The sequence below is a fragment of the Armatimonadota bacterium genome, assembly GCA_022563855.1.
Lineage (GTDB): Bacteria > Armatimonadota > Fimbriimonadia > Fimbriimonadales > Fimbriimonadaceae > JADFMN01.
Window position 1 is genome coordinate 115,343 of the sequence record JADFMN010000003.1, and the last position, 230,686, is coordinate 346,028.

Here is a 230,686-nt window from a genome sequence, read left to right on the forward strand (position 1 = left end):
CCGCACCTCACGGCGGCGATCCATGAGATTAAGGAGTTCGCCCTGGAGACGGTCCTGCTGGGGAGTTATCCGAGTAACGACCCGAACCTTGTATCGATCTGATTCTGTTCAGAGGTCGCTGGGACGGTTGTCCCGCCGATCGTTCTGTCCGCGTTGGAGCCGATATTGATTTCGGCTCTTGCTAGAGCGGTCTTTCCAGTCGTATACTGAGTTCTGAGGAAGGATCAAGAAATGAAACGCATTCAAACGAGCCTTGCAGTCATTGCCGCGCTCATCTGTTGCAGCTGCGCGAAGAAGATCACGATCGACGGCGAGTCTCAGGAATTCATGGGGTCGTGGATCGGATCGATCGAGCTTTCAAGCGCAGAAATTGCTGAAGCCAAGCGTACGATGAACGCAGAGAGTTTCAGTGCATTGCAGGGGGTGTTGACGATTGAATTTGAGCTGTTGGGCGACGGAACCTACCGTATGTCGATGTCGACGATGAAAGTGCCTTTTGAGGACACTTGGTATCTGTACGGCAATACTCTGACTTTGGCTTCATCAGGTGTGAGCGGGGAATCGAGCGACTCAGGAGACGAAAGCTCGAGCAATTTGAGGGAGGAAGACATGGTGCCGAACAAGGTTCCGATGTTCCTCGGTGTCGAAGCGGACGGTGAGGAGCTTGTCTGGAGAAACGGCGCCCAGAACACGGAATCGAGGTTTGTGTTCAAGAGGAAGTAGAATCCGGTTGCGCTGCGGACTGGCTGGAAGAGCCCGGCCATCCTAGTCAGGCTCGAAGGAGCGCTCCCCCGCCATTCGTGTCGTCGAATCCTAGAACGGCCCGAACGGGAAGTTCGAATTGGGAGGGAAGAACCCGAAGCTTCGGCACCGTTCTGGTTTCATCCACTCCGACTCGTCCCAGTCCTTGCCGTCCAGCTCCTTGATTTCTGCGCCGAGTTCGCGCGCGAGCAGCACTCCCGCCGCCGCGTCGTAAAGGCGAACGCCGTTCGTAATCACCGCCCTAAGCTCGCGATCGACGAACTGCGCGGCTTCCACGACAAACGATCCGATGTGCCGGACCTTTCCCGGCAGCTTGTGTCGAAACGGGAGGCTGCAGTCACCGTATCCGACCAGCTCGTGCCGCAAGATATCGCCCGGGGGGATCGGTTCCATCGGCGTGCCGTTGACGGTCGCTCCCTGTCCCGCAGCGCCAAGATAGCACTTGTCGAAATCCGGCAAATGGATGCACCCCAGGGAGAGCTTGTTGTCAACGATTAGCGCCAGCGACACACCCCAGAGCGGCTGCCCGAAAGTGAAATTGCTCGTGCCGTCAACCGGATCCAGCACCCACAGTCGCCCGTCTTTCGCGGGCTCGAACTCCGACTCTTCACCCCAGACCGCGTCGTTTGGGCAGAGTTTCGAAAGTTGCGAGCGGACGTAATCTTCGACCACGCGGTCCGCGTTGGTCACGATGCTGCCGTCCGGCTTGAGTTCGGTTCGGAGTTGTTCGCGCTCTGCGATAGCCAGATCGCCAGCCGCGCGGCAGATGCGTTCGATCTCCGGAAGGAGCGCGTCGGGTTCGCTCACACCTCGATTATGGCACTCCCGACAGGCCAAGCTGGACCGTCTGGCTGAGGTATTCTGTCGGTCTTCACGAGCGGGAATAGCTCAGTGGTAGAGCGTCTCGTTGCCAACGAGGATGTCGCGAGTTCGAATCTCGTTTCCCGCTCCAGCTTTGAACCTGCAACGCTTGATCCTCATCTGCGGCATATCCCGCGAGACCAAAATATGAACGAGACTCGGGAGAAGCGATGAAGACGATAGACAACATCATCGTATACGGCGATCCGATCGACGAGGGGGCGATGTCCCAGATCAGGACAACGCTGAAGACGGCTGCGCGAGCTTGCATGATGGCCGACCATCACAAGGGGTACGCAGTGCCGATCGGCGGCGTCGTGGCGTACAAGGGCGCAGCCTCTCCGTCGGGGGTTGGGTACGACATCGGGTGCGGCAACAAGGCCGTGAAGCTCAACGTAATCGCGGGCGACATCGATGTGCCAAAGATACTGGACGAAACGTGGGGCGTCTTGAGCTTTGGCATCGGGCTCCAGAACGCCGAGACTGTCGAACATGAACTGTATGAGGACCCACTTTGGCGCGAGTCGGAGTTCTTGAGGGCCAAAGGCGGGAAAATGCTTCAGCTCGCCAGGGGCCAACTGGGAACCATCGGGAGCGGAAACCACTACGTCGATATTTTCGAGGACGAAGACGGCTTCGTATGGGTCGGGGTCCACTTCGGATCGCGGGGGTTCGGTCACAAGACCGCCACCCACTTCCTGAAGCAAGCCGGGGCGAAAGACGGCATGGACGTAGAGCCCTGCGTTCTGCCTCTTGACTCAGACCTTGGCGAGCAGTACTGGAAACACATGGAGCTTGCGGGCCGATACGCCTACGCTGGACGCGACTGGGTGTGCGAAAGGGTGGCCAAGATCATCGGCGGGGACGTCGTCGATGAGGTTCACAACCACCACAACTTCGCTTGGAAGGAGCAGCACTTCGGAGAAGAGTACGTCGTGGTCAGAAAGGGCGCAACGCCTGCGTTTCCGGGACAGCGCGGGTTCGTCGGCGGGTCGATGGGCGACGACTCGGTGATCGTAGAGGGCGTCGAAAGCACCGAGTCGGAGGACATCATGTACTCGACGATCCACGGAGCTGGCCGGGTCATGTCACGAACGCGAGCGGCTGGCAAGATGGATTACAGAACACGCACTCGCAAAGGCGGTGAAGTTACAGAGGAGATGATGCGCGAGTGGATCGGTAAAAAGGGCGTTCACTTGCGGGGCGGCGGGTGCGACGAGTCACCGCACTGCTACAAAAGACTGGACGAGGTGTTGGAGCATCATAAGTCCACGATCCGCGTCACGCACAGGCTGAGGCCGCTGGGCGTAATGATGGCCGGGGGCAACGAGTTCGACCCTTACAGGGACTAGCAGTAGCTGCTGGTCAGCGTCAACGCCGAATTCTAATCTCGTTTACTTCTACTCTCAGTCGAAGTTCCAGCGCGTACGGTGAGAGCGGAATCGTCGCTCCATCAACACCGCGGCCTGCGCGACCAACTCCGGCCGAGATGCCGCCAGATCGTTCGACTCAGCCACGTCTTTGGCGAGATTGTAGATTTCAATCGGCTCAGGCTTGCCCTGCTTGTACAGTCGGATCGCCTTGTAGTCGCCGAACCGCACGGCCTGCGACTTGCGACCGTGAAACTCCCAGTACAGGAAGTCGTGCGACGCCTGCTCTCCGCCAGTCAGAGTCGGCAAGAAGCTGAGGCCGTCGACGTCGGCAGGTACGTCGGCTGACACGATCTCGGCCAGAGTCGGAAGCACGTCCCAGAACGCCGAGACGTGATCTGTCTCAGACCCGGGGGCGATCTTCCCAGGCCAGCGGGCGACCATCGGCACGCGAATCCCGCCCTCGTACAGCGACGTCTTCAGCCCGCGCAAACCAGCGGTGCTATTGAAGAACTCGCTGTCCGTTCCGCCGTTGAAAGTCGGGCCGTTGTCGCTCGTAAAAACCACCAGCGTGTTGTTGGCAAGCCCAAGCGAGTCGAGCAAGTCGAGCATCCGACCGATGTCGCGGTCCATGCGCGTGACCATCGCCGCGTACGCCGCCCTCGGCTCCATGTGCGGCAGATAACCACGATCTCCGACGTAAGGCTCGGTGTCGAACTGCCCGCTGTACTGCGCCAGCGAATCGTTGGGCACTTGCAGCGCAGCGTGTGGGACCGGAGTCGCAAAGTAAAGGAAGAACGGTCGGTCCTTGTTGTCCTGGATGAACTTCAGCGCACGGTCAGCCATCATGTCGGGCGCGTAGTCCTTGCCTTGAAACGGTGCGTAGCTCGCTGGGTCGGTCGGGTCGCCTGCCAGCTTCTGATGCGAGTCGAACCAGCCGTTGCCGGTGAACACCTCGGTGTCGTTCTCCCACAGCGACTTGGGGTAGTAGTTGTGCGCCCTGCGCTGGCACAGGTACCCGAAGAAGTAGTCGAACCCCTGGTTGTTCGGCGCGCCGCTCGTGCCAGGACCGCCGAGACCCCACTTGCCGATCGCTGCCGTCGCGTACCCTTTTTCTTGCAGCATTCGACCGATCGTGAACGTGTCGTCAGGCAGCGGCTCTTGGCCTTCGCCGTCGAACTCGCCCCAGCCGCCGATCTCCGAGTTGTCGCGAATGTAAGAGTGCCCCGTGTGCTTTCCAGTCAACAGAACGCAGCGCGACGGCGCGCACACCGTGCTGCCGGAGTAGTGCTGCGAAAACTTGATCCCCTCCGCCGCGATTCGGTCGATGTTCGGCGTCTTGATCTTCGTCTGTCCGTACGCCCCGACCTCGCCGTACCCGAGATCGTCCGCCATGATGTAGATGATGTTCGGCAGAGCCGCTGGATTTGAAACTGTAGCGGAGAGCGCGAAAGCGGCGAGCAGCATGGTGCGATCTTACCGCTTGCCGAGGATCGCATCAGCTGCGTAGACTTTGCGCTCGATTCCATCGACTGTGCAGATCAGCTCGCCCTGCTCGCCGATGCGCGTCGCGACGGCTTCTTCGCCACCGACAAGCTTGAAAACCTTGCCCGGCGTGTCGTCTCGTGGCGACCAGACGGGCGCAAGGGACGCCCAACTGTCTGGCTCGGGAAGGGAAGCGATGCAGTCTAAGATCGACTCGGCCACCGCTCGCGGGTCAGTCCGCACGCCCCGCTCGATCAACACGCTCGTCGCCTTTGCCGAAATCTCAGATGGCATGGAAACCTGGTTCAGGTTGATACCAACGCCGATCACGGGAACCCCGGAAACCAGCTCGGTCAGAATCCCGCCGATCTTCTTGCCGTTCAGGAGGAGGTCGTTCGGCCAGTGGAGCCTGCAGTCGAGCGCCTCGGCTGCCGCCGCCGCGACGGCCATCCCAACGAGCCACGGGGAGTGGTGACTGCGGTAACTTGGATAAAGCAGCGACATCGTGAGGGAGTCGTTTGCGGCGCTGAGCCACGCCCTGTCGAACCGTCCGCGACCATGAGTTTGGTGTGACGCAAAGATCACGCCGGGAAGTGCTTCGGCACCAAGCGCGATCAGGTCGGCGGCGACGTCCTGCGTTGATGACACGGAGTCCTGGAACATCCACGGACCGTCGTCGAGGGGCGATTTCACTGTAGCCGTCAATGATAGCCTATGCTGGCTCTATATCGAGATCGCAGCGCGCCGCAAGCTCGACGACCAAGGTGGAGTACGAGACGTCGAGCCCGTTTCTGATCCAGCCGATCGGCACTCTTACGCGTCCAGAGACCAGGTGCGCGACGGGCTTCACGGTCATCGATCCGCCCGCGTACTTCACCTCGTACCGGTCGTTTGTTTTCGCAATGATGCTGTCCACGTCCTCATAACGAATCCGCTTCGTACCGAGCGCGAGCTGCACTTCCAAGACATCGTCGTCGAATCGGTAGACGGTATCTTCGATCTGACGTTTGACGATATCGACGGCCGCCATGCGACCGATGTCGAGCGCGGCTCCGGCGACGTTGACGAGGCTCTTCTTGATATCAGATTTTGACGCACCCTCAGCTGCGGCTTTCGTTCGCCGCTTTGCACTTTCGACAGCCGCGTCCGAGCCCGCGCCGAACCAGTGCAGCAGGTCGGGGGAGCGGTAGGTGACGGAATCCATGCAGATACGCCTCTAGCGCTGTTCCAAGCGCTCACGGACGAATACGGCTCTATGGCGCGATGCGATGCGTTGGTCCTGGGTTCCTTGCACGTCGAGCGTGGAAATCCACCGATCGACCTCTCGGTGGGAGAACGCGAAATCCGGCAACCCAGCGCTGCTAGCCCAGCGCACCCAGGCAAAAACGCGCATCGCGTCGGCCAAGCTGATCTCCGTCGATCCGATGGCGTAATCCCGCGCTTGTTCAGCCTTATCCTGCAGCTCCGACCTGCGAACCTCCATTCTCGCCTTCTGCTCCTCTTCGATGAGGTACTCGCCCGCGCCGACGAACTCGGGCATCCTCTGCTCGGTCGTACTCACTTGAAAGAACGCGCCCACCGCGCGGCTGGACTCGCCGAACAGGCCGCGCGCGGTCAGTCCCCAAGCCGACAACGCTTTCAGCACGTTCATGAGCCGCTTTGTGTGGGCAAGCCCGATCAGGTGGAACAGGGCAGATCGCCGGCGAGCGTGGCCGAGGTTTGACGGGCTCGCGGTCAGGTAGCCGAGCTGGTCGCTGTGCATGAACTGTAGCCGGCTGGCCAGTTGTGAGAGCACGCGATCACCCGCAGCCTGCGCCGTCACGATCGACCAGCCGGGGGTGAGCGCCTGTAATCTCAGATGGTCCTCCTCGTTGACCATGATGCTGACCGTCTTGCCCCGGTCCAGCAGTAGCGCCCGGCCCGGGTCGTTGCATCGAAACTCCGGCGAGACCAGGCGGCTGCCGAGCATGAAATCGCGCTCGGCGTGCGTGAGGTTTTCGTAAGTTGCGAGATCCAGCTCCGCGTCCTCGACGGCGTCTTTTACGAGCTGTAGTATCGTCGTCAGCTCGTGTTCGCTCGCGTGGTGCGGAAACGGGAACTCGCGGAGGTTTCGCGCGTACCGCTGGCGCGAGCTGATCACGATCTCCGAGATAGGCGCGTCGCCTTCGAGCCACGCGGGCGTCGGCATGCCGCTCAGAACCATCTTCTTCCAAGTCTCAGAGTCCGGCGTAGTTTCTTGCATCTGCACGGCGATGTTATCCGAAAACTGCTGCAGAGGGTCGAGCGGCTCGCGTCTTGGTTTAACTGTAGAATCTCACGAGCTACGCACCAAACGTCCGGGCTCCGTCGTTCAGATTTAATCCGACAACTGCCCGATTACCCACCAAGAGAACCCAGCGGCACAAATGATTATTGAGCCAAAGAAGAACGTCCCTAAACTCTCGAAGGCGACAGCCGCCAAGATGAGAAACCCACCATACAGGGCGTTGACAATCATCAGAACTCGGGCCAGGTATTGCAACCACCAAATCTGAAACAGAAGTCCGAGGGCGACGATTATGTTTGCAACTCCGATAACAACAGCGAGTTGACCGGAGTCTGCAAACGAACCGGTGAGAACTAGCGCTATTCCTCCCAGCAGCCAAAGCACCGCGATGATGACGTACGTGAGTTCTATCCAAGATTTTGACGGGATGTCGTCACGATTAGCGAACTGGCTCGTCCGTTTGGTCGGGTCTCCAATTCGCTTGCTACAGGTTGGGCATATGATGGCCCACTTCATGACTTTCGCCGCTCCGCAGGGGCAAGTGATCTCGTCGGGGCTGCGTGTCGGGCGCGGTACTTGGTGTTTAGGCGCCGGCCGTGCCTGCAAGCCGTGTAGATGGCGGGCATGTTCGAGAGACGGCTCGTTTGCTATCTGCTGAGCGAGTGTTGCGACTCCGGGATTGCCGGGATTCGCTACCTTGGCGTCATCCAGGACTTGAAGCGCCTTCTTGTGTAGATTAGCGGCAAGTAGGTGCTGGATGAACGGGATTGCAGTCTCGGGCGCGTTGTGCGATAGCTTATTGGCACGTTCTAGGTCATGCTCGCCGTGTCTGTCGCCTGCCTCCAGTCTTTCCTTGCCATTCGCTAAGAGGAGCCGGATCAACTCACGTTTTGCCACTTCGTCATTTGGCTGCACTTTGAGCGCTTCATCGAACGCAGGAATGGCCGTTTCGATGTCTCCGCTTAGGCTGTGGGACATGGCAATTCCGAAATAAGCTTGGCCGTCATTCGGGTCTAGCCCGATTGCAGATCGAAAAACTCGGATTGACTCAGCGTACTTGCCTAATGCCTGAAGAGAAAATCCGAGCGAGCACCAAGTTTCCGCTGAACTTGGATTGACATCTGCAGCGCGCAAGAAGCAGTCGGCAGCCTCGACATACCTCCTGTTTTGGAAGTGATCGTGTCCCGCCTGGTTCAACTCTTGCCATGACAGTTCGGCCATCTTCTCGCGCCAACGTCCGTCTAATCTTGGTCGTCGCAACGGACGCAAGTCAAGGCTACGACACAAATGGGTGATCGCTGTGCTTGCGGTAGCCGACGAGCTTGATGCTGCCGTCGGATTCGCAGTGCAGCACCGAGTAAGCGTTGTTCTGATCGCCGCCGCCCTCGACCATAGCGGTGAGTGTTACGTAGTTCACGCCGTCGATCTCATTGAGTTCGTTCGTGTGCGAATGGCCTTGGAACACAGCCGCGACCTTGGCTGAATCGGAGAGAATGGAGCGGACTTCGCTCGCTGAGTGCACGGCGTAGTGGTTCGGCTTGTCGAGGTCCACGCGCTGGTGGACGAAGACGAGCGTCGGCAGATCGGTGGTATCTAAATCGCTCTTCAACCACTCGCGCTCCTCGGCGGGGATCTCCGTGTCCGTCCAATCGAAGTCGCCCCTGTAGTACGGCTCGCCGTCTTTGCGGAAGCAGGCGTCGAGCACGACGATGTGCCAGCCTTCTACGTCGCTAGAAAAGTACGACTCCTTCTGTCCGACCGTGCGAAGGAACTCGCTCTTGTTCAAGCTGTACACGCAGTGGTTTCCGAGCACGTACATCGTCGGTGCGTCCGCCTGCATGAACTGGTGGTTGATCTGCCGCAAGAACGCAAGCTCCGCTGCCCGAGACCGCGCGTCGGCAGCGTCGATCAGGTCGCCTGTTTCAATCGCGAAGGTAACTTCTTCTCGTCGGAAAATCTCGACCGCCTCCTGCATTTTGGTCAGGGATTCGCTGTAGTGCCGCGTGCCGCGGGTGTCGGCGTCGGCGTAGTGCGCGTCAGTCAGGATGCCGATCTTCAGCAGGCCAGGCCTTGAGACGCGCGCCAAAAGCGAAGGCGACAGAGCGAGCAGAGTCGTGCCCGCCAAGAACTCACGTCGCGATACGGACATGGCGCGCAGTATATCTTGCTGGAATTGGAAGGTGGCGTGTCATCTTGAGCGGATCGAGTTGGCAGGGAGCTAGCCCCAGACCCGTCATCCTGAGCGGATCGAAGGAGCAGGGAACTAGCCCCAGACCCGTCATCCTGAGCCGGCCGGCAGAGCATGGAGCCAGCCCCAGACCCGTCATCCTGAGTCGGCCGGGAGAGCATGGAGCCAGCCCCAGACCCGTCATCCTGAGCGGATCGAAGGAGCGCGGGTCTGGGGCGGTCGCTTCTGGGCGAGCCTGTCCTGAGCGGATCGAAGGAGCACGGGTCTGGGGCGGTCAGCTCGACTACGACTTTGTGGTGAGATCAGTAATCCTCCACCGCGCTCCTTTCCTTCGATCCACTCAGGACAGGCTCGCTCAGGATGACGGTGGGGGATTACTGAACTCCACTTCTCGACCCTCCGGACCGAAGACTCGGGACTTCCCAACGTCGCCGCGCTACTCGTTGACAGCGACCGGCTTGCGCTGAATCCGGGTCCCTCTCCCAGCCTGCAGGCTAACGACGATCGCTGCTGTTCGCGGCTGGGGGAGGTTAGGACGGGGCCCAGTCGCCAGCGGGCAAACTCTGCAAGAAGAGGAATCGCCCGCACGTGGACTGAGAGTCCACGTGCCTGGATGCGGACTAAGAGTCCGCGCTCCGAGGCGCTATTCGTTGACGGCGACTGGCTCAGACGGTTCAGTTTCTGCAGCGACTGGGCGGACCGGCTCGAGGAGCATCTCCTTTGTAAAAATGAACTCGTCGCGGTCGTAGTTCGCCAGTTCGAAGTCCTTTCTCAGTACGATAGCTCCGGTTGGGCAGGCGTCTTCGCAATAGCCGCAGAAGATACAGCGCAGCATGTTGATCTCGTACCGCACGGCGTACCGCTCTCCGGGCGAGACGCGGTTCTCATCGGTGTTCTCCTCGGCTTCGACGTAGATGCACCGAGCGGGGCAGGCGCCCGCACAGAGCGAACACCCGATACACTTCTCCAGCCCGTCGTCGTACCGCGTCAGAACGTGCCGCCAGCGAGTGCGATCGAACTGCTCGCGCCGCTCTTCCGGATACGAGATCGTCACCTTTTTCCGCCAGAGACGACGGTATGTCAAGGCAAACCCCTTCGCGATCGGCTTGATGACGTCGCGGAAGACTTCGAACCGCACGCTCAAGAGCTTCTGCCCTCCAGAACTTCGTCGTCGTGCAGGGTTCTTGCTTTCCCCTCCAAAACCTTCAGCTCTTTCCACGTCGTCTTGCCGCCAGCCTTGATCTTCTGCTGCAGCTTCATGATGCCGTAGATCAGCGCGTCCGGCGACGGCGGGCAGCCCGGCACGTAGACGTCGACCGGGATGATCTGATCGACGCCCTGCACGATCGCGTAGTTGTTGTAGACGCCGCCGCTGCTCGCGCACGCGCCCATGCTGATGACCCACTTGGGCTCCGGCATCTGGTCGTAGATCTGCCGCAGCACCGGGGCCATCTTCTTGCTGACGCGCCCGGCGATGATCATGAGGTCGGCCTGGCGCGGGGTAGCCCTGAAGGCCTCTGAGCCGAACCTAGCGAGATCAAACCGGCTGGCGACCGAAGACATCATCTCGATCGCGCAGCAGGCGAGGCCGAACGTCAGCGGCCACAAAGAGTGCGCGCGGGCCTGGCTGACGGCCCAATCGACGGTCGTCAAGATCACGTTGCCGCCCGTCTGCACATCCCCTATGACAGGGGTCGCGCTGTCGTGTGCTACTACCGTCTCGATGCGTTTCGGCATGGTTCGACTCTATTGTACTCCGGCGTCAAGATTGCCAGCGCCGATGGAGGGTCGTCTCTCTATGTGTCGCCTGCTTCGCGTCGCCTCGTGGTCGCCTAGTCGTCGCCGGATAGGGAGGGCGAGCGTCCCCGCGAGCCGAGGCAGGAATCAGAGCCCTAGGGATTCTTGATGAGCAAGCTATATACGCGGACAGGCTCATCGTCATCGAGCCGCGGCTTGCCAGCCCCAGGCATATAGGGGATTGGATCGCCCCGTTTGTACAAATTCGGAATGTAGGGAACCACTATCTCAACACCGTGCAAATCCAATCTCGCCATTCCGGTGCGTTTTTCATATTGCTCGATAAGCACCTGCAATTTCGCAGCTGGAAGCTTATCCACTAAATAACGCTCACTAAGCTCCGCTAGTGCTGGATGCACCGCCTGACTGCCGGTGATGGCGATGGCACAAATCACTGTCAGCATGCATTTATGATACGGCAGATTACTCTCGTTGGCAAGAAATATTGGCGGCGACGTGTCGGCGGTAGCTAAAGCGGCGATGAATCGCCGCACTCCAACACCGAACTAACCCGAACAAATCCGAACTCCTCCGGTACAATCTGCACCCGGGCATGCGCCTGTCAGATCTAGCGCGGCAGATCGCCGAGCATCCGCCGCTACATACCACCCTCGCCGACCGCGACCGGACCAGGACATGGGAGTCCATCTGTGTCGAGGCGCGCCCCCTATTGCTTGCCGCTTCTTGGCATCTCCATCCCCGAACCGTGCTCGTGGTGACGAACAACTACGATCGCGCGCTGCGCTGGCAGGCGAGGCTGGGGCTGGCGGGCGTACCAGAGGATCAGATCAGACTGCTCCCGAGCGGTCTCAGCGTCCTGTTCGAGGATGCCGCGCCGGAGACCGTCGCGCTCAGCGACCGCATCGGCGCGCTCAAGTTCTTGATCGGCGGGACGCCGGGGTTCGTCATCGCGACGCCGCAAGCCGCGCTCGAACGAACCCTGCCAAGAGACGTGCTCGCCGACGCGTTCATCGAGATCGATCAAGGCGACCAACTGTCGCAGGAGGAGTTGTTGGACCGGCTTGTTCGGCTCGGATACGAGCGGCAGGAGCCGGTTCGGCTTCCAGGCACGTTCTCCCAAAGAGGCGGCATCGTCGACCTCTTCCCGATGGGTTTCGAGCGGCCGATCAGACTGGAGTTCTGGGGAGACGAGGTCGAGAGCCTGCGCGAGTTCGACGCCAACTCGCAGCGCTCGATCCAGAAGATCGACTCGCTCTCGATCGCGCCGAGCCGCGAGACGATGCTTCCGACAGACGGCGGCGAATTCCGAGAGATGCTTGAGCGGTCGGTTCTTGTCGAGGGCTCGCGACTGTCCAAGGAGGCGAGCCAGCGGCTTGACGAGGAGATTGGAGCAGATGCAGACGCCTTGGAGCACCGGCAGTTCTTCGATCGACTCGACCTGTACCGCCCGCTCATCCACCCCGAATCGAGCTGCGCGATGGATCTGCTCGGTGAAGCCGGGGATCTGGTTCTGGATGAACCGCTCGAGCTGGAGGCGACCATCGCCAGGCAAGAGGAGGAGTTTGGTATGTCGCTAGCCGCGCGACACGAGCGCGGCGAGATTCTGAGCGCGACGGTCGGCGACTACATACTTCCGCCGGAGCACTTTGGCGGCGCTGAGCGGTGTCTCAAACTAACCTCGATGAACGCCCTGCCTGCGTGGCTGCCCGCAGGCTCGACTGCGGACCTGGGCTGCGAATCGCTTTCCTCGTATCACGGCCAGCCGCAAGCGATGACGGAAGCGCTGAAGGGGTGGTTGAAGTCCGGCGTTTTCGTCGGGATCGCGACCGATCAGCCGACGCGGGCCGCCGCCGTGCTGTCTCAGGTCGAGGTCTTCCCCGGCATTCATGAAGGGACGAAGCTTGAAGCAGGCGCCTACTTCGTAGAAGGCAATCCAGCAGGCGGATTCATCGCGCCGGGAGCGAAGATCGCGCTGCTGACCGACCACGAGCTGTTCGGGGTCGGACGGCTCAAGCTGCCGCAGCGGAAGTTCCGGGACGGGATTCCGATCGCGACGGTGCTCGACCTGACTCCGGGCGATTTCATCGTCCACATCAACTTTGGGATCGGCGTGTATCGCGGACTCATCAAGCGCGAGCAGAACGGCATCGAACGCGAGTACCTGTTCATCGAGTACCGCCAGCCGGACAAGCTGTACGTGCCTGCGGACCAACTGGATCGCGTCCAGAAGTACCTCGCCGCAGAGGACAAGCCGCCCAAGATCAATCGTCTGAGCGGCGCGGACTGGCACAAGACCGTCGCGCGAGCAAGGGAAGAGGCGAGGGATTTTGCGCGAGAGCTGATCGCTTTGTACGCAAAGCGCAAGGAGTCGAGGAGGCCTGCCTGCGGGCCCGACACACCGTGGCAGAGCGAGATGGAGGCGACGTTCCCCTGGTCGGAGACCGTTAGCCAGCACGAAGCGATCGTCGATACCAAGCGCGACCTGGAGGGCGAGTTCCCGATGGACCGCCTGGTGTGCGGAGACGTCGGATTCGGCAAGACCGAGGTCGCGATCAGGGCGGCGTTCAAAGTCGTGCAGGAGAATCGGCAAGTCGCGGTTCTCTGCCCGACGACGATCCTCAGCGAGCAGCATTTTCGGACGTTCAACGAGCGTCTGGCGGCGTTCCCGACGCGCATCGACCTGCTGAACCGCTTTCGATCTACGGCTGAAAGGCGAGAAACCCTGCGGGGGCTGGCCGACGGCTCCGTCGATATCGTGATCGGGACGCACGCGCTGCTGTCGAGCGACGTGAAGTTCAAGAAGCTCGGCATGGCGGTCATCGACGAGGAGCAGAAGTTCGGCGTGAAGCACAAGGAGTTGCTGATGCGAATGCGCGTCGACGTCGACGTGCTGAGCCTCTCCGCGACGCCGATCCCGCGAACGCTTAGCATGGCGCTGATGCACATTCGGCAGATGAGCGTCATCAACGATCCGCCGCCTGGGAGGCTGCCGATTAGAACGTTCGTCCGGCCTTTCGCAACCGAGGTCATAAGAGAAGCGATCTTGCGCGAACTGGCGAGGGGCGGACAGGTGTACTACGTCTACAACAGAGTGCAAGGGATACAGCACGTCGCCCAGAAGCTCCGCAAGCTCATCCCGACCGCCAAGATCGCGGTCGGCCACGGACAGATGAGGGAGGGCGAGATCGAGCCGGTCATGCTCGGGTTCCTGTCCGGCGAGGTCGATATCCTCGTCAGCACGTCGATCGTCGAGAACGGCCTGGACATCTCCAACGCGAACACCTTGATCGTTGAAAACGCCGACGTGTTCGGCCTCTCGCAGCTTTACCAACTTCGCGGGAGGGTCGGTCGAAGCGACCGGCAGGCCTACGCTTATATGCTGTACCAGGGCAACAAGACGATGTCCGAGAACGCCATGTCGAGGCTCCAGGCGCTGCAAGAGTTCAACCAGCTCGGCAGCGGATACTCGCTCGCGTTCCGGGATTTGCAAATCCGCGGTGCAGGCGAAATCCTTGGTGCCAAACAGAGCGGGCATATGTCGACCGTCGGCTTCGAACTGTACTCGCAACTGATCGACAGCGAGGTGAAGTATCTGACGGCGGTCGCCGACGGCGAGCCGCCGCACACCATCAGCGACCCGCTCGAAGGCCTCGAGCCGCTTCCCACCGTCGACCTGCCGGTGACCGCGCTCATCCCAAGCTCGTATATCGAGGATGAAGGGCAGCGCCTCTATTATTACAAGCAGATCATGAGCGCGCGGAGCGTTGATTCGCTAAGGGACGCCGGTCGTGAAATCGAGGATCGATACGGCCATGTTCCGAATCCGGTCAGCAACGCGCTCTCGATCACGCATCTGCGACTAGACTGCCGAAAGTTGAGGATCGATATGATCGCGGGAGATGACGAGAGGATCGTTGTGCACCTGGACTTGGAGGAGACCAGCGCGCCAAGGTTGATGTCGCTGATGCAAGATCGAAACTCGGCGGCGACACTCCACCTGGACCGCCTTGCCTGGCCGTACGAGGGCGACCCGCTCGACGCCTGCCGCAGCCTGCTGGATCACTTGGACAGGGCGAGCCGACAGATTGAGAGGGAGCGGCTGGCAGCGAGCGAAATTACGGGCTAGCTGCCCGGGCCGAGATCGATCTTTTCACCAGTAATTGTGCTTGGGTGCCCTGCTGAGGTTTTTTTGCTCTACAATAATGTATACCGATGCGAGAGTCGTATGCCAGGAAGGTGAGCGCTTTCACGATCATCGAGCTTTTGGTCGTGATGGCGATCATCGCGATCCTGTACACGATGCTGACTCCCGTCATCCGGGCGGTCAAGGCGTCAGCGCACCAATCGGTTGCGTCGAGGGGCATGGCACAGCTCCAGATGGCGACTACCCTCTATCTGATCGATCACGACGACCGGTACCCACAGGCGATGTATCTGACAAGGGAGGGTCGGCTGATGTCGTGGTTCGGCGAGTACACAGGCGACGGAAATTTCGATCTCGAAAGCGGCATCCTGTCCGCCTATCGCGGAGACACGATACTGACGGACAGCACACACACAGGACTTCCGTATCTCGGCGACATGTCCGGCTTCGGCTATAACTGGGGCTTCATCGGCAGCGACTTTCACATTACTCAGAACTACTCGCGGTGGCCGGTCTGCACCGGCATGGCGAGCAGCAGCCAACTGGAGAATCCGAGCGGCACGGTCATTTACGCCACCAGTTCGTTCTACTACGCTTCTTGGCTTCCCGAAGGGGACGACGTCACGTACGACTTCGGATTCGTCGATCCTCCCGACTTCTGGTATGGAAACCCGAACGTAGACTTTCGGCACGTTGGCCGCAGGAGGCCGGATCCCGAGAACGAAGTGGTGCCCTCCGACGGTAGGGCGATCTTCGTCTTCGCCGACGGCAGCGTGAAAACGATGACGGAAGAGATGGTGAAGCCAGAGCACTTTCGGCGCGGGACTTACACTCGCTAGAACCGAAAAAGCCGCACAGTTTTGCTGGCCTGCGTCGTCCGAAGGCGTGAGACCTTATGGCCGACGCGACCTCAGACCAACCACCTGCAGAGCCGGTGAACGTTTACGCGATCATCATGCTGTGGCTAGATCAGATGGCCGCCATCGCCTGGCAGAAGATGGGCTTGCAGCCGGATTTGGCGACTGGCCAGATCGCAAAGGACCTCAAGCAGGCCAAGACCGCCATCGACGTCGCAGCGGGGCTTGCTGCGTTCCTCGAGCCCGAGCTGGATCAGAGCGACAAGCGGCGGATCCACAACTTGGTCACCGACCTCAGAATGAATTACGTTCAGCAGAGCGATTCGGGCGGTGACGACGCATGAGTTCCGCCGTCGTGCAGCCCGAAAGCGCTGCGGTTTTCAACGAACTCCTCAGGCGGTTGCGCTCAGTGATCGGCGAGGCTGACCGGTACGGCGCGTCGCCGAGACTTGAAGCCGAGTTCTCGGCCTTGCGATCCGGCGTCTTGAGAGTTCATGCGCAGCTCAGGAAAGACGTGAGGACTGAATTTGGCGGCAGCGACCTGGAGAACGCGCTCGCTACACACAGCCTCGAAGCGTTGCTGACGCGAAACGTTCGCCAGGTCTTAGAGCGGCTAGCGGCAGAGCGGCTGGCCCCGGATCAGGCACAGGCGTTGGGCTCTCCGTAGGACGGGCGGTAAGATATCGCTCGCATGAAGCTGCACGAGTACCAGTCGAAGGATCTGATGGCGAGCTACGGCGTGCCCGTACCGAAGGGTGAGGCCACTAGCGACTGGCAAGACGTACAACGCATCGCGGACGATCTGGGTGGGAAGGTCGTCGTCAAGGCGCAGGTTCTCATGGGGGGCCGCGGGAAGGCCGGGGGCGTCAAGCTGTTCGACAACTCCGGCGCCGCCGCAGCATTCGCAAAGGAGCTGATCGGCAAGAGGCTCGTCAGCGTCCAGAATCCGACCGGTCTGGTGGTCGAGCAGGTCCTTGTCGTCGAGCAGGTGGACATCGCCGAGGAGTACTACCTGAGCGTCCTGCTGGATCGATCAGAGCAGAAGCTGGTCGTCATGGTCAGCAAAGAGGGCGGGATGGACATCGAGGAGATCGCGGCGACGAAACCCGAGACGATCGTCAAGGTGCTTGTCGATCCGGCCTGGGGCGTGTTCGATTTCGAACTTCGCGCGGCGGTCAAGGCGGCCAACATCCCATCGAAAGCACACCGGCAACTAGTGCCGATGATCAAGGCGCTGGTGCGGCTGTACCAAGAGACCGACGCTGACTTGGTTGAGATCAACCCCGTAGCGCTGACGACGGACGGAAAATTGTTGGCGGCTGACGCAAAGGTATCCATCGACGACAGCGCCCTATTTCGCCACGAGGGGTACAGCGAGCAGGCGGACGACGCTCTGGAAGACGAGCTAGAGGCCGAGGCGGCTCGCCGAGGCATCGCCTATGTGCGGCTCGGTGGGGACATCGGAGTCATCGGCAACGGCGCCGGGCTGGTGATGTGCTCGCTGGACGAAGTGACCGCGGCGGGCGGACGGCCCGCCAACTTCCTGGACGTCGGCGGTGGTGCGAAGGCAGAGCGCGTCAAGCAGTGCGTGGACCTCGTTCTAACCGACAAGAACGTGAAGGGGCTGTTGATCAACATCTTCGGCGGTATCACTCGGTGCGACGAAGTCGCGAAGGGGATCGTCTCAGCGTTCGACGGGCTGGACGTCACGATTCCCGTCGTCGCGCGGATCGAGGGGACCGCGGCGGAAGAGGGGCTGAAGATTCTTGAGGGCTCTCAGATCATTGCCGCGCAGACGATGCAGGAAGCTGCCGAGAAGGTCGTTGCGGCCTCGTATGCGTAGAAGTTGTGTTCAATGGCGGCTTGTGGCTGACGGTTGCCGGCAGTACGTCTGGCTACGGGGCTAGGTCCGCTGGAACCGCTGGATAGGTATCCTCCCTTCGGTTACCATGGCACACAACGTCATCATCATCGGGTCCGGCCCGGCTGGCTACACTGCGGCGCTCTACGCCTCACGGGCTGATCTCAAGCCTTTGCTCTTCACTGGAGAAGAGCCTGGCGGGCAACTCATGATCACGACAGATGTCGAAAACTACCCGGGGTTTCCAGATGGTCTCTTGGGCCCGGAGATGATGGAGCTGTTCAAGAAGCAGGCGGAGCGGTTCGGGACCGATGTTCGGAACCAGCATGTTACAAAAGTGGATTTGAGCGAGAGGCCGTTCAAAGTTTGGGTTGGTGACGAAGTACACGAAGCCAAGACGATCATCATTTCAACCGGTGCGAGCGCGAATTGGCTTGGGCTCGAGAGCGAGCAGGCGTTCGGTGGCTACGGAGTCAGCGCGTGCGCGACTTGCGACGGGTTCTTCTTTCGCGGCAAGGAAGTGATCGTGGTCGGCGGCGGCGATACCGCGATGGAAGAGGCCCACTATCTGACGAAGCACGCGAGCAAGGTCAGCGTCGTGCACCGGCGTGATCAGTTTCGTGCCAGCAAGATCATGCAGCAGCGCATATTCGACCATCCGCAGATCGACGTGCTCTGGAACACTGCTCTGGACGAGGTGCTTGGCGAGACAGAGCCGCACAAGAAGGTGACTGGGGTCAAGCTGCGCGATACGAAGAATGGAGGAGTCCGCGAAATGCCGATCGACGGCGTGTTCATCGCGATCGGGCACACTCCGAACAGCTCGCTATTCAAGGGTGTGCTCGACATGGACGCGCAGGGCTACCTCACCGTAGCGTCAGGATCGACGAAGACGAAGGTTGCAGGCGTGTTCGCTTCCGGCGACGTGACTGATCGAACGTACCGTCAGGCCGTAACGGCTGCCGGCACCGGCTGCATGGCCGCGATGGACGCAGAGCGGTTCCTTGAGTCTGCCGAATAAGGCCGAATTCGACTGTTAACGGTATTCAATCCGTCATATAATAGGTAGAGAAATGGTCGGGCAGCTCGTAATCGTAGCTTTCCTGGGTGCGTCGTCCCTGTCGCCGATGCAGACGTCGCGGCAGAAGTTGGAGGACTTTGGGCCGAAGTACTACCGTACCGACGACTTGTCGGGCGTAGGCGGCGGACCCGGAATTACAAGGATCAGGTCTCATCTTCACGAGGAGGAGCGTCCCAAGACGTCTCCCCTCCACGGATGGCAGTTCCCGTATCTTTCGGAGGGCTTTGCCAAGACCGCTCCGGGCGGCGAGTACGCGCTTCGATTTCGCGTCTTCAATCAGTTTAGGCCGACGGAAAACGACCCTACCGATAAGGTCTCGCGGATGCTGCTCCGGATGTGGGAGTTCGAGTACACGCGCCTGGAAATCGATCACGCGCTCCGATTTCGCGCAATCGATGTGTACCTCTGTGCAGGCGGCGAGGCAGGTGCAGAGCAACTGAAAATCGTCGACCAGCAGGAGCGAGACGGATTCGGCAATGCGTTGCGTCGCAGCAACATATACATTTATCAGCTCATGGATCCCCCAGGATCGTTTGAGTTCGCCAGGGAGCTCGCCCATGAATACGGCCACGCCACTCTGCCGACACCGGCCGGGTTCAAGGAGCCGGAGAGCTGGCCTGCCGGCGATCTCGGGGAACGTTTATTCCTGTCGTGGTTCCATCGTGCGATGCTCGATAACAAGCTCAAACCTAGCGACTGCATGGATACAGACACGTTTGACTTGGCAAAGTACTTGCGAGACGTTGCGCAACCGGATATCGAGCGCGTCGCTACGGAAGGGCCGGACCTGGAGTTGCTGGCTAAGAGGACGGAAGCGGCGTACAACGAGTACCTGGGTCTGGCTACGTACTGCGCTGAGATCATGCCGCCGAAAGTATTCGGTCGAACCTTGGCGCTCACGACGACCCAAGACGCCGAGGACTACGCGATCGTTGTGGTCGAAGTCGCCAGGGAGCCCAGGCGGTGGGACGTCACCATTCCGAACTACTTGAAGGGCAAGGCGATCTGGCTGCCATTGAAGGTCGGAAAGATTCACGGCGCGAAGGTGTTGAGGCGGAAGGGTGCCTGGGCGAAGGTGCAGCCCACGTCCGACAGCGTATACGTGACAAATCCACCGCTGGGCGACGGCAGCCAACCCTGAAGTGGTTTGTGAGCTTTTTCAAGTTCAGACCCTGAAGAAAATACCGGGATTTCCGATAACAAACTGACAGCCGCAAATAGGCCTGGCAAACGGTCGGGCAAGGGCTGGAGGTCGCGTATTGTCGGAAATCCTGTCGCAAGCAGAAATAGAAGCGTTGCTCACGTCGCTGAGCAGCGACGAGGATGCCGCTGAACCGGGTGCTGCCCCGGCGGATTCCGGGACGCCAGCAGGGTCTGGGAAGAGTACTCCGTCAGTCGTTCTCAGCCCCAGCATCGCATCGATGACCTACGAAGTCTACGACTTCCGTCGGCCGGACAAGTTCAGCAAGGAGCAGCTTCGCACATTGCAGATGCTGCATGAAACGTTCGGCAGGCTAGCAGGCAACGGGCTTTCGTCATACTTGCGCGATACCGTCTTTATCGACTTGATCTCGCTTGAACAGGTGCCGTACGAGGAGTACCTGCGCAGCATCAATCAATCGGTGTTCACGATCACGTCCCTACCCCCGCTGTCCGGTCAGGCAGTGCTTGAGCTTGAGTTTTCGCTCGTGTTCTCGATGATCGACAAGCTGCTTGGCGGGCCTGGCAAGACGATAGATCGAAGCATCTTGACTGACATTGAAATCCCGCTCGTGCGACAGATCATTGAGCGGCTGTACGGAGCGCTGAAGACTGCTTGGGAAGGGGTCGTCATCGTAAACCCAGGAATCGAGGGGATTGAGACGAGCGCACAGTTCGTTCAGATCGCGCCACCGACCGACATCGTGGTATCCATCCTCTTCGAAGTACGCATTGGCGACATCCGGGGGGCGATGAGTCTGTGCATCCCGTACATGGTGCTCAAGCCGATCACGACGAAGCTGAGCGCTCAAAAGTGGTTTGCCACAAGCCAGAAGCGATCTTCGAGCGGGCATAGGCGGCAGTTGCTTGGCCATGTCCGCCAGGCAACCGTGGAGTGCTCCATCGATTTGGGACATGCGGAACTGACGATCGCTGACCTCGTACGGCTGCGGCCTGGGGATGTCCTAAAGCTGAATCAAAAGAGTGAGCAGGACCTTAGTTTTCTAGTTAGCAACACGCCGAAGTTCGTCGGTAAACCGGCGCTCGAGGGCAAAAACGTTGTCTTCACGATCACGGGGGCACACGAGTAAGAGACAAGAATCATGTCAACTATTCCAAATGAAATTATCGAAAGGCTGAACGGATTCCAAAATCAGATTTGGCAGACCGTATCACTGACCGCGAGCGAGGCGGCGAATACTGGACTGAACTTCAGTTCGCCAGAGACGTCCTGCGTCGCGGTTTCGGAATTGTACGGTCAGATTTCGGAAGCAGCCCTGGTCATCCAGTTCTCGTTTGCGAATATGCCGGAGAATCCGCAGATCGTTCTGATCAACGAGGAGACGTTCTCGCAGTTGGCGGGTGAGATCAGGGGCTCCAAGGTCACAGAGATTGACGACGCCCTGATCGATGAAATCCGGCCCGTGCTCGAATCGCTCGTGCAGGGGATCTGCGTGGCAATCGGCAACCTGCGAAACGACGCTTACGTTGCGAGCGGAATGTCGATTCGCTTCCAAATGTTCAGCTTCCCTCCGAGCATGCAGGAAGCCGGAGAGCTCGTCCTCACCGACCTCACGCTTGCATCGGACAAGTTCTCAGGCAAGGCCAGGTGGCTGATCGACGGCACGACCGCCCATGCGATTCTCGGGATTGCCCTTGAGCCCGAAGGTGAGGATGAGGGCGACGTCGAATCGGCCGATGACGCGTCTGTTTCGGCCGTCGACGACTCCAGCCTGGACATTCTGATGGACATACCGCTGCAGGTCAGCGTCGAACTCGGGCGCGTCAAGATGATCGTGAAGGACGTGATCGAACTTGGAGCGGGATCGATCATTGAGATTGAAAAGTCCGCAGGCGAGGCAGTCGATGTGCTCGTCAACAATCGGCTCGTCGCAAGAGGCGAAGTCGTTGTGATCGAGGACAACTTTGGAGTCCGCATCACTGAAATCCTGTCCCCCCATGACCGATTGTCCGCGATCAACGAGGTAGCGTAATGAAAAAACTACTGACCGCTATAGGCGCCTTCGGCATCTCGATCCTGGCATTCGCTCAGGACGGTGCGTTGGAGACGACAAAGCCCGACATCCTGACAAAAGCGCAGCCATCGCCGACGCCAGTTTTCAACGGGTTGGAGATGGCACAGATGTTCCTAGCTCTTGGGATGGTCTTCTTCCTGCTGAAGTGGGCTCTGCCGAGGATCGCGGCGAAGATGAACAAGAGGCTGGTGGCGAAATCAGGCGCGAACATAAAGCTGGAAGAGGCCGCATCGTTTGGCGCCGGAAGCCTGCAGGTTGTCGAAGTTCGATCCAAGGTGCTGTTGCTGGGCGTGATGCCGACGGGTATCTCGTTCCTGGCGGAGCTGACTGACGAGGCCACTGAGGCAGACGAACAGGCCTTCTTCGAAATGGTCGACGAGGCGAACGAGCGACCGACGGACGACCTGCGCGCTGTCGTCGTCATGCCGAACGACCGTACCGCTGAGGATGCCAGCAAGGTCGAGATAGTCGCCACACCAGGCACAACGATCGGAGAGTCTGACTGCAGGGTTGACCCGTACGCAATTCGCTCGCGAAGACAGCAGAAGATCAGCGAGATATCCGAGCATCTGTCAGAGGACGAAGTGCACGGTGTTCTGGAACGACTTGCTCGCTTGACCGGCTGAGACAGATGAGCTGCGCCACTCCATCACAAAGCCGGGAATCCGAGCGGGCACAAACCTTAGAGCGATTTGTGAAGTTCGCTCGCGTCGGGCTTGTCGTCGCGCTTGCAGGACTGGCCGGATTAGCGCTCGGTCAGCAAGCCGGAGAGGCAATTCCTATTCCCAGCATCAATCTAGGAATAGATGGTGAGAGCAGCCAAGATCAGCTCAGCACTTCGCTGAAGATATTGGCCTTGATGACGGTGCTCAGCTTGGCGCCGGCGATTCTGATCCTGACTACGGCGTTCACAAGGATCGTCATCGTTCTCAGCTTCGTCCGCACGGCGCTCGGCACGCAGAGCATCCCTCCGAACCAAGTGATCGTCGGCCTCAGCCTGTTCTTGACGTTCTTCGTCATGGCGCCGACCTACGGCAGAATCCAGGAGGAGGCGATCCAGCCTTATCTGGCGGAGGAGAACCCGATTACGTTCGACGAGGCCGTGGATCGCGCCGAGGTGCCGCTCCGCGAGTTCATGTTGAAGAACACGTATGAAAAGGACTTGGTGATGTTCCTGGATCTCAGAGGCGAGGAGCCCGAGACACGTGAAGACCTCAGCATCATGACGCTGATTCCGGCCTTCATCATCAGCGAGCTGAAGACCGCGTTCGTCATCGGGTTCTACATCTTCGTTCCGTTTGTCGTGATCGATCTCATCGTCGCCAGCCTGCTCATGGGTATGGGCATGATGATGATGCCGCCGGTGATCGTCTCGCTGCCGGCGAAGCTGCTCGTCTTCGTGCTCGCCGACGGTTGGTCGGTGCTCATTAAGGCGATCATGGCGGGGTACACCTAGCATGGACGAAGGCGTCGTCATGGACCTCGCCCAACAGGGCGTCATGGTCGCGTTCATGGTGTCGATGCCGATACTGGCCGTCGCGCTCTTCTTCGGCCTTGCCGTCAGCGTCTTTCAAGCTGTGACCCAGGTGCAAGAGCTGACGCTGACGTTCGTTCCAAAGCTGATCGGCGCGGCTCTCGTTCTGCTGCTTCTCGGAGGCTGGATGTTGTCGACGCTCGTTGAGTTTGCTCACACTTGCTTCGATCTTGCTTCGAGGATCGGCGGATGACGCTGGACAGCGGTTTCCTCATCGCCTTCCTCAGCGCTTTCGTGCGCTGCTCTGCGATGCTGTTGTCTTCGCCGATCTTCGGAAAAACCGTGCCGGTCAAGGTGCGCATCCTCTTCAGCTTGATGGTCTCCATGGCGCTGGTGCCTGTGATCCGCCCATACGTCGGAGAAGTTCCGCAGGACATGGTATCGCTCACGCTGCTGGTTGGACGCGACGTCTTCGTCGGCATCTTGATCGGCGGCATGATCCAGCTGCTGCTGGCGGCGTTCCAAATCGCCGGTGGGTTTCTAGACATACAGATCGGCATCGGAGCGGCTCAGATCTTCAACCCGCAGATGGGTGCGATGAGTACGCCGATAAGCCAGTTCAAATTTATGCTTGGGCTTGTTCTGCTGCTCCTATTAGATGGGCACCACATGATGTTCCGGGCGTTTGTCGCGAGCTATGAATTGGTCGGGCCGACGGTTTCAAGGGTCGGAGAGATGCAAACGGCAATCATGGGCTTCATGGGGCATATCTCGCTGATGGCGGTGCAGATCGCTGCGCCTGTGGCGGCGGTCGCTGTGCTCATCGACGTAGTAGCAGGACTGATAAATAAGGGAGTTCCGCAAACGATGCCTTTCCTTCTTGCCATGCCTGCAAAGATGATCGCTGGCATGTTCGCTCTCGCAATTGGGCTTCCCGCCTTGGTCGTTGCCGCGAGGTCGGGGATCGACTTCACGTTCGACTACATGTCGCAAATGCTCGGAGGGTAGCGCATGGCGGAAAAGCCGAGCGGAGAGAAGACTGAAGACGCGACGCCGAGGCGTCGGCTTGAGGCTCGCAAGAAGGGGACCGTCGCGAAATCCACGGACTTGGCGGGCGCCATGACGCTGTTGGCGGCTACGCTCGTTCTTCCCTCAGCCATCGGCAAGCTCGGCAAAGTGCTTCTAGGAACCCTGAACCAGGTTCCGCTTACGATTTCGACCGATATCTCCTTCGGGCAGGTCGTTCAGTATCTCGCTGCCTTTGTCGTCCCATCGATCCTAGCTATCGCACCAGTGATCTTTGCAATCATGGCCGTGGGCGTTGCCACCAACTTCGCGCAGGTAGGTTTCGTCTTGAGTCTTGAAACGCTCAAGCCGACGTTTGAGAAGCTGAATCCGCTCAGCGGATTCAAACGGCTCTTCTCCGCTAGGACGCTCGTTGAAGGCTTGAAGGCCATCGCCAAACTCTTCCTTTTCGGCTACATCTCATACCGCACGATTGCCGGTGAATGGGACAGCGTCGTCATGCTGTCGAGCCTTCCGACCCACCAGGCGGCAACGATCATCGGCGGCTTGATGCACAAGATCCTTTTGCGAATCGCTCTCGTATGGCTCGCGATCGGGATCGTCGACTACATCTTCCAGCGCAAGCAAGTCGAAAAGCAATTGAAGATGACTAAGGACGAATTGAAGCGGGAGATGAAACAACAGGAAGGCTCGCCAGAGATCAAGGCTGCGCTGTTTCAGCAAAGACGGAAACTGCTCAAGGGCAGCCTGGCGAAACGAATCATGGAAGCCGACGTCGTCCTGACGAACCCGACTCACTTTGCTGTCGCGATCCAGTACAAGCGCAACGAGATGCACGCGCCAATGGTCATCGCCAAGGGCCAGGATTACCTGGCGCAGAAGATCAAAGAGATCGCGAGGACCGTTGAGATCCCGATCGTCGAAAACCCACCACTGACACGGGTCCTGTACAAGCACTGCGAGGTTGGAGACTTCGTGCCGCGTGAACAGTTCAAGGCTGTCGCAGAAGTCCTTGCGTACGTGCTCAAGAGCGTCAAGAAGGCGAAGAAGACTCGGGCCGCGTAGAATACGGCGCAAGGCGACGTCGTTTAGGCGTAAACTGATGCTGGCGGCTTTGGCGGCGCCGTACAAACGCAATACCTGATGAGCGACGTTCGACTATCTCGACGGATAACTTTCAGCAGCGGCCATCGCTACTGGATGGACGACCTGTCGGCAGACGAGAACCGCGAGCTGTTCGGCGCTTGGGCGTCGCGGTTCAACCACGGTCACAACTACGTCTTGGCGGTCACGGCGATAGGGCCGGTCGACGAAGAGACGGGCATGGTCGTGAACATCAAGCTGATCGACGCAGTTCTGCAAGAGCGGATCGTAGCAAAGTTCGACCAAAGGAGCATCAACGATGAAATCCCGGAGTTTGCGTCGCGATCCACCAGCCTTGAGAGCCTCATCCTGTATTTTCGCGACGTGCTGCGGGACCTGCCGGGCGGAGCAACGCTGGACGGGTTGCGGCTATGGGAGTCACCGACGCTTTATGCGAATTGGAACCAGGAGGACGACTTAGTGACAATTACAAGAGTTTATGAATTTGCAGCGGCGCACAGGCTTCACATCGACGGGATGTCCGACGACGAGAACGCCAGACTGTTTGGCAAGTGCAACAACCCTAGCGGACACGGACACAACTACGTACTTGAAGTGACCGTCGGTGGGCCGATGGATTCAGCGACGGGATTCGTGACCGATATCAGCAAGCTAGACGCGGTCGTTGCGGAGCGCGTCATCGATCGATACGATCACAAGCATCTGAACGACGACGTCGCTGAGCTGGCCGGGAAGAACCCGACCAGCGAAGTGGTCGCCATCGAGATCTTTCGCCAGCTGGAGGGCGCAGTTCCCGGAACGCTGGAATCGGTCCGGCTGAGAGAGACCGCCCGCAATATGTTCGAAGTTCGGCGTGGAGATGTTTAGGTCGGTCGTCACCGGGGCGAGCAGCGGCATCGGAAGAGCCACCGCGCTCTTGATGGCAGCCGCCGGTCACGAGTTGGTGCTGATCTCTCGGCGCGAATCGATTTTAGAGGAGATAGCGCAAAGGTGCGAATCTCTGGGCAGCCCGTCTGCGACGGTAGTGGCCGGCGACGTATCGGATCCGGAGACTGCAGAACGTGTCAAGCAGGCAGTCGGAAAATCAGATGACAGTGAAATCGTGCTGATCAACAACGCGGCGTCCGCCGCGTTCGGTCCGTTTCACGAGCTGCCTGTGGAGGGCGCGTGCGACATGATCGACGTCGGGATGAAGGGCGGTTTCTTGATGACCCACGCACTGCTTCCGGCGATGTTGGACCAGGGGCGCGGAACCGTCATCAACGTGTTGAGCATCGCAGCCACGCAACCGATTCCCGGCGCGGCCGCATACTGCGCGATGAAGGCCGGGATGCTGGCGTTTTCGCGCACGCTGGCGCTCGAGTACCGTCGAAAGGGCGTCCGCGTCGGTTCGATACTGCCGGGGTCGACCGATACTGCGATCTGGGACGGGATGTCAGACCATCCCCCGCGAGAGGACATGCTCCAGCCTGAAGCGGTTGCCGAGATGATTCTGCAGATGGTCAGCGCGCCGCGGGATCGCTCGTTGGACGAGGTCGTACTGACCCCGCCCAAGGGCTTCTTATAGGATTTAGTTCTTGACGTATTGACCTACGAAGTCGTCGAATCGTGGTAGGTAGAGCACCCAGTCGTCTCTCCGCATCGCTTGGATGTACTTTTGCAGGGAGAGGAAGGGGATGTACCTTGGTCGCAAAGGACGCCGGTTCAAATTCATGTTCGCTTGCTTGAGCGTTCGATGGGCTTTCTTCAGGTTGCATTTGCGACAGCAAGCAACCAGGTTGTCCCAGGTCGTCCCGCCGCCGGCCCACTTTGGCTGTACGTGATCGATGGTCAGATCGCGACTCGATCCGCAGTATTGGCACGTGTGGCAGTCTCGAGCGAACACCGAATGCCTGGATAGTCGCAGTTGTGGTAGGGGCCGCTTCACCTGATACATCATCCGCAGAACCGAAGGCGCGTTGGACGAATGCTCGCTGGTCCGCATGATCATTAGAGACTTTTCGATCACCTCGGCCTTGCCGACCATGATCAACGTGACGGCCCGACGCAGATTGCAGACGTTGAGAGGCTCGTAATTCGCGTTGAGCAACAGAACGTCGTAACTAGACATCACGGTCCTCCAGCGACGAAAATGGGTTCGAGCACAATAGTACGCGAACCCAAGATCCAACGGATTGGAACCTCGGTATCATGTCGTCCGCGGACAGTTCCGGACGGACTTCCTCCAACAGATGGTCGATCGTGACTTGCATCGTTTCTCGCTGACGACTGACCGCCACGGGCGCGTCGCAGACCCTATTGTAATGCGATTTGGGGCGATTTCGCAACGGAAAAGCGAGCTAGACGTGCATTTCGGTAGAATCTAAGCCGAAAATGAAGCGTCTGAGACTGCAGACAGTCCAGTCAATTCGGATGAATCTATGCAGATATTGAGGATTTCAGGCGGTCGCCAACTACGCGGAGAGGTCGATATCCCGGGCAGCAAGAACGCTGCCCTCGCGATCCTGTCGGCGGTTCCGCTAATCGACAAGCCGATCACGTTGCACGGCGTCCCTGACATCTCGGACGTCCGCATCAAAGTGGACCTTTTGCGGGACTTCGGGGTCAAGATCGAGTGGATTGACGGGGCGCTTCACATCGATCCCTCGACGATCCGGTATCACGAGCCGAGCGCCGAGAGCGTCCGAGCGATTCGCACGTCCTTTTGTCTGCTCGGTCCGTTGCTGGCCAGGTTGGGGCGTGCGTATTTGCCGGTTCCGGGCGGCTGCTTGATCGGCGTGCGGCCGGTTGACTTTCATTTGAAGGGGCTGGCGATGCTCGGTGCCGACGTGCGTCTGGACAATGGCGTATACGTCGCTTCCACCGACGGTTTGACGGGTGCCGAAATTTACTTGGATTTCCCAAGCGCCGGCGCGACGCATCACTTGATGACGGCTGCGACGCTGGCGACAGGCCAGACTGTCATCAGCAACGTCGCGGTTGAGCCCGAGGTGATTTCGCTTGCTCAGTTCCTCAACTCTTTGGGAGCGCGGATCGAGGGCGCAGGCACCAGCACGCTAACAATTCAAGGCGTAACCAGTCTTACTGGCGGCCAATTCAGGATTCCAGCCGACCGGCTCCAGGCGTCGACGTATCTGATGGCGGGGGCGATCACATGCGGAGACGTCACGGTGCGGGGCGTCCTGCCCGAACAACAAGTTGCTACGCTCAACAAGCTCCGGGAGGCCGGCGCGCAATCCGACGAAGGGCCGGACTGGGTGCGGGTTTGGGCAACCGACCGCCTACAGGGCATCAAGGTGAAAACGATGCCGTATCCAGGTTTTCCGACGGACATCCAGCAGCCGATGGCGGCTCTTCTGGCGACGGCCAGGCAGGGCTCCGTGGTCGAAGAGACGATTTATGAGAGCAGGATAGGCCATATTCCTGAGCTGAATCGGATGGGCGCGAAGATGACGATCGAGGGAAGGGCGACCCTGATCGAGGGCGTTGATCGCCTGAAAGGAACCGTGGTCCAGGCGTCGGATTTGAGGGCTGGCGCCGCAATCGTCCTGGCTGCGCTGGCCGCGAGCGGCGAGTCGATCATCAAGAACGTCCACTATATCGATCGCGGATATGACAAGTTTGAGAGCAGATTGCGGTCGCTCGGAGCAGATATAGAGCGCGTGGACCTGGTGGACTGGGAAAGAGATCGCTCCAGTCGAATACAATTAGCAGAGTGAGACTCGTCTCGGAACTGGCTATCGACCTCGGCACGGCCAACGTGGTCGTGTACCGTCGAGGCAAAGGCATCGTTCTGGAAGAGCCGACTGTCGTTGCCGTCAACACGGTCACCAACCGAATCCTCGCTTTTGGCAACGCAGCTCGCGAGATGCTAGGGCGGACCCCCAGCAATATCCAAGCCGTAAAACCGCTGAGGGACGGAGTGATCGCCGACTATACGACGACCCACATGATGCTGTCCGAGATTCGGCGTATGACGTTGAAGGGTCCTCAGATTCTGGCTCCGACGGTGCTCATTTGTGTGCCGAGCGGGGTGACGAACGTGGAGCGAAGAGCGGTGATCAAGGCCGCGCAGGCAGCCGGTTTCGGAAAGGCTATGACGATCGAAGAGCCGATGGCTGCGGCGATTGGCGCGGGCCTCCCGATCGACTCGCCGGGAGGAAACATGATTGTCGACATCGGTGGTGGGACCACCGATATCGCCGTCATCAGCCTGGGAGGCATCGTGATCTCGCAGAGCGTTCGCATCGCGGGCAACAAGCTGGACGAAGCCATCGTTCGCCACATCCGGAACGTTTACAGCCTGGCGATCGGAGAGCCTACATCAGAGCAGGTCAAGATCAGGATCGGCTCGGCGTTCCCTTTGGACCCAGAGCTCGCCATGCCGATTCGCGGGCGAGACATGATCGCCGGGCTGCCGAAAACGGTCGATGTCGGCAGCGAGGAGATTCGTCAGGCGCTCGCAGAGCCGGTTCGTATGATTGCGGAGAAGATCTGCGCAGTCCTCGAGAACACTCCGCCCGAGCTGTCGTCAGACATCATCGAGCGCGGAATCGTGCTCACAGGTGGGGGCGCCCTACTCCGCGGGCTGGACGAACTGTTATCGAAGGTAACGCAGATTCCGGTTCGTGTCGCCGACAACGCATTGCACTGTGTGGCCGTAGGAACTGGGAGAGCCCTCGAGCACATCGACGAGATCGAGCAGAGCGGCGCTGTGACCAGGATGTAGGCGCCGAGAGAGACTTATAGCATGAAACTTCGATTCATTTCCTTCCTCACCTTGTTCGCAATCTCCGCTGGCGCGTTCGGGCAAGAGCCGTCCCCGGTCACAATCAGAGAAGCCGACATAGTGTTCAACCGGATCGAGACGGCAATGCGGACTGTGCTGAAGCTGCCAAAGCTCAAAGCGGAGGTTCGCCAAGTTCAGCGCCCGATCACGAGGAACGAGGTCATCTTGCGGTTGGACAAGATGTTCGAAGCGATCAAATCAAAATTTCAATACACGCCGCGACCTTTCAAAACCAACGAAAAGGTCCTGAATCGGTACAACTCTGACCCCGAGATCCGCAAGAAGCTGCTCAGGCTCGTGAAGTACGGCTGTGTCGCGCCGGTCGGCCCCCTTGTCGTCGGCTCCTCCGACGCGGTGAGCATGAAGGATTTTGGCGACGCTCTGGGCTACTTCATGAGCCAGATGGCGTTCTTGACGTACTACGCGGACCCCAAGTGGACGCCGAACCTGCAAAACAGCGGCGACGGCGCTTAATCTGCCGACAATAAGAGTGGGATGAGTGCTGTCCCATCTTGGAACGATTCCAGCCTATGGAGCCTCTTTGGGCTCGAGTCGCTGGCTGAACACGGGCTCGACGCGTACTTGCAAGAGATTGCACAGCAGTGCGCGTTGATTTTTAGCGCCTCTGGCTCCAGCATTTTCTTGGAAGGCGACTTGCCGGGAAGGTTCGAGGTGCGGGGAAGATCTGGGCATCAAAGCACGGTGCCGGCTGGCGCGGCGATCACGCTGGGGGACGGGGTCGCCGGACAGGTTGCGGCGACCGGCTCGTCGAGGCTGCTGGGGTTGTTGCACGACGTGCCCGAACTCGCTGACTTGCAATCGCTGAGCGCAAACAAGATCAAGTCGTCGATGGTCGTTCCGATCACCGAACCTCAAGGCGACGTCATTGGCGTGCTCAATCTGTCTCGCGGGTTCTCCGAACCGGCCTTCCAGTTTGAGGAGTTGGAGCAGGCGACAGCCCTCGGTACGCACGTCGGGTTGGCGGTTGCGAATGCGCGCCTTGTGGAGAGCCTGAGGCAAAACGTCCATGAGGCACAAGTCGCCCGCGAAAAGCTAAAGGCGGTGCTAGACGCAGTCGGCAGCGCCGTGATCGTGTTCGATGAGAACCGGCAGACGATCGAAATGAACCCGGCTGCTGAAGAGTACGTCTCTGGGGAAGGCCGTTCGTGGGACGAGGCTTCGGGCGTGATGCCGGTTCTGTCCTGGGCCGTGGCTCAGGTAATCGAGGCGGAAGATCCTGGATCGGTGCGGGCGCACGACCAAGAATCCGACCGAAGCTGGGTCGTGCAAGTTGTTCCGGTCGGCTCCGGGGGTTGCGTCGTCACAGTGCTCGAAGTGACCGAGTTCGAGCGTGCGCAGAAGGAGGCGGATCGGCTGGCCCGACTCGCCGAGATCGGACAGATGAGCGCCACGATCGCGCACGAGGTGCGAAATCCGCTGACCGGAATTCGCTCGGCGGCTCAGATGATCAGGCAAGACCCGGAGATGGGCAAAGAGTTTCTAGGCATCATCGAGGAAGAAGCCGTCAGATTGGACAAGCTCTGCGAAGGCTTCTTGTCGCTGGCGCGGCCAGTCAACTTGCAGCGCTCAAACGGAAACCTGGGCGAGGCGGTCAGCCGATCCGTGACCCTGCTTCAATCCATGTACGATGAGAAGGGAGTGACGCTGACAGCCGAACTCGGATCGTGTCCGAACATGGACCTGGACTTCGACCGTGTCGGGCAAGTGGTCCACAACCTGCTGTTGAACGCCTTGCAAGCATGCGAGCAGGGCGGAACTGTCCGAGCATCCGTCGCTGGCGGCGCTCTAGTCGTCGAAGACGACGGAGCCGGCATGGACGGCGAGCTCGTCGCAAATATGTTTACGCCGTTCTTCACGACAAAGTCGCACGGTACCGGTCTGGGAATGTCGAACGTGCGGCGGATCGTCGAAGCGCACGGAGGCGATATCGACGTCAAATCTGAGCCGGAACGCGGAACAAGTATAAGGGTGATTTTCGATAGGAGCCAAGTTTGAGCGAAAAGAAACGAATTCTCATTGTTGACGACGAGCAGAACATACGTCGAATCCTGCAAGCTTCGCTCGACAAGGCTGGCTTCTTCGCACTTGTTGCGGAGAGCGGGGAGCAGGCGCTGCAGATGCTGCAGGCCGAATCGGTCGAGTGCGTGCTGACCGATGTGGCGATGCCAGGCATGGACGGCTACGAGCTGCAGGTGCGGATTAGCAAGCTGTGGCCAGATATCGCCGTCGTGATCATGACCGCCTACGGCACGATTCCGCAGGCGGTCCAAGCGATTCGCGACGGCGCGTTCGAGTACATCACCAAGCCGTTCGATCTTGACGTCGTGAAGAGAATCATCAAGGCGGCCGTCAAGTCGCAGCCAGCGTCGAGCGCCCGCCGGCCATCGGGATCGGCCGAAGTATCGGGGCGCTTCATCGCTGAATCAAAGGAGATGCTGGGCGTTCTTGAGCTTGTGAAGCAGGTTGCGGATTCACGGGCTACTGTGCTCATCACTGGCGAAAGCGGTACCGGAAAGGAAGTGGTAGCCAGGTTGATCCACGACCTGTCTCCTCGATTGACCGAGCCGTACGTCGCAGTGAGCTGCGCTGCGCTTCCCGAGTCGCTGCTTGAGAGCGAACTGTTCGGATACATGAAGGGTGCCTTTACCGGCGCAGATCATGACAAGCCGGGCCGGTTTGAGCTGGCGAACAAGGGCACGTTGTTCCTCGACGAGATCGGCGAGGTGCCCCTCCCCACACAGGTCAAGCTCTTGCGCGTCTTGCAGGAGCGCGTTCTGGAGAGGCTCGGATCCATAAGGCCGACTGAGATCGACGTCCGACTTGTATCAGCGTCCAACGTAGACTTGCGATCAGCAGTCGAAGAGGGCTTGTTCAGGCTGGACCTGCTGTACCGTCTGCAAGTCATCGAAGTGGAGCTGCCTCCCCTGCGAGATCGGCTTGACGATATCTATCCGCTTGCGATGCACTTCCTCGCCAAATACTCGGCCGAGAACGGCAGGGCGCTGGCCGATGTCTGCGATAAGGCGAGAAAGGCAATGCTAGAGCACGACTGGCCTGGCAACGTGCGCGAACTGGAGAACGTCATAGAGCGCGCGGTCGTACTTGCCAATCGCGAGGACACCGAGATGCTCGTCGAGCATTTGCCGAAGGCGCTGCAGTCCGCCGCCTGAGCCCTAGCCCGTCTAGCTTGGGGGAGATATCAGCCTGAAATCCAAAGAGCGTCGCTAGATTCGCACATACTTGAGCCCTAGAGTTGTAATCGTCATTTCTGGCACATTTGAACCTGGGCGCCGGCCACCGGCGGTCGAAACGTGCATACTTTCGTCAAGATATTGGCGAACCTCGCCTATCCTTGACACGTCTTATCAGTGAGGGAGGGAGAAGGATCGCGCACAGTGCGCGACCTAGGAACTCGGAACCCTTCCTGGTATCAAAGGGTTCTATTGGTACAGGGAGCCGACCGTAGCCCATTCATGGAGGTAATTGGAATGCAAGCCGTAACACTGACGCCCGACAATCAGAGGCGATTTAACTCGCAGATGAATCGGACGTACAAGAAGGTCTTCAATCTGGCCTACCGTCTTGCTGGCAACCGGTCTGACGCAGAGGACCTCACGCAAGAGGCGTACTACCGAGCATTCCGTGGATTCGATCTGTACGAAGGCGACAAGCCTTTCGAGAACTGGATTTTCAGGATCGTCACCCGTCTTTTCCTCGATCTCAACCGCGCCCGGAGGCGGCGCGTCAAGACCGTGAGCTACGACAACCCGCTTCGGCCGGACGGCGCAACAGACTTCGTACGGTTCGAGACAGCCGATGATTCTCCCAACCCGGAGCAGGTGTTCGTCAATCGCTTCGTATCCGAGGACTTGGAGCGCTCGCTGTCGCAGCTCTCCGACGACCAGCAGACGCTCGTTTTGTTGGCGGACGTCGATGGCGTCTCGTACAAGGACATCGCGGAAATGCTGAAGGCGCCTGTCGGGACGATTCGCTCTCGGTTGCACCGAGCACACAAGCAGCTCCGAGCGTATCTCGAAAAGCTGCATACCGAGCGAACCGACCTTTGCACCAGCGGCTAGCGCTCGTGCGCCGGCTTCTCAGCCTGCCCCGTTCGACTTGACTTTTCGGCGGCCTCGATTATGGCGATCGTCCTGCGGCTCTGCTCTGCAGTGACGTTGAGCGGCTCGTCGCCTCTCAGATAAGCGACTATGTTTTCGTAGTAGGCGGCCCAATCGTCTGCGGCACAGGGGATGTCAAAGCTGGCGATATGTCCCTCGTGATCAGCCTTGACGGTTATCGTCTTGCCCCAGTCTGCGGTGATGCCGCCCTTGGTGCCGAGAATGCGCCACTTTGGCTTTGGGACGCTGCTCAAAGAGCTCACCTGCAGGTCGGCGACGCACCCGTTCGCGAACCGCAGAATCGCCTGTGTATGGTCCTCGTTGGTCGCTTCCTTCCACACGTCCGACTTGAAGAAACCGGTCACCGAATCCACCGGGCCGGGCACGAAGTTCAGTATCCAATCTAAGAAGTGGGCGCCCCAGTCGAACAGGTTTCCCCCGCTGAGCGACTTGTCGCTGCGCCACCCATCGCCAGGGCGTTCGAAGTTACCGAAGCTGCACTCGATGTGGAACACGTCGCCGATGAGCCCGTCGTCGATCGCCTTCTTGATCGCCAGGTAGTCGCCGTCGTGCCGCCTGTTGTGAAAGACCGAGAGCATCTTGCCGGCGGTAGTGGCCGCACCGATCATCTCGTCGGCTTCGGCTACGCTGAGGCACATCGGCTTTTCGACGATGACGTTCTTGCCAGCTTGAAGCGACGCTACGGTCACCTCCGCGTGGAGATTGTGCGGCAGAACTACTACGATCAGATCGATGTCGCTGCGTGCAAGCAGATCGGAGTAATCGAGATAAGTATCGATGGTGGGGAAGTCCGTTTTGGCGGCAGTACAGCGGCCCTCGTCAACGTCGCACACCGCGACGAACTGGATTCCCGCGCCCTCCATCCACGTGGCGTGATGTTTGCCCATATCGAACGAGGGGCCGTACCCTATCACCGCTCCGCTGATCGTCTTGCTCATCGCACGCCAGGTTATCCTATGCGGCTTGTCGTCGCTCTGAGAGCCCGATCAAGAAACCGGCATTAGCGTCCGGGCCTACAGGTCAGACGGTTAACTCGGCAACTGCGTCATACTTACGCTCAACATGCTCTGGGATGAGTTCATCGAACAGATGCCGAAGGTTGAGCTCCACGTTCATCTGGAGGGTTCGATCCGCCCAGAAACGCTTCTCAAGCTGGCACGGCGAAACGGTATCGAGCTTCCCGCAGACGATCTCGACGGGTTGAAGAAGTGGTACGCGTTCCGCGATTTCCCGCATTTCGCTGAGATCTACTGGACTATCGGTCGATGCCTGAGAACAGCCGACGACATCGAACTCATCGCGCGGGAGTTCTTGGTCGGACAGAAGGCGCAGAACGTGTTGCACAGCGAGGTCACTTACACAGCGCTGACGCAGTTCAAGCAGTGCAACATCGCGTTTGACGATCAGCTGGCCGCTTTGAACCGTGCCCGCCGGTGGGGCGTGAGCGAGCTGGGGGCGTCGATGGCTGTCGTCATGGACATCCCGCGCGACAGGGCGACGGTAGAGGAGGGCGAGATGGTCGGCGCATGGGCCGCAGAGGGATTCGGGCAGGGGATCGACGCGATAGGGCTGGGTGGCTACGAAGTCGGGTATCCGCCCGAGATGTTCAAGTCCGGGTTTGATTTAGCGCGCAAAGCTGGTGTTCCAAGCGTTCCTCACGCTGGAGAGACCGAGGGGCCGTCGAGCATTTGGGGGGCGATCAACGAGTTGGGGGCGATTCGTCTGGGCCACGGCATCCGGTGTCTCGAAGACCGAGAATTGGTCGATACCCTGCGCGAAAAAGGGATCACGCTCGAGGTCTGCCCGTCGAGCAATGTCTGTCTGAACGTTGTTCCTTCCTGGGAGGAGCACCCCCTGCCGCAGCTATTGAGCGAGGGGCTGCGTGTGACGATCAACTCAGACGACCCGCCGATGTTCAGCACAACGCTGACGGATGAGTGGAAGCAAGCGCAAAAAACGTTCGACCTCGACCGTGCGACGGTGGAGACCCTCACGCTGAACGCCGTCGACGCTTGTTTCCTGCCGCCAGATAAGAAGGCGGCTCTGCGAGAGACCGTTGTAGCGCAGCTGAGCGTGCTAGCGATCGCTTGAGGTAGCGCTCACTCGCGCCACGCGAAGTCGCCGTTCGCCACGGACCAGTCCAGCCCGAAGAACCCGGCAAGCCGAACGCCTTTCGAGCCTTCGAGGTGAAGCGAGCTGTCGAACACCATCAGGTCCGGGTAATGAACCCCCGACACGAAGTACGGGATGAAGTTGACCGACCGCATGCCGACAATTCCCGTCCCGGCAACGACTCCGACGCTGGCGACATCGCTGTCAGGACGCGGTCGGACCATCATGATAGAAAGATCGTCGCCAGCCATCGCCCGTCCGCCGACCTGCACCAAGCCGCGCCCTACCTGTACGGGTGAATCGGCCAGCAATTGGTGCCAGGCGGAGTTGACGTCCGCGCTCCCGTAGATGATCACGCTTCGGTCTCGGTCGCCGCTCGCATCGAAGTCCCTGTCCGCGACGATCTCGGCACGACCGTTTCCGCGGTACCACCACGTGTCCGCGTCGTACCGGGCCTTGGCAAGCGACCAAGCGTTCTCTTCGGGCGTGCCCTGCGTGCCGTATACCAGAACGAAGCCGTGCCGAAACGCGTCCTTGAACGGGCCTGCGCGGGCCGGGTTCTTGTCACCGGCAGGCCACCCGGAAACCGCCGTCCACGATACGCCGTTGCGCTGGAGACGGAGCTTGTCATCGTCGGGCCACGAGAAGGACTGCTCTTCACCGTCCAAGTTGACCAGCACGTTATCGGCCGGAGCCATGTGCGCCAAATCGAGCTCCAGCCGCTCGACGTTGATCGTGCTGCCGACGAATCGTCGCCTGCCCATGTCGTTTCGCATGTTGACCGAACTCGGCTCGTACGGCACTTGCTGTGCGACGATGGTCGCCCACCGGCTGGTCGCGTTCAGTCCTGGGTGAGTCGTGAAGAACTCCAGCCCCCTGTGATCTGCGGCTGCAGGGATTCTGCGTCTGGCGAAGAAGTCGAACATCGGGCCGTAGTCGACGCAGTCCGTGCCGGGCTCATCGCTTGAGTCGTACCAGTGACCGCCGCCTGGATGTTCGTAGAAGTCGACGTCTCGATGAAACTCAGCAAGGTATTCGCGCATCTTGCGAGGCTGTTCGATCGGAACCGTCCTGTCTTCAGCGCCGTGAAGGACGAACACGCCCATGTGCTTGTAGTTGCGGATGATCTTCGTTAAGTCGCTAGGGTTCGAAACCCTGACCAGAATTTCCTCGATCGGATCTGGATCCGGGTATGTAACCGCACCCCCGTATGTCCAGAAGCTGATCCAGCCTGCGGCGGGGCCGATCGCGGCCCACTTGTCGGGATCGGTCGCCCCGAGGTACCACGCTCCGTGTCCGCCCATCGAGTGGCCGGTCAAGTACACCTCGCTAGGGTCGGTGCCGAAAACGCGCATTGCTTCCTCACGGACCTCTAGCGCGTCAAGGCGTCCCCAGTCCTCCCAGTCGAACCCGAACGGGCGCCGGTTGGTCGCAGCTACGATGTTCGCCCAAGATTTGGACGAGTAGGCGGCGGCTTGGCCAGTCGCCTCGACGCCCGCGCCGTGCGCCGTCAACACGAGCGCGGACGCCGTATCGCTGGTTGCTGGCCGGACCGCGTAATACTGCACGCTGCCGTCGATTGCGCTGACGAACGTTCTTTTGTGCAAGTCTGACCGGCGCTTGACCGCGAGGTTGAACTCTATCGAGCTATCGACTTTTTCCCGGGCGTGCCGCTGAATCAAGTTTAGTCGGAGAATATATTGGTCAGGCTCTGCGATGTTGATCGCTGGGATCATGAATCGCACCTTCCTTGAGGTCAAGGGCGGCAAATCCTCAATGTCGGAGATTAGCGGCGCAGCATAGCCCCACTGCACAGAGACAGACAGGTTCGTCTGCGTTTCTTCCGTGGCGTTCGTCACGATGACTCCACCAAGAAGCTCGACCGGTTCGCCGATGATCACGTCGGGAAGCGTCGCGTCGCGAGTCGTCAAGAATACCGGTCCGTCTGGCTTTTCAATTGAGACTCGCAGTCGTCCGCGCCCGACGCGGAACAGCAGATGGTTCGTGCCACGGTTCGCCTTGAACGGTATGCGCACGATTCCAAGCCCGTACGGGTCTCCGCCGCGCGGCTGGCCGTTGATCAAAACCCAAGAGTGTCCTGCGACGTTGAGCATGACGACTTCGTCATTTGCAGACCGATAGAAAACGTAGGCGAATCCACCGCGTAGCGCACCGTCGGAAAACCAGCCGTCTTCGGCGGCCTGGATCGCTTTCCACTCTCGTGTACCGGCGGGCCGTGAACTGCCTCTCCACGCAGGGACTTCGACCTTGTCGCCTGCGTTTGGCGGGGTCCAGGTTCCTCGCACTATTTCCGATACGATGACGTTCGTGCTGATCGGCACTCGACCACCGGTGCCCACCGAGCCGATAACCAGGGCCTCAGTTATTGCGCCGCTGGATTGGGCCGGAGAAAGCACGACTCCTGCGAAAATTGCCAAAGTTATCAACATTCACGAATCCTTACGCTGACAGAACCGCTCGTCTAGGTAGAAACAGCGGGTTTCTGGTAACGATGTTAACGATACCGGAGTTGAAATTATTAGGGTCTTTAGACCTATCAGTTGAAGTAAAATGCGGGTCCTTGAGATGAAGAAAGATTCCAGGCTTTTGGACGCGGTGCACTTGGCAACGCGGAAGCTAGCGACGTTGGAGGACACCGAAATCGTCCTCCGCGATGTCTTGGAAATTTGCATCTCGGCCGTTGGAGCCGAGGGCGGGACGATCTACCTGCACGACCCGGCAACCCAGACCTTGACTTTCAGGCACGTGCTGCCGCAGGAAGTCGCCGATAAGCTGGAGCGAATGGACATTCCTGACGATTACGGCGTCGCGGGCAGGGTGTTTCGCACGGGCCTAGCTCGGCGCAGCGTATTCCAAGACGGCCCAGACGAGGCGCAACAGGAAATTCAGGACAGAAGCGGGGTTGTCGTCCGGACTATGATCACGGTTCCGCTTCAGATAGCCGGTATGCCGCCGATCGGCGTCGTGCAGCTCGTCAACAAACTGGACGGCGAGTTCAACGCCTCTGACGAGATGGTTCTGGACACCGTCTCCGACGTTTCAACGCTTGCGGTGATGCACAGCCGCCTTCTTGAGCATGGCGCGCAGATCGCGTCGCTTCAGGGGATGGGGCGCGCCGCGCACGATCTCGCTAACAAGGCAGGCGTCGTCATGACGTACCTTCCAGACTTCGAGCGAAATCTGGCCGGGCTGAGAGTTCAGCTTGGCGACTCGGCAGACGACGGAGCGGTCGGCATGTATCTGGAGGCGCTGGAAGACAACTTCAAAGACGTCTTGGTTCCGTACTCAGAGCGCGTTTACAGGTATGCAAAGCTCATCAGCGATTTGGCATCCGGGAAGGCTCTAGCGCCGATCAAGAAGGATCAGTCGTTCGCAAAGGCGGTCCGGGTCGCTGTGGAGTACCTTGAATCGCAGGCGAGGAGGAACCACGTGGCGCTCGAGTTCGATCTGCAGGAGGGCGCACCGACTTTCGAGTTCGACGACATGTTTGTGATGCGAATAGCGGAGAACTTGGTCGGCAACGCGGTGAAAGCGGTCGTCGAGACGATTCCAGACGATTGGCTGGCACAGAACGGCGGCGACATCGACGCGACGTTTGGGGCCGTCGTCATCCGGTATCGATACCTGGAAGATCACCACATTCTCGAGGTCGAGGATGAAGGGCCCGGAATGTCGACCGCGACGATTCGCCAGATTCTCACTGGCAAGGCTCGGTCTGCTTGGATTCGAAACACAGGATCCGGCCTCGGCACGAAGGCGGTGCTGGAGTTGGCCGCGACTCACGATGCCAGGGTCTCGATCGACAGCAAGCTCGGCGAGGGCACGACATTCCGAGTCGATTTCCCTCAGGCGATGTCTGAGACCGGGGCTGCCTAGTTCGCCTCTTCCAACGCGTCGACTCGGACGACGACGGCGGTCGTGTTGTCGCTGCCTCCGTCCGCCAGTGCTAGATCGACCAAGTCCCACACCGCTTCCGACGGCCCCTTGAGCAACTGTTCGGCGATGGTCTCGTTGCAGACGTGGTTCGTCAGGCCGTCTGAACAGAGCAGGTAGACGTCCCCTGGTTCGACGATCTCATCGAACACATCGGCTTTTACGTCTTGCTCAGTGCCTATGGCTCGTGTGAGCACGTGTCGGTAAGGGCTCTTTTCCGCTTCCTCACGGCTCATCATCTCGCTGGCCACCGTCTCTTCCACCCACGTGTGATCGGTCGTAATTTGAGATAGTTCGCCATCGCGCAAGCGATAAACGCGAGAGTCGCCGACCTGCGCGATGATCGCGCGATCTTGCACGATCATCAGAGCGCTGAGCGTGCAGCCCATGCCCTTCCGGCTGGGCACGGCGCGCGCCACGTCCAGCACGTAGCGGTTCGCGGCGTGTACGGCGGAGAGCGCCGCCTCGCTCGGGTCTTCGCTCGGGTGGTTGCGATAGACTTCGATGAACGTCTTGCACGCCATCTCGCTGGCTATCTGCCCGGCTTCGTGGCCGCCCATTCCGTCGCAGACGATAAAGATCATGCCCCGCGCCGCAATTTCGTCGTCGGTCGACGGAATGAAGAAGTCGTGCTTGTCCTCGTTGTTCTCGCGCACTCGGCCAAGGTCGGTCCTGGCGGCCACGGTCAAGCAGGGCTTCACGCGCAGATCTACCCGGGGTACCAAGTCTTCTGTCGCAAATTCGGCAGTGATCTCTTCCACGCGCTAATCCCTAAACTTTATCGTCAACGTCTTGTCGCCGAGCTTCACGACGTCGTCGGCCTGCAGTTGCGTCTTCTGGTTTTCGACGAGCTTGGCGTCGTTGACGATGGTGCCGTTGGAGCTGCCGGTGTCGGTCAGGTAGACGCCCGTTTCATCGACCGTTATCGTGCCGTGGCGCCCGCTGACGTACGGGTCGCTGATGACGATGTCGTTGTCCGTGCGCCGCCCGAAGGTGTGCACCCCCGCCTCCAGCGGGATCTCCTCCGAGTCGTCGATGACCAGCCAAGCCAGCGCCGTTTGCACTGTCGGTGCAGATTGTAAGGAAGTCGTCTTTCCGCTCATCGCCATCTGCGTCTTGGAGGCTTCACCGGGCAGGCGGAAGGTCATCTCATATCCGCCCAGCGAGACGACGTCTCCGCTTGTGATCTTGACCTTTTCTCCCTTTGCGAGCGGCTCGCCGCCGACCTTTGTGCCGTTCGTACTCCCAGAATCCTCAACCCAAGCTTCGTCGCCGTCCATCGTCAAGACAGCGTGCATGCGGGATACGCGCGTGTCCTCGATCAGGATATCGCCCTGTCGGCCGATGCTGTTCGCGCCCGGTCGGAGCTGATGCTCGCGACCGCTCTCGTCGACCAACACTGGCAACTGCACTGCTGGCGCTCCGAAGGCGTCACCGTCGAGAGCCATCTCGAAGATCAGCCCGCAAGCGTTGCAGTACATGACGCCCGGCGGATTGGACTCCTTGCACACCGGGCATTGGACCGGTTTGATCGTGATCGTAGCGTTGATGCTGGGCGTTGTGCCCATGACCGTCTTGTTGGGATCGACAGAGGGGGCCGCCCCCATCGCTCGCGTTCGGTTGTCGTCGGCCATTAACCTTCATTGTGGCTCAAGTTCAAGGATCGTGCATGGCGTTAGCGGCGGTATCTTTATGAGTATGGCGACGTCGATTGTGCTTGAGGTGCTGGGAGATACTCGTTTTGCGGACGTCGTGGCCTCAATGAGAATCATGCAGATTCTTGAGGCGACTGCCCGAGATATCGACCCGCCGGGCAAGGACGCCAGCACGGGCGCGGGGCTGGTTCAAGCCTATGCGGGCGTATAGGAATTAGGATGAAGAACCTTCCAAACGTACGCCTGTTCCTGCGGTTGATGGTCGATCCGGGTTGGGCTCCAGCAGGGGTGGCGGCGGCGTTCCTCGTGCTTGTTGCGACTGGGCTTGGGGGCCGATACGACTATGTGTTTCATGCTGCGGGCGGTGCGGCAGTCGCCTACTTCTTCTGGCGATGTGCGGCTCTTGTGCCAGCGCTCTCGCAGCGGGTACAGGGCGGGACGCGGCCTGTTTTCGCGCTTGCGGGGTCATGCGTTGTGGCGGTCCTTTGGGAGTTTGCAGAGTTCGGCGCCGATCGCTGGTTGGGATTCACGCTCCAGGGCGGGATCTTGGAGACTCTCCGTGACCTGGCTTTCGGAGCTCTCGGCGCGGCGGTGGTCTGTGTGCTTGTCGGCTTGATCGGTCGGCGCAAGCAGAGTCAAGCCGCTGACGCGGCCCCAGATGATTAGGGGCGGCCGACGAGAACTGGCCGTGATCGACCCGCCAGGCAAGGACAGTAGGACCGGTTCGGGTCTGGTTCAAGCCTATGCTGCGGTCAAGGCCGCCCTCGCGGTTCGTTCCTAGGCCCGTATGGAACAGAAAGGACGTATCTCGGTTCTAACCCTGTACACGGGCTGTTCACTCGCTTGACCATAGATCGACCGGAACGGCCCTGGGAATCAACAATGCTGACAACAACTATCGCTGTAGCCGCAATGGCATTATCAGCGAACGCTTACGACTCCACGCCTCCTCCCCGACCAGCCGGATCAATCCCTGCTGGCCACGGCATGAGCTTGCTGGACACGACGTTCAACCAGTCGCCCGAGCCGGTCCCCGATGACAGTCTCCCTGGCGGACGGCGCGCGACTCTTCGTTACGTGTGGTGGTCTGTATATGTTAAGGCTACCGGCAACGTGGAGATGCGCACCTCGCTCACTTGCACGCACCTCTGTGAGAACCCAGGCAATCACAAGCACGGGCCGCCGTGCAAGATCGGCGGTTGTGCTGCGGAGTGTCCGTACAACGACCATCAGACGACCCTTGAGGCGACGTCTTCTTCGAGAAGTTCCAGCACGATCAGTCAAGCTCTCACTCGAGCCCGCGAATCTGTCAGGTCGGTTACGGCGAGTGTCGGCGCCTCGGCATTCGGTGTGACGGCTGGTCTTTCTGGCACAGCATCCGAAAGCAGTTCGTCGAGCGTTACGCTCGGTTCGAGCATAAGTTCGGCCGTTGGCAGATCCGTCAGCGGCTCTGTTTCGATCAGTCTTGGGCACTTCAACAAGAAGCCTTGCACAAGCGAAACCTGGTACTTCGGAACGAAGGAGTACGAAGTCAGGATGATCCTGCAAGTCTTCGAGCAGGACTACTACGCGGAGAGCTGGGTGTTTGGCGGAACGCACGGCGTTCTTCCCGGTTCAGGCCTGAAACTCGCTGGCGAAGCACGCTTCGTCGGCACTCCGCAAGACGTGCAACTTGGAACCTATCAGGTGCCGAGCAACGAGCCGATCGACAAGAAGTCTGACCTCGACTGCGGGTGCAAGCCGAAGCCAGTCATCACTCCGTCGCCTGGCGATCGCGAGCACAGCTCGCTGCCGAGCGGCACAAGCAAGTTCTACGTAACCCCGGAAGAGGACGAGAAGATCTTCTTCACCAATCCGTTGGATGAAACGGTTCTCGTAACTTACGCGGGCATCGTCGTAGAGATTGAGCCCGGTGACGAGAAGGAGATAGATCGTGGCGACCTCATTGGCGCGATTCCGATAGACGTTACAACGGTGGAAGGCGAGCGCGTGATGCGAGTCGTCTACGGGGCCGGACTGGATGACGGCAAGAGCCAAGCAGAAACCTGGGAAGAGTCGTTTGCGACTTATGAAGCCGACATCGCCAGCAAGTCGAAGAGCAAAGGCAAAGTCGAAACGACTTGGAAAGTGGGAAAGGGCGAAAAGAGCCTTCCTTTGCCGGAAGTGGCAGACGAAATCGTTGCGCCACAGGATCCGCCGCTAATAACTCTCATCGAGATGCTCATCGCCGCGGGACCGGCCACGACCGCTCTTCCAGTCATGAATGGCAAGACGCCGGTCATCGAAATCCGAGGCGACATCCCCGACGGCGCGACCTTCCATATTGAGTCCGGCGATTCCCAGACCGCAGGCGACGTGTTCCTGAAGATCAAGGGCATCGACGGTGAGACAAGAGCCGTGTTCGTGAAGTTCGATGGCGTGAGATTCGAGAAGTCCAGCGCCCGACTAGTCATGCGTAACTGTGACGGCGTACCGGTTAGCGATCAGGACATTTCGCTGCAGCAAGCGGCCATTCACACTTCGATGACACCGACCAGCGGCCCGGCCGGTTCGTCAGCGACGCTCATCATCGACACGAGAGAGGTGATGGCCTTCATGGCGCAGAACAGCGGCGCGCACACGAACCAGTTCGACATCCTGCTCGACTTTTCGAGCGGTGGCGGTGCGACCGGTCCGGAGCGAATCGCGATGGATCCGAGCGGCATCACCCGAGTCCCCGTTCGCCGCGGATCGGTACCGGGTGGCTTCCAAGTTGCGATCCGCCTCGCCTACCGCCAGAACGGTGGCCACGAGCTGGGCCACATTCTCGGCGACGCGGGCGGCCTTCAAGCCCGCGACCAGGTGAAGAGCGACCCCGGAAAAGGGATCTTGAAAGGCGGATAGAACCGCCAGGCCCTCACCCGCAAACCCCTCTCCCTTAGCACACGGGAGAGGGGTTTTTGTCGGAGTGCGCGAACGTGTTCGCGCTTTCCCGAGCACCCAAGAGAGACTTCCGCACCCTTGACGAAGCCCTGCAAAAGCGACCAAGCTATTACCATGCGCACATGGCCGCACGCACCTTCGAAGTGCGTCACGTCGCCAGGGACGTATATCGTCACCGCTGGCACCTACCATAAGGAGCCGCTGTTCAAGGATCCGGAGAAACTCGAGATCCTCTACAACCTGCTGTTAGAAACTGCAGACGAACAGGGGTGGGACTTGTTGGCGTGGGCCGTCTTCGCCAACCACTATCACATAATCGGAAACAGCCCGCAGATCACAAATCCAGTTGGCAAACTGTGTGGCAAGGTCCACATGAAAACAGCGAAGGCGATCAATTTGCTCGACGAAGCGCCCGGGCGAATGGTCTGGTACCGATCCTGGGATCGGCTGATCACTTACGAGAAGTCGGTGATGGCGCGCATCGCATACGTTCATCACAACCCGGTCAAACACGGGCTCGTCGCTCGGGCCGAGGATTATCCTTGGTGTTCTGCGGCGTGGTTCCTGCGGGAGGGCGACCGGCCGTTCGTAGAGAGCGTGCTGTCGTTCAAGACCGATCGGGTTAGCGTCGACGATGACTTTTAGTCGATGCGATATCCACTGGCGCGTTGCTGGGCAAAGCGCGAACGCGTTCGCGCACTCCGAAAAGGGGCGCCCTCCCTAGATAGTCACGCTTGTGCGGACGACGCCTGCGCGTTCGTGTCGTGCGACGAGGTCGTAGGTGCCGGAGCCGCGCACTACCCACTCGAACACCGCTTGGTCGTCGGTAGCGTCCGTGTGCCAGCCGAACCCTGCTACCGGAACGTGGCACCAGCCGACGAGCTGCCCGGCGTCCTCGCGGAGCTTGCCGCTGACGAGCCAGTCGGGGGTAGACGACCCCGCGCTACCGGCCTCCGATCCTTGTCTAGAAATCTCGCCGACAACGCCGCGCACCATCTTCTTCTCCTCGGCCATCTTGCTGACGTTGGTCGAGAGCCAGCCCGTGTTCTGCACGATGAACCGTATCCGATGAGTATCGCCGTCACTGTCGATCTCGACATCTTTCAGCTCTAAACATGGCGTTACTCCTGCGAGCCAGATCGACCACTCCGCGAGCGGGGTGACCTCCGCCTCAAGGAACTGAGGCGGTGGATTGCGGAACGCGTGGTGCGCGTCCCAGCCGCCGAGCTCGACCTTGCCGAGCTGGGGATGGTCGAAGTCGTACCATTCGACGTGCCCTTTTCCGTCGAGCTTTTCGTCGCTCCACTTGAGCAGCATTAGGTCATCTGAGTGCGGGTGGTCGCGGAACCAATCGATGTACTTGTAGTCGGTGATCCCGGCCTGTCTCTGCGGCGACCAGATTTCGACGGTCCACGCGTGGACGCCCCGGTGCTCGTACATCCAGTCGTCGAACACGCCAGAGATGCTTTCCTTCGGGTGGTATTTGAAATCGTGGAAGACAGAGATGCACGGGTAGCCGGTCATTTCGGTGCCGTACTTGCCCATCTCTTTGAGGAGCCACACGTCCTCGGGCGGCAGGTCCTCTTCCTTCATGCGTCCGGGCGGCCGCAGGATAACGCCGCTGAACGTGTGATACGTCACGGCGCCGCAGATGTTCGGTCGCATTGAAATCGCATCGACCGCCGCGCGGATCTCTGGCTCGCTCGTCGGATACGGCCCGGAGCCTTTCTGGTCGGGTTCGATCCGCCACGCGCTGGGGAAGTTGCGGTTGAAGTCGAGCCCCTCTTTGATGTTTCGCGCGCGCATGGTGACGCCGTCGAAGTTGTGGAACAGCCCCTCGGGCAGGACGCGATAATAAGTGCCACCGGTTTCGCCGGGCGAGCGCTTCCTCATTAGACGCGGCTCCTCTTCACTGATCTTCCACGGTCCGTTCGGGTCTTCGACGCGCATGTTGAGGATGCGTCCGTCGCCGTCCAGGTCTTGCCGCTCCAGGCCGTAGTAGTCCTCTTCGTCGAAGGGGTACGGACGCGTCGAGGAGCGGATGATGCGCGGCACGTCTTCGAGCGCCCACTCCGCGCCGTCTGGATTCAGACGAGGCACCAAGTAGAACGCGCGCGTCTTCAGCACGTCCGGCTTCTCGGTGCAGAGGATGTTCAGCAGTTTGAGCATCGCCGTCGAGGCGCTGACCTCGCTCGCGTGGATGTTGCCGTCGGCCCAGAAGGCGGGCTTCTCAGAGGCGGGGCCGGTCGAGGCATCGGTGACCGTCATCATCCAGATGTCGCGGCTTTCGTGCGACTTGCCGATCGACTCCATCTGGACCAGCCCGGGGTTCTCAGACTCGAACTCCCGAAGCAGGGAAGTCAGCTCTTCGTACCGGTAGTAACGGTCAAATTCGACGCTGGGCATAGGGCAACGAGGATACCTCTGGGAACTGAAGTCGCTTCGAGTGACATAATCTCATTCAGGATGATGATCAGGAAACTCTGTTCTGCGGGCGTGATCGCCCTGCTCGCGCTCGCGTCGTTTGGTTGTGCCCCGGAAGAGGAGGAGGTCGCGAAAGACGACAAGACGGACGAAAGTACCGAGGTGGCTCCGACCGGGCCGATCTTGCTCGATGACTTTCAGCCGTCGGGCCTACCGATCAAGTTGGCTCCGGATGACGGCGACGAAGTCGCGATCATGACGACCGACAGGGGCGTCATCGTGCTGATGTTCCACCCTGAGGTCGCGCCGGACCACGTCGCCAACTTTAAGAACCTCTCGCGGATAGGCTTCTATGACGGCGTCAGGTTCCACCGCGTAATACCCGGGTTTATGATCCAGGGCGGAGACCCTAACAGCAAAGACCTAAATCTCGCAGCGACGTGGGGCATGGGCGACCATGTGAACGAGGACGGTCGGCGAGTTATGGTCGCAGGGGAGTTCAGCGCTGTGAAGCACGAGCGCGGCATCCTGAGCATGGCGCGCGGTGACCTCCCCAACTCGGCGAGTTGCCAATTCTTTATCATGCACGGGGATGCGCCCTTTCTTGACGACCCGAATGGTCACTACTCAGTATTTGGGAGGGTCGTCACAGGAATGGACGTTGTCGATGAGATCGTGATGATTCCAACTTATGATCCGAGGGCTGAGTCTGCGTACCCAGACCAGGCGGCTGTGATCGAGTCGATCGAGATCGTGGTCTGGCCGATAGAAGACTCCGACTAATGACGATTGCACCGAGACACGGCGGTGCCATAATTCGGGGCAATGAATATCGCACCACTGGTCGCGGGCTCGATCGTCACTCTGATCGGCTCTCTGGTTTTCGCTTCGATGAGCGGCGAGTCCGGCGACGCTGAAGAGCAGCAGGCGATGCCGAGCGAGGGCGACGAAGTCGCCGTCATGGAGACGAGCCAAGGACGGATCGTCCTGATGTTCTTCCGCGAGACGGCGCCGAGGCACGTCGACAACTTCAAGATTCTGGCCAAGCAGGGGTTCTACGACGGCACGCGGTTCCACCGCACGATCAAGGGCTTCATGATCCAGGCTGGCGATCCGAACTCCAAGGACCTCGGCAAGTCGGCGACTTGGGGCACAGGCGGTAACGCAGACGAGGAGGGGAGGGAGATCAACATTCCGGCTGAGTTCAGCGACATCAAGCACGTCCGCGGAGTGCTGAGCATGGCCCGATCTTCGAATCCGGACTCGGCCAGCAGCCAGTTCTTCATCATGCATGCCGACTACCCGTCTTTGGACGGCCAGTACAGCGCTTTCGGTCGAGTCATCACAGGCATGGCGGTCGTCGATAAGATCGCCGAGATGCCGACTGGCCCGAACGGTTCTGTTGGACCAGAGAAGGCCGTCGTGATCACGTCCGTGAAGATCGAGGCCTGGCCGCTAGCGGACGACTAGGACTTTTTCGCGGAGTTGAACGAATCGGGGGTTCGCCGACACTGAGCTGGCGAGGTGTTTACAATGAAGCTATATCTGACAGCTCTGATTCTCGGTACCTGCCTGGTCCTCGCCGGTTGTCCGGCGAAGGAGACCGTGGAAACGACTGAAACGACGGAAAATTCGGTCTCATCGACCGGCCCTGACAAGACAGATCCTGGTGCGTCGACAGACGTCAAAGAGGCTGACGAAGACAAATAGGAAACGAACGTGACCAAGGATGATGCCGATACGGTCGCCTGCTGAGAGGCGGACCTTGAATCGCCAGCGTGGCGCGATCGGTTTTGACTGAACATGGACGAGAACGAAACGGCCTGGGCAAGACCGCCCGGGCCAGATTACTTTTGAGGAAAGATTACTGCTAGCGGGCGACTGGGGGCCTTATGCTGGATTGAACGAATTGGGGGATCGCCGACACTGATGTAGCGAGGTGTTTACAATGAAGCTATATCTGACAGCTCTGATTCTCGGTACCTGCCTAGTCCTCGCCGGTTGTCCGGCGAAGGAGCCCGTGCTAACGACTGATGAGACGAAACAACCGCTCTCCGGTGGTATCAACAAGACTGGCTCTGAAGCGAAGACGGAGATTGCCGAGGCTCCCGAAGACTGATCTCAACACGACCTGAATCAATGCTGACGACGTAGTGATCGGCACTTGAGAGGCGGCCACCGTGCCGTGACGGTCGCACTTTTGGCCAGTGCCGAACCTGGTCAGCGACGAGCATGCCTGGGCGTGACAGCCCGGGCCGGACTATTTTTGGGGAGAAATCGCCGCTGGCTTATGGAACTTTAGGAATCCGCTGTGCCGTCCGACTGGTTAGGGGCAGGGATTTGATCTTTCCTGCCCGGGATTGAACGGCTTGACGTCTGCCGGACACACAAGGTTGGCAGTTCGTTGCCAGGAGTGTGAAATGAAAAGAGTATTTTTGACCCTCTCCGCACTAGCGGTCCTCCTGACCGGGTGCGGGAACGAGCAGATTTCAGAAGGGACGGTCGCATTGGAGTTGACGGGAGAGGTCATCGATATTGGCGAGACGTCCTACTTCCTCGGTGAGACGATCAGTTACGAAAACGTCACGGTTGTGCCACTGATCTCCCAGGACTACGATCCAGAGCAGGACGCCGACTACATTACGCTAGCCGAGGCGACGAAGAACGACTGGATCGAGATCATCGAGAAGCCGGGGGAAGAAGTTTACACGGAGCTGACCGTGCGGTATAGCGGGCCGAAGCCGCTCTTGTTGCTGGCTGGCGAGCTGCTGCTCGGCGGAAAGCAGGACAGGATCGTTGCGAAGGACACGGTTATCAAGCCAATGTCGACCGTGGTCGTCTCAGTCTTCTGCGTAGAGCCCGGCCGGTGGAGCGGGACTTCACTGAGCTTCAATTACCCGGGCGTCCAAGTGCCGATGAGCGTGAAGGAGCAGGCGATGTTGGGCAGTCAGGACGGGGTATGGGCTGAGACGAAGGCATACAACGACAGGGCAGGATCAGCCGATCGGGGCCGCTCTACAGTCGATATGGGGATGAAGAGCGACGAAGTTGTCAAGTTCACGAAGGAAGGCAAAGCCCAACTGCTGGCCTTGCGAGACACCGACCGTCCTGTCGTCGGAGTCGTCTTCATCATCAACGGCAAGATCAGGTCGATGGAGATATTCGGCGCACCGAGGCTGTTCTCGTCGGCTTACGAGTCGATTCTTGGAGGGGTTCTAGCCGAAGCGGCCATCGACCGATCGGACGACTTTGATTTGCCTTCGGCCGAGACGTTACAGGCGTTCCTGGCAAAGGTGTCGAGCGCGCAGTCCTCGGCCTTTATGGCGGGCGTGCCTGCTTCTGGTGATCCGTACCTGATGGGTGCGGCGGCGGGCGTATCAGGAGCGATTCTGTTTGCAGAAGAAGAGGATGCTGCAGAGATAACTCACGGTACCTTCTACAACAAGGAGGATTGAGGCGCGAGTCCCCGGTCAGCGGTCGGCCATAATTGACTGATGGCCGACCGCCCGAGCTGGGACACCTACTTTATTCAGATCGCCCACCTTGTCGCGACGCGCGCGACCTGCCCCCGGCGCTCCGTCGGGGCCGTCATCGTGCGCGACAAGCGAATCTTGGCGACCGGATACAACGGTGCGCCCGCTGGGCTGCCGCACTGCCCGCCGGAGGGCGACGAGCACGACTGGCCGAGGGGGTGCATGATGGCTGGCCACTGTGTGCGCAGCCTGCACGCCGAGCAGAACTGCCTGCTGCAGGCTGCGAAGATCGGCGTCGCAAGCGACGGTGCGACGATGTACGTGACCTGCCAACCGTGCAACACTTGCGCGAAGATGATCATCAATGCGGGCGTGGCTCGCGTTATCTACGAAGGCGATTACCCAGACGACTTCTCGCTAGAGCTGTTCAGAAACTCTCAGATGGACGTGTTTCGGTACATTGACGGCGCTCTTGAAACGGTGGAGTTCGACGCTTGACCCTCTCCGACTTGAAATCGATCTTTGGCGAGGGCAGCGTTCTCGATGGATTTGGCTTTCCGCTGCTCGTTGCCGGGATTGCTGCGGTCGTGACGTGGGGGATCACGCCGCTCGTGCGTCGGTTTGCGATCTCCAAAAACGCCGTCGACGACCCGACGGTGGATGATCGGCGCGTTCACACGGAGCCAACGCCGCGATGGGGAGGGATTGCGATTTTCTCAGGGCTTCTGGTGTCGCTGCTGCTCGTGCTGCCGTTCGCCTATCCACAGTCCAATCCGTTCCCTGTCTACGTCATCGCGCTGTTCGTCATTGGCCTTGCGCTGGTCGTGATAGGGGCGCTCGACGACATACATCAATACAGAGCGCGAGTTCAGTTCGCCTATCTGTTGATCATCGGTTTCGGGATTCAGTTCCTGTTCGATAACGTCGGCAGAGTTCAGATTAGCGGTATGGAGCTTCCGCCGTTCTCGCCGGACAAGGCGTGGGTGGGCTTTGGTTGGCTGGCGCTCCCGATCACGGCGATCTACATCTTCGTAGTCACCAAGACCATGGACACGATCGACGGCGTCGACGGTCTTGCCGCAGGCGTCGCAGGGATCGCAGGCGTCACTTTGGCGGTCATCGCTGTGATGACAGGGCAGCCGCGCGTAGCGTTGATCGCCGCCGCGATCGCTGGCGCCTCGCTGGGGTTCCTGCCGCACAACTACAACCCTGCGAAGATCTTCATGGGAACCGGCGGAGCCCAGATGCTCGGCTTCATGCTTGCAGTGCTCAGCATCGTCGGAGCGTTCAAGACTGCTGCGGCGTTCGTGCTGTTCTTACCGCTCCTCATATTCGGCGTCCCGATTTTCGACGCGGTGTTCGTCATCATCAAGCGAATTGTGAGCCGTCAGCCGATCACCAAGGCGGATAAGCGCCATGTGCACCACACGCTTTTGAGCAAGGGCTTTTCACAGCGCCAGACCGTCTGGATACTGTATACGATCGCAGCGGCGCTTTCGCTTGTGCTGCTGATCCTCGTGAAGTCTTATGGGTAAGCCGCTGCTGCTGTTCGTGGTCGGAACGCGGCCCGATGCGATCAAGACCGCACCCGTCGTGCTCGAGTTCTCGCGTTTTCCCAAACTCGTTGACACGCTCCTCGTGTCGACCGGGCAGCACAGAGAGATGCTCCAGCAGGCGCTCGATGCGTTCGGGCTGAAGCCCGACGAGGACTTGGCGGTGATGAAGCACGGGCAGACGCTCGCTGAAGTAACGTCCAGGGCGCTGGAGCGATTGGACGCAGTGATCGAGGAACGCAGTCCGAGTTTGGTTTTCGGTCAAGGAGACACGACGTCCACGTTCGTCTCCGGCCTCGCCGCTTTCTACCGGCAAGTTCCGTTCGCGCACATCGAAGCCGGTTTGCGAACAGAAACGGTGTGGAATCCGTTTCCTGAGGAGTTCAACCGTCGGGCGGTTTCGCTGTTTGCAAAGCTGCACTTTGCGCCGACTGACTGGGCTGCGCAAAACCTGTTGAAGGAAGGTGTGGAGCGTGACGCCGTATTCGTGACCGGCAACACCGGCATCGACGCGGTGATGTCGGTCGCGGAGTCGCACGCGCGCGAGTGGTATGCGGAGCACTCAGGGCGCGTCGTGCTGCTCACGACGCACAGAAGGGAGAACTGGGGCGAGCCTCAAGCGGCCATCGCCCGCGCCGCGCTTCGAATCGTGGAGGAGTTCGACGACGTGCTCTTGGTCGTGCCGATGCACCGCAATCCGGCTGTCCGCGAGACGCTGCAGGCCGTGCTGGGAGACACGAGCCGCGTTGACATGATCGAGCCGCCCGACTACGCGGACTTCGTCAAGCTCATGCGGAGGAGCGATCTGATCCTGACGGATTCCGGCGGCGTGCAGGAGGAGGCGCCGTCGTTCGGAGTTCCGGTGCTCGTCCTGCGCGAAACCACAGAGCGTCCTGAGGGGATCGAGGCAGGCACAGCGAAACTAGTCGGTACCGATGAGTCTAAGATTTACGAGAAAAGTTATACGTTGCTTTCGTCAGAAAGTGCGTATAGCGAGATGGCGAAGGCGACGAGCCCTTACGGCGACGGTAGGGCGTCGGCGAGAATCCGGTACGCCGTCCTGCGCAGCCTTGGTCTGGATTCGCCGGAGGAACCGATGTGGATCTGATTCAGGCGATCGTTCTCGGCATCGTTCAAGGCGTAACCGAGTTCCTACCGATCAGCAGCACCGGACACGTGCTTCTCGTACCCGTCTTATTCGGATGGGACGACCCCGGATCGGGGTTCTCCGCGGTCATCCAACTGGGGACGATGGGCGCGGTCCTCGCATACTTCAGATCCGATCTGGCAAGGATCGCCAAGGCTTGGCTACGCGGCTTTCGCCAAAGACCTCACGACAGGGCGAAGGAGTGGACTCTCGGGTGGGCGATCATCGTCGGCACTTTGCCGGTCGTTGTCGCGGGACTGTTGTTGGAGGATTGGATCGACAACGAATCTCGCTCTGTGGCGCTGGTGGGGGCTATGCTGATCGGCGTCGGTCTGTTGATGGGGCTGGCAGAGCGGTGGGGAAGGGGCGCGCGGAGGATCGAGGATTCGACCGTGCAAGACGGGCTGGTCATCGGCTTCTGGCAATGTCTCGCGCTGGTGCCGGGAGCAAGCCGCAGCGGCAGCACCATTGCCGGAGGAATGTTGGCAGGTTTGGACCGAGCGTCGGCGGCCCGTTTTTCCTTTCTGTTGTCGGTGCCGGCGGTGCTTGGATCGGGGGTCTACAAGATGGTGACCGAGGGCGAGTCGTTGGTATCCGAAGGGATCGGCCTGACAATCGTGGCGATCCTCGTCTCATTCGTAACAGGGTATTCGGCGGTCGCTTTCTTGATGTCGTATCTGCAACGCCGGTCTCTCGCTGTCTTCGTATGGTATAGGCTCGTGCTGGGCGGTACGATGCTCGGACTGCTGGCCGGTGGCGTCATCGCGCAGCCGTAGAAAAGATAGATGTTCAGGCTTTTCCGCAAGAAAGATAAGTCGCGCCAGCCGCAGAAGATGATCGTCGGCTTAGGCAACCCTGGGAGCGAGTACTCGGGGACGCGCCACAACATCGGGTTCGTCGCTGTCGACAGCCTCGCAAAGGCCGCTGGAATCGGCCTGAAGACCTTCAAGCACAATGCTCGGTTCGGCCAAGGTGCGCTCGCTGGCGTAGACGTGTTGCTCGTGAAGCCGATGAACTTCATGAACAGGAGCGGGCTGCCGGTCAGAGATCTGGCCCACAAGTACGAGATCGCGCCAGAGGACATCCTTGTGGTCGCCGACGACCTCGACATTCCGGTCGGGGCCATCAAGATGAAGCCCGGAGGCGGAGCGGGCGGGCACAACGGGCACTTGTCGCTGATCGAATGCCTCGGGACCAGCGACTACCCCCGGTTGAAAATTGGGATCGGGCGACCGGAAGATGAGACCGTTGAGCACGTTCTCAGCCGGTTTGCCCAGGATGAGGAACCTCTGATCGACAGTGCCGTGGAAAAGTCGTGGAAAACTTGTGAAATATGGGTAGCTCAGGGGTTGGACGCTGCCTTGAAATTCGCCAATACCGACTAGACCAGCGCTACCGCCTTCGCTCGCTCGATATAGGTGTGCTGCGGGGAGAGCAGCTGTATCGGGCCTGGAATCCGCGCCCAGACCCCGGACGCGCGGTGCATGTATGAGTAGTAAGTGTTGTACCGGTCGTGCGTGCAGTTCCAGTGACCGACGCCTGAACACGTTCGCAGCAGCACGTACATGCTTGGCTGCACATCGACTTCGTCGCTGAACACGTGCAGCAACTGGGCCAGTTCACCGCTGTCGGTAGCGTGTTGGGCCAGTAGTGCGTGGCCCTTCAATTCCACTCGCAGTGCGCCCTGGTTTTGGAGCAGTACGAACTCCTTGCAGGTTTCAATGTGCCGCTGGATGCCGACTATCCGAATCATGGACAAGCGTTAGGACGCCGAATGAACGTTCAAAGAAGCGCGATATGTGGATAACTTGGGGATAACCTTGTACATTAGCGCACTGAAGACTCAAAGTTTTCCGCAGCCTGATCTAGCAAGTGGGCTAGGTCGCGGCATGCTCTCTCAGATAGGCCACGGGTCATCACCGCGTCGGCCTCGGCTACCAACCTGCGAATGTCCACCATCAGCTGTTGCGATTTGGGGGTCAGCGTGAGAATCTTGATACGTCTATCTTTCTTGCTCTGAACTTGTCTTAACAAGCCCTTGGCAACGTGCGTTTGCACGGATTCGCTCAAAGTTGGAGCTGTCACCCCAAGTCGCCTTGCGACCTCGGTCTGTGATGCGTTTTCGCCTGCGGCGGAGACGGTGAGCAAGAGCTGGAACGCCGTCCAACTGACACCGATCGCTTCTAGCCGCGGCTCGAGCCAGGCAGATTGAAGTTCATACAGGCTTGCGAGCCTGGCACCCACAGACGTCTTTCCCACTCGATAAGGTTACCAAATGATTCCGCGGCTTTACGCGAAAATGTCGAGCAGGCTACGATCCATCTCTTGAAGCAGTTGAAAGACCTTGACGCTGACGCCGTACTGAGTCTTTGCCAGGCTCATCTCCATCATGCCTTCGGCTATGTGGCCCTCATTCAGTATTAGAGCCGCGCCTCGCATCATGCCCTCCTCAGCACGCCGCATCCCCGCTAGCGCGATCTGGTACGCGTCCCCTGATCCGACGTTGTTGATGTGCATTGTTTCGCGTATGGAGGTTGAAATGGGAGCAGCCGCAGCTATCGCGGCTTGCGCTCTAGGTTGGTTGTTCCACAGTGGCGACCGGACACACTACAACAATTGCCAGAACCGCATGAGGTGTGCCGCTGGGGGAAAAAAGACCCCGGCACAACACCGGGGCCATACGTTTGAGTTTTATTGAGTGGTAATAGAAACTGCCTAGCCAAAGCGGTTCGACCACTACTCCGAACCGGCGAGCATCGTACATTGCTTGACCGGGAGAAGAAGGAGTACAGCGCCGGATCGCCATCAGTTCGCAGTCGCTACCCAACCCCGCGGCACACGACGCATTGCGTCGCAACCAAGAGGTTCGAGGAGGATTGCCTGCGCGAACGGTCCCTGTTAAAGAACCTATGTTCGCAGAACAGCGGCGTTGCGACTAGATGGCAAACAGGTCAGACCTGCACTGAAGCGACGGTCAAACGTTCCGCCGCATTCCTCTCCAAACAATCAAAGCGGTTCAAGACCCAACCAGGTGAGACGCCTAAGAACCAACTTGCTATATGATAGCAGAGAGCAGAGAGGATCGGGGGTGACTGACGGAGAATTCAGCAATTCCCGGTATTAATTCTGAAGAGCGGTAGGCGCGGCGACTCAGTTCTGTGCCGCGAGCGCGAGGTGCATGATCCGTTCCGTGTACTCGCCGCTTGTTCCTGACGGCGGGAGGTTTGCTTGCACCAACTTGATCCGTCGCCGAATCGTCTTGCGCAGATCCTTGACGGCATTGACCTCGGGTTCTGTCGGTCGCAGGACCGGCTTGCCGCGCACTAGCGGTCCCATGAGGTCGCCGATCCGAGCCACGTCGGCCAGACCCAGGAGGTGGCCGAGCTCGTGCATGACGACGTCGAGCGTCTCGGCTGGCGACAGGCGACCGCCTGGGGCAGCGCGGACGACCTGAATTGAGCCGGAGTACTTCACCTCGTGCTTCTGCGAGGACCATCGATAGTTCTTGGTGACCTTGATGAGCCCGAGGCCGTGCGCGCCAGCGTCGGGAATCGAATCGACGAACCGGATGACCACATCGTAGTTCTCGCTGTCGCCGACGAGTTGTATCGGAAAATCTCCATCAAGCGATTCTGACCACGTCGAGAACGCCTGCCTGACGGCCTCTTCCTGATCGGTTCCGCGTGGGTCTAGCGAGTGGGCGTCGATGGCAACGCGGACGCCTGTCGTGTAGAGCGCCCCTTCGAGCAGCGCCATGGCCAAGTGGTGATCGCCGTCGGCGAGCGCGCGGTCGGCTTTTGCGAGGGTCTGCCTAAATTGGTCGGCGACGCGATCGGAGAGGTCGTCAGACGGCAGCGCAGGAGTGGCGAGCAGAAACAGGGCTATCGCGAGCCAGACTCTCTGCGGCATTCTCATGGATACAGACCTCTTATTGGCGTATTCCGGAGTAAGCCACGTCGTATTTCCGTATCTTTGGCAGGTTATTGGGAACCTAGCGAACCTACAGGTCGCCTCGATCTTGAGCATCCTGAACAGCTCGTTGCAGCGACTCTACGGGCAAGTCCCAGTCTCGGAAGCCAGTTCTGATGATCTCGACGTACCCCTCGCGGGCACGTTTGTACCTGCGCGCGACCAGCTCGTAGAACGTGACCTCTTCATCTGCTTCGGCGATTCGCGCCGTGAATGAGCCCTTGGTGTAGCGCGTAGGGAAGCCTTCATATTCGTCGAGCGAGCGCTCGTCAGAATCGGTGATCGCGTAGATCGCACCTTGCACTTCCGCGCCTGCCTGCGGCTCGATGTTCGCGACCCCACGCAGCACGAGCCGGTATCCGAACAGGCAGTGCGAGCGCACAGGCTTGGATCCCGGGCACCTGTCCTGCATCTGATCGAGGCAAAGGTTTGAGCCGTACGCAAAGTAGAATCGCGGCACGAGAGCATTATGCTCTTGCTCGGCTCCGACGAATCGACTTCGCCCGTTATTCGTCCTTTGGTTGGTTATGCGACGAAGCCGTGAGGTGTCATTGTGGAGACAGTAACACTCTACATGCCGTGGGCGGCGCTTCTTGCGTCTGCGCTGCTCCTTGTCTGGCGAGGCAAGGCAGACGAGGAAGCGAAGGACGCCGGTGTTGCCCTTCCCGTCGTCATCACTCTGTTTGTTCTGGCTGCGGCGCTTGGAGTTGTCAGCCGATACACGACAGTCGATTGGAGGCCGGTCGCCCAGTGGGCAGCCGTAGGACTGGCGCTGGGCGGTCTCTGCGCTCTGTTGAGCAGTTGGTTTCGCGCTGATCGTTCTGGCCGCTCGGCGATCGTTGCGGTATTGGCGTTGCTGGTCATCAGTTTCGATGCAGGCGGCTTCGCACTCAGTACCGCTCGCGAGCTGGCGAGTCTGATTCTGGGGCTTGGCGTCAGCGCATATTGGCTGGCGTTCGTTGACCGAGGAGGGTTGGCGCAGCAACTCACGATTTACCTGGCGGTCGCCGGATCCAGCTTGCAGCTAGCGCGATTGGGGCATACAGAAGCCGAATCGTACGCGGTTCTGTTGGCTCTCAGCTCCATCGCGGCTGTGATCGTGATCCGATGGGTTCTCGATACCGTCATCACCACGGAAAACCGATCGCTGGTTCCGGTTTTGTCCACGGTCGTTCTTGCCGGAGCGCTCTGGCTAATCGCCGACCGGATCGTCGCGAATTCCGATCTCGGCGTAGTTCTGGCTGTCGCAGTCGGCGCGGCGCTCGTGTGTGCGTGGACCGTACGGCAAGAGCCCGACTCGGATCAAGTGCCTTCGGCATCGCTGGGTATCGCGATGCTGATTTGGATCGGAGTCGCGACTTTTGCGTTCAGCATGTCGGTCGGATACGGTTTGGCGCTCGCCGGGCTCGCTGGGTTTGCAGGCATGGTCGTACTGGGGCGGAAAGACCTCTTCCCGACGCTCGCTCCGATCGCGCTGCTCGCTCTTTACCGCGTCTTCAGAGAGGTCGTCCCGAGCCTCGGTCGGGCTTTCGACATCGGGCAGCACTATTCGCTCGTGGGGCTGGTGATCGGGGTTGCGATCGTTGCGAGTCTGGGCCAGCACTGGCTTAGAAAGCGGGATTCCGCATCAACACTTCAGAGCTTCCAGCCGCTTTGCATCGTGCTAGTAGCGTCGGTAGTGGTCGCGCTGTGCGTCATGTTGTTCGGCCCCAAGGGCGCCATCGGCCTGATGGTCGGTCTCGGAATCGCCCCAGCCCTGACAGCGCTCGGCCAAATCCGCGCCGCGAACGTGATGGCGATTGCGCTCGGGTTGAGCGGCCTCGTTTTGGCCGGGTACGACCCGCTCGCTCTACAGCGGGAGTTAGAGCGATCAGAAAAGATCACGGTGCTATGGCAGGGCGGAGCGGTGATCGCGGTGTTGGTCGCTCTCGCTTTCTGGCTCGGGACACTCCGAAAGAAGGAGAAGGCGAATGAAAGTCAATAGAATTCTTAGTTCCGGCAGCGCGCTCAGCGTGGCTGTTGCTTGCGGCGCGCTTTGGGCGCTGACGGCTTTTGGCGTTACAGAGGAGGTACCTGTCGGGTCGGTCACAGGGATCGCAGTTGAAGAGGGAACCGATAACCCGATCGCCGGCGCAGAGGTCTGGCTTTCGCCTGCCTATTTCGAACTGGGTGCCGACCTTATCTCGCCAATTACGTTTCACACCAATGCTGACGGCAGCTTCCGATTTGCGAACGTTCCTGTCGGCGCGTATTCGCTGACTGTGATGTCGCCGGGCTATTTCAAGTCTGAGTGGGTTCTGGTCGAAGAGGATCGCGATGAGATCCTCACGGTCCGCGCCCGCTGGACCGGCGATCAACTGTACGTTTCGGCCGGTCAGAGCGTCTACACGCCCGATGAATCTCCAGAGTTCATCATGAACGGCTTGACGCGCCAGAACGACGTTTCCGTCACAGTTTCACGGTTGCCAAAGGACGAGATCGAAAAGAACGCCGACATCTACAGGCTGATTCGGCAGATCATTTATCAAAGATTCGATGAAGATGTCGCGGAGTCAGTGCCCGAGCTTGAGGAAGTCCAGAAACGGACATTCCACTTGACAACGAAGGATTTGCAGGGACGGTTTGCAGAAGTTCTCATGCTGGACGGGCTTCCGGAAGGGACGTACGTCGTCGCCATTTCCACGGACGATGCGATCGACTACACGTGGTTGACCGTTTCGACGATCGGGCTGATCACGAAGTCTTCGCCGGGTCGCGTCCTTGCGTTCGCCGTCGACATTGAGAGTGGAGAGCCGCTCGAGGGCGTAGAGATATCGCTCGTCTATCAGGGAAAGCGAACCAAACTCGGCAGAACGGACGAGTTCGGCGTTGTCGAGTCGGACTTGCCGAAGTCGTCAGGCGAGTACTTCGCTGTGATAGCCGAGCGCGGCGAATCGAGCGCGTTCGCGTGGTTCTACGATTACGGCGACTCCGGAACGGCCTTGGCGGCGTACATCCAGACGGACAGGCCGGTCTACCGCCCCGGCGATAAAGTTCAGTACAAGGCAACGCTGCGAGAGCCGACCCAGAACGGTTACCGAGTGCCGTCTGGCCGCCAGGTCGAGGTCACGATTTACGATCCTGACGGTTCGGAGTTGGAGAAGCGAACTGCATCGCTGACGGCTTTCGGCGCAGTGGACGGCAGCTTCGACATACCTGAAGAAGGCTTGACCGGCAGCTACCGCATCGCCGTCGATCTTGGAAGTCGAGTTGAGAGCAAGTACGTTCCGGTCGCGTCGTACAGGAAGTCCGAGTTCCTGCTATCGGTGCAGCCCGGGAAGCCTTACTACCTCGTTGGCGAGACGGTCGTATTCGTAGCGAAGGCCGAGTACTACACGGGAGAGCCGGTGGTCGGAGCAAAAGTGAACGCATCGATCTTCGATTCTGAGTTGTGGGATCGCTCTCCGTTTGAGGACGACTCATTCTACGACTGGGATCAGGAAGAGTGGTTCGGCGGTGCGTACCTTGGAGAGTTCAAAGCTGTGACGGATTCGAAGGGCGAGGCTAGGATTTCGTTCAAGCCTTCGAAAGATAGCAAGCACACGCCAGGCTCGACTTATCGACTCTCGGCTTCAGTCTCGGTGAGCGATCCCTCTGGCCGGTACTTCTCTGCCAACGGCTCAGTGGTCGTCGCCCCCAGCGCGGTCAGTGTGAGAGCAGGCTTTGAACAGTACGTCGTGCAGCTGGGCGAGTCAGCCGTCTTGCGCGTGCAGGCCATAGATCGTGCAACGGGCAAGCCCAAGACCGGAAGCGAGGTCTTCGTGGAGTACGGCTACCGCCAGTGGCGCGGATCGAAGTACGAGCTTGTCGACACGCAGAAATTGAGCGCCAAAACCGATGCAGACGGTTCCGCGACGTTCGAGATCGATTTCGATCGTGGCGGCAGCGTCGAGGCGACGGTTTCAGTCGCGGACAGCAAAGGGCGAAAGACGGAAACAAGAGCGTATCTGTGGGTTTGGGAAAATGGAGCTAAGTTGTCTGGAAGCGTGCCGAGCCTGCAGATCGTTCTGGATCGAAAGGAGTATGAAACGGGTGACACGGCGAAGGCGATCATCCGCACTTCGCGCCCAGGCGGCAGTGCGCTCGTGACCATTGAAGCTGACGGAATCCTTTTCTCGCGAGTCGTGCCTCTTGACAGCGAATCTGTGGAGGTCGAGTGGGAGTTGGACGAGAAGTACCGACCGAACGTTGAAGTTAACGTCGCCTATATTCGCGACAAATCGTTTTCACAAGCAAGCCGAAATATGCGAGTGGCCCACCCGGATGACGAGCTGCGAGTTACCGTCACTGCGGACAAGGAGGTTGCTCGGCCGGGCGAGGTCGTTCGGTACACGGTCGAGACGCGCGACGTGGCGGGCCGGCCTGTCAGCTCCGACGTGTCGCTGACGGTCGTTGACGAGGCGATCTACGCCATTCGCGAAGACCGCGACGACCCGCTCCGTGCGTTCTATCCAAGCCGCTGGTCGAACGTTCGGACCAGCTATTCGTTCCCGGACGTCTACCTGGACGGCGACGACAAGGCGCCGGTCGACATGGAGGTTCGCCGCAACTTCAAGGACACCGCGTTCTGGCTCCCATCGGTTATCACCGGCTCTGATGGCCGGGCGACGGTCGCGGTGAAGCTGCCGGACAACGTCACGAAATGGAGGGCGACGGCTACCGCCATCTCAGCCGATACGAGAGTCGGGAAGTCTCGAGAAACGATCGTTGCGAAGCTGCCGCTGATGGTGCGCTTGAGCCCGCCAGCGTTCTTCGTGCAGGACGACGTGCAGACGGTCGGCTCTGTGATTACGAACGGCACTTCCCGAGCGTTCGATGTTTCTGTGCGCCTAGAGGTGGAGAACCTTGAGCTGCTGGACGAAGCCTCGCAGCGGATCAGGCTGAAGCCGGACGAGAGCAAGACCGTCTCTTGGCGGGTGAAGGCGGGCGATCCCGGCAGCGCGAAGTTTACGGTCCTTGCCTGGAACGACGAACTTCATCACCGCGACGGCCTTGAGCGGCAGGTCACCGTCGCGGCGAACGGCCCGACTTTGCGGACTTACCGCTCTGGCAGCACGACTTCTTCGGCGTCAGCCTCGTTTGAGATCGAACAAGACGTCGTCGCAGGGAGCGTCAGTTTGACGATCGCTCCGTCGATTCTGAGTTCGCTCTTGAGTTCTATCGACGACTTGGTGAAGTATCCGTACGGGTGCGTCGAGCAGACGATGAACCGGTTCATGCCGGCGGTCGTCACGCTCAGCCTCTTGCGCGACACCGGGCAGAGCCGACCCGAACTGGAGGACCGAATTGCCGATGTCTCCAAGAAGAGCCTGGTGCGCCTGCGCAAGATGCAGCATTACGACGGCGGATGGGGCTGGTGGGAGACAGACTCCAGCGATGCGGGGATGACGGCTCTCGTTCTCGACGGTCTCTATCGCGCGCGAGAGGCTGGATTGCCGATCGATCCGAACATGATGTCGTCTGGTATGAGTTGGGCGCAGGATTACTTTGATCAGGCTCGTTCACTGGCTTTCTTCGACGATGCCCTGCACCTCGCGCTGGTGCTGGCGCGCGAGAACGTTCTTCCGGGCATCGCGCTTGATCGTCTGCGCACCGAGCCGCTAAATGACAGGACATCGACGATCGCCTTGGCGAGAATCGCTCGCATCTATTGGCACCTGCGCGAGCAGCTCAGCGATGTCGATGCTGAGCGGATGTTGAGCGCGTACGACCTGCTGATTGATCGGGCGACTGAGACTGCGTCTGCAATGTCGTGGTCGGACGTCTGGTGGTACTCGCCGACAGGAGAGGCGCTGCTCGCCGTGCAGGCTTTGGAGCCATCTTCGGATCGTCCGCTGAAGATTCTGAAATACCTGATGCAGTCGCGGAGGGGCGGGTCCTGGACGAGCACGCGCGACACGGCGGTCATCGTCATCGGCGCAAGTCAGTACGTTAGAGATCACGAGGAATTGCGTACTTCGTTCTCCGTCGACTTGCGGATGGACGGTGCAAACGTGCGGACGATCGCCTTTACGGCTGGCTCGATTCAGCCTGTCGAGCTTGAGCTGCCGATCAGCGGTTTGAATCCTGGCGAGCACCACGTGACGATCGTCGTGCGGGGCGAGGGGCAGGCGTACTACACGCTCGATGCCTCGCGCACTATTTACCAGCCAAAAACGACATCTCGACCTGGACCCACCCTACGCATCATCCGCGAGTACTTCGGCATGAAGGCGACGCGCCTTGAGGACGGCAGCACTCGGTTGCTGCGTTCAAAGCAGGCGCAGACGACGTTCAAGAGCGGCGAGGTGTTGCGATGCCGGCTGACCATCATCTCCGAGCAAGCGTACGAGTACGTCATGATCCGCGACCCGTCGCTGAGCAACTGCCGGATCGTCGAAGCAGACTCGGTCAATGTGTACTCGTGGCGCTCTTGGTACAGCAATCAGGACTTCTACGACGACCACGCCGCGTTCTTCATGCGTCGTTTGCCGAAAGGGAAGAGCGTCATCGAGTACGCCGTACGGGCCGAGGCGATCGGCACGGCGTCTGCACTGCCGGCGGAGGTGTCGCTGATGTATATGCCAGAGATTCGAGCAAGCAGCGCAACCTCCACGATCGAGGTGCGGAAGTGAGGCGACTGTGGGCAATCGTAGCGCTAGTCGCTGCGTGTTTTCTGATCGCGCTGCCGCTGTCGAACAAGCGTCAGGTCGACCGGCCGATCGCGAGCTACAGCACGCCGCTGGACGGCAGGATCGACAATCAGAGGCACAACGCGGTGCTCTGCATGCAGGAGATCGACGGCGTTGTGATCGAGCCCGGTGAGACGTTCTCCTTCAACGAGACGATCGGTGGTTGGACGCGGGACAAGGGGTACCGGCGGGCGCCGGTCAGCTTTGGCGGAATCTTGATCGACTCTTGGGGCGGCGGCGTCTGCCAGACGAGCACGACGCTCTACAACGCGGCGCTGCTCGCAGGGTTGGAAATAGTCGAGAGACACCGACACCACTACGCGCCGACGTACGTCCAGCCGGGCCGGGACGCGGCGGTCGCGTATCCGAACATCGACCTGAAATTCCGCAATCCGTACGATTTCAAGATCACGATAGCGAGCCGCTTGACGTCCGCTGGAGTCGTGATCGAGATCCTCGCGCCGCAAGACCTTGAGCAAAGAGCGCAGATAGAGCAGCGAGTTTTGCGAGTGGTCCAGCCGCAAGAGTTCGTGCTTGGATCTGGTCGATTCGGGAGAGTACGAAACCCAGGCCACGCCGGGTACGAGGTCGAAACCTACCGGGTGATCGATGGGGTCAGGGAGCTCATATCGGTGGACAGCTATCCGGTGATGAACAAGGTGATCGAGTATTCGTCCCCCGCGCGCGGTTCGTAATCGTGGTATCACGTGGTAATCGTGTCTGACCGTGACGTCTCAAAAGAGCTGGCCGATCTGTTGATCGTCGGCGTTGAGGGAGGGGTGTTTCCTGGCGCGGGGTGCGCGGTCGGCACGGCGAAGGAGACTTTCTTCGCACACGCCGGTCGTCATATGTACTCCGAGGAGAGCGTTGCGATCGATGATCAAACGGTTTGGGATCTTGCAAGCCTGACGAAGATTGCAGCAACGACGAGCGTCGCGATGTTGCTGTATCAGGACGGCGTGTTAGATCTCGACTCGCACGTGCAAAGCGTGTTGCCGGGCTTCGTCGGCGACGGCAAGGACGAGGTCACCGTGCGCAATCTGCTGTTGCACGATTCGGGGCTGCCGCCGTACCGCCGGTTTGGTGACTTGACCGATCCGGACGACGTGCTGCAAGAGCTGCTGAAGACACCGCTCGACGCCGCGCCGGGTGAGAAAACGGCGTACAGCGATCTAGGTGCGGTTACGCTGATGGAGGTGATGCAGCGCCTGACCGGGCACACTCTGGACAAGCTGTTCCAAGACTTGGTCGCCGATCCGCTCGGGATGGAGAGTGCCGTTTACAACCCGATCCTTGAAGTGCGGTCTCTTTGTGCGCCGACCGAGAAGCTGGAGGAGTGGCGGCTGCTCATCGAGGATGAGCGCGAGTTTGTCCGTGTGCAGGATGACTACATCCAAGGCGGCGTTCATGATCCGACCGCGTTTTTGCTTGGTGGGGTCAGCGGGAACGCGGGGCTCTTCAGCCGAACGGCGGATCTTGTACTTCTCGCTCGTGCATGGCTCGTCGGATCTGATCCGTTTTCACGCGAGGTCGCTGAGCTTTTTAGCAAGAAGCAAAGCGAGGAGTCTACACGGGCGTTGGGCTTCGATACGAGGGTCGAAGAGGGCTCATCCGCAGGCGAAAAGTTCTCTTCGTCTTCGTTCGGCCACACGGGTTATACGGGAACGACGATCTGGATCGACCCGGAGCAAGAACTGTTCGCGATCCTGCTGACGAACCGCGTTCATCCGACGAGCGAGAACATCAAGATTAGAAAGTACCGACCGACGTTTCACGACCGAGTCGTCGAGCTGTTGGCGTCGAAGTAGGGGCGATCCTGGTTTCGGAGTGCGCGGACGCGTCCGCGCTTTTGACAGTGTTGGAAACCGGATTCCGTTCCAGCGGAACTGCTCTGCTAGCGCTATGGAAAGCTCCGACTCGTCGGAGCACTCCGAAAACTCTTTCGCGTCACCAGAATCTTCATCCCTCTCCCTTGCCCTCCCCCAAGGGGGCAATAATATACTTAGCACACGAAATCCTGGGTGTGGGGTAATGAGGGCGTCCGGCCAGACCGAGGCTAACTCGTGAGCGAACATCGCGTGATTCCCCTGAAGGTCAACGCCTGGATAGATGAGGGTGTGGCACCGCTGGTCGAAGCCCTCAACGAGATACCCGACATAGAAACCCTGGATAGCTGCGAAGACGACAGCGGGGCCGCTCGCGTCTACTTTCGCTTCCGGGGGCCAGACACGGCAGAGGTTACGATAGCGCGGACGAGCGAGTTGGCCCGGATGTTGAACGGGGCATTGGTCAGATACGAAGTCGATATTGAGTTCAGGGGCGACTACGATCCGATTGCTCGAATAGCAACCGCCCCGGACTCGGTTCAGGATTTAGCCGCGGCCATACGAGCGCGTGTTGTGGTGACACGTAGCGCATAGGTGTTCGCAATTGCTTGCCGTACCTGGGCCGCCTTGGACTATGTGATGGAACTGGGAGGCTGCGTGTGTGCACCTCCCTGTATGGTGAGAGCAACTCGTGCGGGTGCACTCACATCGTCCGCCCGAACGTTTTCGGACGGCCCTCTTTACGTCATCAGGAAACTCGTTCCTTTCTGGCATATAATTATCCTCCCGATCTCCCATCGGAGCCGCTAAGGTGCGGTTTGCCCCATGGGTGCTAAGCCATGGCGAGCGTAAATTCACGAGGCGTTTCGGGCTGTGCGTCCGTCCTTTTGATCGGTTGCGCATCGCAAAACAAACTCGTCGGCGGATCGGCTGTTAGCAGCAGTCGGTTCGTCGCATCGTATAGGACGGAGAATAGGGTGAGAATGCGTCTCAAATTGGCACTCTCGGGCCAGTATTGCTAAACAGATTCACCCTGAGGACGGCCTAAGGTGGCACCGCAAGGCCATTCCGGGGCGTCTGTACGGTAGAATGTGGAAAACTATGGGTATTAGTGCTCGAAAATACGGGTATTTTTAGCCACCTGCCGATAATTGAGTCTTAATGGTAGACACCAGTCTACTAGCGGGGGTAGTAGTTATGGCGAAGATTGAATACAAGAAACCGAAGTTCAAGGAGCTGCTGGTGTACGTCTGTGAAAAGATGTACGACAGGCCGACATTCGGCGATGTCGTGCTGAACAAGGTTCTGGCAGAGATCGAATGGCGGGCCTATGAAACCTTGCAGTCGCCCGTGTCCGGACAGACGTTCAAGCGCAATGAGCACGGGCCGACATCCTATATGCTGTTGCCCGTTCGAAAAGAAATGGAGGGAACCGACCTGAGGACTGGCCCGAGGGACTTTCACGAGTATTCCCAAAGGGCGACAAAGGCCCTTCGGCCTGCTGACACAGCGTTGTTCTCAGAGGAGGAAATGGCCGTAATCGACTCTGTGATCGACGAGTATTCCAACCTCAACGGCCTGGAGGCCGAAACAAAGATCAAGGCAGAGCGCAAGGGGTTCTTTTTGTGGGAGATCGGGGATGAAATCCCATACGCCGCCGTGTTCTTGGCGGGCCGCGAACCGACCCAGGCGGAAAAGGACTTCGCCCTAACACTGTAGGCCCGGTACAATCGTCCGCGTGCGTCAAAATGCACATCGTCAATTAGCACATGAAGACAGCTTCAATGACGACTTAGCCAGAATAGCTGGCGGCACCCGGTCTGCGGACTTTGCGTTCAGGGAGATCATGCTGATGCTGGCGTTCCAGCCCGAGGTCGGCACACAGTCCTCTAAGGACGGCATTCTCTTGATAGTTGTCAAGCCCAAGGGCCTGCCTGAGTGCGTGCTCTTCTACAGGTACGACAAGTTCGTGGTCACGGCTATCAGGATGGTTGAGGCGGTGGAGATAGACGTTCAATCCCAGTCTGCCGCAGGGTTGAACTAGGATCGTTCCGCCCGTGGGTTGGCGTCGTCGCCATTCTGTCCCCTCCGGCTTTTGGCGATCTTCCTGTCCAGTTCCTCCTTAGGAACCTTTAGGAGCTTTTTTGTCAGGTCTGACAGCGCGTCCATGCTTGGCGCGTCTTTTCGGGCCGCGTCGCGGCTTGAGGATTTGTCTGACATATCTGTTCTTACGCTTGCCGACTCACGCCTGCGCCACTGGGTTCGTCAGGTGCTTGCCCGTAAGATCATTGTACGTCAATCGCTTGCCGATTACGCCTGAAACTGTCTTATCGAACCGCTCAAAGTTCGTCCTTTCTCTGGCGTTGAAGCGGAACGCCTGTTCATCGAGGTAGCGATGTAGGTGGAACGGCTCGACCGAGACGTATGTGCCGTTGATCGTCCGCTTTAGAAGCGACCAGTAATTTTCCAGACCGTTGGTGTGTACGTTGCCCTCGACGTATGAAACCGCGTGGTCGATGACCATGCGCTGATAGAAGAACTCAAGGCCGTCGTATCCTTTGTGTGCGTCTGTGAACAGTGTCGAGTGGCCGTGGACGCGCCTCGTGATCTCTCGGTTCATGGTACGCCGGTCGTTCCGCATGATGATCGTCGTGGCGACCTTGCCGCCGCGCTCCAGCATTCCGAGAACGATTGTCTTGCCCACGCCGCCGCCCTTTGAGTGGAGCCGTTGCCGCTCGCTCCGGTGCATATTGCGAGCCTTGCCGCCGATGTAAGTTTCGTCGGCCTCGACGTGGCCTTTCAGGAGAAAGGAGCCGGACTGCATCGACAGGCGGATTCGATGGAGCATGAACCAGGCCGTCTTTTGAGTAACGCCCAAATCTCCTGCGAGTTCGTAGGAACTGATGCCGTTCTTGCAGTTGGCAATCAGCCACATGGCAGGGAGCCACTTGCCCAGCTTGATCGGAGAATCCTCAAAGATCGTACCGACCTTGACCGAGAACTGGCGGCGACAACCGTTGCACCGCCACACGGATCGAGTCTCGATCAGCTTGACCTTTTCAGAGCCACAGCGAGGGCATGAAACACCGTCGGGCCAACGCCTGTCACGGATGTACTCAAACGCCCTGCGCTCGTCCGCAAAGTACGAAACGACTTCTAGGAGCGTCTCGGGTTGCTTCGTCTTTGCCATGACCCCAGTATAGCACAATATCGTGAGTCAAGTATATTATTGCCCCCAAGGGGGAGGGGATTGGGGGTCAGACCTTCTCGGTCAGCTCTGGTACGGCGTCGAAGAGGTCGGCTACGAGGCCGAAGTCGGCGGATTCGAAGATCGGGGCGTCGGGGTCGGTGTTGATCGCAACGATGACTTTCGAGTCTTTGATGCCCGCCATGTGCTGGGTCGAGCCGCTGATTCCCGCTGCGATGTAGAGGTCGGGCGCGACGATCTTTCCGGTCTGGCCGACCTGCAGTTCGTTGGCAGCGATGCCGCTATCGACAGCAGCCCGCGTCGCGCCAACGGCGCCGCCGAGTTTATCGGCGAGCCCACCGATGATTCGCTCGAAAGTCTCGGCGTCCTTCAGCGGGCGTCCTCCGGAGACGACGACTTTCGCCTGTGTGAGATCGGGCCGCGATCCTCCGCCGCTCGATTCGCTGACTTTCACAGTCGCTCCGGGAGCGATGGACACGGTCTTCATCGAGGGGACATCGGCGGTAGGAAAGCCTGCGGGGCGGAACGTGATGACAACGGGTTCAGCAAGCACTTCGACCTTCGCAAGCACCGCGCCAGCGACCATCGGTCGCACAAAAACGGTCGGCGTTTCGACGGCGACGGCGTCGGTGATCATCGCGGCGTCGAGCAGGCCTGCGAGCCGCGCGAGCACGTCTTTCGAACGCATCGAGGAGACGGCGGCGATGTGCGTATACCCTTCGCATTGCTGCGTTAATCCGTCTGCAAAGGCGTCGGCAGGCGGCATTTCGCCTTCGAAACCCAGGACGTCGAACTCCATTCCCAGCGCGGAGGCGAAACCTGCGCACGCGCCCGCTTCAGAGGCGTCGAAAACGATCAGAAGAGCCTTGGCCATCAGAGTGCGCCTCTCTCCCTCAGCGCGGCCACGAGTTCATCGACAGAGCCGACGATTCGGCCTGGGGGCCGTGGCGCCGGTGACGACATGCCTAGCACTCTGGTCTTCGGCTGAGCGTCGGTCGCGCGGGGTCTCTTGTCGAGCGGTTTTGTTCGCGCTTTGATGATGCCGGGAAGCGGGATGTAGCGCGGCTCGTTCAATCTTAGATCAGTCGTGATGACGCAGGGCAGAGGCAGCGAGAGGGTCTCCTCGCCCGCGTCGGTCTCGCGGGTGACGGTCGCCTTGCCGTCGGCGATATCGATCTTTGCGGCAAACGTCGCCTGCGGCCAGCCGAGCCGCGCGGCGAGCATCTGCCCGGCTTGGCCGCGATCTGTGTCGGTCGACTGTTTGCCCATCAGCACCATGTCGGGAGACATCTCCATCGCCAGCGTCTCCAGCTCCTTCGCCACGACGGTTGAGTCCATAGCGTCATCTGTCTCAATGAGAATCGCTTGGTCGGCACCCATCGCGAGCGCTTTGCGGAGCTGCTCTTCGCATTCGACCGAACCGATCGACACGACAACGATCTCGACCGAGGGGTCCGCTTGCTTCATGCGCACGGCCTCTTCGATCGCGATCTCGTCGAACGGGTTGATGTCGAACTTGACCCCTGCGGTATCGAGGCCCGAGCCGTCGGCCAAGGGGCCGACTTTGGCGAACGGATCTACGACACGTTTGACCGGACAGAGGATTCTCACGCGATGCTGTCCATTCGATTAATTGCGGAGCGGCTTTCCTGTTTCAATCATGTGTCGAATCCGCGTCTGGGACAGGCCTTCGGCGAGGAGCGAAATGAACCCAGTCCGTTCCTTTTCGAGTGCATCGTCAAACGACGTGGACTTTGCGAGCACGGCCTTGATCTTGTCGCTGATGAGCCGGTCGTGTGCGCTCAATTCTCCGGACTTCAAGAGCTGCGCCTGAGCGCTCTCGATCATTCCGCTCAGCGGCCCGAGTACTGCGCTCCACTCCTGCTCTTTGCGCGGTTCCGCCTCAAGCGCCGCGATCTTGGCCTCGTGCAGCAGCCGATCGTCCAGGTAAACCGTTACGTCGTCCTCTCGCATAAACCCGAGCTTGCGTGCGTTGTCAGCTGAAGTCGAGAGCGTTCCGAGCGCGAGCAGCTTGGCGATCTCCGCCAACCGTTTCGCCGACGATTGATGCCTGAGGCGGAGCAGCGCCAACCCCCCGCCGGAAGGAAGCAGACCCACTCTCGACTCCGGAAATCCGAGTTTTGATTCTGCAGTCGCTACGACGCGAGAGCAGCTGATGGCCATTTCACAACCGCCGCCGAGGCAAAACCCGAACACCGCCGCAGCAGACGGAATTTGTCCCAGCAATCTGCCGAGCTGCTGCAGCGCCTGCAGCCCGGCTTCGACAGCGTCAAGTTTGTCTTCTTCGATGCACTGCAAGAGGAAACCCAGGTCGAAGCCGGCAGAGAATATGCGCTCGTGGCTTGCCAAGACGACTCTTTGGGCGTCGCCGCTCTCAAGATATGCGATCATGTCGCCTATCGTGCTCGGCGAGAGAACGCCCATCTTGGCGGTCAGGCCCATGGCGTGCACTCCGTCTCCGAGATCGCGGACGTCGAAACCGTCGAACCGCTTGACGACCGGGAAATCCGTCAGCACCGCGTGCTCCGGCCTCTTAGGGATGTTCTCGTAGGCGCCGTTGAAAGCGAGCGCCGTGCCATCGACGTAGTACCGCTTTTTCTGTTGCCCTAGTTTCTCAGGGCCGATCATGTCGATCATTTCGAACGGCCCTGCCTCCCAACCAAAGCCGAACTTCATGACTTGATCGAAATCGACGACGGTGTGGCAGACCTCTTCCTTCAGATAATCGGCGTACTTCAGAGTCGGAACGAGGTACTCGCGCAAGAACTCGCCCACTGGGTCCCGCAGCTCCAGCGCCTGTAGCAGCCTTTCCGCCAGCGGCAGCCGCCCAAGCTTCTTCAACGAGGGGAAGTCGACGTCAAGGCTCATGCGGTATGCGGTCGTCTGAAAGTCCAGCGCAAGGAACTCGCGCCCCTCGCGCCGGTAGTACCCCTGTCCGGCCTTCCCGCCGATCCAGCCCTTAGACAGAAGGTGCTCGAGCGACGATGGGTTGTTCAGCCACTTGGTGTACGGATCGTCTGGACATCTCGCTTGAAGGTTGTCCGCGATGTCGCGCATGATGTCGAGCCCGACCATGTCGTTCAGCCGGAAGCTGCCGCTCTTCGGCCTGCCGATGAACCGTCCGGTGATCGCATCCGTCTCCTCGATCGTCAGCCCCAGCTTTTCGGCGACGTGGATAGCGAAGAACATCGACCACATCCCAAATCTGTTCGCGATGAATCCGGGCGTGTCCTTGGCGACCACGACTCGGCGGGCGATCCGATCTTCCAAGAACCGGCTCATGGCTTCGACCGCTTCCGGGTCGGTCTCTGGCGTTGGGATCAGCTCGACCAGCTTCAGGTACCGCGGTGGATTGAAGAAGTGCGTGCCCATGAACTTGCTGCGGAAGGCGGCGCTCCGACCCGCGGAGAGCAGCTCGATCTGTAGGCCGCTGGTGTTGGTCGTCAGCATGGTCTCCGGCGGAAGAATGTCGTCAAGCTGTTCGAACAGCGATCTCTTGGCGTCCATCTTCTCGATGATCGCCTCGCAGACCCAATCGGCCTCTTTCGCCCATTCTAGGTTGTCTCTTACGCTGCCCAGCCTGATCGAATCAGCCGTGGTCGCCAGGTAAAAGTGCGGGGGACGCGCCTGCTTGGCCTGGTCGAACGACTGCCGGGCGGAGTCCGCCGTGAGGTCTAGCAGCGTGACCTCAAGTCCGAGATTCGCCAAATGGGCAGCGATTCCGCTGCCCATTGTGCCAGCACCGATCACACATACTTTGTCGCACTTCTCCAGCATTATTCAGGTTCACCTCGCCGCTTAAAGCGGCGAATCAAGGGCATGATGCAGGATACCCACAGGCGGAGCGCTGGGCTGAGCTTGGCAGAGCCATTCGTCCGGCGGATATACTATGGGATTGCGATGACTAGAATGAACGTGTCAGGAGTACCAGTATAAGGCGCTTTAGGCGACCACCTCGCCGTGAGCCGCCACCGATGATCAATCGGCGGCTGTTGAGATTCAGCGAGGTCAGGCTTCTGGGGTCCGAAGGCGAGCAGCTGGGCGTCCTAGAGACGAAGAAAGCCCTCAGCCTGGCGATTGACGCGGACTTGGACTTAGTCTTGGTTGCGCCGCATGCGAAACCGCCCGTTTGCAAAATCGTCGACTACGGCAAGTACAAGTACGAACAATCGAAGGCGAAAAAGGACCAAAAGAAGAAGCACCTCGAGGTCAAGGGAGTAAAATTCCGACCTGGCACCCAGGAGCACGACCTACAGGTGTTGGTGCGTAGCGCGACAAGGTTCCTCGGCGACGGACACAAGGTTCGGATGATCTGCGTTTTCCGGCCCAGGGAGTTGGCCCACCCGGAGATCGGTGAGCGCAAGCTTCTCAAGATGGCCGAGGATCTTGCCGAGGTCGGGAAGATCGAGCGGCCTCCAAGCCGGAACGGGCGCGAGATGACGGTGATTCTGTCGCCGATCACGGGAAAGAAGAAAGATGGCGAAGCTAAAGAAACGGACGCTACCAAAGCTGAAGACAAGCAAAACGGCGCTGAAGAGGTTTAAGATCACCGGCACCGGAAAGCTGTTGCGCCGAAAGGCGTACAACAGCCATATGTTCGCGCACAAGAGCGCCAGTCAGAAGCGTCGGCTCGACATGGACACGGAAGTGGGGAAGGCCGATCGGAAGCGAATGAGAAGGCTGCTGGGCATATAGATCTGCGAGCAGCACATCGGTCGGGAATCTACCGCCACCGCCTGCAAGGCTGGAAAGCGGTCCGACGAGAGAACCGTAAACGAGGAAAACAATGGCAAGAGTAAAACGTGGCCTGATGCGCCACAAGCGACATAAGAAGGTCATCGGTCGAGCAAAGGGGTATTTCGGCCGCAAGAAAAACGTCTACAAGAACGCCAACGAACAGGTGATGAAGAGTGGGATGTACGCCTACCGGGATCGCCGCGTGCGCAAGCGCATGTTCCGACGGCTGTGGGTGACGCGGATCGGCGCCGCATGCCGCCTGTGCGATGTGAAATACAGCGAATTGATCCACGCAATGCGAGAGAAGGGCGTGCTGGTCAACCGGAAGTCGCTCAGCGAGCTCGCGGTGGCAGACATGGACGCGTTCAAGAGCTTCGTCAAGCAGGTGATGGCTTGACAGGATGAGGTCACAGCTCTTGACACCCTCGCTGTCAGTCTTTCGTGCCGCCGATCCCGTGCATGGGCGTTCGGCGCAAAGTAGAATGTAGGGCGTATGAACTCGGCAATGGTTGACCAAGGCGCAGGCATATCGGTCGTTCCACCTCTCAATGAGAAAGAGTCTGCGTTCTTGGACTCCGTTCGAAGCTTTGTCGCTACCGAGCTTCTGCCTAACACGCGAGAATGGGAGCGGAACACCGCGTTCCCGGACGACATTTGGACCAAGCTGGGTGACTGCGGACTGCTTTCGATGGTCGTCCCGCCAGAAATGGGAGGTCCAGGCCTGTCGTGCATGGCGTTTGTGGAAGCGTGCCGCGAGATAGCAAAGGGCGATCCAGCGCTCTGCATGAACGTCTCGGCGATCAACGCGCTGTGCCTTGGGCACTTTGTGCACTTTTGCGACGACGAGCAGCGGGAGCGGTATCTCGCCGACGCCATGAGCGGCAAGCTGAAACTGGCGTGGGGCTTGACAGAGCCGGATGCAGGGTCAGATGCCCGGAGGGTGAAGTCCTTCGCCGAGCCGATCCCGAATCGACCAGGCTACTTCCACATCAACGGCGAAAAGATGTTCGTCACGAACGGTGGGAAAGCGAACCTTATCATCCTCATTGCCAAGACGTCCGAGACGGAACTTTCAGCGTTTCTCATGGAGACGGACCAACCGGGGTTTGAATTGACCGAGCGTATCCATACCGTAGGCGTGAGGGCTTCGAACACCGTTCGCTTCACGATGACGAACGCCGTGGGCTGGCACACGCCGTGTACATTCAAGGAGGCGATTTCGCTGCTGTACCGCGGTCGGCTGGCGATCGCCGGCATGGCGATAGGGATTTCTGAGAAGGCGCAAGAGCTGACCGTTGAGTACGCAAAACAGCGAGAGCAGTTCAACCGTCGGCTGGCGGATATGCAATCGGTCCAGAACATGATCGCCGACAGCGCGATGGAGATCGAGGCGGCTCGCGGTCTTCTCCACAAGGGGGCGGCGATGTTCGATCGTGGGGAGGATATAGTCAAGATCAGCTCGATGGCAAAGCTGTTTGCGAGTGAAACGGCCAACAGAACCACGAACCGCGCGATCCAGATTCACGGTGGACGAGGCATGACGTTCGACTACCTGGTAGAGAAGCTGTGGCGGGACGCAAAACTGACAGAGATTGGGGAAGGGTGCAGCGAAATCCAGCGACTTGTCATTTCTAAGCAAGTTCTGCGATAAAATACAGTTACCCTTGGGGGGAACAGGCAAATGGTGTTAGCAGCAGTTGCATTCGCGTTGACGGCTTCCAGCGAGCCGGTTGATCTTTATCGCCAGTTCAAAGCAGGCGAAGAGCTTGAATACGAAGTGAAGTCGAATTTGATGGTGGAGCGCCGCCACTATTTGACGTCCACGTATATTCCCGACGAGATCGACCAGAACTACAAGTTCACGATGAAAGTGGTCGAAATTCTGGCGGATGGATTCGCCAAAATCGACTACAGGCGACCGGAGATGACGATCATTCTCGGCGAAACCGCGTTTGAGCCGCCTGTCAAGGAGATCGAAGAACTCAACTGGCGGTTCACGATGACCTTGTCACCGGTCAACGCGCTGACGGACGTAATCGATCTGACGCCCAAGAAAGACGACGACGATGGCGACGGCGGAATGCTGCGGGCTCTGTCGCATCGCGCCAAAGGCCAAGCTCAGGATTCGGTGATGAACTTCATGGTAGAGCTGTACCGGCTCGCGCTGTTCGTCGGCAGCCTGGACACGGCCATCGATCTCGCACCACGACTGCCGCTCTTCGAGGTCGAACCAGGGGAGACGTGGGAGGAGACGGTTGCGTACCAGCCGCAGAAGCTCAAGGGATCAGGCAAGGTTCGACCGCAACGCTTGGACTACACGTACACCTTCATCGGCCTGATCGAAAAACCTGATGGCACAAAGGTGTACAGGGTGACCGCAGACCTGGAGCTTGACACCGATGCAGCGCCGTTCGTGAACGACATGTTGGGAATGAAGCCGTCCGAGAGCGGTCTGTCGAAGATTATTCTCAAGATCAAGTCGCACATCGACTTCGACCTCGATCCCGAGACGAAACGCACGCTCAGTGCGCGCGCGCGGTCAGACGGCGAGGCTGCCATCTGGCTCACCCAGCTACCTACCGTTGCGTACATCGAAGAGAAGATTCGCGGCAGAACCACGATGAAGCTGCTCCGTAGCCAGTAACGGAAGATGCAGCTAGATTCCAAACGCACGACGCTGCTCATCGGGCTTGGGGTTTTCGCCGTTGCGCTAGCCTTGCGGCTCGTCGGCATCGGCTGGGGTGCGCCGAACGACATCCGAAACCACAGCCTGCACCCGGACGAGCAGGTCATCACGCTCTACTCTCAGCAGATCGATCCGACCAGGCTGGACTTTACGCCGGGGTTTTATAACTACGGAACGCTGTATTTGACGTCCGTGCGGATCGCGGGCGACCTCGCTCTGACCTACGGTGGCGAGATCGCAGGCGAAGGGCCTGCAGCCGTGAACGCAGCGTTTGCACGGATTCAAATGGCGGGTCGTGTCATATCGGCGATCGCGGGCGCTGCCACAGCCTGGTTCGTGTTCTTGATCCTAGCCGGGAGGGTGAATCTGCTGGGAGCGATCCTGGGGTCGTTGGCGATGGCGTTCGCCCCGGGCCACGTCATGCACTCGAGGTTCCAGACGCCCGACGTGTTCGCGACGTTCCTGCTGGTCGTCAGCCTGTACTTTGCGCTGAGACTGCTTCCGGTCCAAGAAGAAGAGAGCATCCAGTCCCGACTGTTCGTTCGATACGGAGTTCTCGCTGGCGTGTTCGCGGGGCTCAGCGCGGGGGCGAAGTACACGGGGATTCTCGCGCTCATCGCGCTCGCTGTCGCGTGCGCGCTGTCGACGGACAAAGTGCGTTGGAAGACCCTTGCGCTTGGGGCTGGAGCGGCTTTGGTCACGTTCGTCGTCACGACGCCGGGGGTACTGCTCGAAAGCCAACGGTTCTTCGCAGACTTTCGGTACGAGATGCTTCACACGTCGACTGGGCACGGCCTTGTGTTCGCGGGGACGCCCAGCGGGTTCATCTTTCACTTGCAGAACCTCTCCGTCGCGTTCGGATTCGTTCTGCTGCTAGTGGGTGCGTTCGGTCTCGGTCGAGCCGTATTCAGGAGGCACGCGTGGGCGATTGCGCTAGTGGCGTTCGCGCTTGCTTATTACATCCTGATCGGCAGGGCAGAGGTCAAGTTCGTTCGCTATGTGTTCCCGTTGATTCCGGTTCTGTGCATCGGCGTTGGGTGGCTGGCGGGAAGGGCGCACATTAGTCCGAGCCAGCCAATCAAGCACGGGGTCGTTTTCCTTGCGATTCTAGGCGTTGGCGGAGTTGGAGGAGGCGGCCTAACGCTGGCCGTGAATACTACGATCTTGATGACGCAGGAGGACGTGCGGGATGCCTTCGCACGCGAGATCATGGAACTGCTGGAAGACGGTGAGTCGGTTGGATTCGTCTCCGATCCATGGTTCTATTCGATTCCGCTATTTCCGGATTCGGCGGCCATGCGACCGTTCGACCCGCGCGAGTCTTCGATGTTCTCCGACTCCAAGAATCCGCTGTTGCTGTACGTGCCAGACAATCCCGATGAAAGGTTCTCGTGGGACGTGAGGCTTCTGACCGAGCTTGAACCGACCTACGTCGTATACAGCAGCTTTGAGTTCGCTGATCTTGCGAGGTTGATGAAGGAGCCTAGCCCGCCGACCGAATACAAGATTCAGATCGAGCGGGCCAAGGAGTTCATGGACATACTATCGACGCACTACGAGCCCCTAGAAGTTCGAGGCGACGACGCAGTTAGTTCATTTACGTTCCCGGATGGAACGACGCTCCATGACCTCATGTACGTTCGTCCAACCTTATGGCTGTGGAAAAGAAAGACCGACTTGCCGAGCGAATCGAGTGGTTCCTCGACCACCTCGGAGCCGAGCGAGGAGCCAGCGAGCACACCGTAGCGGCCTATGCGAACGACCTCGCTAAGGCGACGGCGTTCTTCGCTGCCCTCGGTCGCAGAGATTGGCGGGAGCTGACCGCCGAAGACGTGGTGCGGTATCAGGCCACGCTGGGGCCGCCGTTGAAGCCGTCAACGACGCTGCGACGGACTAGTAGCCTGCGGTCGCTGCTGAAGTTCCTAAAACGGAACGGAGTCGGCCCGGAGATGGAGCTGCCCAGCCTGAGCACGGTGAGAAAGCCGAAGCGGTTGCCAAAATCTCTTCCGGTCGACGAACTGGCCAGGTTGCTGAACGCGCCCGACGTGCAAAGCCCAAGGGGACTGCGAGACCGGGCGCTGATGGAGCTTGTGTACGGCGCTGGCCTGCGGATCAGCGAGGCCGTCGGGCTGCGCCTCGAAGAGCTTGATCTGGATTCGGCGGCGTTCCGGGTTACCGGCAAGCGCGGAAAGACCCGCTGGCTGCCTCTGCCGCGCTTCACGGTGCCATGGATCGAGCGGTACCTCGCCGAAGGAAGAGAGAAGCTGCTCAAGCGGCCGATTGCCGAAGTGTTCGTCAACAGCCACGGCAATCGGATGTCGCGCCAGTCCGCGTACGCGCTGCTACAGAAGTACGCTCGCCAGGCGGGCATCGAGCGAGCTGTGAGCCCGCACACGCTGCGCCACACGTACGCGGTTCATCTGCTGCAAGGCGGAGCGGACCTGCGAACGGTGCAGGAGCTCCTCGGCCACGCGTCGATCAGCACAACGCAGGTCTATACGGAACTGGACGTCGGCGAAGTCAAAAGGAAGTATCGCGAAGCGCACCCGCGTCGATAGGGTCAGCGAACCGCTCGTTTGCGCTCACTTCCAGTTCAAAGCCGTCCCGCTCGCCCTGAGCCAGTCTGACAGAGCCCGCCAGCGCGATCATGGCGGCGTTGTCGGTGCAGAACTGTAGCGGCGGAGCGAAGAACCCGACGCCGATCCTCTCGGCTGCTGCCTTCATCTGCTTTCTCAACCGCTCGTTCGCCGCGACCCCTCCAACCAGCGCAATCGCCTTCGCCGACGTGTCCTCCGCTGCCCTTGTGGACTTCTCGACCAACACGTCGACGATAGCCTCCTGCAGGCTTGCGGCGAGGTCTGATACGTTGATCGCCTTGCCTTCGCGCTCGACGAGCCTGAGCACAGCGGTCTTGAGGCCGCTGAAGGAAAAGTCGTACGGCTTGGACTTGAGGGCTCGCGGCAGATCGTACCGATTTGGATCGCCCGAGCGCGCCATCTCTTGGACCGCCTGTCCGCCTGGGTACCCGAGGCCGAGCAGGCGCGCGCCTTTGTCGAACGCCTCGCCGGCAGCGTCGTCGATCGTCCCACCGATCTGCTTGTATTCACAAGACTTGCTCACGAGAATCAGCTCCGTGTGCCCTCCAGAGACGATTACACAAAGGTGGGGATAGGGCGGGGAGTGCCCTGCGAGCGACGTGCTCATGACGTGCCCCTCCAGGTGGTGCACGCCGATCAGTGGGATCTGCCAAGCCATTGAAAGAGCTTTTGCGGCAGTAACTCCGACGCTCAAAGCGCCTACTAGCCCCGGGCGGTTTGTCACGGCGATCGCGCCGGGTGTGCCGACGTTGGCGATCTTGATGGCTTCGTCAACGACCGGAAGAATCGACTCGACGTGGGCTCGGGCTGCCGCTTCGGGCACGACGCCGCCCCACTTTTCGTGCAGCGCGGCTTGCGACGAAACTACGTTCGAGAGCACGGTCGTTCCGTTCAGAACGGCGCAGCTTGTTTCGTCACAGCTCGTCTCGATCCCTAGAACGGGCGCATCGTAACAGTTCACGCGGGCGCATCCCGCATGCTCAGGTCGTGGAGCCACATGATCACGGCGTCTTCGCCGTCGTTCGGGTAGTACCGCTTTCGCATACCGCAATTGACGTAGCCCAGGGCTTCATACAGAGCTATCGCGGCTGTGTTAGATCGTCTCACTTCGAGCGTCGAGCAGAAGGCCCCCCTGTCTCGGCTCCTGACCAGGATTTCGATCATCAACTGCCGACCGAGCCCCTGCCGTCTGACGTCCTGATCCACGGCGATGGTGGTTATATGACACTCGTCTGCGTCGATCCATGCACCGGCGTACCCAGCGACTTGGCCCTTTCGCGATGCGACGATGAACTCCCCTTGCGCGTGTCCAATCTCAAGCTCGAACGCCCGACGAGACCACGGTATCTCGTTTGACGCCTTCTCGATGGACAGCACGGAGTCGAGGTGCCGCTCCTCGATCGGCGAGAATCGAACTCCGTTCAAGCTAGCCTCCCAAGTAGGCCTCTTTGACCTTCGGATTTGTCAGCAGATTGGCGCCCGTGTCCGAAAGGACGACGTGTCCCGTCTCCAGCACATACGCGCGATCGGCGACGTCGAGCGCTCTGTGGGCGTTCTGCTCGACGAGCAGAATCGTGACTCCGTCGTCGTTCAGTTCACGAATGATCGCGAATATCTCGGTGACGAGATTGGGGGCGAGTCCCATGCTCGGTTCGTCCAGCAGCATGAGCTTTGGCCGCGACATGAGCGCGCGGCAGATGGACAACATCTGTTGCTCGCCTCCGCTTAAAATCCCAGCGCTCTGTCGGAGTCGATCACGAACCTTCGGGAAGCGATCCAGTACCCGCTCCATATCGGCTGGAATCCCATCGTCGTTCCGGGTGAACGCGCCCAGCTGCAGGTTCTCGTACACGGACATATTGACGAAGATTCTGCGGCCCTCCGGTGCCTGGCTGATCCCGATCCTCACGATCTTATCTGGTGCGACGGTGTGAATCGGCTCGCCCTGAAAATGAATGGTTCCGGTTCTCGGCCGCTCCAACCCACTGATCGTTCGGAGCAGCGTGCTCTTGCCAGCGCCGTTCGATCCGATGATCGCGATGACCTCCCCCTCCTTCACTTCAAGACTGACGTTGTTGAGCGCCTGGATGGCACCGTAAAAGACGTTGAGTCCGTCGATCTTCAGCATGAACCCCCATTTTAACTGATCGATCTGTCGGCCAGCGGTCCCAGGTCCGTCGTATGGCGCAACGTTAGAGCAAACGAACCGTAACAGTTTCCAGCGAATCTGGGTTCGCGCAGTTCTTTTCGTGTGTGAAACGTGTGCCGTGGGTAGGTTGAAATGAAGAAGCTTGGAATTATCATCGTCGCCGTTCTGTTCGGTCTGATCGTGGTAGGGGCGCTCGGAGTCAAGGCTTTTGCCAACCGGCAGGCAAACGGGAACGGCGACGGAGACACCGTCAAGGTCGAGTTGGGCGACCTGGTGGTGAAAGTCATAGAGTCGGGGACGCTCGAAGCGACCAAGACGGTCGAAGTCAAAAGCCGCGTTTCTGGCAGAGTCCAAGATCTGTTCGTCGATGAAGGCGACATCGTCGAGGCCGGACAGCTGATAGCGCGCATCGATCCTCAAGAGACCAACTTTCGAGTCGAGCAAGATCGGGCTCGTGTGAAGGCAGCGACGGCCCAACTCGTCCGATTGGGCGTTGAGATCGAACAGAGGGAGAGTACGGTCAAGACGCAGTTGTCTCGGGCGCGTTCCCGTGTCGACCAGCTCAAGGTCGAGTTGGAGGCCCAGCCGACGCTGACCCAAGCAGAGATCGATCGGTCGGAAACCAGCTTCAACAACGCAAAAACGGCGCTGCAACTGCTACAGACCGTATCGCACCCCAACCAGCGCGCAAGCTACGAGAGCCAAGTGAGCGAGGCTAAATCCAATTGGGAGAACGCCAGGAGCGAGCTGGACCGGCAGCAATGGCTGTTCGACCAGGGCTACGTCTCGGCCCGCGATTTGGAGCGGGCGAACAACCAGTTTGAGCTTGCTAAAGCGAGGCAAAGAACGGCCACAGAACAGCTGAGTCGGTTGGATAGCGAGCAGCAATTGGAAATCGATCGGGCGCGGGAGACCGTTCGGCAAGCGGAGTCCGATTTGTCGAGGGCTCGCACCAATGCATTCAGGGATTACAGCAAACAGCAGGAGTACGAACGGTCAGAGGCGGATCTCAGCGATGCGTTGACGGCGCAGAGCGATATCGCGGTGCTAGAGGCGAGCCGCGAGCAGCAGCAGGCAAACTTGGAGCAGGTGCAGAACGTCTTGAGCGACAGCTTGCGAGAGCTCGGCGAGACGGACATCAGATCCCCGATCTCCGGGGTCGTTACGAAGCGTTTCGTGCAAGAAGGTGAGCTGGTCGCCAGCCTGTCGAGCTTCTCGTCCGGTACGACCATTATGATGGTCGAGGATCGGACTGCCATGATCGTCAAGCTGTTTATCAACGAAATCGACATCGCTAAGCTCCGGCTTGGCATGGAAGCGAAGATCGACGTAGAGGCGTATCCGGACAAATCGTACACGGGCAGGGTCATCAAGATCGCCCCAACGGACGTCGGGGCTGGCCAGCAGCAGTTCGGCGACCCGGTCGTGAAGTACGAAGTCGAAGTCGAGCTGGACGCCGCCAACGCTGCGTTCAAGAGCGGCATGTCGGCCAAGTGCACGATGATCGTGCTCGAAAAGAAGGACGTTCTGATCGTCCGCAGACAGTACGTTGGGAAGGACAAGGACGGCTACTTCGTTCTGCTCCCGAAAAAGGGCAAGAAGCGAAGTAAAGAGGATCCGACGCGGGTTTCGGTCGAGGTCGGAGATTCGTCAGCTAGCAAGTTTGAGATCACCAGCGGCGTCGAAGCAGGCACCGAGGTCGTGAAGCCTGAGTTTGCTGGGCCGCCCAGGAAAGGCATGATGGATTTCGGCTCGGATGACGAAGAGTCGTCTGACGCTGAGGACGAAGAGTAGTGCGCACGTTCCTCGAGTCGGTTCGGGTCGCGCTCGACATGCTTCGCATGTACAAGCTGCGGGCGTTTCTCACGATGCTTGGAGTGATCATCGGCGTGATGAGCGTGACGATGATCATCATGGTCAGAAACGGCTTTCATCACTACATGACGAACGAAATCAGCAAGCTCGGGGCTAGAACGCTGTTCATCGCGTTCGATCCCGGCAGAGGGCGGCGTGGCGAATCGCTCGGTGACATCGAAGGCCTGACGAACGACGACGTTCAGTACTTGCTGGATCGAGTAGAGTCACTGGAAATCGCCTCGGCGATACTTCAAGTGCCGTCACAAACCGTTACGTTCGGGGATCGAGAACTCGACGACCCTCGCATCTTGGCGACTGACGAGAAGCAGGCGCGGCTCAGCCAAGTCACGATTCTGGAGGGTCGCATGATCACCAAGTCGGATCAGGACTCTCTGGCAAACGTCGCGGTCATCGGTGAGGACGTCCGAGATCGGTTGTTCCGAGGCGAATCCGTCCTTGGGCAATGGATCACGTTCGATGGCATCTCGCTGGAGGTGATCGGTGTGATGAAAAAGATAGAGATCCTCGGCCAGGACACCGGTCGCGACATCTGGGTCCCTATAAGTACCGCGCAGTTGAAGTGGGTTGGCGGCGACAGCATCTCGTTCATCACCGCTCTGCCCAAAGACGGGGTGGAGGTTGAACAGGCGATGGACGACGTCTGGCAGGCTTTGATGGCTAAGAGCAACAACAAGCCGATCTATCGAGTCGACTCGCGCGAGGCGATACTCAATATTCTGGGTGGCCTTGTCAACGCAGTTGGCTTGATTCTAATTGGCATCGCATCGCTATCGCTGCTGGTCGGAGGCATCGGCATCATGAACATCATGCTGGTGAGCGTCACCGAGCGAATGCGTGAGATCGGGCTGCGCAAGGCTGTCGGTGCAAAACCAGCGGTGATCGCGTGGCAGTTCTTGGTGGAGTCCGCGTTCCTCAGCCTAGTCGGTGGGCTCATCGGCATGGGCCTGGCCTATGTGTTCGGAATGTCGCTCACGCTCTTAACGAAGTCGATAGAGTGGCCGACGTCTGAAGGATTGCTGACTCCGTTTCCCGTGGGGGCTGCAATCGCGGCGGCGCTGTTTTCTGCTGGGATCGGTGTGATCTTTGGACTGTATCCAGCGGGCCGTGCAGCGCGGCTCAGCCCGATCGAGGCGTTGCGGTCGGAGTAGACGACTACCCCGTTTAGTTTGCTGTCGAGGGATGATTGGTAGCGGCGCGCGGACTCGAACCGCGGACCTCACGGGTATGAACCGTGCGCTCTAAACCAGCTGAGCTACGCCGCCACTTGATACCATTTTGGCGGAATCCCGCCTGTTATTCAAGCAGTCCCGGCGCAATCTGGTCGCTGGCACCCGTAAAATCGAACCATGATCGTCACATTGCTTGCGTACGTTTTGCTCGACGGGCCGGATATCGCTCTTCTTGATCGGCTGGCCCAAAGTCGAGACGCAACCGCAATCGAGGACCTGGCCGACCCAGCATTGCGCGGGGAGTTCGACTTCCTGAAGGGCGCCGGAGCGTTTGGCGTGGGCTCGTTGGGCTGGCACGCCGCTAGCTTGCGCGATCCGGGGGCACAGCAGCAGTACGTCGTTTTTTCAACCCCGCTGACGACGCAAGATTACGGAGAGTTTGTGTTCGCATGGAGGAACGGATGGCTCGCTGAGCTGATAGATGAGAGAGACGACCGCGGCTACCAGGTGCTGCACTACGACTTCGACCTGAGCTTCAGGCCGCAGGAAAAGAAGGCGATAATCCAGTGCGCCGTCACAGTAACGAAGGGAGCCGAAGCCGACCAACACGCGCACTTCCGGCTCTCGCCGCACTACGTCGTGAGTTCAATTCGCACGCGGGACGGATCGGACGTGCCGTTCGACCAAGCTGGAGGCGTCGTCTCGGTAAGAACGCCGCAGGAGAAGCAGTTTCAACTCGTGTTCTCGTACGAGGGCACGGTGAATTTGCCTCGCTTTGCCGGAGCGATCACGAAAGACGAAGTCATGCTGACCAACGACTACTGGTGGCCGATGATCGCAAGAGGCCCGGCGACGGCGACGATCTCGGCGCGTGGCCCGCCCGATTGGGCTTTCATTTCTCATGGCGAAAAAGTACGAGACGAGGTCTATGCTCGGGAGCGCCACGTCACGTTCGAGATGCACATACCGATCTCGTACTTCAGCTTTTCGGCGGGGAAGTTCTCGCACGTTTCCAAGAAGCAAGGTCGCATTACGTACTCAGTGTGGGCGCGCGAGATGGCTGAAGAGGAGATGCGTTGGCAGCTCGAACTCATGCCGCCGGTACTTGAGTTCTACGAGCGGTTCGCGCCGTACCCGTTCGATACGTTCGCGGCAGTCGTCACGCCGCTCTACGGCGGCGGGGCGCTGGAGGCGTACTCCTATGCGACGTACGGCACGGGCTGGCTGCCGGATGAAGACGCGCACGAGCCTGGCCACACGTACTGGGGCGGGCTGATTCCGAACACATACATGAACAGCTTCTGGAACGAGAGCTTCACGAGCTTTTCGCAAGGTTTATTCGACAGGGAGGTCGCGATCGGCAGCACGGTGGAGCGAAGGTTCGCGTTCATCCAAAACATTACGCCCGGGTCCGCCTTTCGCGCGGCTCCGCTGTCCGATTCGGGCGCGTTCATCGGCCGGAACGCGTCTTCACTTGGCTACGGCAAAGGAGCCAACGTCTTGCAGCAGCTCGAGTTTGAGATCGGCACGCGACCGCTTGTTTCAGCGTTGCGCGCTTGGCTGGCTAGCCATCCGGCAGGTCAGCCGGGCGAATGGGCAGGATTTGAGGCGGCGATCGCGGACAGCTATGACGAGCCGTTGACGTGGTTCTTCGATCAGTGGGTGCGGCAGCCGGGGTATCCCGATTTTGAAATCAGCGACATCCACTGGATGGACAAGGGAATCGAAGGAGAAGTCCAATTCTTCGGCGATCCTTACCGCATCCGTTGCGAAGTGTACGCGGAGCTGGTTGACGGCGAGAGGATCTTCACTTCGGTGGACTTGAACCCAGATCGCTCGGACAGTTCTGTGTTCCGAATCGAGCTTCCAGATAAACCTGTGTTCATATCGTTCGATCCTTATGACCGCTTGCCGATCAAGCGAGGATCGGAGACGCCGATGCGAATCAGCAACGATTTTCGCCGATTGCATCCCGTCCAAGCAAAGGGCAGTGAGGATACGTTGCGGTCGCTGGGTTCGCTCGCCAACATGGGCCGTGCGGTCACGGAGATGCCGGGAAACCTGAACGGTCACTTGATCGCCGGCCATCCGGACGAGGTCGATGGGCTGCGAGAGCTTTGCGCCAGGGCGGGATTCGATGTCGAAGGGGACCGCCTCACCTACCGAGGAACGACCATCGATCTGAACAGCGGAATGGCGATTGCGCTGATCGAGCTGAAAGACGGAGGGCGCTGCGGGATCGCCGTTGGGCGCACCAAGATTCGACCGAACGTAGGCATCGCCAGGGTCGCGCTCGTCGATGAGTACGGTCGATTCCTGCGTGGCTTCACCGAGCCTCGTCGAACCGGCACGATGACCTTCCGACTGCCTTAGAGCTGGATCCCAAGCACGTCGAGGATCCGCTGAAGCTCTTCATCGTCGTAGAAGTCGACCTTGAGCTGGCCTCCAGAGCCTCTTTTGAGGAGGGTCACGGGGCTGCCGAGACGTTCGCTCAATGCCCGTTCCAGAGCTTGCCAATTCGGGTCCACGGTCGGCTGGACGGCGGCCTTTGGGCTGCTGGCGCCGTTGGCATCTCCAGGGCCGCGGGCGAGTCTCTCGGTTTCGCGGACGCTCAGGTCGTTTCGCACAACCCTCTCGAAGAGCGACTGCCTGCGCGACGGGGCATCGATCATGAGGATCGCTCTCGCGTGCCCTTCGGTGATCACTCCGGCACCGATGGCGTTTTGCATTTCGCGCGGGAGTTGCAGCAGCCTCAGCGTGTTCGAGACTGCGGTGCGCGACTTGCTGACCTTCCGGCCTATCTCTTCGTGGCTCAGGCCGAACTCGTCGGCGAGCTGCCTATACGCGTTGGCGCACTCGATCGGCGAGATATCTTCGCGCTGCACGTTTTCGACAAGCGCCAATTCGAGCGACTCTTGCGCGCTTGCCGCGCGCACGATCACGGGAACGTCGGTCAGCCCGGCGATCTTCGCCGCCCGCAATCGCCTCTCACCGGCGATCAACTCATACGTGCCTTCGGCCAACGGTCTAACGATCAGCGGAAGGAGTACGCCGACTTCCAGAATCGACGCAGCCAGCTCCTCCAGTCCACCGTCGTCGAAGGTTCTGCGCGGCTGCCGCGCGTTAGCCTGTATGGCGTTCACGTCAACGTGGCTTGGATGAGCAACGACTTCTTCCTCGCCCAGCAGCTGCGAAAGACCTTTTCCTAGTGCGCGACGCATTCTTTCAGCACCTCATCCACCAATTCGCGATACGCGGTCGCACCTTTCGAGTTTGGAAAGCAGCTCACGGCTGGCTGGCCGAAGCTGGGCGCCTCACTGAGCCGGACGTTGCGCGGAATCTTGACTTGCGAGACCTTCGATCCAAAGTAATCATCGACCTCTTGTCGCACGTTCAGCGTCAGCTTGTTCCTCGGGTCGTACATCGTCAGCAGGATTTTGGCGATTTCGAGATCGGGGTTGATCCTGCGCTTGACGATGTCGATCGTCTTGAGTAGATGTACGAGGCCTTCGAGCGCATAGAACTCGCACTGCATCGGAACGATCACCTTGTCGACGGCAGCCAAAACGTTTATGGTGATCAAGCCCAAGCTGGGCGGCGCGTCAACGATTATCCAACCATAGTCGTTACGCACCTGGGCGATCGCCTCGCGGAGAATCTGCTCCTTGCCAACGGCGGAGTGCAGTATCGGCTCTGCGCCGGCGAGGTCCAGGGTTGCCGGGACGATGTCCAGCATTGGCCCGTGCGTCAGGATTGCGCTGCGCATGATGCCCTCGGCGTCCGGGTTGTCAACAAGCTCGGCGAACACGTCGAACAGCGTCAGCTTCACGTCGCCCTTGTCGATGCCCAAACCGGTGGTGGCGTTACCCTGAGGGTCTGCGTCGATCAGTAGTACGCGCTGGCCCCGTTCGGCTAAGCCGGCTGCGAGGTTGACTGCGGTCGTTGTCTTTCCGACGCCGCCTTTCTGGTTGACGATGCCCCAAATTGGCACGCGCTCATTATGCCCCCAACAGCCGCCGAAAAAGCACAGGTGTGGATAACCTGCATGTGGATAAAATGCGAGACCTGCCTTGCGGCCACGAGCGTCAGCCGGTCTACTGCCGACCGAGGAGTTGGAGCACCGACTGAGCAGACTGATTTGCCTGGGCGAGCACGGCCATGCCGCTTTGGCGCAGAATCTGGATCTTGGTGAACTCGGTCATTTCCTTGGCGATATCCGCGTCTCGGATTATGCTCTCGCTCGCGGTCATGTTCTCATGGGCCACTTGCAGCGACCTCGATGTAGACTCGAGGAAGTTCATTTGGAACGATCCCATTTCGCCTCGAAGGAACGCGATCTGCTGGACGGCGGCATCGATGATCCTGATGGCATCCTCAGCGCCTTGAGCAGTGGTTACGTCCACGTCGGCCAAGGATTTGCCAGGGATCGCGCCTGTCCCGATGTCGATCGTGTATGAGCTCGGTATCGAGAACGAAGTCGACTGATCTGCTAGCGCACCGATCTGGAACTTCATGGTGCCAACGCTGAGGGCGCCGATGATGGTGGCGGCGGTCTCGTTGTTGCCGGCAGCGCTGATGACCAGCTTGTTGCCGGATGTCGAAGTCAGCGTCAGACCATCGACGCCAGGGCCTTGACCGCCGGTAAACCGCTCAGTGGTGGTCCCGTTCGGCTCGATCGGCACCTCGACGTCGTAAACAGCGTCGATCCCCACTGCAGGCGTTGCAGCAACGCCGCCGTTGAGGATGCCCGTCGTTTCCATGTAGTTGATCGGGAAGTTGGAACCGAACTTGATGGACGTCAGCTGCATGGAGACGTTGGCACCGTTCGGGATGATCGAAGCCAGTACGCCGGTCTGCCCGGACTTCTGGTTGATCTTCGCCGCAACGTCTGCAAGGGTCTGGCCGCTCTCCACCAAGAACGTTACGCCATTCAGCACGAACGTTCCTGTCTGAACGATCGTCGCAGAGTTTGTGAACTGCGTCGTCATCGGGCCGGTCGTGGTCCGCGTTGCCTGCGTGACCTGGGTCATCGTAATCTCGCCGCTTCGAACGCGTTCGTCGTTGAACTCGCTGCCGATGTATAGGCTGTTGACCAGGTCGGTCCTCGTAATGCCAGCCGTTACACCTGCGCTTCCGTTGAGCAGCTTCTTGGTGCCCCAAGACGTGTGATCTGCGATACGGTCGATCGAGAGGAGGACAGAGCGAATCTGCGACTGGTTGGCCGTGAGCTGGGTGGCGTCGACGACCGCAACGTTTGCAGAGTGTACGGCGATGCTCCGAATACCGCGCAGCAGCCGGGAGACCTCGTTGAGCGCCGATTCAGCGGTCTTCACCATGTTGACGGCGTCCTGCGTGTTGCGGACTGCCTGATCGAGCCCCTGGATGTGCGCTCTCAGCCCTTCGCTGATGATGAGTCCGGCGGGATCGTCCGCGGCGCTGTTGATCCGCAGCCCAGAAGCGAGCCGCGTCATCACAATCTGGCCCCTGATCTCATTCTGGTTCAGGTGCCGCATGGCGATCATGGCAGCGATATTGGTGTTGATCGTAAGGCCCACTGTGTTCTCCGATAGCCGGACTGGGTGAGAATTTCCTCAAACCCAGCAATTCCTATGTGAAATCTTTGGCCGAATATGGAAGAACATTAGGCTTTCCGGGCAAATACAACAACCGGGCCCGGAACGTTCAGGTTCCGGGCCCGGCCGCATTTTGACTGAGGGGCCTACCAGCCGCGGTCCCGATCGACTCCGAAGTACTCGATGACGTAGCCGTTGCGGGTCTCCGCCAGGCCGAACGTGTGGTACTTGCGCTCGCGCCGTCCCCAGGGGTCGCGGTACTCGTGCTCGGCGTAGATGACGACCTGATCGCCGTCGTACTGCACGTCCTCGATGGTATAGCGCGTCGTGTCGGTGCTCTCGATCATGTCGGCCATCATGTCGTAGAAGTCCTGCGCCTGCATGCGGTACTGCGTGTAGTCCTCAAGCTCGATGTACACCTCTCCTCGCGTCGGCACCAGGTACTGCATCGTGCGCATCGATCCGCGCTCGAAGGCGGTCACGATGTCGTCGATCGCGTAGTCGAGCTCGGTGTACCGGGAGTCGCGGTAGTCGCGCTGGTTCCGGCCGTACCCTCTGTATCCCCCCCACGACCAATAGTTCGTGTACCGCGGGCGATGCCAGTTGTAGTAATGGTCGTGAATCAGTATGAAGTCGAAGATGCCCACCCGAATCCGGGAGTACGAGATGTACCCGGGAAGATGGTGGTAGTAGTAGAACGGCGAGGGCAGACACAGGCCGGCATAGTAATCGAAGTAGTAGTACGGATAGTAGAAGTAGTCATCCAACCAGTACCGGCTGTAGTGGTAGTAGCCGTGCCTGTGCGCACTGTTGCGTCGTGTTCGATCTTCGCGGAATATATCCCGGGAGAGATCTGCGCCAGTCAACAAGCGCGGCGCATCGGGAATTCTAATCCGTGAGCGCGAACTTGAAGCGATTCTGATGTTGCTCGAAGAACCGTAATCAACAACTCCGCTTCGGGAAGACGTCTTTCTTCGAAGCGGGCCGTTGGAACTCGACGACGATGAAGACGACCGGTTGTAAACTCTGGTCGGCGATGATCGAGTCGACCTGTCGCTGCCGGAGCTGCTAGATCGCGATTTGCCCAGGCTGCCCGAGCTTTGCGAGCCGCCGCTCCTGGAGCCTCCGCTCCTGGTCGGCGGTTTGCTGCCACCGGACTTGTTCCCGCTGCTCTGCGAGCCTCCGCTCCTGGTCGGCGGTTTGCTGCCACCGGACTTTTTCCCGCCGCTCTGCGAGCCTCCGCTCTTGGTCGGCGGCTTGCTGCCACCGGACTTTTTCCCGCCGCTCTGCGAGCCTCCGCTCTTGGTTGGCGGCTTGCTGCCGCCCGACTTGCTGCCGCCACCTTTCTTGCCTCCACCCTTCTTGCCAAGCTGAGCGTCAACGTCAGCAGGGAGGAGGAGGGCGATGGAAAACATGGCCAAAACGGTTACGTACCAATTACGCATAGTTCAAATGCACCTCACGAACTGTCTTTCGTATTCATTATAACGCTCTAATCGCCGATTCGTTACTAAATTCAACGGTGGGCTTAGGTGGAGAAGTGCCAACATACCGGTATATGAGCAGGTTGAGAATCGCGGTGATTCCGGGCGACGGCATAGGGCCGGAAATCATGCAGGCGACGATCGGCATTCTGGAGGCCAGCGGTTTGGACGCCGATTGGGTGTACCTCGACGCTGGTCTTTCAGCCGTGGACAAGGGGCTGGACGCAATGCCGGATGCGACGATCCAGGCCGTCCGCGAGATCGGCGTAGCGCTGAAGGGACCGACCACGACGCCAACGGGAGGCGGGCACGTGAGCGCCAACGTGCGCTTGAGAAAGAAACTGGACCTGTTCGCCAACGTCCGCCCGGCCAAGACGATGCCGGGAATACCGGGACCGATCGCGGGCAAGGAAATCGACATCATCATCGTGCGCGAGAACACCGAGGACCTGTACGCGGGGCTCGAGTTTCAACTGCACCCAGACGTAGCGCAGACGATCAAGGTGATCACCCGCGGTGGCTCGCGCAGGCTGTTCGACTACACGTTCAAGATGGCGAGGGACCAGGGCCGCGAGCGAGTGACCGTGGTCCACAAGGCCAACATCATGAAGCTGACCGACGGGCTGTTCCTCGAGGAGTTCTATAACGCCGCGAAGGAGAACCCCGACATCGAGTCGGACGACATCATTGTTGATAACTGCTGCATGCAGTTGGTCTTACGGCCCGAGAAGTTCGATGTGATCGTCACCGAAAACCTGTACGGCGACATTATCAGCGACCTTTGTGCCGGGCTGATCGGTGGGCTGGGCTTGGCGCCGGGGGGGAACATCGGCGAGAATTGCGCCGTGTTCGAAGCGGTGCACGGATCTGCGCCCGACATCGCTGGCAAAGGTATCGCAAACCCGACCGGCCTTCTGCTCAGCGCCGTCATGATGCTGCGGTACCTCGATCGCGGGGAGCAGGCAGATCGCATCATGAACTCCATCCTGCGGATTTGCGAAGACGGGACTTGCCTGACTGCGGACCTCGGCGGAAAGGCAAGCACGAGAGAGTACATGGACGAGATCATCGAACATTCGACAGCATGACAGTAGATGGTTTCCTAAAGCCGTTCACGCTTCGCATCTGGGTGAAGGCACCTCGCGAAGCTCTCCACCGGGCTTGGTCGAACAGCTCAGAGCTAGAGCGGTGGTTCGTTCACAGGGCGCAGTACTTCGACGCAAACGGAGAGCCCGTGCCGGACGCTGTGAAGGGAGGAACGTACCGCTGGGAGTGGATCGACGGGACGAACGACGAGGCGAGCGTGATCGACGTCGAGGAGAGCAAGATTCGGTACGGCTGGTACTCCAATCGTGGATGGATCGAGGTGCGGTTTAAAACACACGGAGACGAGACGCTGGTCGAGCTCTCTCAAGGCATGGATCAAGGGACCGAGGATGAGCGATTGGCGGCCCAGGTTGATTGCCATCTCGGCTGGACGTTCTTTCTGGCAAATCTCAAGTCGGTATACGAAGGCGGCATCGACCTGCGCGAAACCGATCCAACGCGCGTACCCGTCTTGAACTACTGATGAACGCATTTCGACGGGCCGATTCATCGCGCGTAGGCGATCGGAGGGGCGGAGTTGGCTAGGGAAGAGGGAGCCACCGCGCTCCTCGAGCAAGAGTTGCCGGAAGTTGTTGAGCCCGCGAAGCCAAAGCGCGTCATGGTGCTTGGCGCTGACGGCATGCTCGGGTCCGATGTCGTCGCGGAGTTTCGGCAGTTGGGATGGGACGTCGTCGCGCCGCTCCGAGACGAAGTTGATATCACGAAGGCTGAAGATCTGGAGCACGTTCGCGTGCGCGACTTCGGCAACCTCGACTGGATCGTGAACTGCGCTGCGTATACGAACGTGGACAAGGCCGAGGACGAGTTCTACGAAGCCAGTGCCGCAAACGGGATCGCACCCGGCATCCTTGCCTACATCTGCGCCCGGAACGGCTGGAGATTTCTCCACATCAGCACTGACTTTGTCTTCGACGGAGAGTCGGACCAGCCGTATCAAGAGGGGTACTTTCCAAAGCCGCTCGGCAAGTACGGCATGACGAAGTTGATGGGAGAGAGGAACGCCGCGAAAGAGAATCCCGACGCCATCATCTGCCGAACAGCGTGGCTGTACGGACCGACCGGAAGCTCTTTTCCGCGAACGATCATCAAAGCCTGGTTGGACGGCAAAGAGCTGAGAGTCGTAGACGATCAGATCGGTTCTCCGACCTACACCGGCGAGATGGCTAGAGTGATGGCCGACATGATTCAGGCGGACCTTGCAGGTGGCCTGTATCACGCTGCCGGGCCGGACGCGATGACGTGGTATCACCTCGCATTGCTTGCGCTGGAGACGTATCGCGACAGCGTGCTGGGGGAAAGCAGAGAGATCGCAGTCGAAGCGATCGGTACAGAGGAATGGCCGACGTCGGCTCCGCGCCCCAAGTACAGCGTTCTTTCATCCGGGAAACTGTTTGCACTCGGAGTTAGTCCTATGCGCTCAACGCAGGCTTGCCTCGTTGACTTTTGCAGGCGGCTGCCGAGAATCCTCTAGTACCGCATGCTGTACATGAACCCGAGGGATTTGCCGTTGACAAGGTACACGCTGGCTGATCCGGACTGGAGTTTGTACGTCGCGAACGGGTGGCTGTTGTGCCCGTCGAACTGCAGCCCCACGGTGATCGGACCGGTGGGCGTGACCTTGACTCCGTACAGTTCGTGAAAGTGCCCTTCAAAACCCCTGACTGAAAGGCCGACGTACCCTTCCACATTTAGGTCAGCAAACCCGGTCGACTTTTCTAAGGTCGCGAACGTAACGGTTTTTCCGCTGCCGACGCCCTGGACGCCGTGCCCGATTCGGATGGCGGGAGAGACGAGCGTTTCGCCAATCAGCATCCAATTGGCGACGAGTCGTATCGTGCCCTGGCGCCAGAAATAGACGCCGCCAAGCTGCAATTTCGTAACCGGGTTGAACCAGACGCTCGTCCTGCCATCAGTGCCTGTTCCCGGGGTCCACAGATTCGTCACCAATACCGTCGGTTGTCTTTCTGAAGCCGCACCGGCTCCAAAGGCTCCACCGCCTCACAGAGGTCATCCACCTGAGGTCTGAGCGACGGCGACCGACCCTACGACGAGCATTCCAGAAACAGCGAGGAGTCGTCTAAACATATTCGTTGCCCGTATGGCACTGCGCAGATGCGCGCAGTTGACCGTTTTTCAGACGAAGAAAACCTGGCAGACGGTTCTGTCTGCCAGGTTTTCGTCTAACGTTCGGCGCTTCTGTTACTTAGCCGCTATGATGAGCGCTTTTGGAGCGACGCCGTTCTTGATGGCGTACTTGGCTGGATCTTTGACCATCGTCGGCGCGCACAGTACACAGCACATGTAGTACCGCGTGTCGCCGTGATCGACGTAGCCTCCTAAAGCCTTCGAGTAGCTTGCGATCTTCGTGCCCATGACCGCGCACTTCATGCTTTCTTTAGCCGGCACCTTAGAGATCTTCTTCGGATCCTTCAGGAACGACTTGAGGTTGGCTTCTGATTCGAAGTAGTATCGCGTGCCCATGTAGTCGGTATGGGCCTTGGCCTTCTTCGCCTCGATTCGCTTTCTAGAGATCGGGTCGAAGAGGGAGTAGGCGATGAGCCTCTTTTTCTCAATGGCGTCCTTGATGTACTTCTTCGGATCGGCGGCGAACTTATCTTCGCATCCTGGGCAACAAGACCCGTATAACTTTCCGGCGTACTCCACCGACTTGTTGCCTTCTCTCACTGGACCGCCCATGACTGGACAAACGAATTCGTCTTTGATCGTAGCGGTGCCCATGACGACCGCCGCGGCTATTGTTGCAGTTAACATTGCTGATATTCCTTCTGGTTACTCAGAACCGTCCGCGCCGGACGTCAATCTGGCGCTGTGAGTGCAGTTTACCGCGCTATCTGACGCGGATTGGACTCGCTGGTCGGAATGCCTCGGGCGGGCGTGGGTTCCCGCCGTGTGACCATTGTGCCAATCGGTTTTGCAGCGAAACTCGACCGGCAGACGGCCATCGCGCCGGCGCGTGTTCGCTGAGCAAGCATTGCCTAGGGATCGCCTACGAACTCAAAGCTCCGAACTTGCGGTCGCGTTCCTGGTACGCGAGCACTGCTTCGATCAGGTTGTCCACCCCGAAGTCCGGCCACGAAACGTCCGTAACGAACAGCTCGGCGTACGCGGCTTGCCAGATCAGAAAGTTGCTCCAGCGCATCTCGCCTGCTGTGCGGATCATCAGGTCGGGGTCCGGCAGGCTGGGGCAGTACATTCGCTTGGCTAACGCCTCTTCGTCGATCTCATCCGGCGCAACACCGTCCCGCAGAAGCGCACGCACCGCGTCCACGATCTCGGCTCGGCCGCCGTAGTTGATCGCAAGCGTGAAGGTAATGCCTGTGTTCTCGGCGGTGCTGGCGATCAGATCGTTCAAGGCGTTGCGCAGCGTAGGTGGAACGGTCTTGAGATCACCGGCGACGAGAACGCGCACGTTTTTCTCGATCAAGTCGTTGAGCTCGTTGCGCGCCGCCTCCTCGATCAGCCGCATCAGCCCGCTCACCTCTTCTTCCGGGCGGCGCCAGTTTTCGGCCGAAAATCCGTACACGGTGAGGTATTGAATTCCGAGGTCGCTGGCTTCCAACAAAACCCTTTTCAAGGTCTTGTACCCTTGGCGATGCCCGACCAGCCGCATCATCCCGTGGCCGGACGCCCATCGCCCGTTGCCGTCCATGATGATCGCGACGTGCTTCGGCAAGGCCGCCAGGTTGACGCCCGCCGTCACGGCTCGGCTTTGGATTTCGTTGTGGGGCTGGGGCGCTGAGGACTCGACCATGGGCGGTGTAGCTGCGACCTCAGATGGTCATCAACTCTTCGTCTTTCTTCTTTTGCAGCTCGTGCGTTTGCTCGATGAACTTGTCCGTGAGGGTCTGAATCTCCTTTTCCAGCCTCTTGCGATCGTCTTCGCTCAGATCCGTCTCCTCTTCCAGCGTCTTGAGAGAGTCCAGGCCGTCCCTGCGTGCGTGCCGCACTGATACACAGCCATCTTCCGTCCTTGTGTGGACCTGCTTGACAAGCAGCTTGCGGCGGTCTTCAGTCATCTCAGGAAATATGAGGCGAATCACGTTGCCGTCGTTGTTCGGGTTGACGTCGAGGTCGCTGTTGATGATCGCCTTCTCGATCGCCGGAATCAGGCTCTTATCGTACGGCGAGATCATCAGTTGCCTTGGCTCCGGCACGCTGACGCTACCGACCTGCGGGATCGGGGTCTGAACGCCGTAGTAGTCGACCATGATCACCTCCAGCGCTAACGGATTGGCCCGCCCTGTTCTGATCCTGGCAAAATCGTGCTGTGTCGCGTCGAGCGCCCTTTTCATTTGCGCGTCCACCGCTTTTACGATTTCATGTGTCATTTTAATCGACTCCTACGTAGGTCCCGACAGGCTCTCCGGTGACGGCCTTTTGAATGCCACCGGTCGACGACAAGTCTAACACGATGACCGGAAGTCTGTTCTCCCTGCACATCGTAAACGCCGTCTGATCCATGACCGCGAGGCGCTTGCTGATCGCGTCCTCGTAGGTCAGCCTCTCGTACTTGACGGCCTTATCGTACTTCTTAGGGTCTTTGTCGTAGACGCCGTCTACTTTGGTGGCTTTGATCAAGCAGCCTGCGCCGATCTCCAGCGCTCGCAAGACCGCGGCGGTGTCGGTAGAAAAGTACGGGTTCCCGGTCCCGCCCGCAAACACGACGACGCGGTCATGTTCCAAATGTCGGATCGCGCGCCTTCTGATGAACGGCTCGCAAACCTCGTCGATGCTGATCGCGCTCTGCACCCGCGTTTGGATGCCGTGCCGCTCTATCGCTGCCTGCAGCGCGAGGGCGTTCATGATCGTGCCGAGCATTCCCATGTGATCTGCGACCGTGCGATCCAAGTCACCGGCTGCGCTGAATACGTCTCCTCGGATGAAGTTCCCACCTCCGACGACGACGGCGAGCTGCACCCCAAGATCCCGCACGGCAACGATCTCCGTCGCGACGTAATCGAGCGTGTCCGTGTCCAGACCAAACCCCTGATCGCCAGAGAGCGCCTCGCCGCTGATCTTCAGCAGTATTCGCGGGTATTGAACTGATTCGTGCATGCGGTTAATCATCTGCTCGGGAGGCGCCAACAGCGAGGTGCCGATACGCCCGAACGGTGATGCCGGCCTCCTTCGCGTAATCGCCGACCTTCATCTTTGCGTTTGAGTAAAGCGGCTGATCGAGCAGGACCTTCGTTTGGTAGTACTCCTTGTTCACTCGGCCCAGCGCGATCTTCTCGGCGATGTCCACCGGCTTGCCGTCGTTGACCGCTCTCTGCTTCTCGATCTCGATCTCCTTTGCAATAACGTCTTGCGGAACTTCCTCTCGCGTTAGGAAGTTCGGCGGGAACGCGACGACCTGGATCGCGACATGGAACGCGGCGTCTGCGCCATCCCCGGCGTATTCGATGAAGGATGCGGCCTTTCCCGTGTTCGTGTGGTTGTAGATCGAGAGCTTGTTTCCGTCGGACGCGCGGGCTACGACCGCCGTTGCGAGGCGGATGTTCTCGCGAATCTTTGCGACGGCGTCGGTGATGTGATCCCCGAGCGACTTGCCGTTGACGATCGTGTCAGCAGCGACCTCGACTGTCTCTCCAGGACTTGCATCGGCAGAGGCCATCAGGCCTCCGACCAGGTCCGACACCAGCTTCTTGAAGTCCTCGTTGCGCGCCACGAAGTCCGTCTCGCACTCTACGACGAGCCCCGCGACTTTAGTGCCGTCATCGCTGATTGCCGTTAGCGCGATACCCTCAGAGGTGCTGCGATCTGCGCGCTTCGCTGCTTGCGCCTGGCCTTTCTCGCGCAAGATGTCCTTCGCTCGGTCGAAGTCTCCGTCGGATTCGACAAGGGCCTTCTTGCACTCCATCATCGGAGCGTCAGTTTCCTCTCGCAGTTTCTTTACGAGTTTGGCGTCAATGCTCAATGCTTATGACCTCCTTTAGGACTCCGATGTCTCGGCCGAAGCTACCTCGGCAGGCTCAGGCTTAGCCTCGTCTGCCGGCGCTTCCGGGGCGTCCGGCGCCGTTGCTAGCTTTGGAGGTGCAGGCGGCTCTTCGGTGGCAGCAGGCGGCTCGGAAGGTTTCTCTGGGCTGTCTTCGGTAAAAGACTTCATGAACTCCTGTTCGACCTCGCCGAACTGCACAGGCGCGCCCTCGTCGACGGGCTCATCTGTGCGCTCTTCGGTTGCAGGCTCCTCATCGCGCTCGCCAGCCTCGGAGTACGGCTTGACTTCTAGGATCGCGTCGCAGAACTTCTGCGTCACTAGCTTGATCGCGCGGATCGCGTCGTCGTTTCCGGGGATCACGTAGTCCGCCATGCCTGGATCGCAGTTTGTATCGACGATCGCGACCACGGGGATCTTGAGGCGGCGCGCTTCTTTAACTGCGATCGCCTCCTTTGTCACGTCGACTACGAACATCACGTTTGGCGGCTCGTGCATTTCGCGAATCCCCTCTAGATACCGATTCAGTTTCGCGCGCTCCTTCCGGCGCAGCAGAGCCTCTTTCTTTGGCAGTCGCTCAAAGTAGCCTTCGGTCTCCATTCGATCGAGCTCCTTCAGTCGGCCGATGCGCTGCTGGATCGTATCCCAGTTGGTGAGCATGCCGCCAAGCCACCGCTCGGTAACGAAGAACTGGCCGGACCGCTCGGCGGCCTCGCGCACCGCCGCCTGGGCCTGTTTCTTGGTGCCGACGAACAGCACGGTTCCGCCGTCGGCGACTATCTGCTGAACGAACTTGAGAGCCTCTTCGAAGAGCTTGATCGTTTGATGAAGATCGAGGATGTAGATGCCGTTGCGAGCGCCGTAGATGTACTTTTTCATCTTCGGATTCCAGCGCCTCGTCTGGTGCCCGAAATGTACGCCCGCCTCAAGCAGCTCTTTCATGCTGGGTGGAGTCATTATGTTTTTTTGGGTTCTTCCTCCGACCGCGACTGATTCGCCGCCAACCCCATCGTTCTGGGGACCCAGTGGCGAGCCGCGACCGTGTGTATTTCACGCCTTTCGGCACGAACCGAGATTATACCGCTGGCGTCGTTCGATCTGGGCCGGGCAGGGCTATCAGTAAATCGAGTACGCGTCCCAAGTAGGCTCTTCCCGAACCCGGAGGGCGCACATCTGTCCGACGTGGTAGGCGTCGTGCAGCATCAGGTATTGCGTGGCGGCCTCTGGCGCCTTTTCTGGGTCGCCGCTGAGAATGGCCTCCACTGCCAGCTGCCTCTCCGTCCGCATCGCCTGCAACAGCTCGGAAGGGTCGCTCCCCTCCAGCTTGTACGAGCCCCACTCGTGGTCCTCTCCTGACATGTGCTTTCTGGCGGCCGCATACGCTTCTGCGAGATGGTGGATCGTCTCGCCGGGTGTCATACAGCCCTCGCTGGTCTTGCGATCCCACAGGCCGTCTGGCAGGGAATCAAAAGCGGCGTCCACCTGCTTCGCGCAGGTCTCCATTTGGTACTTGAGTACCTCTCTCACGTCCATACTGGAATCATACTCGGCGGGAGCTCGGCGGCTAGTATCACAATCCTGCTTAAATAGTGCGGACGACGATGGTGAACGGTTGGGAATCTTCGGCAAAGGCCTGGACCGACTTCGTTGACTGCGGCGACGCCAACAGGGAGCACGTGCTCGACCCGGCGATGTTGTCTCTCGCCGGGGACGTGAGCGGTGCCAGAGTCCTCGACGTTGGTTGCGGCGAAGGTCGCTTTTGTCGCCTGCTGTCTGACCGGGGGGCGCGGACGGTCGGGCTGGACCCAACGGTTGAGTTGCTGGACGAGGCAGCCAGCCGGCATCCATCTGGCGATTACGCGATAGGGAGCGGGGAGTCTCTGCCTTTCCGAGACTCGAGTTTCGATCTCGTCGTTTCGTACGTCTCGCTGTGCGACATCGAGGATTATCGGGCAGCGATTGCCGAAATGGCGCGCGTACTATCGACCGATGGTCGGCTGCTCGTCGCCGCGCACAACCCGTTTGTGTCTTCCTGCATGTGCGCTTGGCACAAGGACGAGCGGGGCAACAAGCTCCACATGCCGGTCGACAACTACGTGGAGGAGTCGAGCGCGCGAGCCAAGTGGCGTGGCATCGACATCGTCAACTACCATCGGTCGATGGAGGCGTACATGCAGGCCTTTCTCGATGCAAACCTGACGCTCGAAAGTTTCGCCGAGCCGCTGCCGAGCGCAGAGTCGATCGAAGAAATTCCGTGGCTCGTCGAGTACCTGCGAGTGCCGACGTTCATGACGATGGCGTGGAGGGCGCGTGGACGGCGCTGATCTCGATACCGAGATGATCAGGACCGGCTACGAGCAGGGGCTGTTTCCGATGACCGTCGACGAGGAGAGCGACGTCGTCGAGTGGTTCTATCCGCAAGAGCGCGCGCTGTTGCCGATAACGGGAATCCGTGTTTCGAAATCTCTCAAACGTGTGATCAAGAGCGAGAGATTCGAGGTCCGGTTTGACACCGATTTTGCCGAAGTGATGCGCTCGTGCATGAGGCCGGGCGACAACTGGATCAGCGAGGAGTTCGTTCGCGTGTACACCGAGATCTTTGAGGAGGGGTGGGCTCACTGCAGCGAGTGCTGGGTGGGCGATGAACTGGTCGGCGGGGTCTACGGTCTGGCGATCGGCTCTTGCTTTTGCGCGGAGTCGATGTTCTTTGAGCGGACTGATGCGAGCAAAGTAGCGCTGTGGGCGCTGGTCAATAGGTGCCGGGAGCTAGGCTTCACGCAGTTTGACGCCCAGATCATGAACCCGCATCTCGCGTCGCTCGGCGCATACGAAGTCCCTCACGAGGAGTACATGGCTCTTCTGCAGGACGCACTGACGCGGTCGACTAAGTGGTCTCTTCCGGCTCGCTCAAGTATTTAGCGGTATCCAGTCCGAGCAGATGGCGACTGGCGTTGCGAACGGGCTCAAACTCCGGGTTCTGTTCAGCGTACGCGCCCACTGCATGGTAGACGGCGATCGCTGCCGCCTGGCCGACGTTGAGCGACGTGACCAGCCCGTAAAGCGGCATGGCCACTGTCACGTCGCACAGCTCATGAACTTCGTCAGGGACTCCGGTTAGTTCTTCGCCGAGAACGATTGCCGCAGGGAACTTCCACTCTGCTTTTTGCAGAGGTAACGCGTCCTCGTCCAGAGACATGCAGTACACGCGATGCCCGCTGGCCTTCACTCGCCGAATCGCGTCGACAGCAGGCTCCAATCTGTACGGCTGCCAGAAGTGCGCTCCGGTCGTTCCTGCCAAATCGTAACGGTTGTCGCTCTCTGTCTCGAAGTAAACGTGCTCTAGACGGAACGCCTCGGCCAATCGCAAGAGCCCGCCGTGGTTGATCGCCTTTCCCATCGGGCAGCAGATCAGGACAAGCGGAGTGCGAGGAATTGACCCGTACGCGGCTCGCAGTCCCGGCTCGTGCGGCTCCCGGCCCGACTGTGCCATCGCGTCGCTTAGATTCTGCATCATACGTTCTTCGCGCTGCCTGCGCCGCAAGTACCTCATCAGAAACCTGGCAAATGTCCTCGGACGACCCCTCCAACCTACCCCGACAATACAGTCTGAGCCCAAGCAACGGGCCAACGGACGTAAGGATGGCAGAAAGAAACCTCAAAGTTGTCAGGTTGCTCGAGCCCGACCTCTGTTTGGAGTGTCGGTTTGCCGACATGGCAGAGGTAGAAATGGAGGACGGCACCGTGCAGCGCATGGTGCACTGCCGACGGCTCGACTGCGACAACTGGGACTACAGCAGCGCCGAGCCCGCCAAGAGCGTCCGCACGGAAGACGAAGCCGCCTAGGGGCTTTTTGGCGCTCCTGAAACGAACTCTCCGCTGCCAGCGTTGAAACCCATGTGAGGAAGCTGACGAGGCGACAGGTAATACGGGGGGGAATCGGCCTAGCCGGCAGTCTACTGATAGGAGACGCGTTCTTCGTCGAGCCGAGGTGGATCGCTGTCCGGCGCTTGACGTACCGGGTGAAAGGGCTTCCTGAGGCGTTCAGAGGGTATCGGATCGGACTTTTTTCAGACGTGCACTTCCCGAGAGACATCTCAAAGTCGCACATCCAACGGGCGTGCACGATGCTGATGGAGCAGAAGCCAGACCTCGTGGTCGTGACCGGCGATTTCGTCGATGGAAAGACCGTTTCGAGCGTGCCTTCGCTGCGCGGGCTTTACGACGCGCTCGACTCGGCGCCGGACGGGGTGTACGGGGTGCTGGGGAATCACGACTACTGGCTCGATGCCGAGGGTACGCGAAAGGAGCTTGCGAACTCGACTCCGATCGTTCTCATCGATGACACCCATGTTCTGATCGAGAGGGATGGCGAGGTCTTCGCCCTCGGGGGCATTGATGATCTTTGGAACGGCGTGATCGACGTCGTCACGACGTTTGAGGGCGTCGCACCGGACGTGCCGCGCATTTTGCTTTCTCACAACCCCGACTTTGCCGAAGACTGTCGCGATAAAGTGCGTATCGATCTTCAGCTCTCCGGCCATACGCACGGTGGGCAATTGTCAGCGCCGTGGGGATGGAATCCGCTGGTGCCGAGCAAGTACGGGGATAAGTTCCGTTACGGATTCAACAGGGGGCGGTCGCATATGTGCTTCACAACGGCAGGGATTTGCAGCCTGCGGCACGTGCGCCTGTTCTGCCGGCCCGAGGTCGTCGTGCTTGAGTTGGTTCCGTCAGAGAGTTGACGACCATTCGCTGAACGCCTTTCGTGCAGCTTCCAGTTTTTTCTTTCTGCGTTCATCTTTCTTTCTCGGCGCGTCGGGCGGGTCTGGGAGCAGACCCCAGTTGATGTTCATCGGCGCGAACTCCCTTGGTGTGTCGTCCTGCAAATGCGCGATGAGCGATCCGTAGGCGCAGTTTCTCGGCGGCGCGATCGGGTCTTGTCCTATTTCTCGGCGTGCGACTGTGATGCCAACGTAGATTCCCATTGCGGCGGATTCGACGTACCCTTCGACACCAGTCAACTGTCCGGCGACATAGAGGCCGGGGGTGTCGCGAAACTCCAGCCACGGCGTAAGAACTTTGGGCGCCTCGATGTAGGTGTTGCGGTGGATGACGCCGAGCCTCACGAACTCCGCCTTCTCCAGGCCCGGGATCATGTGAAGCACGTCTTTCTGCACGCCCCACTTGAGCCGGTTCTGGCAGCCGACGAGCGAGTAGAGCGTTTTTTCTCTGTTCTCCGGCCTGAGTTGAACGACCGCGTAGGCCCGACCGCCCGTGCGCGGGTCTGTCAGGCCGACCGGCTTGAAGTTTCCAAACCTTAAGGAGTCGTGGCCCTTGCTCGCGATCTCCTCGATCGGCTTGCAGCTCTCGAAGTACTTCGCCTTCTCGAACTCCTTGAGCGGGACTCGATCAGCTTTGATCAGGGCTTCGACGAACTTGTCGTAGCCGTCTTTGTCGAACGGGCAGTTGAGATAGTCGGCGCCGCCTTTGTCGTAGCGGCTCTGCGCGAAGACGGTGTCAAAGTCGATGGTGCTCGCGTCAACGGTTGGGCTCACCGCATCGTAAAAGTAGAGGTGGTCGCGCCCCGTCTTCTCGGCGAGCCAACCGCCGAGCCCCTCGCTTGTCAGCGGTCCTGTCGCGATGATGAGTGTCCCCCTGTCCCCTCCCCGCTGGGGGAGGGTTAGGGAGGGGGTACGGACAGACGAAGTCCTTTCCGCTTCTCCCACGAGAATCGCGTCGCCAGATCCCTCCCCCTTGGGGGAGGCCAGGAGGGGGCCAAGCGCAGCCTCCGCCATCTCCGGCGTGAACTCCTCGCGCACGACCTCGATGTTCTCGTGCCCTTCGATGGCTTGCGTTATCGCCTCGGCGTACTTCCCGCGATCGACACAAAGCGCCGAGCCGCCCGGCACCGAGTGTTCTTCTCCGGTCGGGATGACGAGTGATCCCAGCTCCTTCATCTCGGCTTTGAGTTGACCGGCAGGGGTTTCGGGATCCTGCGACTTGAAACTGTTCGAGCAGACGAGTTCGGACAGCAGGGAAGTCTCGTGCGCAGGCGTCATCTTGACCGGCCGCATCTCGTAGAGGCGGACCCTGCACCCGCGCTGCGCCGCGGCCCAAGCCGCCTCGACACCCGCAAACCCACCACCGACGACTGTAATCATGCGAGCCGTGCCGCAACAGCGTCGCCCATCTCGGACGTGTTGACTAGTTCAGTTCCTTCTTCCTGTATGTCGCTTGTCCTCAGCCCGTCCTCCAAGGTTTTCTCGACGGCGTTCTCGATCCGGTCGGCGTTGGCGCTGTCATCGAGCGAGTACCGGAGCATCATGGCGGCGCTGAGGATCGCGGCTAGGGGGTTTGCCTTGCCCTGGCCTGCGATGTCGGGAGCGCTGCCGTGGATCGGTTCGTAGATGCCGAACTTCCTGTCGCCTTCTGCCGCGCCGAGGGAGGCGGAAGGGAGAAGACCGAGCGAGCCGGTGATCATCGAAGCTTCGTCGCTGAGGATGTCGCCGAACATGTTCTCAGTGAGGATCACGTCGAATTGGCCGGGGTCGCGCACGAGCTGCATCGCGCAGTTGTCGACCAGCATGTGGCTGAACTCGATGTCTCTGTTCTGCGCAGCGTGCTCGTCGACGACCTCGCGCCAGAGGCGGCTGGTCTCGAGCACGTTCGCCTTGTCTACGCTGACGATCCGACGGTCGCGAGCGCGGGCGATGTCGATTGCGACGCGTGTGATGCGCTCGATCTCGTGGCGCGAGTAGACGAGCGTGTCGATCGCCGTGTTGCCGTCGTCGCGCCGTTCGCGGGGTTTGCCGAAGTAGATGCCGCCGGTCAGCTCTCTGACAACGACGAGGTCCATTTCGCCCCGGTCTTCCTTTAGTGGGGATGCGTGGAGCAGCGGCTTAAGCGTCTTGGCGGGTCTTATGTTTGCGAACAACTGTAACTCACCGCGCAGCCGCAACAGCCCGCCGATCTCAGGTCTCTTGTCAAGAGGCTGGACCTTGTCCCACTTCGGCCCTCCGACCGCGCCCATCAGCGCGGCGTCGGCCTCTTTGCAGAGTGCGAGCGTCTCGTCGGGAAGTGGGTCGCCGGTAGCGTCGTATGCGGCTCCGCCGATCAGCACCTCCTGGAATTCGAGGTCCGCGCCAACGGCCTTCAGCGCCTTCACAGCTTCGTTCGTTACTTCAGGTCCGATCCCGTCCCCGGGCAGCACTGCGATCATCTTCGGCATCGGGAGTGATTATGGCAGGGGGCGACGGGCAGGCTGGGGCAGATCAATCCCTGTCACGGCTCTCAGGCATTCGCTTGACAGCGGCCGTCGTAGCCGGGGGAGGCAAGGAGGGGGCCAGGGCAGATGCTCAGTATGTCGATCACCGTTTGTCCCGTATAATGTGATCAGATTGGGAGTAGCAAGTATAGCTAGGAAGCTGTCCATTCAGGACGTCGATTTGAAGACGCGACGGAGGATTCTCTGGTCCTCGATCGTGCTGTTTTGCCTGCTGAGTGCATTGGTCAATCCGATCCGCCCTTATCTTTGGGGAGTCAATCAATCCATCGATCCGAACCGTCTTGGTGCTGTCCTCAGAGAGGGGATGACAGTCGAGGAGATAGAAGATGTGCTCGGTCTTTCCCCGGGCAGCATTGAGGTCACAACGAGGGGGCGCCATGGCTGGCGGTATGGCGAACTCTCTGCGGTCGGCTTGATCAGCTATGTGAAAGCACAGCATGTGATCGAACTGAGTTTCAATCAGTCCGGACAGCTCGGCGGCTGTTATGTCCGCTGGATAAAGGGAAAGAACGGAGACCCTTGGCGGGTTCGTTCGGAGAAAATCGAGTTGCTTCCTTCGACATCGGGACCGATCATGTACATTGTTTGATCAGCTGAGGGAAGCTTGCGCGGTCGAGCCCTCAGGTCTCGACTTACATCCCCCCTGGCGAACCCTCTCCAAGGGATAGGGGGACTGACCCGGCAATCTTGCTTGCCTGGTAATCACGCCAGCACGGAATAAGCCCTCTTACGGGTGCTGCTTTGAAACCTCTTGTCTTACTAATGGTGATCTCAGCTGTTTCGGTCGGCGTTTGCTCGGGTCCAACCGGGCTGATCATCATGCCGATCGCCGATATCCTCGGCGACAGCGAGTACAACTTCACCGCTTCATTTTCTGATTACAAGACGCCGTACGACAGTAGGGTGTACGACGGCGCGAGGTTCGACTTCGGGGTGCTCGACAGATTCGAATTCGGAGTCGGGCGCAGGCGCGACGGCACGACCGCTCTTGATGCCAAGATGCTCGTTTGGGAGGAGCGGACCGAAGGTCGGTTTGCAATCGCTGCCGGGATGATGGGCTGGGACGGCGGCGAGGGGACAGAGTTCCTGGTCATGCGGTACGACCACGACGATTACCGGCTGCACTTCGGCGGGCAGCACGACCAGGACGATCGGTTTCTTTTCGGAATTGACGGGCGGCTCGGCGCTGGTGGAACTTGGATGCTCGAACATGCGACCGGACCCGACGGAATCACTTGGGCAGGGTTTGCTTGGCAGGTTCAGGACGTGCCAGGGCTAGCGATTTCTGCTGGGATCGGGATGCCGACGAACGACCCTGGGAGCACCCAGTACATCTTCGGTATTTCGTTCGGCGGCAGGATGTAGCCGGTCACTTCGACCTGGTCCGGCCTCAGCACTATCTCGCTTCGGGTTCCGACTTCAGGGATTCGCACTTGATGCCCTTTTAGCCACGGCGAATCTGCTTTCTGAAATCGGCCGTGGCGCACGTCTTGGATGTGGACGGTTACTCTTCGGCCTCCCGCTTCCAGCACGAGTTCCGTCCTGATGCGCGTGCCGTACTGGCCAGCGAACCGCTCTTCGACTTTCACTTCTGTGACTGTGAACGTTTCGTAGTTCGGCGTGGTTTGTATGGCTGACGCGATAACGAATAGCGGAAGAGCAATGAAGGACATGGGTGGACTTAGAGGGGGTAAGCGCAATGCCCGTGCCACGCCGCCTGCTCGTGGGGTCGGCGGGCTGGAAATCTGTTAGAAATGAGGGGGGAGTTGGCAGTTGTAAGTTGGCGGTTGGCAGATTGCAGAAAGATGAGGGATGAAGGATGACTTTCGGCGATCAACAGGCGACGACTAGGCGACGGCGAAGCGAACGACGCATCCAAAGAGGTGCGCGGGTCTAGGGTCTAGGGTCAAATCCGAACCATTTCGATCCCCCTCCCCCAAGGGAGAGGGGATTGTTACTCCCCCATCACCTTGACCACCACGCGCTTCTTTCTCCGCCCGTCGAATTCCGCGTAGAAGATCTGCTGCCAGGGGCCGAAGTCGAGCTGGCCTTCGGTGATCGGGACGATGACCTGGTGGTGCATGATGAGGTTCTTGAGGTGCGCCTCGCCGTTGTCCTCGCCGGTCTGGTGGTGCTTGTAGTCGGCGCGTGGGGCAAGGCCGTCGAGCCACTCCTTGATGTCCTCGATCAGCCCGCTCTCCCAGTCGTTTACGTAGACGGCGGCCGTGATGTGCATCGCGCTGACCAGCACCATGCCCTCCTGCACGCCGGACTTCTCGACGATCTCGGCGACCTCGTCGGTGATGCGCACGAACTCCTCGCGCTTGCGTGTCTGGAACCAGAGGTACTCGGTGTGGGTCAACATGCAAACATTGTCGCCTAATTGTCGCCTGGTTGTCGCCTCGTCGTCGCCTTATCGCGTACTTCGTTGAAACCCGCTTTGCTGAAATGCAGAGCCGCTATGTGCTTGCAGCCCGCGCCGGAATAAGTACCGCCGCCACTAATCCAGAAACGAGGCACACGCCTGCGACCGAATAGACCGCCGCTTGCATGCCGAACTGGTCTGCGATCAGCCCGCTGCTCAGTGCGCCCGCCGCGTAGCCCATGTCGCGCCAGAAACGGTAGACGCCCAGCCCGGACGCTCGCCAGATCGGCGCCATCCGGTCGCTCAGCCCCGCGATCACAGTCGGGTACATGAGCGATCCGCCGACGCCGAGCGCGAGCACGCCGACGACCCAGGCGGCGAAGCCCTCTGTCGAGGCGATCATCGCCAGCGCGGCCGACATCACCAGCATGCCGACGACCACGAACCCCTTTCTGCCGTAACGGTCGCTCGCTGCGCCGAAGACTAGTTGTCCGACAGCGAAGGCACCGATCATGATCCACTGCAACGTGCCAGCGTTGCGGCTGCCGAGAGTCGCGCCGAACATGATCATCAACAGGCCCCAGGCCATGCCGTCGGCGAGGTTCCGCGCGAAGCCCGCCTGCAGGTAAGCGAACAGCCCTTTATCCTTGAAGCTGACTGTGGCGAAGACGCTCTTCCAAGTCGGTTTCGGTTCGCCGTCCGTCTCCTCGATGTGCTCGTGGTCGACGTGGAGCTGGGTGTCCTTGACTAGGAAAAACGTGACAGCCAGTCCTAGTACGGCGACGATCAACATGAACACGAACGGGGCGATCCTGAGATCGTAGTTGGCGGCGAGCTGCGTGCCGACGAAGGCCGCAAGGGCGACTGCGCCATAGCCGACCGTTTCGTTGATGCCTGCCGAGAACCCGCGACGCTTTCGCCCTCCGAGGTCGATCTTCATGAGCAGTGTCAGCGTCCAGCACAGCCCTTGGTTGACGCCAAGGAAGACGTTCGCCGCGATGACCCATCCCCAACTTGGAGCAAACATGATGAGCAGTGGGACGGGAATCGCGAACAGCCATCCGATCAGCAGCACCCGCCTCCGGCCGAGAGTGTCTGCGAGACGTCCGGCGAAGAGATTCGTGCAGGCTTTGGTTATGCCGAACGCGACGATGAAAGCTGTTATGACCGTCGCTTTGGTGAGAAAGAACTCCTCTTGTCCGAGCGTCGTGACCGTCGTGCGCTCTACTCCGAACGTCGCCCCGACGAACGCGTTGACCACGAGGAGCAGCAGGAACTGCGGCAAGTTGTTGGCGACGCCGTGGCGCGGAGCCTCGTTCGGCTCGATCGATGCCTCCTGCTGCTTCGACATGTCAATACTCTATAAGGCCCGCAATTGCCGTCGTTCGCATTCATTCACCAAAATGGAGAGTTTAGGCCATACGGCGCAGGGGTGACTGCCTCCCACCCGTCATCACACTAGAGAGTCAACTGACGGTGGCCTGACGACTGGCTCCTTGTACGTCTATCTTTCCGCCTCGGACGGTCGCGCCGACGACGATGCCTGCGCTGACCAGCACGAGGTTCTTGATGATGTACTGTCCTTCGATCGTCGGCACGAAGGGAGGGTGTGTAAAGCATAGCTCCGGGTACATGAAGAGCGGAGCAATGGTGCCAGGCATCTGCACAAAGAGCAGGAACAGAGTCAGGCGGAGCAGCCGACCGGTGACCAGTCCGATCCCGATCATGCACTCCCACCCGGCGAGTACAGGGAGGCTGACGTCCGGTGTCACAGCGCCGAAGAATAGGTCGCTGATCGTGGCTCCTACCAGCTCTTGCGCAGGGCTCAGTCCTGGGAAGAACTTGAGTACGCCAAACCAGACGAACACGACCCCGAGGCTGATCCTCAGAAGCGAGATTCCGTTCTTGCCCATCCACCGGACGATCGCAGGATCCACGCGCTCGAAGAGTTCATATTGCTTTCCCATAAATCGATGCTACTACAGGTTTGCGTGCTGTTTTCGGTCTGGCGTGGGCTTGAGCGTTTCTCGCTCCCCATGATCAGTACGACGTACACCTTGTAGCCCATCGTCGCGCAGTGCGCGCTCGTCCTCCCGCGGGCATCGTTTAAAGCAGAGGCATAGTCGAACGGTTGGCTGCTCGACGCCCTCTTGAACCGCATGTCGTTGGTCGCGCCTTTGCGGACTAAGAGTCCGCGCTCCGATTGCTTTCTTGTCCTTCAAGTCAACCCGGCGACCCTCGACCCTGGCCCCTAGCCTCTGACCGGCCCCCTGGTATCCTGATCGCCTATGCCCGCCGGTCGCGGAAAAACCGCTATAGGGAACTTCGCGCAGTGCAAGAAGTGCAAGAAGACGCTGTTTGCCGCCGAGTTTTTGGAGGCGATGTGGGTCTGCAATCACTGCGGCCACCATCATCGTCTCTCCAGCGAGCAGCGAATCGCGTGCACTTTCGACGAGGGGTCGTTCGTCGAGTTGGACAGCGAACTGGTCAGCCAGGACCCGCTTCAGTTTCCGGAGTATGCCGACAAGGTCCAAATCGCGACTGAAAAAACCGGCTTGAATGATGGTGTGATCAGCGGCAGGGCGAAGATCGACGGCATGCCGGTCGCTGCGGCGATCGCGGACTTCAGCTTCATGGGCGGGTCGATGGGCAGCGTCGGCGGAGAGAAGATCACCCGCACTTTGGAGCGCGCAGTGGATGACCGATGTCCGGTTGTCATCTTTTGCTCAAGCGGCGGCGCACGGATGCAAGAGGGGTTGCTCAGCCTGATGCAAATGCCGAAGACGACGGCGGCCGTTCAGCGGTGCAAGGAGAACGGCATCCCGTACATCTCGGTGTTCACGGATCCGACGATGGCGGGCGTGCTGGCGAGTTATGCAAGCGTCGCCGACGTGATTCTCGCCGAGCCGAAGGCGCTCGTCGGTTTCGCGGGCGCGCGCGTCAGCAAGCAGGCACAGGTCGTCAAGCCGCCGAAAGATTTTCAAACCGCGGAGTTCGTCGCGCGAGCCGGCATGCTCGATAAGATCGTGGATCGGCGCGAGATGCGCGGCACACTGATCGCGCTAATCAAGATTCTTGGTGCGCACCTCCGCAAGGGGGCCAAGCGTGGCTAAGACTTGGAAGGAGTGGGAGAAGCCGGTTCTCGAACTCGAAGAGCTGATCGAGAAGCTGCGCGTGCTGATCGACGCCGAGGCGGACGCGGCAAAGAAGAAAGAGCTTCATGTGCGGCTGCAGGAGTTTGAAAAGCGGCGCGACAACTTCATCAAGGTCCGCTACAGTCGGCTCGGCGCATGGGAGAAGGTGCTGCTCGCGCGTGCGGAGCCGCGCCCCTACACGCTCGACTACATCGCCAACATTTTCACGGACTTCACGGAGATCGACGGCGACCGGCGGATGGGCGTAGACCACGCGCTAGTGGTCGGGCCGGCGATGTTGGACGGGCGCTCGGTGATGATCGTTGGGCACCAGAAGGGAAGGGACATCCAGCAGCGCGCCTACCGCAACTTCGCGATGTGCAAACCGGAGGGGTACCGCAAGGCGATGCGGATGTTCGACATGGCGGACAGGTTCGGGATGGCGATCATAACCTTCATCGACACGCCCGCTGCAGACCCCGGAGTCGAGAGCGAGATGCGCGGCATCAGCGAGGCGATCGCCGCGAGCATGCTCAAGATGTTCGAGCTGACCGTGCCGGTCGTGAGCGTCGTCATCGGCGAGGGCGGCTCGGGCGGCGCGATCGGAATCGGCGTCGCCAACAAGGTGTACATGCAGGAGCACGCGATCTACAGCGTCATCCCGCCGGAAGGGTGCGCGGCGATTCTCTGGCGCGACCCAGCAAAAGGCGCGGAGGCCGCGGCTGCTCTTCAGCTAACTGCGCAATCAGCGATGGAGCTCGAGCTGATCGACGAAATTCTGGAAGAGCCGTTCGGCGGCGCGCACCGCGATCCGATCGAGGCGGCGGCGACCGTAAAGGAGACGCTTGTCGCGGCACTCTCTGATCTGGACAAGGTGCCTGCAAAGAAGTTAAAGGAGCAACGGTACAACCGGTACCGCAAAATGGGCCGATTCCAGGCGTAGCACAGCCCCCTTCCAATTGCCGCGATGCAACGTGCGCCGGAAGAGGAAACGGGGTTGGGGGAAGGAGGATCCGACCGCGCTGCGCCCGTCCCCGCGTCACGAAAACACGCCCGCACGTCACAAAAACACGCCCGCAAGCCCCCCGCGCACCCCTCCCGCAGGTTCATTTGAACCTAAACCAGCCTGGCAACGCGATCATGGCTGCCCCACACAGACATTAGGACAACCATGCCACCCGTCGCACCTACCGGCAGTCCTCTTTTAGTCTTCAGAAGATTCAGGCGCGCGGAACACAGTTTCGCCCTCCTCAGACAGTACAAGAGATATACCATCGGCGTTTGTAAATAGCTCACCAAACGTTCCTGGATCATCAACTTCCTCTTCTGTACCATCTGATCTTCCAAACATCAGACCCGCTCGACCTTCCGTTGCTCCAAGCATGAAATACAAACCGTCGCGTGCGTTTTGCATGCTCAGTTGTAAGCCTCTTGCGTTGGATACTAGGGCCAGAGTCGGACCGTCGTCCTCCTTCGACATAATAGTAATCACTCCACCACCTTGTGGGAACGGAGCAACAGAGATGGCCACTTCGCCGTCCCGGTCCATCAATGAAAGTTGCCCTCCTCCCATGCCGGGCTTAAGCTCAGCCTCCACTTTGCCGTCTACTACGAGTTCAAAACCCTCCGCTCGTACAACTTCGGGAATATCATCAGTAGGATCCTGAAAAGCGGTAACAGCTGCTAGAACCGGCAGCGCAACGAGAATCGAGCAAGCAATCACGAGCAGTCTGTTAGTCTTCTCAAGGCGAGCGAGTCTTTCGTTTATCGTCCGTTCCATACATGCGAGGATACACGCTTTCGCCACCTTCCAAAAGTTCTAGCGAAATACCATCCCCGTCTGCGCGTCGGATTTCTCGATCAGCTCGTTCGCCTCTGCGCTGAGTGCGACCGTGCCGAACAGCTCGTCGCCGTCCGCCTCGACCGACGTCAGGTAGCCGAGCTCGAGCGGGGAAGTCGCGTGTTCGATCAGGTGCGAGCGATCCAGCTAGGGAGCAGAAGCTAGGGCCGGAATCCAGCCCCGCTTCTGCCAAAGCAGATAGAAGCACGTTCCGAAAAGCGCGCCGAGCGCGGCTCCGGCGAGAACGTCGCTCATGAAGTGGACGCCGACGTAGACGCGGCTGTATGCGACGAGAGACGCCCAGCCGACCACCGTCCACCCGAGCCACGCGTGCTCGGTCTTCCGCGACACCCAGGCGATGGCCACGGCGATCGCGAACGACGACGTTGCGTGGCCGCTCGGGAAGCTGCTGCTGGCCATCGGCGCGGCTTGGCCCATCAGCGCCTCGATGTACGACGTGATCGGTTGCGCAAATTCAAAGTTGCCTGGCCTGTCCCGTGTCACAACCAGCTTGAGAAGCTGGGCGCAGATACCGGAGAGGACGCCTGCGGACAAGGCCATCAGCGCATAGTTGCGAAAGCGGTAGATGAAGCAGAAAACGAGGAGGATCGTGAACTTCACCTCTCCGCGGCCAGAGTCGGTGATCGCGACCAGGATCGGATCCAGCCAATCGCGTTGCAGCTCGACGTGTATGAGGCGGAACAGCTCTTGATCCCACTCGTACAGTTGGCTCACGCGGCTGTCCTAATTACCGTTGACACGTCGAAAGTCAACGACGCCAAAGTCGCTCTTCCCGGTGAAGTGATCGTCGCCATCCCAGGTCACCGTCAACTCGAAATCGCTTTCAAACCGAGCAAACACGTCCTTCTTTTCACCGCTGAAGATGTCGGTGAATACGACGACGTCATCGAATGAAATGATCGTCGAAAACGCTTTCGGCACCAGTTTTAGAGTGGACCCTTTCAGCTCCCAGTTGCCGCTGAACTTCGTGCCCATGCTGGTTTCCGGGGCGCTATCCTTAGCGTGCGGCACCAGGTTCGCCGGACCGGTGAAGATCATTTCGAACCTCTGGTCGTCGTACATGTTGATTTGTACGGTGGTCCCCGAGTCGATCGATGAACTGGTCACGTCCCACAGGCCGCCGGGCGAACGGCTGTTGCAGCCCACGAGCACTGCGATTGCCAAGACGCTGACAAGAAGCTGTCTCATGTCGCCAGTATACTGACTCTCTCGTCGGTCGTTACGTCTCAACGTGAAGCGTCTTTTCGTTCGTGTACGTGACGAGGCCTGGCCCCGCCTTCCTTGGCTTGCGAACGTACTTCTTCAACACGTAATCGACCGCTACATAAGACGAGTGCTTGCTGTCGCTGTTGGAGACGGCGAGCCGCGCCGCAAACCGCAGGTCTTCCATCTGAACCTTTTCCGGCTTGTTCTGCGAGAGTAGAACGACGTGCGAAGACGCGCCGCCCCGCACGTGGAACCAGATGTCGTTCGGGCGGGCAACCTTAGTTGTCAAATAGTCGTTTGACGTCGCGTTGCTACCGAAAAGTACCCGCCAGCCGCCCGGCGACAGCTGCTCGCGAATCCTGTGGCCTTCGTATGGACGATCCTCTTTCTTCCTCGCGACGACTTGGCGGTGTAGCCACCGTTTCTTGTCGGCAGCTTCCTTGATCTTGTTGAACTCTGGGAGGTCGTCGGCCTGGTCGATCTTGTCGAGGGCCGCCTCGATGTCTTCGAGGTCTCTTGAGAGGCGATTGCGTTGGGCGGCGACGCCGTCGGCGCTCTGCTTGGCACGTTTGGCCTTCTTGAAGATCATGTTCGCGTTCTCTACGGGAGTCTTCTTTGGGTCGAGCTTGATCGTGACCGGGTTGCCTTCGTAGTCGGTGGTCTCAAGGATTGTGTCGCCCTCTTTGATCGTGTGCTGATAGGCGAGGATCAGCTCCGCCTCCAACTGTCTCTCGTTCGCTGTTGCGGCTGTTTGTAAAGCCTCCGCGATTCCCTTTAGCGCGGTCTGCCTTGCGCGCAGCACGCGCTTGAGCTGTGACTTCAGCGATGTCTTTCGCTGTGCCAGCCTGTCGTCGCCGACGATGTTATTGAAGTGCTGTTCGAGCGCTTGGCTGATCGAGGATCGCTTGACGCAATCAAGATCGAGCGTCGTCAGCGGCAGCGGGTAGGCGCCGATCCCTTCGCAGTAAACGGGGGTGTACTCGCTGTTTTCTATCGCGGTTTGCACTTCGCCAATCGGGACGCCCGACTCGATCAGTTTCCGCACGAACGGCGACGCGCCCTCGAACTGTTTTAAGTCGTCGCCCTCCTTCGCCTCCAGGATCGATGGCTTGGGGTCGAACGGCGGCGGCTCGTACGTCTTGCCAGGGAGGATCGGGCGTTTGCTCTTGCTTTTGTGGACGACCTTGATCGCGGCGAGGATCTTCTTGTCGGCGTCGAGCAGCACGACGTTCGAGTGCTTGCCCATCATCTCCGCCACGATCTGGAAACCACCTTCTTTGGTCTTGAAACCTATGTCGACGACTCGGTCGAGGCCGCGCTGCCTTATGTATTCGACCCGCGAATCCATCAGGTGTTTGCGCAGCGTCATGCAAAAAGTCGGTGGCTCCTTCGGGCCAGGGCTCCTGCGGGTCACGAGGTGCATCCGCGCATACTCCGCCTCGGCAGAGATATACAGGTACCGCTCCTTGCCCGCATAGATGCTCAGCTCGATCTCCAGCGTTCCACGTTGCATGACGCGCTGGACCCTGCCGCCGACGAGAGGCTGTAGCTCTGCGACGACGGCTGCTAGGGAGATCGAGTCGAACGGAACGCGCACTTTCTTACTGCGCAAGTATGTCAGTTAGCCGCCAGATACGATCGACACAAGTCCGACGTCGATGAACTGACCGCCGCTGGTCTGCTTGCAGTGGACGGCGATGGTGTTTCTCCCGGCCTGGAAGACACTGCGCTTGCTGTCGTTGAGCGGGACGATGATGTACTCGTCGACCCACCGCTCAAACTTCGCGATGAGAACCCCGTTGACGTACACTTCCGCGTCCTCGTCGTGCCAGATTCTGAGCGCGAGGTTTTCAGGGACGAAGGAAAGCTCGAACTCACGCCTGATCCAGATGTCGGGTGTCGTCCACGCAAAGCCGACGTTCGGCGCGGGCGTCGTCTTCTGCCCGAACCCGCCTTCTGCGACGGTCCACCGGGCGTCGTCGTAATCGCGTGCGAACCAGTCGCCTGTCGGTTCCTTTGTCGTGACTCTCCAGGACTGCTTTTCCCGTTCGCTTGTCGGCAGCACGGTCCGCAGAATGGGCATCGGGCCGTAAAGCGCTTCGTGCAAGGGCCGTGCCCACTCCGGCTTGACCTTGAGCACTGCGCGGTCGTACGTCATCAGCCCGTTGACCTCGCCCTCGACGTCGGTCGTCTGTGTGTAGATCGCCGCGCAGAGGCCAGAGCTGCGCAGAAAGTTGAGCTGGAAGAAGATGCGTTCGTAGTGGTCTCGGAGCTCCTCTTCGCTGTTGTAAGTGCGGTATCCCCAGTTGCGCTTGTCCCACCAAAGATGGCCCTCGACCGGCCAGCCGAGGCCGCCGAACTCACCGAGGACGGAAGCTCGCCTACCATCTGGCTCCGGTGCAGCAGGGCCGGGATAGCTGTGAATGTCATAGACGTCCCCTACGCCGCGATCCGACCATCCGCTGGCGCCGTTGACCAGTCTTGTCGGGTCGAGCTTCTTCGTAAGGTCGACGATGCGCGACGTGTCGTACTGCCCCCACCCCTCGTTGAACGGCACCCACATGATGATGCTCGGATGGTGCTTGAACTGCTTGATGATCTGCGAGTATTCTTCTTCAAATTGTGCCGCCGACTCTTCCGTGCGGACGAGGTCGGGGTCGTTCCCGCCGATGTACTTATCGCCGCTCGGCATATCCTGCCAAACGAGCAATCCCATGACGTCGCACCACCAGTACCATCGCTCAGGCTCGACTTTCACGTGCTTGCGAACGGTATTGAAACCGAGGCTCTTCAGCACTTCGAGGTCGTACTTCAGCGCGTCGTCGGTTGGGGCGGTGTACAGCCCGTCGGGCCACCAGCCTTGGTCAAGAGGGCCGATCTGAAAGATCGGTTTTCCGTTGAGGTAGATGCGCCGCCCGTAGTCGTCCTCTTTAACCTCGACTGATCGAAAAGTGAAGTAGGAACGAACTACGTCGATTATTGTGCCGTTATCTTCCAGTACGAGTTGTAGCCAATACAGCGTCGGCTCGTCCGGAGTCCAAAAAACTGGATGCGGAATTCGGAATACAACTTCGCTCTGTTCTACGTGCTTGCCGCTAAAGAAGGTGCGATTCCTCCAAGTGGCATACGAATCAATGGAGTGCTTCTCTGTCAGTCCTGGAATTTCGACAATGATCGTGACAACACCCGTGAGCGGATCCGCCTGTATTTCAATACTCTTGAAATAACTTTCTGATACAGGTTCGATCCACACGCTCTGCCAGATACCGGTGACCGCCGAGTACCATATCCCTTGTGGGTTCAAGACCTGTTTCCCGCGCGGCTGCGTGCCCTGGTCCGTCGGGTCCCAGACTATGACTTCTATTTCGTTCTTGCCGTTGCGCAGTTGATCGGTTATGTCGAAAGAAAACCTATCGTAACCTCCGCGGTGCCTGCCGATTTCGCTTCCGTTCAGGAAGACTGTCGCCTCCCAATCGACTGCGTCGAAGTGCAGGATTGTTCTCCTGCCGTCCCAATCCGATGGCACGACGAAGTCGCGGCGGTAGATGAGATTTTGCTCTGGCGTGACCGGCTTCTTGACGCCGCTTAATGCGGACTCGACGGGGAACGGGACGAGAATCTGTCCCGCTGCGCCCGGCCAGCTTGCGTCCTTGTCGACGATCGCGTACTCCCACAGCCCGTTCAGGCTCATCCAGTCGTCGCGCACGAGGGTCGGGCGCGGATATTCTGGGTGGGCGTTGGTCGGCGAGACCTCAGCGGCCCAACGGGTCATGATGTTGCCCTGCACAGGGCTCCACTGTTGCGTAGTCGTCATCGCGGTGATTACCAATGCCAAGCTGAGCATCGGCTTCATTGTGGCGCAAGGGGGAGTTGGCAGTTGGCTGTTTGCAGTCGTCAGTTCCCCGAACTAACCCGAACCTCCGAGCTCCTCAGCCATAATACAAGCCATGTACGTTGCACTGATCGCACTCTTGGCGATGATGCCGGGTATTCAGAAGGCTGATCCGTACCTGGTTCAGGCCAAGCTCCTCCACGCGCAGTACCCGCTGATCGACGGCCACAACGACCTCCCCTGGGGCATGCGCAATCGCGAAGGCGGGTTCGACGAGTTCGACATCAGGCTGCGCCAAGACACGGGCCAGACCGACATCCCGCGCCTGCGCGAGGGAGGATTGGGCGGTCAGTTCTGGTCTGTGTACGTCCCGACCAGCCTGCCGGGCGGGGAAGCGGTCGAGGCGACGATGCAGCAGATCGAGATCGTGTACGACATGGCCGACCGGTACAGCGACGTGTTCGAGATGGCGTACACGGCTGACGACGTGATGCGAATCTTCAACGATGGGAAGATCGCGTCGATGATCGGTGTGGAAGGCGGCCACTGCATCAACTCTTCTCTGCAAGCGTTGCGAGCGTTCTACCGCCAGGGCGCGCGGTACATGACCGTCACGCACAGCAGCAATACTCCGTGGGCCGACAGCGCGACCGACGAGCCGCAGAACGACGGCCTCAACGCCTTCGGCGAGCAGGTGATCCGTGAGATGAACCGACTCGGGATGCTCGTCGACCTCAGCCACGTCTCTGCCGACACGATGCGTGATGTGTTCCGGGTAACACGCGCTCCGGTGATCTACTCACATTCAGGAGCGGGCGGCGTCACTCCGCACCCGCGCAACGTGCCGGACGATATCCTGCCGCTCGTAAAAGTGAATGGCGGAGTGATCATGGTGATCATCCTTGCGTCTTACACTTCGCCTGCGATTTATGCGCACTCGCAGGCGCGGGACAAAGTTGAAGAGACCGCAATCGCTCGGTATGGCGAGGGCGACGAGCGCGTCGCGCAGACTGTTGAGAGGTGGCTGTCAATCAACGAGCGCCCGATCGCGACTCTCAGCCAGGTCGCCGACCACATCGACCACATCAAGAACATGATCGGCGTCGACCACATCGGCATCGGCGGCGATTACGACGGCGGTGGCGGAGTTGAAGGGCTCGAGGACGTTTCAACGTATCCGAAGCTTACGGCCGAGCTCCTGCGGCGGGGCTATACCGACGAAGAGATCGGCAAGATCCTCGGGCTGAACGTCATCCGAGTCATGCGTGAAGCCGAGCGCGTCTCACGCGTGATGAAGCGCGAAGGATAATAGTCCCCTCTCCCCGAGCCTGGGGGGAGGGTTAGGGAGGGGGTTCGGGGTGTGCCCGGTTCACAATTCAGGTGCGCGGAGTTGTTGCCAGTAAACTGATCGAGGCAGCAGAAGCCGCTAATCCAAACCCGCTCAAAAAAGATCAATGAATGCGCACGGAGAGATTGAGGAGCAAGGCGAAGACCAAGAGTGGGAACGACCGCCCGACCCGCTGCCGCAAAGAAAGCGGAAGAGTTACTTTCCTGGCTGCTTTCTCATGGCCATAGCTCCGTTCCTTATCTGCGCTGGAGCGCTAAGTCTAATGCCAGAAGGTCCTCATGGACCGAACGGAGAGATTACAAGTGATCCAGGATTAGAAGTTGTATCCTCTGTACTTAGGTTTTTGGCGGTTAGTCTGTTCATTACCGGCATTATCTTGATAGTGAAAGTGTATTTCGACAATCGACGATCAGAGTGAAGAAGCCCTAAAAAACGCGACGATTCTTGTTGCGGCGTCTGCGGGCACACGGTGGCCGCCGTCGTACTCCCAAATCCAAAGCGGTGCATCTTGGCCCTCGTAGATAACAGTCTCGACGCCGCTCGACTTGGCATTGCTGTATCCGTACCATCGCACCATGAGGTTGGAGAACCGGCGCATTACATCGATGCTGACCAGCTGATCCTTTGTGCCGGCGATGATGAACGCTGGCTTCTTCGGACCATCGCGCATCCAGAGACCGCCGGGCGCGCAGCTGCCAGCGACGGCGGTGATCTTGTCGCCGCGCTCGGCCTGCAAAAGCCACGAGAACTGCGAACCGTTCGAGTGTCCGGTCACGAAAGTGCGCTTCGGATCGGCGTCGAACTCCTTCTTTGCCCACTCGAGAATAACGTCGAACAGTATCAGATCGCGATCGTCGTAAGTGTCCGGCCCCTTCTGCCACCCCGTGCGCTTGCCCTCGGGGTCGGTGATCCCCTTGACTCCAGTCAGACCGTTCGGATAGATCACCGCGGCCTCTGGCCAAAGCTCATGGATGGGTCTGCTGCGCGCGATCTGCGCTCCCCGCCCGCCGTGGCCGTGGAACACGAGCACCACCGGCGTCTTAGTGGACTTCTTGCTCGGTCGATACACGACCGCGGCCCGCTCCAGACCTCCGGCTTTGAACTCGACGATCTCAGGCCTTTGCGCCAGAAGAATCAGTGCGAAACTAACGATCATCATTTGTGTGGACGCCCGGGCTGTTTTGTAGTTCAGCTCTCGTTTGAGGTTTCTTCTTCAGGAGAATCAGAGTATTCATCTAGATCTATAAAGGCATTGGAATTCAGGTGAAAATCGTGTAGTTGCCATTCGTCTCCGACTTTCAGCAAGATCATCCGGACAGACGCATGGCCCTTCTCGCATGTAATCAAGCCGTGAAAAGTAGTAGTGGTGCCTACTCCCGTGTACGAACTTACTTGCTCAAAGTCCAGTGAATCTATTCGTTTAAGACTCCCTAGCTTATCGCTGAAGAACGCTGTGAGTTTGTTGACGTCCTCGCGTGGCGAACTCTCTTTCGCAGCTGTTGAGAAGTGATTCCAAAACACGTCTGGATCCCAGTCTTCGCCGAGCTCTGCCAGTATCTGTCTGGCCTCCTTAGTCGAATCTTTCTGAGTAGATGAATAAGCTTTGTAGGCAAAGAACCCTAACGCCAGAACAACGAGAAAGAGAGCGGCGCATCCCAAGCCAATATAGAGCCAAATTGGTTGTTTGGGTTTCTCGATCTGCCGTGACGGCGGTGCTTCGATCGACTCCATATCAGGGTGATCATACCGCTTTCCCTGTTGGGCCTAGTTTGTATAATCTAATTCGGAAAAGCCGTCAGCACTTGCCTTGCGATGTCCCAGTGTCGATAGGACCTATCACCGCGCGCGGACCTGTCTAGCCCGCGACGGACGATGACGAGCTCCTTCGAAGGGATCACGATCACGTAGTTGCCGCGGTTGCCGGCCGCGACGAATGCATCGCGCGGCACGCCTGTCGTGTTAGTCGGCACGAGCCACCACTGGCCGCCGTACTGATCGCCGATCGCGCTGCTTGCCGGCGCAGGAGTGCGGCAGAACTCGATCCACTGGCTGGAGATCAGCCGCTCACCGTTCCACACCCCGTCGTTCATATAAAGCAGTCCGAAGCGCGCGAGGTCGCGAGCGGTCGTGTACACCTGGCTGCTGAAAACGAAGTCGCCGAAACGGTCGACGCCCGGCACCGTGTTGCGCATTCCGATCTTGTCGAACAGGTTTTTGCGCGGGAACTCGAGGTACTCCTGATCGTCGCCGATCACGCGTTTCATCGCGAGCACGGCGAGCAGCGTGTCGTAGTTCTCATAGTCCCAGTGTGCGTCCGGGTCGTGCTGCAGCCTTCTCGATCTTGCGCCGTCGGCTGAACTTCTTCCCGCCCAGTAGGAGAGCCCCGAACCGGTGACGTCGACGTTGCCCGCGTTGTCGACCGTGTCGAGCCCGCTCGACATGTTCAGCACGTTCCTCAGCGTGATGTTCCGCCTTGCATCGTGCTCAGAATCGCGAGTGCGCGGCAGCCAGTCGACGTCCAGCGGCTCGTCCAGGCTCAGTTCGCCCCGGTCGACGAGCATTCCGATCAGCGTGACCGCGATGCTCTTGGCCGCGGACCAGGTGCGCGTCTTGGTGCCGACGTTCGCGCCGTTCTCGTACCGCTCATGCACTATCTGCCCCTTGTAGAGCACCAGCAGGCTGAGCGTGACCTGGCTCGGATTGCCGTGGAGTTCGGGATCGAAAAGCCAGTCGCTCGCCTCTTGCAGGGCCTCTTTGTCGAAGTCTGTCGGGCGCTTGTACGGGTCGGTCCGGTCGCCGTCTGGCCAGTCGATACGTGCAGCGTTACCGGATAAAGGTGGCATTTTCAGGATCGGAAGGTCGTCGATGTCGGCCAGCGTCTGGTCGGGCGACATGACGATGCAGCCTAGCCCTTCGCGGTAGACGGCGCGCATCACCGGGATCGGGTCGTTGCCGTCGCGCCCGACCGTGACGGTCTTGTTGTTCCGGTCGATCTGGACGTCCCCGTTCTGCGGGTGGAGCAGCGGGATGCGCTGGATCTGCAGCTCGTGCCGGTAGACGTCCTCCAGGCTCCGCCCGCTGGTGAACAGTCCGTTGCAGAGGATCAGTGCCTGCATCCCCCGCGCGACCAACTGCCGGTTCGGGCCGAAGTAGTCATAGCTCTCCCTGTTCTGCTGCTGCGCGGCGATGAACGGCGCAGTTCCGACGGCGAGTGCAAACGCGATGGTCAGGAACGCCGTGGCCTTAGCGAGTTTCATGTTTGGAGTTTAGCGGATTAGTTTCATTGCAAGGCGAAATCACTTAGTCGTGTGGGAAAGCGGTGGGAAACTCCGCGGAAAACGCGATGATACGCGAGCATCGAAAGAGGAATCAACTTCGTCGGAAGATATGAGAACAGATTGTGTATTGCGGCTGACTTGTGTAATGCCGCGCTAATGGACTAGCACAAATCACACGGATCGAAATTTAGTGCCCGCAGCAATTTGACGTTACATACGGGCACTCAGGTTTAAGCGGCATATGCCGCCTGCGACAAGGACGAGCCCCGTCGTCTGAGTCGTTACTATACGCTCGGGGCGATGATGATGGCAACAACTTGCCAAGGAGATAACTCACAATGTTATCAACACAAGAGCAGACGATAGCTCAGGAGATCGTCAAGTATGTCGAGGCTCGCGATTCAAGGTACGCACGGTGGTATGTCGGAATCGCGAGAGATTCAGCAGATCGGCTGTTTAACCAGCACGACGTCAGCGAGAACAATGGCTGGTGGATCCGCAGACAGGCGGGGAGTGCTGCTGCGGCCCGGGATATCGAGCAATACCTGCTACGCCTGGGGTTCGATGGTGGCACCGGGGGCGGAGATCACTCCACGACGAACGTATATGCGTACTATAAAACGGGCTCTACGGTAGAGTAGTCCGGTGTCGCAAGTTGGCTGACCTGGCCCGTTGCCGTGTGTGGCAGGCCAGGTCGACAACTAGTCCTGCTGTTACTTCCAGAATCGACGAAGCATCGAAGGACGAGGGTTTGTCCCCCAGTCCCTTCCGGCTCAAGGTGTGGGGATGTCGATGGCCGCCACTCATCAGCCCTGCCACCCGTGGTCGTAACCGGCGTGCCAAATCAACTTGATATGTTGTGCTGGCGCATAAACGTCTCCCATCCCTCGATTGCATCATTGATCAGACTAGACCATTTGCAAATTGGTTCCCCGGCTTTGTCTACCACGTCTGCCGTAATTTCAATCCTACATTTCTCCGAGCCAATGACTTGTCCCGACTTCAGGTTTATGCCAAATGTCTCACCAGGAGGAACGACACAAGAGCAGCCGATATTCTCCAACCTCGGACTGCGACCCGATCTCTCGGTCCTCGTGAGGGGATACCCGTGCTTGTTCGCATTGGCAAGATCGATCAGAAGTTGCAAGGCTACGTTCGTGTCGATGAACTCTTCAACCAACTCGCGACGTGCGCCCAGCCGATTCTTGAGGTTATCCTTCAGGTTTGCCAAGTTTTCATTAATGGAAATAATCACTCGGCTCTTACCTGCCCTGTCTTCGACGCCGTCAAAGGAGATTTTAGCTTCAAATGGCTCTTTCCCGGGCGTGCCCACTAACTTGACGCGAACGTGTTTTTGCAAGTCGACGTCCGCTCTTTCGTCGATCGCTGAATACAAGCGCTCTAACCTCTCTTCGATGCTATTGAAGTCCACAACCGAATCCTAGCGCCCTCCCGCAGACAGCCCGACCGGTGCAGTGATTCTACCGTTGATTAATTCCAGCGGAACTGCTTGCGCTTTGCGACGTGGTCCAATTTTTGCAAGACGGCATCGAGAATTTCGCCCTCCAACCAGCGCTCTATATCTGTCGGCCCAAAAAGCAACATGATCGCCTGACCCATGCTCTCCCTGGCTCCAACCTCGACCGTTCCAGCGAAACCGGACATGGAAGCAATAATCCCGTATGAGTGCGGCCGGATGGACACGCGATAGAATAAATCGGTTACTGCGGGCATACCCACCGGTTTCTTCTCCCACTTGCACGAAACGATGAAGTGGTGCGTGTCGTATTGGATGATGAGGTCATTCTCCTCATTGTCGGCTTTCACATTCCGTTCGACATCGACGCCGTGCAGATTGCAGGCCCTTTCCATGAGGACTTCGAGCGCGTGGCCCCTCGCTTGTGGCGTGAGCGCTCCGCCTTTCAGCGTCTCAAATTCGCTCTTTATCGACCGCTCCTCTCGCACCCTCGTGATGTAGCTTAGCCCGTGTCTTGTTAGCTGTACGGTCTGCATTGAGACGAAATCGATAACGTCAGCACCGCTCATCAGCAACAGATTTCGGTCCAGCGCGGCCCTGTTGGTCGTTCCACGATTGGCTACTGTCTCCCAGTGGTAGAAGGCCTCGGGCCCGTCCTCGGCACACATGTCTGCAAGGTTGCCCAGGAATTCGATTCGTGCCTCTCTGTTCTCCGCGATAAGCGCTGAGTCCGCAAGGCCGTGCTGCTCAACGAACAGCGCCCCTTTTGCTGTCAGTTGCACCGCACGACCAAGCGCCGAGGCTTCTACTAGACCTTCGTACTTGAGGTCGCTGAATACTCTGTCAAGACCTTCCTTCTTCAACCCCAGCTTTTCAGCGAACTCTCCGTAGTCGAAGAAGCTGGGCTGATAGCCGTGTGAGTTGTACAATTCAGTCAGGAGTTTCTCGTGCAGTTCCCTTTCTGCGTCAGCCATGCTTAAAGCATACACGACCTGCGGGCGACTGGCTCTACGAGCCGGCCAGCGATTCGAATTCTAGGACATCCTCTGCAATCACCCGCAGCGACCCGGCCCAGAATTCCTTTGTCCGGACGTCGATCCCGAATCGGTCGCCTAATTCCGCGGCCGTCGCCATGCCGGTTGAGGACAGGAGGTCGTCGTAGCGGGCGTGGAAGCCGGAGGGCTCCGCCTGGTACACCGCGTACAGGCCCAGGGAGAACAATTGGCCGAACATGTAGGGGTAGTTGTAGAACGGGCGCCACGCGTAGTAGTGCGGCTTGACCGCCCACATGTAGGGGTGCAGGAACGCCGGGTCGAGCCCGTCGCCGTACGTCTCGATCTGCGCGCCGGTCATGATCTCGCAGAACTCCCGCGCCGACAGCTCGCGCTCAGCGCGCTTCTCGAACACCGTCTGCTCGAAGATGAACCGCGAGGTGATGTCCACCACGACCTGGTTCGCGCCCTGCAAAGACGCCTCCAGAATCGCCATCTTCTCCGCGCCTTCGGTACCCGCAAGAGCGCGCCGCTTGATCACCGTTTCGCAGAAGATCGACGCCGTCTCGGCCAGCGTCATCGGCGTGCCGGAAGACTGCATCGCAGTGCGGTCTGCGAGGCAAACGTTGTGATAAGCATGCCCCAGCTCGTGCGCCAGAGTAGACACCGCACTGAACGACGACTTGTAGTTCATCAGAATCCGTGACTCGTCATCGCGCGTGCCCATGCAGAACGCGCCGTCGCGCTTGCCGGGCCGCGGCTCGACGTCGATCCAGTTCTCACCATAAGACCGCACAGCCAGGTCGCCCATCTTGTCGCTGTACGCCCGGAACCCCTCTTCGACGAACGACTGCGCCCGCTCGTAAGTCCACGAACCGCCTTCGCCGACCGGGGCGAACAGATCAAACCAGGGAAGAGCTCCGGAGTTGCCAAGCAAACGAGACTTGGCCTTCAAATACCGTCGCATCACCGGGAACGAGTCCCGCGCAGCCTCCATCATCGCATCGAGCGTCTCGCGGTCGATGTTGGTGGCGAAAACCGCCTCATCGAGCACAGTCGACCAGCCGCGCTTGCGGGTGATGAAGTCGCTCTCGTACTTGATCGCGTTCATCGCCGAAGCGATCACTAGCTCGTTCTCCTTCCACGCCTCGAGCTCTTTCTCGTAGGCAGCCCTCCGCACTGATTGGTCCGCGTCATGGGCAAAGTTGCGCACTGCGCTCACCGGAATACCCTCGCCCTGAAACTCGACCTTGATCTGCGAGGCGAAGTTGCCGTACAGCCGCGCCCACGCCGATCCGCCAGCCTCAGAAAGATCCGCAGACAAAGCCTCCTCGTCGGGCGACATCATCTTCTCGCTGAGCGTCTTCATGCGGCGCAGCGCGAACTCGTGCGACTCAAGAACATCCGAAGACGGCACAAGCGCATCAAGAGGAAGTCGCCCGACCCACGCCGTCAAGCGCGTCGAGAGCTTGTTCATCAGGATGATCGTCGCTTGCAGTTCGCTCTGCTTTGCGAGCGCTACGTCGTCCGAGGAATCGGTTGTGACGAAGCTGTGGATGTACGATTCAAGGAGCTTGAGCCGGTCGGAAACAGCGTTGACAGCCTCGATCACGCCCTCGACTTCCGCCGCAAGCGACTCGCTCATAGCGACGTCGTCACCGGCCAGCACGCCGACCCGGTCATACAGCCGCTCCAAGTCGAGCGCCTGCTCGCGCAGGTCGGTCAGCGCCTGACGAAAGTCGGGCGAATCGATGCCGGGAAAGTAGGGAGTAACGTCCCAGCGCGGAAGTTTCGTAATCGTGCTCATTGTATCAAAGCCTAATAAATATCTGTTCGTACAGTATTTCTTGCTGAGCAATTCGCCAAAAGGCTGGTTGTTGCCCATCGCACCGAATATCATGAGGAAATCCCATGAGAGATTCGTTCGACGAAGTAGACCTCAGCATCCTGCGCCTGCTGCAAGAGAACGGCCGCATCACAAATGCCGAGCTAGCCCGCCGCGTTGGCCTATCGCCGCCGTCTGTGCTCCAGCGAGTCAGAAAGCTCGAAGACCAAAAGCTGATCACAGGATACACCGCTTTGCTCAACAGGGAGGCCATGGGGTTCGGATTGGTCGTGATCGCGATGGTCAGTTTGGCGCTGCACCAGGAGCAGGCGATCGATCGATTCAGAAAAGCGGTCAGGTCGATTCCAGAGGTTTTGGAGTGCCTGCACGTCAGCGGAGACTTCGACTTTTTGCTGAAGATCGTCGTGAAGGACATGAAGGCGTACGAAAAGTTCATCCGCGAGAAGCTGAGCGCGATCAAGGGCGTCGGCAAGATACAGAGCTGCTTCGTCTTGGCTGAGAACAAACAGACCACGGAGCTGCCGATTTAGATCTTCGATGTCTTTTATCAGCAAGAGAGTAGAGACAGCGGCGGAAACCGCGGAGCTGCACAGAATATGGTCGTGGGTCTGGAGCTCTGAGGCGCCGTCGTCTGACGATCCGCTGTCGGAGCCTGATCCTGGAGAGATCAGGATGCTTGGCGAGCTGGATGGCGTCGCGGTCTGCGGGCTGAAGGTGCACGATTATCTCGTCGCTCGCGGCAGTGCGGATTTGCGCTGTGGCGGGGTCGGTGCGGTGGCGACGATGCCGGAAGCGAGGGGCAAAGGTTGCGCGAACCAGATCATGGTCGATGCGCTGCGCGAAATGCGCGAGGCGGGGCACGTGATCTCAAATCTGTACGCGTTTCGCGAACCGTTCTATCGAAACGCCGGATACGCGACGTGCGGTTGGCGATGGCGGATCAAGGCGCCGCAAAGCCGCTTAGCGAAGACCGAACAGCGTTTAGACGCGCGGCAGTTGATGCCCGACGAGATCCAGCAAGTCGACGAATGCTACACGAAGTTCGTGCGGACGTTCTCCGGCTCTGTGTTGAGAACGGACCATCAATGGAAGAGTCGTTTGCCGAAGAAGTTGCCGATGATCTACGCCGTCGGCGATCCGATCGAGGCGTACGCTTGGGTGAAGCTCAAGGACTTCTGGGGCGACGTCGAGGTCGGAGAGCTGGCGTGGAGCTCAGTTGCCGGCTACGACAGCATCATGGCCGTCTTGCGCAACCTGGCGGTCAATCAGAGCCACGTCGTCTGGCGCGAGCCGCCGAGCAGTTCTCTGCTGACCAGCAATCTTGATCAAGGCGTCGAGATGAAGTTGGACGAGCCGACCATGTACCGCGTGCTCGATGTTCCGGGTGCGCTTGCGGGGCTGGCGCCCGAAAGCACCGGCGCGTTCTCCATCGAGGTTTCAGACGAGCTGCTGCCGGAGAATCGGGGGCCGTGGCGGGTTGCGTTTTCTCCCGACGGCGTATGCGTTGAGGCGTGCGACAGCGCAGACCTCGCGATGGATATTCGCCAGTTTTCGCAAGCCCTGATGGGCCAGCCGAGCGTAATAGAAATCGCGAGGGCGGGGCTTCTGGAGGCGAAGAGCGAGGCGGTCGTCGATGAAGCTGCGAAGCTTCTCACCGCGATGCCGGTCTGCTGCATGGAGTTCTTTTAGAGATGAGCAAAACCGATCTAGATCTCGACACGTTGATGGTGTTTCTCGGGTCGCGGCCGGAGCCGTTGCACGGTGCAGTCATTCCGCCGATCTATCAGTCGAGCACGTTTGCGCAGCAGGCGCCCGGCGAATACGGCGAGTACGACTACACGCGCACCGACAACCCGACGCGCACCGTCTTGCAACAGACGCTTGCCGCGCTTGAGGGTGCGCAGTACGGTCTGGCGTTCAGCTCTGGGATGGCCGCTGTCGATGCGATCATGAGCCTGTTGAAATCGGGCGACCACATGCTTGCGGTCGACGACATCTACGGCGGTACGTACCGGTTTATCGTCGATGTGCTGATCCCGCGCGGGATCGAAGTTGACTTCGTCGATATGAAAGACGAGGGGAACGTGCGCCGGACGATCAAGCCTAATACGCGCATGATCTGGTTCGAGTCGCCGACAAACCCGCTGCTCAACCTGATCGACATCGAGATGATCGTGGCGGTTGCTCGCGAGCACGAGTTGATCTCGGCTATCGACAACACGTTCTTGCCGTACTACCAGCAGCCGCTCGCGCTCGGGGTCGACCTTGTCATGCACTCGTTGACGAAGTACATCAACGGCCACTCCGACGTGATCATGGGCTGCTTGATGACGAACGACGACGGGCTTTATGAGAAACTCAAGAACCTTCAGAACGCGATGGGCGGTACGCCGTCTCCGTTCGACTGCTTTCTGGTGCAGCGCGGCATGAAGACGCTTCCGATCAGGATGCAGCGGCACGAACAGAACGCTCGCGCGGTTGCTGAGTTCCTCGCACAACACAACCGGGTTGAAGAGGTGCTGTACCCCGGTTTGAAAACCCATCCGCAGCACGAACTCGCGTGCAAACAAGCGACAGGGTTCGGGGGCGTTCTTTCGTTTCGTTTGGCGGCAGATATGGCCGGGACAGCGAAGTTCCTACAGGCAACAAACCTGTTCGTCCTCGCGGTCTCCCTCGGCGGCGTCGAGAGCCTGATTGAGCAGCCGTCGACGATGACCCACTACGAAATGCCTGCCGAAGTCAGGGAGTCCGTCGGGATCACGGACAGCCTGATTCGCGTCTCCGTCGGGATCGAGTCGGCCGACGACCTGATCGCGGATTTGGACCAGGCGTTGGACTGTATTTGATCCGTTGCCGTGACTTTCAGCACCGTGCGGTGTGATTGCTGAACTTCAAGCGTCAGAATGGTGGAGAACAGGTGTCAAAACGATGTCCGAATTGCGACTGCCGGCTTTAGCGCTGTTACTTTCTTGCTTGACGACCGCGTTTGCACAGGTAGATGCTGAGCGGGTCGTTGCCACCGTGAACGGAGAGCCGATAACCGGCCGCATCTATTACGCGCGAATGGAGGTGCTGCCTGGTGTCGGGCAGATCGGCCCCGGCAACAGCTTCGTCCCGATCGTCCCAGGGTATTTGACGCTCCAAAGAATCATCGACGAGATGCTCCTGGTCCAACTTGCTGAGGAGCGCGGCGTCGCCCCAACCGAGGCCGAGATCGATGCAGAGATAGAGTTGCGCATGGAGGAGGACCCGGATGTGATCGCGCAGTTGCTGGCGCTCGGATTCACCGAGGCCGACTACCGGTACAACGTGATTCTGCAATTATCGCAGTTCAAGATCGAATCGCAGGGCATCACGATCACCGACTTTCAGGTGGAGAAGCAGTACGAGGGCAACCGCCTAAACTACACGCTGCCAAAGCGCTACCATCTCCGGCTGCTCCGAGTCGACAGCGAGGACGCGAAGCCGGCAGCCGATGCAGCATTGGCCGAGGGGAAGTCGTTCGAAGACGTCGCCACAGAGTTCAGCAGCGACATTTCCCGGTTCCAGGGCGGCGACATCGGTCAAATAGCAGAACGGGATATGCAGCCAGTCGTTCGAGACGCGCTCTTGGAAACGCTCGAAGGCGGGGTTACCAAGTGGCTGAATCAAGGCGGCGTCTGGCTGAGGTTTAAGATCGAAGAGATCCTGCCAGCCGAAACGCTAGAGTTGGACGAGAGGCTGAGGCGGCGAATCAGGGAACAGATGATGCTCGAGAGCGGGCGTGCGAAGAACAACATCCTCTTGCTCATGCGTGAGATTAGGAAGAAGGCCGTTCTCGATTTCAAAGGCCATCCTTTCGCCGACGAACTGACGGAACACTTTAAGATCGGTGGTTGATGCCGCACAGGCCCTGCGGTCGCTCGACTTGGAGGGCAGCTACCAAGTCCATACCGCGCCACAGCTGCTGTCCATCGATCAGAGAGCGCATCAGGTTTTCTGCGGATTTGGCGGACACGAGTCGGAGTTGCATGCAGCGCTTAGACGTCGGTTTCCTGGCACGCACTCCATTTGGCTGTGCGCGGCGGACGGCGTTCGCTCGCAGATCACCGTCGCGGACCTAGAGACGACTCTCATTTTGGATCGGCAAGTCGTAGTGTCGGCGGTTGAAAGCGATCATGCCGGGGGGCTGTACGGGTTGGTCTGGGTCGTGGACCGCCTGCTCGGCCCCGGCGGGTGTCCGTGGGATCAAGAGCAAACGCACGAGTCGTTGAAAAAGCACTTGGTGGAAGAGGTGTACGAACTGATCGACGCGATTGACAGACAGGACGAGCACGGAATGAAAGAGGAGCTCGGCGACGTTCTGCTACAGCCGATCATGCACGCGCAGATGCAGTCTCTCGCTGGCAACTGGCACATCGACGACGTGGCTGCGGACATCACGGAGAAGTTGATCAGACGGCATCCACACGTGTTCGGCGAGGGCGACGCCAAGACTTCGGATGACGTGCTTCAGCACTGGGATCGGATCAAGAGCGAAGAGAAGGGGGGCGAAAGCCGCTCTGTGCTCGGGGGAGTGCCGCAGGCGATGCCGGCGCTCCTGCGGGCGCACGAACTCAGCGTGCGCGCTGCAAGGGCAGGGTTCGAGTGGCCGGATATTGATTCTGTTTGGAAGAAGTTTGACGAAGAGCGAAACGAGTTGCGCGGTGCCATCCAGTCGGGTGAAGACGAATCGATCACCGACGAGGTCGGCGACCTTCTGTTTACGGTCGTCAACCTCGCGCGGTGGCTTGGAGTCGAGCCGGAAGACGCGCTGCGCAGGATGCTCGATCGGTTTGCCGCGCGGTTTGCATGGATGGAGAGATCAGCCCAACGGCAGCTGGCCGATCTGTCGGCAGAGGAATGGGATAAGCTCTGGGAGAGCGCGAAGAAGGAAGCTTTATGAAGATGACCTCAAGATGCACGATCGTTGCAGCCCTGACAGTTGTTGCAGCAACGGCGAGCGCATGGAGCGACGCTGGGCACGGGGCGATCGTATTTCTTGCGTACAGGCACCTAACGCCCGAGGTGCGAGCCAAGGTCGATGTACTTCTAAAGGTCGGCGTCGATAAGAAGTACGCGCCGTTGGAGATGGCCGCGATCTGGGCCGACGCGACGCGTACAGACGAGAACGGCCCGTGGCACTACATCAACGTGCACTTTCGCACCGACGGCAAACCGGTCACGAATCAGGCCTTAGAGGAGAACGTCGTTTGGGCGATCGATCGATTTACGAAACAGTTGGCCGATGCCACGTTGACAGAAGAGCAACGCGCTGATGCTCTTCGCTACGTCCTCCATTTTGTCGGCGACGCGCACCAGCCGCTGCACAACGTGGCCAGGGACACAGAGAGATATCCGAACGGCGACCGAGGTGGCAACGAATTTGCGATCAAGCCTGGGAACGGGCTACCGAGCTGGACGACTAACCTTCATCGGGTTTGGGATTCGGGATGCGGAGCGTTCGCGCTGCCGATGAGGGCGGGGGAAGAAGGCTTCGTCGAACGAGCGGAAGAGTTGGCGGACGTCCTCGCCGGATTTCATGCTCGCGAGGACCTCGATGCGGACGTACGAAACCTCGATCCGAAGGCTTGGATTCGCGTAGGCTCGGCGATTGCGATTACGTCGGCGTACGTCACGGAGGAGGGCGGTACGCCAAGCACTCTGTATCTCAGGAGCGGACAGAGAATCTGTATGCGCCGAGCGGCGTTGGCGGCGTATCGCCTAGCGGAAATCTTAAATATCGCGCTTGCGGATTAAACCGGCGCTTGAATTTTTCGGACGGCGGCGAGAACATCTCTGACGTTCCAGTTGTGTCGCTCCAACAGTCGCCGCGCTTCCTGATCCGAGAGCGTCGAGAGATCTCTCACAATTCGAACACAGCGCTCTTTCAGCTTGGCGTTCGTCGGTGCGACGTCGACCATCAGGTTTTCGATCACTTTGCCGCTCAGAACCATGGCGATCGTGCTGATCCGGTTGAGGGCGAGTTTTTGGGCGGTGCCCGCCATCAGCCGCGTCGAGCCGGTCAGAATCTCCGGTCCCGTGTCGAGAAAGACGCCGAGATCGACGATCTCGAATATCGGCGTCCCGGAGTTGTTCGCAATCCCGCAGGTGCGGACGCCTTTCTGTTTTGCGTGCCTTAGGGCAGCGAGCACAAAGGGGGTTCGGCCACTCGCGGCGATGCCGATGACGAGGTCCTTCGGGCTAAGGTCGAGCGCGTTGAGCGCTTGAATCGCAGTGTGCTCGATGTCTTCAGACGATTCAGCAGGCATTTTGCCCGCTTCCGGTCCTCCTGCAACGATTGCGATAAACCGGTCGTCAGGGACGCCGAAAGTCGGGGGCATCTCTGCTGCGTCGGTTGCGGCGATTCTTCCGCTAGTACCCGCACCCACGTAGATCACGCGACCGCCAGACTGATACGCTTTCGCCGCCCACTCGGCCGCCTTGGCAATCGCGTCTTCGGCCTTGTTGAGAGCACGGATGACTGTGCGCTCCTCTTCGTTCATTAGCCGCACCACTTCTAGAGCAGTCATTTTGTCCAGGCCGATCGATCGTGGGTGTCTTGATTCAGTACTCATTGCGTCATCTTCATGGCTATTTTGACCGCGCCCGTGACGGGCTCATTTGTCACAACGCCTAACTCGTATTCTCGGTTCCTTGAGGCCAGTTTGTCCCGGAATATTTGCTGGAGCAAACGATCCGTTTTCCACACTCCGCCAGCTAGTGCAACCACAACTTTCGTTCGGTCTGCGAGATGCTCGTCGCAATGCTCGTCGAGGTTTGCGGCGAGGCCTCCGAGCGACTCGTTGATGCTCGAGAGCGCGTACTCCCAGCCTTCGGCTGCGTCAGCTGCGATCGTGCCCGCGAGCCCTGAGAGCGCTGATCCTGGCAATGGCACTGCGTAGAGCACCGCTATTACTTCAGACGCCTCGCGATGCCCAAACTGTTCCTCGACGCTTCGCCAAAAGGCCTCTGACGCAGGCATCTTTTTCGCAGTGATCATGGTTAGCCTCAACGCCGCGCGGCCGATCGCAGCGGCAGATCCTGCGTCACAAAGCAAGTAGCCGCCGGCGCTGGACTTCACTAGATTCCCATCGACTTCGGAGCAGATCACCACTCCCGTCCCTGCGATCACGAGAACGTCGGTTCCTTCTGGCGCAGCCTCCCAGCCCGCATGGTAGTCCGGCCTGACTTCGTAACGCTTCGCGTTGACGAACTGTTTGAGGTTTTGGAGTGCGCGCTCCTTGGACGCCTGCGACAGAAGGCCGGCGAAGCAACCGCAGGCGGAGTCAACGTCCGGCGAGCCTGCCAGCGCTTCCTTCATGTGCTCGGCAACTAATTCAGCATCTGTTGAGGCCACGTTCGCCGAACCGGAAAGCCCTTCAAACACCTGGTTGCCCTCTTCGTCGCACACGAGCGCCCGCGTCGTCGAGCCTCCGCAATCTAGTCCTAGATACAGTGGCATTTAGCCGATGCGTAACTTACCTGATTCGGAGACGGAGTTGCGCTAAACTGTCGTCCGATGAAGCGATACACCGGTGCGGGGGTCTCCGAGGGGTCACGGATCGCCGTGATTACGAATGACGCGCTCGGAAACTTTGTCGTCGCAACCCCGCTCTTTCAGATGTTGCGCAGCGAACTAAGCCCCCAATGCATCGACTACTTCGGCGGGACGAGAATCGCAGAGCTTGCGCTAGGCTCCGATCTCATCGATCGCTTCGTTCCTCTGCACGGCGAATCGCCAAGGGGGTTCGCAGATGCCTTGACCGAGCCGTACGATCTCGTCGTGAACGTCGAGTGGACGACGTGGGCGAAGAGCGCTGCTGCGATGCTTGTAGGAGAGAACGGCTACGTCTGCGGGCCGTGCCTCGACGAAGAAGGCCGGGCCGACCTGCCGTTCGCCGAAGACGACCGCGGCGACTTGTGGCGGGACCAAGAGTGGGTCAGCCCTGAAGTCACGACCCGCTATCCGTTCTTGAGCACGGGGTTCATCAGCGAGATCTTTTGTCGATTGGCTTACCTGGGTGGATCAATCCCCGCGTACCGCGTGCGGCAACAAGACCCGGGGGGCACGGTTCCCGACGTCTTGATAGCCGCAAGCGCAAGCCTGCAAGACAAACTGTGGACCGTGGAGAATTGGACGGCCGTCGTCGAGACCATGATCAAGTCTGGTACGACGGTGGGGTTGCTCGGCGCGCCTCCGAAGAGCCAAAAGAAGTACTGGCTTGGAGCAGACGAAGAGCTGGCCATCGTCAGCGCCGGCGCGATCGATTTGCGCGGCGCGTTCACTCTTCCGGAGGTGGTCGGTGCGCTGGAGCGCTGCAAACTGGCCCTGACTCTCGACAACGGAATCCTGCACCTAGCGTGCGCCGCCGGAGCGCCGACGATCGGGCTGTACAGGCACGGCATCAGGCGGCTGTGGGCTCCCCCGCACCCAGGTCTTCAGGTCTTGGAGGCACAGGCTGGCGAAACGGTCGCCTCCATCTCGCTAGCAGCCGTGCAAGCAGAAGTTGAGAAATTCTGGCACTGATATACTCAGAGCGTGGGGAAGAAACGAAGAGTCTGGTGGGTCGCTGGCGGGGTGGGGCTCGTCGTGCTGTTCACGTTCACGATGCTTGCGATGCATGTGAACTCCGCCGATGCGCGGATGGACGCGACGCTCGAAGATATCGCCCTGCGGTATAGCTTGGACGTTGAACACACGGGGGAGACATTCCGCTCCGGGTCAACGAGTTTCGTCAGAACTTGGGAGTCGAGCGAGCTGACCGCAGCAGACATGGAGCAGATACTGAGAACGATTGACGCCGCCTGCAAGAACTGCACGGCTGATCCCAGCGACCGAGAGTTCGGCGAGGCCGGAGCGGTCTTTTTCCAACCCGGTGACGAGTACGACCAAACGTTCCTGATCATTGTTGCCGATGGACGTGTTGCCTACGACGTCTGGGGCGGCACTCTCACAAGAGGCATCATGGTAGTCAGGATCAATCGTCCGTTCTGGGTGCGGGTAACAGATTGGTGGCCCTGGTGAGAGAGCTTGTGCTCGAACTGACCCACTTTCGAGATTCTTAGTCAAGACTTAAGATTTCTTAGGATTTTGGCCTATACGGCCATGAATCATCACGTATAGTGTGATTGGAACACAGATTTCCGAGAAGCCGTATGCCAAACGATGAACTTCCTGACATCCCGACCGAGTGCCCGGTCAGTGGAAAGCCGTTGCACGTGACAGAGCTCACGTGCGAGGAGAGCGGCGTCATCATCCGCGGCAAGTTCCGGCTGCCGGACGGCGCAGAGATGGCCGACGAACAGCGGAAGTTCCTGAGCGTGTTCATCCGAGCGCGGGGAGTGATCAGCACGGTCGAACGAGAGCTCGGTTTGAGCTATCCGACGGTGCGATCAAAGTTGGACAACCTCCTGAAAGCGATGAATCTAGCTCCTATCAAGGAGGACGTGAAGAAGAGCGACGACAAGAAGAAGACGGCGGCAAAGAAGAGAAAGATTTTGAAGGATCTAGAAGACGAGAAGATTACTGCGGCGCAAGCGAAGAAGAAGCTACAGGGACTGAAAGAGTAATGAAAGACGAAGTCAGACGAATCATGCAGATGGTGAAAGACGGGAAGCTCAGCCCGGATGACGCCGCGGAGCTGATTGAAGCTTTTCAGGGCTCCGAGGGTTCGGAGCGTGTGGAAGGAGGAAACGACAGTGGGGCCCAAGCCCAACCTCAGGAGGAGCAGGCGTCGGAGGAGGAGCCTGCCTCTAAGGATGATCGACTGTCCGGCTTCGTAGCCCAACTGGAGAAGATGGGCAAAGAGGTCGCGGACTCGGTCAACTGGCACGACGTTGCCAAGCAAGTGCGTCATGGCGTCAACAAAGGCGTTGATGCGATACGCAAGGCGACGGACGACATGAGGAAGGGCAAGGGCCCGCTAGCGGTGTTCGGCGCGCACGAGTCGAAGACCGTGGAGCTCCCGCTCGATGTTCCCGAAGGCAAGATTCTGAGGATCGAGGGCGAGGCCGGCGACATCAAGATTACGGGCGGCAAGAAGATCGGAAAGATAGTCGCAACGGCGACTTTCCGCGGTCACAACGAGGAAGAAGCTCGGGCCAAGGCGGAGGGTTACATCCCTGTGCTCGAGGAGAGCGAGCAGTTCGTTCTGCTTCGCCAGCCCGACGGCAGCGACTTTTCAGTCGATCTTGAGATCTCGGTCGCAAAGGGGGTTCCGGTCGAACTGCGCGTTCAATCGGGCGATATCCGCGTCGTGGACACCCGCAGTTCGTGCAGGGTGACGAGCCGAAGCGGCGACGTTTACCTGCGCGGTATGGACGGTACGATCGACGTCTCGCTGTACTCCGGCGACGTGAAGATCGAAGACAGCAAGTCGTCGGTCATGACCGTTGAAACGAAGTCCGGAGACGTAACGTTGACAGATGTGAAGGGCGTGATGAACCTTCGGACTAGCAGCGGCGACGTCCGCATCACCCGCGCGGCCGGTCGGACTCTTTCGGTCGAGGCCGCGAGCGGAGACGTTTCGATCGACGTGCGAGAGCCGGTCCAGGGCGCGATCAACGTTCGTACGGTCACGGGCGACGCGAGAGTCGACATTGCCGGTGGCAGCGACGCACAAGTGATGTTGTCGACCCTGCGAGGAGCTGTATCCAGCGGCGTGGAGCTGGATGATCTTCAGCAAGAGGGCCTCAAGATCACGGGCAAGCTGGGGAAGGGCAATGGCTCGATCGATATCAGCTCGGTCAACGGCGACGTACACCTCGGCCTTCGCGACTCCGGCGCAGACGGTTAGCGATCCTGCAGCGCTGAGATAGCCGGCAAGCTCCTGCCTTCGAGCAGTTCCAGGCTCGCGCCTCCACCGGTGCTGACGTGGCTCACCCTGTCGGCCAGTCCAAACTTCGCGATCGCCGCCGCGCTGTCCCCGCCACCTACGACCGTGACACCCTCCGACTCCGCCATCGCCTCGGCGATCCGCCTAGTACCGTGCGAGAACTGCTCGATTTCGAACACCCCCATCGGCCCGTTCCAGAACACCGTCTTCGCCGTGCGAACGGTTTTGTAGAACATATCTTGAGTTTCAACTCCGATATCTCCACCGTACTGGTTGGGGTCGATGTCGTCGGCGGGCACAGTGCGTGTTGCGGTCCCTGCGGTCAATTCGGGCGCGATCACGACGTCGACAGGCAAGGCGATCTTATCGGCAAAGTTGCCGAGCGCCTGCTCTGCGAACGGAAGGTTTGATTCGTCCAGCAGCGACTTGCCGATCTCCTTTCCCTCGGCTTTGAGAAAGGTGAAAGCCATCGCGCCGCCGATCAACAGCTTGTCGACCATTGGCGCAAGGTTTTCGATGACCAGGATCTTGTCTGATACTTTAGCGCCGCCGAGCACGGCGACGAACGGACGCTGCGGCTCGTGCAAAATGCCGCCTAAAAACTCAATCTCCTTTTCGATCAGCAGCCCCGCGACGGACGGGAGGAACTGCGCAACTCCGACCGTAGAGGCGTGCGCGCGATGCGCCGTGCCGAAAGCATCATTGACAAAAAGATCTGCCAGTCGCGAAAGGCTCTTGGCGAATCGCGGGTCGTTTGCTTCCTCTTCCGGATGGAACCGAACGTTTTCTAACATCACGACCTGGCCAGGCGCCATGGCGTCGGCAGCGTGCTCGACCGCAGTCCCGACGCAATCGGGCAAGATCGGAACCTGCGTCTCCAACAGCTCTGCCAGCCTCTGCGCGACCGAAGCGAGCGATAGGTCAGCGACGACAGCGCCCTTCGGTCGCCCCAGATGGCTGCAAACGACGATCGACGCGCCGTGGTCCAGCAAGTAGTTGATCGTCGGCAGCGCGGCGACGATCCGTGTGTCGTCGGCGACCGCCTGGCCGTCGAGAGGGACGTTGAAGTCACACCGGAGAAGGATCCTCTTTCCGCTGACATCCACGTCGCGAACCGTCTGCTTGTTCAATCGCATTTTTAAGTTGAGACGAAAGAGTACCGCCGGGATTACCGAGAGCCGCGCACGTTTCGGATCAGCACGGTACTGAGCAGGTATAGAGCTCCAGCCAAGATGATGGCACCCATGTATCCGTAGTGCATATTCGGCCATTGGTCGTTTGCCCAGGCTATGACGGTGAACCCGGTGAGCGCCGCGATGATCTGGACCGACGAGATGCTCATCTGCCAGACCCCCATGTCCGTTCCTGCCGCGTCCTTTGATGGGATGACGTCGCTAACGAGCGCCCAGTCGGCCGAGAGATACAGCCCGTAGCCGAAGCCGAAGCCGACCGACAGTAGCCACGCAACCGTCAGATCGCGCACGAAAGCGAACGGGATCAACACACAGAACACGATTACGCCTGCGATGTAGATGAACAGCTTGCGACCGTGTTTGTCCGCGTACTTCGAGGCGACGAGAGCGCCGATCGCTCCAGTGAGAGCCAGTGTGAGCGCGAGGATCAGCGTCGCATAACCGGCCTGATCCGCAGGTGCGTCACCCGGTACGGTCCAACCGAACAGCTCATAGGTCGTGTACGCGTCCTTGAGGAAGAACAGAAGGTATTCGACGACCAGGTAGAAGCCGAGCGCGTTGAGAAACCGCGTGGCCCAGACCCAACGAAAGTCGGAGCTCTTGAACGGCCTCGCCCACCGCTTCCAGAACGGCTCCATCGCCTCTTCTGCAACCGCCTTCGCCCTCACGTGTCGGACCGTGATCAGCGTGGCGGTTGCGCACAGGATGTTGACCAGCGCAATGCCGTAGTAGATGGGCTTGATGCCCGCTATCACGCTGCCAGTCTTGAGGATGATGACGAGCGCGACGACCCCGGATGAAAGCTGTCCGAGCATCTGAAGCGTGGCCATGATCGAACTAGCGCGCCCGCGTCGGCTCTCCGGAACGATCTCCGGGACCATGGCGCTGTACGGCCCGGTGCCGACGTCGTCTGAGAACTGCAGAAAGAGGTAACCGACCATCAGCATCCAGAACTCGTTGGCTCCTGCGAGATACACGGCGGCCATCGCGGTCAGCGCCGCGCCGATCGCGATGAAGGGCTGGCGGTGGCCCCACTTGCTGCGCAGCCTGTCGCTCAGGCCTCCGAAGATCGCTGGACCGATCAGAGCCCAGGCAGCGCCGACGCCGAAGACGAGCGCCCATTTCTTTTCGTGGTTATCCTTCGCCCACGCCAGCGCGTCGGCTTCGTTCAGCCCTAGTTCGCGGATCGCCTCGAGCTTCAGAACCTCGTCGATCTGCGCCGGAAGCAACAGCATCAGCACGACGAACCACTTGTAGGTCGTGGCGAACCAGTACGCCGAGAACCCTAGGTTCCACAGCCACGTGTCCCTATAGCCTGTCGCAACCTGGTTCACGAGCTGGAGTATGACAGCCCAAATTGCCGATTCTCGGCCTCCCAGATTGCGGAACCGCAGGGCTATCGACCTGCTCAGGGTGCCAGCAAATATGCGGGTATTTCGAGTTAGAGCATCCTTGGATAGCGACCAGGACGCATACTAGTTATGCAAATGGCCCTCGGTGGGCCGTTGTGTGCGCCGGTTTTTTGAGCTGTAGCTGCGTACTGGAGTGGAGCAATGAGACGAATACTTTTAGTTTCGGTCGTAGCCGCCTTGGCCACTGCGTCACAGGCGTTTCCCCTTTTCCCGACGATCTTCGGGCACGATTTCAATTTTGGGGCGCTAAACTCGCAAGGCCCGGCCGAGTATGCAACCAACGGCGCAGCCCCCGATACGCTCATTTACACGCCGTCTAGCGTCGACACAGAGGTGACGGCGTACTGGCCGTCGTGGCCCTTGCCTCCCGTCTTCGAGGTTTTCAATGGAGCTGGCGTATTCGGCGGAGACTTTCTCCTGCAAGTGCAGTTTGACGCACAGGACGCGCCTTACGTCGGTCCTGGCGGCGTAATTGACGTCAGCTTGACAGGCACTGGTATGAACGGCCCGGGTGCGGCTGATTTGGTCATCTTGGGCGCGATCCCCGGCATGGGGATTCCGTTCACGTCGCTTTGGGAGATCGACTTACGGGACGTTTCACTGTACGGCGTATCTGGCCATACATCTTATGTGCTCGAGGGCGCAGGTACGATCGTGGGCGGCTTCATTCCGCTGGAAGTGGCCCCGCATTTGTTGGGTGAGTCCGGCGTGATGCGCGGCAATTTGGATTTCATCGACGCTCCGGCTGGCTGGATGCCGTCGGAGTACGATCCATTGGACGACGTTGGAAGCTTCGGAATAGAAACGGCATACTCCGGCGAGACTGGATGGGGCGAGCCGGTGCCAGAGCCTGCTAGCATGATTGCCCTCGGACTCGGCGTTGCAGCGCTCGTCGCGCGTCGTCGAAGAAAGCGCGCAGCGTAAGCGATCAGCACTCCAGTTGGTTGTTTCTCGGGCTGCGAACGCAGCCCGAGTTTCGTTGTATCACTTGCTAACCGAAGCTGGGCACGCCTCTAGTGGCTGGGAGGAAGCCGGCGCCGATAAAGTAACCTGTTTCCGCGATGCTTGCAGTCTTATTCGCCGCGCAGCTTCAGCAGGACATCAGCCTGTCGCCGGGGATGGTCATCACCCGATCCGCAACCGTCATGCTGGCGGTCTACCTGTTCCCGAACGACAACACCGACGCAAGAAGCGGCACGATCACGATCAAGGGCGACAACATTACCGTCGACTTCAGGAACGCAACGCTGCGAGGCACTCGGGACACGGTCGATCCCGATGAGCGCGCAGGCACCGGCGTCTTCATCGAGGGCAACAACGTCACGATCAAGAACCTGAACGTTCACGGGTACAAAGTCGGCCTTGCAGCGCGGGACAGCAAGAACCTGAAAATCATCGACTGCGACTTCAGCTACAACTGGAAACAGCGCCTGATGAGCACGCCGGAGCGGGAGGACGGCAGCGACTGGATGAGCTACCACCACAACGAGGAGGACGAGTGGCTCCGCTACGGCGCGGCGATCTACCTGCGCGGCTGCGACGATTTCGAGGTGCAGGGGTGCACTGCGCTCGGCGGGCAGAACGGGCTGATGATGACCGAGTGCAACGAGGGGCTGGTTTGGAACAGCAACTTTTCGTTCCTCAGCTCGATCGGCGTCGGCATGTACCGCTCTAGCAGAAACCGCATCATGCACAACAACATCGACTGGTGCGTGCGCGGCTACTCGCACGGCGTCTACAACCGCGGCCAGGACTCAACTGGAATCCTGGTCTACGAGCAGTCGAACGACAACGTGTTCGCCTACAACTCCGTGACCCACGGCGGCGACGGGTTCTTCCTCTGGGCCGGGCAGACGACGATGGACACGGGCGAGGGCGGCTGCAACGACAACCTACTGTACGGCAACGATTTCAGCCACGCCGTGGCCAACGGCATCGAGGCGACGTTCAGCCGCAACAACTTCGTCAACAACCTCATCATGGAGTGCTGGCACGGCATCTGGGGTGGGTACTCGTGGGAGAGCAATGTGATCGGCAACATCTTCCGGCACAACGCTGAGGGGATCGCCTGGGAGCACGGGCAGGACAACACGTTCGCGGAGAACATCTTCGACCGTGAAAGGATGGCGATCAACATCTGGCAGAAGGACAGCGAAAACCCGAACTGGGGCTACGCTGAGCAGCGTGACACAGCTAGCCGAGACAACAAATTCGAAAACAATTTCTTCTACGATGTTATCGGCCCTGTGTTCAGGATAAGTCGATCCGCGAACGTCTCGATATCAGGCAATGTACTGTTGATCGTCGGTCTTTTCATGAATCATGAAAAGGAGATTCCTGGCATGGCGATCAAAGGAAATGACATTTGGACTTCCGTCGATATGAAGCTTCCTGGAACGCTTGAAGATAACCTGTTCGAGGTTGATGAAAAGCACGCTCCCGTCGAGATCGCGATGCAATCGAGCGGAAACCTGAATCCTGAAATGGAATCGACCGGAAAAGATTACTTGATGCAGTTCGCATACACTGGCTGGGATCCGTATGTCATCGAAACTCCGCCAATAATTTCACCGAAAGACAACGACTTCGCGGTTGCCCTCAGGCCGTACTATGTGAAGCCACTCGAAGGAGGGAAGCGCCCGTTCCTGAAGCCTGGCTCTGTCCGCGGGCGCAAGAACATCATCATCGACGAGTGGGGTCCATACGACTTCCGTTCGCCGAAGCTCGTGTGGCGCGGCAAAGACGAGGCTGGACGGCTAAAGTTCGACGTGCTCGGTCCGTTCGGAGCGTGGACGGTGAAGACTCTGCGCGGCGTGAAGTCGATCTCGACCGAAGCCGGTAACGTCCCTGGCGAACTGACCGTGGAACTTGAGTCAGGCAAGGCTGCGGACATTCTGGTCGAGCTTGAATTCGTTGGCCTCGAAACGATCGACTACCGAGGCATCGTCACCGACAAGGGTCGCGCGGTCACATTCAAATACAGCGAGTTCTTCGCGCCGATCGACTGGACGGTGATGTGGTTCAACTACGACCTGAAGACGCAAGACCCGCGCGAGACCGACGACTGGAAAACCATCATCCTAGGCAAACCAGCGCGCGAGGAGAGCACCGACCGCCTCGCCTACGCCTGGGGCGGATCGCCGGGCGAGGGTGTGACCGGCAACGCGTTCCTGACCTTGGCCGAAGGTTCGTTCGAGATTCAGCCGGGCGATTACATCTTGGAGCTGACTAGCGACGACGGCGTGCGCGTTTTCGTCGACGGCAAGGTCGTCCACGAGGACTGGACATGGCACGGGCCAAAGAGCGCGCGCATCTCGCTCTCGCTCGGCGGAAAGCACACGATCCGCATCGAACACTTCGAACTCGACGGTTACTCGACGCTGAAGTGCGAGTTGAAGCGGGGGTAGGAAGTTCTGGAGTTCGGAAGTTCGGGGGTTCGGGGGTTCGGATTGGTTCGGATTGGTTCGGGTTTGCCCCTCGGCCCTCGACCCTCGCACCTCAACCCTGAACCTTCGACCCTCGCACCTCGCACCTCGCACCTCGCACCTCGCACCTCGCACCTCGCACCTCAACCCTGAACCTTCGACCCTCGCACCTCGCACCTCGCACCTCGCACCTCGCACCTCGCACCTCGCACCTCGCACCTCGCGACTTACGTCTTCTTCACATACAACAGCTCGGTCAGCATGATCTGGATGTGGAATTCGCCGATCGCGATCTCGACCGAGCCGTCGGTCTTCGAGCGCGTGACGAGACCGGTTTCCAAATCGACGATCAGCGCGGTCGAAGCGTTCACGGTCATGACTCCCGAATTGTCGTCAGGTGGGAAGTGCAGATCAACGTCCACAACGCCCTGTACCTCGATCGAGATCCGAGCGTGCGGCTTCTTGTTCACCGGCAGCAAATCGACAAGCGTAAACGTCGCCTCAAGGTCGCCGAACGGCTGGAAAGCGTTGCCGGCTGGCGCGAAGATCATATCCAAATAGTCGCTCGCCGCAACGGTCTGCGTCCACTGGTGCCCAGTCGGAATCTTCCCCTCGGGCATGTGCCAGCCGAGGAATCCCAACGACATCATTCCGTTGAGCGTTCGACTTAGTAACGCCCCTAACGGCTGCAAGCCAGGCTGAGACACCTTGTGCTCGACAACGCCCGCGTTGCCGCGGTTGTCCATGTCAAACCAGACGTCGACCTGCCGCATTCCTTCAGCCGAGTTGTTCGTGCCGGCGTCGAGCCCTTCGTACTCCTCCATTTTCATCTTTACGGGGATGCGCCCGTTCTCGGTCGCGCCGAACGTGAACGCCATCTGGCCGGACGCAACGCGTTCGTTGATGTCGTTCGGCGTGAACGTGGTCACGTTCAGCACGTGGCGGTACCGCACGGTCTCGTCTTCACGCAGCTTGAGCTTCAACTCGACGCTTGCCTGCGCAGGGTGGGGGGCTGAAAGGAGTGCAACGAGGATCGGGATGACTGTCAACATGGCTCTTCAACTCTAGATTACAGCAAAACGCATGCTGAACGGCTAACATATCCGCATGACCCGAAAAACCAAAATCTCTCGACGCGAGCTCCTGGCTGGTGCGGCAGCCGCTGGAGTCGCCACGGCAGGGCTACCCGCCATCGCCCGTGCCAGGCCAAGGTACGACGGTTTCCTCGTCGTCAGCAGCGGCAACGGCATGCGCACGGTGGCTAAGGCGATGGAGCTGATGAAAGAGGGGGTCGATACGCTCGATGCGGCGGTGCAAGGCGTGAACATCGTCGAGCTCGACCCGAACGACATGAGCGTCGGCTACGGCGGACTGCCGAACGAACAGGGCGTCGTCGAACTGGATTCTTGCGTCATGCACGGCCCGACGTACAACGCCGGGGGGGTCGCCGCATTGCAGAACATCAAGACGCCGAGCAGCGTCGCGAAGCTCGTTATGGAGCGCACGGACCACTGCCTGCTCGTTGGGAAAGGCGCCCTGGAGTTCGCGAAGTTCCACGGTTTTGAGGAAGTAGACATGCTCACCGACGCCGCGCGCCAGAGATGGGTGCGGTGGAAGGAGGGACTGAGCGACATCGACGACTACATCGATCCCGATGAGAGCGAGTTCATCGGTGAGCGCGAGACGGGCACGATCACCTGCCTCTGCCTGAACGACATGGGCGACATCAGCGGCACGACGACCACCAGCGGTTTATCGTTCAAGATTCCGGGTCGCGTTGGCGACTCGCCGCTGATCGGTTGCGGCGTGTACGTCGATAACGAAATCGGAGCGTGCGGGTCGACCGGGCGCGGGGAGGCGAACATCTTGATGAACGGATCGCGCATCGTGGTCGAGAACATGCGCCACGGAATGTCGCCGCAGGACGCGTGCATGGACGTGCTCAACCGAATCTGCGAGCAGACCAAGGAGCAGCGTCTGTTGAGCGAGCCGGGCGTGCCGAACTTCCAGTTGCAGTTCTACGCGCTGAACAAAGCTGGCGAGCACGCTGGAGGGTGCATCCACGGCAACACCGCTTACTCCGTGCACGATGGCACGAACAGCTTCCGCGGTCGGTGCCAAGGCGTGTTCGAGTAAACCGTCGATGGCCTGAATACCTAGCCATTGCTGGGGCCGCTTGCAACCCGGCGCGACTTCCGGTGGTATTGTGGCAAAAGCCGTATGGGCTTGTCCGACACCATCAAGCAGGCGTTCGATACTGAAGGGAGCACCATCACTCTTCAGGAGTTCCTCGTCCGTCTTGACGCCCATTCGTTTGGGGTGCTGCTCGTCGTCGTTTCGCTTCCTTCTCTCATTCCTGCGTTCCCTGGTTTCGCCACGCCGTTCGGTTTCTTGGCGGGCGCGTTGGCGATTCAGATGCTGCGCGGTCGTGCTATTCCGTGGTTTCCGAAGAAGGTCTTGAACAGGCCGATGAAGCCGCTCAAACGGAACCGCATCATGAGGGGAGCGCTATGGGTGCTCAAGAAGATCGAGGTCATCGTGAAACCGCGCGGAGGAGAGCTGATGCAGTCGCGGCGATTTCAGCGGTTCTTGACGTACGTCGTGCTCGCCTGTGCGATCTCGATGGCGATGCCAGTTCCGGGAACGAACTCGCTGCCGGCGCTCGGCATCATCCTGATCGGATTGGCGATGACCGAAGAGGACTCGGTAAGCGCGTACTTCGGGGTCTTTTGGGCAGTGGTCGGAATTGGTGTCACAACAGCAGTGTTCATCCTCTTGACAAAGTACGGGTTTGCTGGAGCGGAGTCTGCATACGAGGCGATCAAGGATTGGCTCCTGCGCCGCTAACCTTGCCTGGCGAGAAGCTGTTCTAGCGTTCTGGCACAGGTTTCCCACGCTTCGACCTTGCGCTCCAGATCTAGCCGCGCCTCGCCGTGCGATTCTGTGAGTGCGACGAGGTTCGCGTCCGGCTCAGGCGCCGCGAGCTGCTGCTCGATTTGCCGAACAAGATCTTCGGCGCTTTCGACCTCCGCTTCGCAGGAGGCGATGTCCTTCTTCAACTGACGAATCCTCTTGGCCAGTTCGTGGGGCGTCTGCTGATTCGACGTCGCAACGATCGTTGCAGCCGAGAGATTACGCTCGATCGGCCGTTCCGCAGCGCGAAACTCTTGGTACGTGCCGAGGAACTGACGGACGCCGTTCTCTCGAATGTGCAGGATTCTTTCGACCAGCCGAGACAGGAGCCAGCGATCGTGGGAGACCAGCACGAGCGTTCCAGCGTACTGTCGCAGCACGTCTGAAAGCGCCTCTCGCGAAGCCATGTCCAAGTGGTTTGTCGGCTCGTCCAGCACGAGCAGGTTCGGTTGTAACTGGGTCAGACGCGCAAGCGCCAACTTGTTCTTCTCGCCTCCGCTCAGCGTCCTGATTTTACGGAAAACGTCGTCGCCGGTGATCAGGAACTGTCCGAGCAGATCGCGAGCTGCTCCAGCCTCCATCCCGCACTCGTAGCTGAGGAATTGCAGCGGAGACTGCTCTTGGTCGAGCTCGACGGAGTCCTGCGAGAAGTATCCGATGTCGACGCTTGGCCCGATGCGCGTCGAACCAGCGAGCGGCTTTATCTTCTTGAGCAAAGTCTTGATCAGCGTCGTCTTTCCTGATCCGTTGTCGCCGATCACGCCCCACCGCTCCTGCCACCGGACGGTCCAATTCACATCGCTGACGACGTGAGCGTCGCCGTAGCCGACGACGAGCGATTCACACGACAGAACAGTATCGCCGGAGCGCTTTGCCTGTCCAAATCCTCGCTTGCTGGTCCGCTCCCTTTCCGGTGCGCTCACTCTTTCTGCTACCAGCTTCTCCATCCTCTTGCGACGGCCTCTGGCTTGCGCCGTGCGCTGCGTGTTGATGAACCGGCGCACGTATTCGTCGAGTTTCGCGATCTCTGCCCCTTGCCGCTTTGCCAGGAGCGATTGCCGCTCATCTCGCTCGTCTCTCAGCCGGATGTACTGGTCGAACCCGCCTGCGAACGATTCGATTCGGTGGCCGCGCAGCTCAAGGACTCGATCTGCCGTGGCTTGCAAGAACTCTCGGTCGTGGCTGACCATCAGCGCAGCGCCGCTGTACGACCGAATCCACTCTTCCAACCATTCGCTCGCCTGGATGTCCAAGTAGTTCGTCGGCTCGTCCATGATGAGAAGCTCCGGTCGCTCGAGCAGCAGCCGCGCCAGGGCCAGCCTCGTCCGCTCTCCGCCGCTCAGGTCGTCAGTGAGCTTGCCGAACTGCGTTTCATCAAACCCCATGCGGATTAGAACCGCGCGGACGTTGCGTTGTGAAGCGTACGCTTCGACGTCCTTATAGTGCTCCTGGATCAGCGCGTACTCGTCGAGCACCTCTGGCGTGGAAGCGTGCTCGAGCTGCGCCTCAAGCTCCTCCAGCTTTCGACGGACTTCGAGCTGGCTCGCGATGCCTGCCTCGACCTCCTCCAGAACGGTTCTGCCCGGCGTCACAGAGCTGTCCTGTCGCAAGTATCCGACGGTCGCTCCCGGCGAGAAGTTGACCGATCCGGCGTCGGGCTCCAGCTCTCCGATCAGGATCGACAGCAGCGTGGTCTTACCGGTGCCGTTGCGCCCGACCAGGGCGACCTTTTCCCGGCGACCAATCTTGAACGTCGCATCGTCTAGAACAAGGTCGGCGCCGTAGCTTTTTGAAAGGTGCGCGACGGATAGGAGCACGGTGCGCCAGGATACCGAAATACGCATGGATGGCCAGAGGCCGCCAGCCCAAAGGCCGACTGGATCTGCGCTTCAGTTGGCGATAGATCGCCCAACCGAAATCGAACGACGAACTTAAGAACGGCTAGCCGTCCTGAGTTGTATACTTAAGGCAATGGACCACCAGTCCAGGATTCGCCATCTTCTGAGGAGATTCGGGCTCGGAGCTACGCTGTCCGAGGTGCGCCATCTCTCCAAAATGGAGCTGTCAGAGGCGTTTGAGTACCTCCTGGACTACGATGAGGTCAGTGAGCCGTATCCGATCTCTCCGTGGGAGTTCTCGACGAATACGAACAACGATAAGATCAACTCTTCCGGCCGGCTGTTCTCGGATTGGTGGGCGTTGAAGATGGCGACGACGCGCCGTCCGCTGCAGGAGAAGATCGCGCTCTTTTGGCACGACCACTTCGCCGTCAGCGACATCAAGATCCAGGACGGACGGAAGATGATCTCGTACCTTCAGATCTTGCGTCGCAACGCCACCGGTAACTTTCGGACGATGCTGAGGGAAATCAGCAAAGAGCCGGCGATGGTGCTCTTTCTGGATTCGCACCGCAACGTCAAGGGTACGCCGAACGAGAACTTTGCGCGCGAGGTGATGGAGCTGTTCACGTTGGGCGAGGGCAACTACGAGGAGAGCGATGTGCTGGAGGCCGCCAGGGCGTTCACCGGATGGTCGTTCCGTGATACGCTGAACTACAGGGAGCGAGACCGGCTGAATGAGCAGATAAGAGCGAAGGTGAACAACGGCGAATCGATTTTTGTTTTTCGCAACATCCCTGGCAGACACGATGTCGGCACGAAAACCATCTTTGGCAAAGAAGGGAACTTCACGGGTGACGACGTTCTGTCGATGCTGCTCGATCACCCTCAGACAGCTAGGTATATCTGTTACAAGCTGTGGGAGTGGTTCGCGTACCCCAACCCGGACGACGCGCTAGTAGAGCGACTCGCCAAGGTGTTTCGCGAGAGCGACTATGAGATCAAGCCGGTGTTGCGGGCGATTGCGTTCTCACCGGAGTTCTGGAGCAAAAAGGCTGTGAGGACGAAGGTCAAGAGCCCGGTCGACTACACGATCGCGGCGATGCGCCAGTTCAACGCGAGTGCGGTGCTAGCAAAGCGCGACTCGGGCGAACTGGATCAGTTCACGCCGATCGACGGCACCGTCCGGCGGTTTGCGTCGATCGTTAACAGAGAGATGCGCCGACAGGGCATGTCGCTGCTCAATCCGCCTTCGGTCGAAGGGTGGCACTGGAACGAGGAGTGGGTGACTAGCGAAACGATGACGCATCGCATCGATCTGTCGCGCCGCATCTTCGGCAACAGGCGGATCATCGAGCCGTTGATCGAGTGGACGGCGCCGGAGCTAGCTGTCGAGCAGGGGGAGGGCGACCACGCGAAGCTCGTCGATCGCCTGTTGGAGCTGCTCGATGTCGAGGTCAGCCGCGAACAGCGATGGATACTGGTCGGCGCCGCGCGAAGGTACGGCGGCAACGGCGTTATTTATGACACGCGGAAGGCCGTACCGATGCTGCGCGATATGCTCAAGCTCGTGTTCGCGATGCCAGAGGCTCACATCTGCTAGCGAAACCGGATGACCCGCTGAGCGATATAGACCTGGCCGAACATATCGGTGGTGCGGACTTCGATCTGGTGCGTCCCGACGGCCCTTGCTCGGTTGTCTGAGCCGTGAAACAGCGTTGCCAGCGGTATTTCCCACAGATGTCTGGACCTCATCGGGGCTGGCAGACCGCGGTACGGTCGTTCGAGGGATTTGTCGCGCTCATAGGTCTCTGCGTACTCCGGGTCCGCCTTCTCGACCTTCACCATCTTGTGCCAATCGCCATCGTCGAGGCGGACCTCTACGATCGACTTTCGAGAGCCGCCGAACACGTTTGCCATGATCAGCGGGTTGGTCGCGTCGGCCAGGTCGACCTCTTCGGGCGCATAGATGTTTAGCTGATACGCAGCCGGTGCGCCCGCCGCGCGGAATTCGATCGAGTACTGATGTCCGTCGAACGAGAAAACGGAGTATCCGTTCGGCGCTCCTCCCCGCATCGTCGTGTGCGGGATTCCGAGTTCGTTCGGCGCTCCGCCCCACCAGCTGCCGCTGACGGTGACCGCGATCATGTGATGGTGCGGCTTGATCCCTCGCCATCCGTCGGACTCGTCGATGAACACGTGCGCCTGGTAGTGCGTGTGCCCCGAGACAGACATCACGTAAGGTCGATCTTCTATCAGTCGGTACAGTCCTTGGCGGTCTGCGACGTTCACGATCGGGATGTGCATGAGGATCACGACGAGCTGATCGTCTGGGATCAGCGAAAGGTCCTTCTTCACCCAAGCGAGCTGCTGCTCTCCTATTCCGCCGCGATATCCGTTTCCCAGGTACTCGACGTCGTCGAGCACGATGAAGTGCGTCGGGCCGTAGTCGAACGAGTAGTAGTTCGGCCCGTACAGGAGCTCGAAAGTCTCGTCGGAGTTTGCGTCGCCTTCAGCGTCGAGGTTTAGGTCGTGATTCCCGACGACGTTGTACCAGGGAATTCCGATGAGGCCGATCGCTGCGTTGAGCGGGGTGAACACCGACAGATCGTCGAACACGACGTCACCCAGCGTTACGCCGAACGCGGCGTCGACGCCGATCAGAGACTCGATGACGTCGTGGGCGATGTACTCGGCTTCGCGCACGTCGCGCGGCTGGGTGTCGGCGAATATGATAGCTGTAAACCTGTCCGGCTCCGGTTGCCGATGAAGCGGAAAGTCTATCGACGCCGGTAGCGGGCCGGTCGGTGCGACGCCTGCAAATCGCGCTCCCTCCGGCGATCCGTTCGGCTTGTGCGAGTAGTAGAACCGGGGCAGGTTCTCTCCGTTCACCGGCGGCGCCCATCCCCGAGGCTTGATGACGAAGAAGACCGTGTCATCACCAGCCGGCAGTAGCCAGCTGCCCTGTGAATCCGTGACCGTAATCTGAATTTGGTTGGAGACTTTGATGCCCTGGATGCCTGGTTCGCCTGCGTCTCGCTCGCCGTTTCCGTTCTCGTCGTCGAACACGACCCCCCGTGCGGTCTGTTGGGCGCCAGCCGATACGGTTAGCAGCAGCGCCAGCAGCGCTGCAAAGTTCCAAATGCGTCGCATTAGACGAAGATACCCGGCAGGTCGAGAAGTCGATCGACCGCAGTCGTATACTGATCGGCGATGGCACCAGCGAAGGTCAAGACGGGCGGCGGTGCGCCGGGTAGAGGCACGGTTTTTATGCTGGCGGGTGGGATACTGGTCTTCTTCGGGCTCTTGATGCTGCTGGCGATTCCGGCGGTCCAACACGACGATAGGTTCCGCCAGGAGCGGGCGGAGGAGCGGGGCGAGCAGTACAATGGAGATACGCCCATACGCGTCTATCGCGCGTCTTTCGGAACAATACTTGCAGGCACCGCGTTCTTGGTGACTGGAGTCGTTTTGAAACGCCGATCCAGGTAGCCGCGTCAAGAAGAGGCAGACGTGAGGATGATGAAACTCAATCGAATCAACCGATCAGTGGCTTTCCTTGGCGCGGTGGCGGCCGTCGCGTTGTTTGCATCGGGTTGCGGCGACGACGGCGACGAGGCAAGCGCATCGACGAAGCAGGAAAAGGAGATCGCTGTCGCCCTCACGGCCATTGATGCGATTGCGATGCCCGTACCGGATGAGAGCCAAGCTGGGGATCAGGCGTACGTGGACGAGTACAACAAGAACCTCGGCGAAGTTCGGGAAACGAGAGGTGATCTCATCAAGTCGTTCTACAAAGAGTATCCAGACCACGAGCGAATTGCAGGGCTGCTCGACTCGCATTGGGGAAGTTACGACACCTTTGACCTTGGACCTGAAGAGGCGGATCGACTAGCCAAAGAGCTTGAACAGTTTGCCGATGAGACCGGAAACGACGACGCTCGTCAGAACGCTCGATACTGGCAGGCGGTGTACCTCTCCATTCGCGATTCAGATCAGGCGCGCGAGATGGTCGCTCACGCGTCGTGGTTCGCCAACGAGTACCCCGAGGACGAGCGAGCCGCCATTTTGTTCATGCGCGCGACGACGTCGAGCAAGACTGACTTTGACCTCGTCCGAGAAATGTACGCTCGAGTTTCATCCGACTACCCGCGGACGGGCGCAGGACAGGACGCGCGGAGGTTGCTCACGTCTATCCAGTACCTAGGCGAGACGTTCAAGTTGGATTTCCCGGATGCGATCACCGGCAAGCGCGTGACGACCGAGTCGTTGAAGGGCAAGGTCGTCGTTCTCGATTTTTGGGCGACCTGGTGCGATCCTTGCGTCGATGCGGCGCCGTATATGAAGGATCTGTACGAGTACTACAAGGATCGCGGGCTTGAAATCGTGGGGCTAAGCCTGGACGATCCTGTGGAGCAGGGCGGTCTGGAGAACGTCAGGTTGTTTGTTGAAGAGTTCGGCATGACGTGGCCGCAGTACCACATGAACGACGATCCGACGCTTACGTCCAAGTACGGCATCCAGGAGATTCCGAGGCTGTTCCTGCTCGATAAGGAGGGGCGAATTCGTTCGGTCGATGCCACTCTTGGATTGATAGGCGGACTGATTGAAGAGTTGCTCGCTGAGTAGATCGCGCCTCGGCGAGTTGCTCAGACAAAGCAGGATGCAGCATCCTGGTCGCAATCCCTGTACCGGTGGGACAGGGTATCTTCGCGACATCGACCTCGCCAGCCTGCCCGACCTCTCCGCCGACTACGATCTGAGCCAGGAACGGATCGAGCGGTTTTCTCGCGACGGCTTCGCCTTCTTGCCGGGGGTCTGCAACCCGGAGGATCTTCGACCTTACAGTGAGGCGATCGAAGAGGTAACGATGCGCGGGGCGAGCGACCTCGCTCCGCTCGCGGAGCGCGATACGTACGGCAAGGCGTTTATCCAGATCGGAAACCTCTGGCAGAAGGACGAGCGGGTCGCAAGGTTCGTGCTGGCCAGGAGGTTTGGCAAGATCGCGGCCGAGCTGCTGGGTGTGGACGGGGTGCGTCTGTACCATGACCAGGCGCTCTTCAAAGAACCCGGCGGAGGGCCGACGCCGTGGCACCAGGACCAGTTCTACTGGCCGCTCGACGGCGTCAAGACGGTCACGATGTGGATAGCGCTCGTCGACATCCCTCCGGAAATGATGGGCATGACCTTCGCGAAGGGATCCCACAAGGAGGGTGCGTACACGTCTATGGCGATATCCGACGAGTCGAACCGCTTCTATCGCGACCTAATCAAGGAGAGAGGCTTTGGGGTCGTCCAGATAGCAGGAATGAAGGCGGGAGACGCGACGTTTCATACCGGCTGGATCGTTCATGCCGCACCCGGCAACGCGACCGACCAGATGCGCGCCGCGATGACCGTGATCTACTTCGAGGACGGTGGTCGGATCAGCGAACCGGACCACCCGAACAGGCAGACCGACTTGGAAAAGTGGTTCCCGGGCCAAGAGCCTGGGGATCTCGCGTCTAGCCCGCTGAACCCGGTCGTCGCGCACAACGTAGCACGGCCATCCTGGCCGTGAGTAGTTTGGGCATCCTGCCCAAGCCCGCCGGAATTCGGGCAAGATGCCCGAACTACTCATGGGCTTGAAGCCCATGCTACGGGCGCGCAGCAGCACTCTCTCCGCAGTTTCGAAGGAACGTATCTAGTTGATTTCCAGCAGTTTCTTTGCACTCGTTAGGTCGGCGCTGGCGTAGACTAGGCGGTGAAATGAGCATTACTCGTCGCACGTTCCTCGGTGCAACTGCCGCCGGTCTCGCAACCGTGGCCAGCGGCGGGAACGCCACGTCCGCCGTCGCCCGCAAGAAAGAGGCGAAGAACATCATCTTTTGCGTCTCCGACGGTATGGCCGTCACGGTGCCGACGTTGGTCGACTACTACAGCAGGATGACCGATGGGAAGCCGTCGTACTGGGCGGATCTGATGAGCCAGCCTTACGCGACAAACGGACTGCAGGTCACGCGCTCACTCAGCTCTGTCGTGACGGACTCAGCGGCCGCCGCTGCGGCGTGGGGCTCGGGACGCCTGCAATGGAACGGTCAGCTGAACATGTTTCCGGACGGGACCAAGCTGCGCCCGCTCACCGACATCGTGATGGAGCAGGGAATGCGCACCGGGCTCGTGACGACCACCACGATCACGCACGCGACCCCCGCAGGGTTCAGCGTCAGCATCGACTCGCGCAACGACCAGCCGGGGATCGCCGCGATGTACCTCGACTCCGGAATCGACGTGCTGATGGGTGGAGGAGACCCCGTCTTCAGTGCCGAGATGCGAACAGACGGTCGCGACCTGTACGCCGAGTTCGCGCAGAAGGGCTACACCGTCGTCAAAACCAGGGACGCACTGATCGGCTTGACGTCGAAGCAGGTACTCGGGGTCTTCAGCGCAAGCCATCTGCCATACACGGTGGATCGCGACAACGACCCAGAGATCGAGAGCCGCGTGCCCACCCTTGCTGAGATGTCAGAGGTAGCGATCAAGAACCTTGTCGGCACGGCTGACGGCTTCCTCCTGCAGATCGAGGGCGGCCGCGTCGACCACGGCGCCCACGGTGTTGATCTCGCCGCAATGTTCTTCGACCAGATCGCATTTGAGGACGCCGTCAAGGTCGCGGTAGATTTCGCGCTCGAGGACGGCGAGACGCTCGTCATAGTCACCTCCGACCACGCGTGCGGCGGGCCTGCGCTCAACGGTGCAGACGGCTCGTTCGGGGGTAGCTACTTCGATTCGACCGAGGGTCTGCTTACCTTACAGAACATGAAGGCCAGTTATGGAGTCATGGCACAGAAGTTTTCTGCGAGCCCGGACGCAGCTAATATGCAGGACGTTGTCGAGGAGTATCTGGGAATCAAGCTAAGTACGGAAGAGGCACAGGCCGTCATGGACTCTGCTGCAGGCGACCACCCGCTCGGAATCAGCGAATTCCACAGAAGTTCGTCGGCGACTTTGGCCTCGGTGCTCGGCAACCACACGAAGGTCAACTGGACGAGCGGCAACCACACTGCGGATCACGTTCTCGTGACGGCGGTCGGCCCGGGCAGCGAGCAGGTCGGGGCCTTGGTGGAGAACACGCAGTTCTTCGACATGATGCTCGGCATGCGCGGGATCGAGTACAGCAATCCGACTATGAGCTACGACGAGGCCGTCGGGCATCTGAGGGGCCTCGAAGAGAGGCTCTCAGCCCAGAACCAGCCTGGCATTGAGGAGATTCAGTCCGAGTACCTCCTCGCCTAAGACCTCCGCCGGAGGGTGGTGCTCCAGCGACACCGCGCTCTGGTGCTGTTCGTTTCTTTCTGCGCAAAGGACTTTGTCCGATGCGCCCCCTCACCCTGCCTCTCCCTCGAGGGGAGAGGGGACGGTCGCAACATTGTGTTGGAGGGTGGCGCTCCCGCGACACCGCGCCTGCGGGTGGCTTGCGCAGTCCGGCGGCGCAGGCCAAAGGACGTGTCGACCGCAAGCTAAGGTCGCCCAGGAGGACGACCCTCCATCTGCAGTTCGAAAGTCCCGAGTCCTAAGCCAACCCGAACGTTCCCCATCTGCCGAACACCGCGGTCAAGCCCGAGGATTTGTCCGTGTTCTCTTGATTTCGCCTAGGTCTAGGACTTAGAGTACGGATTTGGGCCGCTGGGCGGGGGCTGCGGCGTCGGGGGAGCGCTCTGGCCGGGTGCTGGCGTTTGTTGTTGCGGAACCGGCGGCGGAGCGACGTAGTGTCCAGTAAATCTGTTGTAAAGGTGCACTTGAGCGACGAACATGAAGGGCAGGGTGAACGCGGCGCCGATGGGCTCGACGAACGCGCCCAGCCCTGCGATCATGCCGAGTACCAGATAGAGCACCGCGCCCAGCAGCCACTCATGCTTGAGCATTGCCCAACTCATGCTGACCGCCAGTGAACCGGAGACGTTCGTATCGACCTTGAGCGGATACGCGAACATCATCAGCCCTCCAGTGACATAGGCACCGATGATACAGAGAATCAGCCCGAGGAAGGAGACGAACCCCGAGAGAACGGCGGTCCACAGGTATGCGAACGGGTGGCGGAAGCCTTCCCAAATGTGCGCCATGTCGGGTGCGTTCCCGCGCGTCACGTTGAGGGTGTACTTCGTGACTCCGAAGCACATGAGAGGGGTGACGATCAGCGTCGGAAGGAACAAAAGCACCTGCACGGTCAAGAGCACCGCGAAGTCGTATTTGAAACCAGAAAAACCGATCTCTGTGGGGGAGGGAACAAGGTCGGCGAGCGCGACCGGCAGCGAGACGCCGATCATCACGACTCCGGCGGTCAAATATGCCTGCCAGTGCGCGATGATCGTGTTGAACGAGTCGGTGATGACCGCAAAGTCGATGCTCGTCTTAGGGGCGTTCGGCCCGGCGGCGACGTATGCCACGCCTCACTCCCTGTGCGGCGAATCGTCCATCGGCGGTCTGGGCGGCTCTTCTTGCGGCTGTGTGGGCGGTGTGCCATAGCCCGGCTGGCCGGGGCGCGGATAGGGCGACACGGACTGCTGGGACTGTTGAGGGACGTAGCCGACGTACCCGTTGTACAAGATCGCCGCGGCGATGTACTGGAATGAGAACGTAAAGGCGTAGCCGACGCAACATGCCAAAAGGCCAAGCGCCGAGATTAGGCTGATAACAAAGAAGAAGACCGCCGCCATCGCCCATTCACCCTTGAGCATATGCCAGCTTTGCACGACTGCGTCTGACGCGGTCACATTGCGATCAACCTTGATCGCATACACGCACATCATCAGCCCCATCGTGACGAATACGCCGATGATGCACCCGATGAGTCCGAGGAGCCCCACGATTCCGGATAGGATCATCAGCCAAATGTAGCCCAGCGGATCCCGAAACCCGGCCCAGATGTCGCTTGGCGAAGCCGGCAGGCCACGGATCACGTTCAGCGTGAACAGCGTGACGCCGACGGCCATCAGCGCATCGAAGACGTAGGCCATGAACGAAAGCGGGTAGGTCAGCAACATCACTGACTCGCTGGTCCATGCACTCGACTCAATGAGGCCCGCGTCGGCGAACACCGGCAAGACGCCGATTAACTGCCCGGGCAGGGCGGCAAGCAAGGCGACGACCCCAGCCGTGGCGTACACCTTCCAGTGCTGCCCCAGCAGGGCGAACGCCTCTGAGACGATCGCAAAGTCGATCCCTCCCCGCGGCGAATACGTGGGCGCTCCGTAGCTCATGCTGCCTCGCTCGGCATGTGTGCGAAGATACCTTAGAGACGCTTAGGCCGCCACGAACGGAGCCAAGCTTTCGCTCACAACTTGTGAACAGCCAGCCTCCGTATCGACGCTGAGCGGATACGCGAACATCGTCAGCCGCTTAGTGCGAATTTGGAGATGGGCTCGCGTAGGTCACGTCTTACTCTGCTTTCGGTGGTTCGCCCGTCGGCGGTCCAGGTGCTTCTTCTGGCCCTGCGGGCGGTTCGCCGTATCCTTCAGGGCCAGCGCGAGGATAGGGGCTAGCGGAGGGCGTGGGCTGAATCGGCGCCAGCCACTTTGCATAGACCATGGCCGGGATCATGTATGTGAGCGGGAGTGTCAAGAAAATCCCGACGTAACATGCGCCCACCCCTACGGAAGCAACGAGGCTTGCGACGAACGCCAGGCCGATCGCAGCCCAGAAGTGCGGCTTCAGCCGCTCATAGCTCTCGCGGATCGCGTTCGATGGGGAGAGGTCTTCGTGCGCCATGATCGGTATCGCCATAAAGAGGAGCCCGAGGACAACGATCTGCCCAACGCCGCAGGCGAGCGCTCCCAGGAAGTTCCACATGTACGTCAACAGTCCGAGCACGAACCACTTGCCGGCTCTGCTCCACTCGCCCCAGAAGTCGCTCATCGACGCGTCGCCAGTCCTGACGAGTTTTAAGGTGTACGAACACATGCCTCCATAAAACGGATACGCTAGAATCAAGGTCAAAAAGATGACCGGATACATCAGCAGCATCATGCCGAACATCGACGCATCAGGCATCGAACTAGGTGAGGCGAACACAGCCGATGCCATGAAGCCGAAGAAGTAGATGACCATTACGAGCGCTGGCAGCAGGGCACTGATGAATCCCATCAGCAAGTACTCCTGCCACCGGCTGAACAGCAAGGTGAACGATTCCCCAATGACGGCGAAGTCGAGCGTCCCCGACGGACGATGCGGTTGACTGTAGGACATCCTCTCTGCCCGACATTATCCTACAAAAGGAACGCGTGAGGCTTTGCAGGACGGAGTTTTTCAGCCATCTAGCAGGCCGATCGCGCCGGCGTGGGTGGGCGGGCAGCCATGAGACAGGGGCATCGAGCGGGAATGGACCCTCCACACTGCGAGTATGGAGGGATATCGTCTGTCAGCCATCGGCGACGCTCTGCCTGACCGGCCAGGGTTTTCTAGTTGTCGAACAGATCGACCGTGCCGGGCTTCTTCGCTTTTGCGACCGACTTTCGCATCTCTACTTCATCGACCATTCTCAGGCGGTCGGTCGGCCCAATGGTGTCAGTTTCCCTGCCACTGTCGTTAGGATGTTTGTGCGTAACAGCATTGCGTTCCCAAAAACGGAGCGCGGACTCTTAGTCCGCATCCCGGCCTGTGGACTCTCAGTCCACATACGCGCGACCGACAGGGCGCGGCACAGATGGCGTCAAGCCGCCTGACTTGCACCGAGCCTCAGCGCCCGAAAAGCGCCATCGAACTGGCGCACTCCCAAAATGGAGCGTGTGCCAGGAACGAGAGTCAGCAAGACGCGAGACGCCTCTAGTTGTCGAACAGATCGACCGGGCCGGGCTTTTTCGTCTCTGCGACGGACTTTTGCATCTCGTCCTCATCGACCAGCCTCGCGATCGATGCGATCTGATCGCCTTCCTTCAGGTTGATGAGCTTGACGCCCTGGGCGATGCGGCCGACGAGCCGGATGTCCTTGACCTTCATGCGGATGCCCTTGCCTTTCACTGTCAGGACGAGCAGTTTGTCCTTGTCGTCCACCTTGTGCGAGCCGACGATCTTGCCGGTTTTTGCGGTGCAGTTCATGGTTAAGATTCCGCTGCCGCCGCGACGTTGCACGCGGTACTCGCTGATCTTGGTCCGCTTGCCGTATCCGTTCTCTCCGACGACCAGCAGCGTTGCCTCGTCGTCTGCAAGGTCGGCACTGACGATGTGATCTTTACCTTTCAATCTGATGGCCCTGACGCCTCCGGCTGTGCGTGACCGGTCGCGCACGTCGGTCTCGCGGAATCGGATCGACTGGCCGTTGTGCGTGACGATCATGATGTCGCCTTGGCCGTCGCTCTCCAGCACCCAGCCCAGTTCGTCTCCCGGCTCGATGTCGAATGTGATCAGGCCGTTGCTGCGCAGGTTCTGGTACTTGGCGAGGGCGGTGCGCTTGATCTCTCCAAATTTCGTGATCATCGTGAGGTAACCCTCGCCTTTGTGATCCCGCACGTTGATCGTCGCCGTGACGCGCTCGTCCGACTCTATCGCGATGTAGTTGATCACCGGCATTCCGCGCGCGTACCGGCTGGATTCTGGAATGTCGTACGCACGGAGCTTGTAAGCCTTGCCGCGGTTTGTGAAGAACAGGATGTAGTCGTGCGTGTTGACCTGGAAGACGTTCTCCGGCTCGTCCTCGGACTTCTGCACGTTCTTCATGCCCTTGCCGCCGCGCTTCTGTTGGCGATACGCGTCGATGCTGATCCGTTTGATGTACCCGTCGCGCGAGATGGCGAGGATGCACTCCTCTTCTGGTATGAGGTCTTCCTCGCTAAACTCACCGACCTCGCGGGCGATGATTTTGGTGCGCCGCTCGTCGCCGTGCTTGTCGCGCAGCATCTCGATCTCCGACCGGACGACGTTTTTCAATCGCAGTGCGCTGGTCAGGATGTCCATCAGGTCTTGCGCCTTTCGCAGCGCGTCCTTGTACGTCTGCTCCAGCTCTTCTTGCGCGAGCTGCGTCAACCGACGGAGCGGCATCGCCAAGATCGCGGCGGCTTGGAACGGCGACAGCTCGAACTCTCGCACGAGTCGCACCCTCGCCTCGCCGACGTCCCTGGACGCTCGGATCGCCTTGATGATCGCGTCGAGGTTCCGTCGCACGATCTGATACCCCTCGTTGAGATGCACTTCTTCGAGCGAGCGCATCAGTTCGTATCGGCTGCGGCGTTCGACGACCTCCGTTCTGTGCTTTAGGAACTCATCCAGGATCATCAACACCGGCGACACCCTTGGCGCACCGTCGACGAGAGCCAGCATGATCGTTCCGAACGTCGTTCTGAGCTGTGTCTTCTTGAGCAGGTAGTTCAGCGCCTTGTTGGGGTTGACGTCTCGGCGCAGATCGATTTCGATTCGCATACCGCGCTTGTCCGAGTAATCCTGCACGTCAGTGATGCCGTCGAACTTCTTCTGCTTGGCGAGGTCCGCGATGTTCTTGACGAGGTTCTGCTTGTTGACCTGGTACGGAAGCTCGGTGATGATGATCGACGATTTGCCTCCTTCTTTCGGCTCGATCATCGTCTTTGCCTGCATGACGATCGAACCTCGGCCTGTCTCGTACGCGCTCCGGATTCCCTGCTTGCCCATGATCAGCCCATAGGTGGGGAAGTCCGGCCCGGGCATGATCTCCATGATCTCGTCGAGCGAGCACTTTGGGTTGTCCTGGCGGTAAAGAGCGGCGTTGCAAACCTCCGTCAGGTTGTGTGGCGGGAGCGACGTCGCCATGCCGACGGCGATGCCCTGTCCGCCGTTGCAGAGCAGGTTTGGGAAACCGGCGGGAAGAACCGTCGGCTCGTTGATCGTCTGAAGGTAGTTCGGCGTCCAGTCGACGGTCTCTCGGTCGAGGTCTTCGAGCATCGTCATCGCGATCGGCGACAACCGGCACTCCGTGTAGCGCATGGCAGCTGGAGAGTCGCCGTCGACTGAGCCGAAGTTCCCTTGGCCGAAGATCAGCGGATACCGCATGCTGAAGTCTTGCGCCATGCGGACCAAGGTCGGGTACACGACCTCGTTGCCGTGCGGGTGGAAGTCGGCGGTCGTTTCGCCGGTCACCTTGGAGCATTTCGTCGTGGGGTTGGTCGGCGTCAGATTGAGCCGGTGCATCGCGTAGAGGATGCGTCTCTGGACCGGTTTCAGTCCGTCGCGCACGTCCGGCAGAGCGCGTGCAATGATGACCGACATCGCGTAGTTGACGTAGCTGCGCGACAGCTCCTCTTCGATCTCTACGATCTCTATTACGTTTGCTTCTTCAGGCAATTCTTAACCCCGGACACAGCAGGCCGCGCGTACTCGCGCATGGCCCTATTCGGACCCGGTTATTTTACCCGCGATTAGGTTCAAAATCTGGCTGTTCTAGGGCTTCTCAAAGCCCCGTTTTCCACCTCTGATGCGCCTTATAAGACCTATAGGTCTCATAAGTCCTATCCAGCTTCTGCCTCGGCGCCAGAAAAGCACCTTGGACTTAGAGTAAAACGGCGTGAGAGGAACCTATGTTCACAGCCAGTCTTCTCGCGATTGCTCTCACACAACAAGATTCCCAGCCGTTCATGCGCTGGGCCGACATCCACGGCGACCAAGTCGTATTCACGTCCGAGGGCGACCTCTGGCTCGGCGACCGGACGACCGGGAAGGCGCACCGTTTGACCAACGACGCAGGCACCGAGTACTTCGCACGCTTCTCGCCAGACGGCTCGCAGATCGCCTTCATGGGCGAGTACGACGGCGCGCGCGAGGCGTACGTCATGCCGAGCGCTGGCGGCACTCCGAAGCGGCTGACGTACCACTACATCTACGCGACGGTGCAGGACTGGACCGCCGACGGCAAGAACGTCATCTACCGCACGCGCGGCTACCCTGAGAGCTACCAGATCAAGATGGTGCCGGCGGCAGGCGGGGCGCCGGTCGATCTGCCGCTCGAATGGGCGGTGAACGTCGGCTTCGCGCCGAGCGGCGACCGCTACGCGTTCACGCGCTTCAACCGCGCTACCAACGCATGGTTCCACTACATCGGCGGGATGCAGAACCAGATATGGGTCGGCGACCTGGGAGGGACGAAGTTCGCGCAGATCACCGACATCGAAGGCACGAACGAGTTCCCCGTGTGGGCGGGCGACAACGTCTACTTCGCCAACATGGTCGGCAACACGTTCACTGTGATGAGCACGCCTGCAGACGGCGGCGACGCGAAGAAAGTCGCCGGCCCCTATGATCTCGAAGTGCGCGACCTCAACACCGACGGCAAGACGCTGATCTATCAGAAGGGGCGCAACGTCGAGACCGTCGACCTTGCCACGGGTGAAATCTCAAATCTCAGATTTGAAATGGTCTCCGACCTCATGCACATGCGGCCGATCTATATCGCTGCGGACAAGAACGTGCTGGCAGCGAGCATTTCGAAGACCGGCAAGCGCGTGTTCGTCGAGACGCGCGGGCAGATCGTGTCGCTGCCAGTCGGCGATGGCGAGGCGAGGCTTTGGAAGGCAGAGAACGGCGTAAGATTGCGGCTGCCGAAGATGTCTCCAGACGCCAAGAAGATCGCTTTCCTGAGCGACAAGGGTGGGGAGCAACAGCTGTACGTCGCAGACGCAGACGGATCGAACGAGAAGCAGGTCACGAAGAAGATCGCGCACCGGATCGTCAACTACGAATGGTCGCCGGACGGAAAGAAAATCGCCTACAACGACAGCGACATGCTCTTGCGTGTCGTGGACGTCGCAAGCAGCGACGACCGCGAGATCACGCGCGCTTATGCGAACTGGGATGGCACGAAGTTCGGCTTCTCGCCGGACTCCAAATGGATCGTCTACAGCCAAGTCCACCACATCACGCAGATGGGCCGCCTCGTGCTGTACGAGATCGCGACGGACCAGCGGAAGTTCTTCGGCGGAACGATGACCGACGACCAGTCGCCGGTTTTCAGCACCGACGGCAAGTACATCGTGTTCCTCAGTCGCCGCAACTTCACGGTGTCGAACGACGCGGTGTTCAACCAGCTCAACACGACGAAGGTCATGGTTCCGTGCCTGTTGCTTCTGACGAAAGACCAGAAGTCGCCGCTGGCCCTGAAAGACGCGACGGAGGTCGTGCCGCCGAAAGAGGAGGAAGACAAGAAGGATGAAGAGAAGAAGGATGAAGAGAAGAAGGATGAAGAGAAGAAGGATGAGAGCACGAAGATCGACCTCGACGGTCTGTACCAACGTCTCGTCCAGCTTCCGGTCGCTGCAGGCGCTTACACGAGCGTCCGCGCGATCGGCGACCGTCTCTTGTTGCAGGAAGGCGCAGCGATTACTTTCTTCGACATTTCGAAGAAGTCCGGCGGCACTTTGACCTCGGGCTCGATGACAGACGTTTCGGCGGACGGCAAGAAGCTGCTGGTCTCGAACCTCCGCGTCGTCGACGTGAGCGGCAAGGACGTTCCGACGACTAAAGGCAAAGTCAGCTTCGGAGGCCTCAGGATCCGTATCGACCCCCCGGCGGAGTGGAGGCAGATGTACTGGGACGCCTGGCGCCACCTGCGCGACTACTTCTACGTTGCGAACATGCACGGCAACGACTGGGACGCGATCGGCGCGAAGTACGAGAAGTACCTGCCGGACGTGCGATCCCGCGACGAACTGGACGAGCTGATCCGCTGGATGCAGGCCGAACTCGGCTCCTCGCACCAGTACCTCCGACCCGGCGACATGCAGAGCATCAAGCCGATGACCCCAGGCGCGTCGCTCGGCATCGACCTCGAGCCAGATGCGTCGGGCTACTACAAGATCAAGCGCATCTTGCGCGGCGACGGGGTTCTTTCCAACGAAATGTCCCCCCTCGCAGCGCCGGGTCTCGGCGTGAAGGACGGCGACTTCCTGATCGCGGTCGGCGGAGTGCCCGCAAAAGTCGGCAGCGACTTTCTCGGCTCTCTCGCAGGCCGCGCTGGGCAGATTGTTTCGGTGAAAGTCAACTCCGAACCGACGACGGAGGGCGCCAGGACGGTCTTCGTCAAACCTGTCGCAAACGAGACTAGGATGCGGCTCGTCGATTGGGTCGCAAAGCAGCGCGAATACGTCAGCCGAAAGACCAACGGCGAGATCGGCTACATCTACCTCGCTGCGATGGGCAACGGCGACGTCAGCGACTTCATCCGCCAGTACTATCCGCAGCGCAACAAGAAGGCGCTCGTCATCGACACGCGCTACAACAACGGCGGATGGGTGCAGTCGATCATCCTCGACATCCTCGACGAGAAGCTAGGCGCGTACTTCAACATGCGCGGCAGCACCGGCCCGTGGACGAGGCAGTCCGACTACTTCGCTGGGCCGATGGCGTGCCTGATCAACGAGTTCAACGTCTCGAACGGCGAGGAGTTTCCGCACCGCTGGAGGGGACTCGACCTAGGCCCCCTCATCGGGCGCCGCACCTACGGCGGCGAGGTCGGCTCCTCACCGGGCTGGCCGTTGATCGATGGCGGCGTCGTGCAGGTGCCGAACTACGGCATGTACACGCTTGAGGACGGCTGGGTGGTCGAGGGCGCGGGCGTCAGCCCCGACATCGACGTCCCGAGTGACCCGAACCTCTTCGTCAAAGGCATCGACCCGCAGCTTGACCGCGCGATCGCGTATTTGCAGGAGCAGGTGAAAAAGAACCCCGCGCCGCAGATCAAAGACCCGAAGGACAGGGTTCGCGTTGGAGGTGGCGGCAGCCGTTAGCGCGCTAGCTGCGGGCTGTTGGAAAGCCGGGTGAAAAACGCGCGGCAATCCTGTTGCTGATCGACGTACCAGGGCAGGGCGAGTATGGCGTTCGACTTTGGCGACCACGATCCGTCTAGCAAGCCTGAAAGGTCGAATGGCTCGGTTACGGCCGTGGCTTCGCTGGAAACGATGAGCAACTTAAAATGCGCCGAGTCGCCATGTATTGCGGCGAGCACGATCTCTTCGATCTGCTGGCAGTCCGATTCGATTGCGCTAGGCTCGGGCTCGTGAAGCTGTGCCGTGACCGCTGGATGATCGACTTCCGCTGTCGCCGCAACGGGGATTGCGGGGCTGGGCGTCACGTTCGCTGCTAGCGCCGCGAGCGCCGTCAAAAGCGATGCGGCTAATTTGGCGAGAAATTCCATTGTTCAGTCCCTGCGAGCGGTCTGTAAGGACAACGTTTCTCGCTGTGGCGATGTTCCGCACTAGGGCCCTTAGACCTGGTGCTAGCCGCAGTTAGCTCTTCAGCAGCTTCTCGATCGTCTTTTCAAACTGCTTCTTCGATGGTGGGCCGAACCCGACTTCGACGGTGTCGATCTTGCCGTCCCGGTCGATGAAGACGAAAGTGGGCAGGCCTTCGACGCCCCACTCGTCGACAAGCTTTTGGTTGTCGTGCGTGATCACGTAGCTGTAGCCGTGCTCGTCCCTGTACGCGGTTGCGGCGACTCCCTCTGCATCCTCGCCGGTGTTAGCTCCGATTACGACGAGCCCTTGGTCGCCGTACCTTTCATGCAGCTCCTGCATGAAAGGCGACGCCGTTCTGCAAGGCGGGCACCACGATGCCCAGAAATCCACCAGCACGACCCGGCCTTTCAAGTCCTTGCTCGAAAACTCCTCACCGTCGATCGAGGTCATGGTCCACTCCGGGATCTTCTTACCAACGGCCTGTTCGATATCTGATGTGGACAGCGCAGACGCAACGATTGCGATTACAAGCCCCGCAGCGCCGAACAGTACCAGCTTTTTGACTAAGTCGATATTCATGGTCGTTCTCTACCTATTCTAATGCCTCGGAGGATCGAATCGTTTCCATCACCTGTCAACTGTGTGCCCTTCGGTATATTCACGAGTGTTGAAGCGGTGGTTGCCTTGGCTGGTCGTCGTGGTCGCAGTGTGCGCGTTGGTTTACGCGGGCAAGGCGACCTCATCCATGCTCCTTCAGGACACGGATACCGTCGCGCTTCTGAACAGAATCCGCGAGGTTAAAGACCCGATGGCGTGGTTCAAAGGCGACTGGCCTCTGCAGAACCACTTCTACCGCCCGATTTCGACTCTGACCTTCGAGTGGGACAACGCGCGTTTCGGCGACGATGCCGCAGGGTACGGGCGGACCAACGCAATCATCGCAGTCGTTTGCATCGTGCTGCTTTTCTGGCTGTTGCGCGAGCTGACCGATTCGCCCTGGCTCGCCGGCGTTTCAACTGTGCTGTTCGGGGTCTGGCACCTCGGCAGTTCCTACTTCAGCCTTCTTGCGACTGCTCTCTTGTGGCTCGCGCCGCTCTGTCTCTTGGGAGTGTTGCGGGGAGGGAAGCAGAAGATCGCTCCGTGTGCGGTCGCTGCGCTTGGGTGCCTCTTTCTGTCGTCGCAGCTGCTTCCGGTCGAGCCGTTCTCCGAACGCATCCTCGACTGGCTTCCTGGCCGCACCGCGTCGGTCATGACGGTATTCGCGCTGATCTCGATGGCGGCGTTTGCGCGGTACGTGCGGCTGTCAGGAAAACGCGCGCCGATGAAAGCGTCTGTCGACGATGTTCCGGATTCGAAGCACGCGCCATCGCCGGTCGAGCCGTCGAAGTTCGTCTGGCTATGGGTCTTGGTCGCGCTTGCGGGAGTCGTTCTCGCTCTCGGCAGCTACGAGCAGGCAGTCATGCTCCCTGCGGCAATGGTCGGCGTCGCGATCCTGTTCGCCGTGCGCGGGCAGAGGTCGGCGTTCTGGCCCCACGTCTGCTTCTGGCTGTTGATCGTCGGCTATTACTTCCTGCGCTTACAAGTTTTGCCGGCTGAGAGTTCGGGGTATCAGGATCAGCAATTTAGATCAGGCTCGGGGATGTTCATCATCCTCGGCGAGTATGCCTTGCCCGGTATCTTCGCTCTTTACATGACCCTCCCCGGCCTTTTCGCAGGCCCTGCGATACTGCTGACCGGTTCGTTCTGGATGCCCGTGCTGACGGCCGTCGGCAACTTCACGACTTACTGGCGCGCGTGGGGAGACAGGAACCTGCGGTGGCTGGTTTTCGGTTTTCTCAGCCTTTCGTTCGTCACTTATCTGCCGATGGCGTGGCTGAAGGACTTCGGGCACTACCACTACTGGCCTTCTGCGTTGCGCGCGCCGTTCGTGGTTCTGCTGTTCGTGCTGGTGATGAAGCTCGTGGCTAGCGCAGCTTCGCTCCCAGAGCTTCGAGCGCCTGCACGGCGGCGTCCCGCACCTGGTTCGCTTCTTCGTCCGTGAAGTTCTCGCCCTGCTTGCGGAGCTGCAGCGCGATCGCGAGGCTGTGCGACCCCTCGGGGATGCCCTTGCCCTCGTAGACGTCGAACAGCCACTGCTTCTCGAGAACTTCGCCACACGCTTCTCCGACGGCAATTTCCAAATCTGCGAAGGAGACGCTCTTTTCGACCACTACCGCGATGTCGCGGCGGGTTGCCGGGTTTCGGCTGACGCGCTTAAGGTGCCGCTCGGTCGCGTTCCGCTCAGAGAGAGTCGAGAGGTCGATCTCGGCGATCACCGTCTCTTTCGGCAGGTCTGTCTGTTCTGCGACGGTCGGGTGAATCTGTCCGAACACCCCGACGCGCTCGCCATCGACCGTCAGGACTGCTTGCCTGGTGGGGTGCATGCGCAGGTCTGGCTGCTCTGGCGCTGTGATTTCCGCCGTCGCGTCGATGCTCGCGCAGACACGCTCGACGACGCCCTTCATGCTGTAGAAGTCTGCGGTCGGCGACTGCTCTTTCTGCCAGTCCTCGTGCGGGTCTCCTCCGGTCGATAGGATCGCGAGGTCGAAGTGCTCGCGGTCCGGACTGAACACCTTACCGATCTCGAAGAGGTGCAGGTTCTGGTTGCCGTTCTTGTTCGCCGCGTCCGCGACAGAGGGCAGGTTGCTGTTGCGCAGAAAGGCGATCTCAGGCGAGTGCGGGTTGCGGACCTTAAGCCGTTCGCCAGGTGCGTCGAGCGGGTGGACGTTGCGCAAGCTGTGACTGATCGTCTGCGTCAGGCCACACCTGAGAAGCTCTTCTCGCACTCGGTCGATCTTCGCGTCCGCGCCGAACACTCCGCCGCGCGTCGTCTCGCCCTTCGGCAGAATCTCGGGGATCTTCTCATAGCCGTGGATGCGGCCGATCTCCTCGACAAGGTCGTCCTCGCGCAGGATGTCGATGCGCCAGGTTGGTGCCGTGCACACCAGGCTGCTGTCGCTCTGTTCGACCTCGAAGCCGAGCTTTTTCAGGTAGCCGGTGGCCTCATCCTGCGCTACGTCCATTCCTAAAACCTTCGCGACGCGGCTCATGCGGACGATGATCGGCTCGGGCTTCGGTGGGCGCGGGTACACGTCGATGATTCCGCGCACGGACCAGTCGCCGGTCGCCTCCTCATAAAGCTCAGTGAACCGGTTCAGCGCGGCGACGACTTGCTCTGGGTCGACGTACCTCTCGAACCGGTAGCTCGCCTCGCTCGATATGCCGAGCCTCGTGCGCGTGTTCCGCACAGATTTGTGGTCGAAGCTCGCGCTCTCCAAGAGCATCGTTTTCGTCGTGTCGCCGACTTCGCTCTCCATCCCACCCATCACGCCCGCGATCGCGACGGGGCACGACGCATCGCAGATCATCATGTCTTTCGTGGTGATCGTCCGCTTCTCCTCGTCGAGCGTCGTGAACGTTTTCTCCTTTGCATCCGCTTGCCGCACGACGATCCTTTTTCCTTCCAGCTTGTCCAGATCGAAAGCGTGCAGCGGCTGACCGGTCTCGAACATCACGTAGTTCGTCAGATCGACGAGCAGCGAGATGGGGCGCTGACCGATCTGCCTGAGCCGGTCTTGGATCCAGCCGGGCGTAGGGCTGTTCTTGACGTCCTCGAATACCCGGCAGCCGTATCTGTTGCAGCGGTCGGTCTCGATCTCGACGCTGGTCAGCTTGCTCGCCTCGTCGGCCATCTGGTCGCCGGCCTCGAAACGGACTTGCGCCCTTTCGTAGAGCGCCTTCGGCTTGGCGCTCGCGTCCTTGGCGAGCAGTTCGCGCGCGACCCCGATCACGCTCGGCCCGTCTCCGCGGTTCGCCATGATGTTGACGTCCAGCACGTTCTCGCCCTCGACCACCGCGATCCCCTCGATCTCGAACCCGGTCATAGTCAGTAGGTCGCCGATCTCCTCGACGGAGAGCGGCGTGTCCACGTAGTCCCGGAGCATGGATTCGGTCAGCTTCACGGCACGGCTATTCTACTTAGTTCTGTTTTTGGGTGGCATGGGTGACCTACTGGATCACCCATGCGGCTTCAGCCGGGATTGGACTAAACTTTCGCATAATCCGGCTTGATCAGTCCTGACTCTCTGTCCTGGTACCACTTTGCTGATGACCACAAGTAGTCAGACGGACTACTGCAAAGACCTGCCTTGACAGGGTTCATATGGATATAGTCGATACTTGCTTGCGTCGCCTTCGTGGTGAAAAGATTTCGGTCATACCCACCACCTTTTTGCCAGACTCTCGGCTGATTGCAACGTGCGAGTTTGATCATCTGGCGAGAGAACGGTTGCTTGATAGACTTGAGTATCTCTGCGACCTTTGCGCCCTCTGTTCCCGGCCACACAAGCAGGTGGACGTGCTGGGGCATCAAGACGTATGCCCACAGTTCAAACTTCTGGCGCTCTCTCGCTTGACCAAGGTATTGCAGGAACAGTCTGCAGTTCTTGTCGATGCGGAAGTACTGGACGTTCTTGTATGTGCTGAACGTCAGTTCGTGCGCGTGTCCAGGCTCATCGTAGGAGATACGGTGTCCCATTGTTGAACTGCATTGTACATGGATGTGCTCACTGGCTAGCGCCACAGGGGCAATGCGGTTGCTTGCCCCTGCCACCCACGCTGCGGCGATTACCCGAACTGCTCCAGGAACCGGATGTCGTTGTCCATGAAGTAACGCAGGTCGTCGACGCCGTACGCCATCATCGGGACGCGCTCGACTCCGAGGCCGAACGCAAACCCGCTGTACCGCTCCGTGTCGATGCCGTAGGCGTCCAGGATGTTCGCGTGGATCATCCCCGCGCCGCCGAGCTCGACCCACTTGCCGTCGAACAGCTTCGGCGTCGAGATTGAGTAGTCCACCCCCGGCTCGACGAACGGGAAGAAGTCCGGTCGGAATCGCACCTTAGCACCTTCGCCAAACATATCGGAGGCGAAAGCCCGCAGCGTCCCCTTAAGGTGCGCCATCGAAATCCCTTCGTCGACCATGAACGCATCGACCTGGTGGAACGTGTGGCCGTGCGTGCGATCGACCGCCTCGTTGCGGAAGCAGCGCCCGACAGTGAAGAACCGGAAGGGCGGTTTGAACTCCTCGAAGATCCGACCCTGGAACGCCGTGCCCTGCGTGCGAAGAAGGTGCGTGTCGTCCACGTAGAACGTGTCCTGGTCGTCCATCGCGGGGTGGTTGGGCGGGTAGTTCAGCGCCTCGAAGTTGTACTTGAACTCCTCCAGCTCCAGCCCTTCGTAGTAGGTGAAGCCGAGGGACGACAAGGTTTTCTTGATCTTGTTCGTCGCTTGCTGCAACACGTGCTCGAGCCCAGCCTGCGGCGGGCGAGACGGCATCGTCACATCGATCCGCTCCGCATCGAACTGCGAGGCAAGCTCGCCTGACTTCAAATCCCCCACGCGAGAGTCGATCAGCGACTGCAACCGCGCCGTCGCCTCGTTCACCCCCGCCCCGAACTTCGGCCTTTCTTCCTTGGAAAGAGACCCGATGGAGCGCATCAAGCCGGTGAGTTCGCCGTGCTTGCCCAGGTACTTCAGCTCTAGCTCGCGCAGCTCGGCGGTCGTAGCCGCGGCCGCAACCGCAGAACGCGCTGCTGACTCCAGTTCGGCGATCTGCTCCATCTGACGGACAGTTTGAAGCTAAGGCGCACCCAGAAGCAAGCTGGCGGGCCTTCCGAGCCGAACCGTGTGAAATTTGCCTGGGAATGCGGAATGTACAGGTTGGAGTTCGTGTAAATGGCGGAAGAGCAGGTAAGGCGAAGAATTGAGGATAGGGAGGAGGAGCCGGTCGAGGCCGCAAAGCCGAAGAAGAAGCTGAGCCCGAAGGCCAGGAAGAAGGCTGCCCTAAAAGCCAAGAAACAGGCCAAGCTCGACAAGAAGCAAGCCAAGCTGGACAAAAAGGCCGCTCGGCTAGAAGCGAAGAAGGGCAAAGCCGGAAAGAAGGCGAAGAAGGCCAAGGTTGAAGAGGTTCCGAAGGACAGCGAGGCCGCAGAGAAGCCGAAGAGGGACAAGGTTGAAGAAGGCCCGATCGACCGCGGTGCCAGAGAGAGACCTAACGAGGCCAAGAACGAAGAACGCCCGGCGGACAGCGATGCCGGAGAGAAACCGAAGAAGGCCAAGAAAGGCAAGAAGGACAAGAAGGCCAAGAAGGGCAAGAAGGCCAAGAAGGGTGAAGAAGACGCCAAGGGCGGCAAGAAAAAAGGAAAGCTGCCGATCATCGCCGCGATCGTCGTCGTCTTAGGCGCTGGCGGCTTTTTCGGTCTCAAGATGGCGAACGGCCCTGCTGAGGAGCCCGAAATCGAGCTCGGCGAAATGATGCAGCTCGGCGAATTCATCGTCAATCTCAGCGGCGGAAAATACTATTTGCAAGCTGAGATAACGCTGCACCTGTTTGAAGGGTACGAGCACGGCGGCGGCGGGCACGGCGGGGAGGAGGAAGGCGCCGATGGACTATCTCCTGTACGCGACGCGATCATCACCGTGATGTCGAGCGCAACGCTGGAGGAGGTCTTGACCACCGCTGGCAAGGAGCAGCTCAAGCGTGATCTTGCCGAGGCGATCAACAAGGCGATGCTGGCCGCCAGCCACGACGATAGCGCGGACTCTCACGACGAGGACGGAGCAGAAGGAGAAGAGGAAGAGCCGAAGCACCCTGAATGGCACTCGCAAGAAGGGCCGGTGCTCATGGTGTACTTCGACAAGTTTGCTGTTCAGCCGATGCGTTGATGAGGCTTCGAGCCCGTAGTTTGGGCGGCGACCAAGCTTCGCGACGCCAACACGAGCAGCCAAGCAGCGTGCATGCAGATGAACGGCAGCACCGGAAACGCGAATCGCGGATTGCCGAAGAACACCATCGACAGTAGCGCCGTGTACGCGATGAGTACCAGTCCGGTAACCGGAAGCCTGAGTCGATCCGCACCCTTAAATCTCAGAATAAGTGAGCCAAGAAGCGAGCCCAAGAACAGCAACATAACAGCTCCGTGATACCATCGGGTGTACCGTTTCGAGAACTTGTACAAGGGGCGATCGACGCCAGTGCCCGGCACGTTGACGACCTCCTTCACCTTTTGAAACGCCCAGTACGGCCCATCGCTGGAGTAGCCGAACGTGTGCCACAGCTTGCTTGGCAAGAGCCGCAGGGTAACCCCAGGATTATCGCGAGCGTAAGTCAGCGCCTCGCTTCTGGCCCGTTTATCGCGCTCGAACTCAGATTCGCCGGGCGCTGTAGGCAACGCCTCTTCCGGCGGCATGTACCGCCCTGTGGCGGCGGGGTTGTTTCCTATGAGCAGGTTGTCGCCCATGTTCGTGCTGACAATGATGGGCTCGCCGAGTACGGAAACGTTGCGCGCCGCCCAGGGCACGACGACGAGCAGCAGCCCGACGTACGCGGCGCGGATGGACGGCCAGATCTTGTGCGACTCGGGGTTGCCCGAGTCGCGTCTTGCCCAAAGCAGCGCGAGCAGTGGCAAAAGGATCGCTTGCGGCCTCACCAATGTCGCCATGCCGAACACAAGGCCGACCAGGAACGACCGTTTGCGATTGCCAGGAGCATCCAACGACCAGTAAACTCCGACGAGTGAAAGGAGCGTGTACAGCGGTTCGGCGGCCAAGATTCCTGAGTAAGCGATCCAGCTGAAGTGAAACGACAAGAGCAACGTCGCAACGACGGCGATGGCGTTGGATCGAAACAGACGGTGCGCCAGTCGGAACGTGACGACCAGCGACAGCATCACGAGCAGGAGGTTCAGACCCTTCGCCAGTGTGATGGCTGGCTTGATCGCCATGAAGAACGGGCTCAAGAACAGCGAATAACCGGGAGGCCAGTAGGCAGTAGGCTCGCCGTTCACCGCGTATCCGTTGCCGGTTGAAAGGGAGACTGCGCGCTCGAAGTACCACCAGTAGTCCGTGACCGGCATCGTGTTGACCTTCCAAAGCCACAGAGCGCGGACAAGCAGAGAAACGAGCAGCACTGCGGCGAGCGCTTTCCACGACCAAGGCCCCGCGTCCACAGATCCTATCGGACGAGTGGTGAGTCGAAATTTGCTCGGTTCCAGGCTCATCTTTTGTCCTACAAGCGGACGGTAGCGCTGCCCGTGCCGTACACTGCTGGTCGGATGTCAACGGGCAAGTTGGTAGTCGGTGTCACGGGTGCCAGCGGCGCAGCGTACGCCCGGCGTTTTTTGCGGGTCGCTGCGCCGATCTGGTCGGAAGTGTATCTCATGATGACCGACCAAGCGTTCGACGTTGCCAGAATCGAGCTAGGCGTGGCGCCAGACCGAGAGAACTTCCGAACGGACGAGTGGCTCGGCGAAGCGTTCGACAACGTGAGGCTGTGCGGTACGCGAGACTTCTTCACGTCGCCGGCGTCTGGCTCGTTCCGACACGACGGCATGGTGATCGTGCCGTGCTCGATGGGCACCGCCGGTCGGATCGCGAACGGCGTGAGCAACGACCTTTTGACGCGTGCCGCCGACGTCTGCCTCAAGGAAGGCCGGAAGCTGATACTCGTACCGAGGGAGATGCCGTGGAGCTTGATCATGCTGCGCAACATGACCCAGTTGGCGGAGGCCGGCGCGACGATACTGCCAGCATCGCCGGCTTGGTACAACGGTCCGAAGACGCTCGACGACCTTGTCGATACCGTCGTTGCGCGGATCTTGCAAAACCTCGGCGTCGAACACGACATTGTTGGGCAGTGGATGGTAGACGACGAATGACGGGCGGTCGCATCGTCATCGCGGGAGGCACCGGGCTGATCGGGCGAGCGTTGGCGGGGAAGTGGTCGAGCGACGGTGTAGAAGTCGTCGTGCTCTCTCGCGGCCTCATTGAGGTGGCGGGTGCTCGTCGCGTTACTTGGGATGCCCAAAGTGCTGGCGAATGGGTCTCAGTTATCGACGGTGCGTCCGCCGTGATCAATCTGTCGGGTTTCCCCGTGATCCACAGGTGGACCGCAGATAACAAGAGAATCATGCGCGACTCCAGGGTGCTGTCGACTCGTGCGATCGGGGAGGCGATCGCTGCTTGTCAGGCTCCTCCTCAGACATGGATCAACGCGAGCGCAGTCGGTTACTACGGCGATACAGGCGCGAGGGAGGTTTCAGAGGCAACGCGTGCCGGTGAGGGCTTCCTGCCGGAGATGTGCCAGGAGTGGGAGCAAGAGGTAGATGACGCCGATGTGGGTGAGACTCGTCGCGTGAAGCTGCGGATCGGAGTTGTGCTGGCAAGAGACGGGGCGTTCGTCAAGCAGTTGTCGTCGATAACAAAGGCGTTCTTGGGGTCTGCCGTCGGGAGCGGCGAGCAGTACATTAGCTGGATTCACATCGATGACGTCGTTCGCATCATTGACTGGTGCTTGGAGTCCGGTCTGTCTGGAGCGCTCAACGCGGTCGCCCCTGAGCCGGTCACGAACGCTGCGATGATGGCGGAGTTTCGGCGGATACTGAAAAGGCGGGCACTTCCGAAGCCGCCAACACCGGTGATTCGAGCCGTGGCTTGGCTCAGGCGGATGGAGCCAGAGCTGTTGCTCACCGGGCAAAAAGTTCGTTCAGAGATCGCCCTGGCCAACGGCTTCAGGTTCAAATTCGCGTCCCTGAGGCTGGCGCTTGAAGACCTCCTGGCCGTGCCGGAGACGGTGCCGACCGGCAACTGACGGCGGCCCTGAACGCCCAGCAGTGCTTGGGTAGACTCGTTTACTTCCGATGAGTACTGAGCCCAGCTCGGAGATGCAAATTTCTCGCGATGACCTGAATCCGTGTACAGTCGTGCTCGAAGTCGTCTGTTCCGCCAAGCAGGTTGAAACAGCGTTCAAGCGGGTACTCAAGGAGTACGGGAAGCGGGTTCGAATCCCGGGTTTCAGAGCTGGCCAGGCACCGTCGGCGATGATCGAGAAGGCGGTGCCCCTCGGCGATCTGGAAGGTGCGGCTATGGAAGAGGCGATCCGCGCAAGCTTGCGCAAGGCGCTCACCGACGAGTCGCTGAACGCCGTTGCCCAGCCGGCGGTCGATCTCAAGAAGTTCACGCGAGAGCCCCCAGAGTGCGAGTACACGGCCAAAGTTCCGCTCGCGCCGCAGGTCGAGCTAGGCGAGTACGAGGGTCTGCAAGCGGAAAAGTACAGGATCGAAGTCACCGAAGCCGATATCGAGCGCCAGATCGACGAATTGAGGTCCAGAAGCGGCCAGCGCAAGGAGGTGGCCGACCGTGGTTTGCAAGCAGGGGACAACGCGCTCGTCAACATCAAGATCGAGGGGGACGAGGGGGACGGTCGCAACTTTGTCGTCGTGGCCGGCCAGACGTTCGAGGGCCTCGATACTGCCCTCATGGGTATGCAGCTCGACGACATCAAGTCCGTCGACCTCACCTTTCCGGAGGCGTTCGAGGAGCAGGATTTGGCCGGTCAGACCGAGAAGTGCACCGTCACGCTTCGATCGCTGAGCGCGATAGAACTTCCTGCGCTCGATGACGATTTCGCCAAGAGCCTGAGCCTAGAAGACGTGTCCGAACTGCGCGCACGGGTCGAGACTCGCATTCGAGAGGTCAGGCAACAGCTTTCCGAAGAGATGGTGCACGAGCGAATCATCGAGCAGTTGCATGCGGCGAGCACCGTTCACGTTGCAGATAACCTTTGGGAGGCCGTGGCGGAGCGTCGCCTCAGCAACATCAAGGAGCAGTTGAAGGAGAAGGGCACCGACCTCGGAGCTTACGTGCAGCAGAACGGGATGACGGAAGAGCAGTTCGTAAAGGCGCAGCGGCAGGAGGCGAAGACGCACGTCGAGCGAGCAGCGATCATAGACTCAGTTTTCAAGCAGGAGGGGTTGGCGATCACCAACGAGGACACGAACGCCCAGTTCTTGAAAATCGCATATGAAAACAACGTACTGCCGGAAAAAATGACCGAGTTCGCAAAGGAGTTCGGCCCTCAAATCCAGGATGAAATCGTGAACAGAACGATGTACGCCAAAGTGCTGGGGCTCCTGACCGAAAAGGCTAAAATAACCGAGGTGGACCCGCCGGTCGGGCCGACGGGAGATCAGGTTCAAAGCGACACTGCGATAGAGGCACGGGATATCGAGCGATCTCCTGCCCGACAGGAGAATGACTTGGAGAGTAAAAAGTAAGCTATGTCGAACCTGAAAACAGGGCCAGGATCGCCCGATAACCATAACGGTCCAGGAGTTTCCAACGTATCCATGAGTAACGTGACAGCAGGAGTTCCGTTCGTCATCGAGCAGACGGCCCGTGGTGAGCGCACATACGATATATGGTCTCGGCTGCTCAAGGACAGAATCGTCTTCCTCGGAACCCCGATCGACGACTACGTGGCGAACCTAATCATCGCCCAGTTGCTGTTCTTGGAGAAGGAAGATCCGGACAAGGACATAGATTTCTACATCCACACAGCGGGCGGCTCCGTGAGCGCGGGCCTCGCCATATTCGACACAATGGAGATGATCAAGCCGGATGTCGCGACGATCTGTGTCGGGCAGGCAGCCTCGATGGGAGCAGTGTTGCTCGCTGGCGGAGCCAAGAAGAAGCGGTACGGCTTGCAGAACAGCCGGATAATGATCCACCAGGTCTCTGGAGGAACCCAAGGCTCTGTCGCAGACATGAAGATCGCGATCGCTGAGGCAGACCGGTACATGGAGACCCTGATAGGTATTCTCAGCAAGGCGAGCGGAAAGAAGGTCGAACAGGTTCGAAAGGACAGTGATCGGGATTACTTCATGTCAGCTCAAGAAGCGTTGGACTACGGATTGATTGACGAGGTATTGAAGCCGGGTGCGAAGAAGTAAGGAATTGATTGATGGCGCGAATAGACGAAACGAATCGGTGTTGCCTCTGCGGAAAGACGAAGGATCCGGCCGAAGGCGGTCGAAAGATCATCGTCGGATTGCACGGGGCCGTCTGTTCGGATTGCGTCAACCTTTGCAACGATATCCTGACTACCGGCGAAGACCTCCCGATTGGAGGTTTGGCAGACGAGTCAGGCTTTGGCGAGACGTCGTTCAAATCAGTCGGGTCTGAGCCGAAGACCGTGCCGAAGCCGAAAGAGATAGTCGGCTATCTTGAGAACTACGTCATCGGCCAAGAACACGCGAAGCGTTCGCTGTCTGTCGCGATCTACAACCACTACAAGAGGGTCTCGAGCGACCGGGCGGACGACGACGTCGAACTGCAAAAGAGCAACATCCTCATGGTCGGACCGACCGGATCGGGCAAGACGCTGCTGGCTCAGACCCTGGCTCGAATGCTCGAAGTGCCGTTCGCCATGACCGACGCGACGGCGCTGACCGAGGCAGGGTACGTCGGCGAAGACGTCGAGAACATCCTGCTCAAGCTGTACCAGTCCGCTGAGCAGCTGGACTCATCGAACGCGCAGTCGCTGTGTGAGAAAGGGATTATCTACGTCGATGAGATCGACAAGATCGGTCGAAAGAGCGACAACCCGTCGATCACGCGCGACGTCAGCGGCGAAGGCGTTCAACAGGCGCTGCTCAAGATTCTGGAGGGTACGGTCGCCAACGTTCCCCCGCAAGGTGGTCGCAAGCACCCGCAGCAAGAGTACATCCCCATCGATACGACGAACATTCTGTTCATCTGCGGCGGGGCATTTGAAGGGCTTTCAGATATTATCATGCGCCGACAGAAGGAGAACGTGCTCGGGTTCCGCGCCAATCCATCGAGCAAGGCCGAGCGCAAGAAGGACATACTCCGCAACGTCCTTCCCGAAGACCTTCTAAAGTACGGCCTCATTCCGGAGTTCATCGGTCGATTGCCTGTGATTACTACCCTCGAGGAACTCGATGAAGAGGCGCTTATCAGGATTCTGACAGAGCCGAAGAACGCGATTACGAAGCAGTACAAGAAGTTCTTCGAACTGGACAACGTTGAACTGGAGTTCGAGGAAGGGGTGCTCAAGGAGATCGCGGCGGAGGCGATGAAAAGGAAGACCGGCGCACGAGCGCTGCGAGCGATCTTGGAGAACATCATGCTCGAGGTGATGTACGAGGTGCCGAGCAACGACGACATCAAGAAAGTGATCGTTCCGGTGGGCTCCGTAGCTGGCACGGCTGAACCACAGTTGCTGACAGAGGCGGAAGCGAAGGAGGCCAGCTAGGCTACTGGCCGGTAAGTTCACTGCTGGCAACAAAACCGTATACGCTCGCACCCTGTTAAGAGTGCGAGCGTTTTCATGTGGCGAATGTTGAATAAATGGGTTGTCGAGTCGCCTCGGATGTGACTTGGCTAATCTGAAAAGGCTGAAATTGCGGTTATGTATTTGATTTCTTGGAATCCCGGCAAGCGCCAGATTGAGGCGAGTTTTGGTGGCTACATCACGAACGGCGAGGCGAAAGTGTTTCTGGAGGAGATGACTGAGTACCTTCGGATGCACAGCGACGAACCGTTCAGCATCCTGATCGACTATGCGACTGTCCGGCGGATGGACGACGGGGTTTTGACGTCGTTCGAGAACGCGCGAGAGGCTGGCCAGTTCGCCGGCGCGGAGAAAGTGACGTTCGTCGCACGCACCGACGACGAGGCAGAAGACCTCACCGACAGCAGATTACAACAGGTCCTGGAAGGCCAGGAAGAGTACGTCGCTTATCGGCTGGCCGGCTAAGCGAGAACAAGGCGAACGGTCCGAAGACCGAGTACCCGTTGCAAAACTGGGGCAACTCTGCCAATATGAACGGCGGAGTTGCCCCATCGTCTAATGGTAGGACAGCGGTCTCTGGTACCGTAGGTTGGGGTTCGAATCCCTGTGGGGCAGCCAAGAAAAGTCGTTCGCATCGATCGCTCGCCGTCCAGTATCGAAGAGCGTTCAAGACGTTAGGTGCTGGCCCAGGGGTCGTTGGGGTCGTACAGGTCCGCTACCCCTAGATACTCTTTCAGCTCTTTCTCTGCCGCTACTTTGAGGGGATCGGGCTTCGGCTCGTTCGGGCGCGTCGCAACTGGGCCACGATTCATTGCCGACGCGAACCGTGCTAATAGAGGGGCTTGCGGAGTCTGCACGGACGGCAGCCGATCTCGCTCGGGGTGTGTCCCTCTTTGGTTTCTCGCTGGATCGGATCGGCCGGCGCGGCCAGCTAAAGCCGCTAGCGCGTTCATCTGTTGCTGAAACTGGTAGCAGTTTCGGGCGTCTTCCGGACCGAGAACGAACCGCTGTCGAGGAGCTTGCTGACCCAAGCCTAGCCCGATCAGGTTATCCAAACTCAGCCCGATCATGTCGCCCCAGTCCGGTACGAGCATGTTCTGTCCTGACATCGGATCCAAGATTCATTTTACCAGACCAAATTGCCCGAGCGACCGTGTGGCATGGTTGTCCCGATATCCGTGCGGGGCAGCCATGTTCTCAGCTCGTCTTTTCGAGCTGATTCACGACTTCTTCGTGGCTGTTTTCGCGAGCGTAGTCCAGCGCTGTCTTGCCTTCTTTGTCTCGGAGCGACCTGTCGGCGCCGCAAGGCAAGTCGACGCCCGCACTGAGCTGTTCGCGCATCAACTGTGGGCACTTCAAGCCTCTCTGTAGATCCATGCGCCTACAAGTGTCGAAAGCATCAGGCCGACGAGCGTTATGACCGCCCACAGAGCGAGCATGGTTGTCGGGAAGAGCCCCAGCATGCCGTAGCCCACTACTGCCAGGAAAGCACCGCCAAGCCAGAACATGAAGCCAACGAGAGCGGCGGTCTTCGGGCCCGGACCGTACCTCGACCTGGCCGCCGTGTAAAACCAGAGAGCGACGAAACCCCAAGTGAACCGCATGAGGCAGAACACCGCCAACGAAGCGAGACTTTGCGGAGGCGAGAACTGGTGAGCGTCTAGTATGGCGAACATCTCGTCCACATAGAGGCCGGTCGAGAGCAGTTGTACTGCAATCATCACCACCCCGGCCGCCAGGCCACCCAGCACGAACCGTCCACGGTTGATACGCGCCATTCTCAATCTCGTCCGCTATCATACATCGAGTTAAAGCAACCGTCAACGACAGCGGAATCAAGTTTGCGCCGCTCGACTTGTCTAGCACTGCATTTGCAGTGCGATGAGCTCAAGCCGCCCTTTCCAGGGGGTTGCACGAGGATGAACTCGTGGTCGTAACGCTCTGCGTTGTTCTTCAGCCAGAACGGGGAAGTGCGGAAGCGTGGGTACTGTAGCGTCGCTTCCCACGCGAACAGTTTCTTGAACAGCTCGCGCGCCTTTTCTGGTCGCTTCCACAGCAGGTTGTTCTGCTCGCTGATGTCTTCGGCGAGGTTGAACAGCATCGGCGGTCGGTCCGGCAGCCGGATCAGTTTCCAGTCTCCATCGCGGATGGCAGCGCCGAAGCCCAATCGCCAGTACAGCGTCTCGTGCGGTTCGCCATCTGCTGCTCCATTGAGAAAAGGCATTAGATCGAGACCGTCGAGCTTCGTGTCTTCTTCGGCAGGCAGTGATCCACCGCCAGCGATGATCGATGTTGTCATGATGTCGAGCGAGATCACGGGCAGGTCGTACGTTGTGCCCGGAGCGACGTGGCCCGGCCACTTCAGACAGAACGCGACGCGAACCCCGCCTTCGAGGAACGTGCCCTTCATGCCGTTCAGCGGAGCGTTGATCGCGCCTGCGTCGGTTTGTCCGCCGTTGTCGTTGAGGAAGATCACGATCGTGTTCTCCTCGACGCCCTGCTCGCGCAGCGTTCGCAGAACCTCGCCGACCTGCTGATCCATCGAGTCGACCATCGCGCAGTAAGTCCTGCGCCGTCTGTTCTCGATCCACTCGTATTTGGCGAGGTCTTCGTCCTTGGCTTGCAGCGGTGTGTGCGGGGCGCTGAAGCTCAAGTACAGGAAGAACGGGTCGTCTGCGTTGCGCTCGATAAACCTGCACGCCGCCTGCCCAAGGTCGTCGGTCAGATATGTGACAGGCCGCACCGGGCCCGGATTCGCCTCGAGCCTCGTCCTGCGATTGCCCTCGATCTCCCAGTACGAGCGGCTCCCGCCACGAAAGAAGTACCACTCGTCGAATCCCCGCTCCCTCGGATGAAAGTGGTCTTCTATACCGAGATGCCACTTGCCGATCACTCCGGTCGTATAGCCGAGATCCTTCATGTAGTCGGCAAACGTCAACTGCTCAAGCGGCAGGCCGATCATCTCGGGGATATCGCCCGGCTGGGCTTCGGTGACCCCTGCGTTGAACTCGTGTCCGAACCGCTGTTGGTACTTGCCGGTGAGCAGGCCGGCGCGCGACGGGCTGCAGACTGCGGCGCTGACATAACCCTGCGTGAAGATCACTCCGTTCGCCGCGATCGAGTCGATGTTCGGAGTCTCGATCTGCAGCGAGCCGGTGAATCCAAAGTCGCCATACCCCGCGTCGTCGCTGAAGATCAGGACGATGTTGGGCTTCTCTTGAGCGATCGCGAAGGCGGTGCCGACGACGAGCAACCCCGACAGAACAGAGCGAACTGCGCGCATAGGCGGCAGGTTACCTACGGGATCGGGTAAATCGGTTCTGGCTCGACATGGCTGCCCCGCACGGGCATCGGGACAACCATGCCACACGACGCTGATGTTGCGCATTGCCGACGGCTCTCTTCGCTGCAATCTGCTTGTCGATCCGCTTGCGATCGCGGACGAACGGCCGATCCTGTCGTGGGTGCTTGATGGCGACGTTCGCCAGGTGGCTTACCGGATCGTCGTGTCGTCGCGCGCCGGTGGAGAGCCTGATCTTTGGGATTCCGGTCGAGTGGAATCCGACCAGACGTTCGGCATCGCTTATGGCGGCTTGCCTTTGCAACCGTTGCAAGTCGCGTTCTGGCGGGTGATGGTCTGCGACGGGGAGTGGAGCACGGAGGCGCAGTGGAAGCGAGCGCCGGACGGTTGGTGCGCTGAGTGGATCGGTTGGGACGAGCCTATTCGTCAAGAGTGCTCCGATCTCTTCCTTCCACCGCCGAGGTGTCTGCGAACCGAGTTTTCCGTCGAAAGGCCGATACAGTGCGCGACGCTTTACGCGACAGCGCTTGGGATTTTCGAAACAGAGATCAACGGTCGCCGCGTCGGGCAGGAGTGGTTTGCTCCCGGCTGGACGGATTACACCAAGCGCGTCCACTATCGCGCCTACGATGTGACATCGCTCATCACAAAGGGCGAAAACGCGATCGGGGCCACTTTGATGGACGGGTGGTATGCCGGGTATCTAGGATTCAAGCCGGAGCGCGACCAGTACGGAGACCAGACGCGCTTTTCGTGCATGCTCGTTCTGGAGTATCGCGATGGCGAAGTCGAAAGAGTTGTGACGAGCGCGGATTGGCGCGCGAGCGTCGGGCCGCTGCATCACTCCGACTTTCTGATGGGCGAGTCGCTTGTCGAGTGCGAGCAGATGGACAGCTGGTCGTCGCCAGGGTTTGACGACTCAGCGTGGTCAGCAGTCGATGCAGGCACGGACTTGCAACCTTTGATCGAGCCGTATCCGATGAATCCGTGCGTTTGCTTTGAAGTTGTCAAGCCGGTTTCGGTGCGCAGGATCAGCTCGCGCAAGCACATCTATGATTTCGGGCAGAACCTCTCCGGAGTCGTCGTTGCGAGGCTGCGCAAGGCCAGAGCCACGATTCGTCACGGAGAGGCGCTCGATTCGGAGGGGAATCTGTACACGGACAACTTGCGCACGGCGCAGGCGATCGATAAGTTCTCGGTTTTGGAAAAAGGCAGAGAGTATTCTCCCAGCGGCACGTTTCACGGGTTTAGATACGCTCAAGCGACCGGCGCGAAGCTGGCGAGCATCAAGGCGAAGGCGTTGAGCAATATCGACAAGCTCGCCAGCACGTTCGAGTGCTCCGATGAGCGGCTGAACCGGCTGTGGTCGAACATCGTCTGGACGCAGCGCGCGAACTTCATCGAGGTGCCCACGGACTGCCCGCAGCGCGACGAGCGACTTGGTTGGACAGGGGACATTCAGATATATGCGCGCACGGCTTGTCTCGTCGCGGACGTGCAGGCGTTCCTGCGGAAGTGGCTCGTCGACCTTGCGGACGCGCAGCGCGACGACGGGCAGTATCCGATGGTCGCTCCGCTGAAAGTTGCGGGCGACGACGGCGGCCCGGCATGGTCAGACGCCGGCGTAATCGTGCCTTGGGCTCTGTACCAAGTCTACGAGGATCGCGCGATCTTAGACCAGCAGTACGAATCCATGAAGCGATTTCTGCAGTTCTGCGAATCGCGCTCTACCGAGGAAGGGCTTCCTCCCGACGAGTACCACTGCTTCGGAGATTGGTTGAACGTCGAAGTTGACACGCCGCACGACGTGATCTACACGGCGTACTTTGCACACGCAGCCGATCTCATGTCGCGGATAGCCGCTGTCCTCGAGTGTCCACAAGACGAGGTGAAATACCACGCTCTGTTCGCAAAGTTGCGGTCTTCGTTTGCGCGAGCGTACGTATCGGATGAAGGAGTCGTGGCCGGGGACTCGCAAACCGGTTACGCCCTTGCACTGGCGTTCGGTCTGCTCGACGAACCGCTTCGATCGCTGGCTGTCGAACAGTTGGTCGTAAACGTTGAGCGGCACGGTCACTTGACGACGGGGTTCGTCGGCACGAAGGATTTGATGCTGGTGCTTCGCGACATCGGTCGCACAGATATTGCGTATACGATTCTCCTGAGCGACGAGTATCCCGGCTGGCTGTTCAGCGTGAAGCACGGTGCAACGACGATCTGGGAACGGTGGAACGGGTGGACGCCGGAAGACGGGTTTGCGGACCCGGCGATGAACTCGTTGTCGCACTACGCCTACGGTGCAGTCGGGCAGTTCATGATGGAGACGATCGGCGGGATTCGTCTGTTGGAGCCTGGGTACAAGCGCGTCTTGATCGCTCCCGAGCCAGGACCGCTGACGCACGGCAGCGCGACATACGATTCTGTTCGCGGTCGGATCACTACTGACTGGAGAATCGCGGACGGTCAATTCACGCTCAAGCTGTCAATTCCGCCGAGCATCGAAGCAGTCGTGCGTCTCCCGAGTGGGGAAGAAGCAATCGTCGGTGCGGGTACTTGGGATTACGAGGAACAAGATTCTTAACCGGTTGAAGGTGTGCCACGGTCAGGCCCGAAGGGTTTGTCCGTGATTTCATGGAGCGCGGACTCTCCAGTCCGCATCCCGGCTCTTGGACTCTTAGTCCAAGTCCCGCGAAGCCCCCTCCTAACCTCCCCCGGCCACAAAGAGCAACAGGCGATCGTCAGCCAGCAGGCCGGGGGAGGGATTTGGTGATGGGCTAGCGGCGTGCCACGGTCAGGCCCGAAGGGTTTGTCCGTGATCCGGTGGAGGGTGGCGCTTCTGCGACACCGCACCTGCGACCGACTCCCGCTATGTCCGAGTCCAGCGCGACAGGTCGAATGATGATCAGATCGAATGCTAAGGTCGCCCAGGAGGACGAACCTCCACGGGGAAGTCGAGAGTCGAAAGTTCTCAGTCCAAATGCTGCTAGGCCCCCACCTTCCACGTCGAACTCTCCACTGGAGAGTTCTTTGGCGGACCCTCTCCCCCGGCCTCGTAGGCACTCGGCGAGCGTCAGGCTGCAGGCCGGGGGAGGGACTTGCAGCTAAGTTCGGCCCTACGAGCCATTCGATGGCGCGGTAAAATGTCTGTTATGGTTTGCACAGGATCTCGTTGCGGAGTATGGGAGGACTAGGATAACGTCATGGCTCTTGCTCTTCCTGTGATTGAAGACTGCGACCTTTCCCCGGGGCGCCTGGCTGAGCTTCAGGAAGAAATTCGAACGCTCGCCCAGGATCGCAACGCGATCATCCTGGCCCATAACTACCAGCGGCCAGAGGTGCAGGACGTCGCGGATTTCGTAGGGGATTCGCTTGGACTATCGCGGCAAGTAGCCGCTACGGACGCCGACGTCATCGTCTTTTGCGGCGTGCACTTCATGGCGGAGACGGCAGCTATTCTCTCTCCGCAAAAGCGGGTGTTGCTGCCTGACATGAGAGCGGGCTGCTCCTTGGCGGCGACGATTACGGCGGAGGACGTGCGCCGCTGGAGAGCGGAGTTCCCCGACTATATCGCAGTGGGGTACGTGAACACGACCGCAGAAGTCAAGGCAGAGCTGGACTACTGTTGCACGAGCGGGAACGCGCTTGCGGTCATCGACGCCATTCCCGAGGATCGCGGCGTTCTCTTCCTGCCGGACTTTTTCCTCGGCGCGCACATGAAGCGGATGAGGCCCGACCGCCGGATCGAGGTGTGGATGGGCGAATGCCACGTGCACAAGAACATCCAGGCGCGGACAGTGAACGAGCGCCGAAAGGAGTTTCCTGATGCCGAGGTGCTGGTGCATCCGGAATGTGGATGTGCCGGCCAGCTCATATACGAGATGGGGCTGGGCGAGATCGAGTCGAACGGCGTGCACATCGCCTCTACTGAGGGGATGACGCGTTTGGCCAAGTCGAGTCCCGCGTCCACGTTCATCGTGGCGACGGAAGTGGGAATCCTTCACCGCATGAAGAAGGTTGCGCCCGACAAGCAGTTCGTCGCCGCAGACCCCGAAGCTGTCTGCGCGTACATGAAAACGATCACGCTTGAGCGAACGCGAGACTCTCTCCTTCATGACCAGCACGTCGTAACTGTCCCGCCAGACATCAGAGCCAAAGCGCGCGCGGCTATCGATCGGATGGTCAGCATCGGCTAGAGGTACCGTGCGCAGATCAGTCACCGACGAACGCCTGTCCGACCTGGCTGCGGACTCCAGGAGGGTGGCGGAGCTCGCCCTATCTGAAGACGGTGATGTTGACATAACGAGCGAACTCACCGTCGCGCTGGAAACACGGGCCACCGGTGTCATCGAATTTCGACAAGAGGGTGTCGTTGCCGGCACCGCCTACGCCGATGCCGTCGTTGCCCTGTGCGGTGGATCGACGGAGTGGCTGGTAGATGACGGTGCGTCTGTTTCTTGCGGCGCCCATATCGGCTCTGTTCGAGGCGACCTCGCCGGAATCCTTCGCGCGGAGCGGCCGCTGCTCAATATTCTTCAGCGGGCGTGCGGAATCGCAACCGCCACACGGGAGTACGCGCGTGCAGTGGCGGGAACGAAGTGTCGAATCCTGCACACGCGGAAAACCGCACCAGGTCTCCGCGGTCTTGACGTCAGGGCGGTCCTGTCCGGCGGCGGAGAACCCCACCGCATCGATTTGGAACAGGCGGTAATGATAAAGGACAACCACTGGTCAGCGATGGAGCGTGAAGGGACGGACCTGAGCACGGTGTGCCAGGCCGCGCGATCAAGGGGCGTGACCGACATATACGTCGAAGTCGAAACGCTCGCTCAGGTGAAGGAGGCCTTGAAAGCCGGAGCCACCCGGCTCCTTGTGGACAACCAGTCTCCGCAGAGCTTTGGCCAGTTTGTCGATACAGCGCGCAGTATCATGCCTGACGTCGAGATTGAGGCGACCGGCGGTATCACGCTCGAAAACGTGCGGGAGTATGCCGTGAGCGGCGCTGACTTCGCTTCTATTGGCGCGTTGACTCACAGCGTGACTTCGGTGGATCTGGCGCTGGAAGTCACGGAGATCGAGTAGCTTCGCAGCCCCTCTCCCTGGACGATACCGAGAGGAAGAACTCAGTCCTCCCAGATCTTGCTCTGTCGGAAGTGCTCATCGGTCCAATTTTGGATTTTCGAGACCTCTTCCTGAGAAAGTGCTACCGGATCGCGGGCAGTGTTGAAAACGGAAGCCGCCTTGTCCATCATCATCGTCGCGCTCAGAGCTTCCTTGGTCTTCTGGCCGAGAGCGATCAGCCCGTGGTTTTGCAAGAGGATCGTCTTCGGTTGGAGCCCGGTCTCCTCGGTGTACTTCTGGCACTGAGATCGTATCTCCTGTGCCAATCTTAAGCCAGGTGCGACGTATTTCACGAACACAGAGCGCGGTCCGCACATGGCGATTTGGTCGGGGAAGTAGCGGTTGTCGGCGAATTCCTGGGCGCGCGGACCGCACATGATCCCAAGCGTCGTGGTCGGGTGCGTGTGCGATACAAACTTTACGGCCGGCAGTGTCAGCAACCACGCGTGCATGTACGTTTCGGTCGATGGATAGCCGTCTCGCTCCGGATCGACACGCGCATCGTTCAATCGTCGCCGCAACTGATCGTCGGATAAGTCGTATAAGTCCAATACGTCCAATATGGGTTGCGTGGCGACCTGCGAGAAACCGGACGCGTCGATGTCAGCCATCGAATGACCGCTGGCTTTGACCCATAGCGTCTCGCCGTCCCTGGCTGACGTGTTGCCTTCGCCGAGGATGACGAACCGGTTGTCCGCAAGCTGCCGAGTCAGTGTTATCAGATCAGCAAGGACGGTTGTGTCTTTCTTCACTTAGTCCTCCTGTGCCGCACCTGGTCGAGCGCGACGGCGATCACTATGATCGCGCCCGTCACGATCTGTTGCACCCAGGTCGGCCATGCAAGCGCGCTGGATCCAGTCCGGATCGTCTCCATGATCAACACTCCGAGCAGCGTCCCGCCAATCGAGCCGGTGCCGCCGGCCAAAGACGCACCGCCGATCACGACGGCAGCGATCACCTGGAGCTCGAGACCTACTTGGATAGTCGGGTCGCCACCGGTCAGCAGCGACACTTGCACCAGCCCTGCGAGGGCAGCGCAAGCTCCGACAAGTCCGTACACTGCGATCTTGACGCGACCGACGGGCACACCGCAGAGGCGCGCGGCCTGTTCGTTCGATCCGACAGCGACGGTGTGCCGGCCGAACCGTGTGTAGCGCAGAGCGACCGACGCGAGCACTGCCACGACGATCAGCGCCCAAACGCCAGGTGGGACGCTCAGCGCATCGTCGGCCTTCGTTCGCATCAGCGGCTCGACCCAGCCGGTGTCGTCGGGATAGACGGGACGTTCGTCGGCAAGCCCTTTCGCCGCACCGCGCAATACCAAGAGCGTCCCCAAAGTCACGATGAAAGGAGTGACCCGCAGGCCGACGATCAGCGCTCCATTGAGCAGACCGGCGCCGACGCCGGCGAGCAGGGCCCAGCACGACGCCATCGCCATTCCCGCGCCACGGTCGAGCGCAACGGCGAACACGACGGTCACGAACGCGACCATCGAACCGACCGACAAGTCGATCCCGGCAGAGACGATCACATAGGTCATACCGACCGCGACCAGCCCTACGATCGTGCTGTTCTTCAGCATATTCTCGAGCGTGCGCATGCTCGTGAAGTTCTCCCCGATCAGTATCGCGAAAACTGTGTACAGCACCGCCAGCGCGACCAAAAGGCCGATCGTGTTCTTGAGCGCGCTGAATCTCTTCATCAGTGGCCCACCGCCTCTTGCATCAGTTCTTCTTGCGACCACTCGCCGACTGGCCGCGCCGCACCCAGCTTGCCGCGCGACATCACCGCGATGCGGTCGCACACACCGAGCAGTTCGGGCAGATAGCTGCTGACCATCAGCACCGCCTTGCCCTGTCGGGCGACCTCGTCGATGAGCCTGTAGATCTGCTCTTTGCTGGCCACGTCGATCCCTCGCGTCGGCTCGTCCAAGAGATAGAGGTCGGCGTCGTGGATGAGCAGACGCGCGAGCGCGACCTTCTGCTGGTTGCCCCCGCTGAGCGACTGCACAGGCTGGTGCGGTCCTTCTGTCCTGATGCCGAGCCGGTCGATCGCCGCCTGTGCGCTCCGCGACTCCCAAGCCGGCGACACCCAGACCGGCATCGTCGTCAGAAGCGTGTTCTCCGCGACGGACATTCCTGGGACGAGCCCCTCCCTCACGCGGTCTTCGCTCAACATCCCCACGCCCTGCGCCCACCTTCTCGCTGGGCTGGCAGGGCCAACGTGAGCGAGGACCTTCAGTTCGCCGCGAACAACGGGGTCGAGACCGAACACGGCGCGAATCAGCTCTGTGCGACCGGCCCCCGCGAGACCCGCGATTCCGACGACCTCACCTGCCCGCACCTCGATCGTGGCGTCGGAGGGCTTCAACACGCCTGCCACTTCAGTGACAGAGAGCACGACTTCGCCAAGACGCCGCTCGCCGCGAGGATAGAGGTCGGCGATCTCCCGTCCGACCATCATGGAGATGATCCGATCGTCGCTGAACTGTTCGGTGGCGCCCGCGCCGGCGATCTGCCCGTCGCGCAGGACGGTAAAACGGTCGGAGACGCGCCGGACCTCGTCGAAGAAGTGAGAGATATAGACGATCGCGCGTCCATCCGCCTTCAGCGAGTCGATGATCTCGAAAAGGCGCTCCGCGTCGCTGTGCGTCAGGCTGCTGGTCGGCTCATCGAACACGATCACCCGGCACCCGATTGCAAGTGCGCGAGCGATCTCGATCGCCTGGCGTGTAGAGATGGGGAACGAACCGGTGAGTGCCTGAAGATCGATGTCAGCGTGTCCGAGACGGCCCAAAGCCTCTCGCGCGATCTGATCCTGCTCATGGCCGTCGAGCCAACCGAGCCGCGTTCTCTCCATCCCGAGAAGGACGTTGTCGACCACCGAGAGATGGTCGCAAAGAGACAGCTCCTGGTGGATCATCGCGACGCCGGAAAGTCGCGCGTGACCGGGGTCGCGAGGCTCGAAGGATTCGCCGTCCAAGAATAGCTCGCCGCTGTCGCGCCGGACCGCCCCGGCGAGCACGCGCATCAGCGTCGATTTGCCAGAACCGTTCTCCCCGACCAGAGCGTGGACCTCTCCCGTATCAACGGTGAAGTCCACGCCGTCCAAAGCGATGGTCGCCCCGAACCGTTTACTGATTCCGCGAAGTTCGACGAACGCCATTCGCTAACCGAGCGGGTTGAGAAGCTTCTGGATTGCGTCAGAATCGATGTTCTCACTCGTGACGAGGGTCGATCCGGTGTCTGTCAAGGGCTCGACGCTTTCACCGTTCAGGTGCGCGACGATCGTCTTGACCGTGATGTAGCCCATGTTGAACGGGTCTTGCAGGATTAGCCCGTCTACATCGCCGTTGCGCAATCCATCGAGCAGCTTCTCGTTCGAGTCGAAACCGAAGAACGCGACCGTACCCGCGACGCCCGCTTCCTGCATGGCCAGCAGCATCCCGAAGGCCGATGACTCGTTCGGACAGAAGACGCCGTCGATCGTCAGTCGGTTGCCGGAGATGAACCGCTGGAGAAGGCGTCCGCCGTTTTGGCGGGCCTCTTCCGAAGACGCGCCAGCGTACTGTTCATCGCTGAGAACCTCGAGACCGCCGGCACGGACCGCTGCGAGGAACCCCTCTTCGCGCTCATTGGTGCTGGCGGAGCCCTCTTGATACCGCAGGACGATGACCGTTCCACTGCCGCCCAGTTTTTCGACCATCGCTTCGCCCGCCTTTGCGCCCGCTGCTCGGTTGTCGGTCGCGACGAACGAGACGATCTTGCTGTCCTCGATGCTGGAGTCGAAGATGATGACGGGCGTTCCGGCTTCGTTCGCCGATTTCACAGGGCCGCGAAGACCCTTGCTGTCCAAAGGCGCGAGCGCGATCGCGTCGACGACGCCGACGAAGTCGTTCACGATCTGAATCTGCTGGTTCCTCTCGTCTTCGGTCGCCGTACCCTTCCACGTCAGGTCGACGTTCAATTCATCTGCGGCCTTGCGCGCACCGGCCTCGACAGTCTTCCAGAACTCGTGCGACGTCCCCTTCGGGATCATCGCTATCTTATAGCCCTTCGAGTCTCCGTTCGATGACCGCTGGCCACCGTTACAGCCCACGAGTACAGCAAGCGCTGCCAGACCCAAGATCGATCCAATTCGCATAATCGGGAGCGTACCACTGCGGTCGTGGGATCGGCTAGCTTGCGGCAGTTCATAATCCAGATATGGTGCTCGCCGTCTTGCTAGTGTCGCTCCTGCTAGCCCCGTCGGCCGATTCCATCAGGTTCGACTGGGACGACGTGCCGGATCGAACTTGGATCGGCGAGGACTGGTGGGCGAACGCGATCCAGGATTGGGAGGTGGCGGACGGCCGCGTAGTCTGCACGGAGGGGCGAGACAACTTTCCGCTTCGCACCGCGCAGTTGCTCACGACGTATCTGGCGGGAGATTCTGGCTCGTTCAGTATTGCTGTCACGGTCGGAACGGGCGATGGAACGAAACTGCGAGATGGCGGATTGGTCGGGGTGATTTTCGGCCACGGCGGGGACGGCGTCGATCACCGCATCTCTTGTTTGGTACACCACAAACCGGCAGAAGATGGTGGCATGCTTGCTGCTGTTGATCACACAGGGCGCGTGCAGCTGCGCGATTTTTCTACTCCTGTCGAGGGCGGTTACTCTTGGTCGCTGTCGGGAGCGACCAGCCCAGACCTGATGCCCGAGTACGAGCCAATTCGCGAAGCGCATGTTGACAAAGCAGAGTTCAAGCCGCTCCGCCTTTCAATTAATGTAAGTCCGAACGGGGACAACTACAATGTGCGGCTTTCCGCGTCTGAAACAGCCACTGGCGGGGTGATCAGCATGGCATGGTACGAGGGGATTCCGGCGCACCAAGTGGAGGGCGGAATCGGCCTAGTCTCGCACTTGGGGCCGGACTCGGGGTCGTCAGTCTGGTTCGACGACTTTTACGTCAGCGGTCCGAAGGTTCGCACGGAGGAACGGCGGGCGTTCGGACCCGTGATCAGCGCGATGCACACGGTCAGCGCCGGCATGATGAAGATGACGGTACAGATGCCGCCGCTTGGCGACAGGGATCGCCAGACTGCACAGTTGCAGATCATGATTGGCAATCAGGCGATCGTAGCTGATACGGCGCTCCTCGATGAGGACTCGTATACGTTTCGGTTCTTCGTCGGCAATTGGGACGCCAGCCGCGACATGCCGTACCGAATCATCTACAACGACAAGCAAGCGTGGAACGGAACGATTCGGGCCGAGCCGAAAGAGGAAGACGAGTTCGTGATAGCGGCTTTCACGGGGCACAAGAGCTTCGTCGGGCCGCTGCGATGGAACTCGACCGGTATCTGGACGCCGCACCAAGAGGTCGTCGACGCGGTAACTTACCATGACCCCGACCTGCTGTTCTTCTCCGGCGATCAGATTTACGAGGGCGACCTAACTCCAGCGCGCCGCAACCCGCCCGAGGACGTGTACCTCGACTACCTGCACAAGTGGTACAGGTTTCTGTGGGCTTACCGCGACCTGATGCGCGACATCCCGACCGTGTGCTTGCCGGACGACCACGACGTTTATCACGGAAACATCTGGGGAGCGGGCGGTCGCAAGGCTGTTGCACATGAGGGGATGACGGCGCAGGACAGCGGTGGCTACACGCTGCCAGCTTCGGTCGTGAACGCGATCCACCGTTCGCAGGTCAGCCACCTGCCAGATCCGTTCGACCCAGAGTCGATCGAGCAAAGGATCAGCGTGTACTACACGGCGATTCGTTACGGAGGAGTTAGTTTTGCTGTGATCGGCGACAGGATGTTCAAGGACTCCCCGACTCCGACAGTGCCTGCGGGGCAGTTCAAGAACGGGTGGCCGCTGGCCGATGGTTTTGATGCACGCGACGCGGATGTTCCCGGCGCGATCCTTCTTGGAGAACGGCAAGAGGAATTTCTAGATCATTGGGCGGACGACTGGAGCGGCGGCACTTGGATGAAGGTGCTGCTCTCTCAAACGCCGCTTGTGAACGTCGCTACCCTGCCTGCAAGCGCGAACAACGACGGCGTGGTTCCGCAGTTGCCGATCTATGCGGTCGGGGGTTATCCGCCGGACGATCAGCCCGCGAGCGATGCCGATAGCAACGGTTGGCCGCAGACCCCGCGCGACCGCGCGGTCAGGATCATCCGCAAGGCGTTCGCGCTGCACATAAATGGCGACCAGCACTTAGCCAGCGTTGTGCAGTACGGCGTTGACGAATGGCGCGACGCTGGGTACAGCTTCTGCGTTCCGGCAGTGGGGAACACCTGGCCGCGCCGCTGGATGCCTCTGGTCGCTGGTCTCAATCAGGTTCCTGGCGCACCTCGGTACACCGGCGACTACTTCGATGGATTTGGAAATCTAATGACGGTTTGGGCCGTCGCAAATCCGTTCCAGACGGGGTACCTGCCTTCTAATTTGTACGACCGCGTGCCCGGTTACGGCATCGTCCGTCTCAACCGTTCGACGCGAGACATCACGATGGAGTGCTGGCCTCGCTGGGTGTCGCAGCCCGCCGCGAACGCGGAGCAGTACCGTGGCTGGCCGATTACGATCAACCAGCTCGACAACTACCCGAGGCGACGGTTCGGATACCTGCCGCCGATCATCTCGGCAAGCGCATACGACCCGGTCGTGCAGGTCGTGAACGAAGCGACTCGCGAGGTCCTCTATACAGTCCGCATCATCGGTCGGTCGATCCGCCCGTGGGTGTTCGAAGATGGCACCTACACAGTGTGGTTCGGCGAACCCGGCACGACGTCTTGGACGCGAATACGGGGTCTGCGCCCTACTGTCGATTGATCGCCTCATCAGCCAAACAAGGCACGGTGGATGCGAGTGATTTCGAGGGAATGTTCATCGTGCGGTGCCCTACAGCTCGCCAGTAAGGTAACAAAGAACGATGACCAGGCTTCTCACTGTCGCGTCAGTTCTAGCTGCGCTCTTCGTCACCACAATCTGCGTTGCCCAACCGCTTCCCGAGGCGAAGACGGGGCTGAGCATTGAGCGGCTGTACGATTTTCCTATCGTCAACGGTCGCAGCCCGGCTGGCGAAAAGATGTCGCCCGACGGTTCGAAGATCGTTTACGGATGGAACAAGACCGGCGAGCGACGGCGCGACGTTTGGGTGATGGACTTTCCGAGTGGACGGTCCCGGATGATCCTCGATACGAGCACGATCGAGCGGCCGTACCGACAGGACGACGAACGAACGGACCTGCAAAAGGAGGAAGAGGCGCTCTACGATTCCGGACTTGCGAGTTTCCAGTGGTCGCCGGATGGGCGCGAGATCATGACCGGTTCGTATCGCGGCCGCGTTTGGCTGATGAAGCCTGACGGAAGCGACCTCCGCCCGTTGTTCGACACGAACGAACAGGTCAGCGGCGCGGGTTATTCGCCGGATGGGCTGTACATCGGTTTCGTCCGCAGCAACAACGTGTTCACCTACCATCGTGAATCCGGCCAGGTGAAGCAGATCACGTTCATCAGCAAGTCCGGCACGACGATCGGCGGGTTCAAGTGGTCGTCGGACTCGAAGAACATCGCCGTCGATTGGTCGGACAGCAGCAAGCTCGGCAAGCACGTGATGATGGACTTCAGCAAAGACCGCGCAGAGGTCGTCAACATCACGCGCATGTGGCACGGGGACAAAAGCTGGAACGCCCAAACGGGAATCGTGCCGGTCGAGGGTGGCGAGATCAAGTGGCTGTCGGACATCCCGCGCTACAACTGGAAGGTCGCCGAAGAGTGGTCGCCGGACGGAAAGATGTACGCGATCGGCTGGATCAGCGACGACTTTCAGGAGTACACGATCTCCGTCGTCCACGTCAAAGGCATGCTGTTCTACAACGCCTACAAAGAGACCGCGCCGAAGAACTACATCCCGGACTTTCGAAAGCTGCTGTGGTCGCGCGACAGCAAGCGGATTCTTTTCACCACCGATATCCAAGACGGGGAGTTCATCAACCGTTCGCTGTTTTCGATGAACGCGTTTGGGAGGAACATCGAGCCGGTGTACGCCGAGGATCACGACATCGCTGGCGTCGCGCGGGCGAAGGACAGCGACCGGATCGTCCTGGTGACGCAAGCGCGCAGTCCGCTGACTACCGAGATCACGATCATCGAGCAGGACGGCTCGCGCACCGTGCACATCCCGATGGAGAACGGCGTCGGCACGCGTGTGGGATTCGACGACTGCTCGCCTCCTCTGATCAGCGAAGACGGCACACGGATCGCGACCATGGCCAGTTCGCCGACCCAGCCTTGGGAGCTGTACGCGGTCGAGCCGCGCGCGAAGAAACTCACAACCAGTCCGCTGCCGGAGTTCGACAAGATCGATTGGGCGGACTACAAGCAGGTGACGTTCGAAGCCGAGGACGGGCGCACGATATACGGCCTGCTCGTGACGCCGAAGCACATGGATGCGAGCAAGAAGCACTCGGCCTTCCTGGGCAGCATGTACGCCAACAGCGCGAAGATGGCGTGGATGGGGTACTTCTCCAACTACGCGGCGGAAGAGCTGGGGATGGTGACGCTCTTCGTGGACTTTGCGTCGAGCTGGGGCCAGGGCGGCGAGCGCAACAGCGAGTACTACAAGTCGATGGGCGTGATCGATACGCGCGAGGCAGTGGCGGCGAAGGGTTATCTGGATTCGCTTGGATTCGTTAGAGAGGATCGTGTCGGCGTGTGGGGCTGGAGCTACGGGGGCTTCCTCACAAACATGATCATGCTCACCGCGCCGGGCGTCTTCGATACGGGAGTCGCGGTCGCGCCGGTCACCGATTGGTTCACCTACAACGAGTGGTACACGCGCCGTCGGCTCGGGATGCAAGAGGACGACGAGGAGATCTACAAGACGACTTCGCCCGTACACCACGCCGCAGGATTGCAAGGCAACCTGTTCCTCATCCATGGGATGCTCGACGACAACGTGCTGTTCCAAGACACGGCGCGGCTGATGCAAAGCCTGATCAACGAGGGCAAGTACTTCGACGTGATGACGTATCCGCGAGACGACCACAGCGTCGGCAAAGCGACCAGTCGCCCGCACGTTTTCGCGAGCGTCATGCGGTACCTGTACTGGAAGTTGGGCAGGGGGTAGGGGGTCGGAGCATGTGGCAACGGTTTACAGAAAGAGCGCGCAAGGTCGTCTTCTTCGCACAAGAGGAGGCGCAGAAGTTTGGGGAGGGGTACGTCTCGACCGAGCACATACTGTTGGGTCTTGTGACAGAGGACGACAGCACGGCCGCGCGGGTGCTAGAACGGCTCGGGGTCAAGCGCGGTCGAATCCGCACCGAAATTGAAAAGCAGCTGCCAGACGGCGACTCGATACTCCCGCAGGATATGTCGCTCACGCCGCGAGCAAAGAGGGTTATCGACTTAGCCTATGACGAGGCTCGCAAACTCAAGAACAACTACATCGGAACGGAGCACCTTCTGCTCGGCCTGATTCGCGAGGGCGACGGGCTGGCCAGTCTGGTGCTGAACAAACTGGGGGTGGAATTGGAGCGAGCGCGAGACGCGGTCAGGGAGCTTCAGGACGATGGCGCACCCACCCGAGACGAAGGCGATGAGAGCGATGTATACGGCAGTACCATGCTGGCACAGCAGAAGCTGGCCAACGCTGAAAAAGAGGCCGAAATGTTCGGGCTCCACGGGCTGGTCTATCCGATCCACCTTCTGTGGGCTCTCGTTTCTAGTCCTGCGTGCGCTGCCTGCAGCGTTCTCACGGACCTGGGCGTCAAGCCGGCGGACCTCTTGGTGAAAGTCGTCAAGCAGCTGTCGAGGCGCGAGGCGACAAGCATGGGTGCGACACGGTCTGAGGCATTGGAAGAGGTCTTGGAATCGGCGTCTGGGTTCGCAGCACAGCTCGACTGCCACGCCATTGCGACCGAGCACTTCTTGATAGCGCTCGTCGGCTGCGGCGACAAGAAGGTCGAGCAGCTTCTCGTTGACGAACACGGCCTCACAGTCGATAGTGTAATCGAGGCCGTGAAGAGTTTCTACGCTTCGGACGCGTCCGGCTAAATCGGGCGGCGCGGGCGAGCGAGCCTGCATCGCGTGTGGATCTGTTGTTAGTTCATCTCGCGCACTTATCCTGCGGTCAACTTTGGACTGAGAGTCCAAAGGCCGGGATGCAGACTAAGAGTCCGCGCTCCGTTGGTGGTTTTGATTTGTGCGCGCGGCTCGCGGGGACGCTCTCCCTCCCGAATTTCCGAACCCGGCAGCGATGCGCCTGGAGGGTGGCCCTCCTGCGACACCGCGCCGGAGACTCACGGGCTATCGCGCCGTTCGTCTTTGAGGAGCCCGGTGCGAGGTGCAGGGTCTAGGGCCAAGGCCGAACAAATCAGAACGAATCCGAATACGCGTCGTCAAGGCGACGCGATGAAAAGCGCGGTCTCCTGAGCCTGACGAAGGACCGCGCACTCCCAAACCCGAACAAATCCGAACACAGTTTGCAGTTTGCAGTTCCCCGAACCCCCGAACCTCCGAACCGCCCTAAATCTCCTTGATCGCGCTGATCAGCGCGGCTGCCATCTTTTGGCCGTCGCCGTACAGCATGCGCGTGTTGTCGGCCAGGAACAGCGCGTTCTCGATGCCCGAGAACCCGGCGCCCTTTCCACGCTTGATCACGATCGCGTTCTTTGCCTTGTCGGCGTTTAGGATCGGCATTCCGTAGATCGGGCTGGAAGGATCGGTGCGCGCAACCGGGTTGACCACGTCGTTCGCACCGATTACGAGCGCGACGTCCGCGCTATCGAACTCCGCGTTGATCTCGCTCTCGTCATAGATCAGGTCGTACGGCACGCCAGCCTCGGCGAGCAGCACGTTCATGTGTCCGGGCATGCGCCCAGCGACCGGCTGAATCGCGAACTTGACGGTCACTCCGCGCTCGATCAGCACTTGGCACAGCTCCCAGACCTTGTGCTGCGCCTGCGCGACGGCCATTCCGTAGCCGGGGATGATGATGACCTTGTTAGCGAACGCCATCATAATGCCGGCGTCGCTCGCCTCGATCGGTTTCAGGCTGCCCTGAACTTCGCCGCCTTCGAGCACTGGAGCGTCGCCAAACTGCGAGAACAGCACGTTGCCCAGCGAGCGGTTCATTGCCTTCGCCATCAGTTGCGTGAGCAGCGTGCCCGCCGCTCCGACGACGGTGCCTGCGATGATCATCGCCGCGTTGTTCAGCACGAACCCCTCGAACGCGACGGCGAGCCCCGTCAGTGCGTTGAACAGCGAGATCACGACCGGCATATCGCCACCGCCGATCGGGACGGTCATCGAGATACCGATCACAAGTGCGACGATGAAGAAGATGGTCACCGTGCCCGGAGGCACCGGACCGGTCGCGATTGCCGCACCGAGACCGAGCACGATGATCAGCAGCACGGCGTTGATCACGTTGATCGGGCGGAACCTCAGCGAGCCGCGGATGAGCCCTTGCAGCTTTGCGAACGCGATGAGGCTGCCGGTGAACGAGATCGCTCCGATCAAGCCCCCGAGCACGGCGAGGCTAGCAATGTCGACGTCGAGTCTTTCGTCTTTGAATAGCTCGACGGCCGCTATCGCGCCCGCTGCGCCGCCGCCCATTCCGTTGTAGAGCGCGATCATCTGCGGCATGTCGGTCATCGCGACTCTCTTGCCGGTGATCAGAGCTGCTCCACCTCCGACGGCGATCGCGACAAGGATCAATCCGAAGTTGGCCATGCCCGGCGTCAGGAACGACACCAGCGTCGCGACGATCATGCCGACGCCCGCCCAGACCATTCCGCCGCGAGCCGTGACCGGCGAGCTCATGCGCTTGAGCCCGACGATGAAGAGGATCGCTGCGACGAAGTAGCACGCCTGGATCAGCGGGTCGAGATTCACTCGCTCTCCTTCTTGCTGGGCTTGAACATCTCCAACATCCTCGCCGTCACGACGTAGCCGCCGACCGCATTGCCGGCCGCCAGGGCGACCGCGATGAAGCCGATCACTTGTCCGAGCGTGGACGTCGCACTCCCCAGCACGACCATCGCGCCCACGAGAACGATTCCGTGGATGAAGTTCGAGCCGGACATCAGCGGCGTGTGCAGGATGACGGGCACTCGGGCTATCACTTCATAGCCTGCGAACGCTGCGAGCATGAAGATGTATAGAGCGATGAATCCGGTAATTTCAAGCATTTTCTGCCGCCTTGCGCGTCTGTTCGTGCTTGATCTCGCCGTCGTGCGTCAGGACTGCGCCCGCGAACACCTCGTCCTCCCAGTCGATCTTGAGGCCGTCTTCTGTGATCGCTGGCTGTAGGAAGTTGAACAGGTTGCGCGAGTACATGTCACTTGCGTGTCGCGGTATTAGAGAAGCGATGTTCAAGGGCGCTAGAATTGTTACGTTGCCGTGTTTGACTGTTTCGCCCGGGCAGGTCAGCTCGCAGTTTCCGCCGCTTTCGCACGCGAGGTCGACGATGACCGCGCCGGGCTTCATCCGCTCGACAGCGCTCTTGCTGATGATGCGGGGTGCAGTGCGCCCAGGCACCGCTGCCGTCGTGATCACGATGTCGGCCTTTGCGATGTGGTCTTCCAGCACTTTCTGCTGTTGTGCGCGCTCCTCGTCGGTCAGCTCGCGCGCGTATCCGCCTTCGCCCTCTGCGACGACGCCGGTGTCGACGAACTTCGCTCCGAGCGACTCGATCTGCTCTTTCGTCTCACTTCGCACGTCGAACGCCTCGACCATTGCGCCGAGCCTGCGCGCCGTGGCGATGGCTTGCAGGCCGGCGACGCCTGCGCCGATGATGAGCGCTTGCGCAGGGCGGATCGTGCCAGCGGCGGTGGTCAGCATCGGCAGGAACTTATCGAGCGCGTTGGCTGCTAGCAGCACCGCCTTGTAGCCCGCGACAGAGGCTTGCGACGACAGCACGTCCATCGACTGCGCACGCGAAATGCGAGGGATCAGCTCCATCGCAAAGCTTGTTATCTTTCGGTCCTTCAGCGCGCGGACTGCCTCGATCTGTTTGTGCGGCTGCATGAGCCCGACGACGATCACGCCGGACTTGAGCGCCGCGATTTCGTCGAGGGTCGTCGGCTGGACCTTGAGTAGAACGTCGGCCTGCCTCAGCACGCTCGCAGCATCGGCTTCGAACCGAGCGCCTTCGTAGTCTGAATCCGGTATTCCGGCATCGAGGCCCGCCCCTTTCTCTATGACGACCGATGCTCCGGCGGCCATGAATTTGCCGAGAACCTCTGGAACAATCGCCACTCGCGCTTCTCCCTGCGCGGTCTCTTTGACGATGCAAATCGTTAGCTGCATATGGCTGCTGTCACGGGCAAGGCTGCCGATCGTTTGAGAAGCGGTCGTTGCCTAGAATTAGCTCTTAGAGTCACCGATTTGACTATACCTCTGGCCGCCCGGTGGCCTCGGGCACAAGCCGGTCGAATTCGACCGACGCCTGGCTGACTTCCAAAAGTGTGTGGCGCTTCATATCTGAGGGTGTCGCGCGTGAACCGGCTACACTAGGACATGATCGTAGCCCTTGCATTATCGTTACTGGCCGGAACGCAATCCGACCTTGTCAGCCAAATATCCTCGGAGCGACTCGTTGCTACTATCGAGCGCCTCACCTCGTTCAACACTCGAAACACGAACAGCGACGGGCTGACCGAGGCGTGTGAATGGGCGGCCTCCGAGCTTGGCAAGCTGCCCCGCATGCAGGTTGAGCTGATGACGTATCGTGCCACCGGGCGACGGATGGTCGAAGAGAAGGACGTCGTTCAGGTGGTGGCAGTTCTGCCCGGACGAACGGACCGGCGCATACTCGTCGGAGGGCACATCGACTCGCTCGATCGCGCCGTTGATCCGGTGACTGGCCGCGCGCCAGGCGCTGACGACGACGCGAGCGGTGTAGCCGTTGCGATGGAGCTGGCAAGAGTGATGTCGATGCGGACTTGGGAGAACACCCTCGTCTTTGTCTGCTTCAGCGGGGAAGAGCAGGGCCTGCTGGGATCGACTGCTCTGGCTGCGCGCGCGAAAGAGGAGGAGTGGAACCTCGAAGCAGTGTTCAACAACGACATCGTCGGATCTAGCAGCAATATCGCGGGCTACAGCAACACGCGGGAGATTCGCGTATTTAGCGACGAGAGCACAGACCACGAGAGTCGGGAGCTTGCGCGGTTCACCGAGTGGACTGTGCGCCGCGAGCTCGATGACTTCCGCGTAAAGCTGGTGTTCCGTCTTGACAGGTTTGGTCGCGGCGGCGACCACCGGTCGTTCAACCTTCAAGGGTTCAACGGCATCCGGTTCTGCGAAGTGCACGAGGAGTTCACGCGCCAGCACACTGGCCAGGACAAGCTGGAGTTCATCGACCCGCAGTACCTCCGCAACGCGGCACGCGCGAACTTCGTGGCGATGGCTGCGCTGGCCGATGCCAAGCCCGCACCCGCGCGAGTGAGGGTCAATCGGCGGCAAGGGCACGACACCCGCCTGCAGTGGCAGGCACAGGATGGCGTCGAGTACGTCGTCTACTGGCGGGACTCGGCGAGCCCGGTGTGGCAGGGCACGTTTGAAGTCGGCGCGGTGAGCGAGTACACCGTCTTCGGCATCAACAAGGACGACCACACGTTCGCCGTGGGCTCTGTCGGCGGACTTCCGGTCGTCGCACGATAGGACCTATATGACTTATAGGACGTGTTCTCGGGGCTGCTTAAGCAGGGCCCGAGCCCGGTAGAATCTACACCGATGCTCAACTACTTGCCCTCAGTAGGAATGGAGGTTCACGCCGAGCTTCTCACGAAGAGCAAGATGTTCTGTCGGTGCCCGGTCGCGTTCGGCGGCGAACCGAACACGAGGGTGTGTCCGGTGTGTCTCGGTATGCCCGGCTCTCTTCCGGTGCCGAATCGGGTTGCGATCGAGATGGTGCTGCGAACGGCGCTGGCCATGAACTGCACGATCGCGATGGACAGCGTGTTCCATCGCAAGAACTACTTTTATCCGGATCTGCCGAAGGGGTATCAGGTCAGCCAGTACGGCGAGACGAACCCGATCGGCTACGACGGATCGATCGAGGTGCCGCACGGCAGCAACGCGACGAGAACCGTCCGTATTCGCCGCGTTCATTTGGAGGAAGATACCGGCAAGCTGATGCACCTGCCAGACGGTCGAGCGGGCATAGACTTCAACCGTGCAGGTGTGCCGCTGATGGAGGTCGTCACAGAGTTCCCACCGGATATCAGCAGCTCTGATGAAGCGCGGGCCTACCTCGTGCAGCTCAGAAAGGTACTGCTGTATCTAGGCGTGTGCGACGGCAAGATGGAGCAGGGAAGCTTGCGGTGCGAGCCGAACATCTCGATCCGACCGGAGGGCAGCGACGAGTACGGAACCAAGACGGAGCTTAAGAACCTCAATTCGTTTCGAGCCGTGCACCTGGGTGTAGATTACGAAGTTATGCGGCAAACAGGAGTGCTTGAGGCCGGTGGGACGGTTGCCCAAGAGACTCGCGGATGGAACGAGCAGAAGGAGGAAAGCTTTCTAATGCGCGTCAAAGAGGTCGAACAGGAGTACCGCTACTTCCCCTGCCCAGACTTAGTTCCGATGAGCTTCTCTGAAGATCAGGTCGAAAGTTTGCGCCGAGAGCTGCCAGAGCTGCCGCTCAGCAAGTCGCAGAGGTTTGTGAACGAGTTCAAGCTCGACGCGGACGATGCGGGACGGTTGACGGCAAGCTTGGAGCTCGGTCGATTCTTCGACGCGGCGGTTGAGGCGGGCGGCGATCCGAAACCGGTGTGCAACTGGATGCTCTCGGATTTCTCAAGGCTGTTGAACGAGTCCGGGCAGGTTGCGCGTTTAGACGGCGCGGACCCCGACGGCAGGGAAGTGAGCAAGGTTCGACCGACTCATCTCGTTGAACTGACGAGCTTGATCGCGGACGGAACGATCAGCGGGAAGATCGGCAAGGAGGTGTTCGAAGAGGTGTTCGCCACCGGCAGCGGACCTGCGGCGATCGTGGCAGAAAAGGGCCTAAAACAGATAACCGACGACTCGTTTATCGAGAAATTGGCGAAGGATGTAATCGAAGCCCACCCGGATCAGGTCACAATGTACAGGAACGGAAAGACCGGGATACTGGGGTTTTTGGTCGGCCAGGCAATGAAGAAATCGCAGGGAAAGGCCAACCCCCAGAAGGTGCAGGAACAGTTGCGGAGGATTTTAGATTCGTGATCGGAGGTATGCAATGAGATTCGTGATACGGTGTCTGTCGATCGCTGGCCTGTCGGTGGCAGCCATCTACGTACCGGCGCAAGCTGGCGACGAAACAAATCGGATCGACGTCATCATGAGCTACGTCGAGGGCCGCGCAGCGGACGAGGCAGACGCCGCGTTCAACCGTGGCGACTTTCCGCAAGCCACGCAAGTTCTCCGATTCCGCAATCGAGTGTTGCCAAATTACGAACTGGTTGCGACCGAACTTTTCTGGATGTTGCTGAGCGTACAGTATTACGACGAGATGCTCGCTACCGGCAAGCGATTGCGCCTCGAAAACCCCACCAATCCCGACGCCGGATTGCCTGAAGCTGAGTTCTTTTGGCAGAGGAAGCTGTACGCTCGAATTCCGCCGATCCTAGAGCCGATGCTCACTGTTGGCAAGACCCCCCACGCGAACACGTTTAGGGTGTTGGCGCACGCGTACTCTAAGCTGGGGTTTCACGCTGACTCGGTGCGCGTCTGGAAGAAGTACCTCGAAATTGCCCCCGACGACGCAGCAGCAAAGCGGAATCTCAGCCGGGCAAGAGATAAGGTTCGCGGCAAGTAGGAGCCAGCTTATTTGTCGGTTCAGCATCGATGCCGGCCCACTTGGACATAATCTGTGGAATACATGTAGTGCCATGGAAGGTTTGACGCCTCTCGAATTGGAGCGGGTTAGTTTCCCGCTTGCTAGAAAAGGGTACGAAACAAACGCTGTCGACGTGATGCTGAAGAGCGCGGCGGCGCAGTTGCAAGAGCTTCTCAAATCCGCGAAAGAGACCGAGCAGCGGCACGCTGCTGAGCTGCAGGAGCTTGAGTCTTTTCGCCTGCGCGAAAAAACCTTGGTGGACGCGCTCCTGCTTGCGCAGAAGACGGCGGATGAAACGCGCGCAGTCGCGCATAAAGAGGCTGAGCTGATCGTCGAGGTTGCGAGACAACGGGCCGACGAGATCAAGCGCAAGGTGGCATCGGATGTCGAGACTGCGAGGGAAGAGCTGCAACAGCTGTTGCTACGACGCAGAAACTTCGAGTCACGGTTCAAGTCGCTTCTCGACGAATACGCGGGATCGCTGGAGAACTCTCAGAATCTCCAACTGGAGTCGGAGCAGGCGGACGCTGCATAGCGACCTTCGTGTGCGTGTGACGACGAAGGCGAAAGAGAACTCGCTCCGCTTGGACGGCGAGATCGTGCGGGTTTACACGACATCGCCGCCCGTCGACGGCTCTGCCAACAAGTCAGTCGTCCAGATTGTCGCCAAGGCGCTCAAGGTGCCTAAGTCAGCGGTCGCGATCAAGCGCGGTCTGAAATCCCGCGACAAGTTGCTCCACATTGCCAACTTGGATCCAGCGGAACTCAAGCAACGACTGAAGGGCCTTTAGGTCATTCTAGATCGAACAGCTCATCGGTCGTGAAGTCGCCGTCCTCGTCGATGTCACCTAGGTTCTCTCTAATGAAGTCTTCGGCAAAGAAACCGTAGCCGAACGTTCCCGTTCGGAATCGCGGCTTGAATACCTTCGTATGTCCGTCGGCCCACAGCACGATTCCGAGCGCGGAATGTCTGCCTTGGAAACCAGGGTAGTCCGCAGACGGCGGATCGAGAAACGTGTTGCCTTCGAGTCTCGGCGGGTCGAACTCCCAGTTGTTGATCCGCGCCGAGGTCGCGAAGACCACGGTCTCGGAGGGCTGCCCGATCTGGGTCTCGGCCACAGGAATCGGCGTCTCCTCCCACGTCGGAGGCGTGAAGATGCTCGGGCTGAGGTAGCTGTAGTTATAACCGTAGCCGGTCAATCCAAGCACAGTTCGCAGCTTGCTCGGAAACGTCGGATCAGATTTGATCTCGTCGCTGCGCGTGTAGGGGTAGAGCAGCCCTTCCTCGGGGCGCAGCTCGGTGCCGTCGTACGAACCCCACCAGTAGTAGATCCGATCAGACCCCTGCGTATACGTGCGCATGACGGTGCCGTCGTAGTCGGTGTTGTACATCGTCCACGCCATCCCAAGCTGGCGCAGATTGCTCATGCTTTGTATCTTTCTCGCGGCGCCCTTTGCGTTTGCGAAGACAGGGAAGAGTATGGCGGCCAGGATCGCTATGATGGCGATGACGACCAGGAGTTCGATGAGCGTGAACGCTCGTTTGCTTTTATTCATCGTAACCTCGATATTCGAGGTCATCGACGAGAAGATTGGAGGTTGCAGGCGGTTCCTGCTGACGCTCCACCTATGCTCGTAGGTGACCATTCGCTGTCGCTGGAGCGGGTTTTCGGACTTGGGCCAGGTTTGGCCATCACCGTTGCGGCACAGTGCCGGAATCTCACCGGACTTCCCCCGTCGCAGCCGCGCAGTTTGTGCGCGACCGCCAGCGGCATGCAGATTATAGAACGTTGTTGAGCGCCGTTTCGCCGCTATCTTTTCGGATTTTCCACCGGCGCGGCTTACCCAGCGTCGTCGGCGTGCGGGTCGCCGAGCAGCGGCTCGGCCTGGAACGGGTTGAGGCCGCTCTCGAGGATCTTGACGTATCGATCCATCGTGTTCTCCTCTTCGACCTGCTCGTTCAGGAACCACTGCAGGAACTGGCCGCTGACGTGATCGCCTTCTGCGGTGGCAACTTGCGCCATCGCTTGGAACTGTTCGGTCACCCTGCGCTCCCACTTCAGCGCCTTCTGACAGGCGTCCAGCGGTGATGCGATGTCGCTCGGCTTTGCTACGGGGATCGCCGGCATCGTAAATCGCACGTCAACTTCAACAAGGAAATGGATGATCTTCATCGCGTGCACCCGTTCCTCGTCCGACTGGCGGTAGAACTCCGCGGCCCAACCGTCAAGTCCAAGCTCGCCGAAGAACACTGCGGTGGCCAGGTATTCGTGCGACGCACCAAGCTCGTGGCCAACCTGTTCGTGCAACATCTTGGCAACCTTTTCACAGATCATCATGACTTTATTGTACCTTTTGTCTCGGCCATCGTCGGGTCTGGTAGATTCGTCCTCATGAGCGCGCAGAGCACACCTGAGATCCGACAGCTCATAACGTTTCTGACGACGGACAGACCGGAAGAGACGCACCGATTCTATGAGGAGGTTCTTGGATTAGACCTCGCGCTGGCGAAGGCGCATTGCAGGATTTATCGTATGTCTCCTGGCGCGTTTGTCGCTATTTGCTCCAGCGACAAGCCGATGCCGGAGGCGCGGCGGGTTACGATCTCGATCCAGACCGGCGACGTCGATGGCTGGTACGAGCGGATCCAGTCGCACGGGTTGAAGACCGACGGCGGACCCCGCTGGAGCGAGGCGTACGGCATCTACCACTTTTTCACCTGGGACCCGAGTGGCTACAGCGTCGAGTTCCAGGAGTTCCGGATCGACGATTGGGATCATGAGGGGTAGTTCGTTTGCGCACGTTTGGGAGTGCGGCGATTCATCGCCGCTTTCGTAGCGACCAGCTGTAACCTCAGGGCGAACTATTACATCCCTCAACACTCGCAGTGTTGAGGGTTCAAACATTCACCCATACGTGCAAGCATAACCCTCCACACTGCGAGTGTGGAGGGATGGAAGGAAAGGACTTCTCCTGTTGAACCCCTCACCTAACCTCTCCCACAAGGGGAGAGGGACTAGCTGGCGACCGACGATAGCTAGTCCCGAAATGCTCCCCCCTCGACCCTATTCGGCACTCATCACTCTGCACTCGGCACTCTGCGCTCCGCACTCAACTATGGTGCTACGCCCCAGCGGGGAGAGCCGTCCCCTCAACCGCGCTCCTTCGATCCGCTCAGGATGACGGTTGAGGGGACTAGTCGCACGACTCTGCACTCTGCACTACCGCGCGTACCCATACTTCCCATTGTGCGCGTCGGCAATGTACTTCGAGATTAGGTCGACCGACGCCTTCAGGTCCTTCTTGTGGATCGTCTCGTTGACCGTGTGTACGTACCGCGTTGGAATGGACAGGGTGAACGAAGGGATGCCGCCGTGCTGGCGCTGCACGCCGCCCGCGTCTGTTCCGCCCATCGGCAAGACCTCGATCTGGAAAGGAATCTTGTGTTTCTCTGCCAAGGAGACGAAGTGGTCGAACAGCTTCGGGTGGCAGATCAGCGACGAGTCCATGAACTTGATCGCGGTGCCGTGTCCGAGGCGCGTGATCGCCATGTCTTCGGGGATGCCCGGGATGTCGTTGGCGAGCGTAATATCGATCGCAACGCAAATGTCTGGCGCGATGCCGGACCCCGCCGCCGTCGCGCCGCGAAGGCCGATCTCCTCCTGCACTGTCGCTACGGCGTACACGTCGACCGAATGCGCCTTTACCTTTTTCATCGCCTCGATCATCACGTAAAGGGCGCACCGGTCGTCCATCGCCTTGCACGTGTAGAGGTCGCCCATCTGCTGGAACGTGCGGTTCATCGTCACCATGTCGCCGAGCTTCACCTTCCGCTTTGCCTGCGCCGCCGAGAGGCCGACGTCAACGAAGTAGTCGTTCGTCGTCAGCGCCTTGTTCGCCTCTGCGGGAGTCAGGAGGTGCTTCGGTTTCACACCGGGCATCAGCACCCCGTTCAACGCACCGCCGGCGGTGTGCACGAACACCCGCTGCGCCGCCATCATGCGCGGGTCCCAGCCGCCGAGCGTATGAATCCGCAGGAATCCTTTGTCGGAGATGTAGCGCACGACGAAGCCGATCTCGTCCATGTGCGCGGCGATCATCAGCTTCTTCGCGCCGCCCTTCGGCGGTTTTGTCGCGCGCTTTAGGCAGATCATGCTGCCGAGGTAGTCGACGCTGATCTCGCAAATCCCGTCGAGCTCTTCGCGCACGATCTCGCGTATCGCGCTCTCTTGTCCGGGCACACCGTGCGCTTCGGTCAGTCGTTGCAAAAGTTCGACGCTCATGGCTGGCGGTTTTACCCTGTGTTGGTGCTTTGGGAGATACAGTGCGCTGGCGATGGCGCAGGCAAGTACATCGAGAGCAGCGAACGGCGCGATAGCCCGTGAGCACCCGCGCGGCTCGCGAGGACGCTCGCCCTCCCGGTACTCTCTGCCTTACGAGTGCGGTGCTCGGGCGCACTTTCCATCGCGGTACAATAATCTGCCATGAGCGTCACTACCTTTCTTCGTGATAAGGAGGTCGTAGCACGATTCAAGGAATTCGTTACAGTTCCCAGAGTGCCGGACGCTTCCATTCTTGTGCCCTCAACGCTTGACAAAAGCCAAGCCTCGCTGACCGGCACTGCGTTCGACTACTTGATGCGGTACACCGTCAAACGCCTGTATCCGACGACAGCGGTTGATCGACGCTGGGAGGCGGAAGGAGCGCTGCATTATCTAAATGACAAGGACGCGAGGAAAGCTAAGGCGACAATTGATGAGGCATTGATCGAATTCCGACAGTACTCGAATGGAGCAGGCCTCACGCCTCGCCTCTGCGAACTTAGCGTCCTGCTCGGGAGACTAGACGTCGTGTTTCGAACCGGTAGGTACACGGAACTCGTCGGTAAATCCGATCCGGTGATCGTAAAGGAATTACTGGCGCTTGCCGAGGTGATCGACCTTCGTCAGTTCAAGGGCTTCGAACGGGTGTACCTTAATCCGACGTTTGGCATGGCGTCCAATCTAATTGAAGGTGCGGACGCGGATATTATTCTGGACGACCTTCTTGTAGAGGTGAAGACGACGAAGAGGGCTGGTATCCAGGCAACGGAAATTTACCAATTATTGTGCTACGTTTTGCTTTGCGAAATCGGAGGACTCGGCAATGCCGCCTGCGACCATCGGCTGAGCAGAATCGGGATTTACCGATCCAGGCACGCGTGTCTTACGACTTGGCCGGTCGAAGACGTTGTAGACATGACGCAGTACGACGCTTTCCTTGAATGGTTCAAGAAAGCGATAGGCGCAAACTAAGGTTGCGGGGTGCCTGGCGCTTCAGTCAGTCGTTGCAGGAGTTCGACGCTCATGGGCTCAGAGGTTACCTGCCGGTAGAACGGCGGCGGCCAGAACCCAGAATGCGCGATTGACGTACAATGGACGGGACAGGAGGACGCGGTGGACGACGAGACTCTGGACGAAGTCCTAGAACGGCTCAAGAGAATCGAGGAGAGGCTAGACCGCCTGGAGAGCCGACCGGCCGAGCGCGTTGCCCCGCCTCCCGTCATCCACAAGCCGGCACAGCCGCAAAGGGTGTTCAGGTCTTACGAGCAGAGGCAGCCGCGGCCCATTCGTACCGAGCCTTCTACCGACAAGCCAGCGCCGCCCAAGGAACCTGAGCCAGCAGAGAAGCGCGAGGACCAAGAGTTCGTCTTCGGCAGCAAGGTTCTCCCGCGCGTCGGGATCGTGATCGTCCTGCTCGCCATCTTCTATCTAGTCGCGATGGGCATCCAGCAGGGGTGGATAAACTTCACAGTGCAGTTCATCGGCGAACTTGCGATCTGTGGCGGCCTGATCGGCATCGGTATCTGGAAGCTGAACGAGCGCGAGGACTTTGGGCAGGTGCTCGTCGGTGGCGGATCGTGCGGCCTCTATCTGAGCTTCGCAGGCGCGCACGTTTACAAGGACATCATAAGCGCAGAGGTTCTCGTCGTCCTGTTCGTCCTGCTCAGCCTCGCCAACTTCGCATTCAGTTGGTGGCGCTCTTCGAAGTCGTTCTGGATGATCGGCTACATCGGTGGCCTAGTTGCGGCTGGAATGCCGATGGACCGGAGCGACTACTCCTCTAGCCTTTTGCTGGCGGGCATCATCGTGCTGGCGGCGACGTTTCTCGCCGCCTACCGGCAATGGTTCAAAGCGCTCGCCGGGCTGTGGCTGGTCTCCAGCATCTTCGTCATCGTCGTTACTCAACAAGCGATCCAGGCTGATGCTATGTCGGCCGCGACGGCAATCTTGATCTTATGTGGGTTTTCGTTCCTTCCAATCGCCGCGTACGCTCTGCGTTTCATTTCAAACAGTTTCGACGAAAAGGGTTGGTTCTTCCTGATCGCCGGGGGCTTGACTTCGTTGGCGACGTTGACCTTCGGCAAGGAGATTCTGCCCGTTCCGCACTCTGTCGGCGTCGTCCTGTGGTCGCTCTCGCTGCTCGCGCTAGGTTGGTACATCCGGAAACGGCCACACTCTTCGATCCTTGTGTACACGGGGATCGGGACTGCGACCGTGGTCGCACCGATGGCCTTCGCCGCGTACCCAGCGTGTCTGACGTACGCAGCGCTCGGGCTCTTGACGACGGCCTTTGTCATGGCGCGCAAGCAGGGCCTCGAGAGGATCGGTGCGATCTTCAGCGCCTCGTACGTCGTTTTAACGATCACGGCCTACGTCATAGCGATGGCTGCAGGGCCGCTTGAGACGGTGGTAGAGATGACGATGTTGGGCGCGATTGCTCTTGGCTTTGTGAACGTCGCGTACGTCGCGGGCAAGCTGGAAGAGAACATGGCGACCGCGGTGACCGCTGCCGCAGCCGTGTTCTATCTGATCCTCACGCGCGCAGCGTACATTTCGGCCGCCGCGGAGCCAGCGTATGCGGTCGTGCTCGGGCAGTCGGTCTACGTTGTCGTCCTTGCGATCGTCGCCATCCGCGCCAAATGGTCCGGGCTGGGGATACTTGGCCTGATCTTTGGCGGATTTGCGGCCGCCATCTACTGGCTGTCGATCGCGAACGTCGGGAGCGATGTCAGCACGGGGCGCGAGATTTCTCTCCTGCTCGTCCTGACCGCAGCTCTCGTCCTGTCGGCGATAGGGGCCGGAAGCGACGACAAGGAGCGGCAAGCGTCGTCGGTCGTCGCTGCGGTCATCGGCGGATTCGTCGTTGTGCCGGCCATCTATCTCATGCTCGGACCTGAGGCCCTCGGCCTGGCCGATGCGCCAGCGGTTGCAACAGCGATCGCGACCTACGCCATTGTCCTGGGGGTGCTGTCAATGGTCGTCAAATGGCCGGGCCACGCGATAGTCGGATCAGTGGCAATCCTGATCGGGACGCTCTACTACTGGGTTGAGATCGTTGGGAACCAGGGCATCAGCGGTGCAGGCATTCAGCTCTTCCTCACTCTTCTGATGAGCGGCGCCATTGTCATGTCCGCCTTCGGTGCCGGGCGCGAAGCTGTTGGCAGACAGATCGCCTGGGTCGGGGCGTCGGTGCTCGGGCTGTTCGTGCTCGCAAGGGCGTTCTTCCTAGTTCTCACACTCCCGGCCGTCGGCATGGACGAGCAGACCGCGCTTGTCAGCTCTTGGGCGATCTACGCGATCGTGCTCGCGCTCGTGTCCAACAGGCCTAAGCAACTGGCGCTCGCCGGCGTCTCCTACGCGATCACGTTGCTGTCTGTCGCGTTCTATTTGAACTACCGGTTCGAAGGCTCGCTGCAGATGGGGCTGGGCGACCAGCTGATCGTCACCGGCCTGCAGAGCGCAGCCCTCGTCCTCGGTTCTCTTAGCCTCGGCAGGAACACGGACGAGCTGCAGAAGGCCGCCGTGCTGACATCGATCGTCGGCTGGTTCGTCTTCGCCCGCATGATCAACGTCGTTCTGATTCTGCCCGCGATCGGAATGGCGGAGCAGGCCGCGCTGACGGTTTCCTGGTCGATCTATGCCGCACTTGTCCTGTACCTCGGGTTCCGTTTCGACTTCAAAAACCTCCGGATCACCAGCCTCGTCATGTTCGGAGTCACGATCGCTAAGGTGTTCTTTGTCGATCTCGCGAAACTCGACGAGATCATTCGCGTGCTGGTTCTGATCGTGCTTGGCGGTCTATTGCTCCTGGCGGGCTACATCTACGTGCGTAAAAGGCAGGGAGCGCCGAAAGAGCGCGACGCAGATTAGGCCGCGTAGTTTTGCGGGTCTTGGCAAGAAACAGCGTCCCCACTTAACTAGGTTCAAGGCGAATACCTGACTGAGGCCTGATCGCTTAAATGGATCGGATCGTGCTTGACCACTACGAAATGCCTCAACCAACGGTGCTGCGTAACTTGGGCCGGATAGCCTCCGAAGTTCAGTCGTGGGCTAGGTGCGCCAGCTTGCGCACAAGGTGGGCAGCCTACTTCCTCGTGCTGGTACTTGTGTCAGTTGGCCAGTGGGCGTGGCAGGGCCAGTTGAACAGACTGGAAGCGCAACTCGTCGAAGACAGGTCGCATTTCGAAATTCAGAGGTCTCGGCTTAGGCTCGCGCTCAAGCGTGCGGCGGACGAGCAGCTCGTGGGCAAGCCGATGGTCGAGCGGTTGTGCAGACAGGCGATCGAGATCGAGGGCTTGGACTGGGGCGAAGAGCAGATCGACGCGATGGTGCTGATCTGTTGGCGGGAGTCGCGCTACGATGCGAACGACCAGAATCAGACCTCGACAGCCTACGGGCTGTATCAGTTCCTCGATTCAACGTGGCAGTACACGAGCGTCGAAAAGACGCCCGACCCCTTGCTGCAAACTGTCGCCGCAGTCCGCTATATCGAGGATCGGTACGATACGCCGACCGAGGCGCTGAAATTCCATCGTCAGTTACGCGTTGTGAACGGAAAGCGAGTGCGGTACTACTAAGCGGTTCATGCTGTGCTGAGTCGGAGATCGCGTAGCTGACGAAGGGGACGCCTGGCCGTCGGGAGCGCCCTGGTGCCCAGGAAAGGACTCGAACCTTCACTCTCTTGCGAAAACTAGTACCTGAAACTAGCGCGTCTACCAATTCCGCCACCTGGGCAGGGCAGGTTGCATTGTACCTACCGCATGCGCCGGTGATCTGTATCGTGGACTGTCATATTTGCCGGGGTGCTTACACCGGCTGATATGGAACAAATGAACCGGGCATGCTGACCGGGGATGTATTTGTAGAGGAAGGGCTGATCACGCCTGAACAGCTCCAGCTGGCACTTCAAAAGCAGTTGGAGATGGGCGGTGACAACCCGATAGCCCATGTCATGGTTGAAATGGGCCTCGTCTCCGAGCGCGATCGCGTTCGGTGCTTGGGCAACGTATGGGGTGTGCCGTTCGTCGAAGTCCGCGATCTTTCTGCCAACGAAGAAGCGATCAGCCTTCTTACCCCACAGTTCGCAAAGCGGTTCAAAGCGCTGCCCTTAGAAGTGAAGGACGACAAGTTGGTCGTCGCTATGGCGAATCCTCTCGACGTGTTCGTCATAGACGAACTGCGGATGAACACGGGCCACGAAATCGAGCCTCTCATCGCGGTCGAAGCCGACATCGTAGCGGCGTTGGCAGAGCACTACAAATTTGACACGAACATCGGCGAGGCGATCGATGGCGTCATGCGCGATTTCGATGGGGACTTTGACGTTCAGGCAGACGCCCGCGCTGACGACGAAGACGACTTGTCGGAAGAGGAGTTGCGAGAGCTCGGCGAAGACGCCCCGATAGTCCGCCTCGCGAATCTGATTATCAACCAAGCGATCGCCGACAAGGCCAGCGACATCCACATCGAGCCAAGGAAGAACGGAGTTCTGATCCGGTACCGAATCGACGGGATCATGATGGACGGAATGAAGCTGCCAAGGAAAGTGGCTGCGCCGCTGGCGTCGCGATTCAAGATCGTTGCCAACATGGACATCGCAGAGAAGCGCTCACCACAGGACAATCGCATTAGCGCAACGATCAACGGTAAGCCGTACGATTTCCGCGTCTCGACTCTGCCTGTTGTGTACGGCGAGAAGATCGTTATGCGCGTGTTGGACAAAGAATCGATCAACGTTGGGCTTACGAATCTGGGCTTCTTGAGCCACAACCTCAAAATCCTCGAGGACATGGCGCAGCGCACATACGGAATCGTTCTGGTCACCGGCCCGACTGGATCGGGAAAGACGACGACGCTTTACTCGCTGATCAACCAAACGAACGATGGGCTGAAGAACATCCTCACGATCGAGGATCCCGTCGAATACGAACTGGACAGTATCAACCAGACCAGCGTCAACGTGAAGGCAGGGATGACTTTCCAAGCAGGTTTGCGGGCAATGTTGCGCCAAGATCCGGACGTCATCATGGTCGGCGAAATGCGCGACCGCGAGACCGCGACGATCGCGATGGAGGCAGCGCTGACCGGCCACCTCGTCTTCAGCACGCTTCACACGAACGATGCTTCGTCGGCGCCCAGCAGGCTGGCAGACATGGATGTTGAGCCGTTCCTGGTCGCATCCTCGTTGATAGGTGTGTTGGCGCAGCGGCTCGTTCGCGTGATTTGCCCGCACTGCAAGGAGAGCTATACCGCGAGCCGTGAGAGCTTGCTGCGCTACGGATTCCCACTGCCCGAAGAGGTTGGCGCCGAGACAAAGGGAGAGTTGAAGCTGTTCAAGGGCGCTGGCTGTGACAAGTGCCGGGGATCGGGTTATAAAGGTCGAACCGGCGTGCACGAGTTGCTCGTGCTGTCCGATGAAATCCGCGACCAGATTCTGCACAAAGCGCCGACGCACGAAATCCGAAAGATGGCGATCCAAAACGGCATGAAGAGCCTGCAAGCAGATGCTGTCCAGAAGATACTGATGGGCGTTACGTCGGTCGATGAGGTACTGAGGGTGATCTACTCATAGGAGCGAGCTGATGTCTGGTGAACGTCTAAACCGATTGCCGCCGATTCCCTCGGATGAACAGAAACCGAAGGAGGACACGGCCCTGTCTCCGGTTGACTCAATACTATTGAGAACCAAAGAGGTCGCTGTGTTGCCGCAGGTCGTGTTCAAGATCATGGAGATGACCAGCAGCGTCGATTCGTCTTCGCGGATGTTGGAGCAAGAGATCGTCGTCGATCCGGGTTTCTCAGCGCGAATATTGGCGCAGGCAAACTCCGCGTATTACGCGCTTCCTCGAAAGGTGACGTCGATCCGCGAGGCCGTTGCGTTCCTCGGCTATAAGGCTGTGCGGCAGCTATCGATGACCATTGGCGTGTTCGACATGTTTGTCGGCAAGACCGATAAGGGATCGATGCGGCGCAGAGCATGGTGGCGTCACTCGCTCGATACTGCGGTGTGCTGCCGGTTCTTGGCCGAGAAGCTGGGCAAGGGATCGGCTGACCAGGCTTACACATGCGCGTTGTTACACCTTCTGGGCAAGACGCTATTGGATCGATATGACAGCGATGAGTACTCGAAGGTTGAAGCCCTGGCGGAGAAGGGCGCAGTGGATCGCGACGCCGAGCAGGCAGTGTTCAAGTGCGATCACGTCGAGGTCTGTCAAACGGCAGCAACGCGCTGGCGATTCCCTGAAGTCTTGATCGAGGGGGTGAGCTACATCGACGAACCTGCGAACGACGATCCGTACTGTGACCTGAAGGCAATGGTCTCAGTTTCGAACAAGGTCGCGTACATGGTGATCGCGGGCAAGGGCCTCAAGGACTGGGACACGGACTCTATCCCTGAGTGGGCAGTCTCGATCTTGGGATTGAACAAGGAACGATTAACACTGCTGATCGACGAGTCCACGGCAGCAGTCGCCGCTGAGGCGCACATGAGTTTTTAGAACGGAGAATGGCAATGGCAGATGACTTCAATTGGAACGACGTGACAAGAGAATCCGACGGTGCTGGCGAGACGACTCAGCCGCCACCGATTGATGAGGCGGACGGCGACTTTCCCCTACCGGAGCAGAACGTGCAACAGCTGCTCAGGGAAATAGACAACGCCGACGACCAATACATGCCGGCAGCGATTTCGCAGGATCTTGTGACCCCGGATGTCTCAACGAAGAAATACCTCGTCGAGAGCGAAATCCAGGAGCCGAACTACGAGAGGATCGCAGAGGACGTCAAACCGATCAAGGATGTGCACCTCGATGAGATCTTGACCATGGCTGTTGAGCGGAAGGCGAGCGACGTCCACATCACCTCCGGCCTGCCACCTATGATGCGATTGGATGGCGAGGTGCTTCCGCTGCCGTTTCAGAAACTTGGCGACGAAGAAGCGAAGCGACTGATTTATGAGACGCTGTCCGACGACAACCTACAGAAATTCGAACAAGTGCACGAACTCGACTTCGGTCACACCGTCAAGTCCGTAGCGCGGTTTCGCTTCAACGTTTATATGCAGCGCAACTCGGTCGCCGGAGCACTTAGAATTATCCCCAACCGAATACCGACGTACGATGAGCTGCGTCTGCCTCCGATCGTTCGAGACGTCTGCAAGAGAACGTCCGGCTTGATTCTCGTGACTGGACCGACCGGGTCTGGCAAGACGACGACGATCGCGGCAATGATCGACGATATCAACGAGACCCTTCACGGTCACATACTCACGATCGAAGATCCGATCGAGTACTTGCACAAACATAAGAGCTGCATGGTGAACCAGCGCGAAATGCACAGTGACACGCTGTCGTTTCAGGGATCGCTTCGTGCCGTCTTGCGAGAAGACCCGGATATCATTCTAGTCGGCGAGCTGCGGGATCTTGAAACGATCGAGGCGGCGTTGACGTTGGCTGAGACCGGACACTTGGTATTCGGCACGTTGCACACGCGGAACGCTCCGGCAACGATCGACAGGATCATCGACGTGTTCCCTGCCGGTCAGCAGGCTCAGATTCGCTTGCTTCTCGCGAACACGATTGAGGCGGTGATTTCACAGCAGCTGCTCCCCAAGCTCGGTGGTGGACGTGTGGTAGCTCTTGAAGTGATGATCGGCGTCTCGGCAGTGAAGAACCTCATACGAGAGGGGAAGACGCACCAAATGTACTCGGTCATAGAAACATCGTCCAAGGTCGGCATGGTCACGATGGACAAGGCTCTGGCGGACCTAGTCCGACAGGCGACAGTGAGCTACGAAGAAGCGATGACCAGGGCGGTCGACAAAGAGACGTTCACCCGCCTCGCCAAGCACTCGGCAGCCTAGGCGGAGTGCACCCGGCTGACAACGACAAACGCGTCAGGGCCCAGGGCCTTGGCGCGTTTGACGTAGAACGCGGCGTCGGACACCGACTCCGCGTAGTGAAGATCGGCGTCGTCGAAGAACACCGTACCAACACCCTCGACTTGGTATCGCCCTTTGCGCACTGGATTCCCGAGTTCGGAAATCGTCACTAAGATTCGACCTTCGCCGATCTCTTCCGCCATAGACGAATCATACCCGTGCTGGGTATCGTTCCGGCACCGGTCAGAATCGGGCCACGATCTGAAACTGAACCGAGGCACAGGAGGAATCGTTGTGGAAATAATCAAGACTATATTGGGTGTCGTCGTTGGACTCGCGTCATTTGTGTGCTGGATAATAGTCCTAGTCGAAATGTTCAAAGACGAGATTTGGAAGGGGATCGTCGGTCTAATTTGCGGACTCTACTGGCTTTATTACGCGCTGTTCGAGTTCGACCATGAGTATAAGTGGCCGATCGTTCTATTCGCGATCTTCGGTGGCTCCGCAGCCGCTGGACTCATCGGGCTCTAGGCGTCTCTTTCACCGACTTTCGCGGCGATCCCGGTTATGATGATGCCCAACAGGATGTACCCAATAACACCTGCGCCAAATCCTAACGGCGACGCGATCAAGTCACAAAATGGAATGCTCTGCATTGACTCCTCCGTGCCCAAACGGGCGTCCCACGCAGAGAATCACGGGGGTGGCGAATAACAGGATGCACCGCTGGGTCTTGTAGAATCCAGCCGTGACTCGGTGCAGAGCAATTTTGAACCCGACCTGTGGGCGAGGGGCCGCGCGAAAAGTGTGGGCCGAAGTCAGTGAAGCGTGCACTCTGGGCGAGAACGTCGACGTCTGCACGACCGAGAAGCAGGGGCACGGTACGGAACTGGCGAAAGAGGCCGCGCTGGCGGGGTACGACCGTGTCGTCGCGGTCGGAGGTGACGGCACGATCAACGAGGTGATGAACGGGCTGTTTGGAACAGACACGGCGCTCGCGGTCGTTCCGGCTGGTACGGGCAACGACTGGATCAGAACTGTCGGCATTCCTATCGATCCGGTCAAGGCCTGGGAGGTCGCGACCAACGGGCGAGTGTCTGAGACGGACGTGGGCGAGGCGGTTGGGCACAGGTACTTCATCAACGTTGCCGGCGTGGGGTTCGACGCCGAAGTTGCAAGACGCGTCAAGGTGGCGCGTGGGCTGCTGGCGCGACTCGGTCCGACACCGCGGTACTTGGCGGCTGTTCTCGGCACGTTTTTCGGTTATCGGGGCGCGGATGTCATCGCAACGATCGACGGGGAAGAGCGCCCTCTGGACAAGATGTTTCTCATGGCGATCGCTGTTGCAAAGTACTACGGCAGCGGCATGATGATCGCGCCGCAGGCAGAGATCGACGATGGAGCGTTGGACCTGGTTTGGGGGGCTGACATTCGAATGCTCGAACTGCTCGGACTCATGAAGAGGATTTTTGGCGGTAGGCACCTGTCGCATCCGAAGATCAGCACCGAACGATGTTCCGAGGTGACGCTGAACTCAGACACGCCACTGCCGTTCCACATCGATGGCGACGTTGCTGGCACGCTGCCGGTGACGTTCAAGGTTCACAGGAAGGCGCTGAAGATTATCGTCCCTGAGGGAAAGTGACTGCTGGTCAAGACTTTCTCGTCCCGGGTTTGGTGATCGGGATCTTCGCCAGCCACTCCGGCACTTCGTCGGGTGCCCAGGACTCTGCGTCTACGCTGTAGGCGGCGTGAAAGAGGGCGCCGAAGTCGGCCGGGTTTTGAGAGCGGTCGATCAACACGCCAACGCCCACGACGGTACCCCCGGCTTGCTCAACTGCGGCAATTGTCTCTCTGACTGAAAGCCCGGTGGTGAGCACGTCGTCTACGACCAGCACCTTGGCACCCGACGGTATGGACTGGCCGCGGCGCAAGGTCTTAGTGCCGTTCACATCCTCCACGTAGATCGCAGGCAGGTCCATTTGGCGCGCAACTTCGAAAGCGATGATGATGCCTCCCGTCGTCGGACCAGCGACAAATTCAATGCTCGCATTAGAAAACTCTTGGGCGATTTCCGCACACAGCGCAGAAAGAACTTTGGGTTGAGTGAGGATCCGAAACTTCTCAAAATACACGTCGCTGTGCCTGCCGGACGACAGCAGGAAGTGCCCCTTCAGTACAGCCCCCGAATCCTCGAGCATCTGTCCTAGGTCATCCTTGGATTCTGCGTTGCGAGAGCTATTTCGCAACCGGCGTCTCCTCGTCCACCTGACGATTGCGGCGGTAGAACGCAGCCATGAATCCGCCTATCAGCATGACAGCGACGCCGAGCCAGACGAACATGGTCATGGGCTTGAAGAACACGAGCAATGGATACGCCGCCTCCGTGAACTCCAGATGTATCGTCGCGTCCTTTGTTTCAACGTTGAGGGCATCGAGGTACACCCAGTAGTTATCGCTGAGCTTGGCGCGTATCTGCTGCGATACCCCGTCCTCCATTACAATGATCAGTTCGATCACTCCATCGAATTCAGCAAGAGCATCCGATATTTCGAATCTAGCGAAAAAGACGGTATTTGGAAACTCGCCTACTACATCATGGCCCAAGTATTTGAACAGGAAACGACTTTGGAACAGCTTCTCTTGCCCCAGTTCGAAGGAGATCGGGTCGGTTGCGACAAAGGTCAGCGGCTGGATGGTGAAATACAGATCGTAAAGCGGCATTCGCTGGATGTGCGGCCAGACGATGGCGTCCGGCACACCGTCGTGCTCGCCCTCATGCACCTTGTAGTACAGGCCGGGCCAGGCCGTAAACTGCGAGTTGCTTCGCTCTGCACTGATCTCAATCTTGTTGTCGCGATGGTCTAGTTGCTTCGTCGGTCCGACTAGGTTCAGCGTGTAACCGAACGTTTCCTCTGGCTCGAACGCCGTCAAGATCACAGTCTCTTGCTGCTCGAAGCCGCGAGAGAACACGAGGCCGAATATCAGTAGCGCCACCCCGATGTGCGCGATCATCCCGCCGATCGAAGGCCGGGCGTTCTTCCACAGCTCAGCGATTCGCCACGCCGCAGATATTGCGGTAAAGATACAAAGCCAGCCCAAGAACAGAATCCACGAAACGAGCGGCGCACTGATACCTAGCATATCGAATGCGATCTCGGAATCAGCTGCTGGGGAGTGGAAGTCTCCGAGTTTCATCCATAGCAGAATGCACCCGACGACCCCGATGGAAACCGCGAGAGCGTTCAGAAGTTTGCCGAGCAGAGGCCATACTCCTAACCCGCGCCAGGTGAGATACGGGGCAACCGCCATCGCGATCATCAGCGGCACGAAGAACCACGCGAGCACGTCGTGGTAAAGCCCTTCGTCGACGATCCTTGGCGTCTCACCCGTCAGCGAAAGCACCAACGGCCAGCTCATGCCCAGCGCTATGATCAGGGCGAAGAAGAGCAGAATCCAAGTTCCCGCGCCGTACAAAGTCTCGCGGTTCAGCGGTTCGGCGTCCATCTCCCTGCGCGGTTTGCCCGCAGCGCGAATCGGCTTGTAGTTGATTGCAAGGATGGTCGCAAAGCCGACAATGCTCAGGATGAGCAGCGCGATCAACAGGTTGAGAGCACTGCTGTCCATTTGTGCGAAGCTGTGGACGCTCGTGTCGCCCAAGAACCCTGATCGCGTCATGAACGTGCCGTAGCAGAACAGAAGGAACGGAAGCGCGGCGAAGATTACATTGGCGAACATCCACTTGCCGCGCGATGTCTGCACGAAGAAACCATGTATCAGGACGATGACCGCGATCCACGGGACGAGGCTCGTGTTCTCGACGGGATCCCACATCCAGAATCCGCCCCAGCCCAGCGTCTCATACGCCCAGAAGCCGCCCATGCACAGTCCGACGCCCAAGATCCCCAGGCAAGCGAGCGCCCAGGATCGGACTCCTGGTATCCAGGATGTGAGGTTCCGATGCGCGAGCGCGGCGATCGACCAGGCGAACAGGACCGTCAGGCACGAAAAGCCGAAAAAGATCGTCGGCGGATGTATCACCACCCAGTAGTTCAGCAGCGACGGTACAAGCCCCCTGCCGTCAAAAGGCACGAAGACCTTGCCGTCTAATCCGACGATGTTCCCAAAGTCCAGTAAGTTGAACGGCGACTCGAACGCGATGATTGCTGCCAGCACGGCCAAAATGCCGGCGAACGTAACGCCGAACCACCGTTGGTACTTCCCAGTGCCTCGGATTGCCAGTACGCCGAGAATGGAACTCGTTGTCGCCCAGAGAAGAAAGGATCCTTCCTGCCCGGACCAGACGGCGGCGATCTTGTACTTCAGCTCGTGGTCGATCGCCGAGTGGTTGTAGATGTAAAGGTATTGGAACTGGTCCGCGATGAAAAGGACCATGAGCGAGCCGAACGCCGCCAGAAAGCTCAAACACCCTGCAACGAACAGCCGAGCCGGCCACTTGCTATCGCTGGCATACCAAGGCTTCAGCACCCAGAGCAGGGCGGCGGCGAGCAGGCAAGCCAGCGCGATAAAGATCGAAGCGCGACCGATGATGCCAACCGCCATCGACCAGGCTTCAGGCGACGGAGGAAGTTCTGGGATTTCCGGGTTCACGGGCTGCCCTGTTCGCCCTCATACTTGGACGGACACTTGAGTAGAAGCTTGTGCGCCTCGAACTGATCGCCCTTTAGGCTGCCGATCGCGACCACGCGGTCTGCCTCGCCCATGTTCGACGGCGCAGGACCCCTGTACAGCACGTCGATCGTCGCTCCGTCATCGTCCGTCAAGCGGAAAGTGATGACCTGGCTGCCGCTCCTGATATCGAGCGAACTCTTGTCCAGGTCGCCCGCGAGGTGCAGGTTATTCCCGTTCATTTGCCTGGCCTGGGCGATGGTGACGTACGGGCTCGAGTTCTTGACGAAGGAGAACACCACGGCGCACAGGCCAAGCGCGCTTAGGGCTAGGGCGATCCAAGTGCCAATTTTCATCAGGCTCGAGGTTATTCTACGCCTTTTCTGACTAGTATCTGCGGGATTTTCGGGACGGGCGGTGCAGGAACGATCTTGGCACGGAATTTGTTCTGCTAAGGAGCAACGTTCCGCTTGCATGTGAGAGAATCGGATACAATTCGATTTTACGGAGACTTGAGTTGAAAAGAGCCCTCCCAGCCCTGCGAATAACCCTTCTGGCCGTCGGCCTGTTTACCGTGGCCGTAGGCCAACGCGCCACGCCTGAGCAAAGAGGCTCGCTCCCCGATAGCGAGGAGTACGGCACGATGCACATGCAGAGCAACCTGGGCAGCTTTAAGATCATCCCGGCGACCGACGACCGTGGCAATCCGGACGCAGGTCGGCTCGAGTTTTCGTTCACGGGCACCGTTCTGATCAGCAAGCTCGACGGGAAAGCCACCGTCAGCGAAGGCGTTCGCAAGGAGTTCGACGATTTGGACAGGGTTGTTTTCCATGGGACGGGAAGTATCGTCATCGATGGCAAGTGGCGGGCGGTCCAATGGTTTGGCGGTGACATGGAAGCGGTTTGGTACGGTCGCGGAATCGCGCGCATGGTTGGAGAGTTTGACCGGAATCTCGAGACCGGAAACTACTGGTTCGACGATCCTGTCTCCAAGCAGTCGTGGATGACCCAGATCAGAGAGATTCACTTGCCTCAGAGGCAGTTTGGCAGCAACGTCGTTCCGAAAGACCGGGGCAGTGGCGACGGGTCTGGCTAGGTGCTAGAGTGCACCTTCTGCCACATTCCGGGGGTCGGCGGGCACACCGAGCGAGCGCTTTGGCAGCAAGGCTGCCGCACTTGGCACGACTACCTTGATTCGCCCAGTTCGTACTCTACCGGCGGAACAGCAACAGCTTATTTCACGAGGTCTGTTCAAAAGAGCGCCGACAGTCTAGAGGCTGGCGACTTTGAGTTCTTTTCAAGGGCGCTCGGAACGAAGGAGAGTTGGCGCGCGTGGCCGTCGTTCAGGAATCGCTGCGTTTATCTTGATATAGAGACAGACGGCGGGATGGGCGGCGACGCCATCACGATGGTCGGCTTGTACGACGGCGCAGACTTTCAGTGCCTCGTTCGCGGCGAAGACCTCGACTCGTTTCCCGACGTCATTTCTCGCTACTCCATGATCGTTACGTTTTTTGGCGCAGGGTTCGATATCCCACTGTTGAGGAAGGCGTTTCCCGACGTCCCGTTCGATCAAATCCACATTGACCTCTGCTATACGCTGAAGCGCGTAGGGTATCGCGGCGGGCTGAAGAAGATCGAAAGGCAGTTGGGCATAGCGCGATCAGGAGAAACGGACGGCCTGACAGGACGTGATGCGATCCGGCTGTGGAACGAGTATCAGAGCGGACGGGACAGCTCTCTCAAACTGCTCGTCGATTATAACAGAGAGGACGTCGTTAATCTGGAGCTGCTCGCGCAGATCGCATACGACAAATTACAGCGGACGCTGCTCGTCGACGCCGGCCTAGCAGAAGTCGCCCGCTAGCCGCTCGATTGTCTCCAAGGCGAACGAAATCCCGTCGTCGTCGACTCCTCGATGCGTGACGAATCTCAAGCTGTTCACCCCGGCCGAGAAGCATAGGACTCCTTCGTGATTCAGACGATCTTGCCAATCGCCGGCGAGCGCGGCAGTGTCTACGATCAGGATGTTCGTCATCGAGGGCCGGGGCTTGAGGCCGTCAACCTCGGCGCAACCATCATGAAGCCGCGCACATCTGGCGTGGTCCTCTGCGAGCCGATCGACCATCGCGTTCAGCGACACGATTCCGCACGCCGCGAGGATCCCGGCCTGCCGCATACCGCCGCCCAATCTCTTTCTCCAGAGCCTTGCCTCGGCGATGAAATCTTTTGAACCGCACAGCAGCGATCCAACCGGGGAGCTCAGCCCCTTGCTGAGGCAGAAGCTGACGGTATCAACGTGCTTGGTAATCTCCCGAACGTCTACTCCTAGCGCAACGGACGCGTTGAATACTCTTGCTCCATCAAGATGAATCTTCAGCCCAAGCTCGTCGCAGATCTCTCGATAGTTGCGATGGTGTTCAACGTCGGTGACCGCGCCCCCGTGTCGGTTGTGGGTGTTCTCGAAGCACACGAGCGTCGTTCCCGGAGTGTGTTCGTCGTGGTGAAGGCACCTCGCGCGAATCTCGTCCGGCGGAACGACGCCTTCCTTAGCGTACATCGACCGCGGCAGAACGCCTGCGATCACGGCCGGACCGGCGGCCTCGTAGAACAGCATGTGCGCTTGATCTTCAATGAGAACGCTGTCACCGCGATTCGTGTGCGTTGCAAGCGCGATCTGATTGGCCATGGTGCCGCTCGGAACGAATACCGACGACTCCTTGCCCATCTTGTCGGCCGCCAGCTCCTCGAGCTTTTGAACAGTCGGTTCGTCGCCCAGCACGTCGTCGCCAAGAGGCGCGCTGGCCATAGCGTCGTACATCTCCTTCGTGGGCTTAGTGACGGTGTCGCTGCGTAAGTCAACCTGCACGACTGCTATATTACTTTGGCGGAGCGCCTACGGTGGAGCCCAGAAATGCCAGGTAGGCGTCGCGGATCGCCTGCCAGCCGGTTGGCGAGTAGCTGTGCTCCTCTCCTTCTAGCTGAATAAGGCGAGATTCGCCGCCAGCTAATAAAAGCGCGGCGTGGAGATTTGACGATTGCGAAGGAGGCACGATGTCGTCTTCGCTGCCGTGCACGATCAGGAACGGGCACGCGTCGTCATTCACGTGTGCCACCGGGCTTGCCGATGCGTACAGATCCTCTCGTCCTTTCAAAGGACCGCCCATAAACTGTTCTACGAACGATAACGATATGTCGAACTGGCTCTCGGACGGTTTGCGGATGTCTGTGATCGCGCTCAGGGCGATCACGCCGTTGACCAAGTGCTCCTTTGGGTCATTTGGAGCGCCGAACGTTTCATGGAAGAGGCCGAGCATCGCGGCCAAGTGCCCGCCGGCGCTGTTGCCGAATGCGATCACTTTGTCGGGAACAACCCCGAGCTCAGACGAATGATTTCGGATGAATCTCACGAAACTCTGAGCGTCCTGCACGGCGGCTGGAAACGGGCTTAGCGGGGCGAGCCTGTAGTCGAAGAGCGCGCACGCATAGCCAACGTTTGCCAACCAGATCGCCTCGTCTCGGTACATCTGGCGATCGCCGCTGATCCATCCTCCTCCGTGCACGAAGATCACGACTGGAAGTTCGTCTTGGCTGTTCGGACGGAAGAAATCGTAGCGTAGCGGGAATCCGTCTGGGCGGGCGTACTCTTGCTCTGGGATGGCGATCACGTTTGGAGTCATTATCGCACGGCAAGCCCGGGCTTCACTTCCAAGTCGCCTGGGGCAAACGGCTCCTGCCCTCGACGATAAAACTGCTGAGCAGTCGAATCGTCGCGGTGTCGAATACCGTAGGAACGTTGCAGGACATGGGCTGGAAAACCTACCTCGTACTAGCGGAGGACGGTCAGTATTACGGACCGGCAGACATCACCGTGCTTGACCAGTGGGCTCGCGAGGGGCGAATCTTGGCCCAAACGGTACTGGTGGAGCAAGGCACCAACGTACGGGTTCTCGCCGCCGACCTTCCGGAGCTCCAGCACCACTATAGGCTGTGGAATCGGCCCGGCGTCGGTGGACAGCAGCCTGCGGGTGCGCCACCCCAGGTCAACCAGCCGGCTGCTTTTCCGGCGAGCCCGGCCGGCCAAAGCAACCCGTACACGAGTTCGACGCAGACTCCCTATCCAAGATCTTCTGCGCTAGCTTCACACCACAGCCCGGTCGTCGCCGTGCTGCTGAGCGTTTTCTGCCTGGCTGGCGGAGGTCAGATGTACAACAGGCAGATCAAAAAGGGCTTTGCAATTCTGGCCGGCCTTGTAGCAAGCTGGTTTTTGATCCCTGTGAGTCCCCTCGCGATAGTCGCCGTTGCAGCGGTCGACGCATACATGATCGCGGCAAGAATCCAACGAGGGGAAACAGTTCGCGAGTGGCAGTGGTTCTAATATCGAATGCGTCGCCTGGTCGTCGCCTGCCTTCGGCGTCGCCTAGTCGTCGCTTAGCCGTCCTCTATTTGGAGACCATCAGGCGACGGCGCAGCGGTCGATAGCGAAGCGGACGACGCCCCAAGAAACTCACGACACCGCAGCGACCAAGTCGCTCGTTTCTTGCAAGCCTTCGCCAAAGATTCTGATCGCATCGTCGACTTGATCTTCTGTGATGATCAGTGGCGGCTCGAACCGTATGACGCGCTTGTTGTTCAAGGTGTACGCTGCGATGAGGCCGCGCTTGACGAACTGCGCTATTGCCAACTCCCCGACTTCATCCATGGCGAACTCGACGCCAATCATCAAGCCGGCGCCTCGAACCTCGGCGATCAAATCGTTTCCAGCGGCAGCGTCTTTTAGACCGTCGCGCAGCCTGTTGCCCATCAGAATTGAGTTCTCGCAAAGCCCCTCCTCCTCGACCACCTGAATCGTCGCAATGGCAGCAGCGCACGCGAGCGGATTCCCGCCGAACGTAGATGTGTGCCGCAACGGGTTTTCGCTAAACACCGCTTCGCAGATGGCGGCGGTGAACAGCGTCGCGCCGATCGGCATGACGCCGCCGCCGAGCGCCTTTGCCATGGTGATGATATCCGGCTCGACTCCATCGTGATTGCAGCCGAACATCTTGCCAGTTCGACCTAGCGCGGTCTGAACTTCGTCGAGTACAAGCAGCGCGCCCGATTCTTGGCACAGGGCCTTGAGCTCGTTGAGATAACCGGCTTCAGGGACGTAGATACCGCCCTCGCCTTGGACGGATTCGATGATCATGCAGGCCGTGTCGGGTCCTATCGCCACCGACGCAGCGGCAGGATCCCCGAACGGAATGAACACGACGTCCGGCATCAGCGGCTCGAACACAGTGCGATACGACTCCCGGCCCGTGGTCGCCAACGCGCCGATCGTCTTGCCGTGGTATCCCCCGAACGTGCTGACGACCTGCGACCTGCCGGTCGTCGCCTTCGCGAACTTCAGCGCCGCCTCGACCGCCTCCGTTCCACTGTTGCTGAAGAAGCTGAAATCAAGGCCTGCCGGTGATATTTCGGCGAGTTTCGCAGCCAGCTCGCCCTGCTGCTCGTTGAAGAAGGTCTTGCCGCTCAGAGGGAGGGTTTCGAGCTGAGAACGGACTGCCTCAATGACTCGCGGATGGCGGTGGCCAAGGCTGAAGACACCGTAACCGCCGAGGCAGTCCAGATACCGAGTTCCGTCCTGATCGTACAGGTAGCAGCCTTCGCCGCGCGTTTCGACTCCGAACCCGGCGAAGCTCATGAGCCTAGCCAGGTACGGGTTGATGTGCGCGGAGTAGTTCTCAACGACCTGTTTGTGCAGGGCGTCCGAATCCATGTGTGAAGTATAGAACAGAGCCTAGCCGCCACCCGGTAAATTTTCCGGGTTTGGACCTAAGGAATACGCCAGTTCTACCGAAGAAACAGTCGGGCCAACAGCGGTTGCGCTTAAGCCTGCGAGATCAAGGATTGAGCTCGGAAATTGCGAACGGAAGCGCGGAAGGAAGGTACTCCCGACCGTGCAAATACTGAACAATCTTTTTGGACCGAGTACGCGGAACCTTGAGCGAGCAATGGATCGCGCGACGCTGCGGCAGTCTTTGCTGTCAGCGAATCTTGCCAACATCAATACGCCAGGGTACAAGCGCCGCGACGTCGACTTCGCCATCGAACTTGAGAAGGCTGAAAGCTCTCAACTGCGGGCCGGCCACTTGCCCGGTTCGCCGATCCACACCGACCAAGCGGCCATCCGCATAGATGGCAACAGCGTCGACCTCGAAAGGGAGGTGTACGCGCTGGCTGAGACCGAGCTTCGGTACCAGACCCTCGCTCAGCTGGCCCGCGGCTACTTCTCGTCGCTTCGCAACGTGATCCGAGGTGGCAGATAATGACACTTTCCAACGCGATGCGGATCAGTTCAACGGGCATGACCGCTGAGCGGTTTCGCATGGACGTCATCTCGAGCAACATCGCGAACGCGAACTCAATGCGCACGGCGGACCAAGATGCGTATCGCCGGCAGATGGTGATCTTGAGCGGAAACGAGTTCGGTGTGACCATTGAGCGGATCTTGCAGGACGCGTCCCCGCTTCGCATGGTGCAGGAACCCGGCAATCCGCTTGCTGACGCGGATGGGTACGTTTTCTACAGCAACGTCAATCCGGTGTACGAAATGATCGACATGATCGGAGCGACTCGCGCATACGAGGCAAACGTCGCCGCGTTCAAGTCCGCAAAGGGGATGTTGCGGGCCGCGCTGACGATCGGGCAATAACAAGGTTTTTGAAGGATGAGAATCGACGCAGTTAACCCAGCACTGAAAGAGCTTGCCAAGCAGGCTCCGAATCTTGAACAAGAGAAGTCCGAGGGCTTCGGCAAGATGTTGATGGACGTCATCAAGGAGGTCAACGCTGCTCAAACGGAAGCAGGGAACATGAAAGACGCCTTTATGTCGGGTCAACAGGTGGAACTCCACGAACTGATGATTTCGATGGAGCGCGCTGGTACTGCGATGGAGCTGACGCTCCAGGTGCGCAACAAGCTTCTTGAGGCGTACCAAGAGATCAGCCGCATGCAAGTGTAGCAATCGGATCGGTTCGGCGGGTTTCTCTGGCACTGTGATTTGTCATGGGAACAGCGGATAAAGTTAAAGACTGGTGGGCAGTAGCGGATCGCACACAGCGATTCGTTACCATGTTTGGTCTCGGAGCGCTCGTCGTATTGGTCGTGCTGACGGCGATAGTCGCCTCGCGACCAAAGATGCAAGCGATAGGCGGTGGTGCGGATCTCGCTGAAAAGTCCGCGATCGTGAACGCCTTGACTGCAGCTGGGATTGCCGTTGACTACGATGCTCGCGGCAACATCCGAGTACCGCAAAAGGATGTTGGCCGCGCTCAATTAGTGCTGGCCGAGGAGGGGATCGGTACAGGACCTTCTTCAGGCATAGGGGCTGGAGAAATGGGAGTGTTCACGACCAAGGAAGTCGAGAGCGCCCAGCTCAAGGCGATGACCGAAGCGAATCTATCCAAGACGATCTCCTCGATGAACGGCGTCAAGTCGGCGATTGTTCACATCAGCCTCGGCGACAACTCGCCTTTTGCCAATGCGAAAAAGCCGGCGAAAGCATCTGTGACCATTATTGAGGCTTCGCAGGGTGCGTTGACGCGCAACCAGGGGAAGGCGATAGCGCGAATCGTCCAAAACTCGGTCGAGGGGATGACCCCTGAGAGCGTATCCGTCATCACCAGCTATGGGCAAGTCCTGTACGATGGGTTCGAATCAAACTCGGCCGAAAGCCTCGCGGTAAAGAAGATCGAAGTTGAGGCCGCTCGAAGTGCGAGGCTGGAGCATAAACTGCAGGCAGATCTTGATCAGGCGTTCGGCCCCGGCAACACGATTGTGTCCGTTCAAGTAGAGATCGGGATGGACACGGTCGAAATCGACGAGGTTGAGTACACAGCGAACGAGGCTGTCGAGATTGGGCGCGTGAGCGAGACAGTTGTCGGTGCTGGCGCAGCAGGCGCGTCAGGTGGAGCTGCTGGAGCCGCCAGCAACATCGGTGCACCAGCGAATGCTGGAGCCGGTGGCTCGAGTGAGGCCGGAAATTACTCGTCAGAAACCACACAACGTTCTCCTCTAGCGCCTGATACGAAGCGCACGAGGACGACCAGAGCTGCCGGCAGCCTCACGGCAATGACAGTGCTGATCATGGCGAACTCGACCGCGATCGAAGACATGAAGCCGGTCACAGCGATCGCTGAGAGCTTCCTTGGTGCCAATAAAGGTACTCCAGGATTCGCATCTACAGTTACCGCGATCGAATTTGATACCGCAGCAATGAA

The 230,686-nt window shown here is 59.6% G+C and carries 221 protein-coding genes, 4 tRNA genes, 1 pseudogene and 1 riboswitch (2 of these 227 cut by a window edge); of the genes and pseudogenes, 127 read left to right on the plus strand and 99 right to left on the minus strand.

What is annotated here, in order from left to right:
• On the plus strand, positions 1-102 hold the final stretch of the coding sequence (gene pheA / locus IH944_04730) for a prephenate dehydratase (GenBank protein ID MCH7903857.1). Its footprint begins 1,002 nt before the window's first position; only the last 102 of its 1,104 coding nucleotides appear in the window; its start codon lies beyond the left edge, outside the window; it ends in the stop codon at positions 100-102.
• A gap of 129 nt (positions 103-231) precedes the next feature.
• On the plus strand, positions 232-723 hold the full coding sequence (locus IH944_04735) for a hypothetical protein (protein ID MCH7903858.1): 492 nt from the start codon (positions 232-234) through the stop codon (positions 721-723).
• Between the two features lie 90 nt (positions 724-813).
• Here the strand turns inward: IH944_04735 and IH944_04740 are convergent, their stop codons facing one another.
• On the minus strand, positions 814-1,569 hold the full coding sequence (locus tag IH944_04740) for an inositol monophosphatase family protein (protein ID MCH7903859.1): 756 nt from the start codon (positions 1,567-1,569) through the stop codon (positions 814-816).
• Between the two features lie 70 nt (positions 1,570-1,639).
• Between IH944_04740 and IH944_04745 the strand changes: the two genes are divergently transcribed.
• Positions 1,640-1,714 (plus strand) — tRNA-Gly (locus IH944_04745).
• 79 nt (positions 1,715-1,793) lie between these two features.
• Positions 1,794-2,975 (plus strand): RtcB family protein, encoded by a 1,182-nt coding sequence (locus tag IH944_04750; protein MCH7903860.1) that lies wholly within the window; start codon positions 1,794-1,796, stop codon positions 2,973-2,975.
• 54 nt (positions 2,976-3,029) lie between these two features.
• On the opposite strand, the gene IH944_04755 is transcribed toward IH944_04750, so the two are convergent.
• From IH944_04755 to IH944_04795, 9 genes are all read right to left on the minus strand, one after another.
• Positions 3,030-4,460, minus strand: coding sequence for an arylsulfatase (locus IH944_04755; protein MCH7903861.1), 1,431 nt, complete (start codon positions 4,458-4,460; stop codon positions 3,030-3,032).
• 9 nt (positions 4,461-4,469) lie between these two features.
• Positions 4,470-5,171 carry a biotin--[acetyl-CoA-carboxylase] ligase gene (locus IH944_04760; GenBank protein ID MCH7903862.1) on the minus strand — a complete coding sequence of 234 codons (702 nt, stop codon included), beginning with the start codon at positions 5,169-5,171 and terminating at the stop codon, positions 4,470-4,472.
• Positions 5,172-5,190: 19 nt separating this feature from the next.
• Complete coding sequence (locus tag IH944_04765; GenBank protein MCH7903863.1) at positions 5,191-5,682, minus strand: hypothetical protein; 492 nt, start codon at positions 5,680-5,682, stop codon at positions 5,191-5,193.
• Positions 5,683-5,694: 12 nt separating this feature from the next.
• A complete protein-coding gene (locus IH944_04770) occupies positions 5,695-6,720 on the minus strand; it encodes a hypothetical protein (protein ID MCH7903864.1) in 1,026 nt (341 codons plus the stop codon).
• A gap of 114 nt (positions 6,721-6,834) precedes the next feature.
• Entirely contained in the window at positions 6,835-7,965 is a 1,131-nt protein-coding gene (locus tag IH944_04775) for a tetratricopeptide repeat protein (protein MCH7903865.1), read from the minus strand.
• Between the two features lie 55 nt (positions 7,966-8,020).
• A complete protein-coding gene (locus IH944_04780; GenBank protein ID MCH7903866.1) occupies positions 8,021-8,893 on the minus strand; it encodes a metallophosphoesterase in 873 nt (290 codons plus the stop codon).
• A gap of 682 nt (positions 8,894-9,575) precedes the next feature.
• Complete coding sequence (nuoI, locus tag IH944_04785) at positions 9,576-10,034, minus strand: NADH-quinone oxidoreductase subunit NuoI (GenBank protein ID MCH7903867.1); 459 nt, start codon at positions 10,032-10,034, stop codon at positions 9,576-9,578.
• Positions 10,035-10,072: 38 nt separating this feature from the next.
• Entirely contained in the window at positions 10,073-10,618 is a 546-nt protein-coding gene (locus IH944_04790) for an NADH-quinone oxidoreductase subunit B (GenBank protein ID MCH7903868.1), read from the minus strand.
• 206 nt (positions 10,619-10,824) lie between these two features.
• Positions 10,825-11,133 carry a hypothetical protein gene (locus IH944_04795; protein ID MCH7903869.1) on the minus strand — a complete coding sequence of 103 codons (309 nt, stop codon included), beginning with the start codon at positions 11,131-11,133 and terminating at the stop codon, positions 10,825-10,827.
• 149 nt (positions 11,134-11,282) lie between these two features.
• Here IH944_04795 and mfd point away from each other — a divergent pair, with 149 nt between their 5' ends.
• From mfd to IH944_04875, 16 genes are all read left to right on the plus strand, one after another.
• Positions 11,283-14,816 (plus strand): transcription-repair coupling factor, encoded by a 3,534-nt coding sequence (mfd, locus tag IH944_04800; GenBank protein ID MCH7903870.1) that lies wholly within the window; start codon positions 11,283-11,285, stop codon positions 14,814-14,816.
• 86 nt (positions 14,817-14,902) lie between these two features.
• Positions 14,903-15,673 (plus strand): type II secretion system protein, encoded by a 771-nt coding sequence (locus IH944_04805; protein ID MCH7903871.1) that lies wholly within the window; start codon positions 14,903-14,905, stop codon positions 15,671-15,673.
• A 56-nt stretch (positions 15,674-15,729) separates the two neighbouring features.
• Positions 15,730-16,035: a DUF1844 domain-containing protein gene (locus IH944_04810; protein MCH7903872.1), complete on the plus strand. Its 306-nt coding sequence runs from the start codon at positions 15,730-15,732 to the stop codon at positions 16,033-16,035.
• Complete coding sequence (locus IH944_04815) at positions 16,032-16,358, plus strand: hypothetical protein (protein ID MCH7903873.1); 327 nt, start codon at positions 16,032-16,034, stop codon at positions 16,356-16,358. Before IH944_04810 ends, IH944_04815 begins: the two co-directional genes overlap by 4 nt.
• Before the next feature lie 24 nt (positions 16,359-16,382).
• Positions 16,383-17,534, plus strand: coding sequence for an ADP-forming succinate--CoA ligase subunit beta (gene sucC, locus IH944_04820; protein ID MCH7903874.1), 1,152 nt, complete (start codon positions 16,383-16,385; stop codon positions 17,532-17,534).
• Between the two features lie 106 nt (positions 17,535-17,640).
• Entirely contained in the window at positions 17,641-18,573 is a 933-nt protein-coding gene (gene trxB, locus IH944_04825; GenBank protein ID MCH7903875.1) for a thioredoxin-disulfide reductase, read from the plus strand.
• Between the two features lie 52 nt (positions 18,574-18,625).
• Positions 18,626-19,774 (plus strand): hypothetical protein, encoded by a 1,149-nt coding sequence (locus tag IH944_04830; GenBank protein ID MCH7903876.1) that lies wholly within the window; start codon positions 18,626-18,628, stop codon positions 19,772-19,774.
• A 118-nt stretch (positions 19,775-19,892) separates the two neighbouring features.
• Positions 19,893-20,924 (plus strand): flagellar motor switch protein FliM, encoded by a 1,032-nt coding sequence (fliM, locus tag IH944_04835; protein ID MCH7903877.1) that lies wholly within the window; start codon positions 19,893-19,895, stop codon positions 20,922-20,924.
• A gap of 12 nt (positions 20,925-20,936) precedes the next feature.
• Complete coding sequence (gene fliN / locus IH944_04840; protein ID MCH7903878.1) at positions 20,937-21,827, plus strand: flagellar motor switch protein FliN; 891 nt, start codon at positions 20,937-20,939, stop codon at positions 21,825-21,827.
• Positions 21,827-22,495 carry a flagellar biosynthetic protein FliO gene (locus IH944_04845; GenBank protein MCH7903879.1) on the plus strand — a complete coding sequence of 223 codons (669 nt, stop codon included), beginning with the start codon at positions 21,827-21,829 and terminating at the stop codon, positions 22,493-22,495. The genes fliN and IH944_04845 overlap by 1 nt, the downstream gene beginning before the upstream one ends.
• A gap of 5 nt (positions 22,496-22,500) precedes the next feature.
• The gene (gene fliP / locus IH944_04850; GenBank protein MCH7903880.1) at positions 22,501-23,325 is read left to right on the plus strand and encodes a flagellar type III secretion system pore protein FliP; all 825 of its coding nucleotides are present in this window, start codon (positions 22,501-22,503) and stop codon (positions 23,323-23,325) included.
• 1 nt (position 23,326) lies between these two features.
• Positions 23,327-23,596 carry a flagellar biosynthesis protein FliQ gene (gene fliQ / locus IH944_04855; protein MCH7903881.1) on the plus strand — a complete coding sequence of 90 codons (270 nt, stop codon included), beginning with the start codon at positions 23,327-23,329 and terminating at the stop codon, positions 23,594-23,596.
• A complete protein-coding gene (locus IH944_04860) occupies positions 23,593-24,351 on the plus strand; it encodes a flagellar biosynthetic protein FliR (protein MCH7903882.1) in 759 nt (252 codons plus the stop codon). Before fliQ ends, IH944_04860 begins: the two co-directional genes overlap by 4 nt.
• Positions 24,352-24,354: 3 nt before the next feature.
• The gene (gene flhB, locus IH944_04865; protein MCH7903883.1) at positions 24,355-25,434 is read left to right on the plus strand and encodes a flagellar biosynthesis protein FlhB; all 1,080 of its coding nucleotides are present in this window, start codon (positions 24,355-24,357) and stop codon (positions 25,432-25,434) included.
• A 78-nt stretch (positions 25,435-25,512) separates the two neighbouring features.
• On the plus strand, positions 25,513-26,340 hold the full coding sequence (locus IH944_04870; GenBank protein MCH7903884.1) for a 6-carboxytetrahydropterin synthase: 828 nt from the start codon (positions 25,513-25,515) through the stop codon (positions 26,338-26,340).
• The gene (locus tag IH944_04875) at positions 26,333-27,040 is read left to right on the plus strand and encodes an SDR family NAD(P)-dependent oxidoreductase (GenBank protein ID MCH7903885.1); all 708 of its coding nucleotides are present in this window, start codon (positions 26,333-26,335) and stop codon (positions 27,038-27,040) included. The genes IH944_04870 and IH944_04875 overlap by 8 nt, the downstream gene beginning before the upstream one ends.
• Positions 27,041-27,043: 3 nt before the next feature.
• Here the strand turns inward: IH944_04875 and IH944_04880 are convergent, their stop codons facing one another.
• Positions 27,044-27,583 (minus strand): HNH endonuclease, encoded by a 540-nt coding sequence (locus IH944_04880; protein ID MCH7903886.1) that lies wholly within the window; start codon positions 27,581-27,583, stop codon positions 27,044-27,046.
• Positions 27,584-27,893: 310 nt separating this feature from the next.
• On the opposite strand from IH944_04880, the gene murA reads away from it, so the two are divergent.
• The 6 genes from murA (at position 27,894) to IH944_04910 (ending at position 34,362) form a co-directional block, all read left to right on the plus strand.
• Positions 27,894-29,192 (plus strand): UDP-N-acetylglucosamine 1-carboxyvinyltransferase, encoded by a 1,299-nt coding sequence (gene murA / locus IH944_04885; GenBank protein ID MCH7903887.1) that lies wholly within the window; start codon positions 27,894-27,896, stop codon positions 29,190-29,192.
• Positions 29,189-30,202, plus strand: coding sequence for a rod shape-determining protein (locus IH944_04890; GenBank protein MCH7903888.1), 1,014 nt, complete (start codon positions 29,189-29,191; stop codon positions 30,200-30,202). Before murA ends, IH944_04890 begins: the two co-directional genes overlap by 4 nt.
• A gap of 21 nt (positions 30,203-30,223) precedes the next feature.
• Positions 30,224-30,736 carry a hypothetical protein gene (locus IH944_04895; GenBank protein ID MCH7903889.1) on the plus strand — a complete coding sequence of 171 codons (513 nt, stop codon included), beginning with the start codon at positions 30,224-30,226 and terminating at the stop codon, positions 30,734-30,736.
• A 21-nt stretch (positions 30,737-30,757) separates the two neighbouring features.
• The gene (locus tag IH944_04900) at positions 30,758-32,278 is read left to right on the plus strand and encodes a GAF domain-containing protein (GenBank protein MCH7903890.1); all 1,521 of its coding nucleotides are present in this window, start codon (positions 30,758-30,760) and stop codon (positions 32,276-32,278) included.
• Positions 32,275-33,453 carry a sigma-54-dependent Fis family transcriptional regulator gene (locus IH944_04905; GenBank protein MCH7903891.1) on the plus strand — a complete coding sequence of 393 codons (1,179 nt, stop codon included), beginning with the start codon at positions 32,275-32,277 and terminating at the stop codon, positions 33,451-33,453. The genes IH944_04900 and IH944_04905 overlap by 4 nt, the downstream gene beginning before the upstream one ends.
• 318 nt (positions 33,454-33,771) lie before the next feature.
• Positions 33,772-34,362, plus strand: a complete 591-nt coding sequence (locus IH944_04910; protein MCH7903892.1) for a sigma-70 family RNA polymerase sigma factor — start codon at positions 33,772-33,774, stop codon at positions 34,360-34,362.
• Here the strand turns inward: IH944_04910 and IH944_04915 are convergent.
• The gene (locus tag IH944_04915; protein ID MCH7903893.1) at positions 34,359-35,360 is read right to left on the minus strand and encodes a Gfo/Idh/MocA family oxidoreductase; all 1,002 of its coding nucleotides are present in this window, start codon (positions 35,358-35,360) and stop codon (positions 34,359-34,361) included. The two genes, IH944_04910 and IH944_04915, sit on opposite strands and share 4 nt — an antisense overlap.
• A gap of 124 nt (positions 35,361-35,484) precedes the next feature.
• Between IH944_04915 and add the strand changes: the two genes are divergently transcribed.
• Entirely contained in the window at positions 35,485-36,513 is a 1,029-nt protein-coding gene (gene add, locus IH944_04920) for an adenosine deaminase (GenBank protein ID MCH7903894.1), read from the plus strand.
• An 8-nt stretch (positions 36,514-36,521) separates the two neighbouring features.
• On the opposite strand, the gene IH944_04925 is transcribed toward add, so the two are convergent.
• Complete coding sequence (locus IH944_04925) at positions 36,522-38,984, minus strand: prolyl oligopeptidase family serine peptidase (protein MCH7903895.1); 2,463 nt, start codon at positions 38,982-38,984, stop codon at positions 36,522-36,524.
• Positions 38,985-39,120: 136 nt separating this feature from the next.
• Between IH944_04925 and IH944_04930 the strand changes: the two genes are divergently transcribed.
• A complete protein-coding gene (locus IH944_04930) occupies positions 39,121-40,431 on the plus strand; it encodes a GAF domain-containing protein (GenBank protein MCH7903896.1) in 1,311 nt (436 codons plus the stop codon).
• On the opposite strand, the gene IH944_04935 is transcribed toward IH944_04930, so the two are convergent.
• Together IH944_04935 and IH944_04940 are read right to left on the minus strand one after the other, a co-directional pair.
• Positions 40,428-41,249, minus strand: a complete 822-nt coding sequence (locus tag IH944_04935) for a Stp1/IreP family PP2C-type Ser/Thr phosphatase (GenBank protein MCH7903897.1) — start codon at positions 41,247-41,249, stop codon at positions 40,428-40,430. The genes IH944_04930 and IH944_04935 overlap by 4 nt on opposite strands.
• 3 nt (positions 41,250-41,252) lie before the next feature.
• Complete coding sequence (locus tag IH944_04940; protein ID MCH7903898.1) at positions 41,253-42,122, minus strand: FHA domain-containing protein; 870 nt, start codon at positions 42,120-42,122, stop codon at positions 41,253-41,255.
• Between the two features lie 64 nt (positions 42,123-42,186).
• Between IH944_04940 and IH944_04945 the strand changes: the two genes are divergently transcribed.
• From IH944_04945 to IH944_04960, 4 genes are all read left to right on the plus strand, one after another.
• Positions 42,187-42,354, plus strand: coding sequence for a hypothetical protein (locus IH944_04945; protein MCH7903899.1), 168 nt, complete (start codon positions 42,187-42,189; stop codon positions 42,352-42,354).
• An 8-nt stretch (positions 42,355-42,362) separates the two neighbouring features.
• Positions 42,363-42,809, plus strand: a complete 447-nt coding sequence (locus IH944_04950) for a hypothetical protein (GenBank protein ID MCH7903900.1) — start codon at positions 42,363-42,365, stop codon at positions 42,807-42,809.
• A gap of 216 nt (positions 42,810-43,025) precedes the next feature.
• Positions 43,026-45,026 (plus strand): hypothetical protein, encoded by a 2,001-nt coding sequence (locus tag IH944_04955; GenBank protein ID MCH7903901.1) that lies wholly within the window; start codon positions 43,026-43,028, stop codon positions 45,024-45,026.
• A gap of 153 nt (positions 45,027-45,179) precedes the next feature.
• Entirely contained in the window at positions 45,180-45,710 is a 531-nt protein-coding gene (locus IH944_04960; protein ID MCH7903902.1) for a transposase, read from the plus strand.
• 75 nt (positions 45,711-45,785) lie between these two features.
• On the opposite strand, the gene IH944_04965 is transcribed toward IH944_04960, so the two are convergent.
• A complete protein-coding gene (locus tag IH944_04965) occupies positions 45,786-47,471 on the minus strand; it encodes a carboxypeptidase (GenBank protein MCH7903903.1) in 1,686 nt (561 codons plus the stop codon).
• A gap of 63 nt (positions 47,472-47,534) precedes the next feature.
• Here IH944_04965 and IH944_04970 point away from each other — a divergent pair, with 63 nt between their 5' ends.
• The 10 genes from IH944_04970 (at position 47,535) to IH944_05015 (ending at position 55,047) form a co-directional block, all read left to right on the plus strand.
• A complete protein-coding gene (locus IH944_04970) occupies positions 47,535-48,272 on the plus strand; it encodes a peptidylprolyl isomerase (protein MCH7903904.1) in 738 nt (245 codons plus the stop codon).
• 147 nt (positions 48,273-48,419) lie between these two features.
• A complete protein-coding gene (locus IH944_04975) occupies positions 48,420-48,959 on the plus strand; it encodes a peptidylprolyl isomerase (GenBank protein ID MCH7903905.1) in 540 nt (179 codons plus the stop codon).
• A 63-nt stretch (positions 48,960-49,022) separates the two neighbouring features.
• Positions 49,023-49,199, plus strand: coding sequence for a hypothetical protein (locus IH944_04980; protein ID MCH7903906.1), 177 nt, complete (start codon positions 49,023-49,025; stop codon positions 49,197-49,199).
• 238 nt (positions 49,200-49,437) lie between these two features.
• A complete protein-coding gene (locus IH944_04985) occupies positions 49,438-49,608 on the plus strand; it encodes a hypothetical protein (protein ID MCH7903907.1) in 171 nt (56 codons plus the stop codon).
• A 301-nt stretch (positions 49,609-49,909) separates the two neighbouring features.
• Positions 49,910-50,944 carry a hypothetical protein gene (locus IH944_04990; protein MCH7903908.1) on the plus strand — a complete coding sequence of 345 codons (1,035 nt, stop codon included), beginning with the start codon at positions 49,910-49,912 and terminating at the stop codon, positions 50,942-50,944.
• A gap of 39 nt (positions 50,945-50,983) precedes the next feature.
• The gene (locus IH944_04995) at positions 50,984-51,460 is read left to right on the plus strand and encodes a dCMP deaminase family protein (GenBank protein MCH7903909.1); all 477 of its coding nucleotides are present in this window, start codon (positions 50,984-50,986) and stop codon (positions 51,458-51,460) included.
• Complete coding sequence (locus IH944_05000; protein MCH7903910.1) at positions 51,457-52,497, plus strand: undecaprenyl/decaprenyl-phosphate alpha-N-acetylglucosaminyl 1-phosphate transferase; 1,041 nt, start codon at positions 51,457-51,459, stop codon at positions 52,495-52,497. The genes IH944_04995 and IH944_05000 overlap by 4 nt, the downstream gene beginning before the upstream one ends.
• Complete coding sequence (gene wecB, locus IH944_05005; protein MCH7903911.1) at positions 52,490-53,623, plus strand: UDP-N-acetylglucosamine 2-epimerase (non-hydrolyzing); 1,134 nt, start codon at positions 52,490-52,492, stop codon at positions 53,621-53,623. Before IH944_05000 ends, wecB begins: the two co-directional genes overlap by 8 nt.
• A complete protein-coding gene (uppP, locus tag IH944_05010; GenBank protein MCH7903912.1) occupies positions 53,614-54,438 on the plus strand; it encodes an undecaprenyl-diphosphatase UppP in 825 nt (274 codons plus the stop codon). The genes wecB and uppP overlap by 10 nt, the downstream gene beginning before the upstream one ends.
• A 57-nt stretch (positions 54,439-54,495) precedes the next feature.
• Positions 54,496-55,047 carry an aminoacyl-tRNA hydrolase gene (locus IH944_05015; GenBank protein MCH7903913.1) on the plus strand — a complete coding sequence of 184 codons (552 nt, stop codon included), beginning with the start codon at positions 54,496-54,498 and terminating at the stop codon, positions 55,045-55,047.
• Here IH944_05015 and IH944_05020 read toward each other — a convergent pair.
• From IH944_05020 to IH944_05040, 5 genes are all read right to left on the minus strand, one after another.
• Positions 55,044-55,415, minus strand: coding sequence for a hypothetical protein (locus tag IH944_05020; protein MCH7903914.1), 372 nt, complete (start codon positions 55,413-55,415; stop codon positions 55,044-55,046). The genes IH944_05015 and IH944_05020 overlap by 4 nt on opposite strands.
• 74 nt (positions 55,416-55,489) lie before the next feature.
• Complete coding sequence (locus IH944_05025) at positions 55,490-55,921, minus strand: winged helix-turn-helix transcriptional regulator (GenBank protein ID MCH7903915.1); 432 nt, start codon at positions 55,919-55,921, stop codon at positions 55,490-55,492.
• A gap of 30 nt (positions 55,922-55,951) precedes the next feature.
• Positions 55,952-56,179: a hypothetical protein gene (locus IH944_05030; GenBank protein ID MCH7903916.1), complete on the minus strand. Its 228-nt coding sequence runs from the start codon at positions 56,177-56,179 to the stop codon at positions 55,952-55,954.
• Positions 56,180-56,812: 633 nt separating this feature from the next.
• Complete coding sequence (locus IH944_05035; GenBank protein MCH7903917.1) at positions 56,813-57,571, minus strand: matrixin family metalloprotease; 759 nt, start codon at positions 57,569-57,571, stop codon at positions 56,813-56,815.
• A gap of 91 nt (positions 57,572-57,662) precedes the next feature.
• A complete protein-coding gene (locus IH944_05040; protein ID MCH7903918.1) occupies positions 57,663-58,091 on the minus strand; it encodes a gamma-glutamylcyclotransferase in 429 nt (142 codons plus the stop codon).
• A 93-nt stretch (positions 58,092-58,184) separates the two neighbouring features.
• Between IH944_05040 and IH944_05045 the strand changes: the two genes are divergently transcribed.
• The 7 genes from IH944_05045 to IH944_05075 all read left to right on the plus strand — a co-directional run bounded on the left by IH944_05045 (position 58,185) and on the right by IH944_05075 (position 68,211).
• Entirely contained in the window at positions 58,185-59,615 is a 1,431-nt protein-coding gene (locus IH944_05045) for a hypothetical protein (protein MCH7903919.1), read from the plus strand.
• Positions 59,602-64,284 carry a carboxypeptidase regulatory-like domain-containing protein gene (locus IH944_05050; GenBank protein ID MCH7903920.1) on the plus strand — a complete coding sequence of 1,561 codons (4,683 nt, stop codon included), beginning with the start codon at positions 59,602-59,604 and terminating at the stop codon, positions 64,282-64,284. Before IH944_05045 ends, IH944_05050 begins: the two co-directional genes overlap by 14 nt.
• Positions 64,281-65,036 carry a VanW family protein gene (locus IH944_05055; protein ID MCH7903921.1) on the plus strand — a complete coding sequence of 252 codons (756 nt, stop codon included), beginning with the start codon at positions 64,281-64,283 and terminating at the stop codon, positions 65,034-65,036. Before IH944_05050 ends, IH944_05055 begins: the two co-directional genes overlap by 4 nt.
• Positions 65,037-65,057: 21 nt before the next feature.
• Positions 65,058-66,149, plus strand: a complete 1,092-nt coding sequence (locus IH944_05060; protein MCH7903922.1) for a serine hydrolase — start codon at positions 65,058-65,060, stop codon at positions 66,147-66,149.
• Between the two features lie 255 nt (positions 66,150-66,404).
• Complete coding sequence (locus IH944_05065; protein MCH7903923.1) at positions 66,405-66,761, plus strand: hypothetical protein; 357 nt, start codon at positions 66,405-66,407, stop codon at positions 66,759-66,761.
• Positions 66,762-67,364: 603 nt separating this feature from the next.
• Positions 67,365-67,886: a DUF4065 domain-containing protein gene (locus IH944_05070; GenBank protein ID MCH7903924.1), complete on the plus strand. Its 522-nt coding sequence runs from the start codon at positions 67,365-67,367 to the stop codon at positions 67,884-67,886.
• Between the two features lie 19 nt (positions 67,887-67,905).
• Complete coding sequence (locus tag IH944_05075; protein MCH7903925.1) at positions 67,906-68,211, plus strand: hypothetical protein; 306 nt, start codon at positions 67,906-67,908, stop codon at positions 68,209-68,211.
• Here the strand turns inward: IH944_05075 and IH944_05080 are convergent.
• From IH944_05080 to IH944_05100, 5 genes are all read right to left on the minus strand, one after another.
• Complete coding sequence (locus tag IH944_05080; GenBank protein ID MCH7903926.1) at positions 68,208-68,387, minus strand: hypothetical protein; 180 nt, start codon at positions 68,385-68,387, stop codon at positions 68,208-68,210. The two genes, IH944_05075 and IH944_05080, sit on opposite strands and share 4 nt — an antisense overlap.
• A 22-nt stretch (positions 68,388-68,409) precedes the next feature.
• A complete protein-coding gene (locus IH944_05085; GenBank protein ID MCH7903927.1) occupies positions 68,410-69,357 on the minus strand; it encodes an IS1595 family transposase in 948 nt (315 codons plus the stop codon).
• Between the two features lie 67 nt (positions 69,358-69,424).
• The gene (locus IH944_05090) at positions 69,425-70,249 is read right to left on the minus strand and encodes an electron transfer flavoprotein subunit alpha/FixB family protein (protein ID MCH7903928.1); all 825 of its coding nucleotides are present in this window, start codon (positions 70,247-70,249) and stop codon (positions 69,425-69,427) included.
• Positions 70,249-70,986, minus strand: coding sequence for an electron transfer flavoprotein subunit beta/FixA family protein (locus IH944_05095; GenBank protein MCH7903929.1), 738 nt, complete (start codon positions 70,984-70,986; stop codon positions 70,249-70,251). Before IH944_05095 ends, IH944_05090 begins: the two co-directional genes overlap by 1 nt.
• Before the next feature lie 18 nt (positions 70,987-71,004).
• The gene (locus tag IH944_05100; GenBank protein MCH7903930.1) at positions 71,005-73,173 is read right to left on the minus strand and encodes an enoyl-CoA hydratase/isomerase family protein; all 2,169 of its coding nucleotides are present in this window, start codon (positions 73,171-73,173) and stop codon (positions 71,005-71,007) included.
• 197 nt (positions 73,174-73,370) lie between these two features.
• On the opposite strand from IH944_05100, the gene IH944_05105 reads away from it, so the two are divergent.
• The 7 genes from IH944_05105 to IH944_05135 all read left to right on the plus strand — a co-directional run bounded on the left by IH944_05105 (position 73,371) and on the right by IH944_05135 (position 79,377).
• The gene (locus tag IH944_05105; protein ID MCH7903931.1) at positions 73,371-73,940 is read left to right on the plus strand and encodes a translation initiation factor IF-3; all 570 of its coding nucleotides are present in this window, start codon (positions 73,371-73,373) and stop codon (positions 73,938-73,940) included.
• Positions 73,873-74,091 (plus strand): 50S ribosomal protein L35, encoded by a 219-nt coding sequence (gene rpmI / locus IH944_05110; protein ID MCH7903932.1) that lies wholly within the window; start codon positions 73,873-73,875, stop codon positions 74,089-74,091. The genes IH944_05105 and rpmI overlap by 68 nt, the downstream gene beginning before the upstream one ends.
• A 91-nt stretch (positions 74,092-74,182) precedes the next feature.
• Positions 74,183-74,530, plus strand: coding sequence for a 50S ribosomal protein L20 (rplT, locus tag IH944_05115; GenBank protein MCH7903933.1), 348 nt, complete (start codon positions 74,183-74,185; stop codon positions 74,528-74,530).
• A 96-nt stretch (positions 74,531-74,626) separates the two neighbouring features.
• Complete coding sequence (locus IH944_05120) at positions 74,627-75,784, plus strand: acyl-CoA dehydrogenase family protein (GenBank protein ID MCH7903934.1); 1,158 nt, start codon at positions 74,627-74,629, stop codon at positions 75,782-75,784.
• A gap of 30 nt (positions 75,785-75,814) precedes the next feature.
• Complete coding sequence (locus tag IH944_05125) at positions 75,815-76,777, plus strand: hypothetical protein (GenBank protein ID MCH7903935.1); 963 nt, start codon at positions 75,815-75,817, stop codon at positions 76,775-76,777.
• A 6-nt stretch (positions 76,778-76,783) separates the two neighbouring features.
• Positions 76,784-78,565: a glycosyltransferase family 39 protein gene (locus IH944_05130; GenBank protein MCH7903936.1), complete on the plus strand. Its 1,782-nt coding sequence runs from the start codon at positions 76,784-76,786 to the stop codon at positions 78,563-78,565.
• Positions 78,478-79,377, plus strand: a complete 900-nt coding sequence (locus tag IH944_05135) for a tyrosine recombinase (GenBank protein MCH7903937.1) — start codon at positions 78,478-78,480, stop codon at positions 79,375-79,377. Before IH944_05130 ends, IH944_05135 begins: the two co-directional genes overlap by 88 nt.
• Here IH944_05135 and tsaD read toward each other — a convergent pair.
• From tsaD to IH944_05150, 3 genes are read right to left on the minus strand one after another with little or no spacing between them, the layout of a single operon-like run.
• Complete coding sequence (gene tsaD / locus IH944_05140) at positions 79,340-80,377, minus strand: tRNA (adenosine(37)-N6)-threonylcarbamoyltransferase complex transferase subunit TsaD (GenBank protein ID MCH7903938.1); 1,038 nt, start codon at positions 80,375-80,377, stop codon at positions 79,340-79,342. The genes IH944_05135 and tsaD overlap by 38 nt on opposite strands.
• Positions 80,374-80,817 (minus strand): ribosomal protein S18-alanine N-acetyltransferase, encoded by a 444-nt coding sequence (gene rimI / locus IH944_05145; protein MCH7903939.1) that lies wholly within the window; start codon positions 80,815-80,817, stop codon positions 80,374-80,376. The genes tsaD and rimI overlap by 4 nt, the downstream gene beginning before the upstream one ends.
• Positions 80,818-80,842: 25 nt before the next feature.
• Positions 80,843-81,544, minus strand: coding sequence for an ABC transporter ATP-binding protein (locus IH944_05150; GenBank protein MCH7903940.1), 702 nt, complete (start codon positions 81,542-81,544; stop codon positions 80,843-80,845).
• A gap of 153 nt (positions 81,545-81,697) precedes the next feature.
• On the opposite strand from IH944_05150, the gene IH944_05155 reads away from it, so the two are divergent.
• Together IH944_05155 and IH944_05160 are read left to right on the plus strand one after the other, a co-directional pair.
• Positions 81,698-83,359, plus strand: coding sequence for an HlyD family efflux transporter periplasmic adaptor subunit (locus IH944_05155; GenBank protein MCH7903941.1), 1,662 nt, complete (start codon positions 81,698-81,700; stop codon positions 83,357-83,359).
• On the plus strand, positions 83,359-84,591 hold the full coding sequence (locus tag IH944_05160; protein ID MCH7903942.1) for an ABC transporter permease: 1,233 nt from the start codon (positions 83,359-83,361) through the stop codon (positions 84,589-84,591). Before IH944_05155 ends, IH944_05160 begins: the two co-directional genes overlap by 1 nt.
• Before the next feature lie 36 nt (positions 84,592-84,627).
• On the opposite strand, the gene IH944_05165 is transcribed toward IH944_05160, so the two are convergent.
• A tRNA-Met gene (locus tag IH944_05165) sits at positions 84,628-84,705 on the minus strand.
• An 84-nt stretch (positions 84,706-84,789) separates the two neighbouring features.
• On the opposite strand from IH944_05165, the gene IH944_05170 reads away from it, so the two are divergent.
• Entirely contained in the window at positions 84,790-86,985 is a 2,196-nt protein-coding gene (locus IH944_05170) for a hypothetical protein (GenBank protein ID MCH7903943.1), read from the plus strand.
• Here the strand turns inward: IH944_05170 and IH944_05175 are convergent.
• From IH944_05175 to IH944_05190, 4 genes are all read right to left on the minus strand, one after another.
• A complete protein-coding gene (locus tag IH944_05175; protein ID MCH7903944.1) occupies positions 86,982-87,833 on the minus strand; it encodes a ParB/RepB/Spo0J family partition protein in 852 nt (283 codons plus the stop codon). The genes IH944_05170 and IH944_05175 overlap by 4 nt on opposite strands.
• On the minus strand, positions 87,818-88,603 hold the full coding sequence (locus tag IH944_05180) for a ParA family protein (GenBank protein MCH7903945.1): 786 nt from the start codon (positions 88,601-88,603) through the stop codon (positions 87,818-87,820). The genes IH944_05175 and IH944_05180 overlap by 16 nt, the downstream gene beginning before the upstream one ends.
• A gap of 103 nt (positions 88,604-88,706) precedes the next feature.
• Positions 88,707-90,167 (minus strand): hypothetical protein, encoded by a 1,461-nt coding sequence (locus IH944_05185; protein MCH7903946.1) that lies wholly within the window; start codon positions 90,165-90,167, stop codon positions 88,707-88,709.
• 164 nt (positions 90,168-90,331) lie between these two features.
• Positions 90,332-91,630 carry a hypothetical protein gene (locus IH944_05190; protein MCH7903947.1) on the minus strand — a complete coding sequence of 433 codons (1,299 nt, stop codon included), beginning with the start codon at positions 91,628-91,630 and terminating at the stop codon, positions 90,332-90,334.
• A gap of 113 nt (positions 91,631-91,743) precedes the next feature.
• Between IH944_05190 and IH944_05195 the strand changes: the two genes are divergently transcribed.
• Genes IH944_05195 through rfbD form a run of 3 tightly spaced genes read left to right on the plus strand, consistent with a single transcriptional unit; the run spans position 91,744 to position 94,247 of the window.
• The gene (locus IH944_05195) at positions 91,744-92,757 is read left to right on the plus strand and encodes an isocitrate/isopropylmalate dehydrogenase family protein (GenBank protein MCH7903948.1); all 1,014 of its coding nucleotides are present in this window, start codon (positions 91,744-91,746) and stop codon (positions 92,755-92,757) included.
• Positions 92,754-93,239 carry an SRPBCC domain-containing protein gene (locus tag IH944_05200; GenBank protein ID MCH7903949.1) on the plus strand — a complete coding sequence of 162 codons (486 nt, stop codon included), beginning with the start codon at positions 92,754-92,756 and terminating at the stop codon, positions 93,237-93,239. The genes IH944_05195 and IH944_05200 overlap by 4 nt, the downstream gene beginning before the upstream one ends.
• 54 nt (positions 93,240-93,293) lie before the next feature.
• Positions 93,294-94,247, plus strand: coding sequence for a dTDP-4-dehydrorhamnose reductase (gene rfbD / locus IH944_05205; GenBank protein MCH7903950.1), 954 nt, complete (start codon positions 93,294-93,296; stop codon positions 94,245-94,247).
• Here rfbD and IH944_05210 read toward each other — a convergent pair.
• From IH944_05210 to IH944_05245, 8 genes are all read right to left on the minus strand, one after another.
• Complete coding sequence (locus tag IH944_05210; protein MCH7903951.1) at positions 94,244-94,720, minus strand: hypothetical protein; 477 nt, start codon at positions 94,718-94,720, stop codon at positions 94,244-94,246. The two genes, rfbD and IH944_05210, sit on opposite strands and share 4 nt — an antisense overlap.
• A 255-nt stretch (positions 94,721-94,975) precedes the next feature.
• Entirely contained in the window at positions 94,976-95,548 is a 573-nt protein-coding gene (locus IH944_05215) for a YHS domain-containing protein (GenBank protein ID MCH7903952.1), read from the minus strand.
• Positions 95,549-95,783: 235 nt separating this feature from the next.
• Complete coding sequence (gene uppS / locus IH944_05220) at positions 95,784-96,548, minus strand: di-trans,poly-cis-decaprenylcistransferase (protein MCH7903953.1); 765 nt, start codon at positions 96,546-96,548, stop codon at positions 95,784-95,786.
• Positions 96,549-96,567: 19 nt separating this feature from the next.
• A complete protein-coding gene (gene frr, locus IH944_05225) occupies positions 96,568-97,125 on the minus strand; it encodes a ribosome recycling factor (GenBank protein MCH7903954.1) in 558 nt (185 codons plus the stop codon).
• A 1-nt stretch (position 97,126) separates the two neighbouring features.
• Positions 97,127-97,852, minus strand: coding sequence for a UMP kinase (locus IH944_05230; protein MCH7903955.1), 726 nt, complete (start codon positions 97,850-97,852; stop codon positions 97,127-97,129).
• Positions 97,853-97,856: 4 nt separating this feature from the next.
• Positions 97,857-98,714: a translation elongation factor Ts gene (tsf, locus tag IH944_05235; GenBank protein ID MCH7903956.1), complete on the minus strand. Its 858-nt coding sequence runs from the start codon at positions 98,712-98,714 to the stop codon at positions 97,857-97,859.
• A 15-nt stretch (positions 98,715-98,729) separates the two neighbouring features.
• Complete coding sequence (rpsB, locus tag IH944_05240) at positions 98,730-99,689, minus strand: 30S ribosomal protein S2 (protein ID MCH7903957.1); 960 nt, start codon at positions 99,687-99,689, stop codon at positions 98,730-98,732.
• A 159-nt stretch (positions 99,690-99,848) separates the two neighbouring features.
• Positions 99,849-100,265, minus strand: a complete 417-nt coding sequence (locus tag IH944_05245) for a DinB family protein (GenBank protein MCH7903958.1) — start codon at positions 100,263-100,265, stop codon at positions 99,849-99,851.
• 56 nt (positions 100,266-100,321) lie between these two features.
• Between IH944_05245 and IH944_05250 the strand changes: the two genes are divergently transcribed.
• Together IH944_05250 and IH944_05255 are read left to right on the plus strand one after the other, a co-directional pair.
• Positions 100,322-101,056 carry a class I SAM-dependent methyltransferase gene (locus tag IH944_05250; protein ID MCH7903959.1) on the plus strand — a complete coding sequence of 245 codons (735 nt, stop codon included), beginning with the start codon at positions 100,322-100,324 and terminating at the stop codon, positions 101,054-101,056.
• 13 nt (positions 101,057-101,069) lie between these two features.
• Positions 101,070-101,651 (plus strand): leucyl/phenylalanyl-tRNA--protein transferase, encoded by a 582-nt coding sequence (locus IH944_05255; GenBank protein ID MCH7903960.1) that lies wholly within the window; start codon positions 101,070-101,072, stop codon positions 101,649-101,651.
• Here the strand turns inward: IH944_05255 and IH944_05260 are convergent.
• Positions 101,617-102,246: a hypothetical protein gene (locus IH944_05260; GenBank protein MCH7903961.1), complete on the minus strand. Its 630-nt coding sequence runs from the start codon at positions 102,244-102,246 to the stop codon at positions 101,617-101,619. The two genes, IH944_05255 and IH944_05260, sit on opposite strands and share 35 nt — an antisense overlap.
• A gap of 125 nt (positions 102,247-102,371) precedes the next feature.
• On the opposite strand from IH944_05260, the gene IH944_05265 reads away from it, so the two are divergent.
• Together IH944_05265 and IH944_05270 are read left to right on the plus strand one after the other, a co-directional pair.
• The gene (locus IH944_05265; protein ID MCH7903962.1) at positions 102,372-102,575 is read left to right on the plus strand and encodes a hypothetical protein; all 204 of its coding nucleotides are present in this window, start codon (positions 102,372-102,374) and stop codon (positions 102,573-102,575) included.
• A gap of 53 nt (positions 102,576-102,628) precedes the next feature.
• Complete coding sequence (locus IH944_05270; protein ID MCH7903963.1) at positions 102,629-103,474, plus strand: metallophosphoesterase; 846 nt, start codon at positions 102,629-102,631, stop codon at positions 103,472-103,474.
• Here the strand turns inward: IH944_05270 and trmFO are convergent.
• Both trmFO and leuB read right to left on the minus strand, forming a co-directional pair.
• Positions 103,463-104,893 carry a methylenetetrahydrofolate--tRNA-(uracil(54)-C(5))-methyltransferase (FADH(2)-oxidizing) TrmFO gene (gene trmFO, locus IH944_05275; protein ID MCH7903964.1) on the minus strand — a complete coding sequence of 477 codons (1,431 nt, stop codon included), beginning with the start codon at positions 104,891-104,893 and terminating at the stop codon, positions 103,463-103,465. The genes IH944_05270 and trmFO overlap by 12 nt on opposite strands.
• Positions 104,890-105,960, minus strand: a complete 1,071-nt coding sequence (gene leuB, locus IH944_05280; GenBank protein MCH7903965.1) for a 3-isopropylmalate dehydrogenase — start codon at positions 105,958-105,960, stop codon at positions 104,890-104,892. Before leuB ends, trmFO begins: the two co-directional genes overlap by 4 nt.
• A 169-nt stretch (positions 105,961-106,129) precedes the next feature.
• On the opposite strand from leuB, the gene IH944_05285 reads away from it, so the two are divergent.
• Together IH944_05285 and IH944_05290 are read left to right on the plus strand one after the other, a co-directional pair.
• Positions 106,130-106,606 carry a hypothetical protein gene (locus tag IH944_05285; GenBank protein MCH7903966.1) on the plus strand — a complete coding sequence of 159 codons (477 nt, stop codon included), beginning with the start codon at positions 106,130-106,132 and terminating at the stop codon, positions 106,604-106,606.
• Positions 106,607-106,779: 173 nt separating this feature from the next.
• Positions 106,780-107,382 (plus strand): hypothetical protein, encoded by a 603-nt coding sequence (locus IH944_05290; protein ID MCH7903967.1) that lies wholly within the window; start codon positions 106,780-106,782, stop codon positions 107,380-107,382.
• On the opposite strand, the gene IH944_05295 is transcribed toward IH944_05290, so the two are convergent.
• From IH944_05295 to IH944_05310, 4 genes are all read right to left on the minus strand, one after another.
• Positions 107,277-107,690, minus strand: coding sequence for a hypothetical protein (locus IH944_05295; protein MCH7903968.1), 414 nt, complete (start codon positions 107,688-107,690; stop codon positions 107,277-107,279). The two genes, IH944_05290 and IH944_05295, sit on opposite strands and share 106 nt — an antisense overlap.
• Before the next feature lie 281 nt (positions 107,691-107,971).
• Positions 107,972-108,382, minus strand: coding sequence for a YjbQ family protein (locus IH944_05300; GenBank protein ID MCH7903969.1), 411 nt, complete (start codon positions 108,380-108,382; stop codon positions 107,972-107,974).
• Between the two features lie 94 nt (positions 108,383-108,476).
• Positions 108,477-109,733, minus strand: a complete 1,257-nt coding sequence (locus tag IH944_05305) for an MFS transporter (GenBank protein ID MCH7903970.1) — start codon at positions 109,731-109,733, stop codon at positions 108,477-108,479.
• A gap of 115 nt (positions 109,734-109,848) precedes the next feature.
• Positions 109,849-110,349 (minus strand): DoxX family protein, encoded by a 501-nt coding sequence (locus IH944_05310; GenBank protein ID MCH7903971.1) that lies wholly within the window; start codon positions 110,347-110,349, stop codon positions 109,849-109,851.
• Positions 110,350-110,670: 321 nt separating this feature from the next.
• Here IH944_05310 and accD point away from each other — a divergent pair, with 321 nt between their 5' ends.
• The gene (gene accD / locus IH944_05315) at positions 110,671-111,495 is read left to right on the plus strand and encodes an acetyl-CoA carboxylase, carboxyltransferase subunit beta (GenBank protein MCH7903972.1); all 825 of its coding nucleotides are present in this window, start codon (positions 110,671-110,673) and stop codon (positions 111,493-111,495) included.
• A complete protein-coding gene (locus tag IH944_05320) occupies positions 111,488-112,459 on the plus strand; it encodes an acetyl-CoA carboxylase carboxyltransferase subunit alpha (GenBank protein MCH7903973.1) in 972 nt (323 codons plus the stop codon). The genes accD and IH944_05320 overlap by 8 nt, the downstream gene beginning before the upstream one ends.
• Positions 112,460-112,720: 261 nt before the next feature.
• On the opposite strand, the gene IH944_05325 is transcribed toward IH944_05320, so the two are convergent.
• The 5 genes and pseudogenes from IH944_05325 to IH944_05345 form a co-directional block, all read right to left on the minus strand.
• Positions 112,721-113,296 carry a hypothetical protein gene (locus IH944_05325; GenBank protein MCH7903974.1) on the minus strand — a complete coding sequence of 192 codons (576 nt, stop codon included), beginning with the start codon at positions 113,294-113,296 and terminating at the stop codon, positions 112,721-112,723.
• A 207-nt stretch (positions 113,297-113,503) separates the two neighbouring features.
• Complete coding sequence (locus IH944_05330) at positions 113,504-114,091, minus strand: phosphatase PAP2 family protein (protein MCH7903975.1); 588 nt, start codon at positions 114,089-114,091, stop codon at positions 113,504-113,506.
• 9 nt (positions 114,092-114,100) lie between these two features.
• A complete protein-coding gene (locus IH944_05335; GenBank protein ID MCH7903976.1) occupies positions 114,101-114,565 on the minus strand; it encodes a hypothetical protein in 465 nt (154 codons plus the stop codon).
• A gap of 31 nt (positions 114,566-114,596) precedes the next feature.
• On the minus strand, positions 114,597-116,180 hold the full coding sequence (locus IH944_05340) for an NFACT family protein (protein MCH7903977.1): 1,584 nt from the start codon (positions 116,178-116,180) through the stop codon (positions 114,597-114,599).
• 531 nt (positions 116,181-116,711) lie between these two features.
• Positions 116,712-118,436 (minus strand): annotated as a pseudogene (locus IH944_05345) (glycoside hydrolase family 2).
• A 127-nt stretch (positions 118,437-118,563) separates the two neighbouring features.
• Between IH944_05345 and IH944_05350 the strand changes: the two are divergent.
• Positions 118,564-119,724, plus strand: a complete 1,161-nt coding sequence (locus IH944_05350; GenBank protein MCH7903978.1) for a dipeptidase — start codon at positions 118,564-118,566, stop codon at positions 119,722-119,724.
• A gap of 448 nt (positions 119,725-120,172) precedes the next feature.
• Here IH944_05350 and IH944_05355 read toward each other — a convergent pair whose 3' ends face one another.
• The 3 genes from IH944_05355 to IH944_05365 are packed head-to-tail and all read right to left on the minus strand — an operon-like array spanning position 120,173 to position 123,020.
• On the minus strand, positions 120,173-120,922 hold the full coding sequence (locus IH944_05355; protein MCH7903979.1) for an esterase: 750 nt from the start codon (positions 120,920-120,922) through the stop codon (positions 120,173-120,175).
• Positions 120,923-120,951: 29 nt separating this feature from the next.
• A complete protein-coding gene (locus IH944_05360) occupies positions 120,952-121,494 on the minus strand; it encodes a hypothetical protein (protein MCH7903980.1) in 543 nt (180 codons plus the stop codon).
• Between the two features lie 47 nt (positions 121,495-121,541).
• Positions 121,542-123,020, minus strand: coding sequence for a serine hydrolase (locus IH944_05365; GenBank protein ID MCH7903981.1), 1,479 nt, complete (start codon positions 123,018-123,020; stop codon positions 121,542-121,544).
• Positions 123,021-123,379: 359 nt separating this feature from the next.
• On the opposite strand from IH944_05365, the gene IH944_05370 reads away from it, so the two are divergent.
• Positions 123,380-123,682 (plus strand): hypothetical protein, encoded by a 303-nt coding sequence (locus tag IH944_05370; GenBank protein MCH7903982.1) that lies wholly within the window; start codon positions 123,380-123,382, stop codon positions 123,680-123,682.
• 203 nt (positions 123,683-123,885) lie between these two features.
• Here the strand turns inward: IH944_05370 and IH944_05375 are convergent, their stop codons facing one another.
• From IH944_05375 to IH944_05385, 3 genes are read right to left on the minus strand one after another with little or no spacing between them, the layout of a single operon-like run.
• A complete protein-coding gene (locus IH944_05375) occupies positions 123,886-124,473 on the minus strand; it encodes a hypothetical protein (protein MCH7903983.1) in 588 nt (195 codons plus the stop codon).
• Positions 124,474-124,532: 59 nt separating this feature from the next.
• The gene (locus IH944_05380) at positions 124,533-125,492 is read right to left on the minus strand and encodes a restriction endonuclease (GenBank protein MCH7903984.1); all 960 of its coding nucleotides are present in this window, start codon (positions 125,490-125,492) and stop codon (positions 124,533-124,535) included.
• Positions 125,493-125,526: 34 nt separating this feature from the next.
• Entirely contained in the window at positions 125,527-127,317 is a 1,791-nt protein-coding gene (locus tag IH944_05385; GenBank protein ID MCH7903985.1) for a M3 family oligoendopeptidase, read from the minus strand.
• Between the two features lie 104 nt (positions 127,318-127,421).
• On the opposite strand from IH944_05385, the gene IH944_05390 reads away from it, so the two are divergent.
• The 6 genes from IH944_05390 to IH944_05415 all read left to right on the plus strand — a co-directional run bounded on the left by IH944_05390 (position 127,422) and on the right by IH944_05415 (position 133,134).
• Complete coding sequence (locus IH944_05390; protein ID MCH7903986.1) at positions 127,422-127,886, plus strand: Lrp/AsnC family transcriptional regulator; 465 nt, start codon at positions 127,422-127,424, stop codon at positions 127,884-127,886.
• 7 nt (positions 127,887-127,893) lie between these two features.
• On the plus strand, positions 127,894-129,045 hold the full coding sequence (locus IH944_05395) for a GNAT family N-acetyltransferase (GenBank protein ID MCH7903987.1): 1,152 nt from the start codon (positions 127,894-127,896) through the stop codon (positions 129,043-129,045).
• Positions 129,046-129,047: 2 nt separating this feature from the next.
• Complete coding sequence (locus IH944_05400; protein ID MCH7903988.1) at positions 129,048-130,202, plus strand: PLP-dependent transferase; 1,155 nt, start codon at positions 129,048-129,050, stop codon at positions 130,200-130,202.
• A gap of 82 nt (positions 130,203-130,284) precedes the next feature.
• Positions 130,285-131,235 carry a peptidyl-prolyl cis-trans isomerase gene (locus IH944_05405; GenBank protein ID MCH7903989.1) on the plus strand — a complete coding sequence of 317 codons (951 nt, stop codon included), beginning with the start codon at positions 130,285-130,287 and terminating at the stop codon, positions 131,233-131,235.
• A complete protein-coding gene (gene mazG / locus IH944_05410; GenBank protein MCH7903990.1) occupies positions 131,228-132,280 on the plus strand; it encodes a nucleoside triphosphate pyrophosphohydrolase in 1,053 nt (350 codons plus the stop codon). Before IH944_05405 ends, mazG begins: the two co-directional genes overlap by 8 nt.
• Entirely contained in the window at positions 132,277-133,134 is an 858-nt protein-coding gene (locus IH944_05415; protein MCH7903991.1) for a S1/P1 nuclease, read from the plus strand. The genes mazG and IH944_05415 overlap by 4 nt, the downstream gene beginning before the upstream one ends.
• Here IH944_05415 and IH944_05420 read toward each other — a convergent pair.
• Together IH944_05420 and IH944_05425 are read right to left on the minus strand one after the other, a co-directional pair.
• Positions 133,131-133,952: an N-acetylmuramic acid 6-phosphate etherase gene (locus tag IH944_05420; protein ID MCH7903992.1), complete on the minus strand. Its 822-nt coding sequence runs from the start codon at positions 133,950-133,952 to the stop codon at positions 133,131-133,133. The genes IH944_05415 and IH944_05420 overlap by 4 nt on opposite strands.
• A complete protein-coding gene (locus IH944_05425) occupies positions 133,949-134,839 on the minus strand; it encodes a hypothetical protein (protein ID MCH7903993.1) in 891 nt (296 codons plus the stop codon). The genes IH944_05420 and IH944_05425 overlap by 4 nt, the downstream gene beginning before the upstream one ends.
• A gap of 57 nt (positions 134,840-134,896) precedes the next feature.
• Between IH944_05425 and IH944_05430 the strand changes: the two genes are divergently transcribed.
• The 4 genes from IH944_05430 to IH944_05445 all read left to right on the plus strand — a co-directional run bounded on the left by IH944_05430 (position 134,897) and on the right by IH944_05445 (position 138,173).
• On the plus strand, positions 134,897-135,904 hold the full coding sequence (locus tag IH944_05430) for a glycosyltransferase family 9 protein (protein MCH7903994.1): 1,008 nt from the start codon (positions 134,897-134,899) through the stop codon (positions 135,902-135,904).
• A 12-nt stretch (positions 135,905-135,916) separates the two neighbouring features.
• Positions 135,917-136,402 carry a hypothetical protein gene (locus IH944_05435; protein ID MCH7903995.1) on the plus strand — a complete coding sequence of 162 codons (486 nt, stop codon included), beginning with the start codon at positions 135,917-135,919 and terminating at the stop codon, positions 136,400-136,402.
• A 131-nt stretch (positions 136,403-136,533) separates the two neighbouring features.
• On the plus strand, positions 136,534-136,947 hold the full coding sequence (locus IH944_05440; GenBank protein ID MCH7903996.1) for a DUF2089 domain-containing protein: 414 nt from the start codon (positions 136,534-136,536) through the stop codon (positions 136,945-136,947).
• Entirely contained in the window at positions 136,947-138,173 is a 1,227-nt protein-coding gene (locus IH944_05445) for a DUF4097 family beta strand repeat protein (protein MCH7903997.1), read from the plus strand. Before IH944_05440 ends, IH944_05445 begins: the two co-directional genes overlap by 1 nt.
• Here IH944_05445 and IH944_05450 read toward each other — a convergent pair.
• Positions 138,170-139,342, minus strand: a complete 1,173-nt coding sequence (locus tag IH944_05450; GenBank protein MCH7903998.1) for a phosphoglycerate kinase — start codon at positions 139,340-139,342, stop codon at positions 138,170-138,172. The two genes, IH944_05445 and IH944_05450, sit on opposite strands and share 4 nt — an antisense overlap.
• A 38-nt stretch (positions 139,343-139,380) precedes the next feature.
• A complete protein-coding gene (locus IH944_05455; GenBank protein MCH7903999.1) occupies positions 139,381-140,739 on the minus strand; it encodes an MFS transporter in 1,359 nt (452 codons plus the stop codon).
• A gap of 219 nt (positions 140,740-140,958) precedes the next feature.
• Between IH944_05455 and IH944_05460 the strand changes: the two genes are divergently transcribed.
• Positions 140,959-141,741: a PEP-CTERM sorting domain-containing protein gene (locus IH944_05460; GenBank protein MCH7904000.1), complete on the plus strand. Its 783-nt coding sequence runs from the start codon at positions 140,959-140,961 to the stop codon at positions 141,739-141,741.
• A 137-nt stretch (positions 141,742-141,878) separates the two neighbouring features.
• Positions 141,879-144,224, plus strand: coding sequence for a right-handed parallel beta-helix repeat-containing protein (locus tag IH944_05465; protein ID MCH7904001.1), 2,346 nt, complete (start codon positions 141,879-141,881; stop codon positions 144,222-144,224).
• Positions 144,225-144,469: 245 nt separating this feature from the next.
• Here IH944_05465 and IH944_05470 read toward each other — a convergent pair whose 3' ends face one another.
• Positions 144,470-145,294 carry a hypothetical protein gene (locus IH944_05470; GenBank protein MCH7904002.1) on the minus strand — a complete coding sequence of 275 codons (825 nt, stop codon included), beginning with the start codon at positions 145,292-145,294 and terminating at the stop codon, positions 144,470-144,472.
• A gap of 55 nt (positions 145,295-145,349) precedes the next feature.
• Here IH944_05470 and IH944_05475 point away from each other — a divergent pair, with 55 nt between their 5' ends.
• Together IH944_05475 and IH944_05480 are read left to right on the plus strand one after the other, a co-directional pair.
• Positions 145,350-146,378, plus strand: coding sequence for a N(4)-(beta-N-acetylglucosaminyl)-L-asparaginase (locus IH944_05475; GenBank protein ID MCH7904003.1), 1,029 nt, complete (start codon positions 145,350-145,352; stop codon positions 146,376-146,378).
• Between the two features lie 84 nt (positions 146,379-146,462).
• A complete protein-coding gene (locus IH944_05480; protein MCH7904004.1) occupies positions 146,463-147,089 on the plus strand; it encodes an exopolysaccharide biosynthesis protein in 627 nt (208 codons plus the stop codon).
• Here IH944_05480 and IH944_05485 read toward each other — a convergent pair.
• Complete coding sequence (locus tag IH944_05485) at positions 147,086-148,972, minus strand: ABC-F family ATP-binding cassette domain-containing protein (GenBank protein MCH7904005.1); 1,887 nt, start codon at positions 148,970-148,972, stop codon at positions 147,086-147,088. The two genes, IH944_05480 and IH944_05485, sit on opposite strands and share 4 nt — an antisense overlap.
• Positions 148,973-149,126: 154 nt before the next feature.
• Between IH944_05485 and IH944_05490 the strand changes: the two genes are divergently transcribed.
• Positions 149,127-150,596, plus strand: a complete 1,470-nt coding sequence (locus IH944_05490; GenBank protein ID MCH7904006.1) for a DUF1800 domain-containing protein — start codon at positions 149,127-149,129, stop codon at positions 150,594-150,596.
• On the opposite strand, the gene IH944_05495 is transcribed toward IH944_05490, so the two are convergent.
• On the minus strand, positions 150,593-152,146 hold the full coding sequence (locus tag IH944_05495) for a calcineurin-like phosphoesterase family protein (protein MCH7904007.1): 1,554 nt from the start codon (positions 152,144-152,146) through the stop codon (positions 150,593-150,595). The two genes, IH944_05490 and IH944_05495, sit on opposite strands and share 4 nt — an antisense overlap.
• Before the next feature lie 60 nt (positions 152,147-152,206).
• Between IH944_05495 and IH944_05500 the strand changes: the two genes are divergently transcribed.
• The 4 genes from IH944_05500 (at position 152,207) to IH944_05515 (ending at position 156,268) form a co-directional block, all read left to right on the plus strand.
• Positions 152,207-152,485, plus strand: a complete 279-nt coding sequence (locus tag IH944_05500) for a hypothetical protein (protein ID MCH7904008.1) — start codon at positions 152,207-152,209, stop codon at positions 152,483-152,485.
• A gap of 27 nt (positions 152,486-152,512) precedes the next feature.
• Entirely contained in the window at positions 152,513-153,622 is a 1,110-nt protein-coding gene (locus IH944_05505) for a redoxin domain-containing protein (protein ID MCH7904009.1), read from the plus strand.
• Between the two features lie 34 nt (positions 153,623-153,656).
• Positions 153,657-154,553 carry a phytanoyl-CoA dioxygenase family protein gene (locus IH944_05510; protein ID MCH7904010.1) on the plus strand — a complete coding sequence of 299 codons (897 nt, stop codon included), beginning with the start codon at positions 153,657-153,659 and terminating at the stop codon, positions 154,551-154,553.
• A 188-nt stretch (positions 154,554-154,741) separates the two neighbouring features.
• A complete protein-coding gene (locus IH944_05515) occupies positions 154,742-156,268 on the plus strand; it encodes an alkaline phosphatase (GenBank protein MCH7904011.1) in 1,527 nt (508 codons plus the stop codon).
• A 362-nt stretch (positions 156,269-156,630) separates the two neighbouring features.
• Here the strand turns inward: IH944_05515 and IH944_05520 are convergent, their stop codons facing one another.
• From IH944_05520 to gyrA, 4 genes are all read right to left on the minus strand, one after another.
• Positions 156,631-157,419 carry a hypothetical protein gene (locus tag IH944_05520; protein ID MCH7904012.1) on the minus strand — a complete coding sequence of 263 codons (789 nt, stop codon included), beginning with the start codon at positions 157,417-157,419 and terminating at the stop codon, positions 156,631-156,633.
• Positions 157,420-157,422: 3 nt separating this feature from the next.
• On the minus strand, positions 157,423-158,232 hold the full coding sequence (locus tag IH944_05525; GenBank protein MCH7904013.1) for a hypothetical protein: 810 nt from the start codon (positions 158,230-158,232) through the stop codon (positions 157,423-157,425).
• Between the two features lie 178 nt (positions 158,233-158,410).
• Positions 158,411-159,217 (minus strand): hypothetical protein, encoded by an 807-nt coding sequence (locus IH944_05530; protein ID MCH7904014.1) that lies wholly within the window; start codon positions 159,215-159,217, stop codon positions 158,411-158,413.
• A 576-nt stretch (positions 159,218-159,793) separates the two neighbouring features.
• Positions 159,794-162,280, minus strand: coding sequence for a DNA gyrase subunit A (gene gyrA / locus IH944_05535; protein MCH7904015.1), 2,487 nt, complete (start codon positions 162,278-162,280; stop codon positions 159,794-159,796).
• A gap of 233 nt (positions 162,281-162,513) precedes the next feature.
• Between gyrA and IH944_05540 the strand changes: the two genes are divergently transcribed.
• Positions 162,514-165,714, plus strand: a complete 3,201-nt coding sequence (locus tag IH944_05540; GenBank protein MCH7904016.1) for a PD40 domain-containing protein — start codon at positions 162,514-162,516, stop codon at positions 165,712-165,714.
• On the opposite strand, the gene IH944_05545 is transcribed toward IH944_05540, so the two are convergent.
• A complete protein-coding gene (locus IH944_05545) occupies positions 165,711-166,121 on the minus strand; it encodes a hypothetical protein (protein ID MCH7904017.1) in 411 nt (136 codons plus the stop codon). The genes IH944_05540 and IH944_05545 overlap by 4 nt on opposite strands.
• Positions 166,122-166,212: 91 nt before the next feature.
• Positions 166,213-166,740, minus strand: a complete 528-nt coding sequence (locus IH944_05550; GenBank protein ID MCH7904018.1) for a TlpA family protein disulfide reductase — start codon at positions 166,738-166,740, stop codon at positions 166,213-166,215.
• A gap of 85 nt (positions 166,741-166,825) precedes the next feature.
• On the opposite strand from IH944_05550, the gene IH944_05555 reads away from it, so the two are divergent.
• Positions 166,826-168,202, plus strand: a complete 1,377-nt coding sequence (locus tag IH944_05555; GenBank protein ID MCH7904019.1) for a hypothetical protein — start codon at positions 166,826-166,828, stop codon at positions 168,200-168,202.
• Here IH944_05555 and pheT read toward each other — a convergent pair.
• The 3 genes from pheT to pheS all read right to left on the minus strand — a co-directional run bounded on the left by pheT (position 168,126) and on the right by pheS (position 171,822).
• A complete protein-coding gene (gene pheT / locus IH944_05560) occupies positions 168,126-170,162 on the minus strand; it encodes a phenylalanine--tRNA ligase subunit beta (GenBank protein MCH7904020.1) in 2,037 nt (678 codons plus the stop codon). The two genes, IH944_05555 and pheT, sit on opposite strands and share 77 nt — an antisense overlap.
• Before the next feature lie 83 nt (positions 170,163-170,245).
• Positions 170,246-170,737 carry a transposase gene (locus IH944_05565; protein MCH7904021.1) on the minus strand — a complete coding sequence of 164 codons (492 nt, stop codon included), beginning with the start codon at positions 170,735-170,737 and terminating at the stop codon, positions 170,246-170,248.
• Between the two features lie 89 nt (positions 170,738-170,826).
• The gene (gene pheS, locus IH944_05570) at positions 170,827-171,822 is read right to left on the minus strand and encodes a phenylalanine--tRNA ligase subunit alpha (GenBank protein ID MCH7904022.1); all 996 of its coding nucleotides are present in this window, start codon (positions 171,820-171,822) and stop codon (positions 170,827-170,829) included.
• Positions 171,823-171,936: 114 nt separating this feature from the next.
• On the opposite strand from pheS, the gene IH944_05575 reads away from it, so the two are divergent.
• Positions 171,937-172,926: a flagellar basal body-associated FliL family protein gene (locus IH944_05575; GenBank protein ID MCH7904023.1), complete on the plus strand. Its 990-nt coding sequence runs from the start codon at positions 171,937-171,939 to the stop codon at positions 172,924-172,926.
• Here the strand turns inward: IH944_05575 and IH944_05580 are convergent.
• The gene (locus tag IH944_05580; GenBank protein MCH7904024.1) at positions 172,911-174,260 is read right to left on the minus strand and encodes a glycosyltransferase family 39 protein; all 1,350 of its coding nucleotides are present in this window, start codon (positions 174,258-174,260) and stop codon (positions 172,911-172,913) included. The two genes, IH944_05575 and IH944_05580, sit on opposite strands and share 16 nt — an antisense overlap.
• 54 nt (positions 174,261-174,314) lie before the next feature.
• Here IH944_05580 and IH944_05585 point away from each other — a divergent pair, with 54 nt between their 5' ends.
• The 7 genes from IH944_05585 to IH944_05615 all read left to right on the plus strand — a co-directional run bounded on the left by IH944_05585 (position 174,315) and on the right by IH944_05615 (position 179,971).
• Positions 174,315-174,917, plus strand: coding sequence for a UbiX family flavin prenyltransferase (locus tag IH944_05585; protein ID MCH7904025.1), 603 nt, complete (start codon positions 174,315-174,317; stop codon positions 174,915-174,917).
• Positions 174,896-175,849: a TIGR01777 family protein gene (locus tag IH944_05590; protein ID MCH7904026.1), complete on the plus strand. Its 954-nt coding sequence runs from the start codon at positions 174,896-174,898 to the stop codon at positions 175,847-175,849. The genes IH944_05585 and IH944_05590 overlap by 22 nt, the downstream gene beginning before the upstream one ends.
• 49 nt (positions 175,850-175,898) lie before the next feature.
• A complete protein-coding gene (gene tig, locus IH944_05595) occupies positions 175,899-177,314 on the plus strand; it encodes a trigger factor (GenBank protein ID MCH7904027.1) in 1,416 nt (471 codons plus the stop codon).
• Between the two features lie 72 nt (positions 177,315-177,386).
• Complete coding sequence (locus IH944_05600; protein ID MCH7904028.1) at positions 177,387-177,989, plus strand: ATP-dependent Clp protease proteolytic subunit; 603 nt, start codon at positions 177,387-177,389, stop codon at positions 177,987-177,989.
• Between the two features lie 11 nt (positions 177,990-178,000).
• The gene (gene clpX, locus IH944_05605; protein MCH7904029.1) at positions 178,001-179,314 is read left to right on the plus strand and encodes an ATP-dependent protease ATP-binding subunit ClpX; all 1,314 of its coding nucleotides are present in this window, start codon (positions 178,001-178,003) and stop codon (positions 179,312-179,314) included.
• Positions 179,315-179,470: 156 nt separating this feature from the next.
• Positions 179,471-179,818: a hypothetical protein gene (locus tag IH944_05610; GenBank protein MCH7904030.1), complete on the plus strand. Its 348-nt coding sequence runs from the start codon at positions 179,471-179,473 to the stop codon at positions 179,816-179,818.
• 79 nt (positions 179,819-179,897) lie between these two features.
• Positions 179,898-179,971: transfer RNA gene (locus IH944_05615), tRNA-Gln, on the plus strand.
• A 56-nt stretch (positions 179,972-180,027) separates the two neighbouring features.
• Here IH944_05615 and IH944_05620 read toward each other — a convergent pair.
• From IH944_05620 to IH944_05635, 4 genes are all read right to left on the minus strand, one after another.
• Entirely contained in the window at positions 180,028-180,462 is a 435-nt protein-coding gene (locus IH944_05620) for a hypothetical protein (GenBank protein MCH7904031.1), read from the minus strand.
• A gap of 88 nt (positions 180,463-180,550) precedes the next feature.
• On the minus strand, positions 180,551-180,730 hold the full coding sequence (locus IH944_05625; GenBank protein ID MCH7904032.1) for a hypothetical protein: 180 nt from the start codon (positions 180,728-180,730) through the stop codon (positions 180,551-180,553).
• Positions 180,709-181,131, minus strand: coding sequence for a hypothetical protein (locus tag IH944_05630; protein MCH7904033.1), 423 nt, complete (start codon positions 181,129-181,131; stop codon positions 180,709-180,711). Before IH944_05630 ends, IH944_05625 begins: the two co-directional genes overlap by 22 nt.
• A gap of 2 nt (positions 181,132-181,133) precedes the next feature.
• Entirely contained in the window at positions 181,134-182,636 is a 1,503-nt protein-coding gene (locus tag IH944_05635) for a sulfatase (protein ID MCH7904034.1), read from the minus strand.
• A 94-nt stretch (positions 182,637-182,730) separates the two neighbouring features.
• On the opposite strand from IH944_05635, the gene IH944_05640 reads away from it, so the two are divergent.
• The 3 genes from IH944_05640 to nadC all read left to right on the plus strand — a co-directional run bounded on the left by IH944_05640 (position 182,731) and on the right by nadC (position 187,733).
• Positions 182,731-185,235, plus strand: a complete 2,505-nt coding sequence (locus IH944_05640; protein MCH7904035.1) for a family 78 glycoside hydrolase catalytic domain — start codon at positions 182,731-182,733, stop codon at positions 185,233-185,235.
• A 619-nt stretch (positions 185,236-185,854) separates the two neighbouring features.
• Complete coding sequence (gene nadA, locus IH944_05645) at positions 185,855-186,847, plus strand: quinolinate synthase NadA (protein MCH7904036.1); 993 nt, start codon at positions 185,855-185,857, stop codon at positions 186,845-186,847.
• A 7-nt stretch (positions 186,848-186,854) separates the two neighbouring features.
• Complete coding sequence (nadC, locus tag IH944_05650) at positions 186,855-187,733, plus strand: carboxylating nicotinate-nucleotide diphosphorylase (GenBank protein MCH7904037.1); 879 nt, start codon at positions 186,855-186,857, stop codon at positions 187,731-187,733.
• A gap of 41 nt (positions 187,734-187,774) precedes the next feature.
• Here nadC and IH944_05655 read toward each other — a convergent pair whose 3' ends face one another.
• The 4 genes from IH944_05655 to IH944_05670 are packed head-to-tail and all read right to left on the minus strand — an operon-like array spanning position 187,775 to position 191,915.
• Complete coding sequence (locus tag IH944_05655; protein MCH7904038.1) at positions 187,775-188,524, minus strand: class II aldolase/adducin family protein; 750 nt, start codon at positions 188,522-188,524, stop codon at positions 187,775-187,777.
• Positions 188,521-189,474 (minus strand): ABC transporter permease, encoded by a 954-nt coding sequence (locus tag IH944_05660; GenBank protein MCH7904039.1) that lies wholly within the window; start codon positions 189,472-189,474, stop codon positions 188,521-188,523. The genes IH944_05655 and IH944_05660 overlap by 4 nt, the downstream gene beginning before the upstream one ends.
• The gene (locus tag IH944_05665; protein MCH7904040.1) at positions 189,474-190,937 is read right to left on the minus strand and encodes a sugar ABC transporter ATP-binding protein; all 1,464 of its coding nucleotides are present in this window, start codon (positions 190,935-190,937) and stop codon (positions 189,474-189,476) included. The genes IH944_05660 and IH944_05665 overlap by 1 nt, the downstream gene beginning before the upstream one ends.
• A gap of 3 nt (positions 190,938-190,940) precedes the next feature.
• Entirely contained in the window at positions 190,941-191,915 is a 975-nt protein-coding gene (locus IH944_05670; protein ID MCH7904041.1) for a substrate-binding domain-containing protein, read from the minus strand.
• Positions 191,916-191,977: 62 nt separating this feature from the next.
• Between IH944_05670 and IH944_05675 the strand changes: the two genes are divergently transcribed.
• From IH944_05675 to IH944_05685, 3 genes are all read left to right on the plus strand, one after another.
• Positions 191,978-194,596 carry an alkaline phosphatase D family protein gene (locus IH944_05675; GenBank protein MCH7904042.1) on the plus strand — a complete coding sequence of 873 codons (2,619 nt, stop codon included), beginning with the start codon at positions 191,978-191,980 and terminating at the stop codon, positions 194,594-194,596.
• A 100-nt stretch (positions 194,597-194,696) separates the two neighbouring features.
• Positions 194,697-196,895 carry a prolyl oligopeptidase family serine peptidase gene (locus IH944_05680; GenBank protein ID MCH7904043.1) on the plus strand — a complete coding sequence of 733 codons (2,199 nt, stop codon included), beginning with the start codon at positions 194,697-194,699 and terminating at the stop codon, positions 196,893-196,895.
• Between the two features lie 11 nt (positions 196,896-196,906).
• Entirely contained in the window at positions 196,907-197,821 is a 915-nt protein-coding gene (locus IH944_05685; GenBank protein ID MCH7904044.1) for a hypothetical protein, read from the plus strand.
• 471 nt (positions 197,822-198,292) lie between these two features.
• Here the strand turns inward: IH944_05685 and IH944_05690 are convergent, their stop codons facing one another.
• Genes IH944_05690 through IH944_05700 form a run of 3 tightly spaced genes read right to left on the minus strand, consistent with a single transcriptional unit; the run spans position 198,293 to position 201,079 of the window.
• A complete protein-coding gene (locus IH944_05690; protein MCH7904045.1) occupies positions 198,293-199,663 on the minus strand; it encodes an NAD(P)(+) transhydrogenase (Re/Si-specific) subunit beta in 1,371 nt (456 codons plus the stop codon).
• A complete protein-coding gene (locus IH944_05695) occupies positions 199,660-199,959 on the minus strand; it encodes an NAD(P) transhydrogenase subunit alpha (protein ID MCH7904046.1) in 300 nt (99 codons plus the stop codon). The genes IH944_05690 and IH944_05695 overlap by 4 nt, the downstream gene beginning before the upstream one ends.
• Positions 199,952-201,079: an NAD(P) transhydrogenase subunit alpha gene (locus tag IH944_05700; protein ID MCH7904047.1), complete on the minus strand. Its 1,128-nt coding sequence runs from the start codon at positions 201,077-201,079 to the stop codon at positions 199,952-199,954. The genes IH944_05695 and IH944_05700 overlap by 8 nt, the downstream gene beginning before the upstream one ends.
• Positions 201,080-201,289: 210 nt before the next feature.
• Here IH944_05700 and IH944_05705 point away from each other — a divergent pair, with 210 nt between their 5' ends.
• From IH944_05705 to IH944_05720, 4 genes are all read left to right on the plus strand, one after another.
• A complete protein-coding gene (locus IH944_05705) occupies positions 201,290-202,432 on the plus strand; it encodes a M20/M25/M40 family metallo-hydrolase (protein MCH7904048.1) in 1,143 nt (380 codons plus the stop codon).
• A 72-nt stretch (positions 202,433-202,504) separates the two neighbouring features.
• Positions 202,505-203,980 carry an Asp-tRNA(Asn)/Glu-tRNA(Gln) amidotransferase subunit GatB gene (gene gatB, locus IH944_05710; GenBank protein ID MCH7904049.1) on the plus strand — a complete coding sequence of 492 codons (1,476 nt, stop codon included), beginning with the start codon at positions 202,505-202,507 and terminating at the stop codon, positions 203,978-203,980.
• Positions 203,981-203,993: 13 nt separating this feature from the next.
• Positions 203,994-204,572 (plus strand): hypothetical protein, encoded by a 579-nt coding sequence (locus IH944_05715; protein ID MCH7904050.1) that lies wholly within the window; start codon positions 203,994-203,996, stop codon positions 204,570-204,572.
• A gap of 404 nt (positions 204,573-204,976) precedes the next feature.
• Positions 204,977-205,384, plus strand: coding sequence for a DUF167 domain-containing protein (locus IH944_05720; protein ID MCH7904051.1), 408 nt, complete (start codon positions 204,977-204,979; stop codon positions 205,382-205,384).
• 1 nt (position 205,385) lies between these two features.
• On the opposite strand, the gene IH944_05725 is transcribed toward IH944_05720, so the two are convergent.
• Positions 205,386-206,150 (minus strand): prepilin-type N-terminal cleavage/methylation domain-containing protein, encoded by a 765-nt coding sequence (locus IH944_05725; protein ID MCH7904052.1) that lies wholly within the window; start codon positions 206,148-206,150, stop codon positions 205,386-205,388.
• 85 nt (positions 206,151-206,235) lie between these two features.
• Positions 206,236-206,375: riboswitch (cobalamin riboswitch) on the minus strand.
• 59 nt (positions 206,376-206,434) lie between these two features.
• Positions 206,435-206,905, minus strand: coding sequence for a ferritin (locus tag IH944_05730; protein ID MCH7904053.1), 471 nt, complete (start codon positions 206,903-206,905; stop codon positions 206,435-206,437).
• An 81-nt stretch (positions 206,906-206,986) separates the two neighbouring features.
• Between IH944_05730 and IH944_05735 the strand changes: the two genes are divergently transcribed.
• Positions 206,987-207,382 carry a VOC family protein gene (locus tag IH944_05735; GenBank protein ID MCH7904054.1) on the plus strand — a complete coding sequence of 132 codons (396 nt, stop codon included), beginning with the start codon at positions 206,987-206,989 and terminating at the stop codon, positions 207,380-207,382.
• A 432-nt stretch (positions 207,383-207,814) separates the two neighbouring features.
• Here the strand turns inward: IH944_05735 and IH944_05740 are convergent, their stop codons facing one another.
• Entirely contained in the window at positions 207,815-208,876 is a 1,062-nt protein-coding gene (locus tag IH944_05740; protein MCH7904055.1) for a M42 family metallopeptidase, read from the minus strand.
• Between the two features lie 201 nt (positions 208,877-209,077).
• Here IH944_05740 and IH944_05745 point away from each other — a divergent pair, with 201 nt between their 5' ends.
• The 3 genes from IH944_05745 (at position 209,078) to IH944_05755 (ending at position 213,492) form a co-directional block, all read left to right on the plus strand.
• Entirely contained in the window at positions 209,078-209,887 is an 810-nt protein-coding gene (locus tag IH944_05745; protein ID MCH7904056.1) for a hypothetical protein, read from the plus strand.
• Between the two features lie 141 nt (positions 209,888-210,028).
• Positions 210,029-212,785 (plus strand): DUF2339 domain-containing protein, encoded by a 2,757-nt coding sequence (locus tag IH944_05750; protein MCH7904057.1) that lies wholly within the window; start codon positions 210,029-210,031, stop codon positions 212,783-212,785.
• A gap of 194 nt (positions 212,786-212,979) precedes the next feature.
• Positions 212,980-213,492: a transglycosylase SLT domain-containing protein gene (locus tag IH944_05755; protein MCH7904058.1), complete on the plus strand. Its 513-nt coding sequence runs from the start codon at positions 212,980-212,982 to the stop codon at positions 213,490-213,492.
• Between the two features lie 70 nt (positions 213,493-213,562).
• On the opposite strand, the gene IH944_05760 is transcribed toward IH944_05755, so the two are convergent.
• Positions 213,563-213,649 (minus strand) — tRNA-Leu (locus IH944_05760).
• A gap of 106 nt (positions 213,650-213,755) precedes the next feature.
• Here IH944_05760 and IH944_05765 point away from each other — a divergent pair.
• The 3 genes from IH944_05765 (at position 213,756) to IH944_05775 (ending at position 217,775) form a co-directional block, all read left to right on the plus strand.
• A complete protein-coding gene (locus IH944_05765; protein MCH7904059.1) occupies positions 213,756-215,486 on the plus strand; it encodes a type II/IV secretion system protein in 1,731 nt (576 codons plus the stop codon).
• A 106-nt stretch (positions 215,487-215,592) separates the two neighbouring features.
• Entirely contained in the window at positions 215,593-216,411 is an 819-nt protein-coding gene (locus IH944_05770) for an HDOD domain-containing protein (protein MCH7904060.1), read from the plus strand.
• A 302-nt stretch (positions 216,412-216,713) separates the two neighbouring features.
• The gene (locus IH944_05775; GenBank protein ID MCH7904061.1) at positions 216,714-217,775 is read left to right on the plus strand and encodes a type IV pilus twitching motility protein PilT; all 1,062 of its coding nucleotides are present in this window, start codon (positions 216,714-216,716) and stop codon (positions 217,773-217,775) included.
• On the opposite strand, the gene IH944_05780 is transcribed toward IH944_05775, so the two are convergent.
• Positions 217,772-217,996 carry a hypothetical protein gene (locus IH944_05780; protein MCH7904062.1) on the minus strand — a complete coding sequence of 75 codons (225 nt, stop codon included), beginning with the start codon at positions 217,994-217,996 and terminating at the stop codon, positions 217,772-217,774. The genes IH944_05775 and IH944_05780 overlap by 4 nt on opposite strands.
• Before the next feature lie 91 nt (positions 217,997-218,087).
• Between IH944_05780 and IH944_05785 the strand changes: the two genes are divergently transcribed.
• Entirely contained in the window at positions 218,088-218,324 is a 237-nt protein-coding gene (locus tag IH944_05785) for a hypothetical protein (GenBank protein ID MCH7904063.1), read from the plus strand.
• A gap of 217 nt (positions 218,325-218,541) precedes the next feature.
• The gene (locus tag IH944_05790) at positions 218,542-219,438 is read left to right on the plus strand and encodes a diacylglycerol kinase family lipid kinase (protein MCH7904064.1); all 897 of its coding nucleotides are present in this window, start codon (positions 218,542-218,544) and stop codon (positions 219,436-219,438) included.
• A 7-nt stretch (positions 219,439-219,445) separates the two neighbouring features.
• On the opposite strand, the gene IH944_05795 is transcribed toward IH944_05790, so the two are convergent.
• Genes IH944_05795 through IH944_05805 form a run of 3 tightly spaced genes read right to left on the minus strand, consistent with a single transcriptional unit; the run spans position 219,446 to position 222,778 of the window.
• On the minus strand, positions 219,446-219,994 hold the full coding sequence (locus tag IH944_05795) for an orotate phosphoribosyltransferase (GenBank protein ID MCH7904065.1): 549 nt from the start codon (positions 219,992-219,994) through the stop codon (positions 219,446-219,448).
• A 37-nt stretch (positions 219,995-220,031) separates the two neighbouring features.
• Positions 220,032-222,356: a cytochrome c biogenesis protein CcsA gene (ccsA, locus tag IH944_05800; protein ID MCH7904066.1), complete on the minus strand. Its 2,325-nt coding sequence runs from the start codon at positions 222,354-222,356 to the stop codon at positions 220,032-220,034.
• Between the two features lie 44 nt (positions 222,357-222,400).
• Entirely contained in the window at positions 222,401-222,778 is a 378-nt protein-coding gene (locus IH944_05805; GenBank protein MCH7904067.1) for a cytochrome c maturation protein CcmE, read from the minus strand.
• 161 nt (positions 222,779-222,939) lie between these two features.
• Here IH944_05805 and IH944_05810 point away from each other — a divergent pair, with 161 nt between their 5' ends.
• Both IH944_05810 and IH944_05815 read left to right on the plus strand, forming a co-directional pair.
• Entirely contained in the window at positions 222,940-223,518 is a 579-nt protein-coding gene (locus tag IH944_05810; GenBank protein MCH7904068.1) for a hypothetical protein, read from the plus strand.
• A complete protein-coding gene (locus tag IH944_05815) occupies positions 223,519-224,289 on the plus strand; it encodes a ribonuclease H-like domain-containing protein (GenBank protein MCH7904069.1) in 771 nt (256 codons plus the stop codon).
• On the opposite strand, the gene IH944_05820 is transcribed toward IH944_05815, so the two are convergent.
• Both IH944_05820 and IH944_05825 read right to left on the minus strand, forming a co-directional pair.
• A complete protein-coding gene (locus IH944_05820) occupies positions 224,269-225,300 on the minus strand; it encodes an aminotransferase class I/II-fold pyridoxal phosphate-dependent enzyme (protein MCH7904070.1) in 1,032 nt (343 codons plus the stop codon). The two genes, IH944_05815 and IH944_05820, sit on opposite strands and share 21 nt — an antisense overlap.
• A 1-nt stretch (position 225,301) precedes the next feature.
• Positions 225,302-226,090, minus strand: a complete 789-nt coding sequence (locus IH944_05825; GenBank protein ID MCH7904071.1) for an alpha/beta hydrolase — start codon at positions 226,088-226,090, stop codon at positions 225,302-225,304.
• A 107-nt stretch (positions 226,091-226,197) separates the two neighbouring features.
• Between IH944_05825 and IH944_05830 the strand changes: the two genes are divergently transcribed.
• Positions 226,198-226,800 (plus strand): hypothetical protein, encoded by a 603-nt coding sequence (locus IH944_05830; protein ID MCH7904072.1) that lies wholly within the window; start codon positions 226,198-226,200, stop codon positions 226,798-226,800.
• Between the two features lie 129 nt (positions 226,801-226,929).
• Here the strand turns inward: IH944_05830 and IH944_05835 are convergent, their stop codons facing one another.
• The gene (locus IH944_05835) at positions 226,930-228,183 is read right to left on the minus strand and encodes an aspartate aminotransferase family protein (protein MCH7904073.1); all 1,254 of its coding nucleotides are present in this window, start codon (positions 228,181-228,183) and stop codon (positions 226,930-226,932) included.
• 235 nt (positions 228,184-228,418) lie between these two features.
• On the opposite strand from IH944_05835, the gene flgB reads away from it, so the two are divergent.
• The 4 genes from flgB to IH944_05855 form a co-directional block, all read left to right on the plus strand.
• Positions 228,419-228,733: a flagellar basal body rod protein FlgB gene (flgB, locus tag IH944_05840; GenBank protein ID MCH7904074.1), complete on the plus strand. Its 315-nt coding sequence runs from the start codon at positions 228,419-228,421 to the stop codon at positions 228,731-228,733.
• The gene (flgC, locus tag IH944_05845; GenBank protein ID MCH7904075.1) at positions 228,733-229,119 is read left to right on the plus strand and encodes a flagellar basal body rod protein FlgC; all 387 of its coding nucleotides are present in this window, start codon (positions 228,733-228,735) and stop codon (positions 229,117-229,119) included. Before flgB ends, flgC begins: the two co-directional genes overlap by 1 nt.
• Before the next feature lie 15 nt (positions 229,120-229,134).
• Positions 229,135-229,428 carry a flagellar hook-basal body complex protein FliE gene (fliE, locus tag IH944_05850; protein MCH7904076.1) on the plus strand — a complete coding sequence of 98 codons (294 nt, stop codon included), beginning with the start codon at positions 229,135-229,137 and terminating at the stop codon, positions 229,426-229,428.
• Positions 229,429-229,538: 110 nt separating this feature from the next.
• A protein-coding gene (locus tag IH944_05855; GenBank protein MCH7904077.1) for a hypothetical protein crosses the window boundary here: on the plus strand, positions 229,539-230,686 show its 5' portion. It continues 502 nt past the right edge of the window; 1,148 of the gene's 1,650 nt are visible here — the first part of the coding sequence; it begins with the start codon at positions 229,539-229,541; its stop codon lies beyond the right edge, outside the window.

Excerpts from the sequence above, each read along its gene's own strand:
- IH944_04735 (MCH7903858.1), top strand. The coding sequence starts at position 232 with ATGAAACGCATTCAAACGAGCCTTGCAGTCATTGCCGCGCTCATCTGT.
- IH944_04750 (MCH7903860.1), top strand. The coding sequence starts at position 1,794 with ATGAAGACGATAGACAACATCATCGTATACGGCGATCCGATCGACGAG.
- IH944_04755 (MCH7903861.1), bottom strand. The coding sequence starts at position 4,460 with ATGCTGCTCGCCGCTTTCGCGCTCTCCGCTACAGTTTCAAATCCAGCG.
- IH944_04765 (MCH7903863.1), bottom strand. The coding sequence starts at position 5,682 with ATGGATTCCGTCACCTACCGCTCCCCCGACCTGCTGCACTGGTTCGGC.
- IH944_04770 (MCH7903864.1), bottom strand. The coding sequence starts at position 6,720 with ATGCAAGAAACTACGCCGGACTCTGAGACTTGGAAGAAGATGGTTCTG.
- IH944_04775 (MCH7903865.1), bottom strand. The coding sequence starts at position 7,965 with ATGGCCGAACTGTCATGGCAAGAGTTGAACCAGGCGGGACACGATCAC.
- IH944_04780 (MCH7903866.1), bottom strand. The coding sequence starts at position 8,893 with ATGTCCGTATCGCGACGTGAGTTCTTGGCGGGCACGACTCTGCTCGCT.
- IH944_04795 (MCH7903869.1), bottom strand. The coding sequence starts at position 11,133 with ATGCTGACAGTGATTTGTGCCATCGCCATCACCGGCAGTCAGGCGGTG.
- mfd (MCH7903870.1), top strand. The coding sequence starts at position 11,283 with ATGCGCCTGTCAGATCTAGCGCGGCAGATCGCCGAGCATCCGCCGCTA.
- IH944_04805 (MCH7903871.1), top strand. The coding sequence starts at position 14,903 with ATGCGAGAGTCGTATGCCAGGAAGGTGAGCGCTTTCACGATCATCGAG.
- IH944_04810 (MCH7903872.1), top strand. The coding sequence starts at position 15,730 with ATGGCCGACGCGACCTCAGACCAACCACCTGCAGAGCCGGTGAACGTT.
- IH944_04815 (MCH7903873.1), top strand. The coding sequence starts at position 16,032 with ATGAGTTCCGCCGTCGTGCAGCCCGAAAGCGCTGCGGTTTTCAACGAA.
- sucC (MCH7903874.1), top strand. The coding sequence starts at position 16,383 with ATGAAGCTGCACGAGTACCAGTCGAAGGATCTGATGGCGAGCTACGGC.
- trxB (MCH7903875.1), top strand. The coding sequence starts at position 17,641 with ATGGCACACAACGTCATCATCATCGGGTCCGGCCCGGCTGGCTACACT.
- IH944_04830 (MCH7903876.1), top strand. The coding sequence starts at position 18,626 with ATGGTCGGGCAGCTCGTAATCGTAGCTTTCCTGGGTGCGTCGTCCCTG.
- fliN (MCH7903878.1), top strand. The coding sequence starts at position 20,937 with ATGTCAACTATTCCAAATGAAATTATCGAAAGGCTGAACGGATTCCAA.
- IH944_04845 (MCH7903879.1), top strand. The coding sequence starts at position 21,827 with ATGAAAAAACTACTGACCGCTATAGGCGCCTTCGGCATCTCGATCCTG.
- fliP (MCH7903880.1), top strand. The coding sequence starts at position 22,501 with ATGAGCTGCGCCACTCCATCACAAAGCCGGGAATCCGAGCGGGCACAA.
- fliQ (MCH7903881.1), top strand. The coding sequence starts at position 23,327 with ATGGACGAAGGCGTCGTCATGGACCTCGCCCAACAGGGCGTCATGGTC.
- IH944_04860 (MCH7903882.1), top strand. The coding sequence starts at position 23,593 with ATGACGCTGGACAGCGGTTTCCTCATCGCCTTCCTCAGCGCTTTCGTG.
- flhB (MCH7903883.1), top strand. The coding sequence starts at position 24,355 with ATGGCGGAAAAGCCGAGCGGAGAGAAGACTGAAGACGCGACGCCGAGG.
- IH944_04870 (MCH7903884.1), top strand. The coding sequence starts at position 25,513 with ATGAGCGACGTTCGACTATCTCGACGGATAACTTTCAGCAGCGGCCAT.
- IH944_04875 (MCH7903885.1), top strand. The coding sequence starts at position 26,333 with ATGTTTAGGTCGGTCGTCACCGGGGCGAGCAGCGGCATCGGAAGAGCC.
- IH944_04880 (MCH7903886.1), bottom strand. The coding sequence starts at position 27,583 with ATGTCTAGTTACGACGTTCTGTTGCTCAACGCGAATTACGAGCCTCTC.
- murA (MCH7903887.1), top strand. The coding sequence starts at position 27,894 with ATGCAGATATTGAGGATTTCAGGCGGTCGCCAACTACGCGGAGAGGTC.
- IH944_04895 (MCH7903889.1), top strand. The coding sequence starts at position 30,224 with ATGAAACTTCGATTCATTTCCTTCCTCACCTTGTTCGCAATCTCCGCT.
- IH944_04900 (MCH7903890.1), top strand. The coding sequence starts at position 30,758 with ATGAGTGCTGTCCCATCTTGGAACGATTCCAGCCTATGGAGCCTCTTT.
- IH944_04910 (MCH7903892.1), top strand. The coding sequence starts at position 33,772 with ATGCAAGCCGTAACACTGACGCCCGACAATCAGAGGCGATTTAACTCG.
- IH944_04915 (MCH7903893.1), bottom strand. The coding sequence starts at position 35,360 with ATGAGCAAGACGATCAGCGGAGCGGTGATAGGGTACGGCCCCTCGTTC.
- add (MCH7903894.1), top strand. The coding sequence starts at position 35,485 with ATGCTCTGGGATGAGTTCATCGAACAGATGCCGAAGGTTGAGCTCCAC.
- IH944_04925 (MCH7903895.1), bottom strand. The coding sequence starts at position 38,984 with ATGTTGATAACTTTGGCAATTTTCGCAGGAGTCGTGCTTTCTCCGGCC.
- IH944_04930 (MCH7903896.1), top strand. The coding sequence starts at position 39,121 with ATGAAGAAAGATTCCAGGCTTTTGGACGCGGTGCACTTGGCAACGCGG.
- IH944_04940 (MCH7903898.1), bottom strand. The coding sequence starts at position 42,122 with ATGGCCGACGACAACCGAACGCGAGCGATGGGGGCGGCCCCCTCTGTC.
- IH944_04945 (MCH7903899.1), top strand. The coding sequence starts at position 42,187 with ATGGCGACGTCGATTGTGCTTGAGGTGCTGGGAGATACTCGTTTTGCG.
- IH944_04950 (MCH7903900.1), top strand. The coding sequence starts at position 42,363 with ATGAAGAACCTTCCAAACGTACGCCTGTTCCTGCGGTTGATGGTCGAT.
- IH944_04955 (MCH7903901.1), top strand. The coding sequence starts at position 43,026 with ATGCTGACAACAACTATCGCTGTAGCCGCAATGGCATTATCAGCGAAC.
- IH944_04960 (MCH7903902.1), top strand. The coding sequence starts at position 45,180 with ATGCGCACATGGCCGCACGCACCTTCGAAGTGCGTCACGTCGCCAGGG.
- IH944_04965 (MCH7903903.1), bottom strand. The coding sequence starts at position 47,471 with ATGCCCAGCGTCGAATTTGACCGTTACTACCGGTACGAAGAGCTGACT.
- IH944_04970 (MCH7903904.1), top strand. The coding sequence starts at position 47,535 with ATGATCAGGAAACTCTGTTCTGCGGGCGTGATCGCCCTGCTCGCGCTC.
- IH944_04975 (MCH7903905.1), top strand. The coding sequence starts at position 48,420 with ATGCCGAGCGAGGGCGACGAAGTCGCCGTCATGGAGACGAGCCAAGGA.
- IH944_04980 (MCH7903906.1), top strand. The coding sequence starts at position 49,023 with ATGAAGCTATATCTGACAGCTCTGATTCTCGGTACCTGCCTGGTCCTC.
- IH944_04985 (MCH7903907.1), top strand. The coding sequence starts at position 49,438 with ATGAAGCTATATCTGACAGCTCTGATTCTCGGTACCTGCCTAGTCCTC.
- IH944_04990 (MCH7903908.1), top strand. The coding sequence starts at position 49,910 with ATGAAAAGAGTATTTTTGACCCTCTCCGCACTAGCGGTCCTCCTGACC.
- IH944_04995 (MCH7903909.1), top strand. The coding sequence starts at position 50,984 with ATGGCCGACCGCCCGAGCTGGGACACCTACTTTATTCAGATCGCCCAC.
- wecB (MCH7903911.1), top strand. The coding sequence starts at position 52,490 with ATGGGTAAGCCGCTGCTGCTGTTCGTGGTCGGAACGCGGCCCGATGCG.
- IH944_05015 (MCH7903913.1), top strand. The coding sequence starts at position 54,496 with ATGATCGTCGGCTTAGGCAACCCTGGGAGCGAGTACTCGGGGACGCGC.
- IH944_05020 (MCH7903914.1), bottom strand. The coding sequence starts at position 55,415 with ATGATTCGGATAGTCGGCATCCAGCGGCACATTGAAACCTGCAAGGAG.
- IH944_05030 (MCH7903916.1), bottom strand. The coding sequence starts at position 56,179 with ATGCACATCAACAACGTCGGATCAGGGGACGCGTACCAGATCGCGCTA.
- IH944_05035 (MCH7903917.1), bottom strand. The coding sequence starts at position 57,571 with ATGCCGCAGAGAGTCTGGCTCGCGATAGCCCTGTTTCTGCTCGCCACT.
- IH944_05050 (MCH7903920.1), top strand. The coding sequence starts at position 59,602 with ATGAAAGTCAATAGAATTCTTAGTTCCGGCAGCGCGCTCAGCGTGGCT.
- IH944_05070 (MCH7903924.1), top strand. The coding sequence starts at position 67,365 with ATGGCGAAGATTGAATACAAGAAACCGAAGTTCAAGGAGCTGCTGGTG.
- IH944_05080 (MCH7903926.1), bottom strand. The coding sequence starts at position 68,387 with ATGTCAGACAAATCCTCAAGCCGCGACGCGGCCCGAAAAGACGCGCCA.
- IH944_05085 (MCH7903927.1), bottom strand. The coding sequence starts at position 69,357 with ATGGCAAAGACGAAGCAACCCGAGACGCTCCTAGAAGTCGTTTCGTAC.
- IH944_05090 (MCH7903928.1), bottom strand. The coding sequence starts at position 70,249 with ATGGCCAAGGCTCTTCTGATCGTTTTCGACGCCTCTGAAGCGGGCGCG.
- IH944_05100 (MCH7903930.1), bottom strand. The coding sequence starts at position 73,173 with ATGCTGGAGAAGTGCGACAAAGTATGTGTGATCGGTGCTGGCACAATG.
- IH944_05105 (MCH7903931.1), top strand. The coding sequence starts at position 73,371 with ATGATCAATCGGCGGCTGTTGAGATTCAGCGAGGTCAGGCTTCTGGGG.
- rpmI (MCH7903932.1), top strand. The coding sequence starts at position 73,873 with ATGGCGAAGCTAAAGAAACGGACGCTACCAAAGCTGAAGACAAGCAAA.
- rplT (MCH7903933.1), top strand. The coding sequence starts at position 74,183 with ATGGCAAGAGTAAAACGTGGCCTGATGCGCCACAAGCGACATAAGAAG.
- IH944_05120 (MCH7903934.1), top strand. The coding sequence starts at position 74,627 with ATGAACTCGGCAATGGTTGACCAAGGCGCAGGCATATCGGTCGTTCCA.
- IH944_05125 (MCH7903935.1), top strand. The coding sequence starts at position 75,815 with ATGGTGTTAGCAGCAGTTGCATTCGCGTTGACGGCTTCCAGCGAGCCG.
- IH944_05130 (MCH7903936.1), top strand. The coding sequence starts at position 76,784 with ATGCAGCTAGATTCCAAACGCACGACGCTGCTCATCGGGCTTGGGGTT.
- IH944_05150 (MCH7903940.1), bottom strand. The coding sequence starts at position 81,544 with ATGCTGAAGATCGACGGACTCAACGTCTTTTACGGTGCCATCCAGGCG.
- IH944_05155 (MCH7903941.1), top strand. The coding sequence starts at position 81,698 with ATGAAGAAGCTTGGAATTATCATCGTCGCCGTTCTGTTCGGTCTGATC.
- IH944_05170 (MCH7903943.1), top strand. The coding sequence starts at position 84,790 with ATGATCGTCACATTGCTTGCGTACGTTTTGCTCGACGGGCCGGATATC.
- IH944_05175 (MCH7903944.1), bottom strand. The coding sequence starts at position 87,833 with ATGCGTCGCGCACTAGGAAAAGGTCTTTCGCAGCTGCTGGGCGAGGAA.
- IH944_05190 (MCH7903947.1), bottom strand. The coding sequence starts at position 91,630 with ATGCGTAATTGGTACGTAACCGTTTTGGCCATGTTTTCCATCGCCCTC.
- IH944_05195 (MCH7903948.1), top strand. The coding sequence starts at position 91,744 with ATGAGCAGGTTGAGAATCGCGGTGATTCCGGGCGACGGCATAGGGCCG.
- IH944_05200 (MCH7903949.1), top strand. The coding sequence starts at position 92,754 with ATGACAGTAGATGGTTTCCTAAAGCCGTTCACGCTTCGCATCTGGGTG.
- IH944_05215 (MCH7903952.1), bottom strand. The coding sequence starts at position 95,548 with ATGTTAACTGCAACAATAGCCGCGGCGGTCGTCATGGGCACCGCTACG.
- uppS (MCH7903953.1), bottom strand. The coding sequence starts at position 96,548 with ATGGTCGAGTCCTCAGCGCCCCAGCCCCACAACGAAATCCAAAGCCGA.
- frr (MCH7903954.1), bottom strand. The coding sequence starts at position 97,125 with ATGACACATGAAATCGTAAAAGCGGTGGACGCGCAAATGAAAAGGGCG.
- IH944_05230 (MCH7903955.1), bottom strand. The coding sequence starts at position 97,852 with ATGCACGAATCAGTTCAATACCCGCGAATACTGCTGAAGATCAGCGGC.
- rpsB (MCH7903957.1), bottom strand. The coding sequence starts at position 99,689 with ATGACTCCACCCAGCATGAAAGAGCTGCTTGAGGCGGGCGTACATTTC.
- IH944_05245 (MCH7903958.1), bottom strand. The coding sequence starts at position 100,265 with ATGGACGTGAGAGAGGTACTCAAGTACCAAATGGAGACCTGCGCGAAG.
- IH944_05255 (MCH7903960.1), top strand. The coding sequence starts at position 101,070 with ATGATCAGGACCGGCTACGAGCAGGGGCTGTTTCCGATGACCGTCGAC.
- IH944_05260 (MCH7903961.1), bottom strand. The coding sequence starts at position 102,246 with ATGATGCAGAATCTAAGCGACGCGATGGCACAGTCGGGCCGGGAGCCG.
- IH944_05265 (MCH7903962.1), top strand. The coding sequence starts at position 102,372 with ATGGCAGAAAGAAACCTCAAAGTTGTCAGGTTGCTCGAGCCCGACCTC.
- trmFO (MCH7903964.1), bottom strand. The coding sequence starts at position 104,893 with ATGATTACAGTCGTCGGTGGTGGGTTTGCGGGTGTCGAGGCGGCTTGG.
- leuB (MCH7903965.1), bottom strand. The coding sequence starts at position 105,960 with ATGCCGAAGATGATCGCAGTGCTGCCCGGGGACGGGATCGGACCTGAA.
- IH944_05290 (MCH7903967.1), top strand. The coding sequence starts at position 106,780 with ATGGTGATCTCAGCTGTTTCGGTCGGCGTTTGCTCGGGTCCAACCGGG.
- IH944_05295 (MCH7903968.1), bottom strand. The coding sequence starts at position 107,690 with ATGTCCTTCATTGCTCTTCCGCTATTCGTTATCGCGTCAGCCATACAA.
- IH944_05300 (MCH7903969.1), bottom strand. The coding sequence starts at position 108,382 with ATGTTGACCCACACCGAGTACCTCTGGTTCCAGACACGCAAGCGCGAG.
- IH944_05305 (MCH7903970.1), bottom strand. The coding sequence starts at position 109,733 with ATGTCGAAGCAGCAGGAGGCATCGATCGAGCCGAACGAGGCTCCGCGC.
- IH944_05310 (MCH7903971.1), bottom strand. The coding sequence starts at position 110,349 with ATGGGAAAGCAATATGAACTCTTCGAGCGCGTGGATCCTGCGATCGTC.
- accD (MCH7903972.1), top strand. The coding sequence starts at position 110,671 with ATGCCCGCCGGTCGCGGAAAAACCGCTATAGGGAACTTCGCGCAGTGC.
- IH944_05325 (MCH7903974.1), bottom strand. The coding sequence starts at position 113,296 with ATGGAACGGACGATAAACGAAAGACTCGCTCGCCTTGAGAAGACTAAC.
- IH944_05335 (MCH7903976.1), bottom strand. The coding sequence starts at position 114,565 with ATGAGACAGCTTCTTGTCAGCGTCTTGGCAATCGCAGTGCTCGTGGGC.
- IH944_05350 (MCH7903978.1), top strand. The coding sequence starts at position 118,564 with ATGCCGGGTATTCAGAAGGCTGATCCGTACCTGGTTCAGGCCAAGCTC.
- IH944_05355 (MCH7903979.1), bottom strand. The coding sequence starts at position 120,922 with ATGATGATCGTTAGTTTCGCACTGATTCTTCTGGCGCAAAGGCCTGAG.
- IH944_05360 (MCH7903980.1), bottom strand. The coding sequence starts at position 121,494 with ATGGAGTCGATCGAAGCACCGCCGTCACGGCAGATCGAGAAACCCAAA.
- IH944_05365 (MCH7903981.1), bottom strand. The coding sequence starts at position 123,020 with ATGAAACTCGCTAAGGCCACGGCGTTCCTGACCATCGCGTTTGCACTC.
- IH944_05370 (MCH7903982.1), top strand. The coding sequence starts at position 123,380 with ATGTTATCAACACAAGAGCAGACGATAGCTCAGGAGATCGTCAAGTAT.
- IH944_05380 (MCH7903984.1), bottom strand. The coding sequence starts at position 125,492 with ATGGCTGACGCAGAAAGGGAACTGCACGAGAAACTCCTGACTGAATTG.
- IH944_05385 (MCH7903985.1), bottom strand. The coding sequence starts at position 127,317 with ATGAGCACGATTACGAAACTTCCGCGCTGGGACGTTACTCCCTACTTT.
- IH944_05390 (MCH7903986.1), top strand. The coding sequence starts at position 127,422 with ATGAGAGATTCGTTCGACGAAGTAGACCTCAGCATCCTGCGCCTGCTG.
- IH944_05395 (MCH7903987.1), top strand. The coding sequence starts at position 127,894 with ATGTCTTTTATCAGCAAGAGAGTAGAGACAGCGGCGGAAACCGCGGAG.
- IH944_05400 (MCH7903988.1), top strand. The coding sequence starts at position 129,048 with ATGAGCAAAACCGATCTAGATCTCGACACGTTGATGGTGTTTCTCGGG.
- IH944_05405 (MCH7903989.1), top strand. The coding sequence starts at position 130,285 with ATGTCCGAATTGCGACTGCCGGCTTTAGCGCTGTTACTTTCTTGCTTG.
- IH944_05415 (MCH7903991.1), top strand. The coding sequence starts at position 132,277 with ATGAAGATGACCTCAAGATGCACGATCGTTGCAGCCCTGACAGTTGTT.
- IH944_05420 (MCH7903992.1), bottom strand. The coding sequence starts at position 133,952 with ATGAGTACTGAATCAAGACACCCACGATCGATCGGCCTGGACAAAATG.
- IH944_05425 (MCH7903993.1), bottom strand. The coding sequence starts at position 134,839 with ATGCCACTGTATCTAGGACTAGATTGCGGAGGCTCGACGACGCGGGCG.
- IH944_05430 (MCH7903994.1), top strand. The coding sequence starts at position 134,897 with ATGAAGCGATACACCGGTGCGGGGGTCTCCGAGGGGTCACGGATCGCC.
- IH944_05440 (MCH7903996.1), top strand. The coding sequence starts at position 136,534 with ATGCCAAACGATGAACTTCCTGACATCCCGACCGAGTGCCCGGTCAGT.
- IH944_05445 (MCH7903997.1), top strand. The coding sequence starts at position 136,947 with ATGAAAGACGAAGTCAGACGAATCATGCAGATGGTGAAAGACGGGAAG.
- IH944_05460 (MCH7904000.1), top strand. The coding sequence starts at position 140,959 with ATGAGACGAATACTTTTAGTTTCGGTCGTAGCCGCCTTGGCCACTGCG.
- IH944_05465 (MCH7904001.1), top strand. The coding sequence starts at position 141,879 with ATGCTTGCAGTCTTATTCGCCGCGCAGCTTCAGCAGGACATCAGCCTG.
- IH944_05470 (MCH7904002.1), bottom strand. The coding sequence starts at position 145,294 with ATGTTGACAGTCATCCCGATCCTCGTTGCACTCCTTTCAGCCCCCCAC.
- IH944_05475 (MCH7904003.1), top strand. The coding sequence starts at position 145,350 with ATGACCCGAAAAACCAAAATCTCTCGACGCGAGCTCCTGGCTGGTGCG.
- IH944_05480 (MCH7904004.1), top strand. The coding sequence starts at position 146,463 with ATGGGCTTGTCCGACACCATCAAGCAGGCGTTCGATACTGAAGGGAGC.
- IH944_05490 (MCH7904006.1), top strand. The coding sequence starts at position 149,127 with ATGGACCACCAGTCCAGGATTCGCCATCTTCTGAGGAGATTCGGGCTC.
- IH944_05495 (MCH7904007.1), bottom strand. The coding sequence starts at position 152,146 with ATGCGACGCATTTGGAACTTTGCAGCGCTGCTGGCGCTGCTGCTAACC.
- IH944_05500 (MCH7904008.1), top strand. The coding sequence starts at position 152,207 with ATGGCACCAGCGAAGGTCAAGACGGGCGGCGGTGCGCCGGGTAGAGGC.
- IH944_05505 (MCH7904009.1), top strand. The coding sequence starts at position 152,513 with ATGATGAAACTCAATCGAATCAACCGATCAGTGGCTTTCCTTGGCGCG.
- IH944_05510 (MCH7904010.1), top strand. The coding sequence starts at position 153,657 with ATGCAGCATCCTGGTCGCAATCCCTGTACCGGTGGGACAGGGTATCTT.
- IH944_05515 (MCH7904011.1), top strand. The coding sequence starts at position 154,742 with ATGAGCATTACTCGTCGCACGTTCCTCGGTGCAACTGCCGCCGGTCTC.
- IH944_05525 (MCH7904013.1), bottom strand. The coding sequence starts at position 158,232 with ATGAGCTACGGAGCGCCCACGTATTCGCCGCGGGGAGGGATCGACTTT.
- IH944_05530 (MCH7904014.1), bottom strand. The coding sequence starts at position 159,217 with ATGTCCTACAGTCAACCGCATCGTCCGTCGGGGACGCTCGACTTCGCC.
- IH944_05540 (MCH7904016.1), top strand. The coding sequence starts at position 162,514 with ATGTTCACAGCCAGTCTTCTCGCGATTGCTCTCACACAACAAGATTCC.
- IH944_05545 (MCH7904017.1), bottom strand. The coding sequence starts at position 166,121 with ATGGAATTTCTCGCCAAATTAGCCGCATCGCTTTTGACGGCGCTCGCG.
- IH944_05550 (MCH7904018.1), bottom strand. The coding sequence starts at position 166,740 with ATGAATATCGACTTAGTCAAAAAGCTGGTACTGTTCGGCGCTGCGGGG.
- IH944_05565 (MCH7904021.1), bottom strand. The coding sequence starts at position 170,737 with ATGGGACACCGTATCTCCTACGATGAGCCTGGACACGCGCACGAACTG.
- pheS (MCH7904022.1), bottom strand. The coding sequence starts at position 171,822 with ATGGAGCAGATCGCCGAACTGGAGTCAGCAGCGCGTTCTGCGGTTGCG.
- IH944_05575 (MCH7904023.1), top strand. The coding sequence starts at position 171,937 with ATGGCGGAAGAGCAGGTAAGGCGAAGAATTGAGGATAGGGAGGAGGAG.
- IH944_05580 (MCH7904024.1), bottom strand. The coding sequence starts at position 174,260 with ATGAGCCTGGAACCGAGCAAATTTCGACTCACCACTCGTCCGATAGGA.
- IH944_05585 (MCH7904025.1), top strand. The coding sequence starts at position 174,315 with ATGTCAACGGGCAAGTTGGTAGTCGGTGTCACGGGTGCCAGCGGCGCA.
- tig (MCH7904027.1), top strand. The coding sequence starts at position 175,899 with ATGAGTACTGAGCCCAGCTCGGAGATGCAAATTTCTCGCGATGACCTG.
- IH944_05600 (MCH7904028.1), top strand. The coding sequence starts at position 177,387 with ATGAGTAACGTGACAGCAGGAGTTCCGTTCGTCATCGAGCAGACGGCC.
- clpX (MCH7904029.1), top strand. The coding sequence starts at position 178,001 with ATGGCGCGAATAGACGAAACGAATCGGTGTTGCCTCTGCGGAAAGACG.
- IH944_05610 (MCH7904030.1), top strand. The coding sequence starts at position 179,471 with ATGTATTTGATTTCTTGGAATCCCGGCAAGCGCCAGATTGAGGCGAGT.
- IH944_05620 (MCH7904031.1), bottom strand. The coding sequence starts at position 180,462 with ATGTCAGGACAGAACATGCTCGTACCGGACTGGGGCGACATGATCGGG.
- IH944_05625 (MCH7904032.1), bottom strand. The coding sequence starts at position 180,730 with ATGGATCTACAGAGAGGCTTGAAGTGCCCACAGTTGATGCGCGAACAG.
- IH944_05630 (MCH7904033.1), bottom strand. The coding sequence starts at position 181,131 with ATGGCGCGTATCAACCGTGGACGGTTCGTGCTGGGTGGCCTGGCGGCC.
- IH944_05635 (MCH7904034.1), bottom strand. The coding sequence starts at position 182,636 with ATGCGCGCAGTTCGCTCTGTTCTGTCGGGGTTGCTCGTCGTCGGCACC.
- IH944_05640 (MCH7904035.1), top strand. The coding sequence starts at position 182,731 with ATGTTGCGCATTGCCGACGGCTCTCTTCGCTGCAATCTGCTTGTCGAT.
- nadA (MCH7904036.1), top strand. The coding sequence starts at position 185,855 with ATGGCTCTTGCTCTTCCTGTGATTGAAGACTGCGACCTTTCCCCGGGG.
- IH944_05660 (MCH7904039.1), bottom strand. The coding sequence starts at position 189,474 with ATGAAGAGATTCAGCGCGCTCAAGAACACGATCGGCCTTTTGGTCGCG.
- IH944_05665 (MCH7904040.1), bottom strand. The coding sequence starts at position 190,937 with ATGGCGTTCGTCGAACTTCGCGGAATCAGTAAACGGTTCGGGGCGACC.
- IH944_05670 (MCH7904041.1), bottom strand. The coding sequence starts at position 191,915 with ATGCGAATTGGATCGATCTTGGGTCTGGCAGCGCTTGCTGTACTCGTG.
- IH944_05675 (MCH7904042.1), top strand. The coding sequence starts at position 191,978 with ATGGTGCTCGCCGTCTTGCTAGTGTCGCTCCTGCTAGCCCCGTCGGCC.
- IH944_05680 (MCH7904043.1), top strand. The coding sequence starts at position 194,697 with ATGACCAGGCTTCTCACTGTCGCGTCAGTTCTAGCTGCGCTCTTCGTC.
- IH944_05685 (MCH7904044.1), top strand. The coding sequence starts at position 196,907 with ATGTGGCAACGGTTTACAGAAAGAGCGCGCAAGGTCGTCTTCTTCGCA.
- IH944_05695 (MCH7904046.1), bottom strand. The coding sequence starts at position 199,959 with ATGCTTGAAATTACCGGATTCATCGCTCTATACATCTTCATGCTCGCA.
- IH944_05700 (MCH7904047.1), bottom strand. The coding sequence starts at position 201,079 with ATGCAGCTAACGATTTGCATCGTCAAAGAGACCGCGCAGGGAGAAGCG.
- IH944_05705 (MCH7904048.1), top strand. The coding sequence starts at position 201,290 with ATGATCGTAGCCCTTGCATTATCGTTACTGGCCGGAACGCAATCCGAC.
- gatB (MCH7904049.1), top strand. The coding sequence starts at position 202,505 with ATGCTCAACTACTTGCCCTCAGTAGGAATGGAGGTTCACGCCGAGCTT.
- IH944_05715 (MCH7904050.1), top strand. The coding sequence starts at position 203,994 with ATGAGATTCGTGATACGGTGTCTGTCGATCGCTGGCCTGTCGGTGGCA.
- IH944_05720 (MCH7904051.1), top strand. The coding sequence starts at position 204,977 with ATGTCGAGACTGCGAGGGAAGAGCTGCAACAGCTGTTGCTACGACGCA.
- IH944_05725 (MCH7904052.1), bottom strand. The coding sequence starts at position 206,150 with ATGAATAAAAGCAAACGAGCGTTCACGCTCATCGAACTCCTGGTCGTC.
- IH944_05730 (MCH7904053.1), bottom strand. The coding sequence starts at position 206,905 with ATGTTGCACGAACAGGTTGGCCACGAGCTTGGTGCGTCGCACGAATAC.
- IH944_05735 (MCH7904054.1), top strand. The coding sequence starts at position 206,987 with ATGAGCGCGCAGAGCACACCTGAGATCCGACAGCTCATAACGTTTCTG.
- IH944_05740 (MCH7904055.1), bottom strand. The coding sequence starts at position 208,876 with ATGAGCGTCGAACTTTTGCAACGACTGACCGAAGCGCACGGTGTGCCC.
- IH944_05745 (MCH7904056.1), top strand. The coding sequence starts at position 209,078 with ATGAGCGTCACTACCTTTCTTCGTGATAAGGAGGTCGTAGCACGATTC.
- IH944_05765 (MCH7904059.1), top strand. The coding sequence starts at position 213,756 with ATGCTGACCGGGGATGTATTTGTAGAGGAAGGGCTGATCACGCCTGAA.
- IH944_05780 (MCH7904062.1), bottom strand. The coding sequence starts at position 217,996 with ATGGCGGAAGAGATCGGCGAAGGTCGAATCTTAGTGACGATTTCCGAA.
- IH944_05795 (MCH7904065.1), bottom strand. The coding sequence starts at position 219,994 with ATGCTCGAGGATTCGGGGGCTGTACTGAAGGGGCACTTCCTGCTGTCG.
- ccsA (MCH7904066.1), bottom strand. The coding sequence starts at position 222,356 with ATGGCGGTTGGCATCATCGGTCGCGCTTCGATCTTTATCGCGCTGGCT.
- IH944_05805 (MCH7904067.1), bottom strand. The coding sequence starts at position 222,778 with ATGAAAATTGGCACTTGGATCGCCCTAGCCCTAAGCGCGCTTGGCCTG.
- IH944_05835 (MCH7904073.1), bottom strand. The coding sequence starts at position 228,183 with ATGGATTCGGACGCCCTGCACAAACAGGTCGTTGAGAACTACTCCGCG.
- flgB (MCH7904074.1), top strand. The coding sequence starts at position 228,419 with ATGGATCGCGCGACGCTGCGGCAGTCTTTGCTGTCAGCGAATCTTGCC.
- flgC (MCH7904075.1), top strand. The coding sequence starts at position 228,733 with ATGACACTTTCCAACGCGATGCGGATCAGTTCAACGGGCATGACCGCT.
- fliE (MCH7904076.1), top strand. The coding sequence starts at position 229,135 with ATGAGAATCGACGCAGTTAACCCAGCACTGAAAGAGCTTGCCAAGCAG.